The sequence below is a fragment of the Pseudomonas sp. GW821-FHT04C07 genome (genome assembly GCF_059420325.1).
Genome location: NZ_JBWKTM010000001.1, coordinates 115,343 through 346,028 on the forward strand (window position 1 = coordinate 115,343; position 230,686 = coordinate 346,028).

General features: G+C 59.7%; 213 protein-coding genes, 3 pseudogenes and 1 riboswitch (2 of these 217 cut by a window edge). Of the genes and pseudogenes, 98 read left to right on the plus strand and 118 right to left on the minus strand.

The genetic code is table 11. The features are described from left to right. The 4 genes in view from AC07UI_RS00515 to glyA are tightly spaced (at most 23 nt apart) and all read right to left on the minus strand, a layout consistent with a single transcriptional unit that may run on beyond the window. On the minus strand, positions 1–2,673 hold the 5' portion of the coding sequence (locus AC07UI_RS00515; RefSeq protein WP_494990618.1) for a sarcosine oxidase subunit alpha. 345 nt of this gene lie to the left of the window's left edge; the window shows 2,673 of its 3,018 coding nt (coding positions 1–2,673); it begins with the start codon at positions 2,671–2,673; its stop codon lies beyond the left edge, outside the window. Next, positions 2,670–2,999: a sarcosine oxidase subunit delta gene (locus AC07UI_RS00520; RefSeq protein WP_494990619.1), complete on the minus strand. Its 330-nt coding sequence runs from the start codon at positions 2,997–2,999 to the stop codon at positions 2,670–2,672. Before AC07UI_RS00520 ends, AC07UI_RS00515 begins: the two co-directional genes overlap by 4 nt. 14 nt (positions 3,000–3,013) lie before the next feature. Then, entirely contained in the window at positions 3,014–4,264 is a 1,251-nt protein-coding gene (locus AC07UI_RS00525) for a sarcosine oxidase subunit beta (RefSeq protein WP_489362507.1), read from the minus strand. Positions 4,265–4,287: 23 nt separating this feature from the next. Beyond that, positions 4,288–5,541, minus strand: coding sequence for a serine hydroxymethyltransferase (gene glyA / locus AC07UI_RS00530; RefSeq protein ID WP_494990620.1), 1,254 nt, complete (start codon positions 5,539–5,541; stop codon positions 4,288–4,290). A 433-nt stretch (positions 5,542–5,974) separates the two neighbouring features. On the opposite strand from glyA, the gene AC07UI_RS00535 reads away from it, so the two are divergent. The 3 genes and pseudogenes from AC07UI_RS00535 to AC07UI_RS00545 all read left to right on the plus strand — a co-directional run bounded on the left by AC07UI_RS00535 (position 5,975) and on the right by AC07UI_RS00545 (position 8,045). Further along, positions 5,975–7,015: a threonine aldolase family protein gene (locus AC07UI_RS00535; RefSeq protein ID WP_494990621.1), complete on the plus strand. Its 1,041-nt coding sequence runs from the start codon at positions 5,975–5,977 to the stop codon at positions 7,013–7,015. 150 nt (positions 7,016–7,165) lie between these two features. Then, positions 7,166–7,264, plus strand: a pseudogene (locus tag AC07UI_RS00540) (hypothetical protein); the annotation flags it as partial. A 247-nt stretch (positions 7,265–7,511) separates the two neighbouring features. After that, positions 7,512–8,045, plus strand: a complete 534-nt coding sequence (locus tag AC07UI_RS00545) for an REP-associated tyrosine transposase (protein WP_494990622.1) — start codon at positions 7,512–7,514, stop codon at positions 8,043–8,045. A 173-nt stretch (positions 8,046–8,218) separates the two neighbouring features. Here AC07UI_RS00545 and gbcB read toward each other — a convergent pair whose 3' ends face one another. Continuing rightward, complete coding sequence (gbcB, locus tag AC07UI_RS00550) at positions 8,219–9,319, minus strand: glycine betaine monooxygenase reductase subunit (protein ID WP_494990623.1); 1,101 nt, start codon at positions 9,317–9,319, stop codon at positions 8,219–8,221. A 438-nt stretch (positions 9,320–9,757) separates the two neighbouring features. On the opposite strand from gbcB, the gene gbca reads away from it, so the two are divergent. After that, positions 9,758–11,053: a glycine betaine monooxygenase oxygenase subunit gene (gbca, locus tag AC07UI_RS00555; RefSeq protein ID WP_494990624.1), complete on the plus strand. Its 1,296-nt coding sequence runs from the start codon at positions 9,758–9,760 to the stop codon at positions 11,051–11,053. 1,005 nt (positions 11,054–12,058) lie between these two features. Here the strand turns inward: gbca and AC07UI_RS00560 are convergent. The 7 genes from AC07UI_RS00560 to AC07UI_RS00590 all read right to left on the minus strand — a co-directional run bounded on the left by AC07UI_RS00560 (position 12,059) and on the right by AC07UI_RS00590 (position 20,679). Next, on the minus strand, positions 12,059–12,625 hold the full coding sequence (locus AC07UI_RS00560; protein ID WP_494990625.1) for a GNAT family N-acetyltransferase: 567 nt from the start codon (positions 12,623–12,625) through the stop codon (positions 12,059–12,061). Positions 12,626–12,788: 163 nt separating this feature from the next. Further along, positions 12,789–13,559 carry an electron transfer flavoprotein subunit beta gene (etfB, locus tag AC07UI_RS00565; protein ID WP_494990626.1) on the minus strand — a complete coding sequence of 257 codons (771 nt, stop codon included), beginning with the start codon at positions 13,557–13,559 and terminating at the stop codon, positions 12,789–12,791. A gap of 16 nt (positions 13,560–13,575) precedes the next feature. Further along, positions 13,576–14,796: an electron transfer flavoprotein subunit alpha gene (gene etfA / locus AC07UI_RS00570; RefSeq protein WP_494990627.1), complete on the minus strand. Its 1,221-nt coding sequence runs from the start codon at positions 14,794–14,796 to the stop codon at positions 13,576–13,578. Continuing rightward, positions 14,796–16,760 carry a dimethylglycine demethylation protein DgcB gene (gene dgcB, locus AC07UI_RS00575; protein WP_494990628.1) on the minus strand — a complete coding sequence of 655 codons (1,965 nt, stop codon included), beginning with the start codon at positions 16,758–16,760 and terminating at the stop codon, positions 14,796–14,798. The genes etfA and dgcB overlap by 1 nt, the downstream gene beginning before the upstream one ends. A 172-nt stretch (positions 16,761–16,932) precedes the next feature. Then, positions 16,933–18,993: a dimethylglycine demethylation protein DgcA gene (gene dgcA, locus AC07UI_RS00580; protein WP_258698727.1), complete on the minus strand. Its 2,061-nt coding sequence runs from the start codon at positions 18,991–18,993 to the stop codon at positions 16,933–16,935. 15 nt (positions 18,994–19,008) lie between these two features. Further along, positions 19,009–19,539 (minus strand): DUF5943 domain-containing protein, encoded by a 531-nt coding sequence (locus tag AC07UI_RS00585; RefSeq protein WP_008033249.1) that lies wholly within the window; start codon positions 19,537–19,539, stop codon positions 19,009–19,011. Between the two features lie 162 nt (positions 19,540–19,701). After that, on the minus strand, positions 19,702–20,679 hold the full coding sequence (locus tag AC07UI_RS00590; protein ID WP_494990629.1) for a dipeptidase: 978 nt from the start codon (positions 20,677–20,679) through the stop codon (positions 19,702–19,704). 221 nt (positions 20,680–20,900) lie between these two features. On the opposite strand from AC07UI_RS00590, the gene AC07UI_RS00595 reads away from it, so the two are divergent. Then, positions 20,901–21,302: a lysozyme inhibitor LprI family protein gene (locus AC07UI_RS00595; protein ID WP_494990630.1), complete on the plus strand. Its 402-nt coding sequence runs from the start codon at positions 20,901–20,903 to the stop codon at positions 21,300–21,302. A gap of 164 nt (positions 21,303–21,466) precedes the next feature. Then, complete coding sequence (locus AC07UI_RS00600) at positions 21,467–21,889, plus strand: DUF3010 family protein (protein WP_494990631.1); 423 nt, start codon at positions 21,467–21,469, stop codon at positions 21,887–21,889. Between the two features lie 8 nt (positions 21,890–21,897). Here AC07UI_RS00600 and AC07UI_RS00605 read toward each other — a convergent pair whose 3' ends face one another. Further along, positions 21,898–22,845 carry a GlxA family transcriptional regulator gene (locus tag AC07UI_RS00605; protein ID WP_494990632.1) on the minus strand — a complete coding sequence of 316 codons (948 nt, stop codon included), beginning with the start codon at positions 22,843–22,845 and terminating at the stop codon, positions 21,898–21,900. 194 nt (positions 22,846–23,039) lie between these two features. Here AC07UI_RS00605 and choX point away from each other — a divergent pair, with 194 nt between their 5' ends. From choX to AC07UI_RS00635, 6 genes are all read left to right on the plus strand, one after another. Next, a complete protein-coding gene (gene choX / locus AC07UI_RS00610; protein ID WP_494990633.1) occupies positions 23,040–23,984 on the plus strand; it encodes a choline ABC transporter substrate-binding protein in 945 nt (314 codons plus the stop codon). 101 nt (positions 23,985–24,085) lie between these two features. Next, the gene (cdhC, locus tag AC07UI_RS00615; protein WP_494990634.1) at positions 24,086–24,973 is read left to right on the plus strand and encodes a 3-dehydrocarnitine:acetyl-CoA trimethylamine transferase CdhC; all 888 of its coding nucleotides are present in this window, start codon (positions 24,086–24,088) and stop codon (positions 24,971–24,973) included. 142 nt (positions 24,974–25,115) lie between these two features. Further along, positions 25,116–26,081: an L-carnitine dehydrogenase gene (locus AC07UI_RS00620; RefSeq protein ID WP_494990635.1), complete on the plus strand. Its 966-nt coding sequence runs from the start codon at positions 25,116–25,118 to the stop codon at positions 26,079–26,081. Positions 26,082–26,209: 128 nt separating this feature from the next. Then, positions 26,210–26,686, plus strand: coding sequence for a thioesterase family protein (locus AC07UI_RS00625; RefSeq protein WP_494990636.1), 477 nt, complete (start codon positions 26,210–26,212; stop codon positions 26,684–26,686). A gap of 24 nt (positions 26,687–26,710) precedes the next feature. Then, entirely contained in the window at positions 26,711–27,874 is a 1,164-nt protein-coding gene (locus tag AC07UI_RS00630) for a gamma-butyrobetaine dioxygenase (RefSeq protein ID WP_494990637.1), read from the plus strand. Between the two features lie 384 nt (positions 27,875–28,258). Next, positions 28,259–28,522, plus strand: coding sequence for a hypothetical protein (locus AC07UI_RS00635; protein ID WP_347902423.1), 264 nt, complete (start codon positions 28,259–28,261; stop codon positions 28,520–28,522). 127 nt (positions 28,523–28,649) lie between these two features. On the opposite strand, the gene gbdR is transcribed toward AC07UI_RS00635, so the two are convergent. Beyond that, the gene (gene gbdR / locus AC07UI_RS00640; RefSeq protein ID WP_494990638.1) at positions 28,650–29,753 is read right to left on the minus strand and encodes a choline metabolism transcriptional regulator GbdR; all 1,104 of its coding nucleotides are present in this window, start codon (positions 29,751–29,753) and stop codon (positions 28,650–28,652) included. A 435-nt stretch (positions 29,754–30,188) separates the two neighbouring features. Further along, a complete protein-coding gene (locus AC07UI_RS00645; RefSeq protein WP_494990639.1) occupies positions 30,189–31,565 on the minus strand; it encodes an L-serine ammonia-lyase in 1,377 nt (458 codons plus the stop codon). Between the two features lie 445 nt (positions 31,566–32,010). On the opposite strand from AC07UI_RS00645, the gene AC07UI_RS00650 reads away from it, so the two are divergent. The 3 genes from AC07UI_RS00650 to choV all read left to right on the plus strand — a co-directional run bounded on the left by AC07UI_RS00650 (position 32,011) and on the right by choV (position 35,045). Further along, on the plus strand, positions 32,011–32,958 hold the full coding sequence (locus AC07UI_RS00650; RefSeq protein WP_494990640.1) for a choline ABC transporter substrate-binding protein: 948 nt from the start codon (positions 32,011–32,013) through the stop codon (positions 32,956–32,958). A gap of 66 nt (positions 32,959–33,024) precedes the next feature. Then, positions 33,025–33,870, plus strand: a complete 846-nt coding sequence (choW, locus tag AC07UI_RS00655) for a choline ABC transporter permease subunit (RefSeq protein ID WP_494990641.1) — start codon at positions 33,025–33,027, stop codon at positions 33,868–33,870. Continuing rightward, positions 33,867–35,045, plus strand: coding sequence for a choline ABC transporter ATP-binding protein (gene choV / locus AC07UI_RS00660; protein ID WP_494990642.1), 1,179 nt, complete (start codon positions 33,867–33,869; stop codon positions 35,043–35,045). Before choW ends, choV begins: the two co-directional genes overlap by 4 nt. Positions 35,046–35,270: 225 nt before the next feature. Here the strand turns inward: choV and AC07UI_RS00665 are convergent, their stop codons facing one another. Then, the gene (locus tag AC07UI_RS00665; protein WP_494991170.1) at positions 35,271–37,229 is read right to left on the minus strand and encodes a BCCT family transporter; all 1,959 of its coding nucleotides are present in this window, start codon (positions 37,227–37,229) and stop codon (positions 35,271–35,273) included. Positions 37,230–37,699: 470 nt separating this feature from the next. Here AC07UI_RS00665 and betI point away from each other — a divergent pair, with 470 nt between their 5' ends. The 10 genes from betI to yccS all read left to right on the plus strand — a co-directional run bounded on the left by betI (position 37,700) and on the right by yccS (position 52,518). Next, entirely contained in the window at positions 37,700–38,293 is a 594-nt protein-coding gene (betI, locus tag AC07UI_RS00670; RefSeq protein WP_494990643.1) for a transcriptional regulator BetI, read from the plus strand. A 107-nt stretch (positions 38,294–38,400) separates the two neighbouring features. Continuing rightward, the gene (gene betB / locus AC07UI_RS00675) at positions 38,401–39,873 is read left to right on the plus strand and encodes a betaine-aldehyde dehydrogenase (protein ID WP_494990644.1); all 1,473 of its coding nucleotides are present in this window, start codon (positions 38,401–38,403) and stop codon (positions 39,871–39,873) included. Between the two features lie 153 nt (positions 39,874–40,026). Beyond that, positions 40,027–41,727 (plus strand): choline dehydrogenase, encoded by a 1,701-nt coding sequence (gene betA / locus AC07UI_RS00680; RefSeq protein WP_494990645.1) that lies wholly within the window; start codon positions 40,027–40,029, stop codon positions 41,725–41,727. A gap of 309 nt (positions 41,728–42,036) precedes the next feature. Next, complete coding sequence (locus tag AC07UI_RS00685; protein WP_029297314.1) at positions 42,037–42,732, plus strand: RraA family protein; 696 nt, start codon at positions 42,037–42,039, stop codon at positions 42,730–42,732. Positions 42,733–42,874: 142 nt separating this feature from the next. Further along, the gene (locus AC07UI_RS00690) at positions 42,875–44,317 is read left to right on the plus strand and encodes a TldD/PmbA family protein (RefSeq protein ID WP_494990646.1); all 1,443 of its coding nucleotides are present in this window, start codon (positions 42,875–42,877) and stop codon (positions 44,315–44,317) included. Continuing rightward, positions 44,317–45,654: a TldD/PmbA family protein gene (locus AC07UI_RS00695; protein WP_494990647.1), complete on the plus strand. Its 1,338-nt coding sequence runs from the start codon at positions 44,317–44,319 to the stop codon at positions 45,652–45,654. Before AC07UI_RS00690 ends, AC07UI_RS00695 begins: the two co-directional genes overlap by 1 nt. 176 nt (positions 45,655–45,830) lie before the next feature. Beyond that, positions 45,831–47,258: a multidrug transporter subunit MdtD gene (gene mdtD, locus AC07UI_RS00700; RefSeq protein ID WP_494990648.1), complete on the plus strand. Its 1,428-nt coding sequence runs from the start codon at positions 45,831–45,833 to the stop codon at positions 47,256–47,258. A 154-nt stretch (positions 47,259–47,412) separates the two neighbouring features. After that, positions 47,413–48,750, plus strand: a complete 1,338-nt coding sequence (dbpA, locus tag AC07UI_RS00705; protein WP_494991171.1) for an ATP-dependent RNA helicase DbpA — start codon at positions 47,413–47,415, stop codon at positions 48,748–48,750. Between the two features lie 134 nt (positions 48,751–48,884). After that, a complete protein-coding gene (locus tag AC07UI_RS00710; protein ID WP_494990649.1) occupies positions 48,885–50,063 on the plus strand; it encodes a BaiN/RdsA family NAD(P)/FAD-dependent oxidoreductase in 1,179 nt (392 codons plus the stop codon). Positions 50,064–50,334: 271 nt separating this feature from the next. Next, positions 50,335–52,518: a YccS family putative transporter gene (yccS, locus tag AC07UI_RS00715; RefSeq protein WP_494990650.1), complete on the plus strand. Its 2,184-nt coding sequence runs from the start codon at positions 50,335–50,337 to the stop codon at positions 52,516–52,518. 142 nt (positions 52,519–52,660) lie between these two features. On the opposite strand, the gene AC07UI_RS00720 is transcribed toward yccS, so the two are convergent. Next, positions 52,661–53,398: a substrate-binding periplasmic protein gene (locus tag AC07UI_RS00720; RefSeq protein ID WP_494990651.1), complete on the minus strand. Its 738-nt coding sequence runs from the start codon at positions 53,396–53,398 to the stop codon at positions 52,661–52,663. Between the two features lie 271 nt (positions 53,399–53,669). Here AC07UI_RS00720 and AC07UI_RS00725 point away from each other — a divergent pair, with 271 nt between their 5' ends. Then, positions 53,670–54,122 (plus strand): GNAT family N-acetyltransferase, encoded by a 453-nt coding sequence (locus AC07UI_RS00725; protein ID WP_494990652.1) that lies wholly within the window; start codon positions 53,670–53,672, stop codon positions 54,120–54,122. 41 nt (positions 54,123–54,163) lie between these two features. Here the strand turns inward: AC07UI_RS00725 and AC07UI_RS00730 are convergent, their stop codons facing one another. From AC07UI_RS00730 to tkt, 10 genes are all read right to left on the minus strand, one after another. After that, positions 54,164–54,460: a winged helix-turn-helix domain-containing protein gene (locus AC07UI_RS00730; protein WP_494990653.1), complete on the minus strand. Its 297-nt coding sequence runs from the start codon at positions 54,458–54,460 to the stop codon at positions 54,164–54,166. A 24-nt stretch (positions 54,461–54,484) separates the two neighbouring features. Beyond that, positions 54,485–54,997, minus strand: coding sequence for a M48 metallopeptidase family protein (locus AC07UI_RS00735; RefSeq protein WP_494990654.1), 513 nt, complete (start codon positions 54,995–54,997; stop codon positions 54,485–54,487). A 42-nt stretch (positions 54,998–55,039) separates the two neighbouring features. Continuing rightward, positions 55,040–57,163: a putative bifunctional diguanylate cyclase/phosphodiesterase gene (locus tag AC07UI_RS00740; protein ID WP_494990655.1), complete on the minus strand. Its 2,124-nt coding sequence runs from the start codon at positions 57,161–57,163 to the stop codon at positions 55,040–55,042. A gap of 447 nt (positions 57,164–57,610) precedes the next feature. Further along, positions 57,611–57,814, minus strand: coding sequence for a ubiquitin-like protein (locus AC07UI_RS00745; protein WP_494990656.1), 204 nt, complete (start codon positions 57,812–57,814; stop codon positions 57,611–57,613). Positions 57,815–57,853: 39 nt separating this feature from the next. Then, complete coding sequence (fba, locus tag AC07UI_RS00750; protein ID WP_123426473.1) at positions 57,854–58,918, minus strand: class II fructose-bisphosphate aldolase; 1,065 nt, start codon at positions 58,916–58,918, stop codon at positions 57,854–57,856. A 217-nt stretch (positions 58,919–59,135) separates the two neighbouring features. After that, a complete protein-coding gene (locus AC07UI_RS00755) occupies positions 59,136–59,462 on the minus strand; it encodes an MliC family protein (protein ID WP_494990657.1) in 327 nt (108 codons plus the stop codon). A gap of 60 nt (positions 59,463–59,522) precedes the next feature. Continuing rightward, positions 59,523–59,747: a hypothetical protein gene (locus AC07UI_RS00760; protein WP_494990658.1), complete on the minus strand. Its 225-nt coding sequence runs from the start codon at positions 59,745–59,747 to the stop codon at positions 59,523–59,525. A 32-nt stretch (positions 59,748–59,779) separates the two neighbouring features. Then, a complete protein-coding gene (locus AC07UI_RS00765; protein WP_494990659.1) occupies positions 59,780–60,943 on the minus strand; it encodes a phosphoglycerate kinase in 1,164 nt (387 codons plus the stop codon). A 17-nt stretch (positions 60,944–60,960) separates the two neighbouring features. Further along, positions 60,961–62,040, minus strand: coding sequence for an erythrose-4-phosphate dehydrogenase (gene epd, locus AC07UI_RS00770; RefSeq protein ID WP_494990660.1), 1,080 nt, complete (start codon positions 62,038–62,040; stop codon positions 60,961–60,963). A 220-nt stretch (positions 62,041–62,260) separates the two neighbouring features. Beyond that, on the minus strand, positions 62,261–64,258 hold the full coding sequence (tkt, locus tag AC07UI_RS00775; RefSeq protein WP_494990661.1) for a transketolase: 1,998 nt from the start codon (positions 64,256–64,258) through the stop codon (positions 62,261–62,263). 260 nt (positions 64,259–64,518) lie between these two features. On the opposite strand from tkt, the gene AC07UI_RS00780 reads away from it, so the two are divergent. The 4 genes from AC07UI_RS00780 (at position 64,519) to AC07UI_RS00795 (ending at position 69,048) form a co-directional block, all read left to right on the plus strand. Further along, complete coding sequence (locus tag AC07UI_RS00780; RefSeq protein WP_494990662.1) at positions 64,519–65,514, plus strand: ArsR/SmtB family transcription factor; 996 nt, start codon at positions 64,519–64,521, stop codon at positions 65,512–65,514. A gap of 18 nt (positions 65,515–65,532) precedes the next feature. Continuing rightward, positions 65,533–66,723 carry a methionine adenosyltransferase gene (gene metK, locus AC07UI_RS00785; protein WP_494990663.1) on the plus strand — a complete coding sequence of 397 codons (1,191 nt, stop codon included), beginning with the start codon at positions 65,533–65,535 and terminating at the stop codon, positions 66,721–66,723. Between the two features lie 151 nt (positions 66,724–66,874). Then, complete coding sequence (gene ligB / locus AC07UI_RS00790) at positions 66,875–68,557, plus strand: NAD-dependent DNA ligase LigB (RefSeq protein ID WP_494990664.1); 1,683 nt, start codon at positions 66,875–66,877, stop codon at positions 68,555–68,557. A gap of 95 nt (positions 68,558–68,652) precedes the next feature. Next, entirely contained in the window at positions 68,653–69,048 is a 396-nt protein-coding gene (locus tag AC07UI_RS00795) for a DUF1090 domain-containing protein (RefSeq protein ID WP_494990665.1), read from the plus strand. A 92-nt stretch (positions 69,049–69,140) separates the two neighbouring features. Here the strand turns inward: AC07UI_RS00795 and AC07UI_RS00800 are convergent, their stop codons facing one another. After that, positions 69,141–69,590 carry a c-type cytochrome gene (locus AC07UI_RS00800; RefSeq protein ID WP_494990666.1) on the minus strand — a complete coding sequence of 150 codons (450 nt, stop codon included), beginning with the start codon at positions 69,588–69,590 and terminating at the stop codon, positions 69,141–69,143. Positions 69,591–69,718: 128 nt separating this feature from the next. Between AC07UI_RS00800 and mltA the strand changes: the two genes are divergently transcribed. Then, entirely contained in the window at positions 69,719–70,891 is a 1,173-nt protein-coding gene (gene mltA, locus AC07UI_RS00805) for a murein transglycosylase A (protein WP_494990667.1), read from the plus strand. A 143-nt stretch (positions 70,892–71,034) separates the two neighbouring features. On the opposite strand, the gene AC07UI_RS00810 is transcribed toward mltA, so the two are convergent. Both AC07UI_RS00810 and AC07UI_RS00815 read right to left on the minus strand, forming a co-directional pair. Next, positions 71,035–71,421 (minus strand): MAPEG family protein, encoded by a 387-nt coding sequence (locus AC07UI_RS00810; RefSeq protein WP_494990668.1) that lies wholly within the window; start codon positions 71,419–71,421, stop codon positions 71,035–71,037. A gap of 36 nt (positions 71,422–71,457) precedes the next feature. Then, positions 71,458–72,291, minus strand: coding sequence for an EamA family transporter (locus AC07UI_RS00815; protein WP_494990669.1), 834 nt, complete (start codon positions 72,289–72,291; stop codon positions 71,458–71,460). 197 nt (positions 72,292–72,488) lie between these two features. Between AC07UI_RS00815 and AC07UI_RS00820 the strand changes: the two genes are divergently transcribed. Next, positions 72,489–73,658 carry an MFS transporter gene (locus AC07UI_RS00820; RefSeq protein WP_494990670.1) on the plus strand — a complete coding sequence of 390 codons (1,170 nt, stop codon included), beginning with the start codon at positions 72,489–72,491 and terminating at the stop codon, positions 73,656–73,658. 106 nt (positions 73,659–73,764) lie between these two features. Here the strand turns inward: AC07UI_RS00820 and AC07UI_RS00825 are convergent, their stop codons facing one another. After that, positions 73,765–74,169 (minus strand): acyl-CoA thioesterase, encoded by a 405-nt coding sequence (locus AC07UI_RS00825; RefSeq protein WP_489069042.1) that lies wholly within the window; start codon positions 74,167–74,169, stop codon positions 73,765–73,767. A 198-nt stretch (positions 74,170–74,367) separates the two neighbouring features. Continuing rightward, a riboswitch (S-adenosyl-L-homocysteine riboswitch) is annotated at positions 74,368–74,490 on the plus strand. A gap of 21 nt (positions 74,491–74,511) precedes the next feature. Between AC07UI_RS00825 and ahcY the strand changes: the two genes are divergently transcribed. The 4 genes from ahcY (at position 74,512) to rhlE2 (ending at position 80,050) form a co-directional block, all read left to right on the plus strand. Further along, positions 74,512–75,921, plus strand: a complete 1,410-nt coding sequence (gene ahcY, locus AC07UI_RS00830) for an adenosylhomocysteinase (RefSeq protein WP_494990671.1) — start codon at positions 74,512–74,514, stop codon at positions 75,919–75,921. Positions 75,922–76,165: 244 nt separating this feature from the next. Beyond that, positions 76,166–77,011: a methylenetetrahydrofolate reductase [NAD(P)H] gene (gene metF / locus AC07UI_RS00835; RefSeq protein WP_494990672.1), complete on the plus strand. Its 846-nt coding sequence runs from the start codon at positions 76,166–76,168 to the stop codon at positions 77,009–77,011. Between the two features lie 135 nt (positions 77,012–77,146). Next, positions 77,147–77,962: a substrate-binding periplasmic protein gene (locus AC07UI_RS00840; RefSeq protein ID WP_494990673.1), complete on the plus strand. Its 816-nt coding sequence runs from the start codon at positions 77,147–77,149 to the stop codon at positions 77,960–77,962. Between the two features lie 225 nt (positions 77,963–78,187). Then, positions 78,188–80,050 (plus strand): RNA helicase RhlE2, encoded by a 1,863-nt coding sequence (gene rhlE2 / locus AC07UI_RS00845; protein ID WP_494990674.1) that lies wholly within the window; start codon positions 78,188–78,190, stop codon positions 80,048–80,050. Positions 80,051–80,293: 243 nt separating this feature from the next. On the opposite strand, the gene AC07UI_RS00850 is transcribed toward rhlE2, so the two are convergent. Both AC07UI_RS00850 and AC07UI_RS00855 read right to left on the minus strand, forming a co-directional pair. Continuing rightward, positions 80,294–80,875: a YceI family protein gene (locus AC07UI_RS00850; protein WP_494990675.1), complete on the minus strand. Its 582-nt coding sequence runs from the start codon at positions 80,873–80,875 to the stop codon at positions 80,294–80,296. A 32-nt stretch (positions 80,876–80,907) separates the two neighbouring features. Then, positions 80,908–81,459 carry a cytochrome b gene (locus AC07UI_RS00855; RefSeq protein WP_494990676.1) on the minus strand — a complete coding sequence of 184 codons (552 nt, stop codon included), beginning with the start codon at positions 81,457–81,459 and terminating at the stop codon, positions 80,908–80,910. Between the two features lie 347 nt (positions 81,460–81,806). Between AC07UI_RS00855 and AC07UI_RS00860 the strand changes: the two genes are divergently transcribed. Further along, positions 81,807–83,213, plus strand: coding sequence for an adenosylmethionine--8-amino-7-oxononanoate transaminase (locus tag AC07UI_RS00860; protein WP_494990677.1), 1,407 nt, complete (start codon positions 81,807–81,809; stop codon positions 83,211–83,213). Positions 83,214–83,348: 135 nt separating this feature from the next. Continuing rightward, positions 83,349–84,068 carry a 16S rRNA (uracil(1498)-N(3))-methyltransferase gene (locus AC07UI_RS00865; protein WP_494991172.1) on the plus strand — a complete coding sequence of 240 codons (720 nt, stop codon included), beginning with the start codon at positions 83,349–83,351 and terminating at the stop codon, positions 84,066–84,068. Between the two features lie 52 nt (positions 84,069–84,120). Here AC07UI_RS00865 and AC07UI_RS00870 read toward each other — a convergent pair whose 3' ends face one another. From AC07UI_RS00870 to AC07UI_RS00880, 3 genes are read right to left on the minus strand one after another with little or no spacing between them, the layout of a single operon-like run. Then, a complete protein-coding gene (locus AC07UI_RS00870; RefSeq protein ID WP_494990678.1) occupies positions 84,121–85,023 on the minus strand; it encodes a transporter substrate-binding domain-containing protein in 903 nt (300 codons plus the stop codon). A 28-nt stretch (positions 85,024–85,051) separates the two neighbouring features. Beyond that, positions 85,052–85,402 carry a RidA family protein gene (locus AC07UI_RS00875; RefSeq protein WP_494990679.1) on the minus strand — a complete coding sequence of 117 codons (351 nt, stop codon included), beginning with the start codon at positions 85,400–85,402 and terminating at the stop codon, positions 85,052–85,054. Between the two features lie 27 nt (positions 85,403–85,429). Then, a complete protein-coding gene (locus AC07UI_RS00880) occupies positions 85,430–86,671 on the minus strand; it encodes a D-amino acid dehydrogenase (protein ID WP_494990680.1) in 1,242 nt (413 codons plus the stop codon). 108 nt (positions 86,672–86,779) lie between these two features. Here AC07UI_RS00880 and AC07UI_RS00885 point away from each other — a divergent pair, with 108 nt between their 5' ends. Beyond that, on the plus strand, positions 86,780–87,694 hold the full coding sequence (locus tag AC07UI_RS00885) for a LysR family transcriptional regulator (protein WP_494990681.1): 915 nt from the start codon (positions 86,780–86,782) through the stop codon (positions 87,692–87,694). A gap of 9 nt (positions 87,695–87,703) precedes the next feature. Here the strand turns inward: AC07UI_RS00885 and trhA are convergent, their stop codons facing one another. Next, positions 87,704–88,321, minus strand: coding sequence for a PAQR family membrane homeostasis protein TrhA (gene trhA / locus AC07UI_RS00890; protein ID WP_494990682.1), 618 nt, complete (start codon positions 88,319–88,321; stop codon positions 87,704–87,706). Positions 88,322–88,475: 154 nt separating this feature from the next. Here trhA and AC07UI_RS00895 point away from each other — a divergent pair, with 154 nt between their 5' ends. Continuing rightward, positions 88,476–89,390, plus strand: a complete 915-nt coding sequence (locus AC07UI_RS00895) for a LysR family transcriptional regulator (RefSeq protein WP_494990683.1) — start codon at positions 88,476–88,478, stop codon at positions 89,388–89,390. A gap of 149 nt (positions 89,391–89,539) precedes the next feature. On the opposite strand, the gene madM is transcribed toward AC07UI_RS00895, so the two are convergent. From madM to pilG, 17 genes are all read right to left on the minus strand, one after another. Further along, complete coding sequence (madM, locus tag AC07UI_RS00900; RefSeq protein WP_494990684.1) at positions 89,540–90,304, minus strand: malonate transporter subunit MadM; 765 nt, start codon at positions 90,302–90,304, stop codon at positions 89,540–89,542. A gap of 1 nt (position 90,305) precedes the next feature. After that, the gene (gene madL, locus AC07UI_RS00905) at positions 90,306–90,722 is read right to left on the minus strand and encodes a malonate transporter subunit MadL (protein ID WP_494990685.1); all 417 of its coding nucleotides are present in this window, start codon (positions 90,720–90,722) and stop codon (positions 90,306–90,308) included. Positions 90,723–90,787: 65 nt separating this feature from the next. Then, positions 90,788–91,723 (minus strand): malonate decarboxylase subunit epsilon, encoded by a 936-nt coding sequence (gene mdcH, locus AC07UI_RS00910; RefSeq protein WP_494990686.1) that lies wholly within the window; start codon positions 91,721–91,723, stop codon positions 90,788–90,790. Continuing rightward, on the minus strand, positions 91,720–92,337 hold the full coding sequence (locus AC07UI_RS00915; RefSeq protein WP_494990687.1) for a malonate decarboxylase holo-ACP synthase: 618 nt from the start codon (positions 92,335–92,337) through the stop codon (positions 91,720–91,722). The genes mdcH and AC07UI_RS00915 overlap by 4 nt, the downstream gene beginning before the upstream one ends. A gap of 5 nt (positions 92,338–92,342) precedes the next feature. After that, the gene (mdcE, locus tag AC07UI_RS00920; RefSeq protein WP_494990688.1) at positions 92,343–93,146 is read right to left on the minus strand and encodes a biotin-independent malonate decarboxylase subunit gamma; all 804 of its coding nucleotides are present in this window, start codon (positions 93,144–93,146) and stop codon (positions 92,343–92,345) included. Further along, on the minus strand, positions 93,143–94,006 hold the full coding sequence (locus AC07UI_RS00925) for a biotin-independent malonate decarboxylase subunit beta (protein WP_494990689.1): 864 nt from the start codon (positions 94,004–94,006) through the stop codon (positions 93,143–93,145). The genes mdcE and AC07UI_RS00925 overlap by 4 nt, the downstream gene beginning before the upstream one ends. Beyond that, positions 93,999–94,298 (minus strand): malonate decarboxylase subunit delta, encoded by a 300-nt coding sequence (locus AC07UI_RS00930; protein WP_494990690.1) that lies wholly within the window; start codon positions 94,296–94,298, stop codon positions 93,999–94,001. The genes AC07UI_RS00925 and AC07UI_RS00930 overlap by 8 nt, the downstream gene beginning before the upstream one ends. Further along, on the minus strand, positions 94,298–95,173 hold the full coding sequence (locus AC07UI_RS00935; RefSeq protein ID WP_494990691.1) for a triphosphoribosyl-dephospho-CoA synthase: 876 nt from the start codon (positions 95,171–95,173) through the stop codon (positions 94,298–94,300). The genes AC07UI_RS00930 and AC07UI_RS00935 overlap by 1 nt, the downstream gene beginning before the upstream one ends. Further along, positions 95,173–96,843: a malonate decarboxylase subunit alpha gene (gene mdcA, locus AC07UI_RS00940; RefSeq protein ID WP_494990692.1), complete on the minus strand. Its 1,671-nt coding sequence runs from the start codon at positions 96,841–96,843 to the stop codon at positions 95,173–95,175. Before mdcA ends, AC07UI_RS00935 begins: the two co-directional genes overlap by 1 nt. Positions 96,844–96,930: 87 nt before the next feature. Continuing rightward, positions 96,931–97,365 carry a hypothetical protein gene (locus AC07UI_RS00945; protein WP_494990693.1) on the minus strand — a complete coding sequence of 145 codons (435 nt, stop codon included), beginning with the start codon at positions 97,363–97,365 and terminating at the stop codon, positions 96,931–96,933. Further along, positions 97,328–97,957 (minus strand): nucleotidyltransferase domain-containing protein, encoded by a 630-nt coding sequence (locus AC07UI_RS00950; protein WP_494991173.1) that lies wholly within the window; start codon positions 97,955–97,957, stop codon positions 97,328–97,330. Before AC07UI_RS00950 ends, AC07UI_RS00945 begins: the two co-directional genes overlap by 38 nt. Positions 97,958–98,030: 73 nt before the next feature. Beyond that, a complete protein-coding gene (locus AC07UI_RS00955) occupies positions 98,031–98,486 on the minus strand; it encodes a chemotaxis protein CheW (protein ID WP_494990694.1) in 456 nt (151 codons plus the stop codon). Continuing rightward, entirely contained in the window at positions 98,479–104,436 is a 5,958-nt protein-coding gene (locus tag AC07UI_RS00960; protein WP_494990695.1) for an Hpt domain-containing protein, read from the minus strand. Before AC07UI_RS00960 ends, AC07UI_RS00955 begins: the two co-directional genes overlap by 8 nt. A 37-nt stretch (positions 104,437–104,473) precedes the next feature. Beyond that, a complete protein-coding gene (locus AC07UI_RS00965; protein WP_494990696.1) occupies positions 104,474–106,534 on the minus strand; it encodes a methyl-accepting chemotaxis protein in 2,061 nt (686 codons plus the stop codon). A 119-nt stretch (positions 106,535–106,653) separates the two neighbouring features. Continuing rightward, positions 106,654–107,193 (minus strand): chemotaxis protein CheW, encoded by a 540-nt coding sequence (locus tag AC07UI_RS00970; RefSeq protein WP_494990697.1) that lies wholly within the window; start codon positions 107,191–107,193, stop codon positions 106,654–106,656. Between the two features lie 10 nt (positions 107,194–107,203). After that, the gene (gene pilH, locus AC07UI_RS00975) at positions 107,204–107,581 is read right to left on the minus strand and encodes a twitching motility response regulator PilH (protein WP_494990698.1); all 378 of its coding nucleotides are present in this window, start codon (positions 107,579–107,581) and stop codon (positions 107,204–107,206) included. A gap of 43 nt (positions 107,582–107,624) precedes the next feature. Continuing rightward, entirely contained in the window at positions 107,625–108,032 is a 408-nt protein-coding gene (gene pilG / locus AC07UI_RS00980) for a twitching motility response regulator PilG (RefSeq protein ID WP_494990699.1), read from the minus strand. A 226-nt stretch (positions 108,033–108,258) separates the two neighbouring features. Here pilG and gshB point away from each other — a divergent pair, with 226 nt between their 5' ends. The 7 genes from gshB (at position 108,259) to AC07UI_RS01015 (ending at position 114,347) form a co-directional block, all read left to right on the plus strand. After that, entirely contained in the window at positions 108,259–109,212 is a 954-nt protein-coding gene (gene gshB / locus AC07UI_RS00985) for a glutathione synthase (RefSeq protein ID WP_494990700.1), read from the plus strand. A gap of 77 nt (positions 109,213–109,289) precedes the next feature. Then, positions 109,290–110,189: an energy transducer TonB gene (locus tag AC07UI_RS00990; RefSeq protein WP_494990701.1), complete on the plus strand. Its 900-nt coding sequence runs from the start codon at positions 109,290–109,292 to the stop codon at positions 110,187–110,189. Between the two features lie 236 nt (positions 110,190–110,425). Continuing rightward, complete coding sequence (locus tag AC07UI_RS00995) at positions 110,426–110,995, plus strand: YqgE/AlgH family protein (protein WP_494991174.1); 570 nt, start codon at positions 110,426–110,428, stop codon at positions 110,993–110,995. Beyond that, entirely contained in the window at positions 110,995–111,435 is a 441-nt protein-coding gene (gene ruvX, locus AC07UI_RS01000) for a Holliday junction resolvase RuvX (protein ID WP_494990702.1), read from the plus strand. The genes AC07UI_RS00995 and ruvX overlap by 1 nt, the downstream gene beginning before the upstream one ends. Before the next feature lie 120 nt (positions 111,436–111,555). Then, positions 111,556–112,062: a bifunctional pyr operon transcriptional regulator/uracil phosphoribosyltransferase PyrR gene (pyrR, locus tag AC07UI_RS01005; protein ID WP_494990703.1), complete on the plus strand. Its 507-nt coding sequence runs from the start codon at positions 111,556–111,558 to the stop codon at positions 112,060–112,062. 12 nt (positions 112,063–112,074) lie between these two features. Next, complete coding sequence (locus tag AC07UI_RS01010; protein ID WP_494990704.1) at positions 112,075–113,079, plus strand: aspartate carbamoyltransferase catalytic subunit; 1,005 nt, start codon at positions 112,075–112,077, stop codon at positions 113,077–113,079. After that, on the plus strand, positions 113,076–114,347 hold the full coding sequence (locus AC07UI_RS01015; RefSeq protein ID WP_494990705.1) for a dihydroorotase: 1,272 nt from the start codon (positions 113,076–113,078) through the stop codon (positions 114,345–114,347). Before AC07UI_RS01010 ends, AC07UI_RS01015 begins: the two co-directional genes overlap by 4 nt. 133 nt (positions 114,348–114,480) lie before the next feature. Here the strand turns inward: AC07UI_RS01015 and AC07UI_RS01020 are convergent, their stop codons facing one another. Next, positions 114,481–114,900 (minus strand): NINE protein, encoded by a 420-nt coding sequence (locus AC07UI_RS01020; RefSeq protein ID WP_494990706.1) that lies wholly within the window; start codon positions 114,898–114,900, stop codon positions 114,481–114,483. Between the two features lie 251 nt (positions 114,901–115,151). On the opposite strand from AC07UI_RS01020, the gene AC07UI_RS01025 reads away from it, so the two are divergent. Next, positions 115,152–115,775 (plus strand): C40 family peptidase, encoded by a 624-nt coding sequence (locus AC07UI_RS01025; RefSeq protein ID WP_494990707.1) that lies wholly within the window; start codon positions 115,152–115,154, stop codon positions 115,773–115,775. Between the two features lie 151 nt (positions 115,776–115,926). Here AC07UI_RS01025 and AC07UI_RS01030 read toward each other — a convergent pair whose 3' ends face one another. After that, on the minus strand, positions 115,927–116,961 hold the full coding sequence (locus AC07UI_RS01030) for a type IV pilus twitching motility protein PilT (RefSeq protein WP_494990708.1): 1,035 nt from the start codon (positions 116,959–116,961) through the stop codon (positions 115,927–115,929). A 56-nt stretch (positions 116,962–117,017) separates the two neighbouring features. On the opposite strand from AC07UI_RS01030, the gene AC07UI_RS01035 reads away from it, so the two are divergent. The 10 genes from AC07UI_RS01035 to AC07UI_RS01080 all read left to right on the plus strand — a co-directional run bounded on the left by AC07UI_RS01035 (position 117,018) and on the right by AC07UI_RS01080 (position 123,995). Further along, a complete protein-coding gene (locus AC07UI_RS01035) occupies positions 117,018–117,704 on the plus strand; it encodes a YggS family pyridoxal phosphate-dependent enzyme (RefSeq protein WP_494990709.1) in 687 nt (228 codons plus the stop codon). A 34-nt stretch (positions 117,705–117,738) separates the two neighbouring features. After that, a complete protein-coding gene (gene proC, locus AC07UI_RS01040; protein ID WP_494990710.1) occupies positions 117,739–118,557 on the plus strand; it encodes a pyrroline-5-carboxylate reductase in 819 nt (272 codons plus the stop codon). 10 nt (positions 118,558–118,567) lie between these two features. Beyond that, positions 118,568–119,158, plus strand: coding sequence for a YggT family protein (locus tag AC07UI_RS01045; protein WP_494990711.1), 591 nt, complete (start codon positions 118,568–118,570; stop codon positions 119,156–119,158). A 15-nt stretch (positions 119,159–119,173) separates the two neighbouring features. Further along, entirely contained in the window at positions 119,174–119,461 is a 288-nt protein-coding gene (locus AC07UI_RS01050; protein WP_494990712.1) for a DUF167 domain-containing protein, read from the plus strand. Positions 119,462–119,641: 180 nt separating this feature from the next. Next, positions 119,642–120,781 (plus strand): homoserine O-succinyltransferase MetX, encoded by a 1,140-nt coding sequence (gene metX / locus AC07UI_RS01055; RefSeq protein ID WP_494990713.1) that lies wholly within the window; start codon positions 119,642–119,644, stop codon positions 120,779–120,781. Between the two features lie 7 nt (positions 120,782–120,788). Then, on the plus strand, positions 120,789–121,409 hold the full coding sequence (metW, locus tag AC07UI_RS01060) for a methionine biosynthesis protein MetW (RefSeq protein WP_494990714.1): 621 nt from the start codon (positions 120,789–120,791) through the stop codon (positions 121,407–121,409). A 26-nt stretch (positions 121,410–121,435) separates the two neighbouring features. Then, positions 121,436–121,870 (plus strand): DUF4426 domain-containing protein, encoded by a 435-nt coding sequence (locus tag AC07UI_RS01065; RefSeq protein WP_494990715.1) that lies wholly within the window; start codon positions 121,436–121,438, stop codon positions 121,868–121,870. After that, entirely contained in the window at positions 121,870–122,463 is a 594-nt protein-coding gene (gene rdgB / locus AC07UI_RS01070) for an RdgB/HAM1 family non-canonical purine NTP pyrophosphatase (RefSeq protein WP_494990716.1), read from the plus strand. Before AC07UI_RS01065 ends, rdgB begins: the two co-directional genes overlap by 1 nt. Continuing rightward, positions 122,460–123,662, plus strand: coding sequence for a radical SAM family heme chaperone HemW (gene hemW / locus AC07UI_RS01075; RefSeq protein WP_494990717.1), 1,203 nt, complete (start codon positions 122,460–122,462; stop codon positions 123,660–123,662). Before rdgB ends, hemW begins: the two co-directional genes overlap by 4 nt. 9 nt (positions 123,663–123,671) lie before the next feature. Next, on the plus strand, positions 123,672–123,995 hold the full coding sequence (locus tag AC07UI_RS01080) for a DUF3392 domain-containing protein (RefSeq protein ID WP_494990718.1): 324 nt from the start codon (positions 123,672–123,674) through the stop codon (positions 123,993–123,995). Between the two features lie 136 nt (positions 123,996–124,131). On the opposite strand, the gene trmB is transcribed toward AC07UI_RS01080, so the two are convergent. The 4 genes from trmB to AC07UI_RS01100 all read right to left on the minus strand — a co-directional run bounded on the left by trmB (position 124,132) and on the right by AC07UI_RS01100 (position 126,385). Then, positions 124,132–124,857, minus strand: coding sequence for a tRNA (guanosine(46)-N7)-methyltransferase TrmB (gene trmB, locus AC07UI_RS01085; protein ID WP_494990719.1), 726 nt, complete (start codon positions 124,855–124,857; stop codon positions 124,132–124,134). Positions 124,858–124,866: 9 nt separating this feature from the next. Beyond that, a complete protein-coding gene (locus AC07UI_RS01090) occupies positions 124,867–125,661 on the minus strand; it encodes a thiazole synthase (protein WP_494990720.1) in 795 nt (264 codons plus the stop codon). 61 nt (positions 125,662–125,722) lie between these two features. Beyond that, a complete protein-coding gene (gene thiS / locus AC07UI_RS01095) occupies positions 125,723–125,923 on the minus strand; it encodes a sulfur carrier protein ThiS (protein ID WP_494991175.1) in 201 nt (66 codons plus the stop codon). Between the two features lie 90 nt (positions 125,924–126,013). Beyond that, positions 126,014–126,385 carry a DUF423 domain-containing protein gene (locus AC07UI_RS01100; RefSeq protein WP_494990721.1) on the minus strand — a complete coding sequence of 124 codons (372 nt, stop codon included), beginning with the start codon at positions 126,383–126,385 and terminating at the stop codon, positions 126,014–126,016. Positions 126,386–126,459: 74 nt separating this feature from the next. Between AC07UI_RS01100 and mtgA the strand changes: the two genes are divergently transcribed. After that, on the plus strand, positions 126,460–127,182 hold the full coding sequence (gene mtgA / locus AC07UI_RS01105; RefSeq protein WP_494990722.1) for a monofunctional biosynthetic peptidoglycan transglycosylase: 723 nt from the start codon (positions 126,460–126,462) through the stop codon (positions 127,180–127,182). A 174-nt stretch (positions 127,183–127,356) separates the two neighbouring features. On the opposite strand, the gene rpoH is transcribed toward mtgA, so the two are convergent. The 4 genes from rpoH to ftsY all read right to left on the minus strand — a co-directional run bounded on the left by rpoH (position 127,357) and on the right by ftsY (position 131,550). Next, positions 127,357–128,211, minus strand: a complete 855-nt coding sequence (rpoH, locus tag AC07UI_RS01110; protein WP_494990723.1) for an RNA polymerase sigma factor RpoH — start codon at positions 128,209–128,211, stop codon at positions 127,357–127,359. A gap of 113 nt (positions 128,212–128,324) precedes the next feature. Further along, complete coding sequence (gene ftsX, locus AC07UI_RS01115; protein ID WP_494990724.1) at positions 128,325–129,347, minus strand: permease-like cell division protein FtsX; 1,023 nt, start codon at positions 129,345–129,347, stop codon at positions 128,325–128,327. Beyond that, positions 129,344–130,015 carry a cell division ATP-binding protein FtsE gene (gene ftsE, locus AC07UI_RS01120; protein ID WP_494990725.1) on the minus strand — a complete coding sequence of 224 codons (672 nt, stop codon included), beginning with the start codon at positions 130,013–130,015 and terminating at the stop codon, positions 129,344–129,346. Before ftsE ends, ftsX begins: the two co-directional genes overlap by 4 nt. Continuing rightward, positions 130,012–131,550, minus strand: coding sequence for a signal recognition particle-docking protein FtsY (gene ftsY / locus AC07UI_RS01125; RefSeq protein WP_494990726.1), 1,539 nt, complete (start codon positions 131,548–131,550; stop codon positions 130,012–130,014). The genes ftsE and ftsY overlap by 4 nt, the downstream gene beginning before the upstream one ends. On the opposite strand from ftsY, the gene AC07UI_RS01130 reads away from it, so the two are divergent. The 8 genes from AC07UI_RS01130 (at position 131,549) to AC07UI_RS01165 (ending at position 138,453) form a co-directional block, all read left to right on the plus strand. After that, positions 131,549–131,695 (plus strand): hypothetical protein, encoded by a 147-nt coding sequence (locus tag AC07UI_RS01130; protein WP_494990727.1) that lies wholly within the window; start codon positions 131,549–131,551, stop codon positions 131,693–131,695. The genes ftsY and AC07UI_RS01130 overlap by 2 nt on opposite strands. A gap of 289 nt (positions 131,696–131,984) precedes the next feature. Then, entirely contained in the window at positions 131,985–133,340 is a 1,356-nt protein-coding gene (locus AC07UI_RS01135) for a M16 family metallopeptidase (protein WP_494990728.1), read from the plus strand. Next, complete coding sequence (locus AC07UI_RS01140; RefSeq protein WP_494990729.1) at positions 133,333–134,823, plus strand: M16 family metallopeptidase; 1,491 nt, start codon at positions 133,333–133,335, stop codon at positions 134,821–134,823. The genes AC07UI_RS01135 and AC07UI_RS01140 overlap by 8 nt, the downstream gene beginning before the upstream one ends. Further along, positions 134,823–135,443: a 16S rRNA (guanine(966)-N(2))-methyltransferase RsmD gene (gene rsmD, locus AC07UI_RS01145; protein ID WP_494990730.1), complete on the plus strand. Its 621-nt coding sequence runs from the start codon at positions 134,823–134,825 to the stop codon at positions 135,441–135,443. The genes AC07UI_RS01140 and rsmD overlap by 1 nt, the downstream gene beginning before the upstream one ends. A gap of 77 nt (positions 135,444–135,520) precedes the next feature. Beyond that, on the plus strand, positions 135,521–136,519 hold the full coding sequence (locus AC07UI_RS01150; protein WP_494990731.1) for a hydrolase: 999 nt from the start codon (positions 135,521–135,523) through the stop codon (positions 136,517–136,519). 2 nt (positions 136,520–136,521) lie between these two features. After that, positions 136,522–137,373, plus strand: coding sequence for an AraC family transcriptional regulator (locus AC07UI_RS01155; RefSeq protein WP_494990732.1), 852 nt, complete (start codon positions 136,522–136,524; stop codon positions 137,371–137,373). 34 nt (positions 137,374–137,407) lie between these two features. Continuing rightward, positions 137,408–138,127, plus strand: a complete 720-nt coding sequence (locus AC07UI_RS01160; RefSeq protein WP_494990733.1) for an AzlC family ABC transporter permease — start codon at positions 137,408–137,410, stop codon at positions 138,125–138,127. After that, positions 138,124–138,453: an AzlD domain-containing protein gene (locus AC07UI_RS01165; protein ID WP_494990734.1), complete on the plus strand. Its 330-nt coding sequence runs from the start codon at positions 138,124–138,126 to the stop codon at positions 138,451–138,453. Before AC07UI_RS01160 ends, AC07UI_RS01165 begins: the two co-directional genes overlap by 4 nt. Positions 138,454–138,572: 119 nt before the next feature. Here the strand turns inward: AC07UI_RS01165 and AC07UI_RS01170 are convergent, their stop codons facing one another. Further along, complete coding sequence (locus AC07UI_RS01170) at positions 138,573–139,427, minus strand: sulfurtransferase (protein ID WP_494990735.1); 855 nt, start codon at positions 139,425–139,427, stop codon at positions 138,573–138,575. Between the two features lie 33 nt (positions 139,428–139,460). Continuing rightward, the gene (locus AC07UI_RS01175) at positions 139,461–140,132 is read right to left on the minus strand and encodes a TetR/AcrR family transcriptional regulator (protein ID WP_494990736.1); all 672 of its coding nucleotides are present in this window, start codon (positions 140,130–140,132) and stop codon (positions 139,461–139,463) included. A gap of 147 nt (positions 140,133–140,279) precedes the next feature. On the opposite strand from AC07UI_RS01175, the gene AC07UI_RS01180 reads away from it, so the two are divergent. The 5 genes from AC07UI_RS01180 (at position 140,280) to AC07UI_RS01200 (ending at position 144,967) form a co-directional block, all read left to right on the plus strand. Further along, on the plus strand, positions 140,280–141,710 hold the full coding sequence (locus AC07UI_RS01180; protein WP_494990737.1) for a coniferyl aldehyde dehydrogenase: 1,431 nt from the start codon (positions 140,280–140,282) through the stop codon (positions 141,708–141,710). 27 nt (positions 141,711–141,737) lie between these two features. After that, a complete protein-coding gene (locus AC07UI_RS01185; RefSeq protein ID WP_494990738.1) occupies positions 141,738–142,283 on the plus strand; it encodes a twin-arginine translocation pathway signal protein in 546 nt (181 codons plus the stop codon). Between the two features lie 135 nt (positions 142,284–142,418). Beyond that, positions 142,419–144,014, plus strand: coding sequence for a GMC family oxidoreductase (locus tag AC07UI_RS01190; protein WP_494990739.1), 1,596 nt, complete (start codon positions 142,419–142,421; stop codon positions 144,012–144,014). 115 nt (positions 144,015–144,129) lie between these two features. Next, positions 144,130–144,609, plus strand: coding sequence for a pantetheine-phosphate adenylyltransferase (coaD, locus tag AC07UI_RS01195; RefSeq protein WP_494990740.1), 480 nt, complete (start codon positions 144,130–144,132; stop codon positions 144,607–144,609). Between the two features lie 106 nt (positions 144,610–144,715). Further along, positions 144,716–144,967, plus strand: a complete 252-nt coding sequence (locus AC07UI_RS01200; protein WP_489069174.1) for a YfhL family 4Fe-4S dicluster ferredoxin — start codon at positions 144,716–144,718, stop codon at positions 144,965–144,967. A 24-nt stretch (positions 144,968–144,991) separates the two neighbouring features. Here the strand turns inward: AC07UI_RS01200 and mutM are convergent, their stop codons facing one another. Next, positions 144,992–145,804: a bifunctional DNA-formamidopyrimidine glycosylase/DNA-(apurinic or apyrimidinic site) lyase gene (mutM, locus tag AC07UI_RS01205; protein WP_494990741.1), complete on the minus strand. Its 813-nt coding sequence runs from the start codon at positions 145,802–145,804 to the stop codon at positions 144,992–144,994. A 229-nt stretch (positions 145,805–146,033) separates the two neighbouring features. On the opposite strand from mutM, the gene AC07UI_RS01210 reads away from it, so the two are divergent. The 3 genes from AC07UI_RS01210 (at position 146,034) to ilvD (ending at position 150,046) form a co-directional block, all read left to right on the plus strand. Continuing rightward, positions 146,034–147,230, plus strand: a complete 1,197-nt coding sequence (locus AC07UI_RS01210; protein WP_494990742.1) for a class I SAM-dependent rRNA methyltransferase — start codon at positions 146,034–146,036, stop codon at positions 147,228–147,230. 179 nt (positions 147,231–147,409) lie between these two features. Continuing rightward, entirely contained in the window at positions 147,410–147,868 is a 459-nt protein-coding gene (locus AC07UI_RS01215; protein WP_494990743.1) for an REP-associated tyrosine transposase, read from the plus strand. 336 nt (positions 147,869–148,204) lie between these two features. Then, positions 148,205–150,046 (plus strand): dihydroxy-acid dehydratase, encoded by a 1,842-nt coding sequence (gene ilvD, locus AC07UI_RS01220; RefSeq protein ID WP_494990744.1) that lies wholly within the window; start codon positions 148,205–148,207, stop codon positions 150,044–150,046. Positions 150,047–150,212: 166 nt separating this feature from the next. On the opposite strand, the gene AC07UI_RS01225 is transcribed toward ilvD, so the two are convergent. Beyond that, complete coding sequence (locus AC07UI_RS01225; RefSeq protein ID WP_494990745.1) at positions 150,213–151,268, minus strand: HAD family hydrolase; 1,056 nt, start codon at positions 151,266–151,268, stop codon at positions 150,213–150,215. Between the two features lie 241 nt (positions 151,269–151,509). On the opposite strand from AC07UI_RS01225, the gene AC07UI_RS01230 reads away from it, so the two are divergent. Beyond that, entirely contained in the window at positions 151,510–152,901 is a 1,392-nt protein-coding gene (locus AC07UI_RS01230; protein ID WP_494990746.1) for an L-cystine transporter, read from the plus strand. A gap of 248 nt (positions 152,902–153,149) precedes the next feature. On the opposite strand, the gene AC07UI_RS01235 is transcribed toward AC07UI_RS01230, so the two are convergent. Next, positions 153,150–153,662 carry a dihydrofolate reductase gene (locus tag AC07UI_RS01235; RefSeq protein WP_494990747.1) on the minus strand — a complete coding sequence of 171 codons (513 nt, stop codon included), beginning with the start codon at positions 153,660–153,662 and terminating at the stop codon, positions 153,150–153,152. Positions 153,663–153,756: 94 nt separating this feature from the next. On the opposite strand from AC07UI_RS01235, the gene AC07UI_RS01240 reads away from it, so the two are divergent. Together AC07UI_RS01240 and AC07UI_RS01245 are read left to right on the plus strand one after the other, a co-directional pair. Then, positions 153,757–155,136 carry a DUF2868 domain-containing protein gene (locus tag AC07UI_RS01240; RefSeq protein ID WP_494990748.1) on the plus strand — a complete coding sequence of 460 codons (1,380 nt, stop codon included), beginning with the start codon at positions 153,757–153,759 and terminating at the stop codon, positions 155,134–155,136. Continuing rightward, positions 155,129–156,493, plus strand: a complete 1,365-nt coding sequence (locus tag AC07UI_RS01245; protein ID WP_494990749.1) for a GTPase/DUF3482 domain-containing protein — start codon at positions 155,129–155,131, stop codon at positions 156,491–156,493. The genes AC07UI_RS01240 and AC07UI_RS01245 overlap by 8 nt, the downstream gene beginning before the upstream one ends. A 30-nt stretch (positions 156,494–156,523) precedes the next feature. On the opposite strand, the gene AC07UI_RS01250 is transcribed toward AC07UI_RS01245, so the two are convergent. From AC07UI_RS01250 to AC07UI_RS01280, 7 genes are all read right to left on the minus strand, one after another. Next, positions 156,524–157,081: a phosphonate degradation HD-domain oxygenase gene (locus AC07UI_RS01250; RefSeq protein ID WP_494990750.1), complete on the minus strand. Its 558-nt coding sequence runs from the start codon at positions 157,079–157,081 to the stop codon at positions 156,524–156,526. Further along, positions 157,081–158,214, minus strand: a complete 1,134-nt coding sequence (locus AC07UI_RS01255) for a TIGR03364 family FAD-dependent oxidoreductase (RefSeq protein ID WP_494990751.1) — start codon at positions 158,212–158,214, stop codon at positions 157,081–157,083. The genes AC07UI_RS01250 and AC07UI_RS01255 overlap by 1 nt, the downstream gene beginning before the upstream one ends. Positions 158,215–158,340: 126 nt before the next feature. Next, entirely contained in the window at positions 158,341–159,366 is a 1,026-nt protein-coding gene (locus AC07UI_RS01260; protein WP_494990752.1) for a putative 2-aminoethylphosphonate ABC transporter substrate-binding protein, read from the minus strand. Positions 159,367–159,413: 47 nt separating this feature from the next. Then, the gene (locus AC07UI_RS01265; RefSeq protein WP_494990753.1) at positions 159,414–161,138 is read right to left on the minus strand and encodes a putative 2-aminoethylphosphonate ABC transporter permease subunit; all 1,725 of its coding nucleotides are present in this window, start codon (positions 161,136–161,138) and stop codon (positions 159,414–159,416) included. Beyond that, the gene (locus AC07UI_RS01270) at positions 161,138–162,214 is read right to left on the minus strand and encodes a putative 2-aminoethylphosphonate ABC transporter ATP-binding protein (RefSeq protein WP_494990754.1); all 1,077 of its coding nucleotides are present in this window, start codon (positions 162,212–162,214) and stop codon (positions 161,138–161,140) included. Before AC07UI_RS01270 ends, AC07UI_RS01265 begins: the two co-directional genes overlap by 1 nt. Before the next feature lie 224 nt (positions 162,215–162,438). Beyond that, the gene (locus AC07UI_RS01275; protein WP_494990755.1) at positions 162,439–163,302 is read right to left on the minus strand and encodes a LysR family transcriptional regulator; all 864 of its coding nucleotides are present in this window, start codon (positions 163,300–163,302) and stop codon (positions 162,439–162,441) included. A 16-nt stretch (positions 163,303–163,318) separates the two neighbouring features. Further along, positions 163,319–165,598, minus strand: coding sequence for a heavy metal translocating P-type ATPase (locus AC07UI_RS01280; RefSeq protein WP_494990756.1), 2,280 nt, complete (start codon positions 165,596–165,598; stop codon positions 163,319–163,321). A gap of 84 nt (positions 165,599–165,682) precedes the next feature. Here AC07UI_RS01280 and cadR point away from each other — a divergent pair, with 84 nt between their 5' ends. Then, entirely contained in the window at positions 165,683–166,132 is a 450-nt protein-coding gene (cadR, locus tag AC07UI_RS01285; protein ID WP_494990757.1) for a Cd(II)/Pb(II)-responsive transcriptional regulator, read from the plus strand. Positions 166,133–166,225: 93 nt separating this feature from the next. On the opposite strand, the gene AC07UI_RS01290 is transcribed toward cadR, so the two are convergent. The 3 genes from AC07UI_RS01290 to AC07UI_RS01300 form a co-directional block, all read right to left on the minus strand. Further along, entirely contained in the window at positions 166,226–167,197 is a 972-nt protein-coding gene (locus AC07UI_RS01290) for a thymidylate synthase (RefSeq protein ID WP_494990758.1), read from the minus strand. 48 nt (positions 167,198–167,245) lie between these two features. Next, positions 167,246–168,067 carry a prolipoprotein diacylglyceryl transferase gene (gene lgt / locus AC07UI_RS01295; protein WP_489069213.1) on the minus strand — a complete coding sequence of 274 codons (822 nt, stop codon included), beginning with the start codon at positions 168,065–168,067 and terminating at the stop codon, positions 167,246–167,248. Between the two features lie 84 nt (positions 168,068–168,151). Further along, a complete protein-coding gene (locus tag AC07UI_RS01300; protein ID WP_494990759.1) occupies positions 168,152–168,934 on the minus strand; it encodes a sulfite exporter TauE/SafE family protein in 783 nt (260 codons plus the stop codon). Between the two features lie 122 nt (positions 168,935–169,056). Between AC07UI_RS01300 and AC07UI_RS01305 the strand changes: the two genes are divergently transcribed. Further along, positions 169,057–169,803 carry an NRDE family protein gene (locus AC07UI_RS01305; RefSeq protein ID WP_494990760.1) on the plus strand — a complete coding sequence of 249 codons (747 nt, stop codon included), beginning with the start codon at positions 169,057–169,059 and terminating at the stop codon, positions 169,801–169,803. Between the two features lie 116 nt (positions 169,804–169,919). Here AC07UI_RS01305 and ptsP read toward each other — a convergent pair whose 3' ends face one another. Continuing rightward, positions 169,920–172,199, minus strand: coding sequence for a phosphoenolpyruvate--protein phosphotransferase (gene ptsP / locus AC07UI_RS01310; RefSeq protein WP_494990761.1), 2,280 nt, complete (start codon positions 172,197–172,199; stop codon positions 169,920–169,922). 22 nt (positions 172,200–172,221) lie between these two features. Next, positions 172,222–172,701 carry an RNA pyrophosphohydrolase gene (locus AC07UI_RS01315; RefSeq protein WP_150806187.1) on the minus strand — a complete coding sequence of 160 codons (480 nt, stop codon included), beginning with the start codon at positions 172,699–172,701 and terminating at the stop codon, positions 172,222–172,224. Positions 172,702–172,844: 143 nt separating this feature from the next. Between AC07UI_RS01315 and AC07UI_RS01320 the strand changes: the two genes are divergently transcribed. After that, complete coding sequence (locus tag AC07UI_RS01320) at positions 172,845–173,501, plus strand: histidinol-phosphatase (RefSeq protein ID WP_494990762.1); 657 nt, start codon at positions 172,845–172,847, stop codon at positions 173,499–173,501. A 71-nt stretch (positions 173,502–173,572) separates the two neighbouring features. Here the strand turns inward: AC07UI_RS01320 and AC07UI_RS01325 are convergent, their stop codons facing one another. Both AC07UI_RS01325 and ilvA read right to left on the minus strand, forming a co-directional pair. Next, positions 173,573–174,001, minus strand: a complete 429-nt coding sequence (locus tag AC07UI_RS01325) for a DUF2269 family protein (protein ID WP_494990763.1) — start codon at positions 173,999–174,001, stop codon at positions 173,573–173,575. A 39-nt stretch (positions 174,002–174,040) separates the two neighbouring features. Next, positions 174,041–175,555, minus strand: a complete 1,515-nt coding sequence (gene ilvA, locus AC07UI_RS01330; protein WP_494990764.1) for a threonine ammonia-lyase, biosynthetic — start codon at positions 175,553–175,555, stop codon at positions 174,041–174,043. Positions 175,556–175,700: 145 nt separating this feature from the next. On the opposite strand from ilvA, the gene rpiA reads away from it, so the two are divergent. Further along, positions 175,701–176,372, plus strand: coding sequence for a ribose-5-phosphate isomerase RpiA (gene rpiA / locus AC07UI_RS01335; protein WP_494990765.1), 672 nt, complete (start codon positions 175,701–175,703; stop codon positions 176,370–176,372). 136 nt (positions 176,373–176,508) lie between these two features. On the opposite strand, the gene AC07UI_RS01340 is transcribed toward rpiA, so the two are convergent. The 3 genes from AC07UI_RS01340 to AC07UI_RS01350 form a co-directional block, all read right to left on the minus strand. Beyond that, complete coding sequence (locus tag AC07UI_RS01340; RefSeq protein ID WP_494990766.1) at positions 176,509–177,426, minus strand: SdiA-regulated domain-containing protein; 918 nt, start codon at positions 177,424–177,426, stop codon at positions 176,509–176,511. A gap of 169 nt (positions 177,427–177,595) precedes the next feature. Then, the gene (locus AC07UI_RS01345; RefSeq protein WP_494990767.1) at positions 177,596–178,261 is read right to left on the minus strand and encodes a fumarylacetoacetate hydrolase family protein; all 666 of its coding nucleotides are present in this window, start codon (positions 178,259–178,261) and stop codon (positions 177,596–177,598) included. 70 nt (positions 178,262–178,331) lie between these two features. Continuing rightward, positions 178,332–179,726 (minus strand): FAD-binding oxidoreductase, encoded by a 1,395-nt coding sequence (locus AC07UI_RS01350; RefSeq protein ID WP_494990768.1) that lies wholly within the window; start codon positions 179,724–179,726, stop codon positions 178,332–178,334. A 203-nt stretch (positions 179,727–179,929) separates the two neighbouring features. On the opposite strand from AC07UI_RS01350, the gene serA reads away from it, so the two are divergent. Further along, on the plus strand, positions 179,930–181,159 hold the full coding sequence (gene serA / locus AC07UI_RS01355; RefSeq protein WP_494990769.1) for a phosphoglycerate dehydrogenase: 1,230 nt from the start codon (positions 179,930–179,932) through the stop codon (positions 181,157–181,159). A 61-nt stretch (positions 181,160–181,220) separates the two neighbouring features. On the opposite strand, the gene AC07UI_RS01360 is transcribed toward serA, so the two are convergent. Next, positions 181,221–181,661: a DUF4399 domain-containing protein gene (locus AC07UI_RS01360; protein ID WP_494990770.1), complete on the minus strand. Its 441-nt coding sequence runs from the start codon at positions 181,659–181,661 to the stop codon at positions 181,221–181,223. 134 nt (positions 181,662–181,795) lie between these two features. Here AC07UI_RS01360 and AC07UI_RS01365 point away from each other — a divergent pair, with 134 nt between their 5' ends. After that, positions 181,796–182,569: a transporter substrate-binding domain-containing protein gene (locus AC07UI_RS01365; RefSeq protein ID WP_494990771.1), complete on the plus strand. Its 774-nt coding sequence runs from the start codon at positions 181,796–181,798 to the stop codon at positions 182,567–182,569. Positions 182,570–182,756: 187 nt separating this feature from the next. Here AC07UI_RS01365 and AC07UI_RS01370 read toward each other — a convergent pair whose 3' ends face one another. Continuing rightward, complete coding sequence (locus AC07UI_RS01370; protein WP_494990772.1) at positions 182,757–183,242, minus strand: 2-thiouracil desulfurase family protein; 486 nt, start codon at positions 183,240–183,242, stop codon at positions 182,757–182,759. A 2-nt stretch (positions 183,243–183,244) separates the two neighbouring features. Further along, complete coding sequence (locus AC07UI_RS01375; protein WP_494991176.1) at positions 183,245–183,877, minus strand: 2OG-Fe(II) oxygenase; 633 nt, start codon at positions 183,875–183,877, stop codon at positions 183,245–183,247. A 108-nt stretch (positions 183,878–183,985) separates the two neighbouring features. Between AC07UI_RS01375 and AC07UI_RS01380 the strand changes: the two genes are divergently transcribed. After that, complete coding sequence (locus AC07UI_RS01380) at positions 183,986–184,738, plus strand: DUF2059 domain-containing protein (protein WP_494990773.1); 753 nt, start codon at positions 183,986–183,988, stop codon at positions 184,736–184,738. Between the two features lie 128 nt (positions 184,739–184,866). Here AC07UI_RS01380 and bipL read toward each other — a convergent pair whose 3' ends face one another. Then, positions 184,867–185,820, minus strand: a complete 954-nt coding sequence (gene bipL, locus AC07UI_RS01385; RefSeq protein WP_494990774.1) for a phospholipase BipL — start codon at positions 185,818–185,820, stop codon at positions 184,867–184,869. Positions 185,821–185,929: 109 nt separating this feature from the next. Here bipL and AC07UI_RS01390 point away from each other — a divergent pair, with 109 nt between their 5' ends. Next, positions 185,930–186,511, plus strand: a complete 582-nt coding sequence (locus AC07UI_RS01390) for a DUF6436 domain-containing protein (RefSeq protein ID WP_494990775.1) — start codon at positions 185,930–185,932, stop codon at positions 186,509–186,511. Positions 186,512–186,615: 104 nt separating this feature from the next. Beyond that, positions 186,616–189,027, plus strand: coding sequence for a penicillin acylase family protein (locus AC07UI_RS01395; protein ID WP_494990776.1), 2,412 nt, complete (start codon positions 186,616–186,618; stop codon positions 189,025–189,027). 29 nt (positions 189,028–189,056) lie between these two features. On the opposite strand, the pseudogene AC07UI_RS01400 reads toward AC07UI_RS01395, so the two are convergent. Further along, a pseudogene (locus AC07UI_RS01400) lies at positions 189,057–189,254 on the minus strand (helix-turn-helix domain-containing protein); the annotation flags it as partial. A 77-nt stretch (positions 189,255–189,331) separates the two neighbouring features. Then, entirely contained in the window at positions 189,332–190,297 is a 966-nt protein-coding gene (locus AC07UI_RS01405; RefSeq protein ID WP_494990777.1) for a GlxA family transcriptional regulator, read from the minus strand. Positions 190,298–190,497: 200 nt separating this feature from the next. Between AC07UI_RS01405 and AC07UI_RS01410 the strand changes: the two genes are divergently transcribed. Continuing rightward, entirely contained in the window at positions 190,498–191,154 is a 657-nt protein-coding gene (locus AC07UI_RS01410) for an HD domain-containing protein (protein WP_494990778.1), read from the plus strand. Positions 191,155–191,338: 184 nt separating this feature from the next. On the opposite strand, the gene AC07UI_RS01415 is transcribed toward AC07UI_RS01410, so the two are convergent. From AC07UI_RS01415 to AC07UI_RS01450, 8 genes are all read right to left on the minus strand, one after another. Next, positions 191,339–192,229, minus strand: coding sequence for an ABC transporter permease subunit (locus tag AC07UI_RS01415; RefSeq protein WP_494990779.1), 891 nt, complete (start codon positions 192,227–192,229; stop codon positions 191,339–191,341). Continuing rightward, entirely contained in the window at positions 192,226–193,146 is a 921-nt protein-coding gene (locus tag AC07UI_RS01420; RefSeq protein ID WP_494990780.1) for an ABC transporter permease subunit, read from the minus strand. Before AC07UI_RS01420 ends, AC07UI_RS01415 begins: the two co-directional genes overlap by 4 nt. Further along, positions 193,143–194,285 carry an ABC transporter ATP-binding protein gene (locus AC07UI_RS01425; RefSeq protein ID WP_494990781.1) on the minus strand — a complete coding sequence of 381 codons (1,143 nt, stop codon included), beginning with the start codon at positions 194,283–194,285 and terminating at the stop codon, positions 193,143–193,145. The genes AC07UI_RS01420 and AC07UI_RS01425 overlap by 4 nt, the downstream gene beginning before the upstream one ends. Positions 194,286–194,356: 71 nt before the next feature. After that, complete coding sequence (locus tag AC07UI_RS01430; protein WP_494990782.1) at positions 194,357–195,451, minus strand: polyamine ABC transporter substrate-binding protein; 1,095 nt, start codon at positions 195,449–195,451, stop codon at positions 194,357–194,359. 187 nt (positions 195,452–195,638) lie between these two features. Further along, entirely contained in the window at positions 195,639–196,748 is a 1,110-nt protein-coding gene (locus AC07UI_RS01435; protein WP_494990783.1) for a polyamine ABC transporter substrate-binding protein, read from the minus strand. Positions 196,749–196,917: 169 nt separating this feature from the next. Then, complete coding sequence (locus tag AC07UI_RS01440) at positions 196,918–198,282, minus strand: aspartate aminotransferase family protein (RefSeq protein ID WP_494990784.1); 1,365 nt, start codon at positions 198,280–198,282, stop codon at positions 196,918–196,920. A 55-nt stretch (positions 198,283–198,337) separates the two neighbouring features. After that, positions 198,338–199,696, minus strand: a complete 1,359-nt coding sequence (locus AC07UI_RS01445) for a glutamine synthetase family protein (protein ID WP_494990785.1) — start codon at positions 199,694–199,696, stop codon at positions 198,338–198,340. A 36-nt stretch (positions 199,697–199,732) separates the two neighbouring features. Then, complete coding sequence (locus AC07UI_RS01450) at positions 199,733–200,524, minus strand: gamma-glutamyl-gamma-aminobutyrate hydrolase family protein (RefSeq protein WP_494990786.1); 792 nt, start codon at positions 200,522–200,524, stop codon at positions 199,733–199,735. Between the two features lie 278 nt (positions 200,525–200,802). On the opposite strand from AC07UI_RS01450, the gene AC07UI_RS01455 reads away from it, so the two are divergent. From AC07UI_RS01455 to AC07UI_RS01465, 3 genes are all read left to right on the plus strand, one after another. After that, a complete protein-coding gene (locus AC07UI_RS01455; protein WP_494990787.1) occupies positions 200,803–202,179 on the plus strand; it encodes a glutamine synthetase family protein in 1,377 nt (458 codons plus the stop codon). 244 nt (positions 202,180–202,423) lie between these two features. Further along, positions 202,424–203,176 carry a carbonic anhydrase gene (locus AC07UI_RS01460; protein WP_494990788.1) on the plus strand — a complete coding sequence of 251 codons (753 nt, stop codon included), beginning with the start codon at positions 202,424–202,426 and terminating at the stop codon, positions 203,174–203,176. A gap of 92 nt (positions 203,177–203,268) precedes the next feature. Further along, positions 203,269–203,907 carry a TetR/AcrR family transcriptional regulator gene (locus tag AC07UI_RS01465; protein ID WP_494990789.1) on the plus strand — a complete coding sequence of 213 codons (639 nt, stop codon included), beginning with the start codon at positions 203,269–203,271 and terminating at the stop codon, positions 203,905–203,907. A gap of 48 nt (positions 203,908–203,955) precedes the next feature. Here AC07UI_RS01465 and AC07UI_RS01470 read toward each other — a convergent pair whose 3' ends face one another. From AC07UI_RS01470 to argE, 10 genes are all read right to left on the minus strand, one after another. After that, positions 203,956–204,573: an LbetaH domain-containing protein gene (locus AC07UI_RS01470; RefSeq protein ID WP_494990790.1), complete on the minus strand. Its 618-nt coding sequence runs from the start codon at positions 204,571–204,573 to the stop codon at positions 203,956–203,958. A 141-nt stretch (positions 204,574–204,714) separates the two neighbouring features. Beyond that, positions 204,715–204,930, minus strand: a complete 216-nt coding sequence (locus tag AC07UI_RS01475; protein WP_419113863.1) for a TOBE domain-containing protein — start codon at positions 204,928–204,930, stop codon at positions 204,715–204,717. 42 nt (positions 204,931–204,972) lie between these two features. Continuing rightward, positions 204,973–205,779 (minus strand): aliphatic sulfonates ABC transporter ATP-binding protein, encoded by an 807-nt coding sequence (gene ssuB, locus AC07UI_RS01480; protein WP_494990791.1) that lies wholly within the window; start codon positions 205,777–205,779, stop codon positions 204,973–204,975. Further along, the gene (gene ssuC / locus AC07UI_RS01485) at positions 205,776–206,564 is read right to left on the minus strand and encodes an aliphatic sulfonate ABC transporter permease SsuC (protein WP_494990792.1); all 789 of its coding nucleotides are present in this window, start codon (positions 206,562–206,564) and stop codon (positions 205,776–205,778) included. Before ssuC ends, ssuB begins: the two co-directional genes overlap by 4 nt. An 88-nt stretch (positions 206,565–206,652) precedes the next feature. After that, complete coding sequence (locus AC07UI_RS01490; RefSeq protein WP_494990793.1) at positions 206,653–207,621, minus strand: sulfonate ABC transporter substrate-binding protein; 969 nt, start codon at positions 207,619–207,621, stop codon at positions 206,653–206,655. Between the two features lie 90 nt (positions 207,622–207,711). After that, a complete protein-coding gene (ssuE, locus tag AC07UI_RS01495) occupies positions 207,712–208,305 on the minus strand; it encodes an NADPH-dependent FMN reductase (protein ID WP_494990794.1) in 594 nt (197 codons plus the stop codon). A gap of 347 nt (positions 208,306–208,652) precedes the next feature. Next, positions 208,653–209,291 (minus strand): peroxiredoxin, encoded by a 639-nt coding sequence (locus tag AC07UI_RS01500; RefSeq protein ID WP_494990795.1) that lies wholly within the window; start codon positions 209,289–209,291, stop codon positions 208,653–208,655. Between the two features lie 155 nt (positions 209,292–209,446). Then, on the minus strand, positions 209,447–210,775 hold the full coding sequence (locus AC07UI_RS01505) for an OprD family porin (RefSeq protein WP_494990796.1): 1,329 nt from the start codon (positions 210,773–210,775) through the stop codon (positions 209,447–209,449). A 555-nt stretch (positions 210,776–211,330) separates the two neighbouring features. Next, positions 211,331–212,629: an amino-acid N-acetyltransferase gene (gene argA, locus AC07UI_RS01510; protein ID WP_494990797.1), complete on the minus strand. Its 1,299-nt coding sequence runs from the start codon at positions 212,627–212,629 to the stop codon at positions 211,331–211,333. 160 nt (positions 212,630–212,789) lie between these two features. Next, positions 212,790–213,938 (minus strand): acetylornithine deacetylase, encoded by a 1,149-nt coding sequence (gene argE / locus AC07UI_RS01515; RefSeq protein WP_494990798.1) that lies wholly within the window; start codon positions 213,936–213,938, stop codon positions 212,790–212,792. A 157-nt stretch (positions 213,939–214,095) separates the two neighbouring features. Here argE and AC07UI_RS01520 point away from each other — a divergent pair, with 157 nt between their 5' ends. Continuing rightward, positions 214,096–215,463: a CYTH domain-containing protein gene (locus AC07UI_RS01520; RefSeq protein WP_494990799.1), complete on the plus strand. Its 1,368-nt coding sequence runs from the start codon at positions 214,096–214,098 to the stop codon at positions 215,461–215,463. A 120-nt stretch (positions 215,464–215,583) separates the two neighbouring features. Here the strand turns inward: AC07UI_RS01520 and AC07UI_RS01525 are convergent, their stop codons facing one another. Continuing rightward, entirely contained in the window at positions 215,584–216,048 is a 465-nt protein-coding gene (locus tag AC07UI_RS01525) for an Lrp/AsnC family transcriptional regulator (RefSeq protein ID WP_494990800.1), read from the minus strand. A 126-nt stretch (positions 216,049–216,174) separates the two neighbouring features. Here AC07UI_RS01525 and AC07UI_RS01530 point away from each other — a divergent pair, with 126 nt between their 5' ends. From AC07UI_RS01530 to AC07UI_RS01550, 5 genes are all read left to right on the plus strand, one after another. Then, on the plus strand, positions 216,175–216,513 hold the full coding sequence (locus tag AC07UI_RS01530) for an ACT-like domain-containing protein (RefSeq protein ID WP_494990801.1): 339 nt from the start codon (positions 216,175–216,177) through the stop codon (positions 216,511–216,513). Between the two features lie 140 nt (positions 216,514–216,653). Next, positions 216,654–218,435: a type IV pilus assembly ATPase TfpB gene (gene tfpB, locus AC07UI_RS01535; protein ID WP_494990802.1), complete on the plus strand. Its 1,782-nt coding sequence runs from the start codon at positions 216,654–216,656 to the stop codon at positions 218,433–218,435. 141 nt (positions 218,436–218,576) lie between these two features. Further along, positions 218,577–219,497 carry an SPFH domain-containing protein gene (locus AC07UI_RS01540; protein WP_494990803.1) on the plus strand — a complete coding sequence of 307 codons (921 nt, stop codon included), beginning with the start codon at positions 218,577–218,579 and terminating at the stop codon, positions 219,495–219,497. Positions 219,498–219,507: 10 nt separating this feature from the next. Then, on the plus strand, positions 219,508–219,957 hold the full coding sequence (locus AC07UI_RS01545; RefSeq protein WP_494990804.1) for an NfeD family protein: 450 nt from the start codon (positions 219,508–219,510) through the stop codon (positions 219,955–219,957). Between the two features lie 69 nt (positions 219,958–220,026). After that, positions 220,027–220,344 (plus strand): DUF2388 domain-containing protein, encoded by a 318-nt coding sequence (locus AC07UI_RS01550; RefSeq protein ID WP_494990805.1) that lies wholly within the window; start codon positions 220,027–220,029, stop codon positions 220,342–220,344. Between the two features lie 176 nt (positions 220,345–220,520). Here the strand turns inward: AC07UI_RS01550 and gcvP are convergent, their stop codons facing one another. Continuing rightward, entirely contained in the window at positions 220,521–223,394 is a 2,874-nt protein-coding gene (gene gcvP, locus AC07UI_RS01555) for an aminomethyl-transferring glycine dehydrogenase (RefSeq protein WP_494990806.1), read from the minus strand. A 189-nt stretch (positions 223,395–223,583) separates the two neighbouring features. On the opposite strand from gcvP, the gene AC07UI_RS01560 reads away from it, so the two are divergent. After that, positions 223,584–224,723 (plus strand): DegT/DnrJ/EryC1/StrS family aminotransferase, encoded by a 1,140-nt coding sequence (locus AC07UI_RS01560; protein ID WP_494990807.1) that lies wholly within the window; start codon positions 223,584–223,586, stop codon positions 224,721–224,723. 80 nt (positions 224,724–224,803) lie between these two features. Here AC07UI_RS01560 and gcvH read toward each other — a convergent pair whose 3' ends face one another. The 6 genes and pseudogenes from gcvH to AC07UI_RS01590 form a co-directional block, all read right to left on the minus strand. After that, positions 224,804–225,187: a glycine cleavage system protein GcvH gene (gcvH, locus tag AC07UI_RS01565; RefSeq protein WP_494990808.1), complete on the minus strand. Its 384-nt coding sequence runs from the start codon at positions 225,185–225,187 to the stop codon at positions 224,804–224,806. Between the two features lie 52 nt (positions 225,188–225,239). Next, entirely contained in the window at positions 225,240–226,322 is a 1,083-nt protein-coding gene (gene gcvT / locus AC07UI_RS01570; protein ID WP_494990809.1) for a glycine cleavage system aminomethyltransferase GcvT, read from the minus strand. A gap of 156 nt (positions 226,323–226,478) precedes the next feature. Next, positions 226,479–228,095 (minus strand): ABC transporter permease, encoded by a 1,617-nt coding sequence (locus AC07UI_RS01575; RefSeq protein WP_494990810.1) that lies wholly within the window; start codon positions 228,093–228,095, stop codon positions 226,479–226,481. Between the two features lie 168 nt (positions 228,096–228,263). Next, positions 228,264–229,265, minus strand: coding sequence for an extracellular solute-binding protein (locus AC07UI_RS01580; RefSeq protein ID WP_494990811.1), 1,002 nt, complete (start codon positions 229,263–229,265; stop codon positions 228,264–228,266). A 173-nt stretch (positions 229,266–229,438) separates the two neighbouring features. Beyond that, positions 229,439–230,656: a 2-octaprenyl-3-methyl-6-methoxy-1,4-benzoquinol hydroxylase gene (locus AC07UI_RS01585; protein ID WP_494991177.1), complete on the minus strand. Its 1,218-nt coding sequence runs from the start codon at positions 230,654–230,656 to the stop codon at positions 229,439–229,441. A 9-nt stretch (positions 230,657–230,665) separates the two neighbouring features. Then, positions 230,666–230,686: pseudogene (locus AC07UI_RS01590) on the minus strand (tetrameric acyl-CoA thioesterase); its annotated part runs 60 nt beyond the window's last position; the annotation flags it as partial.

The window sequence follows — 230,686 nt, forward strand, 5'->3', positions numbered from 1 at the left end:
CGGTTTGGTCCGGCCAACACACCAGCCCATGTTCAGGTCGTCCGGGGTCATCGAGCTGTCGGTATCCTGACCGACGATGATGAAGCCCTTCTCGGCCCGCAGTACGTGCATGGTTTCGGTGCCGTACGGGGTCAGGTTGTACTTTTTGCCGGCCTCGACGATTTTTTCCAGTACGCCCATGGCGTAGTCGGCCTGCACGTTAACCTCGTAGGACAGCTCACCGGTGAACGAAATACGGAACACCCGCGCCGGCACACCGCCTACCAGGCCTTCTTTCCAGGTCATGAACGGGAAGCCGTCCCGGTCCAGATCGATGTCGGTGACTTCGCTGAGCAGCTTGCGGCTGTTCGGCCCGGACAGGGTCATCGTCGCCCAGTGGTCGGTGACCGAGGTGAAGTACACCTTGAGGTCTGGCCATTCGGTCTGTTGGTAGATTTCCAGCCATTGCAGCACGCGTGCAGCGCCGCCGGTGGTGGTGGTCATCAGGAAGTGGTTGTCCGCCAGACAAGCCGTAACGCCGTCGTCGAACACCATGCCGTCTTCTTTGCACATCAGGCCGTAACGGGCCTTGCCCACATCGAGCTTGGTCCAGGCGTTGGTGTAAACGCGGTTGAGGAACTCCCGCGCATCCGGGCCCTGGATATCGATTTTGCCCAGTGTCGACGCATCGAGCAGGCCGACGCTGTCGCGCACGGCTTTACATTCGCGTTTGACGGCGGTGTGCAGGTCTTCGCCGTTTTTCGGGAAGTACCAAGGACGCTTCCATTGACCGACGTCTTCGAACTCGGCGCCGTTCTTCACGTGCCAGGCTTGCAGGGCGGTGTAACGCACCGGCTCGAAGATATGGCCACAGTGACGACCGGCTACCGCACCGAAGGTCACCGGCGTGTAGTTCGGACGGAACATGGTGGTGCCCATTTGCGGGATGGTCACGTTCAGGGAACGCGCCGCAATGGCCAGACCGTTGACGTTGCCGAGTTTGCCCTGGTCGGTACCGAAACCCAGTGCGGTGTAGCGTTTGACGTGCTCGACCGATTCGAAACCTTCGCGGGTCGCCAGTTCGATGGCGGCGGCGGTGACGTCGTTCTGCAGGTCGACGAATTGCTTCGGCGCCCGTGCAGTGGCTTTTTCATGAGGCACCTGGTACAGCGCCAGGGTTGGCTCTTCCAGACGGGTCAGGGCTTTTGGCAACACGCCCTGGACCACTTTGAACCCGGCTTCGCTGGCAGCGCGCACGCCACCTTCAAAACCATCGGCCAGCGTGTCGCCAAGGCTGTACACGCCATTCACACCACCGACGCACACGCGTTTTTGCGGTGCTTCGCCCGGTACGAAACCGAGGATGTCTTCACGCCAGATCGGCTTGCCGCCCAGGTGCGAAGCGAGGTGAACGACTGGGCTGTAGCCGCCGGAGCTGGCCACCAGATCGCACTCCAGCCATTCGCCAGGGCTGGTAACGGTGTGGGCCTTGACGTCGATGGCCGCAACGCGAGCCGCGGTCACATGTTTGCTGCCACGAGCTTCGACCACTGCGCTGCCGGTCAGAATACGGATGCCTTTGGCCCGTGCTTCTTCTACCAGCGCACCGCGTGGATTGCTCCGTGCGTCAGCGATGGCCACCACTTGCAGGCTGGCATCGAGCCAGTCCAGCGCCACGCGATAGGCATGATCGTTGTTGGTGGAAAGCACCAGTTTCTTGCCTGGCGCTACGCCATAACGACGGACGTAAGTCGAGACTGCGCCGGCCAGCATGTTGCCCGGCACGTCATTGTTGCCGTAGACCAATGGACGCTCGTGAGCGCCGGTCGCCAGCACCACACGCTTGGCGCGGACCCGGTGGATACGCTGACGCACTTGACCGATAGGTGCACGGTCGCCGAGGTGATCGGTGAGGCGCTCGTGAATGGTCAGGAAGTTATGGTCGTGGTAGCCGTTGACCGTGGCGCGCGGCAACAGCAGCACGTCCGGCAGGGATTTCAGTTCAGCAATGACGCTGGCGATCCATTCGGCGGCTGGTTTGCCGTCGAGGCTTTCGCGGGTGTCGAGCAGGCTGCCGCCGAACTCTTCCTGTTCGTCCGCCAGAATCACCCGGGCACCGCTGCGCGCGGCTGCCAGAGCGGCTGCCAGACCAGCAGGGCCAGCGCCGACGATCAGCACGTCGCAGTGCTGGTTCATGTAGTCGTAGGTATCCGGATCGTTCTCGGTCGGCGAACGGCCTAAACCTGCGGCCTTACGAATGTATTTCTCGTAGGTCATCCAGAACGATTGCGGGTACATGAAGGTTTTGTAGTAGAAGCCCGGCGGCATCAGCTTGCCGCCGACCTTGCCGAGAATCCCCATCATGTCGTTGTTGACGCTCGGCCAGCCGTTGGTGCTGCTGGCGACCAGGCCCTGGTACAGCGCCTGTTGAGTGGCACGCACGTTAGGGATCTGCGTGGCTTCAGTGGCGCCGATCTGCAGCACTGCGTTCGGCTCTTCGGCACCGGCGGCGAAGATGCCACGCGGGCGGGAGTATTTGAAGCTGCGACCGATGATATCCACACCGTTGGCCAGCAAGGCTGCGGCCAGGGTGTCGCCTTCGAAGCCTTTGTAGCTCTGGCCGTTGAAGGTGAAGCTCAAGACTTTATTGCGGTCGATCCGGCCGCCGTTGGACAGACGATTGATCTGGCTCATACCTTCTCTCCCAGAGCCGTCGCGGCCGCTTTCGGACTGTCTGCTTTACCGGTGAATTGCGGCTTGGCGCCGATCTTGTAGGTTTCGAGAATCTCGTAGGTCACGGTGTCACGGGTGGCGTTGAAGTACTGACGGCAGCCGGCGACGTGATCCCACAGTTCGTGGTGCAACCCGCGTGGGTTGTCACGGAAGAACATGTAGTCGCCCCACTGCTCGTCAGTGCAAGCGTTCGGGTCCAGTGGGCGCGGGATGTGCGCCTGGCCGGATGCATGGAATTCCTCTTCGGAGCGCAGTTCGCCGCAGTGAGGACAGAAGATGTGCAACATAGGGATTTCTCCTGTTAGTGGGCGACAGCTGCAGCGCCGTGTTCATCGATCAACGCACCGCTGTGGAAACGGTCGATGGAGAATGGAGCGGCCAACGGGTGCATTTCACCCTTGGCCAGGCTTGCGGCAAACACGTTGCCCGAGCCAGGTGTCGCTTTGAAGCCACCGGTACCCCAACCGCAGTTGAAGAACATGTTCGGAACCGGGGTTTTCGAGATGATCGGGCAAGCATCCGGAGTGGTGTCGACAATGCCGCCCCACTGACGGTTCATGCGTACGCGGGACAACACCGGGAACATCTCGACGATGGCCTGAACAGTGTGTTCGATCACCGGGTACGAACCACGCTGGCCGTAGCCGTTGTAGCCGTCGATACCGGCGCCGATCACCAGGTCGCCCTTGTCGGACTGGCTGATGTAACCGTGTACGGCGTTGGACATGATCACGCTGTCGATAATCGGCTTGATCGGCTCGGACACCAGCGCTTGCAGCGGGTGGGATTCGATCGGCAGACGGAAACCGGCGAGTTTGGCCATGTGCCCGGAGTTACCTGCGGTGACCACACCGACGCGCTTGGCGCCGATAAAGCCCTTGTTGGTTTCCACACCGATGCACACACCGTTTTCCTTACGGAAACCGATCACTTCGGTCTGTTGAATCAGGTCCACGCCCAAGGCGTCGGCGGCACGGGCAAAGCCCCAGGCCACGGCATCGTGACGCGCCACGCCGCCGCGACGCTGGACGGTAGCGCCCATCACCGGGTAGCGAGTGTTTTTCGAGCAGTCGAGGTATGGGATCTCGTCCGCCACTTGCTTGGCATCGAGCAGTTCGCCGTCCACGCCGTTGAGGCGGTTGGCGCTGACCCGACGCTCGGAATCACGGATGTCCTGCAGGGTGTGGCACAGGTTGTAAACGCCACGCTGGGAGAACATCACGTTGTAGTTCAGGTCCTGGGACAGGCCTTCCCATAGTTTCATCGCGTGTTCGTACAGGTGCGCCGATTCGTCCCACAGGTAGTTGGAGCGAACGATGGTGGTGTTGCGCGCGGTGTTACCGCCGCCCAGCCAGCCTTTCTCGACCACGGCCACGTTGGTGATGCCGTGCTCCTTGGCCAGGTAGTAGGCGGTCGCCAGACCATGCCCGCCACCGCCGACGATGACCACGTCATAGACCTTTTTCGGGGTCGGCGTGCGCCACATCTTCTGCCAGTTTTCATGGTGGCTGAGGGAGTGCTTGAAGAGGCCGAAGCCCGAGTAGCGTTGCATAGTCATTTACTCCAAAACTGCTCTCAGCGGTAAACCGGGAAGTCCGCGCACAGGGCTGCCACATTCTTCGCCACATCGGCCTCGACATCGGCATCGCCGAGGTTGTCGAGAATGTCGCAGATCCAGCCGGCCAGCTCGACGCACTGAGTGACCTTGAAGCCGCGAGTGGTGACCGCCGGGGTGCCGATTCGCAGGCCCGAGGTGACGAACGGCGACTGTGGGTCGTTCGGTACGGCGTTCTTGTTCACGGTGATGTGAGCGCGACCCAAAGCGGCGTCAGCTTCCTTACCGGTGAGGCCCTGACGGATCAGGCTGACCAGGAACAGGTGATTGTCGGTGCCGCCGGACACTACATCGTAGCCGCGTTTGATAAAGATGCTGGCCATGGCCTGGGCGTTGTCGATCACTTGTTGCTGATAAACCTTGAAGCCAGGCTCCAGCGCTTCCTTGAAGCACACCGCTTTAGCGGCGATCACGTGCATCAGCGGGCCGCCCTGACCACCAGGGAATACGGCAGCGTTGAGTTTCTTTTCCAGCTCTTCGTTGGCACGGGCCAGGATCAGACCGCCACGTGGACCGCGCAGGGTTTTGTGAGTGGTGGTGGTGACCACGTCAGCGTAAGGCAGCGGGTTCGGGTACAGACCGGCAGCGACCAGACCGGCGACGTGAGCCATGTCGACGAACAGATAAGCGCCGACTTTGTCCGCGATCTGACGGAAGCGTGGGAAATCCAGGGTTTTCGAGTAGGCCGAGAAACCGGCGATGATCATTTTTGGCTTGTGCTCGACCGCCATGCGCTCGACTTCGTCGTAGTCGATCAAGCCAGTGTTGGTGTCGATGCCGTACTGCACAGCGTTATAGAGCTTGCCGGAGAAGCTGACCTTGGCGCCGTGGGTCAGGTGACCGCCGTGAGCCAGGCTCATGCCCAGTACGGTGTCGCCGGCCTGCAACAGGGCAAGGAACACCGCTGCGTTGGCCTGGCTGCCAGAGTGCGGCTGGACGTTGGCGTAGTCGGCACCGAACAGCTGCTTGGCGCGTTCGATGGCCAGGGCTTCAACCTTGTCCACGTGCTCGCAACCGCCGTAGTAGCGCTTGCCCGGATAGCCTTCAGCGTATTTGTTGGTCAGGCCGCTGCCTTGCGCTTCCATGACGCGTTTGCTGGTGTAGTTCTCCGACGCGATCAGCTCGATGTGATCTTCCTGACGTAGCTCCTCGGCATTCATGGCCGCCAGCAGTGCATCGTCATAACCCTGGATTTGGTCTTGCTTGCTGAACATCGCGTCTCTCCCAGCGGCGGCGGTGCGCCATTCGTCTCGGTGAGGCCTCTGTCCTTGGACAGTGCCCTTTGGATGCGATGGTATGACCGGCGCAGACAGGCCAAATGCCTATGGACGCCACGTAAAGGTGCGTTTACGACATAGACTGGCGCGCAGGGATCATTGGTAGCTGATCGTTTATGCACGCAAGCCTTGCGTAGCAGCTGCCGAAGGCTGCGTTCGACCGAGAATCGGTCGCAAATCCGGTATCCACGATTTACCTGCAAGACCGCGTTTTGAGCATTTTACGACCGCTTCGCGGCCGGACGCAGGCTTCGCCAGCTGCTACAGGGGACCGCTCGCACATCGGGAGTTATTCCTACAGAATCAGCAGATGTGCGCTTCCTGCGATTCTGGTTAAAGTGCGCACCATCATCGACCACAGGATCCGGCCATGACCGATAAGAGCCAACAATTCGCCAGCGACAACTATTCCGGCATCTGCCCTGAAGCCTGGGCGGCCATGGAACAGGCCAATCAAGGCCACCAACGCGCCTACGGCGACGATGAGTGGACCGCACGCGCTTCGGACGACTTCCGCAAACTGTTCGAAACCGACTGCGAAGTGTTCTTCGCCTTCAACGGCACCGCAGCTAACTCGCTGGCACTGTCGTCGTTGTGCCAGAGTTACCACAGCGTAATCTGCTCGGAAACCGCCCACGTCGAAACCGACGAATGTGGCGCACCGGAATTCTTTTCCAACGGCTCCAAGCTGCTCATCGCAGGCACCGAAAACGGCAAGCTGACCCCGGAATCGATCCGCGAAATCGCCCTCAAGCGCCAGGACATCCACTACCCGAAACCACGCGTCGTGACCCTGACCCAGGCGACCGAAGTCGGTAGCGTCTACACCCCGGAAGAAATCCGCGCCATCAGCGCCACCTGCAAAGAGCTGGGCCTGAACCTGCACATGGACGGTGCGCGCTTCTCCAACGCTTGCGCGTTCCTCAATTGCTCGCCCGCCGACCTGACCTGGAAAGCCGGCGTTGATGTGCTGTGCTTCGGCGGGACGAAAAACGGCATGGCGGTGGGTGAAGCGATTCTGTTCTTCAACCAGAAACTCGCTGAAGACTTCGACTACCGCTGCAAACAGGCCGGGCAACTGGCTTCGAAAATGCGTTTTCTCTCGGCGCCGTGGGTCGGCCTGCTGGAAAACGACGCCTGGCTCAAACACGCCCGCCACGCCAACTACTGCGCGCAATTGCTGAGCGAGCTGGTGAGCGACATTCCAGGGGTTGAACTGATGTTCCCGGTGCAAGCCAACGGCGTGTTCCTGCAACTGTCGGAATCGGCCGTCGCGGCGCTGACCGCCAAGAGCTGGCGCTTTTACACCTTCATAGGCAAAGGCGGCGCCCGCTTCATGTGCTCGTGGGACACAGAAGTAGAGCGGGTACGGGAACTTGCGGCGGATATTCGGGAAGTGATGTCCCGCTAACCCCCGTCACCCTGATCGTTCCCACGCTCCGCGTGGGAATGCCTCTCGGGACGCTCCGCGTTCCTGCCTCACCGCCTACGTAGAGCCGAGCACCGTTGTGACGCAGAGCGTCACGGGCTGCATTCCCACGCAGAGCGTGGGAACGATCAAATAGGCAAAGGCGGAGCCCGCTTCATGTGCTCATGGGATACAGAAGTAGAGCGCGTACGAGAACTGGCGGCGGATATTCGGGAAGTGATGAGCGCCTGACACATGATCGTTCCCACGCTCCGCGTGGGAATGCCTCTCGGGACGCTCCGCGTTCCTGCTTCACCGCCTACGCAGAGCCGGACACCGTTGTGACGCAGAGCGTCACGTGCTGCATTCCCACGCAGAGCGTGGGAACGATTATTAGAGGCGCGTCGCAGTTTCCCACTAACTCCGCGGCGCTGTCCTCTAGCACCACCCCACAACCCCGCTCACCCTGATCATTTCCACGCAGCAAAGGAATGCACCCATGGGCCGCAGCCACTACACCATCACCGAGCCCGACAAGCCCCACTTCCTGACCTGCACCCTCATGGAGTGGCTCCCGTTGTTCATCCGCCCCTACATTGTCGATCACCTGCTCAACTGCTGGCGCTATCAACAATCCCATCAGAACTTACAGCTGTATGGCTACGTCATCCTGGAAAACCATCTGCACTTTGTTGCCGAAGCTCCGGACCTGAGCAAATGCCTCAGTCAGTTCAAATCTTTCACCGCCCGACAAATCATCGACGATCTGCAAAGCAAAGGCGCAGAACGAGCCCTGCAACGCCTGCGTTTCAGCAAGCGCGCCCATAAGCAGGATCGGGTTTATCAGCTTTGGCAGGAAGGTTCTCACGCCGAGTTGGTCTATAGCGAAGCGGTAATGCGTCAAAAACTGGATTACATCCATCACAACCCGGTGAAGCGTGGGTATGTGGATCTGGCAGAGCACTGGCGGTACTCAAGCGCTCGGAACTATGCAGGGATGGAAGGGCTTATCGAGATTCAGCGCTGGTATTGAAACGTACGCCCGGACGACGGCGGCGAGACAGGAACGCAGAGCGTCCCCAGAGGCATTCCCACGCAGAGCGTGGGAACGATCATGGTTAGGGGGGCTCCACGTGAGCTCATTCCCACGCTCTGCGTGGGAATGCAGCCCGGGACGCTCTGCGTCCCTTCCCCCGGAATAACGGGTTAGAACTCGATCCGCACGTCCCCTTTCGGCACGCTGCAGCACGAGAGGATATAACCCTCGGCTTCGTCTTCTTCGGTGATGCCACCGTTGTGCTCCATCTCGACCTCCCCGCCCAGTTTCATCACTTTGCAGGTGCCGCAGATGCCCATGCCGCAGGCTTTGGGGATCAGCAGGCCGAGTTTGGCGGCGGCTGCGTGGACGGTTTCGCCCGGTGCGACGCGAATGCTTTTGCCGGAGGCGGTGAATTCCACCTGGTGCAGGTCGGCGGCATCGATTGGCGGCGCGTCGGCCGCTTGTTCGGCGTGTTCGACGGCGTCAGCGCGCGCTTCCGGCGGGGTCGCGCCGAAGGACTCTTCGTGATATCGCGACATGTCGAAGCCAGCGCCTTCCAGCAAGCGCTTGACCGCGTTCATATACGGCGTCGGGCCGCAGCAGAACACTTCGCGCTCCAGGAAGTCCGGCGCCATCAACTCGAGCATTTTGTGGTTCAGGTAACCGCGATAACCGGCCCACGGCTCACCCATGCCATGCTTCTCGCAGATCAGGTGCAAGCTGAAGTTGTCGATCCGCGATGCCATATGTTCCAGCTCGCGGTGATAGATGATGTCTTTGGGCGAGCGGGCGCTGTGGATAAACACCATGTCGACATTGCCGTTGGTGTCGTAGAACCAACGGGCCATGGACATCACCGGGGTGATCCCGACGCCGCCGCTGAGGTAGAGCACTTTCGGCGCGGTGAAATCCATGGCGTTGAACAGCCCGACCGGGCCGTGCACCGCCAGCTCCTGGCCTTCATGCAGGGTGTCGTGAAGCCAGTTGGACACCTTGCCGCCCGGAACGCGCTTGATGGTCACCGAAAAGCTGTACGGCACCGAAGGCGAGCTGGAAATGGTGTAGGAGCGCATGATCGGCACACCGTCGATTTCCAGCTCCAGGGTGACGAACTGCCCGGGCTTGAAGAAGAACAGAATCGGCTGATCGGCCATAAAGCAGAAGGTGCGCACATCCCAGGTTTCCTGGATGACTTTGACACAACGGACGATGTGCCGACCATTGGCCCAGGTCTGGGTTGTTACCGGATTCAGGAAACTATTGGACATGCTGATCTCCACGGCCGACTGTCGGCCTCATGTTGCCGATTCTGCTCAAGGCGTGCAGTGGCCACTTACCTATCTACGACATTCACGTACTTATCGCGACCAGCCCCCAACCGCCGGGGGTTGCGCGTCGGGAACAGATTTGGCCATGTCGCCCATGGATAAGGTTCTGGCCTGCGCCGGCCCCACACTCGCTTCAACAGATAAACGCTGTTTTCTGCCTTGCGTAGCAACCGTGGCCAGTGTCACGGGGTTGTACGGAGCAAGCCCGGATGCATGAAGTTCTGAGCCAAGGCGCCGCGACGAGTCATAGCCCGCTATGGCGAGGAGCGGCAACGCAGGATCAGGACTTCAGGCGCCGGACTTGACCGTACAACCCCGTTACACTGGCCATACAGCCACTATTCGCCGGCCACACAGATGGCCATGAGGACTTAAACGATGGACGTCACCACTACCCTGAGCTTGGGCGATCCACTGGAACCCGCACGCAAGGCCACCGCGCAGATGCTGCAAGAGCGCGAGCGTACGTTCTCGCTGCCACAGCCGTTCTACTCTGATGAGCGGTTGTTTGATATCGACATGCAGGAGATCTTCCAGAAAGAGTGGCTGATCGCCGGCATGACCTGCGAAATCCCGACCAAGGGCAACTACCTGACCCTGCAAATCGGCAAGAACCCGATCATCGTGATTCGCGGCGCAGAAGGCGTGGTTCATGCCTTCCATAACGTCTGCCGCCACCGTGGTTCGCGTCTGTGCACCAGCGAAAAAGGCAAAGTTGCCAAACTGGTCTGCCACTACCACCAGTGGACCTACGAGCTTGACGGTCGTCTGTTGTTCGCCGGCAGCGAGATGGGCGACGACTTCGACATGAAGCAGTACGGCCTGAAGCCGGTGAACGTGAAGACCGCCGGTGGCTACATCTTCATCAGCCTCGCGGAAAACCCGCCGGCCATTGATGACTTCCTGTCGACACTGAACCATTACATGGAACCGTACGACATGGAGAACACCAAGGTGGCGGTGCAAACCACCCTGGTGGAACAGGCCAACTGGAAACTGGTGCTGGAAAACAACCGCGAGTGCTACCACTGCAACGCGTCGCACCCGGCACTGCTGAAAACCCTGCTGGAATGGGACGACGTTACCGACCCACGCGCCGACCAGGCGTTCAAGGACCACGTAGCCGCTTCCGCCGCTGCCTGGGAAGCCGAGAAGATTCCTTACGCTCACGCCAGCTTCGGCCTGCGTAACCGCATCGTGCGCATGCCACTGCTCAAGGGCACCGTGTCGATGACCCTGGACGGCAAGCAAGCCTGCAAGAAACTCATGGGCCGGATCCAGAATCCGGATCTGGGCTCGATGCGTATCCTGCACCTGCCGCACTCGTGGAACCACTGCATGGGCGATCACATCATTGTGTTCACCGTGTGGCCGATCAGCGCGCAGGAAACCATGGTCACCACCAAATGGCTGGTGCACAAGGACGCTGTCGAAGGCGTGGATTACGACGTCGACCGCATGCGTGAAGTCTGGGATGCCACCAACAATGAGGACCGTCGTCTGGCCGAAGAGAACCAGCGCGGGATCAACTCCACCGCGTACCAGCCAGGCCCGTACTCCAAGACCTACGAGTTCGGTGTGGTGAACTTTGTCGATTGGTACAGCGAGCGTCTGCTGAACAACCTCGGCGCAGAACCGGCGCCGTACCTCAAGGGCGTGCCGGTTCACGGCTAAGATGATCGTTCCCACGCTCCCGCGTGGGATTGCATCCCGTGACGCTCTGCGTCACTTCCAGAGCGGACGCAGAGCGCCCATGGCGGCATTCCCACGCTGAGCGTGGGAACGATCATAAAGGTCAACAGATCGCAGCCTGCGGCAGCTCCTACGGAATCACACGATCCCTGTAGGAGCTGCCGCAGGCTGCGATCTTTTTTTTCGACAACGCAAAATCACCGCCCACACTCCCCTCCCCTATAGAACTGTACGAAATATGATCTATTGCGTTACAGCCTATAAGGGACGTGGCGTGCAGCCTTCAGCGAACAAGTTATCCACACTTCCACCCACAGCTAATGGGGACAACTGTGGAAAGGCCGGAAGGTTTCTCCACAGAAACCGAAGAAAATCCGTGACTTATCCAAAAGCAGGGTTTTCGGCAGCGATTGTATGTTTTTTAATCAGAGCCCTGTAAGCCACGGCCTGCATGGCTCGTAGCGGACCGCGAACACCTTATCCACAGAAGCGCCAACAGACTTTGGGGGCAACTCCACAGCACCGGCCCCGCTTTGTGGAAAACCGTGTCCAGGCTGCATATTTCGCGGGTTTGAGTGACAAGAGAACGGCAAAGCCCGGAATTTGGTCAGTTATTAACCAGAAGCTTGAAAGCCCCGATCTGTATGGCTTACAGCGGACAGCAAACATCTTATCCACAGAAGCGCCAACAGAGATTGGGGGCAAGTCGTGAATAACAGAATCCCTTATCCACTGGAAAAAGCTCGAAAAAACGCGGAGTTAGGCTGGTCGTTTTTCGTACAAAGGCTTACAGGGCTTGATATGCGTAGGGTGTAGCGAGGGGTGAACATGTTATCCACAGAAGCGCTAACAGGGATTGTGGGTAAATCCAAAAATCCCTGTAGGAGCCGAGCTTGCTCGCGATAGCGGTTTATCAGGCGACAGCGATGGTGAATGTCAGTACGCCTTCGCGAGCAAGCTCTGCTCCTACAGGGATTTGCGTTCGGCTCACGGCCGATACATCAGATAGGCTTCACCCGTGACCCGAATCATCGGATGAGGAGTGACCTGGCAGGTTTTGACGATGCCAAAGCCGTGTCGCTCATAGAAACGCCGGGCGCCGGTGTTCGCGGCGTAGTCGATCAGGCTCAGGCCATTGAGACCCAACTGGCTGGCTCGCGCATGGGCATGCTCAAGAAACTGCTTGCCCAGGCCCTGGTTACGCCAGCCCTCGTGCAGCGCCAGGCTGGAAATGTAGAGCGTGTCAGGGATTTCCATATCGGCGTAGGGCGCCAGGACCGGATCGGTCACAGGCTCTGCCTCGGGATCATGGCGCATTGTGTAGCTGTGCATCATGCCGACGACTTCGCCCTCGGACTCCGCAATCAAGCAATTCTGGTAAGAGAAATCCACGTCGTCACGGGCGTACCGGGCGGCGCCTACATCGAGTAAATCCTGCCCCGACGCTGCCAGTTTGCTCCAGATATAGTCGGAGCAACCCTCAGAGGAAATCTGAAACAAGCGAGCAATCTCGCGCGCATCGGAGCGCAGAGCCGAACGAAATTTAACTGCCATTACCCAACCCCACAGGACATTAACAAGATCGTTCCCACGCGCAGCAAAGGAATGCAGCCCTTGACGCTCCGCGTCACAGCCGAAGCGGACGCAGAGCGTCCATAGAGGCATTCCCACGCGGGAGCGTGGGAACGATCAAACGATCATCGCGTCACAGTCGGAACTAGCGAACCACGCCTTCTTCAATCAGCAGTTTGAGGATCGCTTCGGCGCCCTCTTGGGCGCTGACGCCCTTGAGCACCTGCCCACCGCCGCCGCTGGCCTTGGCCGTTGCGGCCTTCATGCGATCAGCGCCGCTTTTGGCCTTGATCACTTTCAGACGCTTTGGCCGGGGTTTCGCCGGTTGCAGCGTGGCGATTGTGAGTAACTCATCGTCGACCACCTCCACCTGATCGGCCTGCAACACCCCACGCCGGGCCGGGCCATAAGCACTTTGCCGAGGTTTCGGCGCGGCGTTATCCACAGTCGCGAGAAACGGCAGGCGGACTTTCAGCCGCCGACGTTGACCACGGGGCAAGGCTTGCAGCACCAGGGCCGAATTACCATCGATGGATTCGACCTGCGCCAGACCCACGACCAGCGGCCAACCAAGGCTTTCGGCCAGAAGGAACGGCAACATGCCCGAGCCTTCACCGGTTTCCGCCTGGCTGCCGGTCAGGACGACTTGAGCACCGGCATCGCGCAGATAGTCGGTCAATGCTGGAAGCGCATCCGCGCCGGGCGGCTGCTCCAGCACATGCAGCTGCTCCAGCCCCATCCCCAGGTAGGCCCGCAGTGCCGGTTCCGCGATATCGCCGGCATGCAGCACTTGCAGGTTATCCCCAGCCAGTTGCAAACCCAGTTCGACCGCCCGCGCGTCCTGTTCGGCACGCCGAGGTCGCCCGGAAGTCGGGTGGGCGCCGATGGACACCAGGCTGATCACATTCGTACTCATAACCTAAATCCTTCCCTTAAGCCGCATCGCGCTTGGCTTCGTTGCGGTAAGCCTCTACCGCCGCGATCAAGGCTTGAAGAATCGCCGCACTCTCGCCAATCACCGACAGGTCAGCGCGCTTGATCATGTCGCAACCCGGATCGAGGTTGATCGCCACCACCTTGTCGCAGGCACCGATGCCTTGCAGGTGCTGGATCGCCCCGGAAATTCCCACCGCGACATAGACCCGCGCCGTGACCCAGGTGCCGCTGGCGCCGACCTGACGGTCGCGGGCCATGAAGCCATCGTCCACCGCCACTCGCGAGGCGCCTTCGGTAGCACCCAGGGCCGCAGCGGCCCTGTGGAAAAGATTCCAGTCCTTGACCCCGTTGCCGCCCGAGAAAATGAACTCAGCTTCGGCCATGGGAATCGCCGCCGGATCGACCGCCACCGCACCGAGGTCTTCGATACGCGACAGGCTGCGAGCGACCGCTGTGGATAACTCCACCGGCAACGCTTCGTGACGGGTTTCGCTGACAGGTTCGGCGCACTCGGCAGCCGCCAGAATCAGGCGCGCCACTGGTCGTGCAAGATCCTGCAGGCCAGCACCGGCGCGGCCGATGCACTCCTCGCCCTTGACCTGCCAGACCCGCGTAGCCGGGCGCTCCCCCAAGGCGGCAGCAAAGCGCCGACCCAGTTCGCCTCCACCGCTGCGGCTGTCCGGCAGCAGCCAGTGCCGCGGGTTGAACTGGTTATCCACAGCCCGCAGGCCCTGGACTCGTTGTTCCGGTGCATAACCGCTGAACTCACTGCCATCGAGCACCAGCAAGCGGTCGACGCCAGCCGTGGCGAAAGCGTTCTCTTTGTATTCGCCGAAAACCACGGCCAGCACCGCGCCGTCGTTGCCCGCCAGCTGATGGGCCAGGCCCAGCAGGTCGCGGTCGTGGCTGCTCAGGCGGCCGCCGACCATATCCGGCACGACGCTGATGTAGAACGCCGGTTGTGCCACTTGATGCAGCGGCAATTGCACTTCAACCGTGGCCGTACGCTTGGCCGCGCCGCCCTGTTGGGCGCCGCTGCGATCGATGCGTTTGATACCGTTGGGACCGATGAATCCGATGCCGTGGGGATTCTTGCGAATGATGCCGTTAGGCCCCATCCAGCTGTGTTGCACCGGCTGCATGGCCGCGTGCAGCGGGTGCAGACGGTTGCGGGCGATCCATTCAGCGCGAGGGTCGCGGCGGATAATGTCGCTCATCAGTGCACCTCCGCAGGTTCACGTTTGGCCGGCTTCGACGGCTTGCCTGGCGCCGCGTCTTCGAGCAACGCATCAGCCACCAGCTCGGCGATGTCCTTGATCATCGGTCGCGGTTCGACCACGCCTTCAAGCATCGCGGTGCACTGTGGACAACCCACGGCCACCAGCTCGGCGCCGGTTTCGCGGATGTCTTCCATGCGCATGTCGGGGATCCGTTGCTTGCCGGGAATGTCAGTGATCGGCGCACCGCCACCGCCGCCGCAGCAGCGCGAGCGGAAACCGGAGCGTTGCATTTCCTTGACCTCGATCCCCAGCGCCCGCAGCACTTCGCGCGGGGCGTCGTATTCGCCGTTGTAACGGCCGAGGTAGCAAGGATCGTGATAGGTCACGCTGCTGCCTTTATGCTGGCCGAGGTTGAGCGCGCCGGCATCGATAATTTCTGCCATGTAGGTGCTGTGGTGCTGCACCACATAGTTGCCGTCAAAGGCACCGTATTCGTTTTTCAGCACGTGAAAACTGTGCGGATCACAGGTGACGATGCGCTTGAAGCTGTACTTGGCCAAGGTCTGAATGTTGCGTTTGGCCAGCATCTGGAAGGTCGCTTCATCACCAAGACGCCGGGCCACGTCACCGCTGTCGCGTTCTTCCAGGCCGAGTACCGCGAAGTCGACTTTGGCCGCTTTCAGCACTTTGACGAAGGCGCGCAAGGTGCGCTGGTTGCGCATGTCGAAAGCACCGTCGCCCACCCAGAACAGCACGTCAGTGGTTTTCTTCTCGCTGAGCAGGCTGAGGTTCAAGTCCGCCGCCCAGTTCATCCGTCCGCCCGGGGCGAAACCGCCAGGGTTGTCGGTGGCGATCAGGTTTTCCAGGACTTCAGCGCCCTTGTTCGGCGTGGCGCCTTTTTCCAGGGTCAGGTGACGACGCATGTCGACGATGGCGTCGACATGCTCGATCATCATCGGGCACTCCTCGACACAGGCGCGGCAGGTGGTGCAGGACCAGAGGGTTTCAGCGTCCACCAGACCGTTGACGATCGGTTGATGGGGATTGCCGCCGTGTTCGCCAATCGCTTTACCCTTGCCGTCAAGGGATGGATAGGGGCTACCGGCGAATTTGGCGTCGGTGCCGCCAGCGAGGCCGACCACCATGTCTTGAATCAGTTTTTTCGGGTTCAGCGGTTGCCCAGCGGCAAAGGCCGGGCACGCGGCTTCGCATTTACCGCACTGCACGCAGGCGTCAAAGCCAAGCAATTGGTTCCAGGTGAAATCCTTGGGTTTTTCCACGCCTAGCGGTGCGTTCGGATCGTTGAGGTCCAGCGGCTTCAAACCGGTGGAACGACCACCCCCAAAGCGTTCGGCGCGGCGGTGCCAGGCCAGGTGCAAGGCGCCGGCGAAGGCGTGTTTCATCGGCCCGCCCCAGGTCATGCCCAGGAACATTTCCGACACACCCCATAACACGCCCAGACCGAGCACGGCGGCCAACAGCCAGCCGCCGAAGTCCGCAGGCAGAATCCCGGCTACCGGCAAGGTCGCAAGGAAGAAGCTGATGGAAAACGCCATCAGGCTTTTCGGCAGGCGCATCCACGGACCTTTCGAAAGCCGCGCCGGCGGGTTGCGCCGACGCAGGTAGACGAAGATCGCCCCGCCGAACATCAACAAGGAGGCGAACAGCAAGGCGTAGCCGAGGATGCGGTTATGCAGGCCAAAACCATGGACCAAAATCGCCAGTACGGCAGCCAGCACAAAGCCGCCGGCCGTGGCAACGTGGGTGTTGGCGATGTATTTGTCCCGCGCCACCACATGGTGCAGATCGACCATGTAGCGCTTGGGTATGGCAAACAGACCGCCGATCAGGTCGACCCTGGAAGCTCGGCCCTGGCGCCACATAGCCACCCGCCGCAGCGCGCCCAGGACAGCCAGGCCCAGGGCAGCGAACAACAGGATAGGAAGAAGGGTGTTCAACATGGTGGAGCTCCCAAAGACCTCGAGGTCTTGCAGGCCTAACTACCTGGATGCCTTGCTCGACTCCTTGTAGGAGCGAGCTTGCTCGCGAAAGCGGTGGGTCAGTCGACATCAATGTTGAATGTCAGTCCGCCTTCGCGAGCAAGCTCGCTCCTACAGGGTTATCCACAAGCTCTTAGAAATCCTTGCACAACCGCAGCGCGTCGTAGATCGCCGCGTGGGTGTTGCGCTGGGCCACGCAGTCGCCGATACGGAACAGCAAGTAGCCGTCACCCGCCTGGCTCAACGAAGGCTGAGGCTTGATCGCGAACAGGGCTTCGATGTCCATCTGGCCTTTGTTGCGCGAGCCTTCCTTCAGCGCGTAGTAGATTTCTTCGTCCGGCCGCACGCCGTTCTCGACCACGACCTGGTCGACCACCCGCTCCTCTTTGGCGCCGGTGTATTCGTTCTCCAGCACCGCCACCAGCTTGTCGCCTTCGCGGTAGACCTTCTCCAGCATCATGTCCCCGGTCATGATCACTTCTTTCGGGTACATGCTGCGGTAGTAAGTCGGGAACGACGTACCGCCGATGGCCACACCCGGCTTGATGTCGTCAGTGACGATTTCGACCTGGCTGCCCTTGTCGGCGAGGAAGTCCGCCGTCGACATCCCGGTGAACTCGCAAATGGTGTCGTAGACCAGCACGTTCTTGCCAGGCGCCACCTTGCCGTCGAGGATGTCCCAGCTGCTGACCACCAAACCTTCGGCCGCGCCCCAGTGTTCGTTCTGTTCCAGGAATGGATGACCGCCGACGGCGAGTACCACCACGTCCGGACGCAAATCGAGAATGGTCGCTGCATCGGCCGCCACGCCCAGGCGCAGGTCGACTTTCAAGCGCGCCAGTTCCAGCTGGAACCAACGGGTAATACCGGCGATCTGGTCTCGTTGCGGAGCCTTCGAGGCGGTAGTGATCTGCCCACCGATGAATTCTTTCTTCTCGAACAGAGTCACGTCGTGGCCACGTTCGGCCGACACGCGTGCAGCTTCCATCCCGGCAGGACCGGCACCGACGACGACAACCTTGCGCTTCACACCCGTCGACTTCTCGATGATGTGCGGCACGCCCATGTATTCACGGGAGGTCGCGGCGTTCTGGATGCACAAAACGTCCAGGCCCTGGTACTGACGGTCGATGCAGTAGTTGGCACCAACACACTGTTTGATCTGGTCGACCTGGCCCATCTTGATCTTGGCGATCAGGTGCGGGTCCGCGATATGAGCGCGGGTCATGCCGACCATGTCGACGTAACCGCCTTCCAGAATACGCGTCGCCTGGTTCGGGTCCTTGATGTTCTGCGCGTGCAGTACCGGGGCCTTGACCACTTCCTTGATACCGGCCGCCAGGTGCAGGAACGGCTCCGGTGGATAACTCATGTTGGGGATAACGTTGGCCAGGGTGTTGTGGGTGTCGCAACCCGAACCCACGACGCCGATGAAGTCGATCATGCCGGTGTCGTCGTAGTACTTGGCGATCTGCTTCATGTCCTCATGGGACAAACCGTCCGGGTGGAATTCGTCACCGCAGATACGGATGCCGACACAGAAGTCCGGACCGACTTCCTTGCGCACTGCCTTGATCACTTCCAGGCCGAAACGCATGCGGTTCTCGAAGCTGCCGCCCCATTCATCGGTACGTTTGTTGACCCGTGGGCTCCAGAACTGGTCGATCATGTGCTGGTGCACAGCCGACAGTTCAACACCGTCCAGGCCACCGGCCTTGGCCCGCGCCGCTGCGCTGGCGTAGTTGCCGATCACCCGCCAGATTTCTTCCGGTTCGATGGTTTTGCAGGTCGCGCGGTGCACCGGTTCACGAATGCCCGACGGCGACAGCAGGGTCGGCCAATGCTCGCCATCCCAGCGCGAGCGACGGCCCATGTGGGTAATCTGGATCATGATCTTGGCGCCATGCTTGTGCATGGCGTCGGCCAGATTCTGGAAGTGCGGAATGATCCGGTCATCGGCCAGGTTGACCGACTTCCACCAGCCTTGCGGGCTGTCGATGGCCACGCTGGAGGAGCCGCCGCAAATCGCCAGGCCGATCCCGCCCTTGGCTTTCTCTTCGTAATACTTCACGTACCGATCGGTGGTCATTCCGCCGTCGGTGGCGTAAACCTCGGCATGCGCGGTGCTGAGCACGCGGTTGCGGATGGTCAGTTTGCCGATTTGAATCGGCTGGAACATTGCTTCGAAAGCCATGGCAGGATCCTCGACTTACAACGGCTTGACGGTGAACAAGCCGTCGTCGTGGCCTTCTTCGGAGCCACCGTAAACCTGTTCGGCGACGGTGCGAATCTTGCTGCCGCGCGCTTGCAGAATCTGGTCCATGGCACCGGCAAACCAGCCAGTGAACATGTAGTCGACCTTGCGTCCGACCTTGCCGTAGACGTAGACGAACGCCGAGTGTTCGAGCTTGACGCTGGCGGTGCCTTTGTCGAGGTCGATGTCCTGGATCTTGAACAGACCCCAGCCACGCTGCGACAGGCGCTTCATGTAGTGTTCGAACACGGCGACGCCTTCCAGGCCGTGGCATTCAGCTTCTTTCTCACACCAGTGCCAGGCGGACTTGTAGCCGGCCTTGTAGAGAATTTCGGCGTAAGCATCAGCGCCCAGGACTTCTTCTATACCCATGTGGTTGTTGACGAAGAAGTGACGCGGTACGTACAGCATCGGCAGGGCATCAGAAGTCCAGACACCGGTTTCGCTGTCGACTTCGATTGGCAATTGCGGGGCGATTTTGGCCATGAATAAAACTCCAGAATTCGATGTATTGAGGCGATTTGTAGCAGCTGCCGAGCCTGCGAGGCTGCGTTGGGCGGCGAAGCGGCCCCCGAGGGCGGTCCTGCGGACCGCAACGCAGCCTCATACTTCGGCAGCTGCTACAGCGATTGTTGTTGGAAAGTGGCGTTATTCGCCCCAGACGTCTTTGAGAACGTTGACCCAGTTTTCGCCCATGATCTTGCGCACCACGCGCTCAGGATGGCCGCGCTTGAGCAGCGTCTCGGTCAGGTTCGGGAACTCGCCCACGGTGCGGATGCCCAGCGGGTTGATGATCTTGCCGAAGCTGGTCAGACGACGGGCGTAGCCCTTGTCGTGGGTCAGCATTTCGAAGAAATCCTGGCCATGGCCCTGGGTGAAGTCGGTACCGATACCGATCGCGTCTTCACCGACGATGTTCATGGTGTATTCGATGGCTTCGGCGTAGTCGTCGATGGTCGAATCGATGCCTTTGGCCAGGAACGGCGCGAACATGGTCACACCGACGAAACCGCCGTGATCGGCGATGAACTTCAGTTCTTCGTCAGATTTGTTGCGCGGGTGCTCTTTGAGACCCGACGGCAGGCAGTGGGAATAGCACACCGGTTTTTTCGATTCGAGGATGACTTCTTCGGACGTCTTGGAGCCGACGTGGGAAAGGTCGCACATGATGCCGGCGCGGTTCATTTCCGCGACGATTTCACGACCAAAGCCAGACAACCCGCCATCACGCTCGTAGCAACCGGTGCCCACGAGGTTCTGGGTGTTGTAGCACATCTGTACCACGCCAACCCCGAGCTGCTTGAAGATCTCGACGTAGCCGATCTGGTCTTCAAACGCATGGGCGTTCTGGAAGCCGAAGATGATCCCGGTCTTGCCCTGTTCTTTGGCGAGACGGATGTCGGCAGTGGTCTTGACCGGAATCACCAGATCGCTGTTCTCGCGAATCAGCTTCTGGCTGGCGGCAATGTTGTTGATGGTCGCCTGGAACCCCTCCCACACCGAAACGGTGCAGTTGGCCGCGGTCAAACCGCCCTTGCGCATGTCTTCAAACAGCTCGCGGTTCCACTTGGCAATGATCAGCCCGTCGATAACGATGCTGTCGGCGTGCAATTCGGCTGGGCTCATCAGGCTGTCCCCTTGTTAGCGATTCATGCGCCGAATCGTCTGCCGGCGCTTTGGGGTCAGCATATGCCTGAGGGCAGTGGCAGCCGGGTGCAAAAACGACAGGGGAATTGCCGAAAGCGTCAATACGCGACAAAGGGTCTCAACACAGGGCCAAAGCCGATCTGTTCTTTGCCTTGCGCTTGAGCCAGAATTCGTCGCATTACTGGATTTAGGGCAACGCAATGAAATCGATCTTCCTGGCTTTGGCACTGATAGCGACCGGCGTACAGGCGGCTGAAGAGGCCGACACCTCGCCGTGCGACGCAGTGGAAAACGACCAACAGACCGTGGAATGCTCGGCCTATAGCAAAACCACCGCCGAACAGTTGCTCAACGACAACTACAAAAACCTGGTCGAGCGCATGCAGGCGCTCTATGCCAACAACAAAACCCAGCTCAACGACATCACCAACAAACTTAAAACCGCTCAGCAGCAGTGGCTGAAGCTGCGCGACGCCGATTGCGCGGTCGAGGCCTTCCCTGCTGCGCTGGGCAGCAAGGCTTACACCATTGCCCACAACGACTGCGTGGCGCGGATGAGCGACGAGCGGTCGGAGTTTCTGGAGTCGGTTGGGCAGGAGTAAGAGACCGCTGGGCGTCCGTTATGACGTTGGACTGGGGTTAAGAGACAACCGCTTGTCTGTTATTCATTTGGGCTTGCGATCTTGTCGCGAGTGAGACCCTTTGCGACGCTCGATGCTCGAAGGTATGCGACCATCACCGCAAATAACGCACTCCAGGTCTCCCCATGAAAATCTGCGGCATCGAAATCAAAGGCAGCGAAGCGATCATCGCGGTTGCCTCCCTCGACAATCAGGTGCTGAGTCACCTCGCCATCGCCACCAAAAAAATCGCCCTCGAAGACGACGATGACGCCGTCAACGTCAAAGCCTTCGCCACACAGGTCGCCGCGTTTATCCACAACAACGGCATCGAACGCGTCGCTATCAAAAAGCGCAGTAAAAAAGGCGAGTTCGCCGGCGGCCCGACGACGTTCAAGATCGAAGGCGTATTCCAGCTACTGGAAAACTGCGAAGTCACCCTGCTCTCGCCGCAGACCATCAATGCGCAGAACAAGAAGTTCGACTTCGCCCTGCCGGCAACGCTGAACAAGTATCAGCATGAAGCGTTCAAGGCGGCGTGTTCGGCGTTGATGAAAGGGGCGTGCTGATACCGCTGCTACGCCTTCACACTCTGCCGCCGGTCTTCGCGCGGACACTGCGCAAACCTCGCGCGATAACTGCGGGTGAAGTACGACGGCGACTCAAACCCGCAGGCAATGCTCACCTCCAGCACGCTCATGTCGGTCTGACGCAGCAGTTGTCGGGCCTTCTCCAGCCGCAAACCCAGATAGAAATTGCTCGGTGTGTCGTTGAGGTGCAGGCGAAATAGTCGCTCCAGCTGACGGCGCGTCACTTTGATCGATTCGGCCAGATCCAGAGTGCTCAATGGCGGCTCGCTGTGCTGCTCCATTTCGCCGATCACATGCACCAGTTTCTTGTTGCTGATGCCGTAGCGGGTGGCGATTTGCATACGCTGGTGGTCTTTGCGCGGGCGGATGCGGCCGAGTACGAATTGTTCGGACACTTGGATCGCCAGTTCCGGGCCGTGGGCCTGGCCGATCAGGTCGAGCATCAGGTCGATGGACGCCGTGCCGCCGGCCGAGGTGATACGTCGACGGTCTATTTCGAAGAGTTCCTGGGTCACGCTCAGCTGTGGATAAGACTCCTTGAAGGCGTCGATGGCTTCCCAGTGCAGGGTCAGACGGTGGCCGTCGAGCAAACCGGCTTCGGCCAGTATGAAGCTGCCGGTGTCGATGGCACCGAGGGTCACGCCATCGTGGTCGAGGCGGCGCAGCCAATGCTCCAGCACGGGGGTAGCAAACTTCAGCGGTTCGAATCCGGCCACCACCAATAAGGTCGCGCCCTTCTTCAACGGCTCCAGCGCCGCATCGGCGTTGACCGACATGCCATTGCTTGCCAACACCGCGCCGCCGTCAGCGCTCAGCACATGCCAGCGGTACAGCTCGCCACGAAACCTGTTGGCTACGCGCAACGGTTCGATGGCCGAGATAAAGCCGATCGCCGAAAAACCCGGCATCAATAAGAAGTAGAAGTCCTGAGACATGGAACGCACTCGGATGACGGGTAGCGTGGGAACCGTGATACGCCGATTCAAGGCACCATTCAAGACCACAGGTCGCTGCTGTGCAAGAGCTGGTCGCCGCTGTGCGTTTTCACACGCCTTGAGCTGCGTAACTTGGCATCACCGGCGCACAAAGACACCGGAACCCACAATAACGACCTGCCGAGGAACCCACCATGAAACGACTGATCAGCAGCTGTGTTCTTGCACTCAGCGGTACCGCTTTCTTGAGCTCCGGCGTCATGGCGGCCGAACCCGCCGCGTGCCAGAACGTGCGCATGGGCGTAGTGAACTGGACCGACGTGATCGCCACCAGTGCCATGACTCAGGTCCTGCTCGACGGCCTCGGCTACAAGACCAAACAAACCAGCGCCTCCCAGCAAATTGTCTTCGCCGGCATCCGCGACCAGCGCCTGGACATGTTCCTGGGCTACTGGAACCCGCTGATGACCCAGACCATCACGCCGTTCGTCGATGGCAAGCAAGTCAAAGTCCTGGCCGAACCAAGCCTGAAGGATGCACGGGCGACCCTGGCTGTACCGACTTACCTCGCCGACAAAGGCCTGAAAACCTTTGCCGACATCGCCAGGTTCGAAAAAGAGCTGGGTGGCAAGATCTACGGTATCGAACCGGGCTCGGGCGCCAACACCCAGATCAAGGAAATGATCGCCAAGAACCAGTTCGGCCTGGGCAAATTCCAGCTGGTCGAATCCAGCGAGGCCGGCATGCTCGCGGCGGTGGATCGCGCCGTGCGGCGCAACGAAGCCGTGGTGTTCTTCGGCTGGGCGCCGCACCCGATGAACGTCAACGTGAAAATGACCTACCTCACCGGCAGCGAAAACGCTCTCGGCCCGAACGAAGGCTCGGCCACCGTCTGGACCGTCACCGCACCGAACTACGCCAGCCAGTGCCCGAACGTCAGCCGCTTGCTCAGCAACCTGACCTTCACCGCCGAAGACGAGAGCCGGATGATGCAGCCGCTGCTCGACCACAAGGACGCTTTCGAGTCGGCCAAGCAATGGATCAAGGATCACCCGCAAGACAAGCAACGCTGGCTTGAAGGCGTGACCACCTTCGACGGCAAACCGGCTGCCGAGAATCTGCAACTGACCAACAAGTAATACCGATATGAACCACCGATTCGCAGCCGATGACGGCTGCGAACGGGCCTGCTACGCCCAAAAACCACGCCCCAAAAAAACGGCCTGAAGGAAATCGCACCATGAACCACGACGTCATCATCACCTGCGCACTCACCGGTGCTGGCGACACGACCGCCAAGAGCCCGCACGTGCCGGTCACCCCGAAACAGATCGCCGCCGCTGCGGTGGAAGCCGCCAAAGCCGGGGCCACCGTGGTCCATTGCCATGTGCGCGATCCTGAAACCGGCAAGTTCAGCCGCGACGTGGCGCTGTACCGCGAAGTGATGGAGCGCATTCGCGAAGCGGACGTCGACATCATCGTCAACCTCACTGCCGGCATGGGCGGCGACCTGGAAATCGGCGCCGGTGAAAATCCGATGGAATTCGGCCCGAACACCGATCTGGTCGGCCCGCTGACTCGTCTGGCCCACGTTGAAGAGTTGCTGCCGGAAATCTGCACCCTGGACTGCGGCACCCTGAACTTCGGCGACGGCGACACTATTTACGTCTCCACCCCGGCGCAGCTGCGCGCTGGCGCCAAACGCATTCAAGAGCTGGGCGTGAAGGCCGAGCTGGAAATTTTCGACACCGGTCACCTGTGGTTCGCCAAGCAGATGATCAAGGAAGGTTTGCTGGACGACCCGCTGTTCCAGCTGTGCCTGGGCATCCCGTGGGGCGCGCCGGCAGACACCACCACCATGAAAGCCATGGTCGACAACCTGCCGGCCAATGCGGTCTGGGCCGGGTTCGGCATCGGCCGCATGCAAATGCCGATGGCCGCCCAGGCGGTATTGCTCGGCGGCAACGTGCGGGTCGGTCTGGAAGACAACCTCTGGCTGGATCGCGGCGTGCTGGCCACCAACGGTCAATTGGTTGAGCGCGTTTCGGAAATTCTCAGCCGCCTCGGTGCCCGCGTTCTGACCCCAGCCGAAGGCCGGGCGAAGATGGGCCTGACCAAGCGCGGTTAACCCCAACCCACGGCTCCCTTGTAGGAGCCGAGCTTGCTCGCGATGACGTCGGAACATCCGGAACATCTTCTGCGGCTGAAAAACCGCTATCGCGAGCAAGCTCGGCTCCTACAGGGATCACCAAACTCTTTAGGAAGTCACCATGAGTTTTATCACCGAAATCAAAACCTTCGCCGCGCTGGGCAGTGGTGTCATTGGCAGCGGCTGGGTTTCCCGCGCCCTCGCCCATGGCCTTGATGTGGTGGCCTGGGACCCGGCGCCCGGTGCCGAAGCCGCTCTGCGCAAACGCGTCGCCAATGCCTGGGGCGCTCTGGAAAAACAGGGCCTGGCACCCGGCGCGTCACAGGATCGTCTGCGCTTTGTCGCGACCATCGAAGAGTGCGTGAAAGACGCCGACTTCATCCAGGAAAGTGCCCCGGAACGCCTGGAACTGAAACTTGAGCTGCACAGCAAAATCAGCGCTGCGGCCAAACCAAATGCGCTGATCGGTTCCAGCACTTCAGGTCTGTTGCCGAGCGAGTTCTACGAGGGCTCGACCCACCCGGAACGCTGCGTGGTCGGTCACCCATTCAACCCGGTGTACCTGCTGCCATTGGTGGAAGTGGTCGGCGGCAAAAACACCGCACCCGAAGCCGTGCAAGCGGCGATGAAAGTCTACGAATCCCTTGGCATGCGCCCGCTGCATGTGCGCAAGGAAGTCCCTGGCTTCATTGCCGACCGTCTGCTCGAAGCGCTGTGGCGTGAAGCGCTGCATTTGGTTAACGATGGCGTAGCGACCACCGGCGAAATCGACGACGCTATCCGCTTCGGTGCCGGTTTGCGCTGGTCGTTCATGGGGACCTTCCTGACTTACACCCTGGCCGGCGGCGATGCCGGTATGCGGCACTTCATGGCGCAATTCGGTCCGGCGCTGCAACTGCCATGGACTTACCTGCCAGCGCCGGAACTGACCGACAAGCTGATCGACGACGTGGTCGACGGTACCAGCGATCAGCTCGGCAAACACAGCATTTCGGCCCTGGAACGCTATCGTGATGACTGCCTGCTGGCAGTACTTGAAGCGGTGAAAACCACCAAGGCCAAGCATGGCATGACCTTCAGCGAGTGATGTCGATCGTTCCCACGCTCTGCGTGGGAATGCAGCCCGGGACGCTCCGCGTCCCAAAGACGTGACGCAGAGCGTCACAGGAGGCGTTCCCACGCAGAGCGTGGGAACGATCATGTCTGGAGATAAACATGCCTGCCCTCACCACCTACAACACCAAAATCATCCCCGACTGGGTCGACTACAACGGCCATCTACGCGATGCGTTTTATCTATTGATCTTCAGCTACGCCACCGACGCGCTGATGGATCAACTGGGCATGGACAGCAACAACCGCGAAGCCAGCGGCAACTCGCTATTCACCCTCGAACTGCACCTCAACTACCTGCACGAGGTGAAACTCGGTGCCGAGGTTGAGGTACACACCCAGATCATCGGCCACGACCGCAAACGCCTGCATCTCTATCACAGCCTGCACCTGGTCGGCGAAGAGCAAGAACTGGCGGGCAATGAGCAAATGTTGCTTCATGTCGACCTTGCCGGCCCACGTTCCGCCCCCTTCAGCGAACCGGTTCTGAACAAACTGCTGGCCATCACCACCCTGCAGTCCGACCTGCCAGCACCGGCCTACATTGGCCGGGTGATCGGCCTGCCTCCGGAAAAATAACAAACCAAAAACAAGGAGATCGCCATGAACACCGCCGCCGCTTTTGCCGACTTCCGCAGCTATCCGTTGATCAGCGCTTTGACCGCCGTACAAGCCCGGACGGACGGTGTTCAAGTGCAATGGGCCGATGGCCGATTGAGCCCGTTTCACCATCAGTGGTTGCGGGACAACTGCCCCTGCCCGGCCTGCGTCTATACCGTGACTCGCGAACAGGTACTGGAAATCGTCGACGTCGCCGAAGACCTGGCACCTTCCTTGACCCATATCGATGCCGACGGATGCCTGTGCATCGATTGGCAGGACGGTCACAGCAGCCGCTTCGATCCCGGCTGGTTGCGGGCTCATGCTTATGACGACGAATCCCGGGCAGAACGTCGTGCCAGCAAACCGAAAAGCCAGCTGTGGCACAGCGACCTGAAACTGCCGGTGTTCGAGTATCAAGCAGTGATGGACGATCCCAAGGCGCTGCTGCAATGGCTCTTGGCGCTGCGCGATATCGGCCTCACTCAAATCCGTGGCCTACCCACCGAACCGGGCTCGCTGACGCAGATCGCCAAGCGGATTTCCTTTATCCGCGAGAGCAACTTCGGCGTGCTGTTCAACGTGCAATCCAAGGCTGACGCCGACAGCAACGCTTACACAGCGTTCAACCTGCCGCTGCACAGCGACCTGCCGACCCGCGAGCTGCAACCGGGGCTGCAATTCCTGCATTGCCTGGTCAATGAAGCGGACGGCGGCGAGAGTATTTTTGTCGACGGTTTTGCCATTGCCGAAGCCTTGCGCCAGGAAGATCCGGAAGCCTTTCGCAGCCTGTGCGACATCCCTGTGGAGTTTCGCAACAAGGACCGCCACAGCGACTACCGCTGCCTGGCGCCGATCATCGCCCTTGACGCACTGGGGCAAGTGTCGGAAATCCGCATGGCGAACTTCCTGCGGGGGCCGTTCGATGCATCAGTCGAGCAGATGCCCAAGCTGTATCAGGCCTATCGACGCTTTATCGCCATGACCCGCGAAGCCCGTTTCAGGCTTATCACCCGGCTCAATCCCGGTGAGATGTGGTGCTTCGACAACCGCCGCACGCTCCACGCCCGCAACGCCTTCGACCCCACCAGCGGCGCCCGGCATTTCCAGGGCTGCTACATCGATCGCGATGAATTGCTGTCGCGGATATTGGTGTTGCAGCGCTAGAGGAGATCGTTCCCACGCTCCCGCGTGGGGATGCATCCCGTGACGCTCTGCGTCACAGCCGGAGCGGACGCAGAGCGTCCATGGCGGCGTTCCCACGCAGAGCGTGGGAACGATCTCCTCTCTCCAATCCCCAGACAAAAAAAGCCCCGATCAAGCCGTGACAAGATCGAGGCAGAGGTTGTTTCTGAGGAGCTTTGCGCAGAGGGTGACCAAACCGTCGACACGTCAGCTGAGGCTCAGTGTGCCCAGTCATCGTCCCTGCAAGTTAGCCGAAAACGACCTGTTCATAGGTATCGCGGCCATTGCGACAATTCCTCCTTGCCCCCACCCATCGCCCCTACCAGAATCGAGCCACGACAATGTTCCCTGAAGAAGGATAGCGTCATGATGCACGCCGATTTGATAGACCAGGAAGACCTGTTGGGCCAGCTCAAGGCTCTTGGGTTTGAAGTCCCGAGTGGCGCCACTGCAGAGCAGGCCTGTGAATGCGCGGTGCGCGGCTTGAACGATGTACGAGCCATGACCCTGAGAACCATGGTCAAGCAGATGTACACCAGCAGCGCGACGATTCTGCCCGCTGTGCGCCAGGCGATAGACAAGCAACTGCTGCCGGCATTGGCGCAATATCAGCAAAGCCGTAGCGCCTGACAGGAAGCCTTTGATCGTTCCCACGCTCTGCGTGGGAACGCAGCCCAGGACGCTCCGCGTCCCTGCCGAAGCGGACGCAGAGCGTCCATTGAGGCATTCCCACGCAGAGCGTGGGAACGATCAGCTGTTAGAGCCTTACGCTAGCAAACGTCGACTCGTTACGCGCCTGGCTCAACGCCGACAACGGTCCGGACAACGGGGCCAATACCAGCGCCTGCGGAATCGGCATCATCGCCACTTGTTGTGCAGTGTTGGAACCGACGCGTTCATCGCGTGGCGGAATGCCGAAGTATTCGCGGTAGCACTTGGAGAAGTGTGGTGTGGAGACGAAACCACAGACCGACGCCACTTCGATGATCGACATCGGCGTTTGCTTGAGCAACTGCCGGGCACGGATCAGGCGCAATTTCAGGTAGTAGCGCGATGGCGAACAGTGCAGGTATTTCTGGAACAGACGCTCCAGCTGACGCCGCGAGACGGTGACATACACCGCCAGCTCGTCGAGGTCGATCGGCTCTTCCAGGTTGGCTTCCATCAGCGCGACGATTTCCTGCAACTTCGGCTGGTTGGTGCCGAGCATGTGCTTGAGCGGCACGCGCTGGTGATCCTGTTCGTTACGAATGCGTTCGTAGACAAACATCTCGGAGATCGCTGCCGACAGTTCACGGCCGTGATCACGGCTGATCAGGTGCAGCATCATGTCCAGCGGCGCGGTGCCGCCGGAGCTGGTGAAACGGTTGCGGTCGAGGGTGAACAAACGAGTGCTCATCGCGACACGCGGGAAAGCTTCCTGCATCGACGCCAGGCATTCCCAGTGCACGCTGCAATCAAAGCCGTCCAGCAGACCGGCGCAGGCCAGGGCCCAGCTGCCGGTGCAGACCGCTCCGAGGCGACGGGACTGACGTGCCTGGCTTTGCAGCCACGACACGTGCTCACGGGTCACGGTGCGTTGAATGCCGACACCGCCGCAGACGATGACGGTGTCCAGGGCGGGCGCTTTGTGCATGGAGGCGTCGGGGGTGATTTGCAGACCATCGCTGGCCCAGACCTGGCCGCCGTCGACGGTGAGGGTCGTCCAGCGATACAGCTCGCGACCGGACAATTGGTTGGCCATGCGCAGGGGTTCTACTGCGGAGGCCAAAGAAATAAGCGTGAAATTGTCCAGCAGCAAAAAGCCGATGGATTGAGGCGCACGGTTCTGGGGTTGAGCTCCAGAGTTGAACGACGTCATCGCGGTATCTCCTCACACAAAGCGGGTGATGGCCTCAGGCGGAGGCTCTTGTTATGGCCATCGTTCTCTCGCGGAGACGGGCTTTGTTATGACAGAGCAATTGCCATGCCTAAAGTTGAATGCGCATTCAATAACTCCTGAAAACGACGTCGCGATGCGTCTATATAGCCCCCGCGCGGAGTGAGGGTTATAAGCGAGGAAGAGGTGTGTAGGCGCTTTGCCCCGGGGGCTGTGAGCAAATCGGTAGCACTTGTGGGAAAAGCACTGAGAACCCTTGGGAAAGAGTGTCACCTCAAGCACGGGTGACCAACGGTCAGGGTCGAAATCGAGCCCTGACCTGAGGGTGTTTCTCTTAACTGTAAGCGACGCGCCAAAAAGCAGCGCTTATTCGAATCAGTGTTCACTTACCGCGCAGTTTTGACTGGTGTACTGCGCTCAACATTCCACCGCACTCACCGCCAGCCCACCGCGCGAGGTCTCTTTGTATTTGTCGTGCATGTCGGCACCGGTGTCGCGCATGGTGCGGATGACCCGGTCCAGGGAGATAAAGTGCTGGCCATCCCCACGCAGGGCCATCTGTGCGGCGTTGATGGCCTTTACTGCGGCAATCGCATTACGCTCGATACACGGCACTTGCACCAGGCCGCCCACCGGATCGCAGGTCAGACCCAGGTTATGTTCCAGGCCGATTTCCGCCGCGTTGCACAGTTGCTCCGGTGTCGCGCCGAGAATTTCCGCCAACCCGGCCGCGGCCATGGCGCATGCCGAACCGACCTCACCCTGACAGCCGACTTCGGCACCGGAAATCGACGCGTTCTTTTTACACAGAATCCCGATCGCTGCCGCACTCAGGAAATAGTCGACGACATTGGCATCGGTCACCGCTTCGCTGAATTTCATGAAGTAGTGCAGCACCGCCGGGATGATCCCTGCCGCACCGTTGGTCGGTGCCGTGACCATGCGCCCGCCGGCAGCGTTCTCTTCGTTGACCGCCAGGGCGAACAGGTTGACCCACTCCATGGCGCTCAACGTCGAGCCGATCACGTTGGGTTTGTTCAGCTCTTGCAGGCTGCGGTGCAGCTTGGCGGCGCGGCGTCGCACATTAAGACCACCGGGCAGGACGCCTTCGTGCTTGAGCCCTTGCTCGACACAGTCCTGCATCGCGCGCCAGAGCTTCATCAAACCACTGCGAATTTCTTCTTCCGGGCGCCAGACCTTCTCGTTAGCCATCATCAGTTCGGCGACACGCAGGTTGTGTTTCTTGCAGAGGCTGAGCAGTTCGACCGCTCTGGAGAAATCGTAAGGCAGCACAGTCCGATCAAGGTCTACCACACCGCTGCTGGCTTGCGCCTCGTCGACGACAAAACCGCCACCAATGGAGTAATAGGTGTCGCGATGCAGCTCGCCTGCCTCGCCTTCGACGACCAGGGTCATGGCGTTGGGGTGGAACGGCAGGTTCTCATCGATCAAGCGCATGTCCCGCGCCCATATAAAGGGGATCGGCAAGCGACCGTCGAGCAGCAGCGTGCCGGTTTCGCGCAGGGTGTTAATACGCACGCCGATCTGCGATGGATCAATGGCGTCCGGCCACTCACTCATCAGCCCCATGATCACCGCGTTGTCGCTGCCGTGACCGATACCGGTGGCGGACAGCGAGCCGTACAACTGCACTTCGACCCGCCGCACCTGATCAAGCAGACCTTGCTCGCGAAGCGTCTGGACGAATAGCGCCGCTGCGCGCATCGGTCCGACGGTATGAGAACTCGAGGGCCCGATACCAATCTTGAACAGGTCAAACACACTGATAGCCATTACCGCGAACCTCCTGATGAGCATACTCCAGGCGCCAAAGCACCCGGTGACGGAGCTGCTACGCTCAAATCGCAATCCGCCTGGATCGCCGCATCATCCGGCTTTTGCAGTCAGGCACGACGTCTCACACCGACTCGCTCATGTCCATCAACGTCGCAATCGGCCAACAGCAAGTTCTGGCCGTTTTTCGCGGTGCAGATGGACAAAAAGTGCGGTTGCAGGGCTGAAAAAATCTGTAAACGACGTTACCGACACTGGATGCGACCCTCCCTGTACTGGATACGACGCACCCTGTAGGCGTCAGATTTTCACTGGTACATGATCAGTCTCGACTCGATTGCAAGATGCTGTGGTAGAGCTGCTCCCCACACGTCTCCAACCGCAACACATAAGCGCGGTCATCCAGTCGGTAAACCGCCAAAAAAAAACATCCAGGAGTCCACCCATGAAAGGTTCCCCGTCGTTGTTGTTGGCCGCCATGCTGAGTCTGCCTGTTCTGGCTCAAGCCGCAGAACCGGCACAGTGCAGCACCGTAAACTTCTCCGATGTCGGCTGGACCGACATCACCGCCACTACTGCGACCACCAGCGTCGTCCTCGATGCCTTGGGTTACAAGACCAAGACCACCATGATTTCCGTGCCGGTGACCTACAAGTCCCTGGCCGACGGCAAGAACATGGACGTATTCCTCGGCAACTGGATGCCGACCATGGAAAACGACATCAAGGCCTACCGCGATGCCGGTACCGTGGAAACCGTGCGTACGAACCTCAAAGGTGCCAAGTACACCCTGGCGGTTCCACAGGCTTTGTATGACAAGGGTCTGAAAGATTTCAAAGACATTGCCAAGTTCAAAAAAGAACTGGACGGCAAGATCTACGGCATCGAACCGGGTAATGACGGCAACCGCCTGATCCAGAGTATGATCGACAAGAACGCCTTCGGCCTGAAAGACGCTGGCTTCAAAGTGGTCGAGTCCAGCGAAGCCGGCATGCTCTCGCAAGTCGAGCGCGCCCAGAAGCGCGATACCGCCGTGGTGTTCCTGGGCTGGGCACCGCACCCGATGAACAAGCGCTTCAAGATTGAGTACCTCACCGGTGGCGATGATTACTTCGGGCCGGATTTTGGCGCAGCCACTGTCCTGACCAACACCCGCAAGGGCTACACCCAGGAATGCAGCAACGTTGGTCAGTTGCTGAAGAATCTGGAGTTCACCGTCGACATGGAAAGCTCTCTGATGGGCAACATCCTGGACGACAAGATGAAGCCTGACGCGGCCGCCAAGGCCTGGCTGAAAAAGAATCCACAGGTGCTCGATACCTGGCTCGCTGGCGTGACCACCATTGACGGTAAACCAGGCCTGGAGGCCGTTAAAGCCAAACTCGCGAAGTAATCGTTGACGCCGGGCGGGCTAGCCCGCCCGGGCTGTTTTTTTCCTTGCATGCGGACGTTCACTACCATGCTGACTGATCACAAAATCCCCCTAGGCCAGTACATCGCTGCCTTCGTTGAATGGTTGACGCAACACGGCGCCAGCACTTTCGATGCGATCGCCACGACACTGGAAACGATGATCCATGGCGTGACATTTGCGCTGACCTGGTTCAATCCGCTGGCATTGATCGGCCTGATCGCGCTACTGGCTCATTTCATTCAACGCAAATGGGGCCTGACGGCCTTTGTCGTACTGTCTTTCCTGCTGATCCTGAACCTGGGTTACTGGCAGGAAACCATGGAAACCCTCGCCCAGGTGCTGTTCGCTACACTGGTCTGCGTGGTCATTGGCGTGCCGCTGGGCATCGTCGCGGCGCACAAGCCGATGTTCTATACTTTAATGCGTCCGGTACTCGATCTGATGCAGACCGTACCGACGTTCGTTTACCTCATTCCTACCCTGACCCTGTTCGGTCTGGGTGTGGTGCCCGGTCTGATTTCCACGGTGGTGTTCGCGATTGCCGCGCCCATCCGTCTGACCTACCTGGGTATCCGTGATGTACCGCAAGAGTTGATGGACGCCGGCAAAGCCTTTGGCTGCTCGCGCCGTCAGTTGCTCTCGCGCATCGAACTGCCCCACGCCATGCCGAGCATCGCTGCCGGCATCACCCAGTGCATCATGCTCTCACTGTCGATGGTGGTGATCGCGGCGCTGGTGGGTGCTGATGGCTTGGGTAAACCCGTGGTCAACGCACTGAACACTGCTGATATCGCACTGGGCTTCGAAGCAGGCCTGGCGATCGTATTGCTGGCGATCATGCTCGACCGTATCTGCAAACAACCCGACGCTAAAGTAGGGGGTGACGCATGAGCATAATCCGCTTCGACAAGGTAGATGTTGTCTTCTCCAAAGACCCGCGTGAGGCCCTGAAATTGCTGGACAAGGGCCTGACGCGTGATCAGATCCTGAAACAGACCGGTCAGATCGTCGGTGTCGAAAAAGCCAGTCTGGACATCGAAAAAGGCGAAATCTGCGTGCTGATGGGCCTCTCCGGCTCTGGCAAGTCGAGTCTGTTGCGGTGTATCAACGGCTTGAACACCGTCAGCCGCGGGCAGTTGTTCGTCGAGCACGAAGGCAGGCAAATCGACATCGCCTCCTGCACCCCGGCCGAACTGAAGATGATGCGCACCAAGCGCATTGCCATGGTGTTCCAGAAGTTCGCCCTGATGCCTTGGCTGACCGTACGCGAGAACATCAGCTTCGGCCTCGAGATGCAGGGTCGTCCGGAAAAGGAACGGAACAAACTGGTCGACGAAAAAATCGAGCTGGTGGGCCTGACCCAATGGCGCAACAAGAAGCCCGATGAACTCTCCGGCGGCATGCAACAACGTGTGGGCCTGGCCCGCGCCCTGGCGATGGACGCCGACATTCTCCTGATGGACGAACCCTTCTCGGCCCTCGATCCGCTGATCCGCCAAGGCCTGCAAGACGAACTGCTGGAGCTGCAACGCAAGCTGCACAAGACCATCGTGTTCGTGAGCCACGACCTTGATGAAGCCCTGAAGCTGGGCAGTCGTATCGCGATCATGAAAGACGGTCGGATCGTCCAGTACAGCAAACCGGAAGAAATCGTGCTGAACCCGGCCGATGACTATGTTCGCACGTTCGTTGCCCATACCAACCCGCTGAATGTCCTGTGCGGTCGCAGCCTGATGCGCACGCTGGACAACTGCAAACGCATCAACGGTTCCGTATGCCTGGACCCAGGCGGTGACTCCTGGCTCGATCTGGCCGAAGGCAACACCATCAAGGGCGCACGCCAGAACGGCGCCAGCCTTGATCTGCAGAACTGGATACCTGGCCAGGCGGTGGAAGGACTGGGGCGTCGACCAACCCTGGTGGACTTCAACATCGGTATGCGCGACGCGCTGCAGATCCGCTACCAGACCGGCAACAAGCTTGTTCTGCATGACAACCACAAGGTGGTCGGAATACTCGGCGACAGCGAGCTCTACCATGCGTTGCTAGGGAAGAATCTGGGTTAAGACAGCACACATAAAAACGCCGCGATCCTCGCGGCGTTTTTGTGTGTGCGATCAGTGGACGCAGAGCGTGCTGGATCGTTCCCACGCTCCGCGTGGGAATGCATCCGGTGACGCTCCGCGTCAGACTCAACAACGGACGCAGAGCGTCCAGGGCGGCATTCCCACGCAGAGCGAGGGAACGATCACCAAGCACAAAAAAGGAGCTCTATCCGAGCCCCTTATGCTTTAGCTATACACCCGGCCCAAGAGCTGCCGATGGCTTTCAAACTGATCGAGCACGTCACGGGTAATCTGCTCTGGAGTGAACCCCATCAAGTCATATTCCTGACTGCCGCTGTGCAGGTAAACCTCGGCACGGTAGTAACGACTGCGCACTTCAGGCTCCACGCCCGCCCCTTCAAGCTGAACCGATTCGCTCGGCGCCGCGAGGTAACCCTCCAGGCTGACCTCGTAAACGAACGGATTGCCCTCATTCATTTCCACCCGCAGGCCAATATTGCTGCGGGATTTGCCCAGGTTGCTCTGCACCGTCAGGCCCAGGTTACGCAGTTGCGCGGCGGCATCTTGCAGCGCCGCACTGACGTGCTTGTCCATGTAGCGTTGCACGATGGCCTGAGTCGGTTGCAGATCCAGCGCACTCAAACGTTCGCTGAAACCACGACGACCGCGAGCGGCCAATTCGGCTTGCTCCTGCTCGATCTGCACGTCCTGGCGCATGGCCTTGTGCAAACCGAACATGAAGAACACCAACACCACCGAGAACGGCAGACCGGCCAGCACCACCATGGTTTGCATGGCTTCGAAGTTACCGGCGAACAACAGACCGATGGTCACCAGCGTGATCACCACCGACCAGAAGATCCGCAACCAGTGCGGCGCGTCTTCATCGACATTGCCGCCCTTGCAGGACAGGTTGGCCATCATCACCGCGCCAGAGTCGGCCGGGGTCAGGAACAACACGAAACCGACAAAGATCGACACGCCGATCACGATTTTCGACGCTGGGTAGTGCTCAAGCAGCTGGTAGATCGCCATGGACGGCTGCTCGAGCGCCGTCTTCCCAAGCTCCACCGCTCCCTGGTTCATCACCAGATCCAAAGCCGAGTTACCGAAGATCGACAGCCAGGCCAGGGTGAAACCCAGCGGAATCAGCAGCACGCCAGCCACCAGTTCACGCACGGTACGACCGCGGGAAATACGCGCGATGAACATGCCTACGAATGGGGCCCAGGAAATCCACCAGGCCCAGTAGAACAGAGTCCACAGGCCCAACCAGCGCTCGGATTTGGCGTTGTCGGCTTCGTACACATAAAGGTCGAAGGTTTTCAGCACCACGCCGTTAAGGTAGTCGCCGATGTTCTGCACAAAACCGTTAAGCAGATGCAGGGTCGGGCCGAACAGCAGCACGAAAATCAGCAGACCGCTGAACAGCACGATGTTCAGGTTGGACAGACGACGGATGCCGTTTTCCACGCCAGACACGGCAGCGATGGTCGCCACAGTGCTCATCACGATGATTACGATCAACAGGTTGGTGTTGTTGTGCTCCATGCCGAAGAGGTTCTCAAGCCCCGACGACACTTGCAGCGAGCCAATCCCCAGGTTGGTCACCAGACCCAGCAGGGTCACGAACATGCCAAAGCCGTCGACCGCATGACCGGCCGCGCCTTTGACCCAACGCTCGCCCACTAGCGGATACAGCGCCGAACGCAGCGCCAGCGGCTGGTTATGACGGTAAGCAAAGTACGCCACGGCCAAGCCGACCAACGCGTAGATCGCCCAGCCATGCAGGCCCCAATGCAGGAACGTCAGCTGCACTGCCTGACGCGCCGCCAGGTTGCTGCCGGCCACGCCTTCCGGCGGGTTGAAGTAGTGATCCAGAGGCTCGGAAGCACCAAAGTAGAGCAGCGAGATGCCGATGCCGGACGAGAACAGCATCCCGGCCCAGGCGCCATAGCTGAAGTCCGGGGTGTCGTCCTTGCTGCCCAGTTTGAGCTTGCCATAGGACGAAAACGCCAGACCGACGACGAATACCAGGTAGGCGGCGATCACCACCATGTAGTACCAGCCGAAGCTGCGCGACAACCAGGCCTGGGCTATCCCCAGCACTCTCCCGGCTTCTTGCGGCGCGGCGATGAGGATGGCGGTCAGCAGCAGGATCAATGCGGTCGAGGTGTAGAACACCCAACCGTTGACCGTCACCTTTTCGGGCGAGGTCTTTATAAGAGAGGCAGAACTCATTGCACAGATGCTCCAGGCAGTGCGAGAGAAGGACACAAGGCAAAGCGTTACCCGACCAATCGGTTAGTTGGCAGCCGATCAGCGGGTGATATAAAGACACCCCGAAAAAAGCCCGAACCCACAGGAACGGCGCGGAAAACCGGCGAGGGGTTTGCGCGAAAGAATGCTTGGCCATATGACCTCAAGCACTCGACACGTCCTTCCTCGGCGGTTAACGCCATGTCTTGAGTGGGTTTCGAGCTTTTTTGGATGCCGTTTTTCCGCCATCTACACGTAGGAAAAACCTGCAGACAGCGACGATTTGTCGCAGATCTTATTCTTTGTTGATTGAACGTTCAATCAAAACAAAATAGACTGGCCTCCACGCCAGTAGTCACTAGTCGACTGCTGGCAGGCCTAAGGAGATGTGCAAGATGCCCAAGGTCGGTATGCAACCCATACGCCGCCAGCAGTTGATCGAAGCCACCTTGCTGGCAGTCGATCAGGTCGGAATGGGGGACGCCAGCATTGCGCTGATCGCCCGTTTGGCCGGTGTCTCGAATGGCATCATCAGTCACTATTTTCAGGACAAGAATGGCCTGATCGCCGCCACGATGCGGTATCTGATGAGCGTCCTGAGCGAGAACGTCACCGCGCGCCGCCAGGCGCTGGAAGATAGCTGCCCACGGGCTCATCTCCAGGTGATTATCGAAGGCAACTTCGACGCCAGCCAGGTCAATGGCCCGGCAATGAAAACCTGGCTGGCCTTCTGGGCCACCAGCATGCACCACCCGTCATTGCACAGGTTGCAGCGGATCAACGATCACCGACTGTATTCCAACCTGTGTTGCCAGTTCCGCCGAGTGCTGCCGATTGACGCAGCACGCAGCGCAGCACGCGGTCTGGCAGCCCTGATTGACGGTTTGTGGTTGCGCGGCGCGCTGTCGGGAGATGCTTTCGACACCGTGCAGGCGCAACGGATTGCTTACGAATACATGGATTTCCAACTGGCTAAGCAGGAGCGCTAGAGCACACATAACCGCTCGGCCCCTGAACGGCCACTGACCAGCGATGCCCAGGCTTTACGGCACGCCCAGTGGTTAACGCCAACCACTTATGCACTTGCGAGGACACTATGGCCCGTTTCGAACTGCAAAAACTTTACATCGACGGCGGTTACTCCGACGCCAGCGGCGACGCCACCTTCGAAGCCATCAACCCGGCTAACGGTGAAGTTCTCGCACAAGTGCAACGTGCGACCTTCGCTGACGTCGAGCGCGCCGTTGTTGCCGCCGAAAAGGGCCAGAAAGTCTGGGCCGCGATGACCGCCATGCAGCGTTCGCGCATCCTGCGTCGTGCCGTTGAAATCCTCCGCGAGCGCAACGACGAACTGGCCGTTCTGGAAACCCTGGACACCGGCAAGTCGTACTCGGAAACCCGTTACGTCGACATCGTTACCGGCGCTGACGTGCTCGAGTACTACGCCGGTCTGGTCCCGGCCATCGAAGGCGAGCAGATTCCGCTGCGCACCACCTCTTTCGTCTACACCCGTCGCGAGCCGCTGGGCGTCGTCGCGGGTATCGGCGCGTGGAACTATCCGATCCAGATCGCTCTGTGGAAATCCGCTCCGGCCCTGGCGGCCGGTAACGCGATGATCTTCAAGCCAAGCGAAGTCACCTCCCTGACTACCCTGAAGCTGGCTGAGATCTACACCGAAGCCGGCCTGCCGGATGGCGTGTTCAACGTTCTGACCGGCAGCGGCCGTGAAGTCGGCACCTGGCTGACCGAGCACCCACGCATTGAAAAAATCTCTTTCACCGGCGGCACCGACACCGGCAAGAAGGTCATGGCCAGCGCTTCCAGCTCCTCGCTCAAAGACGTGACCATGGAGCTGGGCGGCAAATCCCCGCTGATCATTTTCGACGACGCCGATCTTGATCGCGCTGCCGACACCGCGATGATGGCCAACTTCTACAGCTCCGGTCAGGTCTGCACCAACGGCACTCGCGTGTTCGTTCCGAGCCACCTGAAAGCCGCTTTCGAAGCCAAAATCGTTGAGCGCGTTGCGCGCATTCGCGTTGGCAACCCGCAAGACGAAAACACCAACTTCGGCCCACTGGTCAGCTTCGCCCACATGGAAAGCGTGCTCGGCTACATCGCCAAAGGTAAAGAAGAAGGCGCCCGCGTTCTGTGCGGCGGCGAACGTCTGACCGACGGCGAATTCGCCAAAGGCGCGTTCGTGGCACCGACCGTGTTCACCGACTGCACCGACGAGATGACCATCGTCCGCGAAGAAATCTTCGGCCCGGTGATGAGCATCCTCACCTACGAAACCGAAGAAGAAGTGATCCGCCGCGCCAACGACACCGAGTTCGGCCTGGCTGCCGGTGTGGTCACCAAAGATCTGAACCGCGCTCACCGCGTGATTCATCAACTGGAAGCCGGTATCTGCTGGATCAACGCCTGGGGCGAATCGGCAGCGGAAATGCCGGTAGGCGGCTTCAAGCAATCGGGCGTGGGCCGCGAAAACGGCATCAGCTCGCTGAACAACTTCACACGCATCAAATCGGTACAGGTCGAGCTGGGCGAATACAACTCGGTGTTCTAAGACTCGAGTCTTTCACCGCTCGCGAGGCCGCCTCGCGAGCAAGCTCGCTCCTACAGGTTTTGCGCGGGCCCTGTAGGAGCGAGCTTGCTCGCGATCGAGTGCGCAGCACTCGCAACGGCCCCACCTGACCCAACATCAAAGAGGGTGCATTCAATGTCCCAAGAATTCGACTACATCATCATTGGTGCCGGCTCTGCCGGTAACACCCTGGCGACCCGTCTGACTGAAGACGAAGGCGTCACCGTGCTGCTGCTCGAAGCAGGCGGCCCGGACTACCGTTACGACTTCCGCACGCAAATGCCTGCGGCCCTGGCGTTTCCGCTGCAAGGCCGTCGCTACAACTGGGCCTACGAAACCGACCCAGAGCCACACATGGATGGCCGTCGGATGGAGTGCGGTCGCGGCAAGGGCCTGGGCGGTTCTTCGCTGATCAACGGCATGTGCTACATCCGCGGTAACGCCATGGACTACGACGGCTGGGCGAAAAACCCTGGCCTGGAAGACTGGACCTACCTGGACTGCCTGCCATACTTCCGCAAAGCGGAAACCCGCGACATCGGCCCGAACGACTACCACGGTGGCGAAGGCCCGGTCAGCGTGACCACGCCCAAAGCCGGCAACAACCCGCTGTTCCACGCGATGGTTGAAGCAGGCGTGCAGGCCGGTTACCCGCGTACCGAAGATCTGAACGGCTACCAGCAGGAAGGTTTCGGTCCAATGGACCGTACCGTGACGCCTAAAGGCCGTCGCTCCAGCACCGCTCGCGGCTACCTGGACATCGCCAAAAAGCGTTCGACCCTGCACATCGTCACCCACGCTCTGACCGACAAGATTCTGTTCGAGGGCAAACGTGCCGTTGGCGTACGTTACCTGGTGGGCAGCGCCGAAGAGCGCGTTGAAGCCCGTGCACGCAAGGAAGTACTGCTGTGCAGCGGCGCGATCGCTTCGCCACAGATCCTGCAACGCTCCGGCGTCGGCCCGGCCCAATTGCTGAAAAGCCTGGACATCCCGGTCGTTCACGATCTGCCAGGTGTTGGCGAGAACCTGCAAGACCACCTGGAGCTTTACCTGCAGTACGCTTGCACCCAGCCGGTCTCGCTGTACCCCTCGCTGCTGCTGCACAACCAGCCGGCCATCGGTGCCGAATGGTTGTTCAACGGCACCGGTATTGGCGCCAGCAACCAGTTCGAAGCCGGTGGTTTTATCCGTACTCGCCCGGACTTCGAATGGCCGAACATTCAGTACCACTTCCTGCCGGTTGCGATTAACTACAACGGCAGCAACGGTGTGAAAGAGCACGGCTTCCAGGCGCACATGGGCTCCATGCGTTCGCCAAGCCGCGGCCGCATCCAGGTCAAATCCAAGGATCCGCGCCAGTACCCGAGCATCCTGTTCAACTACATGGCCACCGAGCAAGACTGGCAGGAATTTCGCGACGGCATCCGCCTGACCCGTGAAATCATGCAGCAGCCGGCACTCGACGCCTTCCGTGGTCGCGAACTGAGCCCGGGCATCGAGGTGCAAACCGACGAGCAACTGGACAAGTTCATCCGTGAACACGCCGAAACCGCGTTCCACCCGTCCTGCTCGTGCAAAATGGGCACCGACGAGATGGCCGTGGTCGATGGCCAGGGTCGCGTCCACGGGATGCAAGGCCTGCGCGTGATCGACGCCTCGATCATGCCGCTGATCACCACCGGTAACCTGAACGCGCCAACGATCATGATCGCCGAGAAAATCGCCGACAAGATCCGTGGTCGCAAGCCACTGCCTCGCAGCAAGGCCAAGTACTATGTGGCGGGCAACGCCCCGGTACGTGGCAAGCCACTGCGTGAAGTGAGCCGTACCGCGTAATAACCGGCATGGCGCCAATCGCAACGGTTGGCGCCTAATCCCGTAGCAGTTGCCGAAGGCTACGTTCGGCTGCGTAGCAGTCGCAACCCGGTAAACTCGGTTCCATCCAGAAGCGGGGACTCAGGTTTTACGACTGCTGCGCAGCCGAACGCAGGCTTCGCCAGCTGCTACAGGGTTTGCGTAAACCCGCCCACACCGTTTCACCCTTGATCCCACCCCCCGCGCAGGCCTAATCTAGTCATCGCGCAAACGTTTCACCTCCCTCGCCCCCATCGAAAGCCGCCACCTGGCTGGCCACGAGGCATACTCATGTTTGATGTCGTTTCTTCGAGCAAATGGCCCACCGGCTTCCTGATCAATCCAAACGTTGAACCCCTCGATCCAAAATGGCTGAAGGAATTCAGCAAGATCCCCGCCGCTGCCGTCAGCGATTGCCTGGGCCGCAATGTCGGTGGCCTGGGTCTCAAAGCCTTCCACGGTAACGCTCCGATGCTCGGCAGCGCGCTGACCGTGCGCGTGCGCCCCGGCGACAACCTGATGATTCTCAAAGCCATGCAGATGGCCCGCCCCGGCGACGTGCTGGTGATCGACGGCAGCGCCGACCTGACTCGCGCAGTGTTCGGCGGCATCATGCGCGCCATGGCGCTGAAAGCCGGGATCGTCGGCGTGGTGATCAACGGTGCTCTGCGCGACCTCGACGAATGGCAAACCGGTGAACTACCGGCCTACGCCATCGGCGGCGTACACCGTGGCCCGAGCACCGATGGCGGCGGTGAAATCAACGTGCCGATTTCCTGTGCCGGGATGCTCGTCGCACCAGGCGATCTGATGATCGGCGACGGTGACGGTGTGGTGGCCGCATCGCGCAGCGAACTGCCGGAACTGTTGGTGCGTTGCCACGACCTGCTGGCCCGCGAAAAAGCGACACTGGCAGCAATTGAAGCCGGTACCTTGGACCCGGATCGCTTCGACGCGATCCTGCGCGCCAAGGGTTGCCCGGTCTAACGCTAAAAGCATCGCGGGCAAGCCTCGCTCCTACGGTTTTGTGGTTGATCACACATCCATGATTCAATCTTGGCCTTGTAGGAGCGAGGCTTGCCCGCGATGAGGCCCTCAAGGTCGCCGCTACTCACAAGGAGGTTCTCCAATGTTCGATTTCCACCCCCAGCTCAAACAGCGCTTCGCTGCGTTGCGCACGGGCGCTGAATTCTTTTCGCTGCGCTACGTGCGTGAGTCGGGCCAGTACCTGTCGGTGCGCAAGAACGTTGCAGAGCCCCCACACCTTGGCCGCGACGATGGCGCGATGCTGACCGCACGGGTCAACGGCGTTGAAGCCTATGCCGCGACCAACGATCTTTCCCAATCCGGCCTGCAAGCCGCCCTCGAACGGGCCGAGCAGCAAGCCCGGTTGATCGCCGCCCACGCCCTGCTCGACCTGCGCCAACAGCCGGTTTCCAGCGAGCGCGGCGATTACTTGTCACCGAACTTCGAACACCCCTTCCCATCCCTGAGTGACTGCTACCAATTGCTCGGTGACGAATCCGCCGCCGTGCCAAAAGACGAGCGGTTGGTGAACTGGGAAGTGAGCATCGGCATCACCAATGTCGAGCAGATCTACCTCAACAGTGCGGGTGCCGAATTGCGCCAGGCGCAGCGTTTCGTCTACCCGAGCCTGGAGGTTACCGCCTACGACGGCAGCGACAGCCAGACCCGCAGCCTGGGCCGCGAGAACTTCGGCCAGCAGGGCGGCGCCGACGTGATCAGCCGCTGCGGGCTGGTGGGCGCCGGCCCAACAGTGGCCGACCAGGCCCTGCAACTGCTGCTGGCGCCGAACACCCCGCAAGGCCCGCGCGACCTGTTGTTGATGCCGGACCAGATGATGCTGCAGATCCACGAGTCCATCGGTCACCCGCTGGAACTGGATCGCATCCTCGGCGACGAGCGCAATTACGCCGGCACCAGTTTCGTCAAAGCCAGCGACTTCGGCAGCCTGCAATACGGCTCCAAATTGCTCAACGTGACCTTCGACCCGGACATTCCCGAACAGCTCGCCAGCTACGGCCATGACGACGACGGTACGGCCGCCAGCAAACAATTCCTGATCCGTGACGGGTTGCTGCTGCGTCCGCTGGGCGGCGCGCTGTCGCAATACCGCTCCGGCCTCGACGGCGTCGCCAACAGCCGCGCCTGTAGCTGGAACCGTCCGCCGATCGATCGCATGGCCAACTTGAATATCGAGCCGGGCGATCAGCCTCTTGAGCAACTGATCGGCGGCATCGAGCACGGCGTGCTGATGTCGACCAACCGCTCCTGGTCGATCGACGATGCGCGCAACAAATTCCAGTTCGGCTGCGAATGGGGCCAGTTGATCGAAAACGGCGAACTCAAGGGCGTCGTGAAGAACCCCAACTACCGTGCCATTTCCGCGCAGTTCTGGCGCAACCTCAGCGCCGTCGGTGACGCCGGCACCTTCAAGGTCCTCGGCACGCCGAACTGCGGCAAAGGCGAGCCGAATCAGGTGATCCGCGTCGGCCATGCATCGCCCGCCTGCGTATTCAGCAACGTTGATGTGTTTGGAGGGGATGCCTGATGAGTACTGCCATGAGTCAGGAGCAACAATTCCAGGCACTGGTCGGTTGGTTGCAGGGCAACCTGCGCGAGCCAGAGCAATTCACCCTGAGCTACGACGCCGAATCCTCGGAGTTCATTCGTTTCAACCATGCCAAGGTGCGTCAGGCCGGGCATGTGCAGCAGGCCAGCCTGAGCTTCAAGCTGATTGACGATGGTCGTCATGCAAACCTCGGCATCACCCTCGCCGGCGACCCGCAAGTCGACCGTCAGCGCCTGGCCGAAGGCCTGCAACAGCTGCGCGAAACCTTGCCGCTGTTGCCGCAGGACCCGTATCTGCTGCTCAACTACAACGGCTGGCAGAGCCAGAATGTGCAGGACCACCCACTACCGGACACCGCCCAGGTCGTTGAAGCCATCAGCCGTGCCGCGGACGGGCTCGACCTGGTCGGTTTCTATGCTGCCGGTCCTGTCAGCCGTGGCTTCGCCAGCTCGGCCGGAGCCTTCGGCTGGCATCAGGCCAACAGTTTCAACTTCGACTTCAGCCTGTTTCACGCCAACGGCCAAGCGGTGAAAGCCAGCTACGCCGGGCATGACTGGAGCAGCGAGGGTTTCGCCAAGCGCTTCCAGCAGGCCCGCGAGCAGTTGCAATACCTGAGCCGCCCCCTGCGCACGTTGGCGCCGGGACAGTACCGTGCTTACCTCGCGCCGGCTGCCCTTGAGGAAATTCTGGGCATGCTCTGCTGGGGCGGCTTTTCGGCCCGCTCGATCGCCAGCAAGAGCAGTCCGCTGCAACGACTGTACGGCGGCGATTGCGCGTTCAGCCCGCTGGTGTCTCTGGATGAGAAAGTGACAGGCTCGCTGAGCCCGGCGTTTTCCGGCGAGGGTTATCCGCGTAGCGATCTGACGCTGATCAATGCCGGCCAGGCTGATGCGCAACTGGTCAACTCGCGCAGTGCCGCCGAATACGGCCTCACCGCCAACGGCGCCGCTAGCGGCGAAGCGCCGAGTGCATTGAACATGGCGGCGGGTTCGCTGGCGCAGGAGGACATTCTCAAGCAACTGGGAACGGGCCTGTACATCAGCAACCTCTGGTACCTGAACTACTCGGACCTGCCGGCAGCACGCCTGACCGGCATGACTCGCTTCGCCACCTTCTGGGTGGAAAACGGCGAGATACAGGCACCAGTCAGCACCATGCGTTTCGACGACAGTGCCTACAGCTTGCTCGGCTCGCAACTGGAAGCACTGACCCGCGAGCGGGAACTGATTTTGTCGGCCAGTACCTACAGCCAGCGCCAAACCGCCTCGGCGCTGCTGCCGGGAGCGCTGGTCAGCCGACTCACGTTGACCCTGTAGTGACGATCGCCCCCACGCTCTGCGTGGGAATGTATGACGATCGCTCCCACGCTCTGCGTGGGAGTGTATCCATGGACGCTCTGCGTCCGCTCTTGAACTGTGACGCGGAGCGTCACGGGCTGCATTCCCACGCAGAGCGTGGGAACGATCACTGACTCACACTCACAAGAGGTCCCATGCCCAACCGCCCGACGCTTGATGCAACAACCGCCCGCTGGGTGCCGTGGGTAGTGGCCATCGCGTTTTTCATGCAGTCCCTCGACGGAACAATCCTCAACACAGCATTGCCCGCCATGGCCCGGGATCTGGCGGAGGACCCGCTGCGCATGCAAGGCGTGGTCATCGCCTACATGCTCACCGTGGCCCTGCTGATTCCCGCCTCGGGCTGGATCGCCGACCGCTTCGGCACCAAAAAGATTTTCTTCGGCGCGATATTTCTGTTCAGCATCGGCTCGCTGCTCTGCGCGTTATCCCACTCGCTGAACATTCTGATCGGCGCCCGGGTCGTGCAGGGGCTGGGCGGCGCACTGATGTTGCCGGTAGGCAGGCTGGTGGTGCTGCGGGCTTACCCACGCTCTGATCTGGTGCGGATTATGGGTTTCATCACCATTCCCGGCCTGCTCGGCCCGCTGCTCGGCCCGACCATGGGCGGCTGGATGGTGCAGTACCTGACCTGGCACTGGATTTTCCTGATCAATCTGCCGGTCGGCCTGATCGGCTGCTACGCCGTCTGGCGCTTCATTCCCGACCTGCGCGGCAGCGAGCGCACGCGCTTCGACGGCCTCGGTTTCCTGTTCTTCGGCGCGGCGATGGTACTGATCACCATCGCCATGGAGGGTCTCGGCGAACTGCACCTGCCGCACTTGCGGGTGATGTTGCTGCTGTTCGGCGGCATGGCCTGCCTCGCGGCGTATTGGCTGCGGGCCGGGCACATCGACAACCCCTTGTTTGCACCGTCGCTATTCAAGACCCGGACCTTTGCCGTGGGCATCCTCGGTAACCTGTTCGCCCGTCTGGGCAGCGGCGCCCTGCCGTTTCTGGTGCCGTTGCTGCTGCAAATCGCCCTCGGTTATTCGCCGTCCCAGGCCGGGATGAGCATGCTGCCGCTGGCCGCGGCGGCGATGATCGCCAAATCCATCGCCCGGCCGCTGATCGAACGCCTGGGTTATCGGATCGTGCTCACCGGCAACACCCTGGCGCTGGGTTTACTGCTGGCGAGCATGGGGCTGGTCAGCGAACAAACGCCTTACGGGTTGTTGCTGTTTCAATTAGCGCTGCTCGGCGCAGTCAACTCGTTGCAGTTCACCGCGATGAACACCGTCACCCTGATCGACCTCGATGACGCCAGCGCCAGCAGCGGCAACAGCCTGCTGTCGGTGGTCGCGCAGCTGTCCCTGAGCCTGGGCGTGGCCTGTGCCGGTGCCCTGCTCGGCGGCTTTACCGCTGAGGTGGGCAACGACGGTGTGAACAGCGTTTTGGGCGCCTTCCAGTTGACCTTCGTGACCGTCGGCATCATGGCAATGCTGGCTGCGGCGATCTTTTTGCAGCTGTCACCAAAAGACGGCCGGCGTATTCGCCGTCCGCAAGAGCACATCGAGCCATAGTTTCTGACAAAAGGTGCCCGCACCTGGCTACTTTTCGTCCATAACTTGCAGGGAAAATGCTTGGGACTGGTACACTGCGCGACATTTTGTTTTGCAGGCCAGTCCCGTGACCACCATCGCCACCGCTTTTAATACTTTGCCGCTGTCCGCCGCCATGCTGGCTAACCTCGACTCCCTCGGTTATGCCCAGATGACGCCGATCCAGGCGCAAAGCTTGCCGGTGATCCTCAAGGGGATGGACCTGATCGCCCAAGCCAAGACCGGTAGCGGCAAAACCGCCGCCTTCGGTATCGGCCTGTTGAACCCGATCAATCCGCGCTTCTTTGGCTGCCAGGCACTGGTCATCTGCCCGACCCGTGAGCTGGCCGACCAGGTCGCCAAGGAAATCCGTCGCCTGGCCCGCGCCGAAGACAACATCAAGGTCCTGACCCTGTGCGGCGGCGTGTCCTTCGGCCCGCAGATCGGTTCGCTGGAACACGGCGCGCACATCATCGTCGGCACCCCGGGCCGGATTCAGCAGCATCTGCGCAAGGGTTCGCTGGTGCTCCATGGCCTGAACACCCTGATCCTCGACGAAGCCGACCGCATGCTCGACATGGGTTTCTACGATTCCATCGAAGAAATCATCGCCCAGTCCCCGGAGCGTCGCCAGACCCTGCTGTTCTCCGCCACCTACCCGGTGGGCATCAAGCAGCTGGCGTCGAAGTTCATGCGCAACCCGCAGCAAGTGAAGGCCGAGGCGTTCCACGACGACACGCAGATCGAACAGCGTTTCTTCGAGATTTCGCCGGAAGAGCGCATGGACGCAGTGGTCAAAGTCCTCGCGCATTTCCGTCCGCAGTCCACTGTGGCGTTCTGCTTCACCAAGCAGCAGGTGCAGGAAACCGTTGATCACCTGACCGCCAAAGGCATTTCCGCCGTCGGCCTGCATGGCGACCTGGAACAGCGCGATCGTGACCAGGTGCTGGCGATGTTCGCCAACCGCAGTACTTCGGTACTGGTCGCCACCGACGTCGCCGCTCGCGGTCTGGACATCGATGCGCTGGACATGGTGGTCAACGTCGAACTGGCCCGTGACTCGGAAATCCACATCCACCGCGTCGGCCGTACCGGTCGTGCCGGTGAGAAAGGCATTGCGATCAGTCTGGTCGCGCCGTCCGAAGCCCATCGCGCCCAGGCCATCGAGCAGCTGCAGAAATCGCCACTGAGCTGGGATCAACTGGACAACCTGAAATCCCAGGGCGGCGCCCCGCTGCTGCCGGCCATGAGTACCCTGTGCATCGGCGCCGGCCGTAAAGACAAGGTTCGCCCGGGCGATATCCTCGGCGCCCTGACCGGCGATGCCGGCATCCCGGGTGCCCAGGTCGGCAAAATCGCGATCTTCGACTTCCAGGCCTACGTGGCCGTGGAGCGCACAATCGCCAAGCAGGCTGTGCAGCGCTTGAGCGAAGGCAAAATCAAAGGCCGGTCGCTGCGCGTGCGGATTTTGTAAGAACATGATCGTTCCCACGCTCTGCGTGGGAATGCATCCCGTGACGCTCCGCGTCACAAAAGCGGACGCGGAGCGTCCAAGGCGGCGTTCCCACGCAGAGCGTGGGAACGATCGAACATGTTGAGGGTTTCGTTTTGCGCTCTACCGAAGTCGTGATCATTGGCGCTGGCGCCGCAGGTTTGATGTGTGCACTGACCGCCGCCGGGCGTGGGCGCAAGGTGACGTTGATCGACCATGCAAACAAGGCCGGCAAGAAAATCCTGATGTCCGGTGGTGGGCGCTGCAATTTCACCAACATGTACACCGAACCGAACAATTTTCTCTCGCAGAACGCGCACTTTTGCAAATCCGCCCTCGCCCGCTACACCCAATGGGATTTCATCGGGTTGGTGGCCAAGCACGGCGTGCCGTACCACGAGAAGAAGCTCGGCCAGTTGTTCTGCGATAACAAATCCAGCGACATCCTCGCCATGCTGCTCGAGGAGTGCGAACAGGTCGGCGTCAGCCTGCACCTGGACACTTCGATCCAGCAGATCGAAAAATTCGAAAGCGGCTACCTGCTGGAAACCACCCTGGGGCAGTTGACCTGCGAATCCCTGGTGATCGCCACCGGCGGCCTGTCGATTCCAACCCTCGGGGCTACCGGTTTTGGCTACCAAGTGGCCAGGCAATTTGGCCATGAGCTGCTGCCGACTCGCGCAGGGCTGGTGCCGTTCACCATCACCGATCAGCTCAAAGAGTTGTGCGGCGAGCTGTCGGGTACCTCGGTGGATTGCCTGGTGAGCTGCAACGATCAGAGTTTCCGCGAGAACATCCTGTTCACCCACCGCGGCCTGAGTGGCCCGGCAATTTTGCAGATTTCCTCGTACTGGCAATCGGGCGACACCGTGGAGATCAACCTGCTACCCGATTACGACGTGCCGGGCTGGCTGCAACAGCAACAAGCCGAACGCCCCAACAGCGAGTTGAAAACCCTGCTTGGCGAGATCTTTACCAAGAAGATGGCCAACCTGCTGGCCGAACAATGGTTCGCCTCCAAGCCAATGAAGCAGTACACCCACGCTGAGTTGGCCGATATCGCCGAAAAGCTGGCGTGCTGGAAGCTGGTGCCGGCCGGCACCGAAGGTTATCGCACCGCGGAAGTAACGTTGGGCGGCGTGGACACTCGCGAAGTGTCATCCAAAACCATGGAATCGCTGAAAAGCCCAGGGCTGTATTTCATCGGCGAAGTACTGGACGTCACCGGGCACCTCGGCGGTTTCAACTTCCAGTGGGCCTGGGCCTCCGGCTACGCCGCCGCGCAGTACGTTTAATCAACACAGACCTCCTGCGTAGCAGCTGGCGCAGCCTGCGTCCGGCTGCGCGGCAGTCGTAAAACCAGACGGTGCGGTGTGCCAGGCAAATCGCGGCGCCTGACTTGCCAGGACTGCGTCCTGGAACGCAGCCTGCGGCAGCTGCTACATGGTGTTATCCAACAGTTGCTCCCACGGAACAGATTTTGCTGTCAGATGTGATCGACGCCATTGCGTCGACGTCATTACTGGCTCAATTTAGCTGCATTGCCCCGGAAGGCCTTCGCACTTCATGTCATCGACCTCGTTCCGTCAGTCTCTGCGGCGCCTTTGGGCGCTGGATAAATTCAGCTACAGCGTGCGGGTATTCGTCGCCCTGACCGGTACGATGGCGCTGTGTTGGTATCAGGATGAAATGGGCCTGCTGATCCCGTTGTTCCTGGGGATTATCGCCAGCGCCCTGGCCGAGACCGACGACGGCTGGCAAGGCCGCTTGAATGCCTTGGCCGTGACCCTGGTCTGTTTCAGCGTCGCGGCGCTTTCCGTCGAACTGTTATTCCCCTACCCGCTGATTTTTGTCGGCGCTCTGGCGCTGGCCAGTTTCAGCCTGACCATGCTCGGCGCCTTGGGCGAACGTTATGGTGCGATTGCTTCGGCGACCTTGATTCTCTCGGTCTACACCATGATTGGCGTGGACCAGCGCGGCGGCGCGGTCAACGACTTCTGGCATGAGCCGGTGCTGCTGGTGGCCGGTGCCGCCTGGTACGGCCTGCTATCCGTGGTGTGGCAGGCGCTGTTTTCCAACCAGCCGGTGCAACAGAGTCTCGCCCGGCTGTTTCGTGAGCTGGGTTATTACCTGAAGCTGAAGTCGTTGCTGTTCGAGCCGATCCGGCAGATGGATGTCGAGGCGCGGCGTCTGCAACTGGCCCAGCAAAACGGCCGGGTCGTCGCAGCGCTCAACGCCGCCAAGGAAATCATTCTGCATCGGGTCGGCAATGGCCGACCGGGCTCGAAAGTCAGCCGCTACCTGAAGCTGTACTTCCTCGCCCAGGACATCCACGAACGCGCCAGCTCTTCCCACTATCCCTACAACGCGCTGGCCGAAGCCTTTTTCCATAGCGACGTGCTGTTTCGCTGCCAGCGCCTGCTACGCCAGCAAGGCAAAGCCTGCCGGGCACTGGCCGAGACGATTCAGTTGCGCCAACCGTTCGTGTATGACGCCAACTTCGCCGAAGCGCTGAGCGACCTGCACGCCTCCCTCGAACACTTGCGCATCCAGAGCAACCCGGCCTGGCGCGGCTTGCTGCGCTCTTTGCGTGCGTTGGCGGCAAACCTGAGCACCCTCGACCGGCTGCTCAGCGATGCGAGCAACCCCGACAGCCTGGCCGACGCCACCGACAGCAGTCTGCTGGACCGTTCGCCGCGCAACCTCAAGGACGTCTGGACGCGCCTGCGAACCCAACTGACGCCAACTTCGCTGTTGTTCCGCCATGCCCTGCGTTTACCCCTGGCCTTGAGCATTGGCTACGGCATGGTGCATTTGATTCACCCGTCCCAAGGCTATTGGATCATCCTCACCACACTGTTCGTCTGCCAGCCGAACTATGGCGCGACCCGGCGCAAGCTTGGTCAACGGGTCGTCGGCACGGCGATCGGTTTGACTGCGGCCTGGGCACTGTTCGATCTATTCCCAAGCCCCCTGATCCAGTCGCTGTTCGCCATCGCCGCCGGGATAGTGTTCTTTATCAACCGCACCACCCGTTACACCCTGGCCACGGCGGCGATCACCTTGATGGTGCTGTTCTGCTTCAATCAGGTCGGCGACGGTTACGGGCTATTCCTGCCACGACTGCTCGATACCTTGCTCGGCAGCCTGATCGCGGGGCTTGCGGTGTTTCTGTTCCTGCCGGACTGGCAAGGTCGACGCTTGAACAAAGTGCTGGCCAATACCCTGACCTGCAACAGCATCTACTTGCGGCAAATCATGCAGCAATATGCCATCGGCAAAAGTGACGATCTGGCGTATCGCCTGGCCCGACGCAATGCCCACAACGCCGATGCGGCGCTGTCGACCACGCTGGCCAACATGCTGATGGAGCCGGGGCATTTTCGCAAAGAAGCCGACGTCGGTTTCCGCTTTCTGGTGCTCTCCCACACCTTGCTCAGCTACTTGTCGGGCCTCGGTGCCCACCGTGAAACCCCGTTACCGCCGCCAGTGCGCGAGCAATTGATCGACGGCGCCGGCGTCAGCCTGGCGGCGAGCATCGATGAAATCGCTCAAGGGTTGGCAAGCAAACTGCCGATTGCGATTCAGAGCGATGCCGAAGAAGCGCTGGCCAATGAGCTGGAACAGATGCCGGATGAAATCGACGAAGGCCAGCGGCTGGTGCAAACCCAGCTGGCACTGATTTGCCGCCAGCTCGGCCCATTGCGGACCCTGGCGGCGCATTTGATCAAGGATACCAGCGAGCATTAGCAGGGCAGATCGTTCCCACGCTCTGCGTGGGAATGCCTCACTGGACGCTCCGCATCCGCTTCTGGATGTGACGCGGAGCATCACGGGCTGCATTCCCACGCAGGAGCGTGGGAAGGATCATCAGAAACAGCTTCGCTTCAGGTTACATCCCATGCTGCTTCAGCAACCGGTCATAACTCCCGTCAGCCTTCATCGCCGCGATCTCCCGATCGAAACCGGCGACGATTTGTTGATGCTCGGGGTTTTTCAGGCTGACCAGAATATGCAGGCTGTTCTCGCTCAACGGCTTGGGCACAAACTCCACCCCGTTGCGCACCCTGGGCGACTCACGGGCCAGGTAGTAGCGCGCGACGTATTCATCTTCCAGGGTCAACTTCACGCGGCCGGCGGCCAGCATCCGCACCGCCATCGAAAAGTTGTGCACAGGCACTTTCTGTAAGTCCGGGTCTGCGTCGAAGGCCGAGGAATAGGCATAACCACGCACCACAGCGATCGGATATTCATGCAATTGCTGCAAATTGTCGTATTCGATCGGCTCATCCTTGCGCTTGATAAAGCACACCCGATTGATTAGATACCCGCTGGAAAACTGCCCCAGATGGGTCCTGGCCTCGTTGAACCAGGCATTCACCAACACGTCGTAACGCCCTTCGCCAACGCCCTGCAAGGCTCTGGCCCAAGGTACTTGCTCGAATTCACTGGCATAGCCGGCCCGCGCCAGGGCAGTACTGACTATATCGGTGGCTAACCCGCCATTAACCAGCGTGGCATCGGTAAACGGCGGCCAGGCATCGGCTACCAGACGCAATTTTTCCGCGTAAACGCTCTGACCCAGCAAGAGCAATCCAATCAAAGCAAAGGCTCGATGCAATCGCGGCATGCTAAAACATCCTTAGCGGGCGGGCTGCCCAGCGTGTTTTTAGCCAAAACTCGAAGGCCCGTGTGCCGGTACGCCGCCACAACTCCGGTCCTAACACTAGCTCATGGGAGCCACTGCACAGAGCTACCCAGCAGATTACACAAAGAAGACAGGAGCGAGCAAAATGAATGATGGCAATTTGATTTTTCTCACATAAACGACCTCTGCCGGCGGCAGACATCCACTCGCAGGACGCTTAGTATCCGAACCAGGTTTCTTACAGGATGAACAGATGACAATCGATTGGGTCTGCAAACACCACAGCGATCTGGGCAAGGAGCAGTTGTACGCCATTTTGCAATTGCGCACGGAAGTCTTTGTTGTCGAGCAGAAATGCGCCTATCAAGAAGTCGATGGCCAGGACCTGGAAGGTGACACCTGCCATTTGATGGCGTGGGACGGTGATCGGTTAGTGGCGTACTTGCGTTTGCTCGACCCGGTCTCCCAAGGCGGGGACGTGGTCATCGGCCGGGTGGTGATTGCACCGCACGCGCGAGGCAAAGGGCTGGGGCATGAACTGATGGCCAACGCCTTGAAGCAGGCTGAAAAGTACTGGCCTGAGGTCCCGATCTACTTGTCGGCCCAAGCGCATTTGCAGGGCTATTACGAGCGATACGGGTTTGTCGTGGCGGGTGAGGAATATCTTGAAGATGGTATTGCGCATATCGGGATGCGCAAATCCTGAACCTGATCGTTCCCACGCTCCAGCGTGGGAACGATCAGTGCTCAGGGATACCCCAACACCGCTTTGATCTGCCCAAGATTCTGCGTAATCCAGCCCTTATCAATCGCCCCCCAACTGTGGATCTGATAACGCCCGGCATGGTTGCGAGCACCGTCCTGCTGCTCGAACTCACAGACGATATCCAGATCCGCGAGCGCCGCGATCGTGTCCTGCGCCGTGCGTCGGGGCATGCCGGTGACGTCGATGAGCGCCGGGACGCTGCTGGCCAGCTGGCTGTCGATCAGGTAAGCCACGTACAAGCGGCGGTAAAAGCTGCTCTTGGTCTTGCTCACGTCCATCCACAAACTCCTTGTTGGTAACCGTTACGAAGCCACAACGGTCTTGCCCTGCATGTCCCGGTACGTCAGGTAAATCCGCAGGTCGAATTCCAATTGGTGATAGCCCGGCAGCATGTGCTCGCAGAGCTGATAGAACGCCTTGTTGTGGTCGGATTCTTTGAAGTGTGCCAGTTCGTGCACCACAATCATGCGCAGAAATTCCGGTGCCGCGTCCTTGAACAATGACGCGATGCGGATCTCCTTCTTGGCCTTGAGTTTGCCACCCTGCACCCGCGAAATGGCGGTGTGCAAACCAAGGGCGCGATGGGTCAAATCCAGGCGGTTATCGAACAGCACTTTGTCGATGGCCGGTGCATTACGCAGATGCTCCTGCTTGAGCGCCAGAGCAAAGCTGTACAGCGCCTTATCGCTCTGCACCGCGTGCTTGTGTGGATAACGCTGGCTCAAATAGTCGCCCAGCCGATCTTGCGCAATCAGCTGACGCACTTGCTCTTGCAAGGCAGCGGGATAAGCCTGGAGATATTTCAGCGCAGTCATGGGGCAGCAACACAGTCACGAAAGATCGCCAGTGTAGCGAATTCAGCCCTCCAGCGCGCTCCAGTCAAACGGCAGTGCAAAACGGCTGACGTCACGGGCCATCAGCGGATGCGCCACCAGAGAGCCTTGCGCGTACTGACAGCCATTGGCCTGCAACCACTGATACTGCTCGTGGGTTTGCACACCTTCAGCGATCACCAGCAAACCGAACCGCTTGCACAGATCGATAACGCTGCTGGCCATCGCTGCATCGCGCGGCGAATCGAGCAAGCGGGCAATCAGCTGCCGATCGAGTTTCAGGGTATCAAGTTCCAGGTCGCGCAGATGAGCCAAAGAGCAGTTGCCCATACCAAAGTCATCGAGCGCGACCCGCACCCCAAGCTTGCGCAATAGCCGCAGCTGCTTGCGAGCTTCATCGAGGTTTTGCATCAAGGCATCCTCGGTCACTTCGACTTCCAGCTGTTGTGGCCGCAAGCCATGACGCTCGAGCACCTGACGCAATTCTGCCGCCAGATTGGGCATGCCGAACTGGGTACTGCTCAGGCTCACGCTGAGCACCAGGTCGTCAGCAAAAACGCTTCCCCAGTCACGCCGCTGAGCCGCACTCTGCTGGTAGATCCAACTACCCAGACAGCTGATCAGCCGTGCCTCTTCCAGCAATGGCAGGAACAACCCCGGCGGCACGTCACCGACGCTCGGGTGCTGCCAGCGCAGCATGGCTTCGAAACCGCGCAGACGGCCGTCGGATATCGCCACCTGAGGCTGGTACACCAGGTTGAAATCCTTGTTCTCAATCGCTGAGCGCACGCTTTCTTCGAGCATCAAACGCGAACGCGCGCGACCATTCATCTCGTAATCGTAGAACCGATACTGCTGGCGCCCCGCGCGCTTGGCCTCGTACATCGCGATATCCGCAGCCCGCAGCAAGCCGTCGAGGTTGGAGCCGCAGTCCGGGTAAGTAGCGATTCCGATGCTTACCCCAAGCGCCATATCCAGGCCCCCGACTTGCTGACAAATCGACACCCGTTCAATGAGTTTCTCCGCTATTTTCGCCGCCTGTTCGGGGAACTCCAGATCGAGAAACGCGGTGAACTCATCGCCCCCCATGCGCGCCAGAATATCGAAGGAGCGCAAGCACGCCTTCAATTGCTCGGACACCCAGCGCAGCACCCGATCCCCGGCATCGTGCCCCAGGGAATCATTGACCCGTTTGAAGCCGTCAAGATCCAGATACAGCAGCACCGGCGTGGTGCCCGATCGCTCACTGCGCAGCAGCAGGTTCTCCACGGTCTGATAAAAGCCACGTCGGTTGAGCAACCCGGTCAAAGGGTCCGTGACCGCCTGGAATTCAAGCTGCTGATGCAGATGGCGCACCTCCGACATATCCAGCACGGTCACGACCATCGCCTTGTGCTCAGACGGCAGCGGCGCACACGACAATGCCACGGGCACCTGCTGGCCGGGAGCCGTGCGCAACACGGCGTCGTGCAAGCGCCAGGTGTCGCCACGGCGGTAGCCCGCATAAAGCTCCGAATCGAGCCAACGGGGCACATGAGGTTTTTGCAGAAAACTCACGAACTCCGCGCCCTGCAGCTCTGTCACCGGGGCATCGAGCAACCGCGAGATCGCCGGGTTGGCGAAGCGGATGACTCCGCCTTCATCCACCACCAGAATCCCTTCAGCCGCGTTTTCCAGCACCGAGGCATTGAATGCCCTCGCCGCCTCCAGATCATGACTCAAGCACTGCAAGGCCAGACGATTGCGCTGGTATTCCAGCAATGCCTGGACTTTGGGTTTGAGAATCTGCGGGTCGAACGGCTTGAACAGGTAATCGACCGCACCGTTGGCGTAGCCCTTGATCACGGCGTCCCGGGACTGCTCGTTGGCGGTAAGGAAAATGATTGGAGTCAGGCGGGTACGCTGGCTGTCGCGCATCAAGCGTGCCACTTCAAAACCATCCATCCCGGGCATCTGCACATCCAGCAGCACCAGGTCGACTTCATGTTCGAGTAATAAGCCCAGAGCCTCGACCCCGGAGGCGGCGGTCATTACGCACCAGTCCTGCTGCTGTAACAACGCACGCATGCTGATCAGGTTTTCAGGATAGTCATCAACGATCAAAAGGACTGAGCGGACTTCACCTGGCTTGGGCTGCGCGCATTCCATGCTGCTTCTCTTGTCTGGACGTCATTCCGGTAACCGAGGGAACACCGGACAAATAGTGAGCCTTCACTCTAGTCCCGGATCAGACAAAGCAGTAGATGTCACCACGCTATCATTTAACCAAATCCTCAGGCACCCGACTAACGGTCAGCGCTTCTGCCCCGGTAAACCGGGGTTAAATGACACACAGTCATTAAACTGACGTCAATTTTATGAAATGTCGAACCCATATGCAGGACACCGCAAGACTTGTAGGAGCGAGGCTTGCCCGCGATCGCCCGCGCAGCGGTCGCAAAACCTTACATCACGGCCAATCAGACAGAATGCGGATGCCGGATTTGCGTGCGCTTCGTCCGAACACGGCCCGACTCGTTCGCGGGCAAGCCTCGCTCCTACCAGAGCTGTGTTCCGGCCGGCAGTGCTGCGTTTTTTTGAAACATTGATTCATCGTTACAAACGAAGTACCAGATTCAGAGCCGAATCCCGCTGGATGCTGTAATCCGACAATGTGCGTCCATCTTCCAGTTTTATTCCTGAAAAATTCAAACGTTGCTGGTCCGGGGGGATTCCCTCTTTGTCCTGGATCTTCGCTTTCACGCTCTCGATCGTATCCGACGGTTCCGTCTCTAACGGGCGCCCACAAAAAACCCGCATCTCTGCGGGTTTTTTACTAACGCTATTAAACGCTCAGGCTTAGTTGACCTTGGCGTTCAACTCACCTTTGAGGTAACGCTGGAACATCGCTTCCAGAGAGACCGGCTTGATCTTCGAAGCATTGCCCGCAGTACCGAAGGCTTCGTAACGAGCGATACATACATCGCGCATCGCCGTCACGGTGGCGCCGAAGAATTTACGTGGGTCGAATTCGCTCGGGTTGGTGGCCATCAGGCGGCGCATGGCGCCAGTCGATGCCAGGCGCAGGTCGGTGTCGATGTTGACCTTGCGTACGCCGTGCTTGATGCCTTCGACGATTTCTTCAACCGGTACGCCGTAGGTTTCTTTGATGTCGCCGCCGTACTGGTTGATGATCGCCAGCCACTCTTGCGGAACCGAAGAAGAACCGTGCATCACCAGGTGGGTGTTAGGGATGCGTTTGTGGATTTCCTTGATGCGGTCGATGGCCAACACGTCGCCGGTAGGTGGCTTGGTGAACTTGTAGGCGCCGTGGCTGGTGCCGATGGCGATGGCCAGGGCGTCGACCTGAGTACGCTTGACGAAGTCAGCGGCTTCTTCCGGGTCGGTGAGCATCTGGCTGTGATCCAGCACGCCTTCCGCGCCGATGCCGTCTTCTTCACCGGCCATACCGGTTTCCAGCGAACCCAGGCAGCCCAGCTCGCCTTCTACCGAAACGCCGCAGGCGTGAGCCATAGCTACGGTTTGTTGGGTAACACGGACGTTGTAGTCATAGTCGGTCGGGGTCTTGCCATCTTCGCCCAGGGAACCGTCCATCATCACCGAGCTGAAGCCCAGCTGGATGGAACGCTGGCAGACGTCAGGGCTGGTACCGTGGTCCTGGTGCATGCACACCGGGATGTGCGGGAACTCTTCGATCGCGGCCAGGATCAGGTGACGCAGGAATGGCGCGCCAGCGTATTTGCGGGCGCCGGCCGAAGCCTGGACGATCACCGGGGAGTCAGTCTTGTCAGCGGCTTCCATGATGGCGCGCATCTGCTCAAGGTTGTTGACGTTGAAGGCTGGAACGCCGTAGCCGTATTCGGCTGCGTGGTCCAGCATCTGGCGCATGCTGATAAGTGCCATTGGGTGTGTATCTCCCGGTCGAGGGTCGTTAATCGTGCAAGCCTGCCGTAGCGGCGGCTGCTATTCAAGTTATTGCAGATCGGGGGTTAGCCCTGGCTGCCAATTCGGTATTGCATAAATCCTGAGAGCCTTCGATCTCCTGTAGGAGCCGAGCTTGCTCGCGATGGGGCCAGCACATACAACATCATGTGCTGGTAGATCGCTATCGCGAGCAAGCTCAGCTCCTACAGCCACGGCCGATCAAATCGTTGGTGGCGACCCAGTAAACCAGGCCTTCCTCACCTTTTATGTGAAACGCCAGCATGTCATTGCTGTACAGCGAGCCCGAGCCGCCTGGCTCAAGCTTCAGGCGATACACCTGGTCGCTGCCGCTCAGGCGTAGATCGACTTCCTTACGACTGCTATCGGTGTAACGCCAGACTACTTGCGCCTGGCTGTCACAGCTCCAGGTTGTCCAGCTATCCTGCTGCGGCGACTCGAGCAAGTGCAGGTTGGTGCAACCTGCAAGCAACGCCAGCACCGCCACGGCGATAAAGCCTCTCATCGGTGTTCCTCGACTTGCGGCTCACCGCCGCAAGCACAGCGCGTTATTGAATCTGACCCGTCAAGGGCAACCATGTTCCATGGCCTTGGCAGGAGTCTCGTACTTATCCAGACCATCCGGTCCCGAGCGCTTGTCGATCACCGGAGCGGTTTCGGCCTGCCAATCGGCTTGGTAGCAACCTTTTTCCGGCCCACCTGCTGCAGGTTCAGGTCTGGCGGCGTTCGGAGCACTGGCACAACCGGCCAGCAAGCCCGCGACGATCAATAGCGGTAATGTCTTGACCATGTGAATGTTCCTTTTTCCGGCCAGATCAACCTTTACGCTTTCGCGCGGCTTTCCAGCACTTCAACGGCTGGCAGCACTTTGCCTTCGACGAATTCGAGGAATGCGCCACCACCGGTAGAAATGTAGGAGATTTGCTCGGCAACGCCATATTTATCGATGGCTGCCAGGGTGTCGCCACCGCCAGCGATGGAGAATGCCGAGCTGTCGGCGATGGCCTGGGCCAGGACTTTGGTGCCATTACCGAACTGGTCGAATTCGAACACGCCGACCGGGCCGTTCCACAGAATGGTTTTCGACGACTTCAGCAGTTCAGCGAAATGCGCTGCGGTTTGTGGACCGATGTCCAGGATCATGTCGTCTGCAGCTACGTCAGCGATCAACTTGACGGTCGCGGCGGCGCTTTCAGCGAATTCCTTGGCAACCACCACGTCGACCGGCAATGGCACGCTGACTTTTGCAGCGATGGCACGGGCGGTGTCCAGCAGATCCGGCTCGTACAGCGATTTGCCAACCGGGTGACCGGCCGCAGCGAGGAAGGTGTTAGCGATGCCGCCACCAACGATCAGCTGATCGCAGATCTGGCTCAGGCTGTTCAGCACGTCGAGTTTGGTCGAGACCTTGGAACCGGCAACGATGGCCGCCATTGGCTGGGCCGGGGCGCCGAGGGCTTTGCCCAGTGCGTCCAGTTCGGCCGCCAGCAACGGGCCAGCGGCGGCGACTTTGGCGAATTTGGCTACGCCATGGGTCGAACCCTCGGCACGGTGAGCGGTGCCGAAGGCGTCCATCACGAACACGTCGCACAGGGCGGCGTATTGCCGGGCCAGTTCGTCAGCGTTCTTTTTCTCGCCTTTGTTGAAGCGCACGTTCTCGAACAGCACGATGTCGCCGGCCTTGACGTCAACGCCCCCCAGGTAGTCGGACACCAGTGGCACTTCACGGCCCAGGGCCTTGCTCAGGTAATCAGCAACCGGCTTGAGGCTGTTCTCGGCCGAAAATTCACCTTCGGTCGGACGGCCAAGGTGCGAGCAGACCATCACGGCCGCGCCTTTTTCCAGGGCCAGCTTGATGGTCGGCAGCGAAGCCAGGATTCGCGCATCGCTGGTGACAACACCGTCCTTGACTGGGACGTTGAGGTCTTCGCGGATCAATACGCGCTTACCTTGCAGATCGAGGTCGGTCATCTTCAACACGGTCATGGGTCGCATTTCCTGGGTTACTGCTGTTGAGAAGCAGAGAGTGGAGAGTCAGGTTTTGGAGTAGCGGTGTGCAGATAGTGTTCTGCAACATCCAGCATTCGGTTGGCAAAACCCCATTCGTTGTCGAACCAGGCCAGCACGTTCACCAGCCTTGGGCCGGAAACGCGGGTCTGACTGGCATCGACGATCGCCGAATGTGGGTCATGGTTGAAATCACAACTGGCGTGAGGCAATTCGGTGTAAGCCAAAAGACCTTTGAGCGGGCCGCTGGTAGCCGCCTCGCGCAGGATCCGGTTGACCTCGGTGGCGTCAGTGTCAGTCACGGTTTGCATCGTGATGTCGAGGCAAGACACGTTGACCGTCGGCACGCGTACGGCTTTGGCCTGAATTCGCCCGGCAAGTTCCGGCAGCAGGCGTTCGATACCTCGCGCCAGACCGGTGGACACCGGGATCACCGACTGGAACGCCGAACGGGTGCGGCGCAGGTCCTCGTGGTGATAGGCGTCGATCACCGGCTGGTCGTTCATTGCCGAGTGAATCGTGGTGATCGACACGTAGTCCAGACCAAAGGCCTGATCCAGCAGACGCAACAGCGGCACGCCGCAGTTGGTGGTGCAGGACGCGTTGGAGACCAGCAATTCATCGCCGGTCAGGCAATCCTGATTGACGCCGTAGACGATGGTGGCGTCGACATCCGCTTCACTGGCCATCGGCTGGGAAAACAGCACGCGCGGCGCGCCGGCGTCGAGGAAACGCTGGCCGTCTGCGCGGGTGTGATAAGCGCCGGAGCACTCCAGCACCAGATCGACGCCAAGCGACACCCAATCGATGCCTTCGGGGGTGGCACTGCGCAGGACCTTCACGCAGTCGCCATTAATATGCAGACAGTCACCGTCGACCCTCACCTCTCCGGGAAAACGCCCATGGGTGGAGTCGAAGCGTGTCAGGTATTCGATGCTGGCCATATCAGCCAGATCATTGATCGCAACAATTTCAAACCCGGCGCTCGCCCCTCGCTCGAACAAAGCACGCAAGACGCAACGACCAATCCGGCCGTAGCCGTTGAGTGCAACTTTGTAGGGACGCGGTTGAGGCATGGGGTTCTCGATAATGCGCAGCAGACGAATTCTGTAAACAACACGGACCTGTAGCAGCTGGCGCAGCCTGCATCCGGCCGCGTAGCGGTCGTAAAAACAGGCACCGCGCTCCAATTGAAGATACGCGCTGTCAGGTTTACGACCGCTTCGCGACCGGACGCAGCCTTCGGCAGCTGCTACAGGGGATCGCGGCAGCCAGTGGCTACCGCGTCCGCGTTTTTTAGTCTTCCAGTAGCTCTTCAGCCTGACCCAGGATGTTTTCCAGGGTGAAGCCAAACTCTTCGAACAAGGCTGGCGCAGGCGCCGACTCGCCGTAGGTGGTCATACCGATGACGCGACCTTCCAGGCCCACATACTTGTACCAGTAATCCGTGTGAGCAGCTTCGATGGCGATACGGGCGCTGACCTGCAACGGCAGAACCGCTTGCTTGTAGCCGGCATCCTGAGCATCGAAGACGCTGGTGCATGGCATGGAAACCACGCGCACCTTACGGCCAAGTTCTGTCAGTTTGTCGAAGGCTTGAACCGCCAGACCAACTTCGGAACCGGTTGCGATCAGGATCAGCTCAGGCTCGCCTGCGCAGTCCTTGAGCACGTAGCCACCACGGTTGATGTACTCAATCTGCACGGCATTACGGGTTTGGTGCTGCAGGTTCTGACGCGAGAAGATCAATGCCGACGGACCGTCGTCGCGCTCCAGCGCACATTTCCAGGCCACGGCCGATTCTACGGCATCGGCCGGACGCCAGGTGTCGAGGTTCGGCGTGCAGCGCAGGCTGGACAGTTGCTCGATCGGTTGGTGAGTCGGGCCGTCTTCGCCCAGACCGATGGAGTCGTGGGTGTAGACGTAGATTACGCGTTGCTTCATCAGCGCCGACATGCGCACTGCGTTGCGGGCGTATTCCATGAACATCAGGAAGGTCGCGCCGTAAGGCACCAGACCGCCGTGCAGCGTCACGCCGTTCATGATCGCGCTCATGCCGAACTCGCGAACGCCGTAATACATGTAGTTGCCGCTGGCGTCTTCAGCGCTGACGCCTTTGCAGCCTTTCCACAGGGTCAGGTTGGAACCGGCCAGGTCAGCGGAGCCACCCAGCAGTTCCGGCAGCATTGGGCCATAAGCATTCAAGGCATTCTGGCTGGCTTTACGGCTGGCGATGGTTTCGCCTTTGGCCGCCACTTCAGCGATGTAGGCCGCAGCTTTCTCGGAGAAGTCCTCTGGCAGCTCGCCACTCAGACGACGGATCAGTTCGTTGGCCAACTCCGGGAAGTCTGCAGAGTAAGCAGCAAAACGCTGGTCCCACTCGGCTTCGGCAGCACGACCGGCTTCTTTGGCGTCCCACTCGGCGTAGATGTCGGCCGGGATTTCGAACGGCTCGTAGTTCCACTTCAGGGCAGCGCGGGTCAGAGCGATTTCATCGGCCCCCAGTGGTGCGCCGTGGCAGTCTTCCTTGCCTTGCTTGTTCGGCGAGCCGAAGCCGATGGTGGTCTTGCAGCAGATCAGCGTCGGTTGCTCGCTTTTGCGTGCGGTTTCGATCGCAGTCTTGATTTCGTCCGGGTCGTGGCCATCGACATTGCGGATCACTTGCCAGTTATAGGCTTCGAAACGCTTAGGGGTGTCGTCAGTGAACCAGCCTTCAACTTCGCCGTCGATGGAGATGCCGTTGTCATCGTAGAAGGCGATCAGTTTGCCCAGGCCCAGAGTACCGGCCAGGGAGCAGACTTCATGGGAAATGCCTTCCATCATGCAGCCATCACCCAGGAACACGTAGGTGTGGTGGTCGACAACGTTGTGGCCTGGACGGTTGAACTGCGCCGCCAGGACTTTTTCCGCCAAGGCGAAACCGACAGCGTTGGCCAGACCCTGGCCCAGCGGGCCGGTGGTGGTTTCAACGCCCGGGGTATAGCCGTATTCCGGGTGACCCGGGGTGCGGCTGTGCAGCTGGCGGAAGTTTTTCAGGTCATCGATCGACAGGTCATAGCCGGTCAGGTGCAGCAGCGAGTAGATCAACATCGAGCCGTGGCCGTTGGACAGGATGAACCGGTCACGGTCGGCGAACGATGGATTGCTCGGGTTGTGCTTGAGGTAGTCACGCCAAAGTACTTCGGCGATATCCGCCATACCCATAGGGGCACCGGGATGGCCGCTGTTGGCTTTTTGCACGGCATCCATGCTGAGGGCACGAATGGCGTTGGCACGCTCACGACGGCTGGGCATCGCTGATCTCCTGGGGGCTAAATAAAACGAAACGGAAAAAAGGCGAGCATTTTCCCCCAGCGGACAGCCTTGGGGCAATGACAGATAGTCACTCAAGCGACTTTTTCCTGTGGATAAAGGCCCAATCTCTTGGTGAAACCATTCCGCTGTTCATTTGTAGCGTGAACCCAAGCCCTTGAAGTGCCATTTATCGAGCAATATCAAAACTTTTTGATATTGCTCTTGCGAGGATTTCGCACCCTCACTAGACTGCCAGCCCTATGAACCTGCGCGTACCTTCCATTCGCCATGACGAATCCGATGAGCTGGCTGCCCTGTGCAAAGCCGGCGGCGATCCGTTACGGCTGAATGTATTGCGTGCGCTGGCCAACGATTCGTTCGGCGTGCTGGAGCTGGCACAGATCTTCGCCATCGGCCAATCCGGCATGAGCCACCATTTGAAGGTGCTGGCCCAGGCTGACCTGGTGGCGAGCCGCCGCGAAGGCAACGCGATTTTCTACCGTCGTGCCCTGCCCCACACCGAGCTGCTGGGCGGCAAGCTGCACGCAGCTCTGCTCGATGAAGTGGACAACCTGACCCTGCCTGCCGATGTGCGGTCGCGGATCGGTCAGGTCCATGGGCAGCGGGCCGCGGCCAGCCAGGACTTTTTCTCACGGGTTGCGGAAAAATTTCGTGCCCAGCAAGACTTGATCGCCGGGTTGGCGCAATACCGCGAAAGCGTACTGGCGCTGCTCGACAAGCTGAGTTTCGACAGTGGCGCCACGGCCATTGAAGTCGGGCCCGGCGACGGCGGTTTTCTGCCAGAGCTGGCGCAACGTTTCAGTCAGATCACGGCGCTGGACAACAGCCCGGCGATGCTCGAACTGGCACGTCAGGTCTGTGAGCGTGAATCCCTGACTAACGTCAGCCTGCAATTGGCCGATGCATTGAATGGCGTAAGCCTTCAGGCCGATTGCGTGGTGCTGAACATGGTGCTGCACCATTTCGCGGCACCGGCCGAGGCACTCAAGCACATGGCCAACTTGCTGCAACCAGGCGGTAGCCTGTTAGTGACAGAGTTGTGTAGCCACAATCAAAGTTGGGCCAGGGAGGCCTGCGGTGATCTTTGGTTGGGTTTTGAACAGGACGATTTGGCCCGTTGGGCCACCGCTGCGGGACTCGTTCCCGGGGAAAGCCTCTATGTAGGCTTACGTAATGGTTTCCAGATCCAGGTACGCCACTTTCAGCGACCGGCTGGCGACACTCACCATCGGTAAATTCAGGAAACCATCGAGATGAGCGAATATTCCCTTTTCACCTCCGAGTCCGTGTCTGAAGGGCATCCGGACAAAATCGCCGACCAGATTTCTGATGCGGTGCTGGACGCCATCATTGCTGAAGACAAGTTCGCCCGTGTGGCGTGCGAGACTCTGGTGAAAACCGGCGTAGCAATCATCGCTGGCGAAGTCACCACTTCGGCCTGGGTTGACCTCGAAGACATCGTCCGTAAAGTCATTATCGACATCGGTTACGACAGCTCCGACGTCGGCTTCGACGGTGCGACCTGTGCCGTGATGAACATCATCGGCAAGCAGTCGGTAGACATCGCCCAGGGCGTTGACCGCAGCAAGCCGGAAGACCAGGGCGCCGGCGACCAGGGCCTGATGTTCGGCTATGCCAGCAACGAAACCGACGTGCTGATGCCAGCACCGATCACCTTCTCTCACCAGTTGGTGCAGCGCCAGGCTGAAGCCCGTAAATCCGGCCTGCTGCCGTGGTTGCGCCCGGACGCCAAATCCCAAGTCACCTGCCGCTATGAAAACGGCAAGGTCGTGGGCATCGACGCCGTCGTTCTGTCGACCCAGCACAACCCGGAAGTATCTTACAAAGACCTGCGCGAAGGCGTGATGGAGCTGATCGTCAAGCACGTGCTGCCAGCCGAGCTGCTGCACAAAGACACCCAGTTCCACATCAACCCGACCGGCAACTTCATCATCGGCGGCCCGGTTGGCGACTGCGGCCTGACCGGCCGCAAGATCATCGTCGACACTTACGGCGGCATGGCTCGTCACGGTGGTGGCGCATTCTCCGGTAAAGATCCATCGAAGGTTGACCGCTCTGCGGCCTACGCCGGTCGTTACGTGGCCAAGAACATCGTCGCTGCAGGCCTGGCCGAGCGTTGCGAGATTCAGGTTTCCTACGCCATCGGCGTTGCTCAGCCGACTTCGATCTCGTTGAACACCTTCGGCACCGGCAAGATCAGCGATGAAAAAATCATCAACCTGGTCCGTGAATGCTTCGATCTGCGTCCATACGCAATCACCACCATGCTCGACCTGCTGCACCCGATGTACCAGGAAACCGCAGCCTACGGCCACTTCGGTCGTACGCCGGAAGTGAAGACCGTCGGCAACGACACCTTCACCACGTTCACCTGGGAACGCACCGACCGCGCCGAATCCCTGCGCGCTGCTGCCGGCTTGTAATCGTTCTTCCGCTACACCTAAAGCCCCGCACGGTTCGCCCTGCGGGGCTTTTTTGTGCCCAGACCGACACACCCGGAAAGACACCGACTCGCTCACCAGCGCTCTCCATCACCGCAGCTGACCTAGCCTTAAGCATCCCACCCGAGCAAGGATGCTCACGATGCGTCTGTTCACCGGTTTATGGCTGGTCCTCTGTTACCTGAACGCCAACGCGAACACTTGCCCCGACTGGCCACCGGCACGAGCCGAGAAGGAGATCGGCGCATTGCAACACCACATCGATCGCTGGGACGACAACTACCATCGACAAGGTCGCTCTCTGGTCACCGACGAGCTTTACGACCAGTCCCGCGCCCGACTTACACAATGGCGTGCGTGTTTCCCCCTGGCCAACGAGCCATTGAATCGTCCCTTGCGCACCGCTATTGGGCCCATTGCCCATCCCATCCCCCATACCGGCCTGGAGAAACTCGCCGACAGCCGCGCCGTCGAAGCCTGGCTCAATAGCCGCAACGACGTATGGATTCAACCAAAAGTCGATGGCGTGGCAGTAACGCTGGTGTATCGCCAAGGCCGGTTAACGCAGGCGATCAGTCGCGGTGACGGTGTCCAGGGGCAAGACTGGACAGCCTCGGCCCGCAAGCTCGACGCCATCCCCGCGCACCTGCCGCAAGCTGTCGATCTGCAGCTTCAAGGCGAACTCTATTGGCGCCTCACCGACCATGTGCAAGCCAAGGCCGGCAGCCTCAACGCCCGCAGCACCGTTGCCGGATTGATGGCACGCAAAGAACTCAGTACTGCCCAGGCTGATGGTATCGGGTTGTTCGTCTGGGATTGGCCGCAAGGCCCGGCCACCCTGCCCGAACGGCTGACCGGTTTGAAGGCACTGGGCTTTACCCAAAGCGTGCAATACAGCCATCCGGTTACACGTTTTGCTGACGCCGAACAATGGCGCGAACACTGGTATCGCACGCCCCTGCCGTTTGCCAGCGACGGCGTGGTGCTGCGCCAGAGTCAGCGCCCACCCGCACAACGCTGGCAAGCCAAAACACCTTATTGGAGTGCCGCCTGGAAGTACCCGTTTGCCCAGGCTTTGGCAGAAGTGCGCAAAGTCAATTTCAAGATCGGCCGTACCGGGCGAATCACCCCGGTACTGGAACTCAAGCCGGTGACACTGGATGACCGGCAGATCAAACGCGTGAGTGTCAGCTCACTGCAACGCTGGCAGGCGCTGGACATCCGTCCCGGCGATCAAGTCGCGATCAGCCTGGCAGGCTTGACCATTCCCCGCCTCGACAGCGTCGTTTTGCGCAGCACGGAGCGCCCCGCGGTAGTCGCACCGCGAGCGGAGGACTTTCATCACCTGAGTTGCTGGCAGCCTGTACCGGGATGTGAGAGCCAGTTCCTGGCACGCCTGATCTGGCTCAGTGGCAAGCAGGGGCTGGCGTTGCAACATATTGGCCCCGGCACCTGGGAAAAACTGATCAGCGCCGGGCGCATCAACAGTCTGCTCGATTGGTTGACCCTCGACCCGCAAGAGCTTGCTAACATTGACGGCTTCGGCGAACGCAGCAGCGCCCGCCTGCTCAGTAGTTTGCGCGACGCCAGGCAACGCCCTTTTGCACGCTGGCTGAAAGCCTTGGGCCTGCCGCCGACAGCTGATGCCCGCCTCACAGGCCCATGGCAGGCGCTGGCAGCAAGAAGCACCGAACAATGGCAAACCGAAGCCGGGATCGGCCCGGGACGGGCCGCGCAATTGAGCGCGTTTTTCCGCGACCCGCAGGTACTGGCCTTGAGTGAAGAATTACGCGCTGCCGGGATTGATGGCTTTTAGTGGCCTCCCGGCAGTTTTGAACCCGATGAATGTAGATGAGCTCCAACAGCGCATCTGTATGCAGACCTGAAAGCGATTTTTTTCACGGAGCCTTTATGAATTTTTTGTCACCGCTCGCCCTGCTCACGGTTTGCAGTCTGCTGGCCACCCCCCTGCTGGCCACAGAAGAAACCCTCGAGCTCACCGGCTGTGCGGCTAAAGGCCAGGCCATCAGCACCCAGATCGACCAGGCTAAAACCAACGGCAACAGTGATCAGCAGGCGGGTCTTGAAAAAGCCCTGAGCGAAGTTACTGCCCATTGCACCGACTCGTCTTTAAAGAAAGAGCGGGAGAACAAGGTGCTCGATGCCAAGCACGAAGTCAGCCGCCGTCAGACCGACCTTGAGAAAGCCATGAAAAAAGGCGACTCCGAGAAGATCAACAAACTCAAAGACAAACTCGCCAAGTCCCGCAAAGAACTGCAGGACGCACTGAGCGAGTTGGATAAGTAAGGCTGGACAAGGCCGGTGCTAGTTGTGGCAAGGGGCTTTTGTGGCGAGCGAGCTTGTTCCCTCGCCACAGGGTTATCTATTGAGCTGAAAGATCAATGATCACGAAACTGCTTATGACACGCACTACAGGCATCTTCGACTTTCTGCACCGCCGGGCCCAGGTTACTGGCCTTGTAGGGCTGAACCTTGCTGACGATCACCAGTTCGCCGGTGGCGGCTTCCAGCGTGCGGGCCAACTCCTGAAAGCGTGCCTGCTGCTGCCAGACATTGTCCTTGGCGCTGGTGTGATCCTCTTCCTTGACCTGCGGAAAATGCTTCCACGGTTCGCGGGACAAACTGTCCAGTTTCACCGCTCCCTCGGCAAAGCGCCCCCCGTCGAAGGGAATGCGCCCGCGCAACATACCGCCCAGGTCTTCACCAGCCTTGAGCATTTGCTTGAAGATTGCCTTGCGCTGACCCAGCGGCGAGTTCGGATCGACACCGCCGCAGGCGGACAGCGTCAAGCAGGCCAGCAATACAACAGAAAGTCTTTTAAGAGTCATGGTGGCTTCAGGTCACGGGAAACGGCGGCCAGTATCCTCGCGTCATCCGCAAAGACCAATAGCCCTATTAACAATACGGGTTGTTTGAACGCTTCAAGCGCTTGGGCAACCGGCAAAGGAAATACCGAATGAATAGCAATTTCAAGGCATGGCGTCGAAGCCTGACCTGGACTCTACCGATAGTCGCCCTGCTTGCCGGTTGCACTGGTGGCGACAACACAAAGCCGAAAACACATGCTGTCGCCACCTACACCAGTGCGACCTGGGATGCACTGCCTGCCGTTTCCGATAATGATTTGCTCGCCGGCTTCGGCTCCTGGCGCAGTGCCTGCACCCGACTCAAGGCTGACCCGATCTGGGCCGCCACCTGCACGACGGCAGCCAATGTGCCGCAGACGCCTGGCGATATTCGTGGTTTCCTCAAGGAACATCTGGACGTTTACGGCCTGCGCTCTGCCAATGGCAGTGGCAACGGCCTGATCACCGGCTATTACGAACCGGTGTATCCAGGCAGCCTGAGCCAGACGGCGCAAGCGACGGTACCCGTCTATGGCGTGCCCGACGACATGATCATCGTAGCGCTCGACAGCATTTACCCCGAACTCAAAGGCAAGCGCCTGCGTGGCCGGCTCGAAGGTCGGGTGCTCAAACCCTATGACGATGCTGCCGCCATCGATGCCAAGGGCGTCAAGGCGCCGGTGATTGCCTGGCTGACCGATCCGATGAATCTACAATTTCTGCAGATCCAGGGCTCGGGCCGCATTCAACTGGAAGACGGCCGTCAGCTGCGCATCGGTTATGCCGATCAGAATGGTCACCCGTATCGGCCAATCGGTCGCTGGCTGGTCGACCAGGGCGAGCTGAAAAAAGAAGACGTGACCATGGGCGCCATCAGCGCCTGGGCCAAGACGCATCCAACGCGGATTCCAGAACTGCTCGGCAGCAACCCCAGCTACGTGTTTTTCAATCGCAACCCGGACAGCAATGAGGGCCCGCGCGGCTCGCTCAACGTACCGTTGACCGCTGGCTACAGCGTCGCAGTGGACCGCAAGGTGATTCCGCTGGGCAGCCTGTTGTGGTTATCAACCACACGACCTGACGGCTCCGGACTGGTTCGTCCGGTTGCGGCTCAGGACACGGGTGGCGCCATTACCGGCGAAGTCCGTGCAGATCTGTTCTGGGGAACAGGTGATGCGGCAGGGCAATTGGCCGGGGATATGAAACAGCAGGGACAGATCTGGATGCTGTGGCCTAAAGGCGCGGTGTTGCCAAAGGTGCCCGACGCGCCAACTACCCCGTAGCAGCTGCCAGAGGCTGCGTCCGGCCGCGAAGCGGTCGCAGAATGCCGTACCGCGATTTATCAGGCAGATTGCGGCCGCCGGTCTACGACCGCTTCGCGGCCGGACGCAGGCTACGCCAGCGGCTACGAAACTGCGTCGTCCTTCTACACCGAAACAATAAAGAAACCGGTAATGAGCGCCATACCCACAAACCACACCAGCGAACGCAATATCGCCCAATCCGCCAGATAGCAAATGATGTAGAGCAAGCGGCTGGTGATGAACAACACCGCCAACACATCGATGGTCACCAGCTCAGCGTTGTCGGCGATATGCGCAATGATCACCCCTGCGGCAAACGCCGGGATCACTTCGAAGCTGTTCAATTGCGCGGAGTGCGCGCGCCTGGCGAGCCCTTCCAGGTTGTCGAGAAAGGCCCGCGGATCATGGTTCTCCCGCAGCCCAAATTTGCCGCCACTGAACTTGGCAATATAGGTGCACAGGTAAGGGAGAAAAATAGCGATCAACACACACCAGAATGCGACAGTCATTGCAGTTTCCTTCTTGGCGTTCTTTTGAAGTGCGGTTTAAAACTTCATCACGAGCATGCCGACCAGCACCAGCCCACAGGCCAGGAGCCGCGGTCGGCCGAAAGGTTCTTTCAAGTAGCGCATGCCAAACAGCACCACCAGAATCACACTGATCTCGCGCAGGGCCGCTGCTTCGGCAATCGAGCCCAACTGCATGGCCCATAGCACCAAAGCGTAGCTGAACAACACGCAGAACCCGACGCTCAACCCCAATCGCCATTGCTCGCGCCAGAACGACATGTAGGCCGCACGCTTACGCACCAGCGCCAGCAAAGGAAACGGCCAGGCACTGAGCAACGTCACCCACACCAGGTAATCCAACGGGCGGGACCAGCGCCGCAAGGCCTGGCCGTCGATGAAGGTGTAGCAACCGATACACAGACCGATCAACGCGACCACCGGCAGCATCGACCACGGCAAACGTTCGCCGCCTCCACCCTGCCATAGCAGACAGAGCATGCCGAAGGGGATCAGTAAAATCCCGAGGGTTTGCTGGGTCGTCAGCACTTCGCCAGCGAAAATCAGCGTCAAGGCCAGCACCACCAGTGGCGACAACCCACGCATCAACGGGTAGACAAGTCCCAGATCACCGACCCGGTAGGCCTGAATCAGCAGGTAGCGATAGAGCAACTCGAACGCCGCGGAAGCCAGGATCCACGGCCAGATTTCGACTGGTGGAAGCGACAGGAAAGGTAGCATTGGCGCCACCAAGAGCATCGCTACGCTGTCCATACAGGCCACCACCAACAACCGCTCACCACTGAACTTGATCAGGGTATTCCAGGCCGCGTGCAACAGTGCCGCCACTAACACCAGAGCCGTCGCAAGCACGACACCCTCCTTGTCTGGATCAAGAGAATTGATTCGCCATATGTTGGCAGCTGTTTATACTGAGGCCGACCACGCCGCACTCAGTTGCGCACATACCTATTCCAATAATTTTTTGCAGCTGCCCAATCCAATGGAGAAGGTAGCCTGCATGCGTATGCCTGATCAGAGCGTCAAGACTACAGACAGAGACCCTGCGCATGCCACTCGCCTTGCTTGCACTGGCTGTTGCCGCTTTCGGCATCGGCACTACTGAATTCGTCATCATGGGTTTGCTGCCCGATGTCGCCAGAGACCTTGGCGTCAGCATTCCCGACGCTGGCCTGCTGATCAGCGGCTACGCCCTGGGCGTGGTGTTCGGTGCACCGATCCTGGCAATCGGCACCGCCAACATGCCGCGCAAAGCCACGCTGCTGGGAATGACCTTGATGTTCATCCTCGGCAACATCCTCTGCGCCCTGGCGCCGAACTACACGACCTTGATGGCTGCCCGGGTGATCACCGCCCTTTGCCACGGCGCGTTCTTTGGCATCGGCTCGGTGGTCGCCGCCGGATTGGTGGCACCGAACAAACGGGCTCAGGCGATTGCCATGATGTTCACCGGCCTGACTCTGGCTAATGTGCTCGGCGTGCCATTGGGGACAGCCCTGGGACAATATGCCGGTTGGCGCTCGACCTTCTGGGCAGTCTCGGTGATCGGCGTGATTGCGGCCATTGCCCAATGGGTCTGGCTGCCAAAGGAAATCGCCATGGACAAAGCCAATCTGGCCAGCGAGCTCAAAGTGCTGGGCAAGGCCAATGTGCTGCTGGCACTGGGCATGAGCGTGCTGGCGTCCACCAGCCTGTTCAGCGTCTTCACCTACATTGCGCCGATCCTGCAGGACATCACCGGTGTAAGCCCCCACGGCATCACCATCATGTTGCTGTTGTTCGGCGTCGGCCTGACCGCCGGCAGCATACTCGGCGGTCGCCTGGCAGACAGCCGCTTGCTGCCGTCATTGGTGGGCATGGCGTTGGCCGTGGTGTTGGTCCTGGCGGCGTTCAGTCAGACCAGCCACTCGGTGATCCCGGCCGCCATCACTTTGTTGCTGTGGGGCGTGTTCGCTTTCGCCTTGTGCCCGATCCTGCAACTGCTGATCATCGACCAGGCCCATGAAGCGCCAAATCTTGGTTCGACCCTGAACCAAAGTGCCTTCAACCTCGGCAATGCCGCCGGCGCCTGGATCGGCGGACTGGTGGTCGCCAGCGGCACCGACCTCGCCGACCTGCCCTGGACCGGTGCACTGGTCAGCGGCCTGACGGTGCTCACAGCGCTTTTTTTCATCTACCTGCAACGTCACAGCGCGGCTGCGGTCAATGTTTCCGCGTAGGAGCGAGGCTTGCCCGCGATGAATACGACACGGTATCTCTGGCGCGACGAATCGCGCTATCGCGAGCAATCGAGCGTCGACCGGCCGCTCCTACAGAAGCCTCACGTTACTCGACAGGCGCGTCTTCCTTGAACTGATCCTTCACATACTTGATCTCGGTCTGGCCATGGGGCGCCGGCAGGCCGTCTTCGCCGAGGTTGACGAAAACCATTTTCTCGACCGTGAGGATACTTTTGCGGGTGATCTTGTTGCGCACTTCGCAGGTCAGGGTGATCGAGGTGCGACCGAACTCGGTGGCGGTGATGCCCAGCTCGATAATGTCGCCCTGACGCGAGGCGCTGACAAAGTTGATTTCCGAAATGTACTTGGTGACCACGCGCTGGTTGCCCAGCTGGACGATGGCGTAGATCGCCGCTTCTTCGTCGATCCAGCGCAACAGGCTGCCGCCGAACAGCGTACCGTTGGGGTTGAGGTCTTCGGGTTTTACCCATTTGCGGGTGTGGAAATTCATGCTCACTCCTGACCGTCTTGCCGATTGATGCTGGCCATCATGGCAGACCGCAGCACCGACCTCTATCAAGCAATGACTATGGACTCGATTACCGTTGGAACATCGGCCGACAGAAAGCCTTGGGATCAATCGCCGACACGGCTATAATCGCCTCCGTTTCAAAACGGTCATCTTCACTTGATACCGTTTTCCCGCCACCTGTCCGAGGGGCGCTGCAGCAGGTATTGACCTGTCAGGCTCGGATGGGGCGTTGTTTGTACAGAGCTCTCCTTTCAAGGGCTTTCTGCACAGACACTAAACGCACAACGGCGCCCATTCGCACACTACGAATGGAGGCTCTTGATGAGCGCTGTAATTACGCCTGCAGATTTTAACGACTACAAAGTCGCCGACATGTCCCTGGCCGCCTGGGGCCGTCGCGAAACCATCATCGCCGAATCGGAAATGCCGGCCCTGATGGGTCTGCGTCGCAAGTACGTTGGTGAGCAGCCGCTCAAAGGCGCAAAAATCCTCGGCTGCATCCACATGACCATTCAGACTGCCGTGCTGATCGAAACCCTGGTTGCCCTGGGTGCCGAAGTACGCTGGTCATCCTGCAACATTTTCTCGACTCAAGACCAGGCCGCTGCCGCTATCGCTGCTGCCGGCATCCCGGTTTTCGCCTGGAAAGGCGAGACTGAAGAAGAGTACGAGTGGTGCCTGGAGCAGACCATCCTGAAAGATGGCCAGCCATGGGACGCCAACATGATCCTCGACGACGGCGGCGACCTGACCGAGCTGCTGCACAAGAAGTACCCTGCCGTTCTGGAGCGCGTTCACGGCGTCACCGAAGAAACCACCACCGGCGTTCACCGCCTGCTGGACATGCTGGCCAAGGGCGAGCTGAAAATCCCGGCCATCAACGTCAACGACTCGGTGACCAAGAGCAAGAACGACAACAAGTACGGCTGCCGTCACAGCCTGAACGACGCGATCAAGCGCGGCACCGACCACCTGCTGTCCGGCAAGCAAGCGCTGGTCATCGGCTACGGTGACGTGGGCAAGGGCTCTGCGCAGTCCCTGCGTCAGGAAGGCATGATCGTCAAAGTTTCCGAAGTCGACCCGATCTGCGCCATGCAAGCCTGCATGGACGGTTTCGAACTGGTTTCGCCGTTCATCGACGGTATCAACACCGGTACCGAAGCAAGCATCGACAAAGCGCTGCTGGGCAAGATCGACCTGATCGTGACCACCACCGGTAACGTCAATGTTTGCGACTCGAACATGCTCAAAGCCCTGAAGAAGCGTGCCGTTGTCTGCAACATCGGTCACTTCGACAACGAAATCGACACCGCTTTCATGCGCAAGAACTGGGCATGGGAGGAAGTGAAGCCACAGGTTCACAAGGTTCACCGTACCGGCCCTGGCGATTTCGACGCACAGAACGACGACTACCTGATCCTGCTGGCCGAAGGCCGTCTGGTTAACCTGGGTAACGCCACTGGCCACCCAAGCCGCATCATGGACGGTTCGTTCGCCAACCAGGTTTTGGCGCAGATCTTCCTGTTCGGTCAAAAGTACGCCGACCTGTCGCCAGCCCAGAAAGCCGAGCGCCTGACCGTTGAAGTACTGCCGAAGAAACTCGACGAAGAAGTGGCCCTGGAAATGGTCCGCGGTTTCGGTGGCGTGGTCACTCAACTGACCAAGCAACAGGCTGAGTACATCGGCGTTACCGTCGAAGGCCCGTTCAAGCCGCACGCTTACCGCTACTGATCGGCACTGCTGTCCGCTCCCCTGTGGGAGCGGGCTTATGCAGGAGCAGCGCTTACTGTAGGAGCCGAGCTTGCTCGCGTGCAGGCACCGCGGTGTTTCAGTAACACCACGGTGATGCTATCGCGAGCAAGCTCGGCTCCTACAGTAAGCGGCCGCTCCTTATGCATGTAGAGGCAGCTAAAGCGCTATCGCGAGCAATCGAGCGTCGACCGGCCGCTCCTACAGAGTTTCCAAGGGTATTCCCATGTCCCAAGACCGTCGCTACAGCTTCGAGTTCTTCCCGACCAAGACCGATGCTGGGCATGAAAAGCTCCTCGCCACTGCCCGTCAGCTGGCCAGTTACAACCCCGATTTTTTCTCCTGCACCTATGGTGCTGGTGGTTCCACCCGTGATCGCACGCTCAACACCGTGCTGCAGCTCGAAAGCGAAGTCAAAGTCTCTGCCGCACCGCACTTGTCCTGCGTCGGCGATAGCAAGAATGACCTGCGCAACCTGCTGAGCCAGTACAAGAATGCGGGCATCACCCGCATTGTCGCCCTGCGCGGTGACCTGCCCTCGGGTATGGGCGTGGCCAGTGGCGAACTGCGCTACGCCAATGATCTGGTGAGCTTCATTCGTGAAGAAACCGGCAACCACTTCCACATCGAAGTCGCCGCTTACCCGGAAATGCACCCGCAAGCGCGCAATTTCGAAGATGATCTAACCAATTTCGTGCGCAAAGCCAACGCTGGCGCCAACAGTGCGATCACCCAGTACTTCTTCAACGCCGACAGCTACTTCTACTTCGTCGAGCGCGTGCGTCAGATGGGCGTGAACATCCCGATCGTGCCGGGCATCATGCCGATCACCAACTACAGCAAGCTGGCACGGTTCTCCGACGCCTGCGGTGCGGAAATCCCACGCTGGATCCGCAAGCAGCTGGAAGCCTACGGTGACGACACCCAGAGCATTCAAGCTTTCGGTGAGCAGGTCATCACCCAGATGTGCGAACGCTTGCTGCAAGGCGGCGCACCAGGGTTGCACTTCTATACCCTGAATCAGGCTGAACCTAGCCTGGCTGTCTGGAATAACCTGAAACTGCCACGTTAAAACAGCCGCAAGCAAGATCAAGAGATCGCAGCCTCTGGCAGCGGTCTTTTGATTTTCAGGCCCTTCGACACCCTTGAGCTAGAGCTTCCAACACCGGTTCTGGCTATTGCTGAAGTCTCGTCGTAATCTCCAGCAATGCCCGTCATTGCCCAGCTACTGACCCTCTTTCTTTTTACTTGCCTGAGCTTTACCGCTCGAGGCGAGAAGCTGCGCATTGTCACCGAGCCCTGGGCGCCCTATGTGTACGAGGAAAACGGCGAGTTTCGTGGCCTGGACTACGAAACCACGGCCATCGTCTTCCAGCGCCTGGGAATCGATGTGGAGTGGCAGTTCCTGCCCTGGAAGCGTTGCCTGGCCATGCTGGAACAAGGTCAGGCCGACGGCGCACTGGATATTTTTCACAGCGACGAACGTGACAACACACTGCTTTATCCCGGCGAGCCGCTGTCGCAAGTGGAGTTCGTACTGTTCTACGCCAATGACCGACCTCACCCTATTCGCACCCTGGACGACCTGCGCGGCCTGACTGTCGGGACGTCGCCAGGCTACTTGTACAGCCAGGATTTCAGCGAGTCGACTCTGTTCAAGCGCGAACCAGCGCCCAGCCATGAAGCCAACTTCGGCAAACTGGTGCGCGGCCGCATCGACTTGCTGATCACTGATCGCCGGGTTGGCCAGTACTTGCTCGATGAATTGCATTTACGCGACCAGATCAGTGAAAACCCCACGATGATCAGCAGTAATAGCCAGTTTCTGGCGCTGCGGCGCAATGCAGGCATGGATTTGCTGGTACAGCGCTTCGGTGCAGAGCTCAAGCGCTTCAAGCGTGAACCGGCCTACGCCGCGCTTAGCGCCCGGTACGCCGGTCACAAGGCCATAACGACCCAGCAAGCGACACCTCCAGACAGCGCAGGAAAAACCGTTGAGCAGCAGGAAAGCAGCGCACACTGATTGCTCTGTTATACTCCGGCCTTCCCGCCAGGCTCACGCCCGGACGCTCGACCTTGTACAAGGCATCTCGACACCGCTACAGCGCAGCCCCAGGCCCGCGCGAGCGCTTTCAGATAAGCTTTCAAGACCGAAGCAGGACCGGACGGGATTGCGTCCTCTTAAACGCGATTCACGCCAGGCAAGACTATCCCTTTGGGCCAAGCCCTAACTAAAACAGGATTACTCATGTCCTTTGCTTCCCTCGGTCTCTCCGAGGCTTTAGTCCGCGCCATCGAGGCAGCGGGCTATACCGAGCCTACTCCGGTGCAACAGCGGGCTATTCCCGCCGTGTTGCAAGGTCGCGATTTGATGGTCGCGGCACAGACAGGTACTGGTAAAACCGGCGGCTTCGCCCTTCCGATTCTGGAGCGGTTGTTCCCCAACGGTCACCCGGACAAATCCCAGCGTCACGGCCCGCGCCAACCGCGCGTACTGGTCCTGACCCCGACTCGCGAACTCGCCGCTCAAGTGCATGAAAGCTTCAAGGTCTATGCCCGCGACCTGAAGTTCGTCAGCGCCTGCATCTTCGGCGGCGTCGGCATGAACCCACAAGTCCAGGCCATGTCCCGTGGCGTTGACGTGCTGGTGGCCTGCCCGGGCCGCTTGCTCGACCTCGCCGGCCAAGGCAGCGTCGACCTGTCCCACGTGGAAATCCTCGTGCTGGACGAGGCCGACCGGATGCTCGACATGGGCTTCGTCCATGACGTGAAAAAGGTCCTTGCCCGCCTGCCGGTCAAACGCCAGAACCTGCTGTTCTCGGCGACCTTCTCCAAAGACATCACCGATCTCGCTGGCAAACTGCTGCACAACCCCGAGCGCATCGAAGTCACGCCACCGAACACCACGGTCGAGCGCATCGAGCAACGGGTGTTCCGCCTGGCCGCCAGCCACAAGCGCTCGCTGCTGGCGCACCTGATTACTGCCGGTGCCTGGGAACAGGTTCTGGTCTTCACCCGTACCAAGCACGGCGCCAACCGCCTGGCCGAGTACCTGGACAAACACGGCCTTAGCGCCGTTGCCATCCACGGTAACAAGAGCCAGAACGCCCGCACCAAAGCCCTGGCTGATTTCAAGGCCGGCGAAGTGCGCATCCTGGTGGCCACCGATATCGCCGCTCGCGGCCTGGATATCGACCAGTTGCCACACGTGGTCAACTTCGAGCTGCCGAACGTCGACGAAGACTACGTACACCGGATTGGCCGTACTGGCCGCGCCGGTCGTTCGGGCGAGGCGATCTCGCTGGTGGCTCCGGATGAAGAAAAACTGCTGAAAAGCATCGAGCGCATGACCAAGCAGAAAATCGCCGATGGCGACCTGATGGGTTTTGACTCCAGCGCCGTAGAAGCCGAGAAACCTGAAGTCCGTGAACGTCCGGATGTGCGTAACCCGCGCAATACTCCGCGCGGTCCACGTGGTGACGGCCCGAATGGCAGCGGTGGCGGCGGTGGCCGCAAAGACAAAGGCAAGGACAAGGGTGGCAAAGAGACCCGTTCCGAACGCCCTGCTCGCGAACATAAGCCACGCGAAGGCACTCCGGCCCGTGAACAGCGTCAGCCAGCTCCACGCGCAGCCGCTGATCGTGCACCGGACGAGTTCCTGGACGACGATGTCGATAACTTCGGTAACCGCGTCGATTACGTCCCGCAACAGAAAGCTCCTCAGGGCCGTGGCCGCCGTCCAGGCGCTCCAGCGCAAGGCGCAGGCTCAGGTGCCGGCGCACCGTCTCGCAGCGGTGGCCAAGGTCGCCCAAGCGCTCCGCGCAATGGCAGCGGCGCCAGCACTGGTACCCCGCCAGCCAAGCGCAACGGCCCGCGTAGCGGTGCTCCACGTGACGGTCAGGCCCGTCGCGAAGAGCCGCGTAACCGTCGCCCGGCACGTGACGATCAGCAGTCGCGCCAGGAACCAGCCGTTCAAAACCCGCGCGCAAACCAGCCGAAGATCATGCACAAGGAGTCGAAAAGCGATCGCTTCCCGACACCTGAGCAACTCGATCAACTGCCAAGCCGTCCACGTGGCGAGAAACCAGCATTGCTGACCCGCAATCGCTGATTTCTCCCGCTAACAAAAACGCCCCCGATCTCACGATCGGGGGCGTTTTTGTTTGTGTCTTTGCAGGAGCGAGGCTTGCCCGCGATGGGGGCAGCTCGGTATCTCTGCTGCTCCCGATATAGTTATCGCGAGCAAGTTTGCGTCTTTGTAGGAGCGAGGCTTGCCCGCGATGGGGGCAGCTCGGTATCTCTGCTGCTCCCGATATAGTTATCGCGAGCAAGCTACGCTCCTACGGTCTCAGCATTACTTCGCTTGAACACCTTCGAACGAGATGATCAGTGCCAGCTCCTGGGTCTTTGGACCCAGGTCTTTCTGAATCTCGAAGTCTTTCAGCTTGATGGTGGTAGTGCCTTCAAAGCCTGCGCGGTAGCCACCCCATGGATCCTTGCCTTCACCCAAGAAGCGAGCAGCAATGACCACTGGTTTGGTCACGCCGTGCAGGGTCAGGTCACCAGTCACATCAGCAGTGTCGGCGCCGGTCGATTTAACCGAAGTCGAGACGAATTTCGCTTCCGGGAATTTCGCTGCATCGAGGAAATCCGGTGTGCGGATATGCTTGTCACGTTCGGCGTGGTTGGTATCGACGCTGGCGGTTTTCAGCACGACGTTGATTTTGCTGGCTTCAGGATTTTTTTCATCAAAACTGAAGCTCCCATCCCAGTCCTTGAAGCTACCGTAGATGTAGCTGAAGCCCAGGTGGCTGATCTTGAAGTTGACGAAGGCGTGATTGCCTTCCTTGTCGATCTTGTAGTCCGCGGCCATCGCCCCACCGGCAGACAACAATGCAGTACTGATTGCCAGAGCGGCGAGAGTCTTTTTCAACATGCTTTCTATTCCTTTTGAGTTGAGATTGAACGTCAGGCTTTGCGCCCCAGCATTCGAGTCAGGGTCGCATCACGGTCTATAAAGTGGTGTTTCAAAGCGGCCAGGGCATGCACACCGGAGAAGATCACCAGTATCCAGGCCAGATACAAATGCACAGCACCCGCCACATCAGCCTGGTCGGGAAGACCGGAAATCAGCGCAGGAACATCGAACAGACCAAACACCGGAATCCCGACGCCGTCGGCGGTGGAAATCAGGTAACCGGCGATCATCACCGCGAACAGGCTCAGATAAAGAAAGGCGTGACCGAGCTTGGCGCCAAGGCGAGTCAAACGCCCGTGACTGGCCGGCACGGGTGGCGGTGGGCTGATAAAGCGCCACAACACCCGCAGCAACATGATCGCGAACAGCGTCAGGCCAATGCTTTTATGAAGGTCCGGTGCTTCTTTTCGCCAGGTGCTGTAGTAGTCGAGACCAACCATCCACAAGCCCAAGGCAAATAGACCGAAAACCGCGAGCGCTACGCCCCAGTGCAGAGAAATGCTGACCCAGCCGTAGCGAGTGGAAGAGTTACGTAGCTGCATTACCTGAATCCTGTAAGAACTGCGACCAAGACTAACCACTTATCTATCGAATTAAAGCGCAAAAATTTGCTTTGAAATATCGAGAAATACGATCAAGAGTCTGAGTTGAGTTGGTTAAGGAAAGATTAACGGCAAATAGGGGGCGCAATTCAGTGCCCCCAAGGGAGGTGCCGGATTAATGAGTCCGACGACTCAAAGAACCGCAAAGAATACGTCAGGCATCGCCTCTATCGCCCCCACTCAAGATAGCTCAAACAACACAATAGGTTGTCCAAGGGACTTGCATTGCATAGGCTTGCGCGATTGTTTGCCTGCGCACGTCGCGAGCCGCCTCGAGGAGAGTGAAAATGGGCCTGAATAATCAGTGGATGCAACGTGATCTCGCAGTTTTGTGGCATCCCTGCACCCAGATGAAAGATCACCAACAACTGCCGCTGATTCCAATCAAGCGTGGTGAAGGTGTCTGGCTGGAAGACTTCGAAGGCAAACGCTACCTCGATGCGGTCAGCTCCTGGTGGGTCAATGTGTTCGGCCACGCCAACCCGCGGATCAATCAGCGTATCAAAGATCAGGTCGATCAGCTTGAGCACGTAATCCTGGCCGGTTTCAGCCATCAACCCGTGATCGAGCTGTCCGAACGCCTGGTACAGATGACGCCTGAAGGCCTGACCCGGTGCTTCTACGCCGATAACGGCTCATCCTGTATCGAAGTTGCACTGAAAATGAGCTTTCATTACTGGCTCAACCGCGGCCAGCCGAACAAGAAGCGCTTCGTCACCCTGACCAACAGTTACCACGGCGAAACCATCGCCGCGATGTCGGTCGGTGATGTGCCATTGTTCACCGAGACCTACAAGGCGCTGCTGCTCGACACGATCAAGGTGCCGAGCCCGGACTGTTACCTGCGCCCGGAGGGCATGGGCTGGGAAGAGCACTCGCGCAGCATGTTCGCCGCCATGGAACAGACCCTGGCCGAAAACCATGACAGCGTCGCTGCGGTGATCGTCGAGCCACTGATCCAGGGCGCTGGCGGTATGCGCATGTATCACCCGGTGTACCTCAAGCTGCTGCGCGAAGCCTGCGACCGCTACGGCGTGCACCTGATCCATGACGAAATCGCTGTCGGCTTTGGCCGCACCGGAACGATGTTCGCCTGCGAGCAGGCCGGCATCCGTCCGGATTTCCTCTGCCTGTCCAAAGCGCTGACCGGCGGCTATCTGCCACTGGCTGCGTGTGTGACCACCGACGAGGTCTATAGCGCTTTCTATGACGACTATCCAACCCTGCGCGCCTTCCTGCACTCCCACAGCTACACCGGCAATCCGCTGGCGTGTGCAGCGGCGCTGGCTACCCTGGATATCTTCGAACAAGACAACGTGATCGAGAACAACAAGGCCCTCGCCCAGCGCATGGCCAGCTCGACCGCGCATCTGGTCGATCATCCGCACGTTTCGGAAGTGCGTCAGACCGGCATGGTGCTGGCCATCGAGATGGTTCAGGACAAGGCTGGCAAGACAGCCTATCCATGGCAGGAACGTCGCGGGCTGAAGGTGTTCCAGCATGCGCTGGAGCGCGGTGCGTTGCTGCGGCCGCTGGGCAACGTGGTGTATTTCCTGCCGCCGTATGTGATCACCCCGCAGCAGATCGACTTCCTTGCCGAAGTGGCCAGTGAAGGGATTGATATCGCTACTCGCAGCGATATCAGCGTGGCGGTGCCAGCGAATTTTCATCCGGATTTTCGTGATCCGGGCTGATACCCACTGATCATTCCCACGCGCAGCAAAGGAATGATCCCGTGACGCTCTGCGTCACATCCAAGGCGGACGCGGAGCGTCCATGGCGGCATTCCCACGCGGAGCGTGGGAACGATCAAATTACAGAGATCCATGATGAGACTGTCCCGCTTCTTTATCGACGCCCCTCTGAACCTGGGCGAACACGAACTGCCAGAGGCCCAGGCGCACTACATCAGCCGCGTGCTGCGCATGGCCGAAGGCGATGCGCTGCAAGTATTCGACGGCTCAGGATTTGAGTTTCGCGGCAAGCTGCTGGAAGTCGGCAAGAAGCGCGTGCTGGTCCAGCTGGATGAACATTTCGCCGGGCAGATCGAATCGCCGCTGCAGATTCATCTGGGCCAGGGTCTGTCCCGCGGTGAGCGGATGGATTGGGCCATTCAGAAAGCCACTGAGCTGGGTGTCACTGAAATCACTCCGATCTTCAGCGACCGCTGCGAAGTTCGCCTCAAGGACGAACGTGCCGACAAGCGCCTGATGCACTGGCGCCAGGTCGCCATCAGCGCTTGCGAGCAATGCGGGCGTTCGCGCGTACCGGTGATTCATCCGCCGCTGCTGCTGGCCGATTGGTTGAAACAGACCGAAGCCGAGTTGAAGCTGGTGCTGCACCCGGTGGCCGAGCCGCTGGTCAGCCATGCCAAACCGCAGACGCTGGCCTTCCTGATCGGTCCGGAGGGTGGGCTGTCCGACCCTGAAGTCGATCAGGCTCAAGACGCGGGTTTCCATTCCGCCCGTCTTGGCCCGAGAGTGTTGCGGACCGAGACGGCGCCGGTGGTGGCGTTGGCGGTTGCACAGCAGTTGTGGGGCGATTTCTAACGGCACTATTTGATCGTTCCCACGCTGAGCGTGGGAATGATCTGCGCTGGGGTTATTGCACCGGATCACTCACCGGTTTGGCGATGATTGCCTTCAGCTCGCTGGTCATCGGGAATTCCAGGTTCAGGCCCTTGGGCGGGATCGGCTGTTCGAACCAGCGCTGATAGATGCCGTTGATCTCACCCGAACGGTACAGGTCAGCCAGCGTGCCGTTCACCAGTTCAAGGAACTGCGGGTCATCCTTGCGCACCATGCAACTGTAGATTTCCCGCGACTGCTCTTCCCCCACCACAACCCATTTATGCGGATCGCGGGCTTTGGCGCGTTCGCCATACAGCAGCGCGTCATCCATGTAAAACGCCGCAGCCCGACCCGTTTGCAACATCTGGAAGGCTTCGCCGTGATCCTTGGCGCTGATCACGAACATGTCGATCTTGTGCTCGGCGTTGTAGCTTTTCAGGAAGCGTTCGTTGGTGGTGCCGGCGGTGGTCACCACGTTCTTGCCGCGCAAGTCGGTGAAACTCTTGATCCCGCTATCCTTGGCGGTCAGCAGTTGGCCCTTCACATAGATAAACCCGTAGGAAAAGGCTACCTGCTTCTGCCGTTCGGCAGTGACGCCGGTGGAGCCGCACTCAAGGTCCACGGTGCCGTTCTGCACCAGCGGGATGCGGGTCTGCGAGGTGACCAGGTTGTAGTTCACCTTAAGCTGCGGCAGATCGAGTTTGTGCCGGATCCGTTCGACGATTTTGTTCGCCAGGTCTACCGAGTAGCCCATGGGTTGGCCAGTGTTGTCACCCACATAGGAAAACGGCACCGACGCATCGCGATAGCCCAAGGTGATGCTTTGGGCATTGGCGATCTTGCTGAGCGTACCCTCGAGCGGTGCTTGGCCGGCCTGCAACTGGGCGCTGAGCAGAAGGCTCAGGGTGCAACCGATCAACGTGATTTTTTGCATTGTTATTCTCCGTTGTGGGTAAGGGAACTTAGCGGCGAGCCGCGGTGACAGTGATTTCTACCAATATTTCCGGCCGCGCCAGTTCGGCTTGCAGGGTTGTGCGCGTTGGTGCCTGACCGGGCGATAACCAGGCCGACCAGATTTCATTCATGGCGGCAAAGTCGTTCTGAATATCCTTCAGGTAAATGGTCGCGCTGAGCAGATGATCCTTGTCGCTGCCCGCCTCGGCCAGCAAGTCGTCGATCTTGTCCAGCACCTCCTGGGTCTGGCCGCTCACTTCGGTACTGGCACCCGGCACTTGGCCGGAAAGAAATACCAGCTCCCCGAAGGTCACGGCACCGCAGAGTCGGCTGTTGCTGTTGATTCGGCTGATGGTCATACGATTTTCCTTCTAATGGATAAGGGGTCAGGCGGCATGGGGCGTGAGGCCCTGCATATCGATCGAGGTGCTGCGCTGGCCTATCAACTCGCTGAGCAGACGAGCACTGCCACAGGCCAGGGTGAAGCCCAGGGCACCGTGCCCCAGATTGATCCAGAGATTGCGATAGGCACTGGCGCCGATCAGCGGCACGCCGCTGGGTGTGGCCGGACGCATGCCGGCCCATTCGGTGGCAGCGTCATAGTCCCCGGCATTCGGGAAAGTCCCGCAGGCCTGGCGTTTCATCAACGCCAGACGTTTTGGCTCAAGGGCCGGATCGAAACCGACGATGTCGACCATCGCCGCCACCCGCAATTGCTGACCGATGCGCGCGTAAACAATCTTGCGGTCGTAATCGGTGATGCTGACGTCCGGCGCCCGATGCTGCGGGCCGATCGGTACGGTGAGGCTGTATCCCTTGAGGGGATAAAGCGGCACATGCATACCGGGCAGCGCCAGGGCCGGGCTGCGATGACCGGCAGCGATCACCAGTTGCTCGACCGGCAGGACTTGATGACCTAGCTCGATGGCCTGCACCGCGCCGTGCGCATGACGAATGCCCGTCACCGAACGGCCCAGCAGAAACTCGCAGCGACCTGAAGCTTTCAATCTCGCGGCCAGTTGCTGGCAGAAGGCGTGACAGTCGCCGACCTCTTCGTCCGGGGTGTAAATCGCGCCGACAAAGGGTGCTCCGCTCAACACCGGCTCGAGTTGTGCGCAGTCGGCCTGGGACAGTATTTGCTGGTGAAGGGTATCGGTCAGTTTGTGCCTGGCATGGGCAAAACTGCCCGGCTCGCGGAAAGTCACCAGCTTGCCATTGCGCCGCCAGTTGAAACCGTCGAGGCGATCTTCGTCACGCCAGGTTTGCAGCGTCGACTGGCTCAACAACGCCAGACGCAACAGATGACCGGCGTTCTTGCGGTTCACTGAAGTACGGCATGCCCCCAGGAACGCTGCCATCCAGCGCCACTGCGCCAGGTCCAGACGCGGGCGCAGCTTCAACGGCGAATCACCGCGCAACATCCAGCCGATCGCCTGCAAGGGCACACCGGCATCCGCCAGCGGAGCGACATAGCGATAAGAGAGCTGGCCGCCATTGGCGAAACTGGTTTCGCTGCCCAGTGAGTCCCGCGCCTCGACCACAGTGACATCAAAGCCATCGCGAACCAGCGCGTAGGCGGTTGCCAACCCGATCACGCCACCACCGATGATGCAAACCCGCTGAGTCATGTCAGTCCTTAGCCTGTTATTGAAACAAGCTTGAGGTTAGGACCAGGTGACAGGCGCGGAACAATGAATAAAGATGTGGCAACCATAAACAAAGGTTATGGACTTGCCATGCGATTGCGCCATATCGAGATCTTCCAGGCCATCCGCCAGACCGGTTCGGTCAGCGGCGCGGCGCAACTGCTGCACGTCTCGCAGCCTGCGGTAACCAAAGTGCTGCAACATGCCGAGCTGCAATTGGGCTTCCCGTTATTCCTGCGAGTACGCGGCAAATTGCAAGCCACGCCCGAGGCGCTGGAGCTGGAGCGCGAGGTCGATAAGGTCACCGAAAGCCTGCAAGGCGTGCGTCGCCTGGCCCAGAGCCTGCGGCGCGAACCGGGCCACAGCCTGCGCATCGGCGCCACACCGGCGCTGGCCCTCTCACTCTTGCCGCCGGCCATCAGCGAGTGGACCCGGCGTTACCCGGACATCGTCTGCGAGCTGTCCAGTGCCCACAGCCGCGAACTGGTGCAGAACCTGTTGATGCGAGAGATTGATGTCGCCCTCACCCTCCAGCGACCGGACCATCCCGGGCTGACTGCCCAGGCACTGGCTCACGGTGTGCTGGTGGTGTTGGCGCCACTGGACTATTGGCCCGACGACGCCAAAGGCAAGCCGTTACCGCTGATGGAGTTGGCCGATGCGCCATTGATTGGTCTGTCCAGCGCCGATCCGTTATCGGCAAAACTCGACAGTTACCTCAAAGCCGTCGAACCGCCACCGCGGGTCAGCATTGCCGTGCAGACCTATTCATTGGCCAGGGCCATGGTCGAATCAGGCGCCGGGTTGGCGGTGATCGACCCGTTCACCGCCCTTGGCGCCTCGCCGGCCACCACCGCCATCCGCCCGCTGGCGCCGGCGCTGCCGATCACCCTGTACGCCGTGACCCGCGCCGATGAAGCGCCTGCGCATACCCTGAGCAACCTGCTGGAGATTTTCAGCAGCCGCGCTCAGGAGCAGCTGGATCGGTTGATGGATCGGGGTTGAGCTTTTGCTTCACAACACATAAAAAAGAATCGCCACAAAGTGCAGCAAACTGCCGGCGATCACAAACAAGTGCCAGATTCCATGGGCATGCCGCAGACGGCTGTCGAGGGCGAAGAAGATGATACCCACGGTGTAAAGCACCCCGCCCGATGCCAGCCAGGCGAAACCGGCAGTGCCCAGTGCCGCCAGCAGTGGCTTGACCGCCACCAGCACGATCCAGCCCATCACGGCGTAGATCACAATCGAAAGTATCCGCGCCTCGGAGCGCGGCTTGATCTCTTGCAGGATGCCGATGATCGCCAACCCCCAGACAATCCCGAACAACGTCCAGCCCCACGGGCCGCGCAAGGTGACCAGACAGAACGGCGTATAACTCCCGGCGATCAGCAGGTAGATCGAAAAGTGATCAACCTTTTGCATGATCGCTTTCTTGCGCCCTTTCACGCTGTGATACACCGTCGAGGCGCTATATAGCACCAGCAAGGTGAAGCCATAAATCGCCACGCTGACAATCTTCCAGGGACTGCCGTCCAGGCTGGCAATTACCAGTAACCAGACCACCCCGATACACGCCGCGACCGCCCCCACCAGATGCGTCCATGCGTTGAGCTTTTCCCCGTGATACATGCCTCACTCACCTCGTCCACCGACACAACATCACCTAAGGCTTAGTCTTGCAGACTAAAAGTGCAATGTTTCTAAACGTCGCACATTGAAAAATGCTTCAGCCAAGTGCTGATCAGTTGGGCACAATCAGGTCATTCGAATAAGAGTCTGCGCCATGCTGATCGATGAAGAGTTGACCCTGAAAAAGCTTGAAGTGTTCCTGGCCTTCATGCGCACCGGCAATCTGGCGCGGGCGGCGGTTGAGTTGCAGACCAGCAACGTCAGCGTGCACCGGGCGATTCACTCGTTGGAGAGCGCCCTGCGTTGCCCGTTGTTCAAACATGAAGGACGCAACCTGACGCCGCTGGAAAGCGCTTATGTACTGGAAGAACGCGCGCAGAAGCTGATCCAGGACGTGGTCGAATGCGTGCGCCTGACCCGCGAAGCCGCCGGGTTCTCTGCTGAGCGCTTCAAGCTTGGCTCGCTGTATTCGCTGACGGTAAAGACCGTGCCGCAACTGATCATGGGCCTGAAAATCCGCCGCAGCGAACTGAATATCGACCTGATTCTCGGCTCGAACATCGACCTGTTGTACAAGCTGAAAAACATGGAAGTCGACGCGATTCTGGTGTCTCTCGACGAGAGTGTGAACGACCCGGACTGCGAACAGATCCCATTGTTCTCCGACGATATTTTCCTCGCCACACCAGCCGACTCACCGTTCGCGCAACAAGCGGAAGTCGACCTGAACGATGTGCGCGACGCGACGTTCATCACCCTGACCCAAGGCTTCGCCACCCATCAGGACGGCATTCGGGTGTTCAAACAGGCAGGCTTCGAGCCGAAGGTGGCGATGCAGGTCAACGACATCTTCACCCTGCTGAGCATGGTCAGCTCCGGGGTCGGTTATGCGTTGCTGCCGGGGAGGATTGCGGCGGTGTATGAGAATCGGGTGAAGCTGATCCCGTTACAGGCACGTTATCGCCTGCAACAGCATATCGGCGTAGTGTTTCTCAAGGCCAAGGAGCGTGATCCGAATTTGTTGGCGCTGCTGGCAGAGTGTCGAATGTATGCCAATCGACATGCCTGATACACCGCCTAATGATCGTTCCCACGCTTCGCGTGGGAATGCCTGAATGGACGCTCGGCGTCCGCTCTTGTGACGCAGAGCGTCACGGGCTGCATTCCCACGCGGAGCGTGGGAACGATCTGAAAAACGATCTGATGCAGAGTTCGGGCTTACCCCACTATCCCCCGCACAATGAAATACAGCAGCGAAGGCCCAAGCAGGCAACCCAGCCCGGTGTGGAAAGTCGCCGTCAGTGCACCATAGGGCACCAGCCGCCGATCTGTCGCCGCCAGTCCCGCCGTCACACCGCTGACCGTCCCGGCCAAACCACCGAAGACCATCGCCGAGCGCGGGTTGTCGAGCCCCATCCAGCGTGCGGCCAACGGCGTGCCGACCATTACCATGATCGCCTTGATCAACCCGGTAGCAATGGACAACGCCACCACATCGGAGCTCGCACCAATCGCCGCTCCGGTAACCGGGCCGACGATGTATGTCACCGCGCCGGCACCAATGGTGGTCATGCTGATCGCATCGCGATAGCCGAACACCCAGGCAATACTCGCGCCGACGATAAACGGCAGCACCGTGCCCAACAACAGCGCGATCGCCCCGACCAGTCCGGCCTTGCGCGCTTCGCTGGCTTGTACTTCGAAAGCCGTCGCGACAATCGCAAAGTCCCGCAGCATGGCACCGCCCATCAGGCCGATACCGGAAAACAGGGCCATGTCCGCCAGGCCTTTCTGTCCACCAGTAATGGTGCCGCCGACCCAGGCCAGCACCAGCCCGATGACGATGGCAATCGCCGAGCCGTGAATCCGACCGAAGGTCAATCGCTTGGACAGCACCACGGAGATCCACATGATCACGCCGACGAAAGCGAACGCTGTAACCAGACCGTTATGTTCCAGACCTTGTTCAATGAGATTCCACATATCAGCGGCCCCCAACGGTAGCGACAGGCGACACGCTATCGACCGGTTCGTCCGGCAGTGGCTCGCCTTTATGAGTCCGGCTGATCAGGGCGATGGTGCAACCGCAAACCACCACCGAACCGATCGCCGCCAGCACCGCCACCGGGCCGCCGTGCAGGGCGGTGACCACGTTCTGTTGCGCGGCCATGGCCACCACCACCGGAATGTACATGGCGCCCCAGAAGCCGACGCCCATCTCGCAATCCTTGGTCATGCCACCGTGCCTTTGCATCCACAAGCGCGCGCAGATCAGCAGGATCATGGCGATGCCCACACCGCCGACATTTGATTTCACCCCCAGCAGCACACCGAGCATGTCACCCAGGATCACCCCTGCCAGCGTACAAATCGCCAACAGCGCCACACCGTAAATAATCATTGTTGTTGTCCTCAAAGTGCATCGTCGAAGTTGTTGTTTTTGTCCTTCGAAAGCGTGACCTGTATCTATGGTTGGCGGCTTCCCTCCTCACACAACAGTGCTTGCAAGGTGTCCAGACGCGCACCATCAAAAGCGATGGCCGTGCCTTGCTCGAACACCCGGCGCGCCAGCCCGGTGAGCACCGCACCCGGCGGCAGTTCAATCTGCAAGCGCACACCGCGCTCGTAAGCGCTTTGCACCGTGCCCCGCCAGTCGACAACCCGGCACATGTTAAAGGCCAAGTCATCGCGCAGCTGCTCGACTGTACGAATCGGCCGTGCGCGACTGCCGCTCAGATAGCCCCGCGCCGGAACCTGCAACGGCACCCGGGCAAAGGCTCGCGCCAGGACCTGCGCCGGTTGCTCCAGCAACGGGCAATGGGACGGCACGCTGACCGCCAGCCGCTTGGCCAATCCGGCGCCGCGACCACGAGCCAATTGAGCGACTGCGTTCATCGCCGCGTCGCTGCCGGCAATCACCACCTGGTTATCGGCATTGATGTTGGCCAGGTAGACCGGTGTTTGCACACCGTGCACCTGCGCCAACAACCCTTCCACCGTCGCCAGATCCAGACCGATAATCGCGGTCATGCCATAGCCCTGTGGATAAGCCTGCTGCATCAACTCGCCGCGCAGGCTGACCAACCGCAGCGCATCGCTGAAGGCCAGTGCACCCGCCACCACTGCCGCCGGATAGGCGCCAATCGACAACCCAGCCACATAGTCCGGCACCAGTGCTTGCTGCAACAGCACACTTGAACCCGCGACCCCGGCAATCAGCAGGCAAAGCTGAACCGCACGGGTCGAAGTCAGCGCCTGGGCCGTGTCTAACTGCAGCACGTCCTCGCCCAGTACCTCATTCGCCTCTTTCAAGCACGCTTGAACCACTGCACCTTGAGGCAAGCGATGGAGCATGCCCGGCTGCTGCGCGCCCTGGCCCGGGAACACAAACAGGCTGCTCACGCTGCCTGCTCCAGTGCATTCCACGGATCCATCACCAACCGTGCACCGCTGGCGCTTTTGAGCAACACCCGCCGCGCCGAGCCAGCCCATTCACGCAAGGCGACGGCGCCGCTGGGGGTTTGCAATTGCATGTCTACCGGGCAAACGGCGGCGTCCAGCAGCTTTAACAGTTCCAGCGCCTGAGCACGACCCAACGGCTGCGGGGTGCGCAAAATCAGGTCGAGATCGCTGTGCTGATGCAACGCTGCAACACCACTGGCCAATTCAAACCCGGCACTGCCGCTGACACCCCAGCTCACCCCCCCTGCGTCCAACAGTGGACGCACTTGAGCCAACGCCTGCAGCGCCGGCCAATCCCGATCCGTCTCCACATGACACAGCTCTTCGGGCCGCACCCGCCGCTCAATCGCCGCGACCGCCATCAGTGTGGCGTAACGCTGCTCACGCAAACACCCGCGCACACCGACGGCGACCTGGCCGGCGGCGGCCAACGCACGCCGCACCACCACTGGCTGACCTTCACCCATGGCATCCATCACCCAGGCCGGAGCATCGGCGGGCAAGTAGTCTGGAGTCAGCCCCCAGAGCAGGTCATGGGCAAGTATCTCGATCATTTCGCTCACCACTGCTCGCGCAACAGCTGGCGAACCTTGCTTGACGCGGCTCGATTGCTGGCACCCAAGCGGCTGCCCAAATCATGACCAGAGGCTTGAACATCGCGAATCGCCTGAACCAGGCAACCGTTCACCCGCACCAGATCACTCGCCGTCGGCTGCTCGATCTGGCTGACTTCAAGGGTCTCCCACAGCAAGCCAAGACTGGCGAAGCTATCGATGTCATACGCCATCGGCGGTACGCTGGCGGCCAGGGCTTCGAGCTCTTCGACGCTACGCAAAGTCACTCGCGCTGCCGAGGCCTTGCCCATGGCATGCACCATCACGCCGGGATCGCGCAGGGCGATGAGTCGGTTGGCTTGATAACCATGCGCCAGAAAAGCCCCGGACATTGCCTTGCCTACCAACAGACCAATCACCGCATGCCCGGCCAGTCGTGCCCGGGCATAACTGTCCACCGCGCCAGCCAATGCCTGATGAATGCCCAGCGCCTCTTCGCGCCGGCCATACGCCTGGCTCGGTACATCGACAATGGCGATCAAGGCACGTTTGTGCGGTTTGTTGCGATCAGCCTCGATGATGTCATCCACCGCTTTGGCCAACCCCCAGCCTTCCAGCAAACCGACCTCACCGTTGCGGGCACGCACGAAGCGGTTATCCGGGTCCGCCACTACGGCGAGAAAGCGCACCGGTTGCTCGCCCAGCAGACCGTCGGCGACTTTCAATGACGCGGGTAATCCGCTTACCGGCTCAGCGTCGGCACTCAAGGCCTGGAACCACTGCAAGCCTCTCTGGGAATACATACTCATGAGCGCTCTCCTTGATACAGATCGCGAACCGTCGCTGGATCGATTTGCGGCTCGGCATCCAGACGGGCCAAGCGTTGCAGGAACAGATCGGCCTGACGGCTGCGCTGTTCCGCCGGCAAACCCTGTTGCAGCAATTCACTGATCTGCTGCTGAATCTGCACTACATCGTCGACCACATAACGGTCCACCAAACCACTGGCAAACCGCTGTTCGCCGCCGGTCAGGCTCCAGATGAATGGCCGGTCACGGGAGTCATATTCTTCGAGCCCGGCTTCCTGCTCGATCACCTGCGGACCATTGAGACCAAGCCGTGCTTCCTGGGTCACCAGCAAATAGCTGCACAACCCGGCAGCAATTGACATGCCGCCAAAGCAGCCGACACTGCCGGCCACCACACCGATGACCGGCTGGTACTGACGCAAGTCGACAATCGCCGCGTGAATATCGGCAATCGCTGCCAGGCCGAGATTGGCTTCCTGCAGACGCACGCCGCCGGTTTCCAGTAACAGCACAGCGCGGGTGGGGATGCCTTTGCGGTTGTCCTCAGCCGCCAGTTCCAGCGCACCGGCAATCTTCGCCCCGCCGACTTCGCCAAGGCTGCCGCCTTGAAAAACACCTTCGATGGCGGCTATCACCACCGGCAAACCGCCCATACTGCCTTTGGCAATCACCACGCCGTCATCGGCTTGCGGCACCACGCCCTGGCGGGCAAGCCACGGCGACATCAGGCGCTGAAACGGATCGAGCAATTCACGAAAGCTGCCGACATCGAGCAAGGCTTTCGCCCGCTGCCGGGCACCGAGTTCGACAAAGCTACGTCTCTCAAGGTATGGGTTCAACAACGTTGCGCTGTCAGTCATGGCCGATCTCCTCGAAACCTTGCTCCAGACGCAAACGCACAACACCTGGGGTGGCGCCAAAATCATGGATATCGATCAACAGCGCCGGTGGCGTCGATTCGTCGAACATCCGCTCGAACAGATGCTGCCAGCGTTGCGCACTGCCGTTGACCGAGGTCTGCACCTGGATCGTCAGCTTGCCGGCCTGACCCGGTTCCAGCAGCACTTCCAGATCACCGGAACCGACACAGCCCACCAGCGCCCTGCCCCTGGCTGGCTGCCCGGCGGGGAATTCAAAGGATAAGGTTTCCATCAAAATGCTCCCTGGATGAAGCCGTCGCCGGACTCGATAAGATCGATAAACAGGCAAGCCGCGAGCAAATCCGCAGCCCCACCGGGCGAGGCGTTCAATGCCAATAATTGTTGATCCAGCTCGTGCAGGCGACGACGTCCGGCAAGGCTTGCGCTGCCACCCGCGTCGAGCACCGCTTGCGCGCCGTTCTGCATGGTTTGCAGACCTGCTTCGCCAGCGCGATAGAGCACACAGGTGTCAGCCAGCGTGGTCATGATCGCCAGCAAGGCATCGAGCCGGGCGTTCTGCTCACTGTGGCCATCGGCACGGCTGCGCTTGAGTTGCGGCAGAGCCCGTTGCACCACGGCAGGGAAACCAAGTTGCGCTTCTTCACGGGCTCCGCGAGCGCCATAGCGTTGGGCGACTTGCGCACCGTGACTCTGTGGACGCGGGGCATAACGGTCGTCGAGCAAGGCCATCCGCGCTGCACGCAAGGTCACAGCGCTCGCGGCACTCGATTTGGGTTCCAGCGCGACAGCCGCGACCAAAAGACCCAATGCCCAGATCGCCCCACGATGAGTGTTCACACCGTTGGTGGTGGCGAGCATCGCTTGCTCACCTTCACGACCAATACGCCCGAGCGCTTCACGCAGCGGCAGGCCGATTTCACCAAACTCAAGCGCCGCTTCGGCCATTTCCTTGAATGCCGGCCACAACGACAACGCCGAAGCGTGCATCAGCCCCAAGTGCAAATCGCTGTGGGCGCCATTACCACGACAGTCCACCAGCGCCGGTTTCGGCGACAGGTCGGCTTCATCGATCAAAGCGTCTACCGCCAGGTCCGCCAGCCGTTCGGCCAGCGATAGGGTTTTGGGTTGCAGGTTGAATGCGTGCATTACCAGCTCCTGAACTTGGCGGGCGGGTTGTACAAGCCACCCGACCACTCCACCAGATCGGCGACGCTTTTCGCCGCGAGCAATTGGCGGGTGGCGTCGGCACGGCGAATACCGAGGTCTTCCGGCAGCGCGATCAAACCTTCGCGGCGCATGCGGGCAGTGTCTTTCGGGTTATGCCGCAGGCCGATTACCGTCACCCCGGCTACCGCGGCGATCATCGCCTGGCGCTCTTCCAGAGTACGGGCCTTGTACAGGTAGGCGATGCCTTCCTCGGTAAGCAAGTGAGTGACGTCGTCGCCGTAAATCATGATCGGCGCCAGCGGCATGCCGCTTTTCTTCGCCACCTCGACTGCATCCAGAGTCTCGACGAAGGTCGGTTTTCCGCCTTCCTGAAAGGTCTCGACCATCTGCACCACAAGTTTTTTACCGCGTTCAAGCAAGGCTTCCGGTGCATCGCCACGACGCATGTCCAGCCAGGCCGGTGTGCCGTGGCGGCGACCGCGAGGGTCGTGGCCCATGTTCGGCGCCCCGCCGAAACCGGCCAGCCGCCCACGGGTAACGGTCGAAGAATGACCGTCACCATCGACCTGCAAGGTCGCGCCGATAAACAGGTCCACCGCGTATTGTCCGGCCAGTTGGCTGAACATCCGGTTCGATCGCAATGAACCGTCGCGCCCGGTGAAGAACACGTCCGGCCGGGCGGCGATGTAGTTTTCCATCCCAAGCTCCGTGCCGAAACAATGCACGCTCTCGACCCAGCCACTTTCAATGGCCGGAATCAATGTGGGATGGGGGTTGAGGGTCCAGTTGCGGCAGATCTTGCCTTTGAGGCCGAGGGACTCGCCGTAGGTCGGCAGGATCAGCTCGATGGCCGCCGTGTTGAAGCCAATGCCATGGTTGAGAGACTGAACGTTATGTTTCTCGTAGATCCCGCGGATCGCCATCATCGCCATCAACACGTGTACCGGTTTGATGTGCCGCGGGTCACGGGTGAACAGCGGTTCGATGTAGAACGGCTTGTCAGCGACCACAACGAAATCGACCCACGAGGCGGGAATATCCACTCGCGGTAACTCGCTGACGTCATCCACCAACTGGTTGACCTGGACGATCACAATGCCGTCGCTGAAAGCGGCCGGTTCGATCAGTGCCGGGGTATCTTCGGTGCTCGGCCCGGTGTAGATGTTGCCCGCGCGGTCGGCCATAAAACCGGCCGAAAGCACCACGTTGGGAATCAGGTCCACTACCAGCCGGGCGTAAAGTTCGATGTACGTGTGAATCGCGCCGATTTCCAGCAGCCCGTCTTCCAGCAACTGGCTGATACGCAGGCTTTGGGTGCCGGCAAAGGAGAAGTCCAGCTTGCGGGCGATGCCGCGCTCGAACAGGTCCAGATGCTCGGAGCGACCGACGCTGGGCATGATCATGTGCAGATCATGCAACTTCAAAGGATCGGCTTTGGCCAGGGAACGGGAAAGGAAATCCGCCTGCTTCTGGTTGTTGCCTTCAAGCACCACCCGGTCACCGGGCAGAATCAGTGCCTCCAGCGCCGCGACAATCTTGTCGGTCGGCAACACCACTCCATCGGCGAGACCCCGCACCTGTTCGAGGCGACGCTGCTTCTCGCTGCGTCGCCGCGTCCAGCGCGAGTCGGGGGATATTATTGTTGTCATGCTCACTCCACGGGTTCGCTGTCGTGGAGCTACCTTAGGAGCGAATGAGGTGGCGCATCAATCAAGCACAGAGACGGATTGTTACGGTCAGGGTAATGGATGCATGGTCATCGTTTGTTCCACATGCACCAGCAACTGCGCAGTGCTTTCCAGCAACTGAGCGAGTAAAGCCTCGTCCTCATCCATATACCCCTCGTACTCCGCAAGATTACGCCGCTCATGGCACAAGGCGAAAAGTCGGACCTGAATTTTATTCACATTGGCGGTATGGAGGAGACACTGAAACACCAGATAACGTTTATCGGAGCGATAGCCACACAAACGCAAGGCAGTCAGAGCGATGGCGTGGGCGGCGTTATAAGCAAGATCAAAACGACTGGCGAAGGAGAGTTGTGATGCCTGTGCATCCTTCAAGCGGTCTATGGCTGAACGCATCAGCCCTGCACATTCCTTGCGATCGGGTGGCTCGGCTTTCAGACTGCCGCTACGTAGAAGGTTCTCCAGGTTTTCGTTCCTGCCCATCCTTGGACTCCGAAGGGTTCTCACCCATCAGGTTGATCTTTTCCTGTTGTGCTACCCGCTGAACAAAGCTGTTACCAGCCGCCAGTTTGCTCGCCCAATCTTCAGGGGTGTACAGCGTCGGGTTAAGGGTGCGGCCCAATTGCTCTTCAGTTGGCATCAACCGCTCCATCACTTCGCTGTAGTGCAACCCCACACCGATCAACATCAGATCTATATCACTGGATGCGTGCGCCTGATCTTTGGCGATGGAGCCGTAGACAAATGCCCATGTCAGTTGAGCTGCAAACGGCGACAACGCCTTGCGCAGTGGCTCGGCAATACCGAAAGTCTTACGGGCAATGCCAAGCAGTTCCTGATAAATAGGACAATCAGGATTGGCTTGATAGTGGGTCTGGTTGCCCTGGTGCGTCATGCTCAGCACCCCTGCCAACCGCAACCTCTCCAACTCGCGCATCAGGCTACCCTTACCGACCTGCGCCCAACGAGCGATCTGATTGGCATAAAAGCTTTGGTCGGGTTTGCCAAAGAGCAAACCCAACACTTTTTGCTGTGTTGAGGTAAACAATGCGTCACTTAAAGATAGACTTTGCACGGCCACAACCAACGAGTCCTAAAAAGGGAACGATAGGTCCCTTTTTAGGACTTATCAAGTCACGATCGAATGATCAAACCAACCCTGCTCCCACCAGCAACTCTTCCAGCCCCAGCAAGTCCGGTACCTTGGCCACTTGCTCGGCGATCTGTACGGCGGCTTTTTCCAGTGGGCAGAGCGGCACATCGACGTAGCTCAATTGGCTGTCGAGTTTGCAGGAGCGTGGTATCCCCTGAACCAGCAAGGCAATGAATTTGAGTTGCGGGCGGCCGCCCAGGGCGTTGAGCACGACGATGCGTGCGCGGTCGCCGATCACGGTTTTGTTGCCGCAGGCTGACTCGAAGCTGAGCAGCGGGATTTGCCGGTCGCGCCAGGTCACCATGCCCAGGTACCAGGGCGGCGAGTCGAGGTCGAAGGTGCCGGGTTGGTAGTCGATCAGTTCGGCGATGGCGACGTTGGGCAGGATCAGATTGCGGTCGGCCAAGGGCAGCAGCAGCCCGGTGAGGTTGCTGGTGCGGTGCTCAAGCATGGCTTTTACTCCAGTGGGCGATGCTCTCCAGCAAAACCGATTCCTGATACGGCTTGCCGAGGTAGTCGTTGACACCGATGGCCATGGCGCGATCGCGGTGTTTCTGGCCGGTGCGGGAGGTGATCATGATGATCGGCAGGTGCTGCAAGCGCGGATCGCTGCGGACCTGCATCGCCACTTCGAAACCGTCCATGCGTGGCATTTCGATGTCCAGCAACATCAGGTCAGGGGTGTGCTCCTCCAACAGCGCCATGGCGTCGACACCGTCCTTGGCAGTCAGCACGTTCATACCGTGACGTTCGAGCAGGCGGCTGGTGACCTTGCGTACGGTGACCGAGTCATCGACCACCAGCACCAGCATTGGCCGCATCTGTTCGGCCTCGACCACAGGTAACTCGCCGCCGTTGGCAGTACGCAGTTGCGGCAAGCGTGTCTGCGTGGCGCGGATGTGTGTCAGCAGGTCAAGAATCAGCACCACCCGGCCATCGCCGAGGATGGTCGCGCCGGACAACCCCTGCACCGCGGCAAACTGCGGGCCGAGGCTTTTCACCACGATTTCCCGGGTGCCGGCCATGGCATCGACCTGCACCGCAATCCGTCGCTCATTGCAATGCACCAACAGCACCGGCAACGGCAGGCTCTGGCCGAGCAGCTTCGGTTTGACCGTGGTCTGTAGCAGTTCACCGAGGTAGCAGAGTTCATAGCGCTGGCCGGCGTACTCATAGAGCGGCGGGTCGAGTTGATAATAACTGTCCAGCTCGTTGGGCAGCACACGAACGATGCCTTCAATGGTGTTCAGCGGGATCGCGTATTGGTCATCGGCGCACTGCACCATCAGCGCGCGGTTGACCGACACGGTAAACGGCAGACGAATGCGAAAGTGCACACCCTGTCCCGGGATCGAGTCGATGCTCATGCTGCCGCCCAGTTGCCGGACTTCTTCGTGGACCACGTCCATACCGACGCCACGACCGGAGATCTGGGTGATTTTTTCGGCGGTGGAAAACCCCGGTTGCATGATGAACTGCAGCACTTCGCGGTCGCTGATGTCGAGATTCGGATCGAGCAGCCCGCGTTTGATCGCCTTGCGCCGCACCGCTTCGAGGGGCACTCCGGCGCCATCGTCGCGTATGTCGAAAATGATGTCGCCACCTTCGTGAGCCAGATCCAGAGTGATCCTGCCCTGCTCCGGCTTGCCGGCAGCACGGCGCACCTCGGCGGATTCCAGACCATGGTCGACGGCATTACGCAGCATGTGTTCCAGCGGCGCGACCATGCGCTCAAGCACGTTGCGGTCCATCTCGCCCTGGGCGTTGCCGACAATGAATTCGACGTCTTTGCCCAACTCACTGGCGACCTGCCGGACGATTCGCTTCAGGCGCGGCACCATGCGTTCAAACGGCACCATGCGCGTACGCATCAAACCTTCCTGCAATTCGGTGTTGATCCGCCCCTGCTGTTGCAACAGGTTTTCCGCGTCATGGTTGCAGCGGTCAAGCGTTTCCTTGAGGTCGAGCAGGTCGGACGCCGACTCGAACAGCGCCCTCGACAGCTGTTGCAACTGTGAGTGACGGTCCATTTCCAGCGGGTCGAATTCTTCGTAGCCCAGACGTTCGGCCTCGACTTGCTGACGGCTGAGAATCCGCCCCTGAGTTTCGGTGTCCAGACGACGCAACTGGTCGCGCATGCGCTCGATGGTGGTTTCCATCTCGCTCAGGGCTACCTGGGCATCGTTGACCTGCTGCTCGATGCGGCCACGGAAGATCGAGGTTTCCCCGGCCAGATTGACCAGATCATCCAGCAGCTCGGCTGATACCTTGACCATATCGCCGGCCGCGCCGGCTTCGGGCGAAATCACTGGCGACTCGGCTTTAGCCTGTGCTTGTGGCGCGGCCTCGGCGGTTAGAGTCTGCAACTGCGGATCGCCCGCTACAGGATGAGTGAAGCCTCTGATTGCCTCGATCAATGTCTCGGCCGACAGCACCTGTTGACCCGCCCGCGCGGCATCCAGCATTTGTGCAAGCTGGTCATGGCTGCTTTGCAACAGCGTGAACAATTGCGCCGTCGGTTGCAGCAAGCCAGCCGACAGACCTTCGTAAAGAAACTCCAGCTCATGGGCCAGATCGCCAATCGGTGCGATTTCGACCATCCGCGCGCCGCCCTTGAGGGTATGCAGGTCGCGCAGCAGGGTTTCCACTTCAAGACGGTTTTGCGGCTCGGCTTGCCAGCGCAACAACGCGGCACCGGAACTGTCGATGATATCGAAACCTTCTTCGAGGAAAATTTCCAGCAACTCGGGATCGTTGCTCGTCGAGTCTGGCGGGGACGCGACTTCGAGCACTTCAGCGCTCGGGACACTGCCCAGACGGAACTCGCGAATTGCCTCGATCAAGGCACTCGGATCGCTCAGCGGTTGTTGATGGTGCAGTTGCTCAAGCAACATGGCCAAGCGGTCATGGCTCTGCTGCAACAGCTGCGCTAATTCGCTGGAGTGGCTGTAGCGGCGATCGACCAAACCTTCGTAGAGACTTTCCAGCTCATGGGCCAGGTCACCGACCGGCCCGACTTCGGCCATCCGCGCACCGCCCTTGAGGGTGTGCAAGTCGCGCTGCAACGACAATAGCGGCGCGGCGTTATCGGGCTCATCCAGCCAACGCTGCAAGGCTTGCCCGGCGCTGTCGAGGATATCCACCGCCTCTTCGAGAAAGATCGAGACGATTTCGTCATCCAGATCCAGGGCAACCGGCGCCTTCTCCAGCTCAGTGGTGGCGGCGCTCAGTTCGGTAATGCTCAACGAGCGACTGCCATCGCTCCTGATCAGGCCCATGGCTGACGGGTCGAGGCTTTGATCGAGCAAATCGCGCAGGGCTTTCACTCGCGCAGGCTGCGGGCTGACTTCCTGGCCGGCAGCCAGTTGATCAAGCATGCTGATCAACGCTTCGTGGGCACTGTCGGCCTCATGGAAAAACCGTTCGCTGACTGCAAGGCTGCTCTCTTCCACCGCGCCATACAGGTCGAGCAAGGCTTCGCACAGCTCATCGACCGGATGCAGGTCAGCCAGATGCGCGCCTTCACCCAAAGTGGTCAGTTCATCCAGCAAGGCACTGAGTTCCTGACGCTCACCCGGATGTTGCTGCCAACGGCGCAACAGGTTTTCAGCATCCAGCAGGATGTCCATGCCCTGGGCGAGAAAGTTGCTGACCAGTTGCGGATCACGCTTGATCCGAAGGCCCGTGTTCGGAGAGTTGAGGAGCGCTTGCAGGCGTTCGGCGAGTAGCGTCTGGGTACGTTCGATCAATGATTTCGCACCATTGATGTCAGCCAGCGGGTCGGTTTTCAGTTGCGTCAAACCCCGGCGCAACAACCCTTCGGCTTCGAGCAACAGTTCGACCTCATCCAGGTCCAGCGCAACCAGGTGCGCCTTGTATTCACGGGCCAGTTGATCAAGCGGTGTCGCCAGCTCGGCAATCGGCAACACGCCGGCCATGTACGCGCTGCCTTTGAGGGTGTGCAGCGCGCGTTGCAATTCATCGCTGGCCTGTAACGGCATGTGTTCGGCGGCTTGATCGAGAAAGCGGTTGAGGCTGTCGAGATGGGTTTCAGCTTCGTTGCGGAAAATCTCCAGCAACTGCGGATCGAGTGCTTCCAGTTCTTTCGCAACGGCGTCCGGGGCCTGTTCATCGCCCTTGCTCAGCGCATGGGCACGGAAGGCCAACTGGTCAACATCATCACGCTGGCGCTGGGCATTGGCGGCAAACTCGCCGACCAGTTCGGGCAACAGTTGCAAGACCTCGCCCAGCAGTTGCTGCACCTGCGACCCTGGCTCGACGCTGTGTTCCAGGACCCGGTTGAGCAGGTTTTCCACCGACCAGGCCAGCTCGCCCAACACCAGTGCCCGGACCATTCGCCCGCTGCCTTTCAACGTGTGGAAGGCACGGCGCAGTTCGCTCAACGCGGCTTTGTTGTCGGGGTCAGCCGACCATCGTGGCAAATATTCGTGCAATACCTCGAGGACTTCGTCGGTCTCTTCGAGAAAGACTTCGCGCAACTCGTCGTCCACCGGCGCCTCACCGACGGGCGGTGGCAGCAAGCTGCCCGGCGTATGCAGGGCTGGCGGGTTGAGGACGGAAACCGGGCTGGCCAGTACGTCGGCCAGGGACTGCACGACTTCAGGGCTGTCCAGCGTTTGCAGATCGTTCATCACCAAGGCTTCAGGCGCGGTGAGCACATCATTGAGCAGCGGCACTTGCAGCTGGGCCGGGAAATAACCCAACGCGGCCAGGCTCTCCTCGGCGACGTCCAGCACCTGTTCGCCAGGCGCCTGAGGGTCTTCACTCAAGCGCTCCAGGTAATACTCGACGCTGGTGATGACGTCGGCCAGATTGTCGAGTTGCTGCCAACCGGGCTTAATCCGATCGACCAACAAATGCTCACGGATGAAGCCGTTACAGGCTTCCAGCAGACTCGCCGCGCGACTCAGCGGAATCATCGCCAGGGCACCGCGTACCTGGGTCACCAACGCCGGCAACGGTTGCAGCCGCCGACGATCCCAACCGGCGTCGATGAAGTCGACAATCATGTCCTTGGCTTGCTGCAAACAGATCCGCGCTTCCTTGATCACCAACTGGTGAATCTGGGTCAGGTCGGTGGTCGGCAGCCGGCTTTCTTCGCGACTCTCAGGCTCCACCGTACCGACCATTCCGGCCAGGGTTGCCTCGACGTACAGCAAGGCCCCGGCCACATCCATGAGAATCGCATCATTGGGTTGGCGCTGCCCTTGGGCCAGACTCAGGACTACCGCCAGTTGATCAATGATCACCTTGCGCGGCTGGCCGAAACCGAGCACCGCCAGGGTGTCGGCAATTTGCCGCAACGGCGCGAGCAGGTTGTCCAGGTCGGAGGCATGCTGGCGATCGCTGCGCACGAACAGGTCCAGGCGCTCCTTGACCCGCACCAACTCTTCGCACAACGCGGCCAGTACCGAACGCATGGCATCCCGGTCCGGGCCTGCCAGACGTGCGCGCTCTGCATCGACCACGGCACTGTCAGGCAGCGCGTCATCAAGTCCGTAACTTTCTTTCATGGTCTGCATCTGCCCGGTGGGGTGTTCGGCTTTAGCAATATAGAACAACAGGCTTTTAAGCAGCTCTTGCGGGGCAGGCTGATTGATTCCGGCCATCCCTTGTTCGAGCAAGCGCTTGAGTTCCCTGTCGGCGTCTCTGAGCAAACTGCGCAGTGCCGGGCTGTTGGCGATGCTGCCAGCGAGCATGCCCTCCACCAGCGCCGAAGCGACCTGCCACAACGGACTCAGGGGCGCGTTCCGGCAAAGCTCTTCAAGGCGGGCGAAGACCTTGGCCAGATGAACCAGGTGGGTTTGATCATCCTGTTCGCGCAGCAGCCCGGTAACCGCCACATGCAGCATTTGCCGCAACGTGCGCAGCACACTTGGCAGATCCGCCGGCTCGAGCAGCGCCAGGGTTTCTTCGTCCAGCGCTGGCAAGTCCAGTAACTGCGGGCTGAACAGACTGGTTTCCGACAACAGGCTTTCGCCGCGGGCGCTGCGCAGATCATTGAGCAATGGCAACACCACCAGCGGCAAATCGCGGCGGACGCTGTGAACGCGGTCGAGGTAGATGGGCAGTTGACCAAGCGACTGCTGCAACAGCCGGATGGCTTCATCGCGATGGCTGACGCGGTTCTGCTGTAGAGCCAGCGCCAGTTTTTCCATTTCTTCGGCAAGCAAGGCCGCGCCGTAAAACTCGACCAGCTGCAGACTGCCATGAACCTGATGAATGCACGCCAGGCACTGGTTGAACGCGGACGCCACCTGCGGGTCGTCGACCAGGGTGTCGAGGGCCATGCTGTCCAGGGCAAGAAAGGCCTGCTTCAGCGTTTCGGCAATCTCGCCCTTGACCCATTCGAGGGCCACATAGTCGTGCCGATCAACCATAACCACTCCAGTCAATTTCATACCCGGCATGCACTGATCAAGCGTTATCCGCGTCCCGCTCCATGGCGGCTGGCAAGGTGAAGCCGGACACCGAGCGCCGTAGTTGGCTGGCCATTTTCGCCAGGTTACCGATGCTCTCGGCGGTGGCGGTCGAGCCGGACGACGTTTGCGTGGTGATCTGCTGGATCACGTTCATCGTCAAGGAAATCTGCCCCGCCGAGGACGTCTGCTGCTGCGCCGCATTGGAGATGCTCTGGATCAAAGCCGCGAGGGTTTTCGACACGCCTTCGATTTCTTCCAGAGCAACCCCTGCATCTTGAGCCAGTCGGGCGCCACGCACCACTTCGGTGGTGGTCTGCTCCATGGAAATGACCGCTTCGTTGGTGTCAGTCTGGATTGCCCGCACCAGGTTTTCGATCTGCCGGGTCGCTGCCGACGAGCGCTCGGCCAGCCGCTGCACTTCATCGGCCACCACGGCAAAGCCACGCCCGGCGTCACCGGCCATGGAGGCCTGAATAGCCGCGTTGAGCGCCAGAATATTGGTTTGATCGGCAATGTCGTCGATCAGGCTGACAATGTCGCCAATTTCCTGAGAAGACTCGCCCAGACGCTTGATGCGTTTTGCGGTGTCCTGAATCTGCTCGCGAATGTTGTCCATACCGTGGATGGTATTGTGCACCACCTCGTTGCCTTTGTTGGCGATCTCCACCGAACGCTCGGCCACTGCCGAGGATTCCGCCGCGTTGGCCGACACCTGGTCAATGGACTGGGCCATTTCATTAATAGCCGTCGATGCCTCGGAGATCTGCTGCGCCTGATGCTCGGAAGCTTGCGCCAGGTGCATCGCCGTCGCCTGGGTTTCCTGTACCGCGGCGGCGACCTGGCCGGCAGTGAGGTTGATGGTTGCCACCAGATCGCGCAGCTGATCGACCGAGTAGTTGATCGAATCGGCGATGGTGCCGGTAAAGTCCTCGGTCACCGAAGCGGTCACCGTCAGGTCGCCATCGGCCAGGTCTTCGATTTCGTCCAGCAGACGCATGATCGCGTTCTGATTGCGTTCATTCTTCTCGGCCGTCTCGCGCAACTGGCGATTGGTTTCCCGAACCATCACCAGACCGATCAGGATGATCGAGGTCAGCGCCAGCAAGCCCAGAACGTAACCGCCGATAGAATGGGTCGAGCGCCCACCTGCCAGGTTCTCGAAGCCGGTGGCCAGCAGCGAGGCTTCATCGAGCAGGGTCTGCGACAGACTGAAAATGTTGCTGGCCGACTCACGAACCTTGAACAGCTCGGGCGAGGTTTCAAGGATTTCATCCACTGAACCCGAGACGAACTGGAACAGCTCGGCGATCTCGGTCAGACGTGCGCGAGCATCGAGGTCCTCGACCTGACTGATTTTCAGCGCTGGATTGCCCTGGAGCATACCGTTGAGCACCTGGCCAAAGCGCGTCGCATCACGACCAAAGGCATCGGCGGCCTGCACCGCGGTATCGTCACCGGCAAGCACGGTGTTCACCGCACCGAGAATGCGTTCGGCCAACAGCGACTGACGCTGGGCCATGGCCACCTGACTGGCAGGAGCCCCGCGCTGCAGCAGGATCTCCACGACTTTTTCGTACTCGACCTGCAATTGCGGCACGGTCTCGGCCAGCGTCGCCGCGACCTGGTGCAAGGACAGCACGGTTTGTTCGCTGGAAAGAATCGCATCGGTGTTCTTTAGCAAGCGTTCCCAATCCAGCTGCACCGCACGCATTTCCGGGCGCACGTCCGGCGGCGCCCCCGGCAGACCGGTGCTCGGGTCGCCTTTTTTCAGATAACCCCAGCGTTGCGCAAAATCATTGCGCGCATCGCTCAGCAGCTTGAATGCGGCCGCCTTGCCAGCCGCCGCCTCGGTGGCGTTCTTGGCGATACGCTGGGACAGCACCCGCAATTCACCGGCATGGCCGATGTACTGCTTGTCGTAGTTGGACTGAGTGTTGAGGTAAGCGAAGTTGGCGAACAGCAGCATGATGAACACGATCAGGGCGATGAACAGCACGATGATCTGCGAACGGCTGCGTGACCCTTCCATTGATTTGCCTGTATTTGCTTTTATCATCGGTCCTCGCCTAAATACCTGAATTCCTACCTTCTGTAGGAGCGAGGCTTGCCCGCGAAATGGGCAGCGCGGTTTTACAGGTTCACCGCGTTATCGTTCATCGCGGGCAAGCCTCGCTCCTACAGCGCTACATCCATGAAGCCCGGCGACTGTGCCAGGGCGAACGGGCTGAAGACCTGCCAGAGTTGCTCGCGCTGGAACTGCCCCTTCACGTACGGTGCAATCGCGACTTCCAGAGGGTACGACGAAACCGACTCTAGACTGTCGTGCGCAAAGTGCTGCATGCCGAACACCTCATCCACCATCAAGCCGGCAAACACATCATTGTGCTCGACCACCAGCACTCGCCGCTGTTTACGCAACGCCGACAGCTCGTGTCCGAAGAAACCGCACAAATCCATGATTGGCAACAGCCGTCCGCGCAGATTGGCGACACCTTTGACCCAGGGTTTTACCCCGGGTAGCACGGTATAACGCGGCTCATGCAGGACCTCGCTGACTTCACCCATGGGCGCGACGTACCAGCATTCGCCGATACGAAAGCCAATCCCGCTCCAGCTCTGCTGGCGGGTTTCCTGGGACGGCAAATCCGCCGCCAGCAGGCGACAGCGCTGGTCGATCTCCAGCAATAGCTCAAAAGCAGTTTGCGAGTCGGTCATACGACCGCCGTCAGCCGGCCGACTTGTTATCAAGAACCGCGTTCAAGGTCTTGATCAGGGTTTCTTCATCCACAGGTTTGGTCAGGTAGTCCTTGGCGCCCTGGCGGGTACCCCAGACTTTGTCGGTTTCCTGATCCTTGGTGGTGATGATGATCACCGGAATGTGGCTGGTTTCAGCGTCCTTGGTCAGCTGGCGGGTCGCCTGAAAACCGTTGAGGCCCGGCATGACGATGTCCATCAGGACGGCGTCGGGCTTTTCCTGGCGGGCCAGGGCCACACCGTCGGCGCCGTTTTCAGCCTTTAACACTTCATGGCCGTGCTTTTCCAACATACCAGTCAGTTTGTACATTTCGGTCGGCGAGTCATCGACGATCAGAATACGTGCCATGGTCTTCCCCATTGGTATAGGCGTACGGCCCGCTGGCCGCACGTCAATGTGCTTGTTCTACTGCAGCGAAACCCGGCACATGGGCCTTGATCGCGCTCAGCAGTTCTTCCTTGCTGAAGGGCTTGGTCAAAAACTGGTCAGAGCCGACGATCCGACCCTTGGCCTTGTCGAACAGACCGTCCTTGGAGGACAGCATAATCACTGGTGTGGACTTGAACGCGCTGTTGTTCTTGATCAGGGCGCAGGTTTGATAACCATCCAGACGCGGCATCATGATGTCGACGAAGATGATTCCGGGATGATTATCGGCAATCTTGGCCAGCGCATCGAAACCATCGATCGCCGTGATCACTTCGCAACCCACGTTCTTCAATAATGTTTCGGCAGTACGGCGAATCGTCTTCGAATCGTCGATCACCATGACCTTCAAGGCGCTGGAATGCTGTTCCATATCTGCTCTACCATCGCCACAGCGAATCGATTTTGTCCGTGTACCGGTTACCAGCACTTGAAACCCTTGATGTTCAAGGGCTCGGGAGCCTTTTTAGCACAGTCGCAAGCTTCAATCTATCGGCCGACCAGCGAGGTGTTTTTTCCTTGACCGGGAACAAGCCGAGCGCCACTCTGACGCCACTTTTTCAAGCCATATCGGCCTTGCCGAATCGAGGATATTGCCCATGAGCGTTCGCGTCGGGATTGTCATGGACCCCATTGCCAGCATCTCCTATAAAAAGGATAGCTCGCTGGCCATGCTGCTTGCCGCCCAGGAGCGCGGCTGGTCGCTGTTCTATATGGAGCAGCGCGACCTCTACCAGAATGCCGGTGAGGCGCGGGCGCGGATGCGTCCCCTGAAAGTTTTTGCCAACCCGGAAAAATGGTTCGAACTGGAAGCCGAAACCGACAACGCCCTGAGCGATCTGGACGTGATCCTGATGCGCAAGGATCCGCCGTTCGACATGGAGTTCGTCTACTCCACCTACCTGCTGGAACAAGCCGAACGCGCCGGTGTGTTAGTGGTGAACAAGCCGCAAAGCCTGCGCGACTGTAATGAAAAGCTGTTCGCCACACTGTTCCCGCAGTGCACGCCGCCGACCGTGGTCAGCCGTCGCCCGGATATCTTGCGCGAGTTCGCCGACCACCACGGTGACGTGATTCTCAAACCGCTGGACGGCATGGGCGGCGCATCGATCTTCCGTCACACCGCCGGCCACCCGAACCTCTCGGTCATTCTGGAAACCCTGACCCTGCACGGCAAGCAGCAAATCATGGCTCAGGGCTATTTGCCGGCGATCAAGGACGGCGACAAACGCATTCTGATGATCGATGGCGAGCCGGTACCGTATTGCCTGGCGCGAATCCCGGCAGCCGGCGAAACCCGCGGCAACCTCGCGGCCGGTGGTCGTGGCGAAGCGCGACCGCTGACGGAGAAGGATCGCTGGATCGCCGCTCAGGTTGGTCCGACCCTGCGTGAAAAAGGCCTGCTGTTCGTCGGCCTCGACGTGATTGGCGAGCACCTGACGGAAATCAACGTCACCAGCCCGACCTGTATCCGTGAGATCGACAACGCCTATGGCACGAAAATCGGCGAAATGCTGATGGATGCCATCGATCTGAAGCTTAAAGCCCGTTGATATAGAACACACAAGCACAAACCAACATTGCGTTATCATGCGCCGCCTGTGAAACGCGCGATGTTGGTTTTCTTGACATGACACTCCCCGCCGATCTACCCCCCGAACTCTCCAACAGCGGCGTGCGTGCGGCCGATCGCCTCGGCTTTACCCTGTTTCTCGCGGCGCTGATTCATCTGGCGCTGATCCTGGGCCTGGGGTTTACCTTTGCCGAACCCAGGCAGATCAGCAAAACCCTGGAAATCACTCTCGCCACCTTCAAAAGCGAAACCAAGCCGAAGAAGGCTGATTTCCTCGCCCAGGACAACCAGCAAGGCAGCGGCACCCTGGACAAAAAAGCAATCCCGAAAACCACCGAAGTTGCGCCATTCCAGGACAACACGGTGAAAAAGGTCACGCCACCGCCCTCAGTGAAAGCCGAGGTCCTGGAGGCCGCGCCGAAAGCTGCGGTCGCCACCATTACGCCGAAACCGAAGAAGACCACCACCACGCGTGAAGAGCTCAAGACCGAGCCCAAACCCAAGGCCGCCACACCGAGTTTCGACAGCTCACAACTCTCCAGCGAAATCTCCAGCCTGGAAGCCGAACTTGCCAATGAACAGCAGTTGTATGCCAAGCGCCCGCGCATCCACCGCCTGAGCGCCGCTTCGACCATGCACGACAAAGGTGCCTGGTATAAGGACGAATGGCGCAAGAAGGTCGAACGCATCGGCAACCTGAACTATCCCGACGAGGCCCGGCGCAAGCAGATCTACGGTAATTTGCGACTGATGGTCTCGATCAACCGCGACGGTTCACTGTATGAAGTGCTGGTGCTTGAGTCCTCAGGTCAGCCGCTGCTGGATCAGGCAGCACAGCGAATCGTCCGCCTGGCTGCGCCTTTTGCACCGTTCAGCGGCGACCTGTCGGATATCGACCGACTGGAAATCATCCGTACCTGGAAGTTTGCCCGTGGGGACAAGTTGTCGAGTAACTAGGTAAACGCAGGCTCTTTGTAGCAGCTGGCGAAGCCTGCGTTCGGCTCGGTCCGCGTTCGGGCGCAGCAGTCGTAAATGGCCAAACCGCGTTTTCCCAGAAGGATCGCGATCACAGGTTTTGCGAGGACTGCGTCCTCGAACGCAGGCTTCGCCAGCTGCTACGGGGGAGTACCGCTCACCATTTCCTGTGCATCACCAGCTTGTCAGCTCGCCCCGCCAACGCCACACTAGCGCACATGAAGAACGTCAGCCCCAGCTACCTCAAGCATCACTTCCTGATCGCCATGCCGCATATGGCCGACCCGAACTTTGCGCATTCCTTGATCTACATCGTCGAGCACACTGCCAATGGTGCCATGGGGTTGGTGATCAATCGCCCACAGGACCTGAGCCTGGCGGACATCCTCGAACAGCTGCGCCCCGACATCGAGCCTGCGCCGCTCTGCCAGCACGTGCCGATCTTTACCGGTGGCCCGGTGCAGACCGACCGCGGGTTTGTCTTGCACCCCAGCGGTTCGACCTACCAGGCAACGGTGGAGCTCAACGGCCTGGCGCTGTCGACTTCCCAGGATGTGCTGTTCGCCATCGCCGATGGCGTTGGCCCGCCAAAAAGCCTGATCGCCCTCGGCTACTCCGGCTGGGACGCCGGGCAACTGGAGGCCGAACTGGCCGAAAACGCCTGGCTGACCTGTCCGTTCGACGCTGACATTCTGTTCAACACCAGCAGCGAACTGCGCCTGGAAGCAGCTGCCAAGCGATTGGGCATCAACCTGAACCTGTTGACCAGCCAGGCGGGGCACGCCTGATGGCCGCATTGCGTTTGCTGCTGGGTTTCGACTTCGGGACCAAACAGATCGGCGTCGCCGTCGGCCAGGTGATTACCGGCCAGGCCCGTGAACTCTGCACCCTGAAGGCGCAGAACGGCATTCCCGACTGGAATCAGGTCGAAGCACTGATCAAAGAGTGGAAACCCGACGCCGTGGTGGTTGGCCTGCCGCTGAACATGGATGGCACGCCCAGCGACATGTGCGCGCGTGCCGAGAAATTCGCCAGGCGCTTGAATGGCCGCTACAACCTGCCCTTCTATACCCATGATGAACGCCTGACCACCTTCGAGGCCAAGGGCGAACGCCTGGCCCGCGGCGGCCAGCGTGGCAGCTATCGCGACAACCCGGTCGACGCCATCGCCGCAGCCCTGCTGCTGCAAGGCTGGCTCGACGAAAATGCAGCGCTGTTCGAATCCTGAAAAGTCGAATCCTGAAGACGTGTGGCTGTCATCAGCGACGCGCCTCCTGGCCGCAAACCAAGCAGTTACAACCCGAGCCTCATTGTGCAGAACCCGGCTCGGGCCCATGAAGGAGCAACCATGAGCCTGCCCAACCCCACCGAACTGATCAGCCAGATGGCGATCGATCTCAAGGTCCACCTGGCCCAACGCGCCATCAGCGAGCCGCGCTACATCGGCATTCGCACTGGCGGCGTCTGGGTTGCCCAGGCCTTGCTGGAAGCCCTGGGCAGCAATTCGCCACTGGGCACGCTGGATGTCTCTTTCTACCGCGACGACTTCAGCCAGAATGGCCTGCACCCACAAGTGCGCCCATCCGAGCTGCCATTCGAGATCGAAGGCCAGCATCTGGTGCTGATCGACGATGTGCTGATGAGCGGACGGACCATCCGCGCGGCGCTCAACGAGCTTTTCGATTACGGCCGCCCTGCCAGCGTCACGCTGGTCTGCCTGCTGGATCTGAACGCCGCCGAGCTGCCGATCCGACCGAATGTGGTCGGCGCCACGCTGTCACTTGCCGCAAACGAAAGGGTAAAGCTGTCCGGCCCTGCGCCGTTCCAACTCGAACTTCAAGACCTCGCCCTTTAAGAGTCCATTGCGATGACGCCTCTCAATACCAAGCGCCCGCTGCAGCTCAATGATCAGGGCCAGCTGCGCCACTTCCTCTCGCTCGACGGTTTGCGCCGCGAGTTGCTGACCGAAATCCTCGACACCGCTGACTCCTTCCTTGAAGTCGGCGCCCGGGCGGTCAAAAAAGTCCCGTTGCTGCGCGGCAAAACCGTGTGCAACGTGTTCTTCGAGAACTCCACCCGCACCCGTACCACCTTCGAACTGGCCGCCCAGCGGCTGTCGGCGGACGTCATCACGCTGAACGTGTCGACCTCCTCCGCGAGCAAAGGCGAAACCCTGCTCGACACCCTGCGCAACCTTGAAGCCATGGCTGCCGATATGTTCGTAGTGCGCCACGGCGATTCCGGTGCAGCACACTTCATCGCCGAACACGTATGCCCGCAGGTGGCGATTATCAACGGTGGCGACGGCCGTCACGCGCACCCGACCCAGGGCATGCTCGACATGCTGACCATCCGTCGGCACAAGGGTGGTTTTGAAAACCTCTCGGTGGCCATCGTCGGCGACATCCTGCACTCGCGGGTCGCGCGCTCGAACATGCTCGCGCTGAAGACCCTCGGATGCCCGGATATCCGCGTGATCGCGCCGAAAACATTGCTGCCAATCGGTATCGAGCAGTACGGCGTGAAGGTCTATACCGACATGACCGAAGGTCTGAAAGACGTCGACGTGGTGATCATGCTGCGCCTGCAGCGCGAGCGCATGACCGGCGGCTTGCTGCCGAGCGAAGGCGAGTTCTACCGTTTGTTCGGCCTGACCACCGCGCGTCTGGCCGGCGCCAAACCGGATGCCATCGTCATGCACCCAGGGCCGATCAACCGTGGGGTGGAGATTGAATCGGCGGTAGCCGACGGTCCGCACTCGGTGATCCTCAACCAGGTGACCTATGGCATCGCAATACGTATGGCCGTGCTGTCCATGGCCATGAGCGGGCAAACTGCCCAGCGTCAATTCCAGCAGGAGAACGCCCAGTGAAGCTCAGCATCCTCGGCGCCCGCGTCATCGATCCAGACAGCGGTCTGGATCAAGTTACCGATATCCACGTCGAAGCCTGCAAGATCGTCGCCCTTGGCGCTGCTCCGGCCGGTTTCGTTGCCGTCGACACCATCGACGCCAAAGGCCTTGTGGCCGCACCCGGCCTCGTCGACCTGAATGTCGCCCTGCGCGAGCCGGGTTACAGCCGCAAAGGCACGATTGCCAGCGAAACCCGCGCTGCCGCGGCCGGTGGCGTCACTAGCCTGTGCTGCCCGCCCCGGACCAAACCGGTACTCGATACCTCGGCAGTCGCCGAACTGATCCTGGACCGCGCTCGCGAAGCCGGCAACTGCAAGGTTTTCCCGATCGGCGCATTGAGCAAAGGCCTGGAAGGCGAGCAGCTGGCAGAGCTGATCGCCCTGCGCGATGCCGGCTGCGTCGCGTTTGGCAACGGCCTGGACAGTTTCCGCAACACCCGCACCCTGTGTCGGGCGCTGGAATACGCAGCGACTTTCGATTTGACGGTGATTTTCCACTCTCAGGATCATTATTTGGCAGAGGGCGGCCTGGCCCACGAGGGCCCGACCGCCAGCTTCCTGGGTTTGCCGGGGATTCCGGAAACCGCCGAAACCGTGGCTCTGGCCCGGGATCTGCTGTTGGTCGAGCAAAGCGGCGTGCGCGCGCACTTCAGCCAGCTGACCAGCGCACGTGGCGTGGCCCTGATCGCGCAGGCCCAGGCTCGCGGGTTGCCGGTGACTGCCGATGTGGCACTGTATCAATTGATTCTGACGGACGAAGCGCTGATCGATTTCAACAGCCTGTATCACGTGCAACCACCGCTGCGCACCCGCGCCGACCGCGATGGCCTGCGCGCGGCGGTGAAATCTGGCGTGGTTCAGGCCATTTCCAGCCATCACCAGCCCCATGAACTGGACGCCAAACTGGCGCCGTTCGGTGCTACCGAACCGGGCATCAGCAGTGTCGAATTGCTGCTGCCATTGGCCATGACCCTGGTTGAAGATGGTTTGCTGGATCTGCCAACGCTATTGGCGCGCCTGAGTGCCGGACCGGCCAACGCACTGCGCCTGCCAGCTGGCAAGCTTGCGGCAGGCGCGCCTGCCGACCTGGTGCTGTTCGATCCGGCCGCGTCGACGGTTGCCGGTGAGGCCTGGCTGTCCAAAGGCGAAAACTGCCCGTTCCTCGGCCATAGCCTGCCGGCGGCCGTGCGTTACACGCTGGTGGACGGGCGGATCAGCTACAGCAGTTGATGATCGTTCCCACGCTCCCGCGTGGGAACGCCTCACCGAACGCTCTGCGTCCGCTTCGTGACGCGGAGCGTCACGGGCTGCATTCCCACGCAGAGCGTGGGAACGATCATCGCGCGAGCGTGGGAACAATCATTTAACGACGCTGTGCATTCCTGATGGAAATCTGGTCATTCAACGTCCAGAAGTCATACAGCACACCAATCAGGAACAACCCTCCGGTCAGCAGGTAAATAATCCCGCTGATCCATTTTCCCTGATACATGCGATGCAAACCGAACACACCGAGGAACGCCAGCAGGATCCAGGCGACGTTGTACTCGATCGGGCCTGCGGTAAATCGCAGGTCGGCTTCGCGATCCATGCCTGGAATCAGAAACAAATCGATCAGCCAGCCAATCCCGAGCAAACCGAAGGTGAAAAACCAGAGAGTCCCGGTCACCGGCTTGCCGTAATAGAAGCGATGCGCTCCGGTAAAGCCGAAAATCCAGAGCAGGTAACCGATCACCTTACTGTGGGTGTCCTGCGGCGAAACATCCTGACGATAGGTGCTCATGGGTTCCCTCTTTCGACGTGATAGATAAATTTTTTTAGTAGCTCTGTGACTTTTTTGTGTCGAGCCGACGTGTGGCTCATCGACCTTGCAGTCGGCGCAAAGCCTTGTAGCGCCTGACTTGTGTCGGACAGTTGCGCCAATTTACCGCATATTTGCCGAACTTGACCCCCAGGTTGAATCGACCAGCGGCCTTAAAAAGGCCCAAAAAGCTGTTATAAAGTTGCGCGCTTACCTACATAGAGCCTTGCCTTATGCGTCCATTTTTCAAGACATGGCTAACCATTTGCCTATTAATGCCACTGGCCGCCCACGCCACCAATCGTGAGCAACGTCTTCCAAACGTTAATGGTCACACACCGAAATCCCACGTTTCACTAGCCACCACTAAACACAAACATTCTGTAAAACACCCGATTCATCTGAGCAAGGCCGACACCACTCAGGTCCCGCCAATGGCGACCAAGCAAAGCAGCAACGTGTTGAGCCGTGCCGTGAACGTGTTGGGTACTCCTTATCGTTGGGGCGGTAGCAGCCCAAGTAAAGGTTTCGATTGCAGCGGCCTGGTGAAATACGCGTTCACCGATGTCGACGAGGCCGATCTGCCACGCACCTCGAATGCCATGGCCAGCGGTCACGGACAGAAAGTCGACCGTAAGGACCTCAAGCCAGGCGATCTGATCTTCTTCAACATCAAAAGCCACAAGGTCAACCACGTGGCCATCTACCTGGGCAATGACCGCTTCATCCATGCGCCGCGCCGCGGCAAGTCGGTGACCATCGATACACTGAAAAAGCCGTACTGGGAAAGCCACTACGTCGTCGCCAAGCGGGTACTGCCGAAAGACCCGAACGCCATGCGTATTGTTCAGCGTTGATTTGAAGCCTTCGAGTTTAGATCGTTCCCACGCTCCAGCGTGGGGATGCAGCCAGTGACGCTCTGCGTCACATTCAAAAAGCGGACGCAGAGCGTCCAGTGAGGCATTCCCACGCGCAGCGTGGGAACGATCAAGGCCCTCATTTCCCACTTCAAAAACCATCCGGCGACCTGGCCTTCTCACGGGCGTGCTCGCGGCTGATCAAGCCCTTGGCCACAAGGTCCTTGAGACACATATCCAGGGTTTGCATCCCCACCGAGCTACCGGTCTGCATTGACGAGTACATCTGCGCAACCTTGTCTTCACGGATCAAATTACGAATTGCCGGGGTGCCGATCATGATTTCGTGGGCCGCAACCCTGCCACCACCAATCTTTTTGATCAGACTCTGAGAAATTACCGCCTGCAACGACTCGGAAAGCATCGACCGAACCATCGATTTCTCCTGTGCTGGAAACACGTCCACCACCCGATCGATGGTTTTCGCCGCAGAAGTGGTGTGCAGCGTTCCGAACACCAGGTGCCCGGTCTCTGCAGCCGTCAGCGCCAGACGGATAGTCTCCAGGTCGCGCATCTCGCCCACAAGAATCACGTCCGGGTCTTCACGCAGGGCCGAACGCAGCGCGGTGGAAAAACTTCGGGTATCGCGGTGCACTTCACGCTGGTTGATCAGGCACTTCTTCGACTCGTGGACGAACTCGATAGGGTCTTCGATGGTGAGGATGTGGTGATGTCGATGGTTATTCAGGTAATCGATCATCGCCGCCAGGGTAGTCGACTTGCCCGAGCCGGTCGGCCCGGTGACCAGCACCAGCCCGCGGGGCACATCGGTAATCTTGCGAAACACTTCATCCATACCAAGATCGTCCAGGCTCAGGACTTTCGATGGAATAGTCCGCAACACCGCGCCGATGCCCCGATTCTGGTTGAACGCGTTGACCCGAAAGCGCGCCACACCAGGCACCTCGAAAGAGAAGTCGAGTTCCAGCAGTTCCTCGAAATCCGCCCGTTGCTTGTCGTTCATGATGTCGTAAATCAGCTCATGAACCTGCTTGTGGTCCAACGCTGGCAAATTAATCCGCCGCACATCACCATCAAGCCGGATCATCGGTGGCAAGCCAGCGGAAAGGTGCAAGTCGGACGCCCCCTGCCTGACGCTGAAGGCCAGCAGCTCAGTGATATCCATAGCGCTCCCCAATTCCAGTAGAATGCCGCAAACCTCAAACCCCTGGCGCACATTGAATGTCCACGATAGCAGACAACATCGCTCAGGTTGATGCACGGATCCGCGCCGCGGCACTTGCCGCGCAACGTGACGAAAACAGCGTCCGCCTGCTGGCTGTGAGCAAGACCAAACCCGCCGAGGCGCTACGCGAGGCTTACGCCGCCGGGATCCGCGACTTCGGTGAGAACTATCTGCAGGAAGCCTTGGGCAAACAGCTCGAATTGGCTGATCTGCCCTTGAGTTGGCACTTCATCGGCCCCATTCAATCGAACAAGACTCGCGCTATCGCCGAGAACTTCGCTTGGGTGCACTCCGTGGATCGTTTGAAAATCGCACAACGCCTGTCCGAACAACGTCCTGCCGAACTACCGCCGCTGAACATCTGTATTCAGGTCAATGTCAGCGGTGAAGCCAGCAAGTCCGGTTGCACCCCGGCCGACTTGCCTGCCCTGGCCAGCGCCATCAGTGCCTTGCCGCGCTTGAAACTGCGCGGGTTGATGGCCATTCCCGAGCCGACTGAAGATCGTGCCGCCCAGGACGCCGCCTTTGCGGCGGTGCAAACCTTGCAATCCAGCCTGAATTTGCCACTCGACACGCTTTCCATGGGCATGAGCCACGATCTGGAATCGGCCATCGCCCAAGGCGCCACCTGGGTACGGATCGGTACCGCACTGTTTGGCGCCCGCGATTACGGCCAGCCCTGAACGTGGCTGACTCACCTCTCTATAAGGACCTGTCATGAGCAAGACTCGTATTGCCTTTATCGGTGCTGGCAACATGGCCGCCAGTCTGATCGGCGGCCTGCGCGCCAAGGGGCTGGAAGCGGCACAGATCTGCGCCAGCGATCCGGGCGCCGAAACCCGGGCCAAAGTCCATGCCGAACACGGCATCGAACTGTTCGCCGACAACGCCGAAGCTGTTCAGGGCGCCGATGTGATCGTCCTGGCGGTCAAACCCCAGGCGATGAAGGCTGTGTGTGAAGCTCTGCGCCCAAGCCTGCAACCCCATCAACTGGTGGTGTCCATCGCTGCCGGCATCACCTGCGCCAGCATGAACAAGTGGCTCGGTGAGCAGCCGATCGTACGTTGCATGCCCAACACCCCGGCGTTGCTGCGCCAGGGCGTCAGCGGCCTGTACGCCACTGCCCGGGTTTCCGCCGAGCAACGTCAGCAAGCCCAAGAGCTGCTCTCGGCTGTCGGCATCGCCCTGTGGCTGGACCAGGAACAGCAGCTCGATGCCGTCACCGCCGTCTCCGGCAGTGGCCCGGCGTATTTTTTCCTGCTGATCGAAGCCATGACCGCTGCCGGCGAGAAGCTTGGCCTGCCACGGGAAACCGCCGCGCAACTGACCCTGCAAACCGCCTTGGGCGCCGCGCACATGGCAGTTGCCAGTGATGTCGACGCCGCCGAACTGCGTCGCCGCGTGACTTCACCTGCGGGCACCACAGAAGCTGCAATCAAGTCGTTCCAGGCTGGCGGCTTCGAAGCTCTGGTGGAAAAAGCACTCGGCGCCGCTGCGCACCGCTCGGCCGAAATGGCCGAACAACTGGGTCAATAAGGAGCCAAGAATGATTGGATTGAATACCGCAGCGGTTTACGTGCTGCAAACCCTCGGCAGTCTGTATCTGCTGATCGTGCTGCTGCGCTTTGTGCTGCAACTGGTGCGGGCGAACTTCTACAACCCGCTCTGCCAGTTCGCCGTGCGCGCCACCCAACCACTGCTCAAGCCCCTGCGCCGGATCATTCCAAGCATGTTCGGCCTGGACATGTCCTCACTGGTGTTGGCGATCATCGTGCAGCTGGCCTTGATGGCCCTGACCCTGTTGTTGACCTACGGCACCACCGGCAACCCGCTGCAATTGCTGATCTGGTCAATCATTGGCGCGACGGCACTGTTCCTTAAGATTTTCTTCTACGCCCTGATCATCAGCGTGATCCTCTCCTGGGTCGCTCCTGGCAGCCATAACCCGGGCGCCGAACTGGTCAATCAGATCTGCGAACCGGCCCTGGCGCCATTCCGCAAAATCCTGCCGAACCTCGGCGGCCTGGATATTTCGCCGATCCTGGCGTTCATGGTGCTCAAGCTGCTGGACATGCTGGTGATCAACAACCTCGCCGCCATGACCATGATGCCGGAAATCCTGCGCCTGCTGATCTAGCCCAGGTCTTTCTGAATGAGCTATTTCCGTTGGGACGGTGACGATCTGATTCTGGAGTGTCACCTGCAACCTGCAGCCCGTAGCGACGAGTTCGCGGGGCTGCATGGTGAGCGGCTGAAAATCCGCCTCACCGCGCCACCGGTCGAAGGCAAGGCCAACGCACACCTAATGGCGTTTCTGGCCAAGGCGTTTGGGGTTTCCAAGAGCCAGGTGAGTCTGATCAGCGGTGAGTTGAATCGACAAAAACGGGTTCGGGTGAACTCGCCGAAGAAGCTTCCGGATTTGCCGGGACTGGTGCGTTAAGGCTGGCAGACTGCGTCAAGATCGTTCCCACGCTCCACGCTCTGCGTCCGCTTTGGAGGTGACGCGGAGCGTCACCGGATGCATTCCTTTGTGGCGCGTGGGAACGATCATTGAATCCTTGGTTGCTGGTCTGGGCAGCGGTCTTTAGACTTACGCCTCATTCAAGCGAGAGCAGGGTCGATGTCCACTGTCTTTCCCCACGATTCTGTTGGTCTGGTGACGCCGCAAATGGCGCACTTCAGCGAACCCCTGGCCCTTGCCTGCGGTCGTTCACTAGCTGCCTACGACCTGATCTACGAAACCTATGGCAAGCTGAACGCCACGGCCAGCAACGCCGTGCTGATCTGTCACGCCTTGTCCGGTCACCACCACGCGGCAGGCTTTCACAGCCCCGCTGACCGCAAGCCCGGCTGGTGGGACAGCTGCATCGGCCCCGGCAAGCCGATTGATACCAATAAATTCTTCGTCGTCAGCCTGAACAACCTCGGCGGCTGCAACGGCTCCACCGGCCCGAGCAGCATCAACCCGGAAAACGGCAAGCCGTTTGGCGCCGATTTCCCGGTGCTGACCGTGGAAGACTGGGTCCACAGCCAGGCGCGTCTTGCCGATCTGCTGGGCATCAGCCAGTGGGCCGCAGTAATCGGCGGCAGTCTGGGCGGCATGCAAGCCTTGCAGTGGAGCATCAGCTACCCCGACCGCATCCGCCACTGCCTGGCGATTGCCTCGGCGCCCAAATTGTCTGCGCAGAACATCGCCTTCAACGAGGTGGCCCGCCAGGCAATCCTGACCGATCCCGAGTTCCATGGCGGTTCGTTCCAGGAACTGGGCGTGATCCCCAAGCGCGGGTTGATGCTGGCGCGGATGGTCGGGCACATCACCTACCTGTCGGACGACTCCATGGGCGAGAAATTCGGCCGTGGCCTCAAGAGCGAAAAGCTTAACTACGACTTCCACAGCGTCGAGTTCCAGGTTGAAAGTTACCTGCGTTATCAGGGCGAAGAGTTTTCCGGGCGTTTTGATGCCAACACTTACCTGCTGATGACCAAAGCGCTGGACTACTTCGATCCGGCGGCGAACTTCGACGATAACCTGGCGAAAACCTTCGCCGGTGCCAAGTCGAAATTCTGCGTGATGTCCTTTACCACCGACTGGCGCTTCTCGCCGGCCCGCTCGCGGGAGCTGGTGGACGCACTGATGGCAGCCAAGAAAGACGTCTGCTACCTGGAGATCGATGCTCCGCAAGGCCACGACGCCTTCCTGATTCCGATCCCGCGCTATCTGCAGGCGTTTAGCAACTACATGAACCGAATTTCGCTTTGAGGACGCCATGAGAGCCGACCTGGAAATCATCCAAGAATGGATCCCCGCCGGCAGCCGCGTGCTCGACCTCGGTTGCGGTGATGGCGAACTGCTGACCTGGCTGCGGGACCACAAGCAAGTCACTGGCTACGGTCTGGAAAACGACCCGGACAACATTGCCGAGTGCGTGGCCAAGGGCATCAACGTCATTGAGCAGGATCTGGACAAAGGGCTTGGCAACTTTGCCAGCAACAGTTTCGATATCGTTGTCATGACTCAGGCCCTGCAAGCCGTGCACTACCCGGACCGGATCCTCGACGAAATGCTGCGGGTCGGCCGTCAGTGCATCATTACCTTCCCCAACTTCGGTCACTGGCGCTGCCGCTGGTACCTGGCCAGCAAAGGCCGGATGCCCGTTTCGGAGTTCCTGCCCTACACCTGGTACAACACGCCGAACATCCACTTCTGCACGTTCGGAGACTTCGAAGAACTGTGTCGTGAGCGTGAAGCGCGGGTCATCGATCGCCTTGCCGTCGATCAACAACATCGACATGGGTGGGCCAGTAAGCTATGGCCTAATCTATTAGGTGAGATCGGCATCTACCGCGTCAGCAGCCCCGGACTGCAAGACCACAAGGTCGCGGTGTAAACCACGTTATTTCGAGGAGAACGATCATGGGTCGTTTAGCTCTGTTTCTGCTCACAGCCTGCCTGAGCGTTACGGCCATGGCGGCCGAAGCAATCAAGAGCGATCGCCAGGAAACCTTCGGTGATCTGACGGTGCACTACAACACCTTCAATTCCACCTACTTGCAACCGGATATTGCCAAAGCGGCAGAGCTGATCCGCAGCAAGAACCAGGGCGTGATCAACGTGGCGGTGCTCAAGGCCAACAAACCGGTGATCGCACAGGTCAGTGGCTCGGTAAAGGACCTGACCAGCAAGAGCATCCCGTTGAGCTTCAAACAGATCACTGAACAAGGCGCGGTCTACTACATCGCGCAATTCCCTGTGGACCAGCAGGAAACCCGTACCTTCACGATCAACGTTCAAACTGGCAGCGACACCAACAGCTTCAGTTTCAACCAAGAGCTTTTCCCGGGCGAATAATGAACTTCACGCAACTCGTATTGGCCAGCCATAACGCCGGCAAACTCAAAGAACTCCAGGCCATGCTCGGCGAGTCGGTGCACTTGCGCTCGATCGGCGAGTTCAGCAGCGTCGAGCCAGAAGAAACCGGCCTGTCGTTCGTCGAAAACGCCATTCTCAAGGCCCGTAACGCCGCACGTATTTCTGGCCTGCCGGCATTGGCTGACGATTCAGGGCTGGCGGTGGACTTCCTCGGCGGTGCGCCAGGTATCTACTCGGCACGCTACGCCGACGGCCAGGGCGATGCGGCCAACAACGCCAAACTGCTGAATGTCTTGAAAGATGTGCCTGAGGCCGAACGCGGCGCGCAGTTCGTTTGTGTGCTGGCGCTGGTGCGACATGCCGATGATCCGTTGCCGATTCTCTGCGAAGGGCTGTGGCACGGCCGTATCCTGACCCAAGCCAGCGGCGAGCACGGTTTCGGCTACGACCCGCTGTTCTGGGTGCCGGAACGCGCTTGCTCCAGTGCACAACTCAGCCCGACCGAGAAAAACCAGCTGAGCCATCGCGCCCGCGCCATGGCTCTGCTGCATCAGCGTTTGGGTCTGGCATGACTCAGGATTCATCCGTGCAGCCGCTGATTTTCGGCGGTTCGCAGACGCCTCGCGCGGCCCTGCTCCAGCTGCCGCCCCTGGCGCTGTACATCCACATCCCGTGGTGCGTGCGCAAATGCCCGTATTGCGACTTCAACTCCCACACTGCCAGCCCCGTGCTGCCGGAAGAGGAGTATGTGGACGCCCTGTTGGCTGACCTTGATCAAGACCTGCATGCGGTTTACGGCCGTGAGCTGAGTTCGATTTTCTTCGGCGGCGGCACACCAAGCCTGTTCAGCGCGCAAGCGTTGGGCCGTTTGCTTAAAGGTGTGGAGCAGCGAATTCCGTTTGCCAGCGACATCGAAATCACCCTGGAGGCTAACCCCGGGACTTTCGAGCAAGAAAAATTCGTCGCTTACCGCGCTTTGGGCATCAATCGTCTATCGATTGGTATTCAGAGCTTCCAGCAAGAGAAACTCAAGGCGCTGGGGCGGATCCACAACGGCGATGAAGCGATTCGCGCCGCTGGCATGGCCCGACAGGCCGGGTTCGACAACTTCAACCTGGACCTGATGCACGGTTTGCCCGATCAGTCCCTGGACGATGCCCTGGACGACTTGCGTCAAGCCATCGCATTGAAGCCGACTCATCTGTCCTGGTATCAGCTGACGCTGGAGCCGAACACCGTGTTCTGGAATCAGCCGCCGACCCTCCCGGAAGACGACACCCTGTGGGATATTCAGGAGGCCGGGCAAGCGCTGCTGGCCGAGCACGGTTACGCCCAGTACGAAGTGTCGGCGTATGCCCAACCCGGTCGCCCGGCGCGGCATAACCTCAATTACTGGAGTTTCGGTGACTTCATCGGCATCGGTGCCGGGGCGCACGGCAAGCTCAGCCATTCGGACGGGCGCATTGTCCGCACCTGGAAAACGCGCCTGCCGAAGGACTACCTCAACCCAGCCAAAAGCTATAAGGCTGGTGAGAAAGCCCTGACCAACGAAGAGCTACCGTTCGAGTTCCTGATGAACGCCCTGCGCCTGACTGACGGTGTCGAGGCGCGGCTGTATCCGGAGCGCACCGGTCTGACGCTGGAAAGCCTTGCCGAAGGCCGTCGCGAGGCCGAACAAAGTGGCTTATTGCAGGTCGAACCCACACGCCTGACGGCCACCGCCCGCGGACAGCTATTCCTCAATGACTTGCTGCAATATTTTCTGATCTAAGGAAATCGAATGGATCTGGTACTCGACCTGCTCGCCACCGTGTCCCGCTGGAGTCGCAGCAACCTTTCGGAAATCGCTCTGGCGCTTGTCGGCTGCCTGCTGGTGCTGTTCGGCGCAGACATCAAAGGCTGGATCGAGCAACGCCTGGGCAGCATCGCCGGCGCCTTGCGCGTCCCGTTGATGGCCCTGCTGTGCATGATCGGCAGCGGCGCCGCACTGATCTACGCCACACCGTGGATTGTTCGCGGCCTGAGCCAGTTCAACAACTACAGCCTGGCGCCGGTGTTGTTGGTGGTGCTGGTGTTGATCGGCGTCGTCGCAGACCGCCGCTGAGCCATTGATCGTTCCCACGCTCCGCGTGGTAACGCCGCCATGGACGCTCTGCGTCCGATTTTGGCTGTGAGGCAGAGCGTCACGGGATGTGCATTCCCACGCAGAGCGTGGGAACGATCATTTCAGCACTGGCTGATCAGGCCAGCTTTTCGAACTTCAAATCCCACACGCCATGCCCAAGACGTTCGCCACGGCGTTCGAACTTGGTGATCGGGCGTTCGGCCGGACGCGGTACGCATTTGCCGTCTTCGGCGAGGTTGCGGTAGCCCGGCGCGACGTCCATGACTTCCAGCATGTACTCGGCATAGGGTTCCCAATCGGTGGCCATATGCAGCACGCCGCCAACTTTCAACTTGCTACGCACCAGCTCAGCGAACGACTCTTGAACGATGCGACGCTTGTGGTGGCGGCTCTTGTGCCACGGGTCCGGAAAAAACAGCAGCAGGCGATCGAGGCTGTTATCCGCGATACAACGATTGAGCACTTCGATCGCATCGCAATCGTAGACCCGCAGGTTGGTCAGGCCCTGAGTCAGCACGCCATTGAGCAGCGCGCCGACACCCGGACGGTGAACTTCAACGCCGATGAAATCCTGTTCCGGTGAAGCCGCAGCCATTTCCAGCAGCGAATGACCCATGCCGAAACCGATTTCCAGGGTGCGCGGCGCGGAACGACCGAACACCTGGTCGAAGTCCACCGGCGCATCGGCCAGCGGCAGAACGAACAGCGGCGTACCTTGTTCCAGACCTTTTTGCTGGCCTTCGGTCATACGCCCGGCGCGCATCACGAAGCTCTTGATGCGGCGGTGCTGGCGTTCTTCGCCTTCTTCCTGCCGGATAGGCGTGTCGTTTGATTCAGTCATCAATGGCTCTTACTTGATCAGACCATCCAGCGGCGAGGAGGCGCTGGCATAAAGTTTTTTCGGCATGCGCCCGGCGAGATATGCCAGACGGCCTGCCACAATGGCGTGTTTCATGGCTTCAGCCATCATGATCGGCTGCTGCGCGTTAGCGATGGCCGAGTTCATCAGCACCGCTTCGCAACCCAGCTCCATGGCGATGGTTGCGTCGGAAGCAGTACCGACACCCGCATCCACCAACACCGGGATCCTGGCTTCTTCGAGGATGATCTGCAGGTTGTACGGGTTGCAGATCCCCAGGCCAGTACCGATCAGGCCGGCCAGCGGCATCACGGCGATGCAGCCGATTTCTGCCAATTGTCGGGCAATGATCGGGTCATCGCTGGTGTAGACCATGACGTCGAAACCTTCTTTGACCAGTACTTCAGCGGCCTTGAGGGTTTCGATTACGTTGGGAAACAGGGTTTTCTGATCAGCCAGGACTTCAAGCTTGACCAGGTTATGACCATCCAGCAGTTCGCGGGCCAGACGGCAGGTGCGCACCGCTTCGATCGCGTCATAGCAACCGGCGGTGTTCGGCAGGATGGTGTAACGATCCGGCGGCAGGATGTCGAGCAGGTTCGGTTCACCCGGGTTCTGGCCGATATTGGTCCGACGTACGGCAACGGTGACGATCTCGGCACCCGAGGCCTCGATGGCCAGGCGGGTTTCTTCCATGTCACGGTACTTGCCGGTACCTACCAGCAAACGCGACTGGTAAGTACGACCGGCCAGGACGAAGGGCTTATCGCTACGAACGTTGCTCATGGGAAATCCTCTGTTGGGGTGAGGTTCTGCAGAATGTGTCGACGCTGAATAACCGAGTGATCTAACCGCCGCCGATGGCGTGCACCACTTCAACCTGGTCACCCTCGGCGAGGGCCGTCTCGGCGTGCTGGCTGCGCGGGACGATATCCAGATTGAGTTCGACCGCCACCCGGCGTCCGGTCAGATCCAGACGGTTCAGCAGGGCCGCGACGGTTTCGCCGTCGGGCAGTTCGAAGGATTCACCGTTCAACTGAATGCGCATGCCGGATGCCGTCATCATTTTTAGGGGCCAGCATTCTAGCCCGATCAGTCAGGCCGACCCAAGCCATTCGTCATGAAATGGACCGCTCGGTCAGCTCAACCGCCAAGCGGCAAGGCCGAGGCAGAACCAGCCGACCAGAAAGGCCAACCCGCCAAATGGCGTGACGATACCCAGCGTGCTGACACCGGTCAGGGTCAACAGGTACAGACTGCCGGAGAACAGCAAGATGCCGATGGCGAATGAAGCGCCCGCCCAGTTCATCAAACGCCCGGAAATCTGTGTCGCCAGCAACGCTACCGCCAGCAATGCGAGGGTGTGCACCAATTGGTAAGTGACCCCTGTGTGAAAAATCGCCAGGTACTCCGCGCTCAGGCGACTTTTCAGGCCATGAGCAGCAAACGCTCCAAGGGCGACGCCGGTAAACCCGAAGAAGGCAGCCAGCATCAGAAAGCCACGCAGCATGAGGAACTCCAGTCAGAATCATTCAACAAGGTCTGTATAATGACCCGCTCCACGGGTTCGACCAAGCCATCTCTATGCTGCGTTTACTTTTTCGTCGTTTCACCAAAGCCCTGTTCTGGTTCGCAGTTGGCAGCGTTTTGCTGGTACTGGTGTTTCGCGTCGTGCCACCACCAGGGACGGCGTTGATGGTCGAACGCAAGGTCGAATCCTGGTTCGACGGCGAGCCTATTGAGCTGCAACGCAGCTGGCGGCCGTGGAACGAGATATCCGACGACTTGAAAATCGCGGTGATTGCCGGCGAGGACCAGAAGTTCTCCGAGCACTGGGGTTTTGATTTCGGCGCGATTGAGGCGGCGCTCGCCCATAACGAGCAAGGCGGCTCGATCCGCGGTGCCAGCACCCTGAGCCAGCAAGTATCGAAAAACCTGTTTCTGTGGTCCGGTCGCAGCTGGCTGCGCAAGGGCCTGGAAGCCTGGTTCACGGGGCTCATCGAAGTCTTCTGGCCCAAGCAGCGGATTCTTGAGGTGTACCTCAACAGCGTCGAGTGGGATGACGGCGTGTTCGGCGCCGAAGCGGCGGCTCGGCATCACTTCGGCGTCAGCGCGGCGTCCTTGTCGCGTCAGCAGGCCAGCCTGCTGGGGGCCGTACTGCCTAACCCGCGAGCCTGGAGCGCCAGCCATCCGAGCAGCTATGTTGCAGGACGCGCGAGCTGGATTCGTCAGCAGATGGGCCAGTTGGGTGGGGATGGCTATCTCGCGGGGTTGAACGATTCGCGCAGGGCGCCTTGGGCGCTGTGATCATTGGAGAGTGATGCAGAACCTGTAGGAGCGAGGCTTGCCCGCGATGAACGATGACGCGATGTTTCAGATATACCTCGGTCGCAGCTATCGCGGGCAAGCCTCGCTCCTACAACAGCACAAACAAAAACGCCCCGATCAGATCGGGGCGTTTTTTTGTCTGGACGCAGCGTTTTAAGCGGCGATCGACAGTTTCAGCTTGTTCATCGCGCTCTTCTCAAGCTGACGAATACGCTCGGCTGACACGTTGTACTTCTGCGCCAGGTCATGCAGCGTGGCTTTATCTTCTGCCAGCCAGCGCTGGTAGAGAATGTCGCGGCTTCGATCGTCGAGCACTTCCAGCGCTTCGTGCAGGTTGCTGCTGGAGTTGTCGGTCCAGTCGGCGTCTTCCAGTTGACGCGCCGGATCGTACCGGTGGTCTTCCAGATAGTTGGCCGGCGACTGGAAGGCGCTGTCGTCGTCTGCTTCCGCAGCCGGGTCGAAGGCCATGTCATGGCCGGTCAGGCGACTTTCCATCTCGCGCACTTCCCGCGGCTCTACGCCGAGGCTTTCTGCCACACGATGGACTTCTTCGTTGTTCAGCCAGGCCAGACGTTTTTTCTGGCTGCGCAGGTTGAAGAACAGCTTGCGCTGAGCCTTGGTGGTGGCGACCTTGACGATGCGCCAGTTGCGCAGGATGAATTCGTGGATTTCAGCCTTGATCCAGTGCACGGCGAACGACACCAGGCGCACACCCATTTCCGGGTTGAAGCGTTTTACCGCTTTCATCAGGCCGACGTTGCCTTCCTGGATCAGGTCAGCCTGAGCCAGACCGTAGCCGGAATAGCTACGCGCTATATGTACTACAAAACGCAGGTGGGCGAGCACCATCTGCCGAGCCGCCCCAAGATCTTGCTCATAATAGAGACTCTCGGCCAGTTCACGCTCCTGCTCCGGTGTCAGCAATGGGATGCTGTTCACCGTGTGCACATAAGCCTCCAGGTTTGCACCCGGGACTAAAGCATATGCAGGTTGCAAAGAAGTGGTCATACGAAAAAACCTCCGACTCACATAACTCGTGCAGTTCAGCACTGCGAAAATTGACCGGGAACCGTAGGACAAGTTCCCTAGAAAGCTGAAAGGTCAATACAAGCAAAAAGACACTACTTCGGCGCAAGCTCCCTTAGGTGGCGTGCTACCGCAATCCAAGCACCGATATACCCTAACAGCACCGCGCCAAGCAAGAGCGACAGACCATCGGCGGGTGGCACCCCCGCCAGTGCAAAATCACTGCCGTACAACCCGGCCAGCCCGACCACCGCGTCGTTCAGCCAGTTGAGGCCGAACGCCAATACGCCCCAGGAAAAAATCCCTGCACCGAAGCCATAAAGCGCACCCATATATAGAAAGGGCCTACGCACATAGCTGTCAGTGCCGCCGACGAGTTTAATCACTTCTATCTCTGTGCGGCGGTTTTCAATATGAAGACGAATGGTATTGCCTATCACCAAAAGTAATGCAGAAACCAAAAGCACGGTCAGACCGAACACAAAACGGTCCCCCAGCTTGAGAATCGCTGCCAGGCGCTCGACCCAGACTAGATCAAGCTGTGCCTGTTGCACCTTCGGCAGCCCGGAAAGTCTTTGTCTTAATGCTTCAAGGGTGGGCTTGTCGACTTCATTCGGGGTCACCAGGACCACGCCTGGCAACGGATTCTGCGGCAGCTCTTTGAGCGCCTCGCCCAGGCCAGACTGCTGTTGAAACTCTTCCAGCGCCTGATCACGGCTGATGTACTCAGCATCCGCGACGCCCGGCAGGCCCTTGATCTGCTCACGCAGGTGCTCGCCTTCGTTGGCGCTGGCGTCGAGTTGCAGGTACAGGGAAATCTGCGCCGCACGCTGCCAGGACCCGCCTAGACGTTCGACATTGCTCAGCAACAGCGAAAGCCCCATCGGCAAGCTGAGGGCAACGGCCATCACCAGACAGGTGAAAAAGCTGCCGATCGGCTGTTTGCCCAGGCGACGCAGGCTGTCCAGCAGGCTGGCGCGGTGACTCTCGATCCAGGCATGCAGCAAGGTGCTGAAGTCCGGGCCGTCGTCATCGTCGCGTTTTTTCTTCTGCGGTTGCGGGTCGGCGGCCTTTGGCGCCACACGCTCGGAAACCTTCGGACTGCGTGTCGCACTCATGCCCCAGCCTCCCCGTCGCCGATAAGGCGGCCGCGTTGCAGCGTCAGCATGCGATGACGCATGCGGGCAATCAGCGCCAGGTCGTGGCTGGCGATCAGCACGCTGGTGCCCAGCCGGTTGATGTCTTCGAATACACCCATGATTTCCGCCGCCAGACGCGGGTCGAGGTTACCGGTCGGTTCGTCCGCCAGCAGCAGTGCCGGGCGGTGAACGATGGCACGGGCAATACCGACGCGCTGTTGTTGGCCGGTGGACAGGTCACCCGGGTACAGGTCGGTCTTGTCCGAAAGCGCCACACGCTCCAGGGCCGAGTCCACGCGCTTGGCGATTTCAGCCTTGGACAAGCCAAGAATCTGCAACGGCAAGGCGATGTTGTTGAACACCGTGCGATCGAACAGCAACTGGTGGTTCTGGAACACCACGCCAATCTGCCGACGCAGGAAAGGAATCTGGGCATTGCTGATCTGACCCAGATCCTGGCCGGCCAGCAGCAACTTGCCAGTAGTCGGGCGCTCCATGGCCAGCAACAGCCGCAATAAGGTGCTTTTACCGGCGCCGGAATGGCCCGTAACAAACAAAAATTCGCCCCTTCGGACTCGAAAGCTCAGCTCATGCAAGCCGACGTGTCCGTTCGGATAGCGTTTACCGACCTGTTCGAAACGAATCATGAACGCTCCCGCTCGGCAAAAAGTGCCTGGACAAAGGGTTCGGCTTCAAAAGTACGCAGATCATCGATGCTTTCACCGACACCGATGTAGCGAATGGGCAGGCCAAATTGCTTGGCCAGGGCGAAAATCACCCCGCCCTTGGCCGTGCCATCGAGCTTAGTCAACGCCAGACCGGTCAGCTCGACCGTCTGATGGAATTGTTTGGCCTGGTTGATAGCGTTCTGGCCAGTGCCGGCGTCGAGCACCAGCAGTACTTCGTGCGGCGCATCGGCGTCGAGTTTGCCGATAACCCGACGAACCTTCTTCAGTTCTTCCATCAGGTTGTCTTTGGTGTGCAGGCGACCGGCGGTGTCGGCGATCAATACATCAATGCCACGGGCTTTGGCGGCCTGGACTGCATCGAAGATCACAGACGCGGAATCGGCCCCGGTATGCTGGGCGATCACCGGGATCTTGTTGCGCTCGCCCCAGACCTGTAATTGCTCGACCGCCGCCGCACGGAAGGTATCACCGGCCGCAAGCATGACTTTCTTGCCTTCGAGTTGCAGTTTCTTCGCCAGCTTGCCAATAGTGGTGGTTTTACCGGCACCGTTCACACCAACCACCAGAATCACGAATGGCTTGTTCTGCGAGGTGATGTTCAGTGGCTGCTCGACCGGTTTGAGCATGCTCGCAAGCTCGGCCTGCAGGGACTTGTAGAGTGCATCGGCGTCGGCCAGCTGTTTACGTGCGACCTTCTGGGTCAGGCTCTGGATGATCACCGAAGTCGCTTCGACACCGACGTCAGCGGTCAGCAGACGGGTTTCGATATCTTCCAGCAATTCGTCATCGATCAGCTTCTTGCCCAGGAACAGGCTGGCCATGCCCTCGCCGATGCTGGCACTGGTCTTGGACAGGCCTTGCTTGAGGCGGGCAAAGAAACCGACTTTGTTTTCTTCGCGACTGGCACCGACCGGCTCCGCGGCTGCAGGCAATTCACTCGGCGCGCTGGATACTGGCGCAACTGGCGCAGTAACAACCGGTGCAGCGACTGGCACTGGCACCGGAGCCTGGACAGGTTCTGGAGCAACAAATGCGGCAATCACTGACTCTGGGACATCGGGTTCAACAGCAACCGGCTCAACAAACGAAATCGGCTCGACAGCCAGCAGCTCTACCGCTTGCTGAGTGACCGTTGGCGCAGGAATCGGCGGAGTGATATGCGGCGCCAGCTCATCTTCGACCAGCCCCACCGGCTCTTCTGCCACCGGCAGGACCAGCCAGGGCTTGTGCTCGACTTCCGGCGTCAGCGGTGCTTCCTGCGCCGGAGCAGGTTCAGCTACCGGCTGATGCACCGACTCGGTGATCGGCAACACCAGCGGCGCCGGCGCTTGTGCAACGGGCGCAGCTTCTATTACCGGCTCAGGAACGGCCTCAGGAAGTGGCTTTGGCTGTTCGACGACGGCTTCCTGCGGCTTTTTGCGCAGCCACCCGAACAGGCTTTTTTTCTCGCCAGCCGCAGCTGGGCTCTTCTTGTCGTCGTTGGAACCAAACATGGATGACGGCTATCTCAAGGTAGCGACGCGCCAATGTGACGCCTCGACAGATAAATATTCGATGCAGAACAGACTGCTTTTTAGCCAGCTTGTTCACGCGCAACATTTTGTCGAGGTGCCCATCGGCACCTCAAAGGTCGACTAATACGAAGGACTGGTACGGCATCGTCGGCGAAAACGCAGAGTTTAGTTGACAAACTCAAAGCTTCAGCCGCAAACCCAAACAACCTGCTGACCGTTCAAAGGCCTGATAGGCGTGGCCGCCAGTAAAACGGATCAGTATCCTAGGGCGTGTCATCAATCATTACCAGTACCGCGTGGCCGCCTGAAAACGGGCTGATAGTGCGCGGTACTGGTAATGATTGATGACACGCCCCAACCTCTCGCCCGCCGACGCCAAGACCAAGCGGGCAGCCCAACAGGTTTAAAAACGAATGAATGCTCTAGCCCGCCGCGCCGCAGGCCTGTTGCTCAGCACAGTTTGTCTGCCTCTTTCAGCTCTGGCTGCCGACCCACAGCCCACCCACGAGTTCACCCTCGACAACGGCCTGAAAGTGGTCGTGCGCGAAGACCATCGCGCTCCCGTGGTGGTTTCGCAGATCTGGTACAAGGTCGGCTCCAGTTATGAAACCCCGGGCCAGACCGGTTTGTCCCACGCTCTGGAACACATGATGTTCAAGGGCAGCGAGAAAGTCGGTCCCGGCGAAGCCTCGTTGATCCTGCGCGATCTGGGCGCCGAAGAGAACGCGTTCACCAGCGACGATTTCACCGCCTTTTACCAGGTACTGGCTCGCGACCGCCTGGGCGTGGCTTTCGAGCTGGAAGCCGACCGCATGGCCAACCTGCGCCTGCCGGCCGATGAGTTCAGCCGCGAAATTGAAGTGATCAAGGAGGAGCGTCGCCTGCGCACCGACGACAAGCCGACGTCCAAGGCCTACGAGCGCTTCAAGGCCATGGCTTACCCGGCGAGCGGTTACCACACGCCGACCATCGGCTGGATGTCGGACCTGGACCGGATGAAGGTCGAAGACCTGCGCCGCTGGTACCAGTCCTGGTATGTGCCGAACAACGCCACGCTGGTGGTGGTCGGTGATGTGACCCCGGATGAAGTCAAAGCCTTGGCCCAACGCTACTTTGGTCCGATCGCCAAACGTGCCATACCGCCAGCGAAGATCCCGCTGGAGCTGGCCGAGCCCGGCGAACGCCAGATCACCCTGCACGTGAAGACCCAACTGCCGAGCCTGATGCTGGGCTTCAACGTGCCAAGCATCGCCACTGCGGTGGACAAGCGCTCGGTGAATGCCTTGCGACTGATCTCGGCCCTGCTCGATGGCGGTTACAGCGCACGCCTTCCGACCCAACTGGAGCGCGGCGAAGAGCTGGTCTCCGGTGGCTCGTCGAGTTACGACGCCTACACCCGTGGCGACAGTCTGTTCACGCTTTCTGCGACGCCCAACTCCCAGAAAAAGAAAACCATGGCCCAGACCGAAGCGGGCCTGTGGCGCCTGCTCGAACAGTTGAAAACCACCGCCCCCACCACGGATGAACTGGAACGCGTCCGCGCCCAGGTGATCGCCGGCCTGGTCTTCGAGCGTGACTCGATCACCAGCCAGGCCACTGCCATCGGCCAGCTGGAGAGCGTCGGTCTGTCCTGGAAACTGATGGATACCGAACTCGCCGAGCTGCAAAGCGTGACTCCGGAAGACATCCGCAACGCCGCCCGCACCTATTTCACCCGCGAACGTCTCAGCGTTGCGCATGTCCTGCCCGAGGAGACAACACATGAGTGAGCGCAAAAAATCACGCCTGGCCTTGATCGGCCTGGTACTCGTCGCGCTGGTCGTTTCACTGGGTTTCTACTTCAGCCGCCCAGGCCAATCCGATGCCAGCCAGGCACTCGATCAGGCCAAGGCCAGCAAAAAGCTGCAATCGCTGACCGAGCTGGACGGCAAGGCGCCAAGCCACCGTGCGCTGGACGTACAAACCTGGAAAACCGCCGAAGGCGCCAAGGTGCTGTTCGTTGAAGCCCGCGAACTGCCGATGTTCGACATGCGCCTGACCTTCGCCGCGGGTAGCAGCCAGGATGGCAGCACACCCGGTCTGGCGCTGCTGACAAACGCCATGCTCAATGAAGGCGTGGCTGGTAAAGACGTCGGCGCGATTGCCGAAGGCTTCGAAGGTTTAGGTGCCGATTTTGGCAATGGTGCTTATAAAGACATGGCGATAGCATCGCTGCGCAGCTTGAGCGCCGTTGATAAACGCGCACCTGCCTTGAAGCTGTTTGCCGAAGTCGTGGGCAAACCGACACTCCCGGCTGACTCGCTGGCGCGAATCAAAAACCAGATGCTCGCCGGTTTCGAATATCAGAAGCAGAGCCCCGGCAAACTGGCGAGCCTTGAGCTGATGAATCGCTTGTACGGCAATCATCCTTATGCCCACGCCAGCGATGGCACGGCGAAAAGTATTCCGTCGATCACCCCCGCGCAAATACGGACGTTCCATGACAAGGCTTATGCCGCTGGCAATGTGGTGATTGCCTTGGTCGGCGACCTGTCACGCACGGAAGCCGAAGCCGTTGCCGCGCAAGTTTCCGCCGCGCTGCCGAAAGGTCCGGCGCTGGCCAAAATCGAGCAACCGGTTGAGCCAAAGGCCAGTATTGGCCATATCGAGTTCCCGTCCAATCAGACCAATCTGATGCTCGCGCAACTGGGCATTGACCGTGATGATCCGGACTACGCGGCGCTGTCCCTGGGCAACCAGATCCTCGGCGGTGGTGGTTTCGGTACACGGCTGATGGACGAAGTCCGCGAGAAGCGCGGCCTGACCTATGGCGTATACTCCGGTTTCTCCCCGATGCAGGTCCGCGGGCCGTTCATGATCAATCTGCAAACCCGCGCCGAGATGAGCGAAGGAACGCTGAAACTGGTCCAGGACGTTCTCGCCGATTACCTGAAAACCGGTCCGACCCAGAAAGAACTGGACGACGCCAAGCGTGAACTGGCCGGCAGCTTCCCGCTGTCCACCGCGAGCAACGCCGATATCGTCGGTCAGCTTGGTGCCATGGGTTTCTACAACCTGTCACTGAGCTACCTTGAAGACTTCATGCAACAGTCCCAAAGCCTGACCGTCGACCAGGTCAAGACTGCGCTGAACAAACACCTGAGCGCTGACAAAATGGTTATTGTCAGCGCCGGGCCAACCGTTCCACAAAAGCCGTTACCGGCCCCTACTGACAAACCTGCCGAGCAACCGCTCGGGGTTCCGGAGCATTAATGGCCAGCCCATCGCGTCCCAGCAAAAAACCTGTTCACAACGTCCATAACGGCGTTGGTCAGCTGCGTATCATCGGCGGAGAATGGCGTAGCCGTCGCCTGAGCTTCCCGGACGCTCCGGGCCTGCGCCCGACCCCGGACCGCGTCCGCGAAACCCTGTTCAACTGGCTCGCACCGTACGTCGTCGGGGCCAAAGTGCTCGACCCGTTTGCCGGTAGCGGCGCACTGTTCCTCGAAGCCCTGTCCCGTGGCGCTGCCATGGGCCAGGCGCTGGACAGTAGCAACATTGCCGTTTCCAGTCTGCGCGAGCACCTGGGCACCCTGCGCTGCACCACCGGTCACGTGCAGACCGCCGACGCCTTGCGCTACCTGGAAACCCAGCCGGCGACGCCGTTCGACCTGGTATTTCTCGATCCACCGTTCAACCAGAACCTGTTGCCCGCTGCCTGCACACTGCTGGAAGAGCGCCAATGGCTGGCCGACGCCGCGTGGATCTATACTGAAAGCGAAACGGCGCCCTCGACGCTCGGCCTTCCAGCCAGCTGGCGCCTGCACCGGGAGCAAAAATCCGGGCGGGTGCACTATGCGCTGTGGCAACGTATGGCAGAGACCGTCGGTTAATCGACCGGCCTGAAAAAGGTTCATACCCGGGGTCTGTTGACAGACCTTGGGTACGCAATTGTGCACCGAGAAAAATCGTGCCCACACCGTCAGATCGTTTCACCCCCGCCTTTGGCCTGGGCAACCCGCACCTGCAAACCTTGTGGGGCCCACTGTGGCGCAAAACCACTCATCTCGACCGGCAACGTGAACGACTCTGGCTTGAAGATGGCGACTTCCTCGACCTCGACTGGCATGGCCCTCATAGCTCCAATGCCCCCTTGGTGCTGGTGTTGCACGGACTGACCGGGTCTTCAAATTCGCCCTATGTGGCCGGGTTGCAAAAAGTGCTGGCAGCTCGAGGCTGGGCCAGCGTGGCGCTGAACTGGCGCGGCTGCTCGGGCGAACCGAATCTGTTGCCACGCAGCTATCACTCCGGCGCCAGCGAAGACCTCGCGGCAACGATCAGCCATCTGCGGGCCCAACGGCCGTTGGCTCCGTTGTATGCAGTCGGCTATTCGCTGGGCGGTAATGTGCTGCTCAAACATCTGGGGGAAACCGGCCACGACAGCGAGCTGCTGGGCGCCGTGGCGGTTTCGGTACCCTTTCGTCTCGACCAGTGCGCTGACCGTATCGGCCAGGGTTTTTCCAGGGTTTATCAGGCGCATTTCATGCGCGAGATGCTGGCCTACATCAAAAACAAGCAACGGCGATTCCTGCATGACGGCCGCCACGAAGGCCTGGCCACCCTGGACGGGCTCGGCTCGCTGGACAACTTGCGGACTTTCTGGGATTTCGACGGCCGGGTCACCGCGCCACTGAATGGGTTTCTGGATGCCGAAGACTATTACCGGCGCGCCTCCAGTCGTTATTTTCTCGGGGCCATCCGCACACCGACCCTGATCATTCAGGCAGCTGACGATCCGTTCGTATCCCTCCACAGCTTGCCGCAGGCTGAAGAGCTGTCACCGAGCACGCAGTTTGAATTGCAGACCAAGGGTGGGCATGTCGGTTTTGTCGACGGAACCCTGCACAAACCCGGCTACTACCTGGAACGCCGTATCCCGCATTGGCTGACCGGTGCAGGTCACAGGTAGCGATGATGAACACCGAGGGCGAGTCGATCCGCTTCTGGCAAGCCGCGCCGCTGGCCGGTGTCGAGTTATTGGCCGCCCGCTACATCGAGCACCGTTTTGTACCCCATGTGCATGATGGTTATGTCATTGGCCTGATCATGGCCGGCGCCCAGCGTTATCGCTATCGCGGCGCAGAACATCTGGCGGGCACCGGGACATTGGTGCTGATCAATCCGGACGAATTGCACACCGGCCACAAAGGTACCGATGACGGGTGGCTGTATCGGGCCTTTTATCCAGACAACGAGCAGATTCTCTCACTGCTGGCCGAGCTCGAACTCCCGGCCAACAGCCTTCCGGCATTCGGTGCCACGCTCTATCGCGATCCGGACCTGGTGAGCGGCTTCTGCCAGCTGCACCGGTTGCTGGAAAGCCCGGCCACGGCGCTGCAACAGCAGACAGTCTGGCGGGAAATGATGCTGTCTTTGCTGCAACGGCACGCGGGAGTGCCCACGCCCGGTAAGCCAGGGCAGGAACATCGCGCCATCGTCCAGGCCAAAGAGCTGCTGCAATCGCAACTGGCCTCGCCGCCCTCCCTCGAGGAACTGGCCACTGCGGTTAACCTGTCACCCTTTCATTTCGCCCGAGTGTTTCGCCGGGCAACCGGCATGCCGCCACATACCTGGCTGATGCAGCAGCGCATTGCTCAAGCGCGGGCATTGTTGCGCAAAGGCTGCCTGCCGCTGGAAGTGGCGACGCAATTGGGCTTCGCCGACCAGAGCCATCTGAGCCGGCAGTTCAAGCAAGTCTATGGCGTCGGGCCGGGGGCTTATCGGACCGCAAGCGCAAGATCGTTCAAGACAGACTTTTCCTGAGCTGCCTAAGATGCGGGCAACAAGGAGAGTCTTGATGACCCGCAAACAGCTTTATTCCCGAGGTATCCGCGACAGCTTTGCCATGGCCGTGGGCATTCTGCCGTTCGGGCTGATCTTCGGCACATTGGCCGGCGCCGCTGGCCTGACGTTATGGCAAGCGGTCGGTATGTCGCTATTCGTCTACGCCGGTTCCGCGCAATTTATCGTCATCAGCCTGTTCGGCGCGGGTGCCAGTGCGGTGGTGATTCTGCTGACGACCTTTATCGTCAATCTGCGCCACGTGCTTTACAGCGCCACCCTGCAGCCTCATGTCAGCCAGTTGCCGCAGCGTTGGCGAGTGTTGTTGGCGTTTTGGCTGACGGATGAAACCTTCGCAGTGGTTCAACGCTTCTATCTGCTGCACGGTGATCGCCCGCTTGCGCACTGGTATTGGCTGGGCGTCACCAGTTCGCTGTATGTGTGCTGGGTGTCGAGTTCACTGGTGGGTGTGCTGTTCGGTCAGGCCGTGCCGGACTTGGCGAGCTGGGGGTTGGAGTTTGCCATGCTGGCGACCTTTATCGGCATCGTCGTGCCGTTGCTGCGCAATAAACCACAAGTTGCTGCCGCACTGGCGGCAGGCGCCGTAGCATTGGTGACCTATGGCTGGCCCTACAAACTCGGACTGATGGCAGCCGCCTTCAGCGGGATTGCGGTGGGCGCAGTGTTGGAGCGCCGACGATTGGCGACTCAGACTGGCAAGGAGTTGCACTCATGAGTTACTGGTGGCTGATTTTCGGCATGGCCGCGATTACCTTTGTGCTGCGCTACAGCTTGTTCGCCTGGCCAAATCTGAGCTTCCCGCCGCTGGTGCGCCAGGGTTTGCACTATGTGCCGACAGCGGTGCTGACAGCTATTGTAGTGCCCGGCATGTTGCTGCCCGATGGTGAGCATTGGGCGCTGAACCTGAGTAATGCGTACCTGTTGGCGGGGTTGGTCGCGATTGCCATTGCCGCGTTGACCCGGCATTTGCTGGCGACCATTGGAGGCGGGTTGCTGGTGTTCTTTTTGTTGCGCTGGATGATGGGGCAATTGCCAGTCTAGTGATCGTTCCCACGCTCCGCGTGGGAATGCCGCCCGGGACGCTCTGCGTCCGCCGTTGATGTGACGCAGAGCGTCACTGGATGCATTCCCACGCAGGAGCGTGGGAACGATCGTTATCTTCAATCGCCCTTGGCGATGCCACGCTTGGGATCGGTAATCCACTCACTCCACGATCCTGCATACAGACTGGCCAGCGGATAACCTGCCAGGCACAACGCAAAAAGGTTATGGCAAGCCGTCACGCCGGAACCGCAATAGGCCACCAGTTCATTCGGCGAGCGGTCACCCAGCTTCGCAGCGAAACGTTGCTTGAGCTGGTCTGCCGGGAGAAAACGCCCGTCGCCACCCAGGTTTTCGCTGAACGCCGCGCATTGTGCGCCGGGGATGTGCCCGGCCACGGGGTCGATCGGCTCCACCTCGCCACGGAAACGCGGCTGGGCGCGAGCATCGAGCAAGGTCAGGGTTGGCTGGCCGAGGCGCTTTTGCAGTTGTTCGGCACTCAATAGCAGCGAGTCGTCTGGTGTACCTGCAAAGCTGCCGGGGCGTGTATCAGGCGCGTCCAGACTCAACGGCAAACCAGCCGCGTGCCAGGCCTTCAAGCCGCCATCGAGAATGAACACACCGTCGCGCTTGCCCAGCCAGGCCAGCAGCCACCAGGCGCGTGCGGCAAATGCACCGGGGCCATCGTCATACAGCACAATTTCACTTTCGGCATTGATACCCCAGGCCTGCAAACGCTCAGTAAGCTGCTCAGGATCCGGCAACGGATGGCGACCGGTCACCCCCTTGATCACAGGACCGCTGAGGTCACGCTCCAGATCGGCGAAAGATGAGCCGGCGATATGCCCTTCGGCATAACTGCGCTGGCCGTAGTCCGGGTCTTCCAGGGCAAAACGGCAATCCAGAATCACCAGCCCGGCCTGCTCCTTTTTCAAGTCCAGAGCTTGAGGGCTGATCAATTGCGCAATGGGCATAACGGGCTCCTGTGATTAAGTCTGTGGTTGATCCTACTGCACTTCTTCCAGTGCCTGCGCCAGCGGCACATAAAACTCATCGAACAGCGCAGTCACTGCCTCCCGAGCCTGGTCAGTGACAAATCCGGCTTCCAGTACCAACACCTGATAGACCCCGCGCTTGATGGCCTCTTCACTCAGATGCGTGGAATTTTCCCGCGTGGTGCAGAGAAAGCGCACCCAAGAGGTGAGGATGATCCACGCGTTGAGGGTCAGGGATTCAATCTGGACCCTGCCCATGCTCAGGATTCCGGCCTCGACAAAGCCCTCGTAAATGGCCGTGCCCTGGATCAGACAGCGCTGGGAAAAACGTCGGTAGCGAGCGGCCAGTTCCGGGTCACTGTCGAGCAGGTGTTCGAGGTCTCGGTGCAGGAATCGGTAGCGCCACATGGCGGCGAGCAGCGCCTGCAGGTAATAGCGTTTGTCTTCGACCGTAGCCGCACGGCCCTGGGGTGGGCGCAGGAAACTGTCCACCAGGTTTTCGTACTCACTGAACAGCACGGCGATGATCGCCTGCTTGTTGGGGAAGTGGTAGTACAGGTTGCCCGGGGAAATTTCCATGTGGGCCGCGATGTGGTTGGTGCTGACGCTACGCTCGCCCTGCTGATTGAACAGCTCAAGGCTGTTCTGGACGATGCGCTCGCTGGTTTTTATCCGTGGGGCCATGGGCTTGGGCTTTAATTCAGAGTGCGTTGCCGAGCATCTTACGACCTATCCCGAATCGGATAAATCAAAGCTGTCGAGTGATGTCATTTGACATTTTAGAGCATAGACTCTAAAAGCAAGTCTCTCGAATAAAAATCGGAGCCATCCATGCCTGCCGACATTGCCTATCTGCAAGACTCTCAACCGCAACTGGATGAGCTCCACAGGCTGTTTGCCGCCCAGCGCCAGGCCTATGCGGCCCACCCAATGCCGCCAGCGGCGCAACGCCAGCAATGGCTCAAGGCCTTGCGTCATGTATTGAGCGACGAACGCCAGGCATTGATCGACGCCATCAGCCAGGATTTCAGCCACCGCAGCGCCGATGAAACCTTGCTTGCCGAACTGATGCCCAGCCTGCACGGCATTCATTACGCCAGCAAACACCTCAAAGGCTGGATGAAATCGTCCCGACGCAAAGTAGGCGCAGCCTTCCAGCCCGCCTCGGCCAAAGTCATCTATCAACCACTGGGCGTGGTCGGGATTATCGTGCCGTGGAACTATCCGCTTTACCTCGCCATCGGCCCCTTGGTCGGCGCGTTGTCCGCCGGTAATCGGGTGATGCTCAAGCTCAGCGAGTCGACGCCGGCCACCGGGCAATTGCTCAAGGAATTGTTGGCTCGGGTCTTTCCAGAAGATCTGGTCTGCGTGATATTGGGAGAAGCCGAAGTCGGCATGGCGTTTTCCAGACTACGCTTCGATCACCTGCTGTTTACCGGCGCCACCAGCATTGGCAAGCATGTCATGCGCGCCGCGGCAGAACACCTGACCCCCGTGACCCTGGAACTGGGCGGCAAATCGCCGGCCATTGTCTCCGCCGACGTACCGCTCAAGGATGCCGCTGAACGCATCGCCTTCGGCAAAACCCTGAACGCGGGACAAACCTGTGTCGCTCCGGATTACGTGCTGGTGCCGGAGGACCGCGTTGGCGCCTTCATCGAAGCCTATCGCAAGGCCGTTCGCGGGTTTTATCCCAAGCTTGCAGACAACCCGGACTACACCGCGATCATCAATGACCGACAAATGGCACGGCTCAACGGTTACCTCAGCGACGCCACCAGCAAGGGCGCGTTGCTGATCCCGCTGTTCGACCAGGGTCAGGGTCGACGCATGGGCCACAGCCTGTTGCTGAACGTCAACGACGAGATGACCGTAATGCAGGACGAAATCTTCGGTCCGGTGCTGCCCATCGTCCCCTACACCGGCCTGGATCAAGCCTTTACCTACATCAACCAACGACCGCGTCCGCTGGCGCTCTACTACTTCGGCTACGACAAGGCAGAACAAAGCCGCGTGCTCAACGAAACCCACTCAGGGGGTGTTTGCATCAACGACACCCTGCTGCACGTCGCTCAAGACGATATGCCGTTCGGCGGCATCGGCGCATCGGGGATGGGCCATTACCACGGCCGTGAAGGCTTCCTGACGTTCAGCAAGGCCAAGGGCGTGCTGACCAAGCAGCGGCTGAATGCGGCGAAATTGATTTACCCGCCTTACGGAAAATCCATCCAGAAGCTGATTCAGAAGCTGTTTGTCCGCTAACCACATTGCTGTCGGGTAATAACAATAATGAACCCAAGCCTGTCTGAATCACCCGAGCTGTCACGACGCGGTCTATTGAAGTTCGGCCTGTGCGCCAGTGCCTTCCTCGCCACTGCCGGGCTTGGCGCCAGCCTCAGCGGCTGCTCGGCCAGCACCCCGGCCAGCGGTTTTGCGATTCTGCGCAGCAGCGACCTGCCATTTCTACGGGCACTGATCCCGGTGATGCTCGAGGGTGCCGTGACCGTCGAGAAAATGCCTGTGGCCATCGACGGCACCTTGCAAAGCCTGGATCGCGGTCTCGATCACCTGTCGCCGGAAATGCTCAAGCTGACCCGGCAACTGTTCGATGTGCTCGGCATGGCCATCACCCGTGGGCCATTGACCGGCATCTGGGGCAGTTGGGAGAACGCCAGCGTCAATGACATCCGGCACTTTCTCAAGCGTTGGGAAAACAGCTCGTTGAGCCTGCTGCGCATGGGCCACAGCTCGCTTGTGCAACTGGTGATGATGGCCTGGTACGGTCGCACCGAATCGTGGGCGCACTGCGGGTATCCGGGGCCGCCGAAGGTTTGAGATTTGCAGTGCCCCATTCGCGGGCAAGCCTCGCTCCTACGGACTGGTCCAAAAAAAACTGGACCACAACAGTTTGCTCGCGATTGGCCGCTTAGCGGCCACCTCGTTTAATCCATAAAAACAAGAGCACCTGATATGCCCGTACCTGATCTGTTTCGCGAGGGCCTGGCCCGTGGCTGGAAAACCCATGACGGCTCGCAACTGGAGCAGGACCTGACGCTGGAAGCGGACGTGGCGATCATCGGCAGCGGTGCCGGCGGCGGCACTACGGCAGAGATTCTCAGCGCCGCCGGCTACAAGGTGCTGCTGATCGAAGAAGGCCCGCTCAAGACCAGCAGCGACTTCAAGATGCTGGAAGATCAAGCCTACGCCAGCCTCTATCAGGAAGGCATCGGCCGCATGAGCAAGGACGGTGCGATCACCATCCTGCAAGGCCGCGCGGTCGGCGGCACGACGTTGATCAACTGGACTTCGAGCTTTCGAACCCCGCAGCCGACCCTTGAGCACTGGGCCAAAGAACACAATGTCAAAGGCCACAGCCCTGCCGAGATGGCGCCCTGGTTCGAGAAAATGGAGAAGCGCCTGGGCATCGCGCCGTGGATGGTACCGCCTAATGCCAACAACGACGTGATCAAGAATGGCTGCGAAAAGCTCGGCTACAGCTGGCATGTGATCCCGCGCAACGTTCGCGGGTGCTGGAACCTCGGTTATTGCGGCATGGGCTGCCCGACCAACGCCAAACAATCAATGTTGGTGACCAGCATTCCGGCAACCCTGGAAAAAGGCGGCGAACTGCTATATCTGGCCCGTGCCGAACATCTGTTGATCAAAGATGACAAGGTCACTGGCCTGCAATGCGTGGCCATGGACGCACGCTGTGTCGCGCCGACCGGGCGCAGCATCACCGTCAAGGCACGGCACTATGTTCTGGCCGGCGGCGGCATCAACAGCCCGGCGTTGCTGCTGCGTTCCAAGGCGCCCGACCCCCATGAGCGGCTCGGCAAACGGACCTTCCTACACTTGGTAAACATGTCTGCCGGGCATTTCGACGGCGTGATCAACCCGTTCTACGGCGCGCCCCAATCGATTTATTCCGACCATTTTCAATGGCAGGACGGCACTACCGGCAAAATGTCCTACAAGCTGGAAGTCCCCCCGCTGCACCCGGCGCTGGCCAGCACCCTGTTCGGCGGTTTCGGTTCCGACAACGCACTGCGCATGGAACAACTGCCCCACACCCACGCCATGCTCGCGCTACTGCGTGATGGCTTTCACCCCGACAGCCCCGGCGGCAGTGTCGAGTTGCGCGGTGATGGCACACCGGTGCTCGACTATCAGGTATCAGCTTATGCCTGGGATGGCCTGCGCCGGGCCTTCCACAGCATGGCGCAAATCCAGTTCGCCGGCGGCGCAAAGGAAGTCATGCCCCTGCACAACGATGCCCGTTATGTAAAAACCCTGGCGCAAGCCCGCACGCTGATCGACGGTCTGAGCCTTGAGTTGTATCGCACGCGCCTGGGTAGCGCTCACGTGATGGGCGGCTGCGCCATGGGCGAAGACCCGAAAAATGCCGTCTGCGACAGCCTCGGCCGGCATCATCAGTTGGGCAATCTGTCGATCCACGATGGCTCGTTGTTCCCCACCAGCATTGGCGCCAACCCGCAGCTGTCGGTCTACGGACTGACGGCGCAATTGGCCACTTCACTGGCCGAGCGTTTAAAAAACTCGTGAAAAAGCACATTATTCGTATCGTCTATAGTGCTTTCTTCCCCCAAAGGCGACTTGGCCGACCGGGAAGGCTGCGATACCATCCGACTCCCCAACGGACTCCCGCCAGGACGACGCGATGAACCGAGTGTTGTACCCAGGTACCTTCGACCCGATTACCAAGGGCCATGGCGATCTGGTCGAACGCGCCGCGCGCCTGTTCGACCATGTGATCATTGCCGTCGCCGCCAGCCCGAAGAAAAACCCGCTTTTCCCCCTGGAACAGCGTGTGGAGCTGGCCCGCGAGGTCACCAAACATATACCGAACGTTGAAGTCGTCGGTTTCTCCACGCTGCTTGCGCACTTTGCCAAGGAAAAGAACGCCAATGTGTTCCTGCGTGGCCTGCGAGCGGTGTCGGACTTCGAATACGAATTCCAGCTGGCCAACATGAACCGCCAGTTGGCGCCGGATGTGGAAAGCCTTTTCCTCACCCCGTCAGAGCGTTATTCGTTCATTTCTTCGACGCTGGTTCGTGAAATTGCCGCCCTGGGCGGCGATATTGCCAAGTTCGTCCACCCGGCCGTCGCTGACGCCCTGACCCTGCGCTTCAAGAAGTAGTCAGGAAACAGCCCATCGCGCCCGCGTGCACTGCGGGCGCCAATGCGGCACAATTGCAGCATTAGTTTTCAGATGCCTGGGCCAGCCGCCCCGGCAGGAGTGCCCCATGTCCCTGATCATCACCGACGACTGCATCAATTGCGACGTCTGCGAACCCGAGTGCCCGAACGCCGCCATCTCGCAAGGCGAAGAGATCTACGTGATCGACCCGAACCTGTGCACCCAGTGCGTCGGCCACTACGACGAACCGCAGTGCCAGCAGGTCTGCCCGGTAGACTGCATCCCGCTGGATGAAGCCCATCCGGAAACCGAAGAACAGCTAATGGCCAAGTACAAGATCATTACTGGCAAGGCGTAAACTTCAGATGATCGTGCGGTTTCGTCAGCTCTGGCAACGCGGGCAATAGACGCTGGCGCGCTGCCCCAGACGAACCTCACGAAGGCCAGTGCCACACACCTTGCAGTGTTCATTGCCACGACCGTAGACGAACAATTCCTGCTGGAAATAGCCGGGCTGGCCGTCGCCACCAATAAAGTCGCGCAATGTGGTGCCGCCGCGCTCGATGGCATGAGCCAAAATGCGCTTGATCTCGATAGCCAGCTTCAGATAACGCGCCCGGGAAATGCCCTTGGCTTCGCGTCGCGGATCGATGCCTGCCGCAAACAGCGCTTCGGTCGCGTAGATATTGCCCACTCCCACCACCACCGCGTTGTCCATGATGAACGGCTTTACCGCCATGGAGCGCCCGCGCGATAGCTGGAACAGCCGCTCGCCATCAAACAGGTCGGTCAACGGCTCCGGCCCCAGCCGGATCAGCAGTTCATGATTGAGCGGATCAAGACTCCAGAGCATCGCCCCAAAACGCCGAGGGTCGGTGTAGCGCAAAGCCAGACCCGATTCCAGTTCGATATCCACATGTTCATGCCTGGCCGCCGGCATGCCGACCTCCACCAGCCGCAAATTCCCCGACATCCCCAAATGGCTGATCAACGTCCCGACCTCGGCATTGATCAGCAGATACTTGGCACGTCTATCGACCGTCACGATGCGCTGCCCGGACAGACGCACATCAAGATCTTCCGGAATGGGCCAGCGCAAGCGGCGGTCACGGACGATCACGCGGCTGACGCGCTGGCCTTCCAGATGCGGTGCGATACCGCGTCGGGTGGTTTCGACTTCAGGTAGTTCAGGCATGGCGCTCTCAGATCAATAAATAGCCGACCACGGCATTGCGCGCTGGCTCTGGCATATGGGCCAAGCAACGATTCTAACCCTTATAAAGTCCGACCCGACACCTCCAACACCCGAAGCAGCGCCCGCTTTCTATAGGAGCGTCGACCGGCGGCTCCTACAGTACATCTGCCCGCGCGGCCATTCTTTACACAACGCGCTATACTCCCGCTCTTTTTTCCGGAGCGACGTCATGTCCCTGCCAAGCCTGCGCCTCAAAGCCAACGCCGACCGTCGCCTGCGCAACGGTCACCTGTGGGTCTACAGCAACGAAATCGATGTAGCCGCCACCCCACTGCACGGTTTCAAGGCAGGCGATCAAGCGGTTCTGGAAGCCGCCGGCGGCAAGCCGCTGGGCATCGTCGCCATGAGCCCGAACAACCTGATCTGCGCACGCTTGCTGTCCCGTGACATCAAGTTGCCGCTGGACAAGTCGCTGCTGGTACACCGCCTCAACGTGGCCCTGTCCCTGCGCGAGCGCCTGTTCGACAAGCCGTTCTATCGCCTGGTCTACGGTGATTCCGACCTGATGCCGGGTCTGGTGGTCGACCGTTTCGGCGACATTCTGGTGGTCCAGATCGCTTCGGCGACCATGGAAGCCCATAAAGACGACGTGATTGCGGCGCTGACCCAAGTGATCAAGCCAAGCGGCATTCTGTTCAAGAATGACTCCGCGGCCCGTGATGCCGAAGGCCTCAACCGCTACGTCGAAACCGTCTTCGGTCTGGTGCCGGAGTGGGTTGCCCTGGAAGAGAACGGCGTGAAGTTCGAAGCGCCGGTCATGGAAGGCCAGAAAACCGGCTGGTTCTATGACCACCGCATGAACCGCGCCCGCCTCGCTCCGTACGCCAAGGGCAAGCGCGTGCTCGATCTGTTCAGCTACATCGGTGGCTGGGGCGTGCAAGCCGCAGCCTTCGGCGCCAGTGAAGTGTTCTGCGTCGACGCCTCGTCCTTCGCCCTCGACGGCGTCGAGCGCAACGCTGCGTTGAACGGTTTCGCCGAGAAAGTCACCTGCATTGAAGGCGACGTGTTCGAAGCCCTGAAAGAACTGAAAGCCAGCGAAGAACGCTTCGACGTGATCGTCGCCGACCCACCGGCCTTCATCAAACGCAAGAAAGACCTGAAGAACGGCGAAGGCGCCTACCGTCGCCTGAACGAGCAAGCCATGCGTCTGCTCAGCAAGGACGGCATTCTGGTCAGCGCGTCGTGCTCCATGCACCTGCCGGAAGACGATCTGCAAAACATCCTGCTGACCAGCGCCCGTCACCTGGACCGCAATATCCAGATGCTCGAACGCGGTGGTCAGGGGCCGGACCATCCGGTGCACCCGGCGATTGCCGAAACGCGCTACATCAAGAGCATTACCTGCCGGTTGCTGCCTAACAGCTAAGGCAGCGCCGCTTCGCGGCTGATCGCGAGCAAGCTCGCTCCTGCAGGGGTACCCGATCACCTGTAGGAGCGAGCTTGCTCGCGATGCTCTCAGGCAGACACATCCAGATCTACTGTCAAAAAGACTATCCTCCTTGCCTCACGTAACGTTGCTCTTCCAGCCACAGGGAGGACAACGGAATGTCCAAAACACCTCATGCCCATCGCTTACGCACCGGCCGTTTCTCGGACTCCGGACGCATTTATCTGCTCACCGCCGTCACTCATTTGCGCCAACCGCTCTTCCACGATTGGAGCATTGGCCGCCTGGTCGTGAACGAATTCAGAAAAGCTCAAGAAGACGGTGCCGCTGACTCCGTTGCCTGGGTGGTCATGCCAGATCACATTCACTGGCTGGTTGAGTTGCATAACGGCGACTTGCCCAAATTGATGCAAGCAACCAAGTCCCGCTGCGCCCGGGCCATCAACAAAGCAAGAAACAGCCATGAACCTGTATGGCAAAAAGGCTATTTCAACCGAGCACTGCGCCGGGAGGAAGATCTAAAAACCATGGCCCGATGCATCGTTGCCAATCCCCTACGAGCCGGATTGGTCATTCATATTGGTGACTATCCGCTTTGGGATGCCATCTGGCTCTAACTGTAGGAGCGAGCTTGCTCGCGAAAAATTAACAGGCGCCGCGGCATATCAGGTACACCGCGTCATCGTTAACGTTTTTCGCGAGCAAGCTCGCTCCTACAAGGGAAGGCGTACGTACGTCCCGTCATCGCACCATTCCTTCCTGACGCCAGCGGTGTAGAATCACAAGATTCATCGCCAGTCATCCCCCGGCGGGTTTATGAGCTCAGGCTGAGGCGCGCGGCGATCCCGCAGCGTTATCGGCATCTTCCGGGCACACGGCCATTTCTGTGTGTTCCAGACGTCAATAGAAGCTCACTTCCCTTTTGATACCCGATTAGCCGCCCGGAGTGCTCCATGCCTGATTACCGCTCGAAAACATCCACCCACGGCCGCAACATGGCCGGTGCTCGCGCCCTGTGGCGCGCCACGGGGATGAAAGATGACGACTTCAAGAAGCCGATCATCGCCATTGCCAACTCCTTCACCCAGTTCGTACCGGGCCACGTGCACCTGAAGGATCTGGGCCAACTGGTTGCCCGGGAAATCGAACGGGCTGGCGGCGTCGCCAAGGAATTCAACACCATCGCCGTGGATGACGGCATCGCCATGGGCCACGATGGCATGCTCTATTCGCTGCCGAGCCGCGAGATCATCGCCGACTCCGTCGAGTACATGGTCAACGCCCACTGCGCCGACGCCATCGTCTGCATCTCCAACTGCGACAAGATCACCCCCGGTATGCTGATGGCCGCCCTGCGCCTGAACATTCCGGTGATCTTCGTTTCCGGCGGCCCGATGGAAGCCGGCAAGACCAAACTGGCCAGCCACGGTCTCGACCTGGTCGATGCCATGGTGATCGCCGCCGACTCCAGCGCTTCTGACGAGAAGGTTGCCGAGTACGAGCGTAGCGCCTGCCCGACCTGCGGTTCGTGCTCCGGCATGTTCACCGCCAACTCCATGAACTGCCTGACCGAAGCTCTGGGCCTCGCCTTGCCGGGCAACGGTTCGACCCTGGCCACCCACAGCGACCGCGAAGAGCTGTTCCTGCAAGCCGGCCGCACCATCGTCGAACTGTGCAAACGCTACTACGGCGAGAACGATGAATCGGTGTTGCCGCGCAACATCGCCAACTTCAAGGCGTTCGAAAACGCCATGACCCTGGACATCGCCATGGGCGGTTCCACCAACACTATTCTGCACTTGCTGGCTGCGGCCCAGGAAGCCGAGATCGATTTCGACCTGCGCGACATCGACCGTCTGTCCCGCCATGTACCGCAATTGTGCAAGGTCGCGCCGAACATCCAGAAGTACCACATGGAAGACGTGCACCGTGCAGGCGGGATCTTCAGCATTCTCGGTTCCCTGGCCCGTGGTGGTCTGCTGCACACCGACCTGCCGACCGTACACAGCCGCAGCATGGAAGAAGCCATCGCCAAGTGGGACATCACCCAGACCACCGACGAAGCCGTGCATCACTTCTTCAAGGCCGGTCCTGCAGGCATCCCGACTCAGACCGCGTTCAGCCAGTCGACCCGTTGGGAAACCCTGGACGACGACCGTGAAAACGGCTGCATCCGCAGTGTCGAACACGCCTACTCGCAAGAAGGCGGCCTGGCCGTTCTGTACGGCAACATTGCCCTGGACGGTTGCGTGGTAAAAACCGCCGGCGTCGATGAGTCGATCCACGTCTTCGAAGGCAACGCGAAGATCTTCGAAAGCCAGGACAGCGCCGTACGCGGCATCCTCGCCGACGAAGTGAAGGAAGGCGACATCGTAATCATTCGCTACGAAGGCCCGAAAGGCGGCCCGGGCATGCAGGAAATGCTGTACCCGACGTCCTACCTGAAATCCAAAGGCCTGGGCAAAGCCTGCGCCCTGCTCACCGACGGCCGTTTCTCCGGCGGCACCTCGGGCCTGTCCATCGGCCACGCTTCACCAGAAGCCGCTGCCGGCGGTGCAATCGGCCTGGTACAGGACGGTGACAAAGTGCTGATCGATATCCCGAACCGCTCGATCAACCTGTTGATCAGCGATGAAGAACTGGCGGCGCGCCGGGTTGAACAGGACAAGAAAGGCTGGAAACCGGTCGAAGTGCGTCCACGTAAAGTGACCACCGCATTGAAGGCCTATGCCCTGCTCGCCACCAGCGCCGACAAAGGCGCGGTGCGTAACAAGGCGATGCTCGACGGTCTGTGATTGCTTAGCCGTTGAATAAAAATGCCCCGCCAAGTGCGGGGCTGATCGTTCCCACGCTCCCGCGTGGGAATGCCTCAAGGGACGCTCTGCGTCCAGTGACGCGCAGCGTCACGGGCTGCATTCCCACGCGGAGCGTGGGAACGATCATCCAACGATCATCCAGTACCTACTGAATATCTTCAGGCTTGACGATCACCCAGTTCTTGTCCGCCGTCACCACCAGGCCTTCTTTGGCCTGAGCGGCAGCATGCCTGGTCATCATGCCGTTGAGCTGAGTCATGTACTTGTCCTTGCGGTTGACCCACAGGTGCACACCACCCTTGGCCACGTCAACGCTGTGGAACAGCATGTAACCATCGCTGGATGGAGTATCGCCACCCACCAGAACCGGTTTTTTCCACTCGTCGATGTAGGTCAGGATCGCTGCCTGTTTGCCGGCCATCCAGGTGGCCGGGGTCCACAGGTAAGGCGTCAACTCCAGGCCCAGGTTGGCTTTCTCGTCATATTTGCCGGCGGTGATCTGCTTGCGTGCGGTGGTCAGCTCGCCGGTCTTGCGATCCTTGAGCAGCGTGCTCACGCCAATCACGTTCTGTGGCTTGACGTTGTAGCCGTACTTCGGATCGGCGGCGACCATCCGCACCAGCTCTTCAGAGGCGGCGGTCATCACATAGACCTCGATACCGTTTTCCATCAGCTTGTTGTACAGCTCGGCCTGGCCGGTGTAGACCTTTGGCGGCTGGACGTCGATGGTCTTGACCACATCGCCGTCGTAATAGGTGCTCGGCACTGGCTTGCCGGAGGCCATCATCTCATCGACGTAGCCTTTGAGTTCTTTGAGGGTGAAGCCTGCGAACACTTGCGCGACCCATGGATAGCAGACCATGTCGTCGACTTCGCAGAGGCGGTAGTAGTAACTGAACAGGCTTTCCTTGTGGTCGGCGGTGTCTTTGAACGGGATCAGCTTCAGGGAAGGATCGAGTGTCTCGCGGGTGATCAGGCCCTTGTTTTCCATGAACGGCAACAAGGACTCTTCCAGGTCGTAGCGGTAACTGGTGTTGTCCATGTCGAACACCGCGAAGTTACCCTTGTTGGCATTGGCCGCGATCATCGCGTCCAGTTGCCTGGCCTGAGCCTCTGGCCAGTGTTTCAACTCGGTGGCAAAGGCCTGGCCGGCAAGGCCAAGGCACAGCGCGGCGGCAAACAACCCCGGAGCGAGCTTCATGTTCATTTTCTCCCTGAATGAAAGTCATCGACGCTAACAAATCCATATGACAGTTCTCTCCTGCGCACGACGGCTTGCGTCCAGATCACGTCATCGACATTCGTTTGAGCGTCAGCGGCTTATTCCAAAAACGACAGCGATCATTCCATCCAGGTATTAATTCATTAGATATCAAGCTGTTAGGCTTGCCGGTTCGCAATCGCCCTGGAACGCGATTGGCACAAGTCTTATCGGAGCCTCAATGAATTTGCCGCTGGTCCTCAATCTGCTGGTATTCCTCGCCTTACTGCTGGTCCTGGCACAAACCCGTCACACCACCTGGAGCCTGGCCAGGAAGGTCCTGTTCGCCCTGGTGCTGGGTGTGATCTTCGGCGTCGCGCTGCACGCCATTTATGGTTCGGACAGCCCGCCCCTGAAAGCCTCGATCGGCTGGTTCGATCTGGTGGGCAATGGTTACGTGCAATTGCTGCAGATGATCGTGATCCCGCTGGTGTTCGCCTCGATCCTCAGTGCCGTGGCCCGTCTGCACAACGCGTCCTCGCTGGGCAAGATCAGCTTCCTGACCATCGGCACGCTGCTGTTCACCACCGCCATCGCGGCGCTGATCGGCATCGGCCTGACCAACCTGTTCGGCCTGACTGCCGATGGCCTGGTCGCTGGCACCCAGGAAATGGCCCGCCTGCAAGTGATCCAGAGCGATTACGCCGGCAAGGTCGCCGACCTGAATATCCCGCAACTCCTGCTGTCATTCATCCCGCAGAACCCGTTCGCCGACCTGGCTCGGGCCAAGCCGACCTCGATCATCAGCGTGGTGATCTTCGCCGCCTTCCTCGGGGTCGCCGCGCTGCAGCTGCTGAAGGACGATGCCGACAAAGGCCAGAAAGTGATCAATGCCATCGACACCCTGCAAGCCTGGGTGACCCGTCTGGTGCGTCTGGTGATGAAGCTGACCCCGTACGGCGTGCTGGCGCTGATGACCAAAGTGGTCGCCGGTTCCAACCTGCAAGACATCATCAAGCTCGGCAGTTTCGTGGTGGTGTCGTACATCGGCCTGGGGCTGATGTTCGTGGTTCACGGCTTGCTGGTCTCACTGGCCGGGATCAACCCGCTGCGCTTCTTGCGTAAAGTCTGGCCGGTGCTGACGTTTGCCTTCACCAGCCGTTCGAGCGCCGCGAGCATTCCGCTGAGCATCGAAGCGCAGACTCGTCGTCTGGGCATTCCACAATCGATCGCCAGCTTCGCCGCCTCGTTCGGCGCGACCATTGGCCAGAACGGTTGTGCCGGGCTTTATCCGGCAATGCTGGCGGTGATGGTGGCGCCGACCGTGGGCATCAACCCGCTGGATCCGCTGTGGATCGCGACGCTGGTGGCGATTGTGACGTTGAGCTCGGCAGGGGTAGCCGGTGTGGGTGGTGGTGCGACGTTTGCCGCGCTGATCGTGCTGCCGGCCATGGGCTTGCCGGTGTCACTGGTGGCGCTGCTGATCTCGGTCGAACCGCTGATCGACATGGGCCGTACCGCATTGAACGTCAGCGGCTCGATGACCGCCGGCGCGATCACCAGCCAGATCATGCAGCAGACCGACAAGAGCCTGTTGGATGCCGATGAGCACGAAGAGCTGGCGCAGGCTTAATCAGACAGATCATTCCCACGCCCTGCGTGGGAATGCCTCTATGGACGCTCCGCGTCCACTGTGACGCAGAGCGTCACGGGCTGCGTTACCACGCGGGAGCGTGGGAACGATCCTAGAAGAGCTGGCGCAGGCTTAATCAGATAGATCATTCCCACGCTCTGCGTGGGAATGCCTCTATGGACGCTCCGCGTCCACTGTGACACAGAGCGTCACAGGCTGCGTTACCACGCGGGAGCGTGGGAACGATCCTAGACGCGTTCCCAAACTTCGAAGTTGTACGCCGGCTTGTCATCCAGCGCCGGGTTCTCGGTGTTGGACACCAGTTTCCACTGTGCCAGATCAAACTCCGGAAACCACGCATCGCCCTCCGGGCTCAGCGCCACGCGGGTCAGGTACAGGCGATCCGCCTGATCCATCCCTTGCTCATACAGCTGCGCGCCGCCAATCAACATCACCTCATCGGCGCCCTGCTCCAGCGCCCATTCCTGAGCCCGGGCCACTGCGGCTTCCAGCGATGGATACACCTCGGCGCCTTCGGGCTGCAGATCGACCTGACGGCTGACCACGATGTTCAACCGGCCCGGCAGTGGACGACCGAGGGAATCCCAGGTCTTGCGACCCATGATGATCGGCTTGCCCAGGGTCGTGGCCTTGAAGTATTTGAAATCCCCCGGCAAGTGCCAGGGCATGCTGTTGTCGACGCCGATCACGCGGTTTTCACCGAGAGCTGCAATCAGGCTGAGAGGGAGAGTTTTTTTCATGGAGGCGAGGATACCAGAGGCTTGCATGCTCGCAACGTGCCCGATCGACGTACAGCGGTTATGCTCTGGGCTCACTTGAGCAATGGGATGCCGCGTGACTGCACTCACCCCGCTGGAAAACCTCTGGCTGACTGAAACCGTGCGCCTGCGCGAAGAACACGCAGGCCCTTTGGAAGATCTTGAAGCCAACCGCCTGGCCCGCAACGCTGGCGGCGACCTGCCGAGCCGAATCCAGTACCGCGCCCTGTGGCTGGCCGAGCGCGATGGCCTGACCAGCGCGCTGCGCCATTGGCTGCAAGGCGCGCGACTGGCGTTGATCGTACTGGCGGTGCTGGCCATCGTCAGTGGTGCCGGTCTGGCGTTTGCGGCGCTGGGCGACGGCCAGGTCCCGGTCAATGTGTTCTGGGCCCTGGGCAGTCTGCTTGGCTTGAACCTGATTCTGCTACTGAGCTGGGCCTTGGGTCTGCTGTTCGCCGGGGAGCACGGCGCCAGTCTCGGGCGCCTATGGTTGTGGCTCAGCGAAAAGCTTGCCCGCGACGCCAAAGCTGCGCAACTGGCGCCGGCCTTATTACTGTTGCTGCAACGCAAGAAGCTCAACCGCTGGGTCGTCGGCGTATTGGTCAACAGTCTGTGGTTGCTGGTGTTACTCAGCGCCTTGGCGATTCTGCTGATGCTGATGGCGACCCGGCGCTACGGTTTCGTCTGGGAGACCACTATTCTCAGTGGCGATACCTTTGTCGTCGTGACCCAGACCCTTGGCGCCCTTCCGGCATTATTGGGCTTCAGCGTCCCGACCGTGGAAATGATTCGCGCCAGCGGCGATGCTGCGCTGAACATCGAAAGCGCCCGGCAAGCCTGGGCCGCGTGGCTGGTGGGTGTGCTAGTGGTCTACGGAGTATTGCCGCGCCTGATTCTCGCGCTGTTCTGTTTGGCGCGCTGGAAAACCGGCCGCTCGGCCTTGCACCTCGACCTGAACCTGCCCGGCTACAGCCAATTGCGCGAACACCTGATGCCCAGCAGCGAACGCCTTGGCGTCAACGATACCGCCCCCGAACAATTGCACGCGGTTCAGGGTGGCCTCAGCACATTGGAAAGTGACGGCGCCTTGCTGGTGGCCATCGAGCTGGACGATCAGCGTCCGTGGCCGCCACAGTTGCCGAAAACCGTGAAAGACGCCGGCATCCTTGACAGCCGTGAGTCCCGGCAAAAGCTGCTGGAGCAAATGACCCGTTTTCCCCCGGCACGCCTGACCATTGCTTGCGACCCGCGCCGTTCACCGGATCGCGGCAGCCTGGCGCTGATCGCCGAACTGGCGCGCAACGCCACAGCGACCCGCGTCTGGCTGCTGCAAGCGCCGCCTGGCCAGGCGCTGGATGCCGAACGCCTGGGCGACTGGCACGATGCCCTGCGACAGCTGGAATTGCCGTTCGCCGATTGCGCGCCGTTGAACTGGCTGGAGAGCGGCCATGACTAAGCCTTTGAGGCTCGCAGTAGTCGGCCACACCAATGTCGGCAAGACCTCATTGCTACGGACTCTGACTCGCGATGTCGGCTTCGGCGAAGTCTCCCATCGGCCAAGCACCACCCGGCATGTCGAAGGTGCACGTTTGTCGGTGGACGGCGAAGCCTTGCTGGAGCTGTACGACACGCCGGGGCTGGAAGACGCGATTGCCCTGCTTGACTACCTGGAACGCCTGGAACACCCCGGCGAACGTCTTGATGGCCCGGCGCGACTGGCACGGTTTCTCGACGGCAGCGAGGCGCGCCAGCGTTTCGAACAGGAAGCCAAGGTCCTTCGCCAGTTGCTGACCTCGGATGCCGGGCTGTATGTGATCGACGCCCGCGAGCCGGTACTGGCCAAGTACCGCGATGAACTGGAAGTGCTGGCCAGTTGCGGCAAACCGCTGTTGCCGGTACTGAATTTCGTCAGTAGTACCAACCACCGCGAACCCGATTGGCGCGAAGCCCTGGCCCGACTCGGGCTGCACGCACTGGTGCGTTTCGATAGCGTCGCGCCACCGCTAGACGGTGAGCGGCGACTCTACGAAAGCCTCGCCCTGCTGCTGGAGAGTTCTCGCGGGCAACTGGAACGGCTGATTGCCGATCAACAAGCACAACGTCTGGCCCGCCAGCAAAGCGCAGCACGCTTGATTGCTGAACTATTGATCGATTGCGCTGCCTGCCGACGCAGCGTGGTCAGCAAAGCCGATGCACAACAGCACGCCATCAGCGAACTGCGCAAAACCATTCGCCAGCGCGAGCAGCGTTGCGTCGAAGCGCTGCTCAAGCTCTACGCCTTCCGCCCGCAGGACGCCGCCGCCAGTGATTTGCCCTTGCTCGATGGCCGTTGGGGCGATGACTTGTTCAACCCCGAAACCCTCAAACAGCTTGGAGTACGGGTGGGTGGAGGGATCGCAGCGGGTGCGGCGGCCGGTGCCGGCGTGGACTTGCTGGTGGGCGGCCTGACCTTGGGCGCCGCCGCACTAGCCGGGGCAATCGCCGGCGGCGCACTGCAAACGGCCCGCAGCTATGGCAGTCGCTTGCTTGGCAAGATCAAAGGCCAACACGAATTGACCGTCGACGACAGCGTGCTGCGCCTGCTCGCCTTGCGCCAGCGGCAATTGCTGCAGGCACTGAATCTGCGCGGGCATGCAGCGATGGACAGCATCCAGGTCGCCACCCCACAAGACAAAACCTGGCGCGAAGGGAAATTGCCGGAGGCTCTGAACAAGGCCCGAGCGCATCCGCAGTGGTCGTCGCTCAATCCTCATGCGCGGTTGAGCCAGACGGAGCGCCAGGAACAGGTTGAGGTGTTGGCGCAGCAACTCTGATCGTTCCCACGCGTGGGAACGATCGGTGGCTTACGCGCCTAACAACCGCCCCGCCTTGTCCTTCAACACCTGCAGATCGATCACCGGCACCCACATCTCCTTGGCCTGTTCATCCCAATGGCGCATCCGCAGGCTGATGGCCCACAACGGGTCTTGCTCGAAGGTTTGGGCCTCTTCAGTCGTCATTACCCCGCCCTGGTACTCCAGCGTTCGCCGGCTCGCTTCGCTGAGTCGGTCGTAGTACCCCGCCTCTTTCAAGGTCAGATAACGCTTGGCCTGAACGTGATACTCCACCAGCCGCGCCACGCGCTCGCTGAAGCCTGCGCGACGCAAATAATCCGCGCCCAAGCGCTCGTGGCTGACCACGCCAAAACCGCCCATGTTCTGTGCGTCTTGAGCGCAGATATGCCCGATGTCGTGAAAGAACGCAGCCAACACCACTTCATCATCGAAACCCTCGGTCATCGCCAGCTGCGCGGCCTGGGACATGTGCTCGATCTGCGACACCGACTCACCGATGTAATCGTTGTCACCGAACTGCTCATACCAACCGAAGACCTCAGCGATGACCTGCCCACAGTCATTCATCACAACTCCCTCAACAAGGTCGCGACATTACGTTCAGCCATCGCCGGCCCGACACTCATGCCCACCCCCGTGTGCATCAGCGCCACGCTCACTCCCGGGGCCGCGCGCAGGAACGAGAACGGCCCAGGCCCGCGAGAACCATAGACGCCTTGCCAGCGTTCAAGCACCTGCACCTTGCAACCCAGCGTTTGCTCGGCCAGGTCAATCAGCCAGTTGTCCACCCGCTCAGCATTGAACGGCGAGGGATCACTGCCGTAATGGTGAGAGTCGCCGATGATCAGCTCACCATAGGGCGTCGGGCTGATCAGCAGGTGAATCCCCTGCTCGTGCAGGTGCGGCGATTCGCGAAGAATCTGGGCCTGCACCGCCGCAGCTTCCGGCAAATCGGCAAAGGCGCCGTAATGCACGCAACTCAAGCCGGTCAGCAACGCGTGTTGCAGATTCAGATTGATCTGCGGCCGCGCGCGGAGCATTTGCAGGCGACAGATTTGCGGGTTCAACTCAGCAATTTGTTCGGCCAGCAGCGTCTGATAATCATGTCCGGAACAGACGATGATCTGTTCGCCACGGAAGGTGCCTGCCGTGCTCTGCAACTGCCCGGGTTCGATGTCGCGAACCAGCGTGGAAAAGTGAAACTCCACACCCAACTCACGGCGCAGGTATTCGATCAGCGCCGGTATCGCCTCGCGAGAATACAGTTGCTGGTCATCCAGTCCGTGCAGCGCCGCACGGTGATGGCTGAACTGGCCCCCGTACAGGTCGCGCAATGCAGTACCGCGCAGCAGTTCAACACGATAACCGTGCGCCACTGCGCGGCCGCTGCAGAAGGCTTCCAGCAGCTGTTCTTCGGCTTCGTTGCGGGCAAACAGGTACGAGCCGTTGCGCTTGAGTTGCAAACCGGCTGACTGCGCCCATTGGCCCCAGATATCGCGGCTGGCCCGCGCCAGATCAAACATCACCCCCGGCGGCTGACCGGTAACCAGCGCCTGACCGAAGTTGCGCACCGAGGCGCCAAGCGGTGTGGCGCTGCGCTCGAAGACCTTGACCCGCAAGCCACGTTTCGCTGCGGCATAGGCGTGGGACAAACCAAGAATCCCCGCGCCGACAATCAGCATGTCGCTGTGATTAGCCATGTTTTTCTCCCCATGATCGTTCCCACGCTCTGCGTGGGAATGCCTCCATGGACGCTCCGCGTCCACTGTGACGCAGAGCGTCACGGGCTGCATTCCCACGGGGACCGTGGGAACGATCGAACTGACTTACTTGGCGACGACTTTTTCCGACTTGCCGTCATAGCGCTTGCGCCATTCGGTGAGGATGTTGTCGCGGTTTTTCGAGGCCCAGGCGAAATCGTTTTTGATCAGACGCTGCTCATAGTCCGCCGGCAGTTCGGTCTGTGGCTTGGCGATACCGGGCTGCGCGAGCACCGCGAAGTTTTCCTTGTACAGCTCCATCGCCGCGGGACTTGCGGAGAAGTCGGCAAGTTTCTTCGCCGCTTCTTCATGAGGCGTGCCCTTGATCAGCGCAGTGGCTTCGATTTCCCAACCCAGGCCTTCTTTTGGCAGGATGATATCCAGCGGCGCGCCTTGGCGTTTCAGCTGCACGGCCGGGTATTCGAAGGAGATGCCAATCGGGAATTCACCGGCTGCCGCCAACTTGCATGGCTTGGAACCCGAATGAACGTACTGGCCGATGTTCTGGTGCAGGTCGTCCATGTACTGCCAGCCCTGCTTCTCGCCGAAGGTCTGCAACCAGGCACTGACGTCGAGAAAACCGGTACCGGACGACGCCGGGTTCGGCATGACGATCTTGCCTTTGTATTCAGGTTTGGTCAGGTCCTGCCAGCTCACAGGCTTGGTCAAACCCTGCTTCTGGGCTTCGACGGTGTTGAAGCAAATGGTCGCGGCCCAAACATCCATACCGACCCAGGCCGGCGGGTTGGCGACATCACGGTAATTGCCGCCGATCTTGCCCAAGTCCTTCGGTGCGTAACTTTGCAGCATGCCTTGCTGGTCAAGGATCGCCAGGCTCGATGCTGCCAGGCCCCATACTGCGTCAGCTTGCGGACGGGCTTTTTCGGCCAGCAGTTTGGCGGTGATGATCCCCGTGGAATCGCGCACCCACTTGATTTCGACGTCCGGGTTGGCTGCTTCGAAGGCCTCTTTGTAGGACTTCAGTTGCTCGGCTTCGAGGGCGGTGTACACCGTCAGTTCGGTTTTCGCCGCGAAGGCATTCAAGCTGAAAGCAGTGAGGACAGCAGCGGCAAGAGCCATGGGCTTGAACATGGTGCGGTTCCTTTGTGAGTGCGGATCAGGGTGAGTGGTGGAGTGAATCAGTTGCCGGGCGCGGTTTGCCGCCAGGCCTGGGAGCGACGCAGCAAACCGCGCGAGGCCCAGGCCAGCAGCAGCGAGACGCCTGCCGAGGTGAACAGAATCAGGGTCGACATGGCCGCCGCGCCGCCGACATTGCCGGCGTCGTCCATGTTCAGCACCGCCACCGCCGCGAGGATGGTGTCGGGGCTGTAAAGAAAGATCGCCGCCGAGACCGTGGTCATGGCCGAGACGAACAAGTAGCGAACGATGTCCAGCAGCGCCGGCAGGCAGATCGGCACGGTGACCCGCAGGTAGTGGCGGTACAGCGGCGCCTTCAGCGACAGCGCGGCGGCTTCGAACTCAGAGTCGAGCTGGCGTAGCGCGGTGGTGGCGGTCATTTGCGCGGTGGTCAAATAGTGAGCAATGGTGCAGACCACCAGCAGGGTCATGGTCCCGTAGAACACATGCAGCGGATTGCCATTGAGGTTGAAGAAAAACACATAGCCCAGCCCGAGCACCAAACCTGGCACCGCCATCGGCACAAAACTGAGCATGCGCAGCGCCAGATTCAAACCACGCTGGCCGTTGGTTTTCTCCATCAGGTAGGCGCCGGTGAAAATCAGCACACTGCCGATCAACGCCGTGCACAAGGCCATTTTCACGCTGTTGCCATAAGCCAGCCAACCGCCGCCCGCGGTGTCGTTGAACTGGTAATGATTGAGCGACAGCGACAGGTTGTACGGCCAGAACTTCACCAGCGACGAGTACACCGCCATGCCGAACACCAGCAACAACACCGCACAAATCAGCAACACGATGGCCAGGAAACAAGCGTCCCGCAGCCGTGACAGCGCTGGCTGAAAGACCTGCGCCCGACCGCTCATGGAATCGCCATGACGACGACGCAACCAGGCATCGACGCCGAAACTGAACAGCGCCGGCAGCAATAGCACCATGCCAATCAAGGCGCCACGACCGAATTGCTGCTGGCCGACCACCGCTTTGTAGGCTTCCAGCGCCAGCACCTGATAATCGCCGCCGACCACCACGGGCACACCGAAATCGGTGATGGTCAGGGTAAACACCAGGCAGAACGCAGCGAAAACAGCCTGGCGGGTCGCCGGCCAGGTGATGCTGCGAAACGCCTTGGCCGGGCTCGCGCCCATGCTCGACGCGACGTCGAACAAACGCGCATCGGCCAAGGACAAGGCCGAGAGCAGAATCATCAAAGCATGAGGAAAGGTGTAAATCGCTTCACCAAGGACAATGCCCCAGAAGCCGTAGATGTTTTCCGACACCAGCCCGCGAAGCATGCCCTGGTTGCCGAACAGATAAACCAGGGCGATTCCCGGCAACATCGACGGCGCCATCAGCGGCAACAACGACATCCCGCGCCAGATGCCTTTTGCCGGGATCAACGTGCGCTGCAGAGCGTAGGCAAACAGATAGGCCAGCGGCACGACAATGGCCGCCACGCTGAGAGAAACCTTCAGGCTATTGCCCAGCAGCCAGTGAAAATTCGCGCTGGTCACCAGTTCACGAGCGGCTACCAGACCGCCGCCCTGCCCGGCTTCGGCACTGAAGCCACGCCAAAAGATCGCCAACAACGGCATCAGCACCGCAACACCCAACAGGCATAGCAGCAAAACCTTGCCACCGACCACGAACACCCGGTCGCCAAGTTCGGCGCGGGTGCTTTGCCGAACCTGCTTGTGCGGTATCGGCAGGACGACGTGCGCGCTCATCAGGCAAACACCTGCAGGCTGCGTGGCGGCAAGGCGACCATGATGTCCTGGGCGCCGAGGCGTGGCATGTCTTGTGGCGCCAGCTCGGCGAGCAGCGAGTGACCCGGCAGTTCGTTGAGTTCGAAGCTCATGCGGCAGCGATTGCCGAGGAAGGTGATCTCGCGGACCTTCGCCGGGAACAGATTCTCTTCATGCACCGGCGGGTTGACGCTGATGGATTCCGGGCGGCAGAACAGACGGCCCGAGACGGCCCGGCCGGAACCCTCGGCCAGCCGCACATGCATGCCGCCGACCTGGGCGTGGCTGTCGCTACTGCGCTGGAACGGTAGCCAATTACCCTGGCCAACGAACTCGGCCACAAACGGCGTCGCCGGCTTGTCGTAAATTTCCTGGGGTGTGGCGTACTGCTCGACCTTGCCGTTGTTCATCACGGCAATCCGGTCGGCCATCAACATCGCTTCGTCCTGATTGTGGGTAACCATCAGGGTGGTGACGCCCAGGTTGCGCTGCATTTGGCGCAGTTCGGTACACAGATGCTCGCGCACCCGGGCGTCGAGGGCCGACATTGGCTCGTCGAGCAGCAGCAACGATGGCGCCGGCGCCAAGGCACGAGCCAGGGCTACGCGCTGCTGCTGACCGCCCGAAAGTTGGCCGGGGTATTTCTTTTCGCTGCCGATCAGGCCAACCAGTTCAAGCATCTGCCCGACGCGTTTGCGCACTTCATCGCGGCCACTGCCTGCCAGGCCGTAGGCGATATTGGCTTCGACGGTGAGATTGGGGAACAGCGCGTAGGACTGAAACAAAATGCCATAGTCCCGGGCTTGCGGTGCAAGGTGGGAAACGTTGCGGGCACCGAGGTACAACTCGCCGCTGTCTTGACGCTCCAGGCCGGCGATGCAGCGCAGCAGCGTAGTCTTGCCGCACCCGGACGGCCCGAGCAGGCACACCAGTTCGCCAGCGGCGACGTCCAGCGAAACGTTATCCAGCGCAGTGAATGCGCCAAAGCGCTTCTGAATGCCGCGCACCTTCATCGGCGTACCGGGAAAGGTCTGAGCAGTTGCGATCGGGTTGTTCATGGACGGGCCTCATCAAGCAGATGAAAGCCATCCTAGGGACTGAATGCGTAGGTCATGTGGCAACGAGGCAAAAGTTGCCGATAGTGGTATTGGTGGATTTGGGTGATCGTTCCCACGCTCTGCGTGGGAATGCAGCCCGTGACGCTCTGCGTCGCAGCCGAAGCGGACGCGGAGCGTCCAGTGAGGCATTCCCACGCGGGAGCGTGGGAACGATCATCGGCGATTCAGCAACCGGCCATTTCCTGCGCCAACCCCAGGAACGCTGCCGGCAGGCGCGCGCCCTTTCGCTCTTTGAGGCAGTACAGATACTCGGAAATCTGCGGCGCGCCTTCGAAGGTCAGCACCCGCAGTTGCGGATCATGAGGCACTTCATGGCGGGCAATGATGCTGATGCCGATGTTGCGCAGCACCGCTTCACGAATCGATTCGCGGCTGCCGATTTCCAGTAGCGGGCCAAAACTGACGTTGGCGTTTTGCAGCAGGTCCTCGGTCAGTCGGCGAGTGGTCGAGCCCGGCTCGCGCATCAACAAGGTATGCCCGGCCAATGCGCTGAGTGGAACATGGCCATGGGTCGCCAACGGATGATTGCGATGCACCGCCAACACCAGCGGATCGCTGCCCAACACCCGGCGAATCAGCCGCGCGTCTTCCAGCAACTGCGAAGAGGCGGCAATGTCGACCCGGTACTCCTCCAGGGATTCCAGCACCTGTTGTGAATTGCCGATCTCGACGGAGACCTCAACCTTTGACAAGCGCTCGCGGAAGGTTTTCACCAGATCGAGAATGTAATACGGCGCCGTGGCGGCGATGCGCAGCGTACCTTGGACCTGGCCACTGTTGCGCAGGAAAAACTCGATATCGGCTTCCTGCTGCAACAACGCTTTGACCATCGGCAGCAGCCGCGCGCCTTCATCGCTGACGCTCAAGCGGCGGCCGCCGCGGTAGAACAACTCAACGCAATACTGGCTTTCCAGGTGACGAATCTGCGTCGTCACCGTCGGTTGGCTCAGGCCGAGCTTTTTCGCCGCCTGGGTGATGCTGCCCAGGCGGGCGACCATATAAAAAGCCTTCAGCTCGGCACTCAGCACTGCACCCTCTCATTGTCTATTTGCGCAACAGGCGCAAACCATTGAACACCACCAACAGGCTGACGCCCATATCGGCAAAAACCGCCATCCACATCGTGGCGAGGCCTGCGAAGGTTACCCCAAGAAAGATCGCCTTGATGACCAACGCCAACGCGATATTTTGTTTGAGGATGCTCGAGGTCTGCCGAGAGAGACGGACAAATGCCGGAATCTTGCGTAGATCGTCGTCCATCAGGGCGACATCGGCAGTTTCGATGGCGGTGTCGGTGCCAGCCGCGGCCATGGCGAAACCAATCTCGGCTCGAGCCAGCGCCGGCGCATCATTGATGCCGTCGCCGACCATGCCAACCCGATATCCTTGAGTGTACAAGGCTTGAACGGCTTGAAGCTTGTCGCTCGGCAGCAGATTACCCTGAGCCTGATCGATACCAACCTGGGCCGCAATCGCCTGGGCAGTGTGTGGGTTGTCGCCGGTGAGCATCAGCGTCTTGATGCCCAGCTCATGCAACTGCCGGATCGCTTCGCGGCTGGATTCCTTGACCGTATCCGCCACGGCGAACAGCGCCAGTGGGCCAGAGGCATCGAGCAGCAGCACCACCGACTTGCCCTGCTCCTCCAGTGCGAAAAGCTTCTCTTCCAGCGCTGGCGAGCACAGACCCAGTTCTTCCACCAGGCGATGGTTGCCCAAGTGGTAGAGCTGACCACCGATTTCACCGCGCACACCGCGACCGCTCAGGGCTTCGAAGTTATCCACAGCGTGCAGCGTCGGCTGTTTATCCACAGCCGCATGGGCGATGGCCAAAGACACCGGGTGATCCGAGCGGCTGGCCAGGCTGGCGGCAATGGCCGGCGCGATCTCATTGGCTATCGGATCAAGGGACAGATAGTCGGTCTGCACCGGTTTGCCGTGGGTGATGGTCCCGGTCTTGTCCAGGGCCAGGTAATCGAGTTTGTAACCACCCTCCAGATAGACACCGCCCTTGATCAAAATACCTTTGCGCGCTGCTGCCGCGAGGCCGCTGACGATAGTCACCGGGGTGGAAATCACCAAGGCGCAGGGGCAAGCGACAACCAGCAGCACCAGTGCCCGATAGATCCACTCGAACCAGACTCCGCCCATGAACAACGGCGCAATCACCGCAACAGCCAAGGCGAAGATGAACACCACCGGCGTGTAGACCCTGGCGAAGGTGTCGACAAAACGTTGAGTCGGCGCGCGTGCGCCCTGAGCCTGCTCGACGGCGTGAATGATCCGCGCCAGGGTCGAGTGATTGGCCGCAGCCGTCACTTTGTATTCCAGAGAGCCGGACTGGTTGATGGTGCCGGCGAAGACTTTATCGCCGAGACCTTTCTCGATCGGCAGGCTTTCACCGGTGATCGGTGCCTGATCAATGGTCGAACTACCGGACACCACTTCACCGTCCAGGCCGATACGTTCGCCAGGACGAACCCGCACCAATGCGCCCAATTCGATGGTTTTCACCTCGCGTTCAAGCCAACTGCCGTCAGCTTGCTGCACGGTAGCCTGCTCCGGGGTCATCTGCATCAGGCCGCTGATGGCATTGCGCGCGCGGTCGAGGGATTTGGCTTCGATCAGCTCGGCCACGGTGAACAGGAACATCACCATCGCCGCTTCCGGCCATTGGCCGATCAACACCGCACCCGTCACGGCGATGCTCATCAACGCATTGATGTTCAGGTTGAAATTTTTCAGGGCAATCCAGCCCTTTTTATAAGTAGCGAAACCGCCACTGAGGATCGACACCAGTGCGACCAACGCCACGATCCAGCTCGGTGCTGCACTGGTGAAGTGGATCACTTCGGCTACCAAAGCGCCGATACCGGACAATGCCAGCGGCCACCAGGGCTTTTTTGCCGGTATCGGGATTGCTACCTCAGCATCGGATCCCGGCTCGATGGGCTCGGCTTGCATGCCCAGGGACTTGATCGCCTCAACGATAGGCGCAGTGGACGCCAGGTCATGAGTGACGCCCAGCACCCGGTTGATCAGGTTGAACTCCAGTTGTTGCACACCCGAAAGCTTGCCGAGTTTGTTCTGGATCAGTGTCTGCTCCGTCGGGCAGTCCATCGCCTCAATGCGGAAACTGCTCAGGCGTGCCCCGGCAGTGGGCGCTTCGCTGAGCTTGATCAGCGACGGCGCTTGAGCCGTCGAACAGCAGGAATGCTGATGGCTGGCGTGATGGTGCTTATCGACTGGCCGGAGCTTTTGCCCGTGATCGTGATCAGCATGCTGATGGTCAGCATCGGGTTTGTGGGTGTGGATGGAATCGCTCATTGGGTCGCGTCCGAAAGGTGCCTGTTGCCAAGTGAACACCCTGTAGCCACTATAGGGTCAAGCAGCCAATGGAGATGATCTGAAATGAAAATAGGTGAGCTGGCGAAACTGACTGACTGTCAGGTCGAAACCATCCGTTATTACGAACGCGAAGGCTTGCTGCCGCCACCTGCGCGCAGTGAAGGCAATTATCGGTTGTACACCCAGGCCCACACCGAACGGCTGACCTTTATCCGCAACTGCCGAACCCTGGACATGACCCTCGAGGAAATCCGCAGCCTGCTGGGTTTGCGCGACAGCCCGCAAGGCCAGTGCGAAAGCGTGAATGCCTTGATCGACGAGCACATCCTCCACGTCAAGGCGCGAATCGACGGCTTGCTGGCCTTGCAGGAACAACTGCTCGACCTGCGCCAACGCTGCAGCGAAGGGCCGGATATCGATCAGTGCGGGATTTTGCAGCGTCTGGAAGTGAGTGGCTCAGTAGTGGCCAGTGAAGCCGAGCATTCGCATGTCGGCAGAAGCCACGGGCATTGAGGACGCCATCGCGGGCAAGCCTCGCTCCTACAGGTTCGATGTGATTCCGTAGGAGCGAGGCTTGCCCGCGATCACCGCAAAGCGGTGCCTAAATCAGACCGCCATCGGCGCAGTCATTGGCGCGTGGTGTTCGTAGCCCTCGAGTGAGAAGTCACTCGGTTCGATCTGTTCCAGCCACTCGGGCTGGTACACACCGGTCTTGGAGAACTCCGGGACACGCTCGGAAATCACCAGTTTCGGCATCGGGAACGGCTCGCGGGTGAGCTGCTCGTTGAGCATGTCCAGGTGGTTTTCGTAGACGTGGGCGTCACCGATGAAATAGGTGAACCAGCGTGGCGTGTAACCGGTCAGGCGGCCGATCAGGCTCAGCAGCGCCGCGCCTTCGGTCAGGTTGAACGGCGTACCCAGCCCCAGGTCGTTGGAGCGGATGTAGAGGGTCAGGGAGATTTCCCGGGTCTCGACATTCGGGTGGAATTGGTACAGCAGATGGCACGGCGGCAAGGCCATTTCATCGAGCTGGGCGCAGTTCCAGCCGTGGAACAGAATCCGGCGACTGCCCGGGTCCTTGATGATGGTGTCGACACACTGACGAATCTGGTCGATGGCCTTGTACAGCACCACGTAGGCCTGGCCGTCTTCTTCACCTTCGGCGATCTGCCGATAGCCCTGGCTCAGCGCCAGTTCGATAGCGGCCTGGTTGCTGGTGTTGATCTGTTTGTACGCCGGCCATTTGCGCCATTGCACGCCGTAGATCTCGCCCAGATCGTCGTCGCCCTGACGGAACGGGTTGGCCAGCCACTGAGCGTTTTCGTTGGCGTTCTGGTCCCAGACCTTGCAGCCCAGAGCACGAAACTCAGCGGCGTTGTTCACGCCGCGCAGGAAACCGACCATCTCGCCGATGGCCGACTTGAAGGCCATCTTGCGGGTGGTGATTGCCGGGAAACCTTCCTTCAGGTCATAGCGCAGCATCGCGCCGGGAAAACTGATGGTGTTCACACCAGTGCGGTTGGCCTGCTTGGTGCCGTGCTTGATGACGTGGGCGACCAGATCGAGATATTGCTTCATGAATTACCTGTGTCCTTGAACCCGGGGCCTGCGCCCCGGGATTCGAATTTAAAGCGCCGCGTCTTTGGCAGCAGGGGCTGCCGGGGCACGGTGATAGGCCAGCCAGATCAGGAACAGACCGCCGACAATCATCGGCACGCAGAGTACCTGCCCCATGGTCAGCCAGTCCCATGCCAGATAACCGAGTTGTTTGTCTGGAACACGAACGAATTCGACGATGAAACGGAAAATTCCGTAAAACAGGGCAAACATCCCGGATACGGCCATCGTTGGTCGAGGCTTACGTGAGTACAGCCAGAGGATGGCAAACAGTGCGACACCTTCCAGGGCGAACTGGTACAGCTGTGATGGGTGACGCGCCAACTGATCAGGATCGCTGAAAGGCGGGAAGATCATCGCCCACGGCACGTCGGTCGGCTTGCCCCACAACTCGGCGTTGATGAAGTTGCCAATACGCCCGGCTCCCAGGCCAATCGGCACCATCGGCGCGACAAAATCCATAAGCTCGAAGAACGACTTGCCATTGCGCTTGCCGAACCACCAGGCCGCCAGCATGACCCCGATGAAGCCACCGTGGAACGACATCCCGCCTTTCCAAACTTCGAAAATCAGGGTCGGGTTGGCCAGATAAGCACTCAGGTCGTAAAACAGCACATAGCCCAGTCGGCCACCGACAATCACCCCCATCGACATCCAGAACACCATGTCGGAGAGTTTCTCCTTGGTCCAGGTCGGGTCGAAACGGTTCATCCGGCTCGATGCCAGCAGCCAGGCGCCGCCGATGCCGACCAGGTACATCAGGCCGTACCAGTGGATTTTCAGCGGGCCGATGGCCAGGGCCACCGGGTCAATCTGCGGGTAAGGCAGCATTGCGACTCCTCGTTAGAGTTGAAACCTAAAAATTCGGGGCTGGACCATGCCAATCCAGGATTAAGCCAATATTGCGACACGCTGTCAGAACAGAAAACTCAAGCCCACACAAAACAGCAATGCGGCGAACATTCGTTTCAGCAAACGCGGCGACAGCCTGTGCGCCATCCGTGCGCCGAAACGTGCGAAAACCATACTGGTCAGGGCTATCCCGAGCAGCGCTGGCAAATAAATGAAACCCAGACTATGAGCCGGCAAACGTGAATCATGCCAGCCCAGAATCATAAAACTTAACGCACTCACCACGGCAATCGGCAAGCCGCAGGCCGATGAGGTGGCCACCGCCTGCTGCATCGGCACGCTGCGCCAGGTCAGGAACGGTACGGTCAACGAGCCACCTCCGACCCCGAAGATCGCCGACGCCCAGCCGATCACGCTGCCGGCCAGGGTCAACACGAGCTTTCCGGGAACGGTTTGGCTGGCCTTGGGTTTGAGATCCAGTGTCATCTGCAGGGCGATGACCAAGGCAAAGACACCGATGATCTTCTGCAAGTTCGGTCCGGAGATAGCCTCTGCCGTCAGTGCGCCAACACCCGAGCCGATCAGGATCCCGACCGTCATCCAGAGAAAAATCGGCCAGCGCACCGCGCCTCTGCGCTGATGCTCGCGGACCGCGTTGACCGAGGTAAAGATAATCGTCGCCAAGGATGTACCCACCGCGAGGTGAGTCAGCACCGACGCATCGAAACCTTGCAAAGTGAAACTGAACACCAGCACCGGGACAATAATGATTCCGCCGCCAACGCCAAACAGCCCCGCCAGCACGCCTGCACAGGCGCCCAGCAGCAGGTAGAGCAGAAATTCCATGGGTGCATCCCGAAATAAGACCGGCATGGTAACGGATGCATGGCCTTGGGCTCCACTGGATGGCGATGGATACCCGCCCGATCTGTGCGTAGAGTGAGCAAAAAACACAGAGGGATAACCCCATGTGCTTGATCGTGTTCGCCTGGCGACCCGGCCATGCCCAACCTTTGGTTGTAGCCGCCAACCGCGATGAGTTCTACGCGCGCCCCAGCCTGCCGTTGGCGCAATGGCCTGAGGCGCCGCAGATCTATGCCGGTCGGGATCTGGAGGCAGGAGGCACCTGGCTCGGAGTCGGTGCCGCTGGACGCTTTGCTGCGCTGACCAATATACGCAACCCGCATCAGCCACCGGCCCGTCGATCGCGCGGTGAGTTGGTGGCGCGTTTTCTGAACGAGAACACGCCGATTGAAGACTATTTAGCCGACGTTGTCGACAGATCGGTTGATTATGCGGGGTTTAACCTGCTGGTTGGTACGACTGATCAATTATGGCACTACAACGCGCTGGAGCCTGGGCCGGTGCTTTTGGCGGCCGGTGTCTACGGACTGTCCAATGCGGGACTCGATACTCCATGGCCGAAAGTGCTCAAGGCCAAGGCGGCATTGAGCGAGGTCCTGGACGATCCGCAACCACAGGCGCTACTCGCCTTGTTGAACGACGCACAAACCGCTCCGATCGCCGAATTACCCGACACCGGGGTTGGCCTCGCTACCGAGAGTCTACTGTCGAGCGTGTTTATCGCCAGCCCCAGCTATGGCACCCGAGCCAGCACGGCGCTGATCGTTCGCGCCGACGGCTCGCGGCACATCGTCGAGCGCAGCTTCGGGCCCTATGGCGGGCATTTGGGGGAGGTTGAGCTGAGGGTTTAATCCAAGGATCGTTCCCACGCTCTGCGTGGTAACGCATCCCGTGACGCTCCGCGTCACCGGCGCAGAGCGTCGAAGGCTGCATGCCCACGCAGAGCGTGGGCATGCTCAGTAAGGACTTAAAGCGCCTTCATCGCCGCCGGATTGATCATCCGCGCCAGCCCGAGATTCTTCAGCGCCAGTTGCAGCGAGCTGTGGATAACTTGCGGGTTGTCGATGGTCATCAGCTCGGCCAGCAGTTCCCTGGCCTTGCTCAGGTTGATCTGGCGCAGCATCCACTTCACTTTCGGCAAGTTGGTGGCGTTCATCGACAGGCTGTCAAAGCCCATCGCCATCAACAACACCGCCGCCGCAGGATCACCGGCCATCTCTCCGCAGATACTCACCGGTTTGCCTTCGGCATGGGCGTCGCGCACGACACTCTGCAAGGCTTGCAGCACGGCTGGGTGCAGGTAGTCGTAGAGGTCGGCAACCCGGGGGTTGTTGCGATCCACGGCCAACAGATATTGGGTCAGGTCGTTGGAGCCGACCGAAAGGAAGTCCACCTGCCGCGCCAGTTCCTTGGTCTGATACACCGCTGCGGGGATTTCGATCATCACGCCAATCGGCGGCATCGGTACGTCGGTGCCTTCGTCGCGCACTTCGCCCCAGGCGCGGTGAATCAGGTGCAGCGCCTCTTCCAGCTCATGGGTGCCGGAGATCATTGGCAGCAGGATTCGCAGGTTGTTCAGGCCTTCGCTGGCCTTGAGCATGGCGCGGGTCTGGACCAGGAAGATTTCCGGGTGGTCGAGGGTGACGCGGATCCCGCGCCAGCCGAGGAACGGGTTGTCTTCTTTGATCGGGAAATACGACAGCGACTTGTCGCCACCAATGTCCAGGCTGCGCATGGTCACCGGTTGCGGATGGAAGGCAGCGAGTTGCTCGCGATAAATCGCCAGCTGCTCCTTTTCGCTCGGGAAACGCTGATTGATCATGAATGGCACTTCGGTGCGGTACAAACCCACGCCTTCTGCGCCACGCTTCTGCGCTCGCGCCACGTCCGCCAGCAGGCCGGTGTTCACCCACAGTGGCATGCGGTGACCATCGAGGGTCACGCACGGCAAGTCGCGCAGTGCATCCAGCCCCAGGGCCAGTTGCCGCTCTTCTTCGACCACTTCGGCGAATTGCTTGCGCAACACGTCACTCGGGTTGGTGTAGACCTCGCCGTGGTAGCCGTCGACAATCATCTGGATGCCGTCGACCTTGGAGTACGGCAGGTCAACCAGACCCATCACCGTCGGGATACCCATGGCGCGGGCCAGGATCGCCACGTGGGAGTTGCCCGAACCCAACACCGAGACCAGGCCCACCAGCTTGCCTTCCGGCACCTCGCCGAGCATCGCCGGCGTCAGTTCTTCGCTGATCAGAATGGTGTTGTCAGGGTAGACCAGCGTCTGCTGACGCTCCTCTTGCAAATAGGCCAGGAGACGGCGGCCCAGGTCCTTGACGTCCGATGCCCGCTCGCGCAGGTAGGCGTCGTCCATCAATTCGAAACGGTTGACGTGATCGGTGACCACCTGGCGCAAGGCGCCTTGAGCCCACTGGCCGGTCTTGATCACGGTAGTCACTTCGCTACCCAGCGAAGCATCGTCGAGCATCATCAGGTAGACGTCGAACAGCGCCCGTTCTTCAGGGCGCAACTGGGTCGCGAGCTTTTCCGACAGCGTGCGCATATCGGCGCGCACACCTTCGATGGCGGTCTTGAACAGCCCCAGCTCGGCGTCGATGTCGGTGATGGTCTTGTCCGGCACCACGTCCAGATCCGCCGGTGGCAGCATGACCACCGCCGTACCGACCGCGGCACCGGGCGAACCGGGTACGCCGACGAACTTGGCTTCCTGAATGCCTTTTCCCTGACGCCCCAGACCGCGGATCGAGCCAGTGGCTTCGGCGTGAGCGATAACCCCGGCGAGCTGGGCGCTCATGGTCACCAGGAAGGCTTCTTCACCTTCATCGAACTGGCGACGTTCTTTTTGCTGAATGACCAGCACGCCGACGACGCGGCGGTGGTGAATGATCGGTGCGCCAAGGAAGGAGGCGAAGCGCTCCTCGCCGGTTTCGGCGAAGTAGCGATAACGCGGGTGATCAGCGGCGTTTTCGAGATTCAGGGGTTCTTCACGCGTGCCGACCAGGCCGACCAGACCTTCGTTGGGTGCCATGCTGACCCTGCCGATCGAGCGCTTGTTCAAGCCCTCGGTGGCCATCAGCACGAAGCGATTGGTCTCTGGGTCCAGCAGATAGACTGAGCAGACCTGGCTGCTCATGGCTTCTTTGACGCGCAACACAATAATCCCCAACGCCGCCTTGAGATCCTTGGCGGAGTTAACTTCCTGGACGATCTTGCGCAGCGTATTGAGCATGGCTCGGGGTCGAACTCCGTCGTCAGTCGCGCGCTAAAAGGCGCGGGGCAAGCTCTTTGAGGGCGCGTCGATACACCTCGCGCTTGAATGTCACTACCTGGCCCAACGGATACCAATAGCTGACCCAGCGCCAGCCATCGAATTCCGGTTTGCCGGTCAAATCCATCCGCACCCGCTGCTCGTTAGAGACCAGGCGCAGGAGAAACCATTTCTGTTTCTGGCCGATGCACAGCGGTTGGCTATGCGTCCTCACCAGACGTTGCGGCAAACGATAGCGCAACCAGCCCCGAGTGCAGGCGAGAATTTGCACATCTTCGCGTTCCAGCCCCACTTCTTCGTTCAACTCACGGTACAAGGCGTCTTCCGGTGTCTCCTGAGGGTTGATACCACCCTGCGGAAACTGCCAGGCATCTTGATTGATACGGCGAGCCCATAGCACCTGGCCGGCATCATTCGTCAGAATGATCCCAACATTGGGGCGGAAACCATCTGGGTCGATCACGGCAACAACCTCGCAAACGCATGTCGCCGCATTGTTCCACAAAGGCTGTGAAAGCAGCAACGAGCCGGCCTACCTTATGTGCACTCTTGTGAAAAGACCGTATTCTGGACGCCTTTTTACAGACTTTTCAGCGAGTAACTGCAATGCGCCTGGCTTTATTCGACTTGGACAACACGCTTTTGGGCGGTGACAGTGACCACGCCTGGGGTGATTACCTGTGCGAACGGGGCATCCTCGACGCTGTCGCCTACAAGGCGCGTAACGATGAGTTCTACCAGGATTACCTGGCCGGCAAACTGGACAACGCCGAGTACCTGAACTTCTGCCTGGAAATCCTCGGCCGCACCGAGATGGCCAAGCTGGACGAATGGCATCGCGACTACATGCGCGATTGCATCGAACCGATCATGCTGCCCAAGGGCATCGAGCTACTGGCCAAACACCGGGCCGCCGGCGACAAGCTGGTGATCATCACCGCCACCAACCGCTTCGTTACCGGGCCGATTGCCGCACGCCTGGGCGTCGAAACCCTGATCGCCACCGAGTGCGAAATGATCGACGGCCGCTACACCGGGCGCAGCACTGACGTACCGTGCTTTCGTGAAGGCAAGGTGACGCGCTTGAATCGTTGGCTGGAAGAAACCGGATTTAGCCTGCAAGGCAGCTACTTCTACAGCGATTCGATGAATGATTTTTCGCTACTGGAACGGGTGACGAATCCGGTGGCGGTAGATCCTGATCCAAATTTGCGGGCTGAGGCCGAGAAACGGGGTTGGCCGGTGATTTCGCTGCGCGACTGATGACGCCATCGCGGGCAAGGGTTCCTGTAGGAGCGAGCTTGCTCGCGATAGGACCGGCACTATTTCTGGATTTAAACCGGTTTGGCGCCCATCAATCCTGAAATGGCAATGAAGCAAACAAAGCTGAACACCGCCAACGCCAAGGTGAATTTCAAATTGCTCGCCGCCTGCGCCACCCGCAGGCGATTGAGCCGTATCAGCAGCCATAACCAGCTCAGCGCGCCGAACATATAGATCACGCTGGAGGCCAGAACCCAGGTCTGCCCCAGTGGCCAGCCCACCAGATGCGCCATCCACCAGCCGCTGAACGGCAAGCTCAGCAGCGCAATCCCCATCACCAACCAGACGAACAGCCACGGCCGATGCAAGGTGCGGGTGTAGATCGTCGCATCACCCTTGCTGTCACCACGCCATACCCGGATTGCCAACCCCAACGCGCTGCCCAAGAGCAGTACCGTCGCCAGGACGTGGGCTATTTTCAGGGCGGTAAGCGTTTCCATGTATGCGACTCCTTAGGCCGTGACCATCAGCGTAGTCGCTCAACCGAGGAACAGTTGATACGCCGGATTATTGCTTTCATCCCAGTACGGGTAACCGATCTCTGCCAACGCTGCCGGCACCAGATGGCGTTCATCGGCAGGCACTTGCAGGCCTGCGACCACTCGCCCATCGGCAGCACCGTGGTTGCGGTAGTGGAACATCGAGATATTCCAGCGACCGCCGAGTTTGTTGAGGAAGTTGAACAACGCGCCCGGTCGCTCCGGGAACTCGAAGCGCAGCACTATCTCATCGCTGACCCGCGCCGCATGACCACCCACCATATGACGAATGTGCAACTTGGCCAGTTCGTTGTCGGTCAAGTCGAGTACCGGGAAACCCTGGATCATAAGGCTACTGATCAACGCACTGCGCGGATCGTTTTCCGGGTGCGTCTGCACGCCGACGAAAATGTGCGCTTCGCTGCCGGTGTTGTAGCGATAGTTGAATTCAGTGATCTGACGTTTGCCGATGGCTTCGCAGAATGCCTTGAAGCTGCCGGGCTTTTCCGGAATGGTCACAGCGATGATTGCTTCGCGCCCCTCGCCCAATTCGGCGCGTTCGGCGACGTGACGCAGTCGGTCAAAATTGACGTTGGCGCCGGAGTCGATGGCCACCAGAGTCTGCCCGGTGACGCCGCGCAACTCGACATATTTCTTGATCCCGGCTACGCCCAAAGCACCGGCAGGCTCAGTGATCGAGCGGGTATCGTCGTAGATATCCTTGATCGCCGCACAGATCTCGTCGGTGCTGACAGTGATCACTTCATCAACATAGTCTTTGCAGATGTCAAAGGTGTGCTGACCGATCTGCGCCACTGCCACGCCGTCGGCGAAGATGCCGACAGTCGGCAACACCACGCGCTCGCCCGCCGCCATGGCCGCTTGCAAGCAATTGGAATCGTCCGGTTCGACACCGATGATTTTGATTTCCGGCCGCAGGTATTTCACATAAGCGGCGATCCCGGCGATCAGGCCGCCACCGCCTACCGGAACAAAAATGGCATCCAGACGCCCCGGGTGCTGGCGCAGAATCTCCATCGCCACGGTGCCCTGCCCGGCAATGGTGTGCGGATCATCGTACGGATGGATGTAGACGTAGCCTTTTTCGTCGACCAGTTTCAGCGAGTAAGCCAATGCTTCCGGGAAGGTATCGCCGTGCAGCACCACTTTGCCGCCACGGGAGCGCACGCCTTCGACCTTGATCTCCGGGGTGGTCTTGGGCATCACAATGATCGCCTTGACCCCCAGCACTTTGGCCGCCAGGGCCAGGCCCTGCGCATGGTTGCCGGCTGATGCGGTGACCACGCCGCGGGCGCGCTCCTCATCAGTCAGCTGTGTGAGCTTGTTGTAAGCACCGCGAATCTTGAACGAGAACACGGGCTGCAAGTCTTCACGCTTGAGCCAGATCTGATTGCACAGCCGCTCGGAGAGCTGGCGGGCAGTCTGCAATGGAGTTTCTACGGCAACGTCATAAACGCGCGAGGTGAGGATCTTCTTGACGTACTGTTCGAGCATCGGAAAGCATCACTGAGCGGGTTGGGCAGGGCCAAGGAGTCTAACTCAGCGTTTGGCCGTGCGACCATACGAATCAAGAGGTTTTAACCGGGCATACAGCTATAATGGCGGCCTTCTGTTCCCCTCTGCCCGCTTCGGAGCCCGCATGACCCAGGATCAACTCAAACAGGCAGTGGCTCAGGCCGCCGTCGACTTTATCCTTCCAAAACTCGACGACAAGAGCATCGTTGGGGTCGGCACAGGCTCCACCGCCAACTGTTTCATCGACGCCCTGGCCCTGCACAAGGGCGCGTTCGACGGCGCGGTCGCCAGCTCCGAAGCCACCGCGGCACGCCTCAAGGGCCACGGCATTCCGGTGTATGAGCTCAATACCGTCAGCGACCTGGAGTTCTACGTCGATGGCGCCGATGAAAGCGACGAACACCTGAACCTGATCAAGGGTGGCGGCGCAGCCCTGACCCGCGAGAAGATCGTCGCGGCGGTGGCCAAGACCTTCATCTGCATCGCCGACGCCAGCAAACTGGTGCCAGTACTGGGCGCCTTCCCGCTGCCGGTCGAAGTGATCCCGATGGCCCGCAGCCATGTGGCCCGCGAACTGGTGAAGCTCGGCGGCGACCCGGTTTACCGCGAAGGCGTGTTGACCGACAACGGCAACATCATCCTCGACGTATTCAACATGCAGATCACCAATCCGGTCGAGCTGGAAACCCGGATCAACGCTATCGTCGGTGTGGTCACCAATGGCCTGTTCGCAGCGCGTCCGGCCGACCTGCTGCTGCTGGGCACTAGCGAAGGCGTGAAAACCCTTCGCGCATGACCCTGTAGGAGCAGCCGGTCGACGCTCGATTGCTCGCGATAGCAGTCTGTCAGTCGACATCTCTGTCGCCTGTGACGGCCTCATCGCGAGCAATCGAGCGTCGACCGGCTGCTCCTACATGGCTCTGCGGTGTTTATCAGGGTTGCGGCGGCTTCTTGAAGACGTAAAACAGATTGGGCTCACTGACCAGGTACATCGTACCCTCGTCATCCATGGCGATCCCTTCCGCTTGCGGCACGGTCTTTTGCAGCCCCTGATGTCCCTTGCTCAGTGACATCGTACTCAACGGCCGCCCGTCGACATCCAGCTCCAGCACCAGCCTCGACTCATCTGACAGCGCCAGCAAATGCCCGCTGAGCTTGTCGTATTGCAGACTGGACAGATCGCGGACAAACAACCCGGCGTCACGCTTGGGATTGTTCACCACATGCACCGCGTACGACTTTTCAGGGTTGTAATGAGGAAAACCCTGAATCTCATAGATCAGCATCGGGTCGCGCTCCCTTGCGACGAACAGCCGCTTGCCCACCGAGTCGTATGCCAACCCCTCAAAGCCTTTGTTGCCGCTGGTGTGCACGCCGAGGGTCATCTGCTCGGCATCTGCCGCATCGAGGAACACCGTGTTGTCTTCCAGATGAATTTTGATCAGTCGCTGCCCGTGCTCATCGGCAACCACATAGGTGTCGGCGTTAATGAACTCGACAGCTTCCGGATCGCCAAACCCGATCAATGTCACACGTCGAAGGATCCGACCATCGAGGGACAGTTCAATCAACTCAGCATTTTTGTTGGTGACCGTAAACAGGCTTTTACGCACCGGGTCATAGGTCAGCGCAGAGACGTCGGCATCCAGCCCCTCGATGACCCTGGCCTCAAGCGATACCCGGTAATCCGCCAGACCAATGGACCGGGCGTCCGCAGGCTGCCACCACGTCTGCACGTTGAACCAGGCGCGCTCGAACAGTCGATAGTGCTGCCCGGCCAGTACCAGCAGCACCAGAGCGACAAGACTCACAAGCAGGAAGAACGGTTGGGGACGGGCAAGTCGGCGCATTCGGCAAGCTCAAAAACAGGACGGGCGGATGAAATACCACGACTGCATGAATTCAAACTTAATGACCGCAGGCGGCGCCTGCACCTACCGCGTACACCCATGAGTTATCAGGCGTACGCAAAGCCGTAGAAGCTATCGCTTGCGATCTTTTTGCACCCAGGCTCAGACTTCAGCGAACGCTACTGTTGAAGCTACTGACGCCTGGCAATTCCAGCACCAGTTCATCACCGACATTCAGCGGGCCGACGCCAACCGGGGTGCCGGTCAGGATCACGTCACCGGCTTGCAGCGTGAAGCAGCCGGCCATGTACTGGATCATCGGCACGATCGGGTTGAGCATGTCGCGACTGTTGCCGTCCTGACGGATTTCGCCATTGATGGTCAGGCGAATACCGATGTCGGTCAGGTCAGCAAAGGTGCTGCTGACGACGAACGGAGCCAGCACGCAAGCGCCGTCGAAGGATTTGGCGACTTCCCACGGCAGACCTTTGGCTTTCAGTTCCGCCTGCTTGTCGCGCAGGGTCAGGTCCAGCGCCGGGGCAAAACCGGAGATCGCGTCGAGTACTTCTTCGCGGCTCGGCCTGGTCGACAGTGGCTTGCCGATCAACACGGCAATTTCGGCCTCGTAGTGCACCGAGCCACGTTCGGTGGGAATCGCAAAACCGCCTTCCAGCTCGACTACGCAACTGCCCGGCTTGATGAACAGCAACGGCTCGGTAGGCACCGGGTTGTCCAGTTCCTTGGCGTGTTCGGCGTAGTTACGGCCAATGCACACCACTTTCCCGACCGGAAAGTGAATACGAGTACCGTCGACATACTGGTGCTGATAGCTCATTACCGACTCCTGCTTCATTGATTCATCTGGTACTGCTGTTTCAAAGACAGAAAGTCCCGGCCCTGGAAAGTCACAGGGCGAAAATCTTGCCCGGATTCATGATGCCGTTCGGGTCGAACACCGCTTTGACCGCTTTCATGTATTCGATCTCAACCGGCGAGCGGCTGTAGGTCAGGTAGTCGCGCTTGGTCATGCCGACGCCATGTTCGGCGGAAATCGAGCCGTTGTACTTCTCGACGGTTTCGAACACCCACTTGTTGACGGTCGCGCACTTGGTGAAAAACTCGTCCTTGCTCAGGTTTTCAGGCTTCAGGATGTTCAAGTGCAGGTTGCCATCACCGATATGGCCGAACCAGACGATTTCGAAGTCCGGGTAGTGTTCACCGACGATTGCATCAATTTCCTTCAAGAAAGCCGGGACTTTCGACACAGTGACCGAAATGTCATTCTTGTACGGCGTCCAGTGGGAAATGGTTTCGGAGATGTATTCGCGCAGCTTCCAGAGGTTCTGCAACTGCGACTCGCTCTGGCTCATCACGCCGTCGAGCACCCAGCCCTCTTCGACGCAATGCTCGAAGGTTTCCAGGGCGTGGTTGGCCACTTCTTCGGTGGTCGCTTCGAATTCCAGCAGCGCGTAGAACGGGCAATCGGATTCGAACGGCGCCGGCACGTCGCCGCGCGCCAGGACTTTGGCCAGAGCCTTGTCGGAGAAGAACTCGAAGGCAGTCAGATCGAGCTTGCTCTGGAATGCGTGCAGCACCGGCATGATCGAGTCGAAATCGGTAGTGCCGAGGACCATTGCGGTGAGGTTTTTCGGCGCACGATCCAGACGCATGGTGGCTTCAACCACGAAACCGAGGGTCCCTTCAGCGCCAATGAACAGCTGACGCATGTCGTAGCCGGTGGCGTTCTTGATCAGGTCGCGGTTCAGCTCCAGCAGGTCGCCCTTGCCGGTCACGACTTTCATGCCGGCGACCCAGTTACGGGTCATGCCGTAGCGAATCACCTTGATCCCGCCGGCATTGGTGCCGATATTGCCGCCAATCTGACTGGAACCGGCCGAAGCGAAATCCACTGGGTAGTACAGGCCTTTTTCTTCGGCCAGGTTCTGCAACTGCTCGGTGACCACGCCCGGCTGGCAGACCACGGTGCGGTCGGTGCTGTTGAATTCCAGCACCTGGTTCATATAGTCGAACGACACCACCACTTCGCCATTGGCCGCTACCGCAGCAGCAGAAAGCCCGGTACGCCCGCCGGAAGGCACCAGCGCGATTTTGTGCTGATTGGCCCAGCGCACGATGGCCTGGACTTGCTCAGTGGTTTTCGGGAACACGATGGCCGTCGGTGCCGGGGCGAAATGCTTGGTCCAATCCTTGCCGTAAGCATTCAGGGAGTCGGCATCGGTCAGCACCTTGCCAGGCTCAACCAGGGTCTTCAGCTCATCAATCAGGGCAGGATTGGTCATCGGCAGAACTCTCGAACAATTCATGGTCATCCTGAGAACGCTTCACGTCGCAGGAATGAGTGTTTAGCGGGGCGCATATGCTAGCATACCGCCCCCGCAGGATAGTGCCCAAGGCGTTCTGCGGTGACGGCTATAATGCCGCCCAGGTCAGCTCAGGCTGTCCACTTCCCTGCCATTTTTCTCCGGGACACAGGTTTACGCAGATGAGCAAGACTTCCCTCGATAAGAGCAAGATCAAGTTCCTTCTTCTCGAAGGCGTCCACCAATCGGCTGTCGACGTCCTCAAGGCCGCCGGGTACACCAGCATTGAGTACCTCACAGGTTCTCTGCCGGAAGCCCAGCTCAAGGAAAAGATCGCTGATGCTCACTTCATCGGCATTCGCTCCCGTACTCAACTGACCGAAGAGATTTTCGATCACGCGAAGAAACTGGTCGCTGTTGGCTGCTTCTGCATCGGCACCAACCAGGTCGACCTGAACGCTGCTCGCGAACGCGGTATCGCGGTCTTCAACGCACCGTACTCCAACACCCGCTCGGTGGCTGAGCTGGTGCTGGCTGAAGCGATCCTGTTGCTGCGCGGTATTCCTGAGAAAAACGCTTCCTGCCACCGTGGCGGCTGGATCAAAAGCGCGGCCAACTCCTTCGAAATCCGCGGCAAAAAGCTGGGCATCGTCGGTTATGGCTCGATCGGCACCCAGCTGTCGGTCCTGGCTGAAGGCCTGGGCATGCAGGTGTATTTCTACGACACCATCACCAAGCTGCCATTGGGCAACGCGACTCAGGTCGCCAGCCTGACCGAGCTGCTGGGCATGTCCGACATCGTCACCCTGCACGTTCCGGAAACCGCTTCCACCCAGTGGATGATCGGCGAGAAAGAAATTCGCGCGATCAAAAAAGGCGGCATTCTGATCAACGCTGCTCGCGGCACCGTGGTCGAGCTACAAGCCCTGGCGGACGCGATCAAGGACAAGCACCTGATCGGCGCGGCTATCGACGTATTCCCGGTGGAGCCTCGCTCCAACGACGAAGAGTTCGAAAGCCCGCTGCGCGGCCTGGACAACGTGATCCTGACCCCGCACATCGGCGGCTCCACCGCTGAAGCGCAAGCCAACATTGGCCTGGAAGTGGCTGAGAAGCTGGTCAAGTACAGCGACAACGGTACGTCGGTGTCCTCGGTCAACTTCCCGGAAGTGGCGCTGCCGGCTCACCCTGGCAAACACCGTTTGCTGCACATCCACGAGAACATTCCGGGTGTGATGAGCGAGATCAACAAGGTCTTCGCCGAAAACGGTATCAACATCTCCGGTCAGTTCCTGCAGACCAACGAGAAAGTCGGCTACGTCGTCATCGACGTCGACGCCGAGTACTCGGACCTGGCGCAAGAGAAGCTGCAACACATCAAAGGCACCATCCGTTGCCGCGTGTTGTTCTAAGCCTGGAGCACCAACGAAAAAAGGAGACCCTCGGGTCTCCTTTTTTATGCCTGCGATACGCTTATTTCACCGTGACGGTGATTTTCTTCGAGAGAATCGGCGGATCGAACGGCACGTGATTCTTGTCGCCCAGCTCCATCTGCAAGGTGTGCTTGCCCGGGGCCAGTTTGATGTCAGTTTCGGTTTGCGCCATGCCGAAGTGCATGTGGTTAGCGTCCTTCGGGATCGGCGCAGTTTCGGCCGGCAGCTTGTCGACGTCGATCAGCAGATGGTGGTGACCGGTGTTTTTGGTCGGGTCACCCGCTGGCGCCAGCGCCACGCCCTCGACGCCAAATCTGACCTTGAAGCTCTCACCCACCGTGGCGCCGTCCGCCGGAGAGACGATGCTCACCGTCGCGCCCTTGGGAGCCGGAGTGCGCGCGATACTATCCGCAGCGCTCGCCAGCATCGAAGCACCCAGCAACAGGCTGGCCAAAGCAGCACGAGACATAAACGTTTTCATTCTGTTCTCCAGTTTTTCTGCGAAATCTGTACGGTTAAGACAACTTCGTCGTAATTCGTTGTCGAAGGCACTCATCACCATAGCAAAGCGCGCCAGAACCCGCGTACAGCACATTAGAATTCAAAGGAGTGACCATGCGTTTTTTGTCTGGCCTGTTACTTTTACTGCCCCTTGTGAGCACTTACGCTCAAGCCGAATTGATCGACGATGTAAACGACCGTGGCGAGCTGCGCATCGCCCTGCAAGCCAACACACCACCGTTTAACTTCAAGGATGACGGCAAACTCACCGGCTTCGAGGTCGAGTTGGGCCAAATGCTCGCCAGTGAGCTGGACGTGCGCACGGACTTCGTCATCACGGACTCGGCTGACTTGCTACAAGGCGTCGAGAGCGGCAAGTACGATGTGGCCATCAACCACATAGCAGTGACCCCCGAACTCAAGGGGCGCTTCGACTTCAGTGAACCCTATAGTTATTCCAATGCGCAGTTGATCGTGCGTCAGGAAGAGCCCCGACCGCTGGGCACACTGCAAGCACTCAACGGTCAGGCGCTGGGGGTGGCGCAAAGCAGCCAGTTCGCCGAGCCGACACGCACGGTCGAAGGCATCGATCTGCGCGGTAACCCCAATACGCAGCAACAGCTCAAAGACGTAGCGGACAAGCAAATCGATGCGGCCATCAGTGACCGTTTGCCGGTCCCTTACGCCATTCGTGACAGCCACTTGCCCGCTCAGGAAGGCGCCAATGCTGGCCCGACGTTGAGCCTGGTGATCCCGTTTCAGAAAGGCAATCCGGCGTTTCAGGCCAGTATCGACAACGCGCTGCAACGCATCAAAGCCGATGGTCGGTTGATGGCACTCTCGGAAAAATGGTTTGGAACGGATGCGAGCAAGCCACCGAAGCCTTGATAGTTGGAATGAGGAATTTGTTACACCGAAGATCTAATGTGGGAAGGGCCGGGCGACGTTCGCTTGCTCGCGATAAGGCCATCACATTCAAAAGTGATGTCGACTGCCAGTCCGCTATCGCGAGCAAGCGAACGTCGCCCGGCCCTTCCCACACTAGATCTGCGTAGTTTTGTAAATCCAGGCAAGTTCAGTCCAGTGCCGCCAACGCCGCCAACGCCTCAGGCAACTCCAGCTCACTGAAAACCTGGACCCCATTGCGTTTCAACAACGCCGCGGTAACACCTTCCCCGCTGACTTTGACCCCACTGAAAGTGCCGTCATAGGTCTGCAGGTTGCCGCAGGACGGGCTGTTGGCCTTGAGCACCGCAATCCGGATGCCGTATTGTTCGACCAACGCCAGGGCCTGTCGCGCACCGGATAGAAACTCGGTACTGACGTCCTCTCCCTCAGCGGTCAGCACCCGCGCGCTGCCATCCAGCACTTCGACACCTTGCCCACCGGGAATCTCGGCTGCAGGCCGCGGCGTCGGTAAACCACCGGCCACTTCCGGGCACAGCGCCACCACCCGACCTTCGGCCATCCAGCTCGCCAATTGATCGAACGGCCCGCCAGCCCCGCCGTCGTAACGCACAGGGTGTCCCAGCAGACACCGGCTCACCAGAATTTTTTGCATGATCAAAACGGCTCATTGCCGCGACGACGAAACCACCCCGTCAGCGACAGGCGATCTCGAGTGGCGGGCAGGACTTCATGGGGTACTTCGCCGGAGAGGAATACCACCAGGCAACCACCCGTGGGCACCACGTCATATTCAACCCCCTCGCCCAGATACATCCGCAGCTGTCCGCCATGCTCGGGCAACCAGGCCTGATTGAGATAAATCACGGTGGACACCATGCGCCGGTCATCATCGCGAAAGCGGTCGACATGCTTGAGGTAAAACGCACCCGGCGGGTACAGCGCGAAATGGCTTTCGAAATCTTCCAGCCCCAGGAACAACCCACGGTTCATGGCGACCCGAAGGCTCTCCATCAACCCCAGGTAGCTGTCGCAAGACTCAACCTGGCCGGGTTCGAGCCACTGAATATGGTCACCTCGAATACCCTCGCGAATTTCCTGGAAGGAGCCCCGGCCCACTGCGGCCGGAGCCAATCCACCCTCGGCGGCGCGTTTGCGACACTCAGCTGCCAGTTCCAGGGTCAGCCCCTCGGGCAGGAAAATATTTTGCTGCGACCAGCCGCGTGCAGCCAGGTCGTCGACGATACGTAACAGCAGCGGGTGATCGGAGGGTATTTGCATGCCGAGCATAGTATCCATACGCCTGTAAATCCGACAGAGCCGCAGAGCGCACTGATACGAATTCTCGACAAGACGAGACCTCACACGGAGAATAGTGGCCTGCTGACAGGAGCCCTTATGCGTCGCTTGCTTTTTCCCCTGCTAATGCTCTGCATTTTGCCCGCTTGGGCAGACGGCCTCGACCAGTTGTACAAGGTCGCCGGTTGGCCAGAACAACGCGCGCACTTTAATGACGCCCTCACCGCCGCCCAGCAACGCTACAAAAACAGCCTGCCGCCTGCGGTGTTCCAGGCGCTGGTTAACAACAGCAATCAGCGCTTTGCGCCACAGGCGATGGATCATCGAGCCCAGGCGCAGTTGCGGCAGAAACTCGCCGACCCGAAACCTGCTCTGGCATTTTTCCAGTCACCGCTGGGGCGCAAGATTGTCGCCGCTGAACTGCAGGCGACCCGCCGCGATCAGCTGGCAAAAAATGCCCAGGGCTTGCCGAAGATCCAGGCCAGCGACACCCGTCAATTGATCATTGGCCATTTGGCGCAAGCACTGCCTGCCCGCGAGGCCGGTGCCGAAGTCAGTCTGGCGATCGCCGGGGTTGCCGCCGACAGCCTGAGCCAGATGATTCCCGGCCTGCTCGGTGGTGGTCAGGCGCAAGGGATGTTGAACGGTCAGCGCCAGCGCTTGATGGAGCAGATCGGCTCCGACCTGAACAACACGCTGCTCTACGTTTATCGCGACCTGTCGGATGACGAACTGGAGGAGTTCGCCACGTTTGCCGAGTCCTCTGAAGGCAAGGCTTATTACCAGGCGGCGTTGGCGGCGATTCGGGCGGGATTGGCGGTGGGGCAAAGCACCTCGAGCCTTAGCCAGTAAGCTTCGGTGCCTGGAAGATCGCCATCGTCGGAACGCCGCCCGGAGCAAGCTCGCTCCCACACTGGATCTGTGAACGACATCAAACCAATGTGGGAGCGAGCCTGCTCGCGATGGCGGCATAACGGTCGCTAGAGATTTCTCCCCTTCATTCGCTTGGTCAAAAACCCGAAATACTCCTGGCGCAACGCCTGGGTTTCATTCGCCAGATGATGGCGGGCCTCGGGCAGTTTCAACACCTGTGGCCGGTCGAATTTGCCCCCCAGCACTTCAAGGTTGTGTTCCCAATCCACTGTCATGTCCGCTTGCCCCTGGATGATCAGTGGCCGACGACTGCTGCGCGGTGCCGCTTCGATACGCTTGATCCAGCGCGCCAGTGCCCCGACCCAGGCAGTCGGCAAGCGCAGCGGTTGTAGCGGATCGGCTTGCAGGAAGGGCAAGAACGCCGGGTCATTGGTGTTCTCGCTGAAACGCCGGGCGATGCCTTTGACGAAAGGCTTCATCAGGTAATAACTCAAGTGCGACCAGCCCCAGGAGCGCGGCCGAACCAGCGGCGAAAGCAGCACCACCTGCCCTTGCGCCGGGCTGTCTACGCCTTCATTCAGCACATGGTCGATCACAATCGCGCCGCCCGTACTCTGCCCGCACAGGTGCCACGGTTGCGGCAGGTCCAGAGAGCGTGCCTCATCGAACAACCCTTGCAGCGCCGCCTGATACTCGGCGAAATCCTTGATGTTGGCGCGCTCACCGCTGGACAGTCCATGCCCCGGCAAATCACAGGCAATCACCACGAACCCCTGATCCAGCGCCCAGTCGATCACGTGCCGATAAAGGCCCATGTGATCGTAGAAACCGTGGAACACGAACATCGTCGCCACCGCGCGTGGTGGCCACCAGACCTGACTGACCAACTGATAGCCACCGACGTTGAAACTGCCGAGACCGCATTTGACTGGCCTGCTGCGCTGCGGGAAATCCAGCCCATAAAAATGCTGATAGGCCTGCGCCTCCTCCGACAGCGGCTGCGCCTCGGACAAGGGCCGCAGGCTGGCACGCAGATGATCGGGGTTGAAGGTGGCAGGCATGACGAATTTCCAGGTAAAGCGCGGAGCGCGAAACAGACTTTATGGCCCTGCGATATTCATCTGTCGCGGCAAGCATGGCAAGCTACGTGACCTTCGAGGATTGATCCGTATGCGTCTGCCCTACCGCACGACACTGCTTGCCAGCCTGCTCGCCCTTGTGTGTGCCGGCGTGTTGTGGGCCGCTTATGACTGGTTTCAGGGACGTTACCTGCGTGCATTCAACGAACACGCCGCGGTGTTTTCCGGCGACCCTCTGAGCCTGCCTCCGGAACTTGCCGGCCCTGGATCGATCCGTCTGGTGCACTTCTGGGACCCGGCCTGCCCGTGCAACGTCGGCAACCAGCAGCACCTGGCCGAACTGATCGAGCATTACGCGCCACAAGGCGTGGAGTTCTATTCGGTGCAAAAGCCCGGTAGCCACGGCCAGTTGCCTGGCACCCTGAGCAACCTGAAAACCCTGTCGGTCCTGCCCGGCTCCGGGCAGATACCGGCAAGCCCGGCCGTAGCGATCTGGGATCGCAATGGCAAACTTGCGTATTTCGGGCCCTACAGCGAAGGGTTGACCTGTAATTCCAACAACAGCTTTATCGAGCCGATGCTACAGGCACTCAGTAACGGACGCCCGGTCAGCGCCACCCACACCCTGGCGGTGGGCTGTTATTGTCCGTGGCCCGGTAGCCTGACTAACTAAGGCATTCCTGACTTTTCAAGGACAACGCTGCACAGCACCGAAGGCCTGTGCTAATTGTTTGCGAGCGTCAGTGACGGCAACCCGAAAAAGAACCAGGAGTTTCAATGAAACGCAGTCTGTCCTTACTTGCCATCCTGATCGTCGCACTCGCCGTCGGTGGGGGCTGGTACGTGTACAGCAAACAACCATCGCGCCAGGGAATGGTGGAGCTGGAGGGTCTGCAAGACTCGGTCACGGTGCGTTATGACGAACGCGGTGTACCGCATATTCGCGCCGGGAACGAAGCCGACCTCTATCGCGCCCTCGGTTATGTGCACGCTCAAGACCGGTTGTTCCAGATGGAAATCATGCGCCGCCTGGCTCGAGGCGAGCTCGCCGAAGTGCTCGGTCCCAAGCTGATCGATACCGACAAACTGTTCCGCAGCCTGCGCATTCGCGAACGCTCCGAGACTTACGCCGCCAGCCTTGACCGCCAATCACCGACCTGGAAAGCCCTGCAAGCCTATCTGGATGGGATCAACCAATATCAGAACACCCACGCCCAACCGATGGAGTTCGACGTACTGGGCATCCACAAGCGCGCGTTCACCGCTGAAGACACCATCAGTGTCGCCGGTTACATGGCCTATAGCTTTGCTGCAGCCTTTCGCACCGAGCCCCTGCTGACCTATATACGCGATGAACTGGGTAGCAATTACCTGAAAATCTTCGATCTCGACTGGCAGCCTAAAGGCGTGTTGGCCAAAGGCCCGGCGCGTACCTCGCCGGCCCTCGCCGCCATTGACTGGAAAGACCTTAACGCGATCGCCCGACTGAGCGAAGAGGCGCTGGCCGACAACGGCCTGCCGCAGTTCGAAGGGAGCAACGCCTGGGTGGTTTCCGGCAACCGGACCAAGAGCGGCAAACCGCTGCTGGCCGGCGATCCGCACATTCGCTTCTCCGTGCCTTCGGTGTGGTACGAAGCACAATTGTCGATGCCGGGTTTTGAGCTGTACGGTCATCACCAGGCACTGGTTCCCTTCGCCTTCCTCGGCCACAACCTCGACTTCGGCTGGAGCCTGACCATGTTCCAGAACGACGATCTCGATCTGATCGCCGAAAAGGTCAACCCGGATAACCCTAATCAGGTCTGGTACCGCGACAAATGGGTGGATCTGGTCAGCACGCAGCAGCAGATTGCAGTGAAGGGCCAGGCGCCGGTCGCGCTGGTTCTGCGCCAGTCGCCCCACGGGCCGATCATCAATGATGTGCTCGGTGCTGGCGTCGGCAAGGCGCCGATTGCCATGTGGTGGGGGTTCCTCGAAACCCAAAACCCGATTCTCGAAGGTTTCTACCAGCTCAACCGCGCGGACACCCTGGCCAAGGCGCGCAACGCCGCAGCCAAGGTGCACGCTCCTGGCTTGAATCTGGTGTGGGCCAATGCCAAGGGCGATATCGGTTGGTGGGCCGCAGCGCAACTGCCCAAACGCCCGGCCGGGGTCAAACCGCTTTTTATCCTCGACGGCAGCACCAATCAGGCAGACAAGGATGGTTTCTATCCATTCAGCGCCAACCCTCAGGAGGAGAATCCGGCGCGCGGTTACATCGTTTCGGCCAACTTCCAGCCACTCTCGCCAACCGGAATGGAAATCCCCGGCTATTACAACCTGGCGGATCGCGGCCAGCAGCTGAACAAGCAGCTGAGCGATGCGAACGTCAAATGGGACCTGGATAACAGCCAGAAGCTGCAACTGGGCACTACCACCGGCTATGGCCCTCGCCTGTTGGCTCCGCTGTTGCCAGTGCTGCGTGAGGTGGTGAAAGACTCCACGGAACTCAAACTGCTGGCGCAACTGGCGCAGTGGAAAGGCGACTACCCGCTGAACTCCACCAGCGCCACGCTGTTCAACCAGTTTCTATTCAACCTGACCGACGCCGTGTTCCACGATGAACTCGGCGATGGGTTCTTTGACACATTGCTCTCCACCCGGGTAATCGATGCCGCGTTGCCGCGTCTGGCGGCGTCGCCCGATTCGCCGTGGTGGGACAACCGCAACACCATCGGCAAGGAAACCCGCGCCGACATCGTCAAAGCTGCATGGCAGGCCAGCATTGCCCATCTCAAATCCACCCTCGGCGAAGACCCGGCGCAATGGCAGTGGGGCACGGCCCACACCCTGACTCACGGACATCCGCTAGGCATGCAAAAGCCGCTGGATCGAATCTTCAACGTCGGCCCGTTCGAAGCCCCCGGTACTCACGAAGTGCCGAACAACCTCTCGGCCAGGATCGGCCCTGCGCCGTGGCCGGTGACCTACGGACCCTCGACCCGACGCATCATCGACTTCGCCGACCCGGCACACAGCCTGACCATCAACCCGGTGGGGCAAAGCGGCGTACTGTTCGACAAGCACTATGACGACCAGGCCGAGGCGTATATCGAAGGGATATACCAGCAGGCGTATTTCAACGACGAGGAGGTGACGGCCAATACCCGCAGTACCTTGAAGCTGTTGCCGGCTCGGGTGGCTCACTAGTTGGGGAAATCCAGGTATTCGGTCGAGATCTAAATCTCCTTACGCAACCGCCCAGGCGCTTCGCCATAGGTCTCTTTGAACTTCTTGCTGAATGCCGCCCGGGATTGGTAACCCGACTGGGCGGCGATATCACTCAGGCCCAAACGTGACTGGCTCAGCAGATTAAAGGCCAGCTCCATCCGTGCCTGCGTCAGCAGCACCCACGGTGATACGCCGGCCACGCAGACCGAATCGAATCGAATCGAATCGAATCGAATCGAACAGGAGCAAGTTCCCTCGCCACAATCGAGAACGCTCGACAATCTCAAACCATCGCCGAAAAATTCACTCGAAACTGCTGCGGCGTCACTCCAAGCCTGCGGTTGAAAACACTGCGCATGTGCTGCGCATCGCGAAACCCGCATTGGTAAGCAACGGTTTTGAGCGGCGCGCTTCCGCTTTCCAGCATCACTCGCGCCGCGTCCACCCTCGCCCGCTCGACGAATTCTGCCGGGGTGATTTTTGCGTCCCTGGCAAACACCCGGGAGAAATTGCGCGCGCTCATGTTGGCAGCTTTGGCCAGGTCGGCAATGGTCAAGCCCCCAGTCAGATTGGCCAACACGTAGTGCTGGACCATCGCCACCGGCGAGCTCGCCTCGGCATGGGGCGTCAGGAACGGGCTGAACTGCGATTGCCCGCCTGAGCGCTGAGTGAACACCACCAATCGCTTAGCCACGCTCAACGCGAGTTCCGGGCCGTAGTCCTTGGCCAGCAGGTACAACGACAAATCGATCCCTGCCGTCACTCCCGCCGATGTGTAGAGCTGACCGTCCTGCACGTAGAGCCGATCGGCCTCGACTTGAGTCAATGGGCACAGCGTCGCTAGCGCAACGGCATCGTTCCAGTGGGTGGTGACGGTTCTCCCGTCGAGCAATCCTGCGCGGGCAAGCATGAACGCGCCATTACAGATCGAGCCGAAGCGATTCGCACGAACACTCGCTTCGCGCAGCCAAGTATGAAACCGCGCACCGAAATCCTGATACGGCAACTGTGGACCGCCAGCGACCAGCAGCAAGTCATAGGCCTGCAGCGCTTCGCTGAAATGTCGATGAGCCTGCAGCGCCAAACCATTTGAACAGGGCATCACGCCGCGCTCCACGCCAATCACCTCCAACCGGTAGTGGTCTTCGGGCGCAAGAAAGCGGTTGGCTTCGGAAAACACATCCATGGGCCCCGTGACATCCAGGGACTGAACCCCGGAAAAAACCACGATGGCAACGTTTCTGCTCATGGGATGAATCACCTTCTATGGCTTTCAGGAATCGTGGGGGCAGCCGACCAACCCTAGCGAAACACCGGCCAAGAAGCGAGTTGGCACGATATGCGCGCTGATTGGCCGGGATCGCAGCTTCATGTCGATTGTTCGTCCCAGGACGCGGGAACAGACTGGATTCATCAGCGCCGCCAGGCGTTCCTCACAAGGCAACTTCCATGAGCACCACCCCCCTCAGCAGCACTATCGCCGGTATCAAAATCCCCGACAGCGCCCTTGCCAAGGCGACGACGCAATACATCCGCGATCTGGAATCCGATTTGCTGTATCACCACTCGCGCCGAGTGTTTCTGTTTGGCGCCTTGAGCGGTGAGCGCCAGCAACTGGCCTACGACCCGGAGCTGTTGTACGTTGGCGCGATGTTCCATGATCTGGGCCTGGTGGAAGGCCATCGCAGCGATGACGAACGCTTCGAAGTGGATGGTGCGAATGCGGCCAAAGCCTTTCTCAAGCCTTACGGGCTGAGCGATGACGATATCGAGCAAGTCTGGCTGTCCATAGCCCTGCATACGACTCCGGGTGTGCCCAAACATCTGCGTCCGACCGTGGCGCTGGTGACCGCCGGGGTGGAAATGGATGTGCTGGGGATGGATTACACAGCGTTTTCCACCGAGCAACGTGAGGCCGTGGTGCATGCACATCCACGAGGTGAAGGGTTCAAAGAGTGCATCATCTGCGCATTTGCCGATGGCTTGCGTCATCGCCCACAGACTACCTTCGGGAATGTGAAGACTGATGTGTTAGTGGATCAGGACCCGGGGTTCAAACCGATGAACTTCGTCGAAGTCATCCGCAAATCGCCCTGGGTAGCGTGACCCACTGTAGGAGCGAGCTTGCTCGCGATAGCATCACCTCGATTTACAGTCGAACCGAGTTGGTCGAATACGACCCCGGTGCATCGCGAGCAAGCTCGCTCCTACAGTGGATCCGGGCTGACCACATATCTGTGGTCAACCGAAAATCCTCTAAGAGCGGGGCTGCCCGCGAAGCTTTTGAGGCTTAAGCCGCTTCCGGCGTCTGGGCGCGGCGTATGTCCGGTTGTTTCCACGAATCGGCAGCGCTTTCATCGATCGCTAGCTGAATGGCACGTTTGCGGATTTCTTCAGCGCGGCGGCTGAAGAACCAGACCAGGAAGGTCACCAGCGACACCACCAGCAGGATCAGGCTGGCCACGGCGTTGATCTCGGGTTTCACGCCCAGACGCACTGCCGAGAAGACTTCCATCGGCAAGGTCGTCGAACCCGGACCCGACACGAAGCTGGCCAGCACCAGGTCGTCCAGCGACAGGGCGAAGGACATCATGCCGCCTGCCCCCAGCGATGGCGCGATCATCGGGATGGTGATCAGGAAGAACACCTTCCACGGCCGCGCACCAAGGTCCATGGCCGCTTCTTCGATGGACAGGTCCAGCTCACGCAAGCGTGCCGAGACCACCACCGCCACATAGGCCGCACAGAACGTCGTGTGGGCGATCCAGATGGTGACAAGGCCACGCTCTTGCGGCCAGCCGATCATCTGCGCCATGGCCACGAACAGCAGCAACAGCGACAGACCGGTGATCACTTCGGGCATCACCAGGGGCGCGGTCACCAGGCCACCGAACAGCGTGCGTCCCTTGAAGCGGGTCACGCGGGTCAGCACGAAGGCCGCCAGGGTACCCAGCACCACCGCCGCAATGGCCGTGTAGCAGGCGATTTCCAGCGAGCGCACCACCGAGCCCATCAGCTGGGTGTTGTCCAGCAGGCCGACATACCACTTCACCGACCATCCGCCCCACACGGTCACCAGCTTGGAGGCGTTGAACGAGTAGATCACCAGAATCAGCATCGGGGCGTAGATGAACACCAGCCCCAATATCAGCATCAGGCTTGAAAAACCGAAGCGCTTCATTCTTTGCCCTCCATTTCTTTAGCCTGACTACGGTTGAAGAGGATGATCGGCACAATCAGGATCGCCAGCATCACCACGGCCAGGGCGGACGCCACCGGCCAGTCACGGTTGTTGAAGAACTCCTGCCAGAGCACTTTACCGATCATCAGGGTTTCCGGCCCACCGAGCAGTTCCGGGATCACGAATTCACCCACCACCGGGATGAACACCAGCATGCAGCCGGCGATGATGCCGTTTTTCGACAGCGGCACGGTGATTTTCCAGAAACTGTTGAAGGTGCTCGAGCCCAGGTCCGACGCGGCCTCCAGCAGACTGTTGTCGTGCTTCACCAGGTTGGCGTAGAGCGGCAGGATCATGAACGGCAGGTAGGAATAAACCACGCCGATATAGACCGCCAGGTTAGTGTTGAGGATCTGCAGCGGTTCGTTGATCCAGCCCATCGACATCAGGAAACCATTGAGCAGGCCGTTGTTGCTGAGGATGCCCATCCACGCGTAAACGCGGATCAGAATCGCCGTCCAGGTCGGCATCATGATCAGCAGGATCAGCACGGTCTGCATTTCCTTGCGGGCGCTGGCGATGGCATAGGCCATCGGATAACCGATCAGCAGGCAGAGGATGGTGCTGAAAAATGCCATCTTCAGCGAGCCGAGGTACGCGGCGATGTATAACTCGTCGTCGCCCAGCAGCGCGTAGTTACCGAGGTTGAGCAGCAGTTGCACCTTGTGTTCGACGTAGCTGTAGATCTCGGTGTACGGCGGAATGGCCACGTCGGCCTCTGCGAAGCTGATCTTCATGACGATGAAGAACGGCAACATGAAGAACATGAACAGCCAGAGGAACGGTATCCCGATGACCAATTGACGGCCACCGGGGGTTATTCGTTGTAGCTGGCGCTTGAGTCTTTTCATGTTCATGAGCGCAGTACCACGCCACTGTCGTCTTCCCACCAGACGTAGACCTGGTCACCCCAGGTCGGCCGTGCGCCACGGCGTTCGGCGTTGGCCACGAACGACTGGACCAGTTTTCCGTTTGGCAATTCGACATAGAACACCGAGTGACCACCCAGGTAGGCGATGTCATGCACTTTGCCGCTCGACCAGTTGTATTCGCAGGTCGGCATCTCGGAGGTGACCAGCAGTTTCTCCGGGCGAATCGCGTAAGTGATGGACTTGTCCTGAACCGAGGTGCTGACGCCGTGACCCACGTAAATATTGCGATCCAGGTCCTTGCAGGTAATGAGTGCATGGCCCTCGGCGTCGTCCACCACCTCACCTTCGAAAATATTGACGTTACCGATGAATTCGCAGACCAGACGGCTGGTCGGGGTTTCGTAGATGTCGATCGGGCTGCCGATCTGGGCGATCCAGCCCAGGTGCATGATCGCAATGCGTTCAGCCATGGTCATGGCTTCTTCCTGGTCGTGGGTCACCATTATGCAGGTCACGCCGACCCGCTCGATGATCTCGACCAGTTCCAGTTGCATTTGCGAGCGCAGCTTCTTGTCCAGCGCACCCATCGGTTCATCGAGCAGCAACAGCTTCGGCCGCTTGGCCAGAGAGCGCGCCAACGCCACTCGCTGACGCTGGCCACCGGACAGCTGATGCGGCTTGCGCTTGGCATACTGGCTCATCTGTACCAGCTTGAGCATTTCGGCCACGCGGGCGTCGACTTCAGCCGTCGGAATCTTGTCCTGCTTGAGACCGAAGGCGATGTTCTGCGCCACTGTCATGTGCGGGAACAAGGCATAGGACTGAAACATCATGTTGATCGGCCGCTCGTACGGCGGCATGTCGGTGATATCCACACCATCGAGAAAAATGCGCCCCTCCGTTGGCCGCTCGAAACCTGCAAGCATCCGCAGCAGGGTGGATTTGCCCGATCCCGAGCCGCCGAGCAAAGCGAAAATTTCGCCTTTCTTGATTTCCAGGGACACATCGTCCACCGCAATCGTCTCGTCGAACTTCTTCGTGACCCGGTCGATTTTGACCAACACCTGTTTAGGTAATTGGTCGCCCTCGAGGGCTTTCTTATAGGCGCCGGAGGCAACAGCCATTTACGAAACTCCCAACAAAATTTGCAGTTCACCCAATACAGGCAAACCTTGGATAGTCTGAGCCTTTGTCACTACTTACCCGACTTGACCCTGGTCCAGCTGCGGGTCATCAAACGTTGAATCTCGGGTGGCAACTCAGCGTTGACATAAAGCTTGTCGACGATGGCTTGCGACGGATAAACCGCCTCGTCTGTACGTACTGCCTGATTCATCAGCTCACCCGCTTCAGGGTTCGGGTTGGCATAACCAACGGCATCACTGACCTGAGCGATCACTTCAGGCTTGAGCAAATAGTTGATGAAGGCATGAGCCTCTTTGACGTTGCCCGCATCCCGAGGAATCGCCAACATGTCGAACCACAGGTTGCCGCCTTCTTTGGGGATCACGTAGGCAATGTCGATACCTTTGCCAGCTTCAGCGGCACGCGCCCTGGACTGGAATACATCGCCGGAGAAACCGGCCGCGACACAGATCTCGCCGTTGGCCAGATCGGAGATGTACTTGGATGAGTTGAAATACGTCACGTAAGGCCGCACCGCCAACAGTTTGGCTTCAGCCTTTTTGTAGTCTTCAGGGTTCTGGCTGTTAGGCGACAGGCCCATGTAATTCAGCATGGCGGGGAGCATTTCATCCGCCGAGTCGAGGAAGGCGACACCGCAGCTAGACAGCTTCTTGATGTTCTCCGGCTCGAACAGCATGGCCCACGAGTCGATCTTGTCGACGCCCAGTGCCGCTTTGACTTTCTCTACGTTGTAACCAATACCGTTGGTGCCCCACAGGTAAGGCACGGCGTACTGGTTACCCGGATCGTTTTTCTCCAGACGCTTGAGCAGCAACGGATCGAGGTTGGCGTAATTCGGCAACTGCGACTTGTCGAGCTTCTGGAATGCCCCGGCCTTGATCTGCTTGCCCAGGAAGTGGTTGGACGGCACGACCACGTCATAACCGGTGTGCCCGGCCAGCAACTTGCCTTCCAGAGTTTCATTGGAATCGAACACGTCGTACACCGGCTTGATGCCAGTGGCTTTATCGAAATCTGCCAGGGTGGTCTGCCCGATATAGTCCGACCAGTTATAAACATGCACGGTAGGCGCAGCTTGAACACTGACGGCGAGCGTCAGGCCGGCGCCGATCAGCATGGCCTTGCGAAACAAAGAAATAGGCAAGTGGAGGTCCTCTAAAATAGTTGGGCCCAAGTTGCCCAGCGTTACGTGACAGCCATGGCTGCCTGGCAACAAAACCGGCGCGCAACTTACCCTCGATAAACCTTTCCAGCAAAACTTTCTGTCATTTGATTATTGCTGTTGCCGTCTTTGCGTTGACGACGGCAACAGCCTGTTGCCTCAAACCGGCTTATTTACCGGATTTGATCTTGGTCCAGCTGCGGGTCAGCTCGCGCTGGGTAGCGGCTGGCAAATCGGCGATCGCATAAAGCTTGGCCTGCACGTCGGCTGGCGGGTAGATGCCCGGATCCGAGGTGATTTCTTTGTTCACGTACTGAGTTGCTTCAGCATTACCGTTAGGGAAACGTACGCTGTTGGTGATTTCAGCCATCACTTTCGGCTGCAACAGGTAGTTCATGAACTTGTAGGCACCCTCGACGTTCTCCGCATCTTTAGGGATAGCGACCATGTCGTAGAAGCTGCCGGCACCTTCTTTCGGAATGGCGTAGCTGATTTTCACCTTGTCACCGGCTTCGGCGGCGCGGGATTTGGCCTGTTGGACGTCACCCGAATAACCGACGGCTACGCAAATGTTGCCGTTGGCCAGGTCGGAGATGTACTTGGAGGAGTGGAAATAGGTGATCGAAGGACGGATCTTCAGGAACAGATCTTCAGCTTTCTTCACATCTTCCTTTTTCTGGCTGTCGGTCGGCAGCCCCAGGTAATGCAGGGCAACCGGCAGCATTTCGGTCGGCGAATCGAGGAAGCTCACGCCGCAGCCCTTGAGTTTGGCGATGTTCTCCGGCTTGAGCACGACATCCCAGGAGTCGATCTTGTCGACGCCCAGCGCGGCTTTGACCTTCTCGGGGTTGTAACCGATACCGATCGAACCCCACATGTAAGGGAACGCGTGTTTGTTATCCGGGTCGCTGACGGAAACCGCTTTGAGCAGCGACGGGTTGAGATTCTTGTAGTTGGACAGTTTGGACTTGTCCAACTCCTGGTAAACGCCGGCCTTGATCTGCTTGGCCAGGAAGTTGTTAGACGGTACGACAATGTCATAACCGGACTTGCCTGCCAGCAACTTGGCTTCCAGGGTTTCGTTGCTGTCAAAAACGTCATACACCACCTTGATTCCGGACTCTTTCTCGAAGTTCGCGATGGTGTCCGGTGCGATGTAATCGGACCAGTTGTACACGTGCAGCACCTTGTTATCGGCCTGGGCTGCGCCAGCTATCACACCCATCAGAGACAAGGCGAGGAGGGTCTTGCCGGCTTTATTTAAACCTGATGCCTTCATGCGTAATGCTCCAATTATTCTTTTTGATCACATGTTCAGTGGCCGATTCCCGGGCAACTGGAACAGTGGGTAGTCTGGCAAGATCCAACACGGGCTTTCAAGGAAAGACCCATCCTTTGTTTACACCGAGCGGAGTACCAAACTTGGCACCCCGCTCAGAGCCTAGCACTTAGCCTTGCAATGCACTCAAGGTCAGGTCCAGACACTTGCGTGCCTTGGCAACCAGCTCGTCGATTTCGGCAAGGCTGATCACCAGTGGCGGAGCAATGATCATGGTGTCGCCCACGGCGCGCATGATCAGCCCGTTGTCGAAGCAGAATTGCCGGCAAATCATGCCAACACCCTTCCCGACATACCGCGCACGGGTGGCCTTGTCCTGAACCAACTCAATGGCCCCCAACAGACCGACACCACGAACTTCCCCTACCAGCGGGTGATCGTTCAGTTCCCGTAGACGCTTTTGCAAATAAGGTGCCGTTTCGGCATGAACGCGCTCGATAATTTTCTCGTCGCGCAGGATGCGGATGTTTTCCAGTGCGACCGCCGCCGCTACCGGGTGCCCGGAGTAGGTGAAACCGTGGTTGAAATCGCCACCTTCGTTGAGCACCTCGACCACTTCGTCACGCACGATCAGGCCACCCATAGGGATGTAACCGGAGGTCAGGCCCTTGGCGATGGTCATCATGTCCGGCTTGAGGTCGTAGAAATCGGTACCGAACCACTCACCGGTACGGCCGAAACCACAAATCACTTCATCGGCGACGAACAGAATGTCGTACTTGGCGAGGATTTCCTTGATGCGCGGCCAGTAGCTTTCTGGCGGCACAATCACGCCTCCCGCGCCCTGGATCGGCTCGGCAATGAAAGCACCGACATTGTCGACGCCCAGCTCGAGAATCTTTTTCTCAAGCTGATCGGCCGCCCAGATACCGAACTCTTCGGGGCTCATGTCGCCGCCTTCGCCAAACCAGTACGGCTGCGGGATGTGCACAATCCCGGGGATCGGCAAGTCGCCCTGTTCGTGCATATACGTCATGCCGCCCAGGCTCGCGCCAGCCACGGTCGAACCGTGGTAGCCGTTGATGCGGCTGATGATGACTTTCTTGTTCGGCTGACCTTTGATCGCCCAGTAGTGGCGGACCATACGCAGCATGGTGTCGTTGCCTTCGGAGCCGGAACCGGTGAAAAACACATGATTCATGCCTTCAGGCGCGATGTCGGCGATGGCCTTGGCCAGTTCCAGCACCGGCGGGTGAGCGGTCTGGAAGAACAGGTTGTAATAAGGAAGCTCGCGCATCTGTTTGCTGGCGACATCGGCCAGTTCATCGCGGCCGTAACCGATGGCCACGCACCAGAGGCCGGCCATGCCGTCGAGGATCTTGTTGCCTTCGCTGTCCCAGAGGTAAACCCCTTTGGCATTAGTGATGATCCGCGGGCCCTTCTCTTTCAGCTGTTTGAAGTCGCTGAAGGGGGCCAGGTGGTGATCATTGCTCAGGATTTGCCATTCACGGGTTTGCGGGTTCTTGCTGGTCATACGAGTCTCCTAAGTTCAGGTTAGAGTGCGGCCTTTCTCGACCGCACCCGGCGCATCAGACGGCGAAGAGCAGGAATTCCCGCTCCCACGAACTGATCACGCGCTTGAAGTTTTCATGCTCGGCCCGCTTGACCGCGACGTAGCCAGTAATGAATTTCTTGCCCAGGTACTTCTCGATGGTGGTGCTGTGCTCCATGCGCTCGAGCGCATCTTCGATGGTCAATGGCAGACGCAAATTGCGTCGCTCATAACCACGCCCGACCACTGGCGCACTTGGGTTGATGGCCTCGACCATGCCGATAAAACCGCACAGCAGGCTCGCTGCGATTGCCAGGTACGGGTTGGCATCAGCCCCCGGCAGGCGGTTTTCCACCCGGCGGTTCTGCGGACCGGCATCCGGCACGCGCAAGCCGACGGTTCGGTTCTCTTCGCCCCACTCCACGTTCACCGGTGCCGAGGTGTCTGGCAGGAAGCGGCGGAACGAATTGACGTTCGGCGCGAACAGCGGCAACAACTCGGGGATGAACTTCTGCAAGCCGCCGATGTGGTGCAAGAACAGCTCGCTCATCGAACCATCTTCATTAGAGAAGACGTTTTTACCTGTCTCGATGTCGATGATGCTCTGGTGCAAGTGCATGGCACTGCCCGGCTCACCGGTCATCGGCTTGGCCATGAAGGTCGCGGCAACGTCGTGCTTGAGCGCCGCTTCACGCATGGTCCGCTTGAACACCAGAATCTGGTCGGCCAGGGACAGGGCATCGCCGTGACGGAAGTTGATTTCCATCTGCGCCGTGCCGTCTTCGTGGATCAATGTGTCGAGATCCAGTTCCTGCAGTTCGCACCAGTCGTAGACGTCTTCGAACAACGGGTCGAATTCGTTGGCTGCTTCTATAGAGAAGGACTGGCGACCGGTTTCCGGGCGACCGGAGCGGCCAATTGGCGGCTGCAACGGGAAGTCCGGGTCTTCACAGCGCTTGGTCAGGTAGAACTCCATTTCTGGCGCCACGATCGGCTGCCAGCCTCTATCGGAGTAGAGCTTGAGCACCTTCTTGAGCACGTTGCGCGGCGACAACTCGATCGGGTTGCCTTGCTTGTCGTAGGTGTCGTGAATCACTTGGGCCGTAGGCTCGATGGCCCATGGCACGAGAAATACCGCGTTCTGATCGGGACGGCAGATCATGTCGATGTCTGCCGGATCGAGGAGTTCGTAATAGATGTCGTCTTCGACATAGTCGCCCGTCACTGTTTGCAACAGCACACTCTCGGGCAGGCGCATGCCTTTCTCGGCGATGAACTTGTTGGTCGGCGAGATCTTGCCGCGAGTAATCCCGGTAAGGTCGCCAATCATGCATTCGACTTCTGTGATCTTATGGTCTTTCAACCAATCGGTGAGCTGGTCGAGGTTGTTACTCATAAATGCCTCTGGGCTGAGTTTCCTGACTTTTATAAGTCAGGCGTTAGTTGACGCATCCGCGTCGCGTTGAATTGCCCGCGTCCGGCAGGCATCACCAAATGCCTGGAAGATGGCAAGGTAATGGGGATTGGAGCTCACTTGCCATTCAGGGTGCCATTGCACACCTAAAGCAAAAGCCTTGCCTCCCCTGACCCCGCCCCTTTCAACAGATAGCGCTTCGATCAAACCATCCGGCGCCCTGGCCTCGACGCGAAGGCCCGGCGCCAGACGATCAACGCCCTGACCATGAATCGAGTTGACGGTAATTTCGCTCGGCAGGCCCAGGCCCGCCAGTACACCGCCCGGTTCAATGTGCATCGGATGGCTGGGCGCGTATTGCATTTCAAGCGGCTCGTTGTCGTCCTCACGATGGTCCATGAATGTGCCAACCTCATGAACCTTCTGATGCAGACTGCCGCCGAACGCGACGTTCATCTCCTGGAAGCCGCGACAAATCCCGAGCACCGGAACACCCGCCGCAACAGCGGCACGAATCAACGGGAGGGTGGTGCGATCGCGTTCAGGATCATGAGCAGTCCCCGGTGCGCTGGCAGGTCCGCTATAGTGAATAGGTTCAACGTTGGAAGGAGAGCCGGTCAGGAGGATGCCGTCCAGACCGTCAAGAATATCGGTCGGATCGAGCAATTCCGCCAGGGATGGAAGTATCAACGGCAAGCCCTTGGCAGCGACTGCGACTGCACGGACGTACTTATCGCCACTAATGTGATAAGCATGCAAACCGATCTGCCTGGAGCAGGCGGTGACGCCGATTAACGGCAGGCGAGACATGAAGCACCCCGGTATTATTGCTGTTATGGGTTTAAATCGAGCTTAGCCTTGTTCATTTTTTTACACAACACCCCCGTAAAAAATACAACACGGCCCGCTCAAGCCTGCGGTCGCCACAGACGCCGAAGACAAAAAAACGCCCTAAATTGCTCCAAAACTGCTCCTCAAGCGCTTTTTGAGGGCAAAAAAGGCCTCGCTTGACTTCGGCATGCCGTTCGGGTTGACTGGAATCTGAAAAGATCAATGATTGATATTTTTAACAACAAAGGTGTTGCATCATGTCGGTACCCCCGCGTGCCGTTCAGCTTAACGAAGCGAACGCGTTCCTTAAGGAACATCCTGAGGTTCTGTACGTTGACCTTCTGATTGCGGATATGAATGGTGTGGTGCGCGGCAAGCGCATTGAACGCACCAGTCTCCACAAGGTTTACGAGAAAGGCATCAACCTGCCGGCCTCTTTATTTGCCCTGGATATCAACGGCTCGACGGTGGAAAGCACCGGTCTGGGTCTGGATATCGGTGATGCTGACCGAATCTGCTATCCAATCCCCGATACCCTGTGCAATGAACCCTGGCAGAAGCGCCCTACCGCGCAACTGTTAATGACCATGCACGAACTTGAAGGTGAACCTTTCTTCGCCGACCCACGCGAAGTCCTGCGTCAAGTCGTGACCAAGTTCGATGAACTGGGTCTGACCATCTGCGCCGCATTCGAACTTGAGTTCTACCTGATCGACCAGGAGAACGTGAATGGCCGGCCACAACCTCCACGCTCGCCGATTTCCGGCAAACGTCCGCACTCGACCCAGGTCTACCTGATCGACGACCTGGACGAATACGTCGACTGCCTCCAGGACATTCTGGAAGGTGCCAAAGAGCAAGGCATCCCTGCCGACGCCATCGTCAAGGAAAGTGCTCCGGCGCAGTTCGAAGTGAACCTGCACCACGTTGCCGACGCGATCAAAGCGTGCGATTACGCGGTACTGCTCAAACGTCTGATCAAGAACATCGCCTACGACCATGAGATGGACACCACCTTCATGGCCAAGCCTTACCCGGGCCAGGCAGGTAATGGTCTGCACGTACACATCTCGATCCTTGATAAAGAAGGCAAGAACATCTTTGCCAGTGAGGATCCCGAGCAGAACGCCGCACTGCGTCACGCGATCGGCGGTGTGCTCGAGACCCTACCGGCGCAAATGGCGTTCCTCTGCCCGAACGTCAACTCGTACCGTCGTTTCGGCGCACAGTTCTACGTGCCGAACTCGCCGTGCTGGGGCCTGGATAACCGTACGGTAGCCTTGCGCGTACCGACAGGTTCGGCCGATGCGGTACGTCTGGAGCACCGCGTTGCCGGCGCCGACGCTAACCCGTATCTGTTGATGGCTTCGGTTCTGGCGGGTGTGCACCACGGTCTGACCAACAAGATCGAACCTGGCACTCCGGTCGAAGGCAACAGCTACGAGCAAAACGAGCAGAGCCTGCCGAACAACCTGCGCGACGCGTTGCGCGAGCTGGACGACAGCGAAGTCATGGCCCGTTATATCGACCCGAAATACATCGATATCTTCGTCGCCTGTAAAGAGAGCGAGCTGGAGGAGTTCGAACACTCGATCTCCGACCTCGAGTACAACTGGTACCTGCATACCGTGTAAGCGATCGTAGTAAAAAAAACGCCGCCGGCCGAAAAGCCTGCGGCGTTTTTTTGGACTGCAATTATTGGCAGGATTGTAGGACACAACTCGTAGGTCTATTCCTGCAAGAGAACAGGACATAAACCTACATAAAAACTCTCGTATCAAACCCAGAATGCAGGCCGCCGGATTTACCGCCTGGATGAAACCCGGAAGGAATCATCCGCCAGCCTGCCTTTACGCCCCCCCCTCGAGAGTATCAATCATGAAAACCCATATCCTTGGCGCGGCCTTTTCTCTTGTCGGGATCAGCTTATGCTCTGCCGCGTGGGCTCAGTCCCAGCAGCACCCCCAATGGAGCTACGCCAACCCTTCAGGCCCGGATAATTGGGGAGAGCTGCGACCCGATTACAAACTCTGCAAGCTCGGAAAAGTGCAATCGCCCATTGATATTCGCGATGCTGCCAAAGCAGATCTGGCACCGCTGGTTTTTGATTATCGATCCAGTCCGATAGCGGTTTTGAACAATGGACACACCGTTCAGGTCACGCCATCGAATGCGGGCGGGATCACACTGGCATCCGGTAACTACTCATTAGTACAGTTCCACTTCCACAGTCCCAGTGAAGAAAAAATACAGGGCCGTGCCTTTCCCATGGTCGCGCACCTGGTTCACCGCAATCAATCAGGCGAACTCGCCGTCGTTGCCATTCTTTTCGAGGAGGGTGCGCATAACCCGGCCCTGGCGCCCATCCTTGCAGCAATGCCAGACGTAGTGGGCGCAACGAAGACCCTGGACAATCAGAGCATTGCAGACTTGCTACCCGAAAAACGTGATTACTATGCCTACATGGGCTCCTTGACCACTCCGCCTTGCAGCGAAAATGTGCGCTGGCATGTCCTGACGACTCCCGTTGCGTTGTCCCGAACCCAGCTGGATGCGTTTCGGGAGCTTTACCCAATGAATGCGCGACCCGTTCAACCCTTGAACGGCCGGACCGTGCAAATGGGTGGCTAGCCCATAGCGAGTACGCTCCTGGGTGCAACGGCGCTATACAGACAACATCGAACCCGACTCGTACAATGCTCGCTGCCTTGTAGGAGAGTTCAATGACGCGCCCCGCCACTATCCGCAAACCCCGCGCACGCAGCCAGGCCCGGATCGATTCGATACTCGACGCCGCCCGTACGCTGCTTGCCGCCGAGGGCGTGGCCAGCCTGTCGATCTACAGCGTGGCGGAACGAGTGCAGATCCCACCGTCGTCGGTTTATCACTTCTTCGCCAGCGTCCCTGCCCTGCTCGAAGCCCTGACCGCCGATGTCCACGCCGCTTTTCGCGCTTGCCTGCAAGCGCCGATCGAACACGCATCGCTCAGCGGCTGGCGCGACCTGTCGCGACTGGTGGAACAGCGCATGTTGAGCATCTACAGCGAAGACGCTGCCGCCCGCCAACTGATCCTCGCCCAGCACGGCCTGACCGAAGTCACCCAGGCTGACCGTCAGCACGACATCGAGCTGGGCGATCTGATGCACAAACTGTTCGATCACCATTTCGAACTGCCGGTACTGCCCAAAGATGTCGACGTCTTTGCCCTGGCCATGGAGCTGGGTGACCGCGTCTACGCCCGTTCAGTGCAACAGCACGGGCAGATCACTGCGCGCATGGCCGAGGAAGGCATGCGGGTGTTCGACGCTTATCTGGGACTGTACCTGCCACCCTATCTGCCCAAACGCGCCATTACAGCCTGACTTTCTGCTTCAGGCCCCGCTCCACCCGCCCGAAGGCTGCGCCCCCGTCTACGACACTTCACAATCGTAGAGAGACAAACGACGAATCACCGTCTCCGGCAACAGTAGTGCTCCGGGGGCTAACACTGCGTTGGCTCCGACCCGCACGTTATCGCCCAGCAGCGCCCCGAACTTATCGCAACCCGTCGGCTGAAGAACGGCACCGACTCGTACGTTAACCCCTTTGTCTACGCGCTCATTGCGGTAGTTACAGATAATGCTGCCGGCTTCCAGATTGACTCCAGCGCCCAGTATCGAATCACCCACAAAGTTGAAATGAGCCAGTTTGGTACCGCTGAAAACGAACGAGGATTTGAGCTCCGATCCCGGCCCTATGATGCAGTTCTCGCCCAACCAACATCCTCCACGAAGGTAGGCGCCTGTGGCGATAAGGCATCCGGGACCGATAATCAAAGGGCCTTTCAGCACAGCCCCGGCCTCGACCACAGCCGTTCGGTGAGTGGCGATATCGTCGACGACCTCATACTCGTCCAGCGTTAGTTGTGTGAGCATGCGTTTCACACGTTCAGGAGCACTCGCCACAAGCTCCCAAGGTGCCAGATCTGCCCACTCGGCGATGAGCGAATGTTTCGCATTGTCAATGTAATCTGAAATCCTGATGGTCAATGTTGATACCCCTCTAACCCTACTATTAAGGCGTCTTGCAAGGACGCTCAAACCAACCAGAACGAACTCTAACACCGCCTGAACAGGCAACAAAAAACCCCGAAGGGCTCAAGCCGTTCGGGGTGGTCTGTAGCGCACGGCTTACAACTTGGCGATCGATACCTCTGTAGATTTCACGAAGGCAATCACTTCACTGCCAACCACCAGTTCCAACTCTTTGACCGAGCGCGTGGTAATCACCGAGGTGACCACGCCGGAGGCGGTCTGCACGTCGATTTCCGACAGTACATCGCCTTCTACGATTTCCTTGATGGTGCCTTTGAACTGGTTACGGACGTTGATGGCTTTAATAGTCATGAGCGGTATTCCTGTTTGGGTAAGAGTTTTTTTGAAACCGGGTTACTGGGCCCAACGCAATTGCGTGGGTAACGGTGAAACGGGTTCCGGTTCAGGTGGCGAACCGGGGAGCGACAACACGCGGTTAAGGACTTCGGTTTCCAGCGCCGCCAGCCGATGGGAGCCGCGAACCCGAGGGCGCGTAAGTTCCACTTGCAGGTCGAGGCCGATTTCGCCCTCCTCGATCAGAATCACCCGATCGGCAATCGCCACGGCTTCACTGACGTCGTGGGTCACCAGCAGCACCGTGAATCCGTGTTTCTGCCACAGGCGTTCGATCAGTTGCTGCATCTCGATACGGGTCAGGGCATCCAATGCGCCCAGCGGCTCGTCGAGCAACAGCAGCCGAGGTTGATGAATCAATGCGCGGGCCAGTGCAACACGCTGCTTCTGCCCGCCAGACAACGCTGCCGGCCACTCGTTGGCGCGATCCGCCAGGCCGACCGCTTCCAGCGCTTGCAGTGCGTTTGGCCGCCAGTTGCCCTTGAGCCCGAGGCCAACGTTGTCGATGACTTTTTTCCAGGGCAGCAAACGCGCTTCCTGGAACATCAAACGGGTATCCTCGATCGCATCGCTCAACGGTGCCGAGCCTGCGAGCAATTCACCGCCTGTAGGAGTGTCGAGACCGGCGAGCAAGCGCAGCAAGGTACTTTTCCCGCAACCGCTGCGACCAACCACTGCGACGAACTGACCGGCCGGGATATGCAGATCGATCTCACGCAGCACTTGCCGCTGACCGAAGGTTTTTTGCAGCTTGCGCACCGCCAACGGAATTCCGCGCAGCAAACGAGGTGGTTGTTGAGCCGTCATGCAGCACCGCCCTTGACCACTTGATAGGCCGGATGCCAGCGCAACCAGACACGCTCCAGCCCGCGGGCGGCGAGGTCGGCCAATTTGCCGAGCACCGCGTACAACAGGATCGCCAACACCACCACGTCAGTCTGCAAAAACTCCCGGGCATTCATCGCCAGATAGCCGACTCCGGAGTTGGCGGAGATAGTCTCGGCGACGATCAACGTCAGCCACATAAAGCCCAGCGCGAAGCGCACACCCACCAGAATCGAAGGCAGCGCTCCCGGCACAATCACCTGACGGAACAGGCCAAAACCGGACAAGCCATAACTGCGGGCCATTTCCACCAGCGCCGGATCGACGTTGCGAATGCCGTGATAGGTGTTGAGATAGATCGGGAACAAGGTGCCCAACGCCACCAGAAAAATCTTCGCCGACTCATCGATGCCGAACCACAGAATCACCAGCGGAATCAGCGCCAGATGCGGCACGTTGCGAAGCATCTGCACCGAACTGTCGAGCAGGCGCTCGCCCCATTTCGACAGACCGGTGATAAAGCCCAGGGTCAGACCGATGCCGCCACCGATCAGGAAACCGACCGCCGCGCGCCAGCCGCTGATGGCCAGATGGGTCCAGATTTCGCCGCTACGGGCCAGGCCCACACCGGCCTCGATCACCGCGCTCGGTGCCGGCAGAATTCGCGTCGACAACCAACCCGCCGATACCGACAACTGCCATACCGCCAGCAACAACACCGGCAAGGCCCACGGCGCGAGGCTGTGAATAATATTGTTGTTCTTCATGGCCACGCCTCAGCTCTGGGACGCAGCTTTAGGGAAGATAGAGCGCAAAATAGTGAGGCTCATGGAGTTGTCTCCCAAAGAATTCGAGTTACGTTGCTTTGGCAACGGTCGCCGGTGGCGTCCAGATCACGTCTTTGATGCTCAGCGGTTTCGGGATCAGCTTGAGCTGGTAAAAGCTGTCGGCAATTTTTTGCTGAGCCGCGACCACCTCGGGGGTGAGGAACAACGCGCCGTAGCCCTGGCGTTTCACCGAGGTCAGGGTGATGTCCGCAGGCAGGCCGAGCAGTGGCGAAACCTGTTGGGTCACGTCTTCAGGATTGGCCTTGGACCACTCACCGACTGCGCGTACCTCTTCCACCAGCGCCTTGATCACTTGCGGTTGTTTTTCGGCGTAGGGCCTGGTTGCCAGATAGAACTGATGGTTATCGACGATGCCGCTGCCGTCACGCAGGGTGCGTGCTTGCAGTTGCTGTTCGGCGGCGGCCTGGTACGGGTCCCAGATCACCCAGGCATCGACACTGCCACGCTCGAACGCGGCGCGGGCATCGGCCGGCGGCAGGAATACAGTCTGAATGTCGGTGTACTTCAGACCGGCGTCTTCGAGGGCGCGGACCAATAGGTAATGAACGTTGGAGCCTTTATTGAGGACGACCTTTTTGCCTTTGAGGTCTTTCACCGATTTGATCGGCGAGTCTTTCGGGACGAGGATCGCTTCGCTGGTCGGCGCTGGCGGCTCATAAGCCACGTAAAGCAGATCGGCACCGGCCGCCTGAGCGAACACCGGAGGCGTTTCGCCGGTCACGCCGAAATCGATGGAGCCGACGTTCAGCCCTTCGAGCAGTTGCGGGCCACCAGGGAATTCAGTCCATTGCACGTCGACACCTTGAGCGGCGAGGCGTTTCTCCAGCGTGCCTTTGGCCTTGAGCAGCACCAGGGTGCCGTATTTCTGATAGCCGATACGCAAGGTCTCGGCTGCTTGAGCTTGAGTGATAACGCCGAAGGACACAGCCGCAGCAAACAGAGCGACCAGACCACGACGCAAAATGACAGTGCGCATAGCGCTCTCCTTTTTGCTGTTGGGTTTTTGGCTGCACCTGCTTGGCCGTTAGCGGCTGAGTAAGGTGGGTACTTTAAATTCCGGTGAGGCTTAAATGCTCCAGCGAGCACTCAACAAACGTTCGTTCAACAGACTCGGATCCAGCGGTTTCGGCCGCCTTGCCATGGCGCTATAAAACTGTTCCAGCGCTTCGCTCAGGCGTTCTTCCAGTACCGGCACCAATTGCGCCTGAGCGCTGCCTTCGCCATAAGCGATCTGGCTGTCTTCGGCGAAAATCCCGTGAAGCATTTCCTCAGCCTTCAGTGCCGACAGCACCGGTTTAAGCGCGTAATCCACTGCCAGCATGTGAGCGATGCTGCCGCCAGTGGCCATGGGCAACACGACCTTGTGGCTCAGTGCGCGCTCCGGCAACAGATCGAGCACAGTCTTCAGTGCGCCGGAGAACGACGCTTTGTAAACCGGCGTGGCGATCAGCAGACCATCGGCGTTTTCAATCTGTTGCAGCAGGTCGCTCACCTTCGGGCTATCGAAGCGTGCGTGGAGCAAGTCTTCGGCCGGGAAGTCCCGTACCTGATAACTCACCACCTCCACGCCTTGCTGCTGTAACCAGCGTTTGGAGTGGTCCAGCAACACTCCGGAACGGGAGCGCTGGCTGGGACTTCCACCGAGTGAGACGACCAGCATGCAGATAATTCCTCAGGGGTTTGTTGGCGATTCGCTCTCTGCGATTTCGCTAAGATGAACAGACCATAACAGGTGATTTATATATCTATAAATCTTATTTATTCATTTGTTTATTCCATAAACGCATATGCGAAAAACATCCCTCCAGACAAAAACAGGCGGTCGAAACGGCCTGAAACCCTTGCTTGTGAACCTTGAGATTTGCCGCGACTGTCAGTCCGCCATCGCGAGCAAGCCCGCTCCCACATTAAATCTGTGGTGAATATGGAAAGTGCGTCTGACCCCGATCAAGTGTGGGAGCGGGCTTGCTCGCGATGCGATTTCAGCCGCGCAGAAAGTGGTGAGCCTTATCGATTAGGCTGCGGCGTCAGTCGCAGATACGGTTTCACCGCGCGGTAGCCTTTCGGGAAGCGTTTTTTGATCTCGTCCTCATCCTTGAGCGATGGCACGATTACCACTTCATCACCGTCCTGCCAATTGGCCGGCGTGGCCACTTTGTAGTTGTCGGTGAGCTGCAGCGAATCGATCACCCGCAAAATCTCATTGAAATTACGCCCGGTGCTGGCCGGATAGGTAATGGTCAGGCGCACCTTTTTGTTCGGGTCGATGACGAACAGCGAACGCACGGTCAGGGTGTCGTTGGCATTGGGATGGATCAGGTCGTAGAGGTCGCAGACCTTGCGATCAGCGTCGGCGAGGATTGGGAAGTTGACGAGGGTGTTCTGGGTTTCGTTGATGTCTTCGATCCACTTGTGGTGCGAGTCCACCGGGTCGACTGACAGGGCAATCGCCTTGACGCCGCGCTTGGCGAATTCGTCGTTCAGCCTGGCGGTGAAACCGAGCTCCGTGGTGCACACCGGGGTGAAGTCCGCTGGATGGGAAAACAGCACGCCCCAGCTGTCACCCAGCCACTGGTGAAAACGAATCGTGCCGGCGCTGGAGTCCTGTTCAAAATCGGGGGCGATGTCGCCAAGTCTGAGGCTCATGATGCTGCTCCATTGCGTGCGTGATGAGCCTACTTTGCTTGCCTGCGATGAAAATTAAAAAGAATAAAAATAATTAAACTTATACCCGTTAGGAATATTAAAAAAAATACAAAAAAAAGGTCTCGCCATTAGGCGAGACCTTTTTCTGAAGCCGATTACATGAAGCTGTAGGTGTAGTTGAAGATCAGACGGGTCTGGTCCTGGGCGTCCATACCCGAGGCGTTGCCACGGTAAGTGCCATGTCGCAAGGTCGTGCCGAAGCCTTTGAGGGCGCCCTGCTGGATGGTGTAATCCACACGCATGTCGGTTTCCCACTCGGACTCGTCACTGCCAACGCCGTTCTTGGCTTTGATGTTGTCGCCATGCAAGTAGGCAATCGAGGTTTTCAAGCCTGGAACACCCAGCTTGGCGAAGTCATAGGAGTACTGACCGAAGGTAGTGTTTTCACCGGCACGGGCAAACTGGCCGACCATGGAGTCAGTGAACAGGTAGAAGCTCGCGCCACCGGCACCTTCATTAACACCGTTGCCATTGACCACGTTACCCTGGTTCAACCAGACGAAGCCGCCGCTATCGTTGACGCGCTGATGACCCAACAGGAAGGCGTTACCGCCCAGGGTGTAGGTGAACATGGCGCTCCAGGTCTTGTTATCGACCTCGCCCGGGGTCTTGGCGAAACCACCGTTGTTGTTGAACTGAAAGCCCGAATCGCCGTTCTTGCCGTCGGACCTGCTGTCGAAATAGCGAACATCCGTCTTGAAGGACTGGTCGGTACCGATCGGCAGGACGTGCACCAGGCCCAGGAAGTTCTGCTTGTAGTAGTCTTTCAGGTTCGAGTAGTAGTACTGCAAGGTAAGGTCTTGGGTGACTTTCCAGTCAGCGCCGCCATAGAGGAACTTGTTGCTGGCCTCGGTACCGCCCGCGACCGCCAGTCCAGTGGCGTTACTCGAGGCACGACCCGTTGCGTGTTCGAGCTGACCTGCGTTAAAGGTCACACCGTCGATTTCCTTGGAGGTGATGGTGCCACCTTCAAAGGTCTGGGGCAGCAGACGACTGTCGTTTGCTACCAGGATCGGCAGGTTCGGTGCCAGAGCACCACCCACGTGTGCCTCGGTCTTGGAGTAACGCGCTTTGACGTTCCCGGCCAGACGGCTCCATTCGTGCACTGCGGAGCCATCGCTATCGCTTGGCACGAACGTATTGCTGTCCGGGTGATGACCTCTACCGCCATCCAGATGGATGCCAACCAGCGCTTGGGCATCAAAGCCAAAGCCAACAGTACCTTGGGTGAATCCGGACAGATAATCGAATTTGAAACCCTGAGCCGCCTCGCGTTGGTCAGCTTTACCGGCGCGATTGTCATTGTCGAAATACATGGTCCGGGAACTGACGCTCGCCTTGCTGTCTTCGATGAAACCCGCGGCGCCTGCCTGCTGCGCCAAAACCCCTACGGCCACAGCCAGGGCTAAGGTGGACTTATTCATGTTTCGCTCCTCTACGTTTCTAATTTTTTGTGCACTTTGGTCCAGGGTCTAGCGCCCCGTTTGCCACAGATGCTCGATTAGTGCAAGACCGTGACTGATAAGTCAATCGTAAGCAGTCGCGTCTACGACCTTGGTCTAATCGCAGTGTTTGATCCGTTCAGGTTAATGAATTTCTCATAAGCCCAAAAAGAATTGTTTATTCATTTTTCATACGATTCGGGAATATAGCTCAACCCGCCTCAACCGAACCGGATGCAGAGGTATCGGCCTACGAGCTAATTCCTAAATGGTATTTTCAACCGCTTATTTAGACCAATTCGGGCTCGCGTATTCTTCATACGTCAATCACGATCAAATAGGCGACGCTATCATGGCCAAACGTGCATCTTCCCGTCAAATTGTTACAGTTTGTATATCGATGTTATTTTTTACCGCCCGTCCGGTAAACACTGCAACGGGCAGCAAAAACGGCGGAGCTGATCGGCGCATTCCCCTGTAAGAACAGGCGCAACCTGCGATCTGTCAGTGCCCGGAGCGAAGTCTAAGCTCATCAGGTTACAGAGTCTTTTCGAAAATCTTGGAATTACGCTGATAGTTGTACAGCGAGGCCCGTGCCGAGGGCAGGCGCTCGACACTGCTTGGCACAAAGCCGCGCTCGCGGAACCAGTGCGCGGTACGTGTAGTCAGCACGAACAAGGTTTTCAGCCCCTGAGCCCGAGCGCGGGTTTCGATCCGTTCCAGCAATTCATCACCGCGACCACCATGGCGGTATTCCGGGTTCACCGCCAGGCAAGCCAGTTCCCCCGCATCCGAATCGGCAATCTGATACAGCGCTGCACACGCGATAATCATCCCTTCGCGCTCGACCACGCTGAACTGCTCGATCTCGCGTTCCAGCACTTCACGGGAACGGCGAACCAGAATGCCCTGCTCTTCCAGCGGACTGATCAGATCCAGCAGACCGCCGACGTCTTCAATGGCCGCTTCACGCACCAACTCGAATTGCTCTTGCGCGACCAGCGTACCGCCACCGTCACGGGTGAAGAGTTCGGTCAGCAACGCGCCGTCTTCAGCGTAGCTGACAATATGGCTACGGCCCACGCCGCCACGACAGGCTTCAGCCGCCGCATCCAGTAATTCAGCCTGATAGTTGCCGCCCAGGCGTTGCAAATGCGCCGGCACCTGCTGCGGACGCAGCTCGCGCACCAACCTGCCGTTTTCATCGATCAGGCCAGGATCGGCACCGAACAGCAGCAGTTTATCGGCGCCCAGGTCGATGGCGGCGCGGGTAGCGACGTCTTCGCAGGCCAGGTTGAAGATTTCCCCGGTCGGCGAATAACCCAAAGGCGAAAGCAGAACGATTGAACGCTCATCCAGCAGACGGTTGATGCCCTTGCGGTCTACCCGACGCACTTCGCCAGTGTGGTGAAAGTCGACACCTTCAAGCACGCCGATCGGCCGGGCAGTCACCAGATTGCCGCCCGCCACCCGCAGGCGCGAGCCCTGCATCGGCGAAGCGGCCAAGTCCATGGACAGGCGCGCTTCAATGGCGATCCGCAGCTGGCCGACCGCATCGATGACGCACTCCAGAGTCGCCGCATCGGTGATGCGCAGGCCATGATGGTAATGCGGGGTCAGGCCTCGGGCAGCGAGACGGGTTTCAATTTGCGGACGCGAACCATGAACCAGTACCAGCCGTACCCCCAGGCTGTGCAACAACACCAGGTCGTGGACGATATTGCCGAAGTTCGGATGCTCGACCCCATCGCCGGGCAGCATGACGACAAAGGTGCAATCGCGGTGGGCGTTGATGTACGGAGAAGCGTGACGAAGCCAATTGACGTATTCGGGCATAAAACCAGCGCCTGTAATAAAAAGCAGCCGAAAAAGGGACGAAACAGAAAACGCACAGCGGGCTGTTGGTTATCGTCGGAACAGGCTTGGCGACACGCGAGCTCTCCTTATAGATACGGCCTTGATCATCGGCGATTTACTGGGTGGCCGGTGCGGACCACTAAGCCGGGATCAGGCAATAATGTTCGATCAATTGACGTAGTAGATGCACGGTAGGCTGCAAGCGTGACATTTCGAGGTATTCCCCAGGTTGGTGAGCGCAGGCAATGTCGCCCGGGCCGAGCACCAGCGTCTCGCAGCCAAGGCGCTGAAGATAAGGTGCTTCGGTGCCAAACGCTACTGCTTCGGCGAGATGGCCCGTGAGTCTTTCCGCGACCCGGACCAATTCGCAATCTTCAGCCTGCTCGAAAGGCGGCACTTCGGGGAATAACGGCGCGTAATCAATCTTCACCTTATGCCACTCGGCTATCGGCTCAAGCTTCTGCCGGATCGCTGCGCGCAAGACACTCGGGTCCATGCCTGGCAAGGGCCGCAGGTCGAACTCCAGCGAGCACTGGCCGCAAATCCGGTTCGGGTTGTCACCGCCGTGGATGCAACCAAAATTCAGGGTCGGCTGCGGCACGCTGAACTGCGGATTGCGGTACTCGCGCTGCCAAAGCAGTCGCAGCCCTCTCAATTCGCCGATGGCGTCATGCATGGCTTCGAGGGCGCTGTGGCCCAGGCTCGGGTCTGATGAATGGCCACTTTGTCCGAGAATATCGATGCGCTCCATCATCACGCCTTTGTGCAGACGAATCGGTTTGAGCCCGGTCGGCTCGCCGATCACTGCTGCTCGCCCAAGCGGTCGACCGGCTGCAGCCAGCGCACGGGCGCCAGCCATGGAGCTTTCTTCGTCGCAGGTGGCGAGGATCAGCAATGGTTGCTTGAACGGCTTGTCCAGCAGCGGCAGCACTGCTTCGATGGCCAGCGCAAAAAAGCCCTTCATGTCGCAACTGCCCAGGCCAACCCAGCGACCGTCGACTTCGGTCAGTTTCAGCGGATCGGTCTGCCACAGCGCGCCGTCGAACGGCACCGTGTCGCTGTGCCCGGCCAGCACCAGGCCGCCGGGGCCGCTGCCAAAACTGGCGAGCAGATTGAACTTGCCGGGGCTGACCTGCTGAATGTCGCAGGCAAAACCCAGATCGCCGAGCCAGGTCGCCAACAGGTCGATCACCGCGCGATTGGATTGATCCAGACTCGGCTGGGTACAACTGACCGACGGCGCGGCGATCAGCGCAGCAAATTGATCTTTCATGGATGGCAAAGACATGCGCTGACTCCTGACTCCCTAGAAGAACCTCATCATAGAACCATCCGCGTCATGGAATAAACCGCCGCGGCACGTCGAGTCGACGAGTCCTGTACACTGCTCGGCCTTGGCAGCCACACATTCCCCGGCTGCGCTCCCGATCCTGGATTTTCCGGCCATGCAGAAAGAAACCGAAATCAAACTCCGCGTCAGCCGCGAAACCCTCGCTGCCCTGCGCGAGCATCCGTTACTGAAAAAACGCAACAAAAGTGGCTGGGAACGCCGTGAACTGATGAACCAGTACTTCGACACGCCGGAGCGTGACCTGGCCCGTGCCAAGGTTGCCCTGCGCCTGCGTCGTGATGGCGAAGAAGTGATCCAGACCCTCAAGACCCGTGGTCAAAGCATCGCCGGCCTGTCCGAGCGTAACGAGTACGACTGGCACCTGCCAAAAGCCAAGCTCGACGTGAAAAAACTCGACGGCGAATGCTGGCCTGAGCAACTGGCCGAGCTGGACAAAAAGACCCTCAAGCCAATCTTCACCACCGATTTCGTCCGCGAACGCGCCGAAATCGCCTGGGGCCGTGGCAAGACCAAAGTGGTCATCGAAGCCGCGCTGGACCTGGGCCACGTCATCGCTGGCAAGCAGAAAGAAGAAATCTGCGAACTGGAACTGGAACTGCGCGAAGGCGAACCGGCTGCCCTGCTGGAACTGGCTGCCGAACTGGCCGCCACTCTGGCCCTGATGCCGTGCGATATCAGCAAGGCCGAGCGTGGCTATCGCCTGTTCGACGCCAACAGCTATTCGTTGAGCCTGCCCCCTGCGCAACTGTCCGCTGAACTGCCGCTGGACGACGCGTTCGCTGCATTGAGCTGGCACTTGCTGAGCAGCAGCCAGCGCCTGGCCGAGCAATACCGCTTCAATGGCCACTGGCGTCTGCTGCAGGATTGGGTAGAAAACCTCGCCGAATTGCGCGCGCTGATAGGTAGCCTCGGCCAGGCCGCACCGCGTCAATCGACCCACGACCTGCGGGCCTCGCTCGATGCGTTGCTGGAAGACTGGCGCCCGCTGGTGCAAGCCGGTCAGGAGGACGAAGACGTGCGCAAAGCCGCACCGGAGCAATTCGCTGAAGAACTGGAAGACGTTCGCTGGGGCCTGTTCTCGCTGAACGCCTCGCGCTGGTTGCTGGCCCGCACCTGGGCCGCCGACCGCAACACCCGGGGCAATCGCCAGGGTGCTGCGCAACTGGGCAACTGGTTGCCGCGCCTGCTGGCCGAAGAAGCCGTCGCCCTGCAACTGCCGCGTTATCAGCAACAGCCGGAAGACCTGGCCGAGCAATTGCCGCGTATCGAACGCATCCAGGCCTGGCTGCACCTGGCTCGTGGCGTGCTGGAAATCCCGGAAACGGATCGCCTCTACGGTGAGCTGAAACAGTTGCAGCAACTGGCCAATGAGCCCATCACCGATGAAGCGCTCGATGCCCGCAAGCAGCAGGCGATTGCCGTGTTCCAGAACCGTGCCTGGAAGACTCTTCTGCGTATGTGATGATCGTTCCCACGCGCAGCAAAGGAATGCACCCGTGACGCTCTGCGTCACATCAAAAAGCGGACGCAGAGCGTCCGGTGCAGCATTCCCACGCGGGAGCGTGGGAACGATCTCGCCCCCCTATACCGGCAAACTCGTCGTGGACTTGATTTCGGACAAGGCCACGATCGAGTTGACCTCCTGAATCCCCGGCACCATCGACAGTTTCTCGAAAAAGAAGCGCTCGTACGCCTCGATATCCGCCGTCACGATGCGCAGCAAAAAGTCCACTGCCCCCATCAACACATAGCACTCCAATACTTCCGGAAAGCCACGAATCGCCTCGGTAAATTCGGTGAAGTTGGAACGACCGTGGGCGTTGAGCTTGACCTCGGCAAAAATCTGCGTGTTGAGACCGATCTTCTTGCGATCAAGCAAAGTCACTTGCCCTCGAATCACGCCCTCCTCCTTGAGTCGCTGAATCCGTCGCCAGCACGGCGACTGCGACAGCCCGACCCGTTCGGCAATCTGTGCACTTGAAAGCGAAGCGTCCTCCTGGAGCAATGCCAAAATCCGTCGGTCATAAGCGTCCAGTTCGCTATGCATAAAAAAACCCTCAAAGTAAATAAAAGCGAAATACTTAATTCAATTTATGACCAATCAACCCAATCATAGATAAGAAATACCCCGAACCGCATGTAAAAATTTCTCCGGTTATTTTGGAGAACGACCATGCCCCCTCTCGAAGCTGTCAGCACCGCCCCAAGCCGCGCCGATGTCTGGAACGTCAGTAACGCCCATTGCCGCGTGCACTATCAGCTGCTCGCTGAAGCCGAACCGGATCTGCTGTGCCGGGTGCTCAATCATTTCGCCTTGCAGTTTCTGGTTCCGCAGCAGGTCAACGTATTGCAACAGAACGACTTGCTATCGATTGATGTGGTGCTCGACGGGTTGAGCTGGCACCGCGCCCAAGTGATCGCAGAAAAATTGCGTAACTTGATCAGCGTTTGCTCGGTGGATCTGCAACCCGCTGATTCTTCATGGGTTCATCCCGCACAGGCGGCCAGCTAGGAGCAGTCAGCAAAAGCTCGCAATGCTTGGTTAGGCAACGGCCAAACGGACGGCTCATCCGGGGACTATTCTTGGCGATCTGTGATCAGAGGCGCACACCTCTAAACCGCTAATTGCAAGATCGTTCAAAAGGAGCCCGCATGTCCGTTCCCCTCCTAGCTCAGGACCGCTGGCTGGATCTCAACGATCTGCTGCGTGAGCTGGTCGCTCAGGGCTTTCTCAGCCAGGACTCGGCCGAACACGCATTGACCACCCGACGCAATACCGCCCACAACCAGCTCCACCCGCTGGAGTTCCTCGCCAGCCAACACCTGGGCGACTTCAGCCGACCTGGTAAACGGCTTGACCTGGAAAGCCTCACCTTGTGGCTTGCACAGCAGGCCGATCAGCCTTATTTGCGCATCGACCCGCTGAAGATAAACGTCGCGAGCATTACCCCGCTGATGTCCTATGCCTTCGCCCAACGCCACAAGATTCTTGCTGTTTCGATCGATCGCGATGCAGTAACCGTGGCCAGCGCGCAGCCCTACGTCAACGCCTGGGAGGCCGATCTGACCCACGTCTTGAAGCTGCCGATCAAACGCGTGGTGGCCAACCCGGCGGACATCCAGCGCTTTACCGTGGAGTTTTATCGGTTGGCCAAGTCAGTCAGCGGCGCCAACAATTCTGATCAAAAAATGAACACCCTGGGCAACTTCGAACAGTTGCTCAACCTCGGCGCCAGTGATCAGGAGCCCGATGCCAACGACGCGCACATCGTCAACATCGTCGACTGGCTGTTCCAGTACGCCTTCCAGCAACGCGCCAGTGATATCCACATCGAACCCCGTCGCGAGCAAGGCACCGTACGCTTTCGCATCGACGGCGTGCTGCACAACGTCTATCAATTCCCACCGCAAGTGACCATGGCCATCGTCAGCCGCCTGAAAAGCCTGGGCCGAATGAATGTTGCAGAAAAACGTAAACCCCAGGACGGTCGAGTCAAGACCAAGACCCCGGAGGGCGGTGAGGTCGAGTTGCGGCTGTCGACGCTACCCACGGCCTTTGGCGAAAAGATGGTCATGCGGATTTTCGATCCCGAAGTACTGCTCAAGGACTTCGACCAGCTGGGTTTCTCCACCGAAGACCTGCGCCGCTGGCAAGACATGACCCGCCAGCCCAACGGCATCATCCTGGTCACCGGCCCCACCGGTTCGGGTAAAACCACCACGCTCTACACCACGCTGAAAAAACTGGCGACGCCCGAGGTCAACCTCTGCACCATCGAAGACCCGATCGAGATGGTCGAACCGGCGTTCAACCAGATGCAGGTTCAGCACAACATCGACCTGACCTTTGCCAGCGGCGTGCGGGCACTGATGCGGCAAGATCCGGACATCATCATGATCGGCGAAATCCGCGATCTGGAGACCGCCGAAATGGCGATCCAGGCGGCACTCACCGGGCATTTGGTTCTGTCGACGCTGCATACCAACGACGCACCCAGCGCCATGAGCCGCTTATTGGAGCTCGGTGTGCCGCATTACCTGATCAAAGCCACCGTGCTCGGGGTCATGGCCCAGCGTCTGGTTCGCACCCTTTGCCCGCACTGCAAAGCGCCGCTGAGCCTGGGTGAGGACGATTGGCAAACCCTGACCAAACCCTGGCAAGCGCCATTGCCGACCAATGCCCAACAGGCCATCGGATGCCTGGAATGCCGCAACACCGGTTACCGGGGGCGCGCCGGGGTCTACGAAATCATGTTACTGAGCGACAACGTCAAAGCACTGATCAGCCCTGACACCGATCTGCTGGCCGTGCGTCACCAAGCGTTCAAGGAAGGCATGCGCAGCCTGCGCCTGTCCGGTGCGCAGAAAGTTGCCGCTGGGTTGACCACGATTGAGGAAGTCTTGCGTGTGACACCGCAGAGTGAGCAGAAATAACCGACGCATCGCCAAACCGAAATGAACCCTTTTATGTCTCCTGATGATGCAAGCAGCCCTAATCGACTCTTATGCTCGCCCCACGCCGCTACACTCTGCTCATTGCGACCTCATTGATCAAAATGTGAACAGGGAGATGGTATGCAGATTGGTAACGTGCTTTTACTCTTCGTCGGCCTGGCCATCGCCATTGTGTTCATGGGCGTCAAGGTGGTTCCGCAGGGCTATCAGTGGACGGTCGAGCGCTTCGGCCGCTACACCAATACCTTGAAACCGGGACTGAACATCATCATTCCGATCATGGACCGCATCGGCCGCAAGATGAACGTGATGGAAAGCGTGCTGGACATCCCGCCGCAGGAAGTCATCACCTCCGACAACGCTACCGTGCAAATCGATGCCGTGTGCTTCTTCCAGGTGGTCAACACGGCCCAGGCAGCCTACGAGGTGAACAATCTCGAGCATGCCATCCGCAACCTGTTGCAGACCAACATCCGTACCGTCCTCGGCTCGATGGAGCTGGACGCGATGCTCAGCCAGCGAGACGCCATCAACGAGAAACTGCTGCGTACCGTCGACGAAGCCACGGCGCCGTGGGGCATCAAGATCACCCGGATCGAGATCAAGGACATCAGCCCGCCCGCGGACCTGATGGCGGCCATGTCCGGGCAGATGAAAGCCGAGCGGATCAAGCGCGCCCAAATCCTCGAAGCCGAAGGTCTGAGGGCGTCGGCGATTCTGACGGCGGAAGGTAAAAAGCAGGCACAGATCCTCGAAGCCGAAGGTGCCCGTCAGGCAGCGTTCCTCGAATCCGAAGCCCGCGAGCGGCAAGCCGAAGCCGAAGCCCGTGCCACTCAGGTGGTTTCCGAAGCAATCGCTACCGGTAACGTGCAGGCGATCAACTACTTCGTCGCGCAAAAGTATATCGATGCGCTGGGCAAACTGGCGTCGGCCAACAACAGCAAAGTCGTTCTGATGCCGCTGGAAGCCAGCCAGGTGATCGGTGCGGTCGGCGGCATCGGCGAAATCGTCAAAGCCACGTTCGACAGTAAAAAAGCCTGAGGCGCGACCTATGTGGGCATTCCTGCAGTATGTGTCGTTCTGGGACTGGCTGGCGTTGGGCACCATTCTGTTGATTTTCGAAGTGTTCGGCGCTGGCGGTTATTTACTCTGGGTTGGCATCGCCGCTGCCGCAGTCGGCGTGTTGACCTTCTTGATTCCAGACCTGTCGTGGGAAGTGCAATTGCTGTTGTTCGGCCTGCTATCGGTGCTGACGGTGTTGTATTGGTGGAGACGCCAGCGCAGTGCCGTCAGAGCCAGTGATCAGCCAACCCTCAATCTTCGTGCTCAAGAGCTGATAGGTAAAACCTTCGTGGTGCATGAAGCGATTGTCGGGGGGCGAGGCAAGATCAAGGTCGCCGACGGCTTCTGGATGGCCAAAGGACCGGACGCGCCAGTCGGCACCCGTGTTCGGGTGATCGGGCAGGAAGGGGTCATCATTGAGGTGGAACGCATCGATTGATGGGTCACGGAACTCCGTTGGGCTATCGAGTATCAAACGCCTCAGATAACCCAGTCGGAGTCACCCACCATGCGTTTCAAATTAGCCGTCGCCACCTTGGCCCTGCTGTCCCTTCCTGTCTGTTCGGCAATGGCCGACGACTTCTTGCGGGATGTCATTTCCTCAGGTGCGACCACCGCCTCCACCTACCTGACGTTCAAGGACCACAAGCTGATCGTCGCCGCCCAGGATGACGCCGGCAGCTTCGTCGCCAGCGACGGCGGTATTCGCGGCCCGTATCTGGAAGCCGCGATGCGCAAGGTCCGCGCCGACAACCCAGGCTTGCAGGCCACCGATATGGAACTGGCCAACGCGATTCTGGCGAAGAATGCGGTTGCCCAAGAGTGATCCACTGCTGCGCTGAGTAAAAAATGCCGCTCCCTGGAGCGGCATTTTTTTGCCCGAAACCCTGTAGGAGCATGGCTTGCCGGCGATGGCGTCCTTGAGATCGCCATCGTCGGAACGCCGCCCGGACCAATCGAGCGTCGACCGGCTGCGACTACAGAGGAAGATCGCGGTTTTTTTCAGCGATAGGCATCCACCGGCACGCAAGCACAGAACAAATTGCGGTCACCGTAGACATTGTCGACACGATTCACCGTCGGCCAGTACTTATGGGCCTTGGTGTGCGCGCTGGGCGTCACCGCCTGTTCTATGGTGTAAGGCCGCTCCCAGACCCCGGTGATATCCGCCAGTGTGTGGGGTGAGCGTTTCAACGGGTTGTCTTCGGCGGGCCAGTTGCCGTTCTGCACTTCGGATATTTCTGCGCGAATGCTCAGCATCGCTTCGATGAAGCGATCCAGTTCAGCCTTCGACTCGCTTTCGGTCGGCTCGACCATCAGCGTACCCGGCACCGGGAACGACATGGTCGGCGCATGGAAGCCATAGTCCATCAAACGCTTGGCGACATCCTCTTCACTGATCCCGGTTTGCGCCTTGAGCGGCCGCAAGTCGAGGATACATTCGTGGGCCACCCGGCCATTTCGCCCGGTGTAGAGCACCGGGAAGGCACCGCTCAAGTGCTCGGCCAGATAGTTCGCAGCGAGAATCGCCACTTCGCTGGCATCGGCCAATTGCGGTCCCATCAGCGCGATGTACATCCAACTGATCGGCAAGATGCTCGCGCTGCCCCAGGGCGCGGCGCTGACCGCCCCGTTCTGCGGCTGCGGACCTTCGATCTGCACCACCGGGTGATTGGCAACGAACGGTGCCAGATGCGCACGCACGCCAATCGGTCCCATACCGGGACCACCACCGCCATGGGGAATGCAGAAAGTCTTGTGCAGATTCATGTGGGAAACGTCGGCGCCGATATCCGCCGGCCGCGCCAGCCCAACCTGAGCATTGAGGTTAGCGCCGTCCATATAGACCTGGCCGCCGTGGCTGTGGATAACTTCACAGATCTCGCTGATGCCCTCTTCGTACACGCCATGGGTCGACGGATAGGTCGCCATCAGGCACGACAAATTGTCGCCCGCATCCTGGGCCTTGGCTTTCAGGTCATCCAGATCGACGTTACCGGCATCGTCGCACTCGACGATCACCACTTGCATCCCGGCCATCTGCGCCGAAGCCGGGTTGGTGCCGTGGGCGGAAGCAGGAATCAGACAGATGTTGCGTGCGTCCTGTTGGCGGCTTTCGTGGTATTTGCGGATTGCCAGCAACCCGGCGTATTCACCCTGAGCTCCGGAGTTGGGTTGCATGCAGATGGCATCGAAACCGGTGATCGCACAGAGCCAGCTCTGCAACTCACTGATCATCAGTGAATAGCCAAGCGCCTGCTCTTTCGGCGCGAACGGGTGCAGATTGGCGAAACCTGGCCAGGTGATCGGGATCATCTCGCTGCTGGCATTGAGTTTCATCGTGCAGGAGCCCAGCGGGATCATCGACTGGTTGAGCGCCAGGTCCTTGTTCTCCAGCTGTTTGAGGTAGCGCAGCATCTCGGTTTCACTGTGATGGGCACTGAATACCGGATGGCTCAGATAAGGAGAGCTGCGCAGCAGTTCATTGGGGATGCCCGAGGCCAATGCCTCGGCATCCAGCTCAGCGACATCCAGACCGTGACCGGCACCGAGAAAGACATCGAACAGCCGCGCCACGGTGGTTTCATCACAGGTTTCGTCGAGACTCAGACCCAACTGACCACGCCCGAGGATGCGCAGATTGATTTGCGCATCCCTGGCGCTTTCGATGATCGCCGTCTGACTGCCGCCGACATCCAGCGTCAGGGTGTCGAAGAATTGCTCGTTGAGTCGTGTAATGCCATTTCTCTGCAGGCCCGCCGCCAGAATGCAGGTCAACCGGTGGACTCGCTGAGCGATGCGCTTGAGCCCCTCGGGGCCGTGATAAACCGCATAGAAGCTGGCGATGTTGGCCAACAGCACCTGCGCAGTACAGATGTTCGAGTTGGCTTTCTCCCGGCGGATATGCTGCTCGCGGGTTTGCAGGGCCATGCGCAGGGCAACATTGCCGCGCGCATCTTTCGAAACGCCGATGATGCGCCCGGGAATCGCTCGCTTGTATTCATCGCGACTGGCAAAAAACGCTGCATGGGGACCGCCATAACCCATGGGCACGCCGAAACGCTGGGACGAACCGAACACCACGTCGGCGCCCAACTCCCCTGGCGGGGTCAACAGCAACAGGCTGAGCAGATCGGCAGACACGCAGGCCAGCGCCTGCTGCGCGTGCAGATGGTCGATCAGCGGGCGCAGATTGCGGATTTCACCGTGGGTGTCCGGGTACTGCAGCAGCGCGCCAAAAACTTGATGGCGAGTGAGGTTTTCCACAGCATCGATCACCAGCTCGAAGCCGAATCCTTCGGCCCGGGTCTGCACCACCGAGATGGTCTGCGGGTGGCAGTTTTCGTCGACGAAGAATAAATTGCTTCTGGATTTGGCCACGCGTTTAGCCAAGGCCATGGCTTCGGCTGCCGCTGTGGCTTCATCCAGCAGCGAAGCGTTGGCCAGCTCCAGGCCCGTGAGGTCGATGGTCATTTGCTGGAAATTCAGCAGCGCTTCGAGCCGACCTTGGGCAATCTCGGGCTGATACGGCGTGTAGGCGGTGTACCAACCGGGATTTTCCAGCACGTTACGCAGGATCACCGTTGGCGTCAGAGTACCGTGATAGCCCATGCCGATCAGGCTGGTCCAGACCTGATTCTGCTCGGCATAACCTTTGAGTCTGGCCAGTGCAGCCTCTTCATCGAGTGCTGGCGGCAAGTCCAGAACGCGGTTGAAACGAATGCCTGGCGGCACCGTCTGCTCGATCAACTCGACTCGACTGCCGAGCCCGAGGCTGTCGAGCATGGCCTGCTGCTCGGCAGCATCAGCTCCCAGATGGCGCCGCAGAAAGGTATTAGGGTCTCGCAACTGGCTCAAAGACGGCAACTGGGACATGACGGGCTCTCTCTTAAGTGGCGCTCGGCGTCTATGCAACACGGTCAAAGCAGCATAGCAGTCGATCCTGAGCGCTGACGGTATGGCGCCTTCGGTCAATCCGGATCATCATGCCCGACGTTATCGCGCTAACCTTGGCGAGTTCCAATCAACGCCTCAACCGTATGCCTATCGGATACTTCAATCATCATGAGCCAACTGCCGTTTCTGCCGTTTTCAAAACCCACCATCGATGAAGCCACGATTGCCGCTGTCGGCGACGTATTGCGCTCGGGCTGGATCACCAGCGGCCCCAAGGTGCAAGCCTTCGAAGCCCAGCTTTCGGAGTACTTTGGCGGTCGGCCGGTACGTACGTTCAACTCCGGCACCTGCACCATGGAGATCGCCTTGCGCATCGCCGGGATTGGCGCCGGCGATGAAGTCATCACCACCCCGATCTCCTGGGTGGCCACGGCCAACGTAATCCTCGAGGTCGGCGCCACACCGGTGTTCGCCGACATCGACCCGATCACCCGCAATATCGATCTGGCGCAGGTCGAAGCCGCAATCACGCCGCGCACCAAGGCGATCCTCCCGGTGTACCTGGCAGGTCTGCCAGTGGACATGGAGCGCTTGTACGCGCTGGCCAGGAAACACGGCCTGCGAGTGCTGGAAGATGCCGCGCAAGCGCTGGGCTCGAGCTGGAATGGCCAGCGTATCGGTTCGACCGGCGACTTCGTCTCGTTCAGCTTCCAGGCAAACAAGAACGTCACGTCCTCCGAAGGTGGCTGTCTGGTGCTGAACAATGCCGAAGAGGTTCGTCTGGCCGAGAAGTACCGGCTGCAAGGCGTTACCCGCAGCGGTTTCGATGGGCTGGATGTCGACGTGTTGGGCGGTAAGTTCAACATGACCGACGTGGCTGCCGCTATCGGCCTGGGCCAGTTTGCTCACATCGACGCGATCACCGCCCATCGCCGTGAATTGGCCAAGCATTACTTTGCCTGCTTTGGCAGCGACTTCGAAGCGCAATACGGTGCTCAACTACCGCCTGCCGATTTCACAAACAGCAACTGGCACTTGTTCCAACTGGTGCTGCCGGAGCGCAAGGACGGAAAACCGGCTCGCGCCACATTCATGGAACAAATGCAGGAGCGCGGCGTCGGCATCGGCTATCACTACCCGCCTATCCACCTGCTGAGCCTGTACCGCGAGCGTGGTTTCAAGGAAGGCATGTTCCCGGTTTCGGAACGGGTTGGCCGTTTGATCGTTTCATTGCCGATGTTCACCGCGATGAGCAAAAGCGATGTCGAGCGTTCGGTGGAAGCAGTGAAGGCGGTGTTGAAGCCTTAAACGCAATCGCGAGCAAGCTCGCTCCTACAGGCTCACGCCAACCCTGCAGGAGCGAGCTTGCTCGCGATAAGTAACGAGCGTTACTCGCCGATGGCGTTCTTGTAGCCAGTGGCGTCGAGCAACGTGTCCAGTTCAGCGGTATCGCTTGGCGCGAGTTTGAAAAACCAGCTGTCGTATGGCGCGCTGTTGACCAGCTCCGGGCTGTTGGCCAACTCTTCGTTTATGGCGATGACTTTACCGGAAACCGGCGAGTAGATATCCGAAGCGGCCTTGACCGACTCGACTACACCCGCCGCATCACCGGCAGCGAACACTGTGCCGATTTCCGGCAACTCGACGAACACGACATCACCCAAGGCTTCCTGAGCATGGTCTGAAATACCCACTTTCACGCCACCATCCTCATCCAGACGGGCCCATTCGTGACTTTCGGCAAAACGCAGGTCGACAGGGATTTCACTCATATTCTGTGTCCTCAAGAAGAAATGTCAGCGGTTGATTGCCCGCCAGAAAAAGTTAGATCAAGGCTTTGCCATGACGCACAAAGGTCGGTTTTACCACCCGAACCGGGTACCACTTGCCACGGATTTCCACTTCTGCACGGTCGGCGGTAGCCATGGGCACGCGCGCCAGCGCGATCGACTTGCTAAGCGTAGGAGAGAAACTACCACTGGTGATCTCCCCTTCGCCAACATCGCCGATGCGAACCACCTGGTGAGCGCGCAAAACGCCACGCTCTTCCAACACCAGACCGACCAGTTTTTGCTTCACTCCGCCTGCGCGCTCGGCTTCTAAAGCGGCTCGACCGATGAAATCGCGAGTCGCAGGCGCCCAGGCAATGCTCCAGGCCATATTCGCGGCCAGCGGTGAGACATCCTGGTGCATGTCCTGACCGTAGAGATTCATACCCGCTTCAAGGCGCAGGGTATCGCGGGCACCGAGACCGATCGGGGAAATACCCGCACCGACCAGATCATTGAAGAACGCTGGCGCCTGATCGGCAGGCAGGACGATTTCCAGTCCATCTTCGCCGGTATAACCGGTGCGCGCGATGAACCAGTCGCCGTCGACCTGAGCTTCAAAGGGTTTGAGGTGCTGGATCAGCGTGCCACGGGCCTGGGTGACCAGTTCTGCAATCTTGTTCCGGGCCTGTGGGCCTTGAATCGCCAGCATCGCCAACTCGGGGCGCTCGTGCAACTGCACCTGGAACTCACCGAGCTGCGCTTGCATCCAGACCATGTCCTGATCACGGGTAGCGGCGTTGACCACCAACCGGTAACCCGCCTCGGTGCGATAGACGATCATGTCGTCGACCACCCCGCCGCGCTCATTGAGCATGGCGCTGTACAACGCACGGCCGGGGCTGTGCAGACGTTCGACATCATTGGCCAGCAAATGCTGAAGCCAGGCCTTGGCCTGGGAGCCGCTGACGTCAATCACGGTCATGTGGGATACATCGAAAACCCCGCAATCACGTCGCACCTGATGGTGCTCTTCGACTTGCGAGCCGTAATGCAGAGGCATATCCCAACCGCCAAAATCGACCATCTTCGCGCCTAGGGCGAGATGCAGGTCATACAGAGGCGTACGCTGTCCCATGGGTTTCTCCTTCCGGGCGTGGCGAAGGTGCGGACAGGCACTGCGCTGGCTGAAAGCCTTTAAAAATGCGGCTTGCAGCAGCTCTCAGTGACCCGACCTGAAAGGCGGACCGCACCGAATGCCGCGCATTGTAGCCGCAAGGTGTAGGACTGGCACCTAGCCTATGCGATGAGCGGAACGTCGGATCAATCCGATGACCGGTAATAGCCCGACCAAAACCAGCGTCAGTGCCGGCAGGGATGCCCGCGACCACTCGCCTTCACTGGTCATTTCGAAGATGCGGACGGCCAGCGTGTCCCAACCGAACGGGCGCATCAGCAAGGTGGCGGGCATTTCCTTGAGCACATCGACGAACACCAGCAACGCGGCACTCAAGGTGCCTGGAAGCAAAAGCGGCATATACACGTTGAAAAACAGTCGCGGCCCACTGACGCCCAAACTTCGTGCTGCTTCGGGCAACGAAGGCCGGATCCGCGCCAGGCTGTTTTCCAGTGGCCCGTAGGCCACTGCAATGAAACGCACCAGATACGCCAGCAATAACGCCGAAAGGCTACCCAACAGTAACGGCTTGCCCGCGCCACCGAGCCAGGACGATAGCGGGATCACCAGTTCACGGTCCAGATAGCTGAAGGCCAACATGATCGATACCGCGAGCACCGAGCCCGGCAAGGCGTAACCCAGATTGGCCAGACTGACTCCGGAGCGAATGGCCCGGGTCGGTGCCAGTCGTCGGGAAAATGCCAACAGCAAAGCCACGCTCACCGTGATCAACGCCGCCATGGCGCCCAGATACAATGTGTGCGCAATCAGCCCGGCATAACGCTCATCGAGGTCGAAACGGCCACGCTGCCAGAACCAGACCACCAACTGCAGCATCGGAATGACGAAGGCACAGGCAAACACCAGGCCGCACCAGCCACTGGCGGCCAGAGCCTTGAACCCGTGCAGGTGATACAGCGCCTTGCCTCGGGGCCGCTCGTTGCTCGCCCGACTAGCACCGCGAGCCCGGCGTTCGCCGTACAACACCAGCGTTACAGCAAGCAGCAGCAGGCTTGCCAGTTGCGCGGCGCTGGAAAGACTGAAGAAACCGTACCAGGTCTTGTAGATGGCCGTGGTGAAGGTATCGAAGTTGAACACCGCCACCGCGCCAAAGTCGGCCAGGGTCTCCATCAATGCCAAAGCCACGCCGGCACCGATGGCCGGTCGTGCCATGGGCAGCGCCACACGCCAGAAGGCCTGCCACGGCGATTGGCCGAGCACCCGCGCAGCTTCCATCAGACCTTTGCCTTGAGCGAGAAAGGCTGTGCGCGCCAGCAGGTAGACGTAGGGATAGAACACCAGCACCAGAACCAGAATCACGCCACCGGTGGAGCGCACCCGAGGCAGGCGCAGCCCCGTGCCGAACCATTCACGCAACAGGGTTTGCACCGGGCCGGCAAAATCCAGCAGACCCACGAAGACGAACGCCAGTACATAGGCCGGGATCGCAAACGGCAGCATCAGTGCCCAATCCAGCCATCGACGCCCGGGGAACTCACAGAGGCTGGTTAACCAGGCCATGCTGACGCCCAGCAGCGTTACGCCGGCTCCGACGCCCAGCACCAGCGTCAGTGTGTTGCCGAGCAAGCGCGGCATCTGCGTTTCCCACAGGTGCGTCCAGATCTGCTGGTCGATCGACTGCCACGACAACAGCAACACGCTCAGCGGCAACAGAACCAGTGCTGCAACGGCAAAGACCAGCGGATACCAACGACGTTGGGCGGGATGGGCCACGAAAAGCTCTCTATCAAATGATTGTGCCCACGCTCTGCGTGGGCACACGGCCTGTGACGCTCCGCGTCACTTTTAGAGCGGACGCAGAGCGTCCATGGCTGCATTCCCACGCAGAGCGTGGGAACGAGATCAACGCCCCGCAAATGCGGGGCTCTGCAAACCGGCTGCTCAGTTCCAGCCGGCACGGTCCATCAAGCGAATGGCTTCGGCCTGGCGCTTGCCGGCCACTTCCACTGGCAACGTATCGGGTACGAACGTGCCCCAGCTAGCCACTTCAGCGGACGGCAGTACGTTCGGGTTGGCCGGGAATTCCTGATTGATATCGGCAAAGATCTTCTGCGCTTCAGGCGTGGTCATCCACTCCACCAGCGCCTTGGCCGTCTGAGGGTGCGGTGCGTACCTGGTCAGGCCGATGCCCGACAGGTTGACGTGCACACCACGGTCGCCCTGATTCGGCCAGAACAGTTTCACCGCCAGATTTGGCTTTTGCTTGTGCAAACGGCCGTAGTAGTAGGTGTTGACGATGCCAACGTCGCACTGCCCGGCATTGATCGCCTCAAGCACTGCGATGTCATCGGAGAACACGTCGGTGGACAGGTTGTTGACCCAGCCTTTGATGATTGCTTCGGTCTTCTCTGCACCGTGGGTTTCGATCAGCGTAGCGGTCAGCGACTGGTTATAAACCTTCTTGGCCGTACGCAGGCACAGACGACCTTCCCACTGTTTGCCGGCCAGGGCTTCGTAAGTGGTCAAATCCGACGGTTTTACCCGCTCAGTGGAGTAGGCCAGGGTCCGCGCGCGCAGGCTCAAACCGGTCCATTGATGGCTGGACGAACGGTATTGAAGCGGAATATTGGCGTCGATTACATTGGAAGTAAACGGCTGCAAAATACCCATCTGCTCGGCCTGCCAGAGGTTACCGGCATCGACGGTGAGCAGCAGGTCGGCGGTGGCGTTCTCGCCCTCGGCCTTGATCCGCTGCATCAGCGGCGCTTCCTTGTCGGTGATGAACTTCACCTGCACGCCGGTCTTTTTAGTGTAGGCATCGAACACCGGCTTGATCAGCTCGTCGATTCGTGAGGAGTAGACCACTACTTCATCAGCCGCGTGAGCGGTGCTGCCGATCAGTGTGAGTGCCAGAGCAGTCAGTAGGCGCTTGGGTGCCAACATGGGAGCGGTCTCTCGAAATCAGAAAAGAGGCCAAATGATAAGGACTCACATTTGGCATCTCAACCGAACACTCCATCGAGGAGTTACGAGATGTTGCACGAGCAGAAATGGGAGGTGAATGTTCTGCCGCTATCGCGAGCAAGCGATAGCGGCCTGCAGCCACGCCAAATAACTCAGGCCTTGGCCAACTCAGGCAAATCCCCGGTCAACCCCAACGCCTGACGCACAAACAGCGCCTTGGCTTCAGGCATTTGATCGACCATCTTCAACCCGGTATTACGTAACCAGCGCAGCGGCAAGGGATCGGCCTGGAACAATCGTTCGAAGCCTTCCATTGCCGCCATCAGCCCCAGGTTGTGCGGCATGCGCCGGCGCTCGTAACGGCTGAGCACTTTGAGATCTGCCAGGCGCTCACCACGGCTTGCCGCTTGCAGCAGCACTTCAGCCAGCACAGCGGCGTCGAGGAAGCCGAGATTGACGCCCTGCCCGGCCAGCGGGTGAATGGTATGGGCTGCGTCACCGATCAGCGCCAGGCCTTCAGCCACATAGCGCTTGGCGTGCCGCTGACGCAGCGGTACACAGAGGCGCGGGTCAGCGCTCAATACCGTGCCCAGACAACCTTCAAAGGCTCGCTCCAGCTCGCGGCAGAAGTTTTCATCGTCCAGCGCCATCAGACGTTCAGCCTCGCTCGGAGTGGTCGACCAGACGATCGAGCACCAGTCGTGCTGACCGTCGCGCTCCAGCGGTAAAAAGGCCAGCGGACCGTTGTCGGTAAAACACTGCCGGGCGGTCATCTGATGGGGTTTGGCACTGCGCACGCTGGTGACGATGGCGTGATGCAGATAATCCCACTCACGGGTGGCGCAACCGGTCAAACGGCGAACCGCCGAGTTGGCGCCGTCCGCCGCGATCACCAAGGGCGCACGCAGCATGCGACCGTCGGCCAGGGTCAGCAGCCAGTCGTCGCCGGAGCGGCGCATCTGCTCCAGCCGCGCATTGGCCAGAAGGCCCATATCACAGTCGTGCAAACGTTCGAGCAAGGCATCCTGCACCACCCGGTTCTCGACGATATGCCCCAGCACTTCGGCGTGCACACTGGCCGCCGAGAAGTGGATCTGCCCGGTGCCACTGCCGTCCCAGACCTGCATTTCGGCGTAAGGGCTGGTACGGCGTTTGACGATACCCTCCCAGACCCCCAGACGTTCGAGGATCCGCTGGCTGGCCGCCGACAAGGCGCTCACCCGGGGCTCGAACGGCGCCTGAGGATCGAAGGGTTTGACGCTCAACGGGCTGCCGTCGAGCAGCAGAACCTCCAGCCCGCTGCCCTGCAACGCCAGCGCCAAAGCGCTCCCGACCATTCCGGCCCCGACAATCAGCAGATCTGCGCGCATTTCCATGCTTTAAGCCTGTCTCGCTTGCGG

Coding starts and splice junctions, on each gene's coding strand:
- AC07UI_RS00520 (WP_494990619.1), bottom strand. CDS start 2,999: ATGTTGCACATCTTCTGTCCTCACTGCGGCGAACTGCGCTCCGAAGAG.
- AC07UI_RS00525 (WP_489362507.1), bottom strand. CDS start 4,264: ATGCAACGCTACTCGGGCTTCGGCCTCTTCAAGCACTCCCTCAGCCAC.
- glyA (WP_494990620.1), bottom strand. CDS start 5,541: ATGTTCAGCAAGCAAGACCAAATCCAGGGTTATGACGATGCACTGCTG.
- AC07UI_RS00535 (WP_494990621.1), top strand. CDS start 5,975: ATGACCGATAAGAGCCAACAATTCGCCAGCGACAACTATTCCGGCATC.
- AC07UI_RS00545 (WP_494990622.1), top strand. CDS start 7,512: ATGGGCCGCAGCCACTACACCATCACCGAGCCCGACAAGCCCCACTTC.
- gbcB (WP_494990623.1), bottom strand. CDS start 9,319: ATGTCCAATAGTTTCCTGAATCCGGTAACAACCCAGACCTGGGCCAAT.
- gbca (WP_494990624.1), top strand. CDS start 9,758: ATGGACGTCACCACTACCCTGAGCTTGGGCGATCCACTGGAACCCGCA.
- AC07UI_RS00560 (WP_494990625.1), bottom strand. CDS start 12,625: ATGGCAGTTAAATTTCGTTCGGCTCTGCGCTCCGATGCGCGCGAGATT.
- etfB (WP_494990626.1), bottom strand. CDS start 13,559: ATGAGTACGAATGTGATCAGCCTGGTGTCCATCGGCGCCCACCCGACT.
- etfA (WP_494990627.1), bottom strand. CDS start 14,796: ATGAGCGACATTATCCGCCGCGACCCTCGCGCTGAATGGATCGCCCGC.
- dgcB (WP_494990628.1), bottom strand. CDS start 16,760: ATGTTGAACACCCTTCTTCCTATCCTGTTGTTCGCTGCCCTGGGCCTG.
- dgcA (WP_258698727.1), bottom strand. CDS start 18,993: ATGGCTTTCGAAGCAATGTTCCAGCCGATTCAAATCGGCAAACTGACC.
- AC07UI_RS00585 (WP_008033249.1), bottom strand. CDS start 19,539: ATGGCCAAAATCGCCCCGCAATTGCCAATCGAAGTCGACAGCGAAACC.
- AC07UI_RS00590 (WP_494990629.1), bottom strand. CDS start 20,679: ATGAGCCCAGCCGAATTGCACGCCGACAGCATCGTTATCGACGGGCTG.
- AC07UI_RS00595 (WP_494990630.1), top strand. CDS start 20,901: ATGAAATCGATCTTCCTGGCTTTGGCACTGATAGCGACCGGCGTACAG.
- AC07UI_RS00600 (WP_494990631.1), top strand. CDS start 21,467: ATGAAAATCTGCGGCATCGAAATCAAAGGCAGCGAAGCGATCATCGCG.
- AC07UI_RS00605 (WP_494990632.1), bottom strand. CDS start 22,845: ATGTCTCAGGACTTCTACTTCTTATTGATGCCGGGTTTTTCGGCGATC.
- choX (WP_494990633.1), top strand. CDS start 23,040: ATGAAACGACTGATCAGCAGCTGTGTTCTTGCACTCAGCGGTACCGCT.
- cdhC (WP_494990634.1), top strand. CDS start 24,086: ATGAACCACGACGTCATCATCACCTGCGCACTCACCGGTGCTGGCGAC.
- AC07UI_RS00620 (WP_494990635.1), top strand. CDS start 25,116: ATGAGTTTTATCACCGAAATCAAAACCTTCGCCGCGCTGGGCAGTGGT.
- AC07UI_RS00625 (WP_494990636.1), top strand. CDS start 26,210: ATGCCTGCCCTCACCACCTACAACACCAAAATCATCCCCGACTGGGTC.
- AC07UI_RS00630 (WP_494990637.1), top strand. CDS start 26,711: ATGAACACCGCCGCCGCTTTTGCCGACTTCCGCAGCTATCCGTTGATC.
- AC07UI_RS00635 (WP_347902423.1), top strand. CDS start 28,259: ATGATGCACGCCGATTTGATAGACCAGGAAGACCTGTTGGGCCAGCTC.
- gbdR (WP_494990638.1), bottom strand. CDS start 29,753: ATGACGTCGTTCAACTCTGGAGCTCAACCCCAGAACCGTGCGCCTCAA.
- AC07UI_RS00645 (WP_494990639.1), bottom strand. CDS start 31,565: ATGGCTATCAGTGTGTTTGACCTGTTCAAGATTGGTATCGGGCCCTCG.
- AC07UI_RS00650 (WP_494990640.1), top strand. CDS start 32,011: ATGAAAGGTTCCCCGTCGTTGTTGTTGGCCGCCATGCTGAGTCTGCCT.
- choW (WP_494990641.1), top strand. CDS start 33,025: ATGCTGACTGATCACAAAATCCCCCTAGGCCAGTACATCGCTGCCTTC.
- choV (WP_494990642.1), top strand. CDS start 33,867: ATGAGCATAATCCGCTTCGACAAGGTAGATGTTGTCTTCTCCAAAGAC.
- betI (WP_494990643.1), top strand. CDS start 37,700: ATGCCCAAGGTCGGTATGCAACCCATACGCCGCCAGCAGTTGATCGAA.
- betB (WP_494990644.1), top strand. CDS start 38,401: ATGGCCCGTTTCGAACTGCAAAAACTTTACATCGACGGCGGTTACTCC.
- betA (WP_494990645.1), top strand. CDS start 40,027: ATGTCCCAAGAATTCGACTACATCATCATTGGTGCCGGCTCTGCCGGT.
- AC07UI_RS00685 (WP_029297314.1), top strand. CDS start 42,037: ATGTTTGATGTCGTTTCTTCGAGCAAATGGCCCACCGGCTTCCTGATC.
- AC07UI_RS00690 (WP_494990646.1), top strand. CDS start 42,875: ATGTTCGATTTCCACCCCCAGCTCAAACAGCGCTTCGCTGCGTTGCGC.
- AC07UI_RS00695 (WP_494990647.1), top strand. CDS start 44,317: ATGAGTACTGCCATGAGTCAGGAGCAACAATTCCAGGCACTGGTCGGT.
- mdtD (WP_494990648.1), top strand. CDS start 45,831: ATGCCCAACCGCCCGACGCTTGATGCAACAACCGCCCGCTGGGTGCCG.
- dbpA (WP_494991171.1), top strand. CDS start 47,413: ATGCTGGCTAACCTCGACTCCCTCGGTTATGCCCAGATGACGCCGATC.
- yccS (WP_494990650.1), top strand. CDS start 50,335: ATGTCATCGACCTCGTTCCGTCAGTCTCTGCGGCGCCTTTGGGCGCTG.
- AC07UI_RS00720 (WP_494990651.1), bottom strand. CDS start 53,398: ATGCCGCGATTGCATCGAGCCTTTGCTTTGATTGGATTGCTCTTGCTG.
- AC07UI_RS00725 (WP_494990652.1), top strand. CDS start 53,670: ATGACAATCGATTGGGTCTGCAAACACCACAGCGATCTGGGCAAGGAG.
- AC07UI_RS00730 (WP_494990653.1), bottom strand. CDS start 54,460: ATGGACGTGAGCAAGACCAAGAGCAGCTTTTACCGCCGCTTGTACGTG.
- AC07UI_RS00735 (WP_494990654.1), bottom strand. CDS start 54,997: ATGACTGCGCTGAAATATCTCCAGGCTTATCCCGCTGCCTTGCAAGAG.
- AC07UI_RS00740 (WP_494990655.1), bottom strand. CDS start 57,163: ATGGAATGCGCGCAGCCCAAGCCAGGTGAAGTCCGCTCAGTCCTTTTG.
- AC07UI_RS00745 (WP_494990656.1), bottom strand. CDS start 57,814: ATGCGGGTTTTTTGTGGGCGCCCGTTAGAGACGGAACCGTCGGATACG.
- fba (WP_123426473.1), bottom strand. CDS start 58,918: ATGGCACTTATCAGCATGCGCCAGATGCTGGACCACGCAGCCGAATAC.
- AC07UI_RS00755 (WP_494990657.1), bottom strand. CDS start 59,462: ATGAGAGGCTTTATCGCCGTGGCGGTGCTGGCGTTGCTTGCAGGTTGC.
- AC07UI_RS00760 (WP_494990658.1), bottom strand. CDS start 59,747: ATGGTCAAGACATTACCGCTATTGATCGTCGCGGGCTTGCTGGCCGGT.
- AC07UI_RS00765 (WP_494990659.1), bottom strand. CDS start 60,943: ATGACCGTGTTGAAGATGACCGACCTCGATCTGCAAGGTAAGCGCGTA.
- epd (WP_494990660.1), bottom strand. CDS start 62,040: ATGCCTCAACCGCGTCCCTACAAAGTTGCACTCAACGGCTACGGCCGG.
- tkt (WP_494990661.1), bottom strand. CDS start 64,258: ATGCCCAGCCGTCGTGAGCGTGCCAACGCCATTCGTGCCCTCAGCATG.
- AC07UI_RS00780 (WP_494990662.1), top strand. CDS start 64,519: ATGAACCTGCGCGTACCTTCCATTCGCCATGACGAATCCGATGAGCTG.
- metK (WP_494990663.1), top strand. CDS start 65,533: ATGAGCGAATATTCCCTTTTCACCTCCGAGTCCGTGTCTGAAGGGCAT.
- ligB (WP_494990664.1), top strand. CDS start 66,875: ATGCTCACGATGCGTCTGTTCACCGGTTTATGGCTGGTCCTCTGTTAC.
- AC07UI_RS00795 (WP_494990665.1), top strand. CDS start 68,653: ATGAATTTTTTGTCACCGCTCGCCCTGCTCACGGTTTGCAGTCTGCTG.
- AC07UI_RS00800 (WP_494990666.1), bottom strand. CDS start 69,590: ATGACTCTTAAAAGACTTTCTGTTGTATTGCTGGCCTGCTTGACGCTG.
- mltA (WP_494990667.1), top strand. CDS start 69,719: ATGAATAGCAATTTCAAGGCATGGCGTCGAAGCCTGACCTGGACTCTA.
- AC07UI_RS00810 (WP_494990668.1), bottom strand. CDS start 71,421: ATGACTGTCGCATTCTGGTGTGTGTTGATCGCTATTTTTCTCCCTTAC.
- AC07UI_RS00820 (WP_494990670.1), top strand. CDS start 72,489: ATGCCACTCGCCTTGCTTGCACTGGCTGTTGCCGCTTTCGGCATCGGC.
- AC07UI_RS00825 (WP_489069042.1), bottom strand. CDS start 74,169: ATGAATTTCCACACCCGCAAATGGGTAAAACCCGAAGACCTCAACCCC.
- ahcY (WP_494990671.1), top strand. CDS start 74,512: ATGAGCGCTGTAATTACGCCTGCAGATTTTAACGACTACAAAGTCGCC.
- metF (WP_494990672.1), top strand. CDS start 76,166: ATGTCCCAAGACCGTCGCTACAGCTTCGAGTTCTTCCCGACCAAGACC.
- AC07UI_RS00840 (WP_494990673.1), top strand. CDS start 77,147: ATGCCCGTCATTGCCCAGCTACTGACCCTCTTTCTTTTTACTTGCCTG.
- rhlE2 (WP_494990674.1), top strand. CDS start 78,188: ATGTCCTTTGCTTCCCTCGGTCTCTCCGAGGCTTTAGTCCGCGCCATC.
- AC07UI_RS00850 (WP_494990675.1), bottom strand. CDS start 80,875: ATGTTGAAAAAGACTCTCGCCGCTCTGGCAATCAGTACTGCATTGTTG.
- AC07UI_RS00855 (WP_494990676.1), bottom strand. CDS start 81,459: ATGCAGCTACGTAACTCTTCCACTCGCTACGGCTGGGTCAGCATTTCT.
- AC07UI_RS00860 (WP_494990677.1), top strand. CDS start 81,807: ATGGGCCTGAATAATCAGTGGATGCAACGTGATCTCGCAGTTTTGTGG.
- AC07UI_RS00865 (WP_494991172.1), top strand. CDS start 83,349: ATGAGACTGTCCCGCTTCTTTATCGACGCCCCTCTGAACCTGGGCGAA.
- AC07UI_RS00870 (WP_494990678.1), bottom strand. CDS start 85,023: ATGCAAAAAATCACGTTGATCGGTTGCACCCTGAGCCTTCTGCTCAGC.
- AC07UI_RS00875 (WP_494990679.1), bottom strand. CDS start 85,402: ATGACCATCAGCCGAATCAACAGCAACAGCCGACTCTGCGGTGCCGTG.
- AC07UI_RS00880 (WP_494990680.1), bottom strand. CDS start 86,671: ATGACTCAGCGGGTTTGCATCATCGGTGGTGGCGTGATCGGGTTGGCA.
- AC07UI_RS00885 (WP_494990681.1), top strand. CDS start 86,780: ATGCGATTGCGCCATATCGAGATCTTCCAGGCCATCCGCCAGACCGGT.
- trhA (WP_494990682.1), bottom strand. CDS start 88,321: ATGTATCACGGGGAAAAGCTCAACGCATGGACGCATCTGGTGGGGGCG.
- AC07UI_RS00895 (WP_494990683.1), top strand. CDS start 88,476: ATGCTGATCGATGAAGAGTTGACCCTGAAAAAGCTTGAAGTGTTCCTG.
- madM (WP_494990684.1), bottom strand. CDS start 90,304: ATGTGGAATCTCATTGAACAAGGTCTGGAACATAACGGTCTGGTTACA.
- madL (WP_494990685.1), bottom strand. CDS start 90,722: ATGATTATTTACGGTGTGGCGCTGTTGGCGATTTGTACGCTGGCAGGG.
- AC07UI_RS00915 (WP_494990687.1), bottom strand. CDS start 92,337: ATGATCGAGATACTTGCCCATGACCTGCTCTGGGGGCTGACTCCAGAC.
- mdcE (WP_494990688.1), bottom strand. CDS start 93,146: ATGAGTATGTATTCCCAGAGAGGCTTGCAGTGGTTCCAGGCCTTGAGT.
- AC07UI_RS00925 (WP_494990689.1), bottom strand. CDS start 94,006: ATGACTGACAGCGCAACGTTGTTGAACCCATACCTTGAGAGACGTAGC.
- AC07UI_RS00930 (WP_494990690.1), bottom strand. CDS start 94,298: ATGGAAACCTTATCCTTTGAATTCCCCGCCGGGCAGCCAGCCAGGGGC.
- AC07UI_RS00935 (WP_494990691.1), bottom strand. CDS start 95,173: ATGCACGCATTCAACCTGCAACCCAAAACCCTATCGCTGGCCGAACGG.
- mdcA (WP_494990692.1), bottom strand. CDS start 96,843: ATGACAACAATAATATCCCCCGACTCGCGCTGGACGCGGCGACGCAGC.
- AC07UI_RS00945 (WP_494990693.1), bottom strand. CDS start 97,365: ATGGGCAGGAACGAAAACCTGGAGAACCTTCTACGTAGCGGCAGTCTG.
- AC07UI_RS00955 (WP_494990694.1), bottom strand. CDS start 98,486: ATGCTTGAGCACCGCACCAGCAACCTCACCGGGCTGCTGCTGCCCTTG.
- AC07UI_RS00960 (WP_494990695.1), bottom strand. CDS start 104,436: ATGGTTGATCGGCACGACTATGTGGCCCTCGAATGGGTCAAGGGCGAG.
- AC07UI_RS00965 (WP_494990696.1), bottom strand. CDS start 106,534: ATGATAAAAGCAAATACAGGCAAATCAATGGAAGGGTCACGCAGCCGT.
- AC07UI_RS00970 (WP_494990697.1), bottom strand. CDS start 107,193: ATGACCGACTCGCAAACTGCTTTTGAGCTATTGCTGGAGATCGACCAG.
- pilH (WP_494990698.1), bottom strand. CDS start 107,581: ATGGCACGTATTCTGATCGTCGATGACTCGCCGACCGAAATGTACAAA.
- pilG (WP_494990699.1), bottom strand. CDS start 108,032: ATGGAACAGCATTCCAGCGCCTTGAAGGTCATGGTGATCGACGATTCG.
- gshB (WP_494990700.1), top strand. CDS start 108,259: ATGAGCGTTCGCGTCGGGATTGTCATGGACCCCATTGCCAGCATCTCC.
- AC07UI_RS00990 (WP_494990701.1), top strand. CDS start 109,290: ATGACACTCCCCGCCGATCTACCCCCCGAACTCTCCAACAGCGGCGTG.
- AC07UI_RS00995 (WP_494991174.1), top strand. CDS start 110,426: ATGAAGAACGTCAGCCCCAGCTACCTCAAGCATCACTTCCTGATCGCC.
- ruvX (WP_494990702.1), top strand. CDS start 110,995: ATGGCCGCATTGCGTTTGCTGCTGGGTTTCGACTTCGGGACCAAACAG.
- pyrR (WP_494990703.1), top strand. CDS start 111,556: ATGAGCCTGCCCAACCCCACCGAACTGATCAGCCAGATGGCGATCGAT.
- AC07UI_RS01010 (WP_494990704.1), top strand. CDS start 112,075: ATGACGCCTCTCAATACCAAGCGCCCGCTGCAGCTCAATGATCAGGGC.
- AC07UI_RS01020 (WP_494990706.1), bottom strand. CDS start 114,900: ATGAGCACCTATCGTCAGGATGTTTCGCCGCAGGACACCCACAGTAAG.
- AC07UI_RS01025 (WP_494990707.1), top strand. CDS start 115,152: ATGCGTCCATTTTTCAAGACATGGCTAACCATTTGCCTATTAATGCCA.
- AC07UI_RS01030 (WP_494990708.1), bottom strand. CDS start 116,961: ATGGATATCACTGAGCTGCTGGCCTTCAGCGTCAGGCAGGGGGCGTCC.
- AC07UI_RS01035 (WP_494990709.1), top strand. CDS start 117,018: ATGTCCACGATAGCAGACAACATCGCTCAGGTTGATGCACGGATCCGC.
- proC (WP_494990710.1), top strand. CDS start 117,739: ATGAGCAAGACTCGTATTGCCTTTATCGGTGCTGGCAACATGGCCGCC.
- AC07UI_RS01045 (WP_494990711.1), top strand. CDS start 118,568: ATGATTGGATTGAATACCGCAGCGGTTTACGTGCTGCAAACCCTCGGC.
- AC07UI_RS01050 (WP_494990712.1), top strand. CDS start 119,174: ATGAGCTATTTCCGTTGGGACGGTGACGATCTGATTCTGGAGTGTCAC.
- metX (WP_494990713.1), top strand. CDS start 119,642: ATGTCCACTGTCTTTCCCCACGATTCTGTTGGTCTGGTGACGCCGCAA.
- metW (WP_494990714.1), top strand. CDS start 120,789: ATGAGAGCCGACCTGGAAATCATCCAAGAATGGATCCCCGCCGGCAGC.
- AC07UI_RS01065 (WP_494990715.1), top strand. CDS start 121,436: ATGGGTCGTTTAGCTCTGTTTCTGCTCACAGCCTGCCTGAGCGTTACG.
- rdgB (WP_494990716.1), top strand. CDS start 121,870: ATGAACTTCACGCAACTCGTATTGGCCAGCCATAACGCCGGCAAACTC.
- hemW (WP_494990717.1), top strand. CDS start 122,460: ATGACTCAGGATTCATCCGTGCAGCCGCTGATTTTCGGCGGTTCGCAG.
- AC07UI_RS01080 (WP_494990718.1), top strand. CDS start 123,672: ATGGATCTGGTACTCGACCTGCTCGCCACCGTGTCCCGCTGGAGTCGC.
- trmB (WP_494990719.1), bottom strand. CDS start 124,857: ATGACTGAATCAAACGACACGCCTATCCGGCAGGAAGAAGGCGAAGAA.
- AC07UI_RS01090 (WP_494990720.1), bottom strand. CDS start 125,661: ATGAGCAACGTTCGTAGCGATAAGCCCTTCGTCCTGGCCGGTCGTACT.
- thiS (WP_494991175.1), bottom strand. CDS start 125,923: ATGCGCATTCAGTTGAACGGTGAATCCTTCGAACTGCCCGACGGCGAA.
- AC07UI_RS01100 (WP_494990721.1), bottom strand. CDS start 126,385: ATGCTGCGTGGCTTTCTGATGCTGGCTGCCTTCTTCGGGTTTACCGGC.
- mtgA (WP_494990722.1), top strand. CDS start 126,460: ATGCTGCGTTTACTTTTTCGTCGTTTCACCAAAGCCCTGTTCTGGTTC.
- rpoH (WP_494990723.1), bottom strand. CDS start 128,211: ATGACCACTTCTTTGCAACCTGCATATGCTTTAGTCCCGGGTGCAAAC.
- ftsX (WP_494990724.1), bottom strand. CDS start 129,347: ATGAGTGCGACACGCAGTCCGAAGGTTTCCGAGCGTGTGGCGCCAAAG.
- ftsE (WP_494990725.1), bottom strand. CDS start 130,015: ATGATTCGTTTCGAACAGGTCGGTAAACGCTATCCGAACGGACACGTC.
- AC07UI_RS01130 (WP_494990727.1), top strand. CDS start 131,549: ATGGATGACGGCTATCTCAAGGTAGCGACGCGCCAATGTGACGCCTCG.
- ftsY (WP_494990726.1), bottom strand. CDS start 131,550: ATGTTTGGTTCCAACGACGACAAGAAGAGCCCAGCTGCGGCTGGCGAG.
- AC07UI_RS01135 (WP_494990728.1), top strand. CDS start 131,985: ATGAATGCTCTAGCCCGCCGCGCCGCAGGCCTGTTGCTCAGCACAGTT.
- AC07UI_RS01140 (WP_494990729.1), top strand. CDS start 133,333: ATGAGTGAGCGCAAAAAATCACGCCTGGCCTTGATCGGCCTGGTACTC.
- rsmD (WP_494990730.1), top strand. CDS start 134,823: ATGGCCAGCCCATCGCGTCCCAGCAAAAAACCTGTTCACAACGTCCAT.
- AC07UI_RS01155 (WP_494990732.1), top strand. CDS start 136,522: ATGATGAACACCGAGGGCGAGTCGATCCGCTTCTGGCAAGCCGCGCCG.
- AC07UI_RS01160 (WP_494990733.1), top strand. CDS start 137,408: ATGACCCGCAAACAGCTTTATTCCCGAGGTATCCGCGACAGCTTTGCC.
- AC07UI_RS01165 (WP_494990734.1), top strand. CDS start 138,124: ATGAGTTACTGGTGGCTGATTTTCGGCATGGCCGCGATTACCTTTGTG.
- AC07UI_RS01170 (WP_494990735.1), bottom strand. CDS start 139,427: ATGCCCATTGCGCAATTGATCAGCCCTCAAGCTCTGGACTTGAAAAAG.
- AC07UI_RS01175 (WP_494990736.1), bottom strand. CDS start 140,132: ATGGCCCCACGGATAAAAACCAGCGAGCGCATCGTCCAGAACAGCCTT.
- AC07UI_RS01180 (WP_494990737.1), top strand. CDS start 140,280: ATGCCTGCCGACATTGCCTATCTGCAAGACTCTCAACCGCAACTGGAT.
- AC07UI_RS01185 (WP_494990738.1), top strand. CDS start 141,738: ATGAACCCAAGCCTGTCTGAATCACCCGAGCTGTCACGACGCGGTCTA.
- AC07UI_RS01190 (WP_494990739.1), top strand. CDS start 142,419: ATGCCCGTACCTGATCTGTTTCGCGAGGGCCTGGCCCGTGGCTGGAAA.
- coaD (WP_494990740.1), top strand. CDS start 144,130: ATGAACCGAGTGTTGTACCCAGGTACCTTCGACCCGATTACCAAGGGC.
- AC07UI_RS01200 (WP_489069174.1), top strand. CDS start 144,716: ATGTCCCTGATCATCACCGACGACTGCATCAATTGCGACGTCTGCGAA.
- mutM (WP_494990741.1), bottom strand. CDS start 145,804: ATGCCTGAACTACCTGAAGTCGAAACCACCCGACGCGGTATCGCACCG.
- AC07UI_RS01210 (WP_494990742.1), top strand. CDS start 146,034: ATGTCCCTGCCAAGCCTGCGCCTCAAAGCCAACGCCGACCGTCGCCTG.
- AC07UI_RS01215 (WP_494990743.1), top strand. CDS start 147,410: ATGTCCAAAACACCTCATGCCCATCGCTTACGCACCGGCCGTTTCTCG.
- ilvD (WP_494990744.1), top strand. CDS start 148,205: ATGCCTGATTACCGCTCGAAAACATCCACCCACGGCCGCAACATGGCC.
- AC07UI_RS01225 (WP_494990745.1), bottom strand. CDS start 151,268: ATGAAGCTCGCTCCGGGGTTGTTTGCCGCCGCGCTGTGCCTTGGCCTT.
- AC07UI_RS01230 (WP_494990746.1), top strand. CDS start 151,510: ATGAATTTGCCGCTGGTCCTCAATCTGCTGGTATTCCTCGCCTTACTG.
- AC07UI_RS01235 (WP_494990747.1), bottom strand. CDS start 153,662: ATGAAAAAAACTCTCCCTCTCAGCCTGATTGCAGCTCTCGGTGAAAAC.
- AC07UI_RS01245 (WP_494990749.1), top strand. CDS start 155,129: ATGACTAAGCCTTTGAGGCTCGCAGTAGTCGGCCACACCAATGTCGGC.
- AC07UI_RS01250 (WP_494990750.1), bottom strand. CDS start 157,081: ATGAATGACTGTGGGCAGGTCATCGCTGAGGTCTTCGGTTGGTATGAG.
- AC07UI_RS01255 (WP_494990751.1), bottom strand. CDS start 158,214: ATGGCTAATCACAGCGACATGCTGATTGTCGGCGCGGGGATTCTTGGT.
- AC07UI_RS01260 (WP_494990752.1), bottom strand. CDS start 159,366: ATGTTCAAGCCCATGGCTCTTGCCGCTGCTGTCCTCACTGCTTTCAGC.
- AC07UI_RS01265 (WP_494990753.1), bottom strand. CDS start 161,138: ATGAGCGCGCACGTCGTCCTGCCGATACCGCACAAGCAGGTTCGGCAA.
- AC07UI_RS01270 (WP_494990754.1), bottom strand. CDS start 162,214: ATGAACAACCCGATCGCAACTGCTCAGACCTTTCCCGGTACGCCGATG.
- AC07UI_RS01280 (WP_494990756.1), bottom strand. CDS start 165,598: ATGAGCGATTCCATCCACACCCACAAACCCGATGCTGACCATCAGCAT.
- cadR (WP_494990757.1), top strand. CDS start 165,683: ATGAAAATAGGTGAGCTGGCGAAACTGACTGACTGTCAGGTCGAAACC.
- AC07UI_RS01290 (WP_494990758.1), bottom strand. CDS start 167,197: ATGAAGCAATATCTCGATCTGGTCGCCCACGTCATCAAGCACGGCACC.
- lgt (WP_489069213.1), bottom strand. CDS start 168,067: ATGCTGCCTTACCCGCAGATTGACCCGGTGGCCCTGGCCATCGGCCCG.
- AC07UI_RS01300 (WP_494990759.1), bottom strand. CDS start 168,934: ATGGAATTTCTGCTCTACCTGCTGCTGGGCGCCTGTGCAGGCGTGCTG.
- AC07UI_RS01305 (WP_494990760.1), top strand. CDS start 169,057: ATGTGCTTGATCGTGTTCGCCTGGCGACCCGGCCATGCCCAACCTTTG.
- ptsP (WP_494990761.1), bottom strand. CDS start 172,199: ATGCTCAATACGCTGCGCAAGATCGTCCAGGAAGTTAACTCCGCCAAG.
- AC07UI_RS01320 (WP_494990762.1), top strand. CDS start 172,845: ATGCGCCTGGCTTTATTCGACTTGGACAACACGCTTTTGGGCGGTGAC.
- AC07UI_RS01325 (WP_494990763.1), bottom strand. CDS start 174,001: ATGGAAACGCTTACCGCCCTGAAAATAGCCCACGTCCTGGCGACGGTA.
- ilvA (WP_494990764.1), bottom strand. CDS start 175,555: ATGCTCGAACAGTACGTCAAGAAGATCCTCACCTCGCGCGTTTATGAC.
- rpiA (WP_494990765.1), top strand. CDS start 175,701: ATGACCCAGGATCAACTCAAACAGGCAGTGGCTCAGGCCGCCGTCGAC.
- AC07UI_RS01340 (WP_494990766.1), bottom strand. CDS start 177,426: ATGCGCCGACTTGCCCGTCCCCAACCGTTCTTCCTGCTTGTGAGTCTT.
- AC07UI_RS01345 (WP_494990767.1), bottom strand. CDS start 178,261: ATGAGCTATCAGCACCAGTATGTCGACGGTACTCGTATTCACTTTCCG.
- AC07UI_RS01350 (WP_494990768.1), bottom strand. CDS start 179,726: ATGACCAATCCTGCCCTGATTGATGAGCTGAAGACCCTGGTTGAGCCT.
- serA (WP_494990769.1), top strand. CDS start 179,930: ATGAGCAAGACTTCCCTCGATAAGAGCAAGATCAAGTTCCTTCTTCTC.
- AC07UI_RS01360 (WP_494990770.1), bottom strand. CDS start 181,661: ATGAAAACGTTTATGTCTCGTGCTGCTTTGGCCAGCCTGTTGCTGGGT.
- AC07UI_RS01365 (WP_494990771.1), top strand. CDS start 181,796: ATGCGTTTTTTGTCTGGCCTGTTACTTTTACTGCCCCTTGTGAGCACT.
- AC07UI_RS01370 (WP_494990772.1), bottom strand. CDS start 183,242: ATGCAAAAAATTCTGGTGAGCCGGTGTCTGCTGGGACACCCTGTGCGT.
- AC07UI_RS01375 (WP_494991176.1), bottom strand. CDS start 183,877: ATGCTCGGCATGCAAATACCCTCCGATCACCCGCTGCTGTTACGTATC.
- AC07UI_RS01380 (WP_494990773.1), top strand. CDS start 183,986: ATGCGTCGCTTGCTTTTTCCCCTGCTAATGCTCTGCATTTTGCCCGCT.
- bipL (WP_494990774.1), bottom strand. CDS start 185,820: ATGCCTGCCACCTTCAACCCCGATCATCTGCGTGCCAGCCTGCGGCCC.
- AC07UI_RS01390 (WP_494990775.1), top strand. CDS start 185,930: ATGCGTCTGCCCTACCGCACGACACTGCTTGCCAGCCTGCTCGCCCTT.
- AC07UI_RS01395 (WP_494990776.1), top strand. CDS start 186,616: ATGAAACGCAGTCTGTCCTTACTTGCCATCCTGATCGTCGCACTCGCC.
- AC07UI_RS01405 (WP_494990777.1), bottom strand. CDS start 190,297: ATGAGCAGAAACGTTGCCATCGTGGTTTTTTCCGGGGTTCAGTCCCTG.
- AC07UI_RS01410 (WP_494990778.1), top strand. CDS start 190,498: ATGAGCACCACCCCCCTCAGCAGCACTATCGCCGGTATCAAAATCCCC.
- AC07UI_RS01415 (WP_494990779.1), bottom strand. CDS start 192,229: ATGAAGCGCTTCGGTTTTTCAAGCCTGATGCTGATATTGGGGCTGGTG.
- AC07UI_RS01420 (WP_494990780.1), bottom strand. CDS start 193,146: ATGAACATGAAAAGACTCAAGCGCCAGCTACAACGAATAACCCCCGGT.
- AC07UI_RS01425 (WP_494990781.1), bottom strand. CDS start 194,285: ATGGCTGTTGCCTCCGGCGCCTATAAGAAAGCCCTCGAGGGCGACCAA.
- AC07UI_RS01435 (WP_494990783.1), bottom strand. CDS start 196,748: ATGAAGGCATCAGGTTTAAATAAAGCCGGCAAGACCCTCCTCGCCTTG.
- AC07UI_RS01440 (WP_494990784.1), bottom strand. CDS start 198,282: ATGACCAGCAAGAACCCGCAAACCCGTGAATGGCAAATCCTGAGCAAT.
- AC07UI_RS01445 (WP_494990785.1), bottom strand. CDS start 199,696: ATGAGTAACAACCTCGACCAGCTCACCGATTGGTTGAAAGACCATAAG.
- AC07UI_RS01450 (WP_494990786.1), bottom strand. CDS start 200,524: ATGTCTCGCCTGCCGTTAATCGGCGTCACCGCCTGCTCCAGGCAGATC.
- AC07UI_RS01455 (WP_494990787.1), top strand. CDS start 200,803: ATGTCGGTACCCCCGCGTGCCGTTCAGCTTAACGAAGCGAACGCGTTC.
- AC07UI_RS01460 (WP_494990788.1), top strand. CDS start 202,424: ATGAAAACCCATATCCTTGGCGCGGCCTTTTCTCTTGTCGGGATCAGC.
- AC07UI_RS01465 (WP_494990789.1), top strand. CDS start 203,269: ATGACGCGCCCCGCCACTATCCGCAAACCCCGCGCACGCAGCCAGGCC.
- AC07UI_RS01475 (WP_419113863.1), bottom strand. CDS start 204,930: ATGACTATTAAAGCCATCAACGTCCGTAACCAGTTCAAAGGCACCATC.
- ssuB (WP_494990791.1), bottom strand. CDS start 205,779: ATGACGGCTCAACAACCACCTCGTTTGCTGCGCGGAATTCCGTTGGCG.
- ssuC (WP_494990792.1), bottom strand. CDS start 206,564: ATGAAGAACAACAATATTATTCACAGCCTCGCGCCGTGGGCCTTGCCG.
- AC07UI_RS01490 (WP_494990793.1), bottom strand. CDS start 207,621: ATGCGCACTGTCATTTTGCGTCGTGGTCTGGTCGCTCTGTTTGCTGCG.
- ssuE (WP_494990794.1), bottom strand. CDS start 208,305: ATGCTGGTCGTCTCACTCGGTGGAAGTCCCAGCCAGCGCTCCCGTTCC.
- AC07UI_RS01500 (WP_494990795.1), bottom strand. CDS start 209,291: ATGAGCCTCAGACTTGGCGACATCGCCCCCGATTTTGAACAGGACTCC.
- AC07UI_RS01505 (WP_494990796.1), bottom strand. CDS start 210,775: ATGAATAAGTCCACCTTAGCCCTGGCTGTGGCCGTAGGGGTTTTGGCG.
- argA (WP_494990797.1), bottom strand. CDS start 212,629: ATGCCCGAATACGTCAATTGGCTTCGTCACGCTTCTCCGTACATCAAC.
- argE (WP_494990798.1), bottom strand. CDS start 213,938: ATGTCTTTGCCATCCATGAAAGATCAATTTGCTGCGCTGATCGCCGCG.
- AC07UI_RS01520 (WP_494990799.1), top strand. CDS start 214,096: ATGCAGAAAGAAACCGAAATCAAACTCCGCGTCAGCCGCGAAACCCTC.
- AC07UI_RS01525 (WP_494990800.1), bottom strand. CDS start 216,048: ATGCATAGCGAACTGGACGCTTATGACCGACGGATTTTGGCATTGCTC.
- AC07UI_RS01530 (WP_494990801.1), top strand. CDS start 216,175: ATGCCCCCTCTCGAAGCTGTCAGCACCGCCCCAAGCCGCGCCGATGTC.
- tfpB (WP_494990802.1), top strand. CDS start 216,654: ATGTCCGTTCCCCTCCTAGCTCAGGACCGCTGGCTGGATCTCAACGAT.
- AC07UI_RS01540 (WP_494990803.1), top strand. CDS start 218,577: ATGCAGATTGGTAACGTGCTTTTACTCTTCGTCGGCCTGGCCATCGCC.
- AC07UI_RS01545 (WP_494990804.1), top strand. CDS start 219,508: ATGTGGGCATTCCTGCAGTATGTGTCGTTCTGGGACTGGCTGGCGTTG.
- AC07UI_RS01550 (WP_494990805.1), top strand. CDS start 220,027: ATGCGTTTCAAATTAGCCGTCGCCACCTTGGCCCTGCTGTCCCTTCCT.
- gcvP (WP_494990806.1), bottom strand. CDS start 223,394: ATGTCCCAGTTGCCGTCTTTGAGCCAGTTGCGAGACCCTAATACCTTT.
- AC07UI_RS01560 (WP_494990807.1), top strand. CDS start 223,584: ATGAGCCAACTGCCGTTTCTGCCGTTTTCAAAACCCACCATCGATGAA.
- gcvH (WP_494990808.1), bottom strand. CDS start 225,187: ATGAGTGAAATCCCTGTCGACCTGCGTTTTGCCGAAAGTCACGAATGG.
- gcvT (WP_494990809.1), bottom strand. CDS start 226,322: ATGGGACAGCGTACGCCTCTGTATGACCTGCATCTCGCCCTAGGCGCG.
- AC07UI_RS01580 (WP_494990811.1), bottom strand. CDS start 229,265: ATGTTGGCACCCAAGCGCCTACTGACTGCTCTGGCACTCACACTGATC.
- AC07UI_RS01585 (WP_494991177.1), bottom strand. CDS start 230,656: ATGCGCGCAGATCTGCTGATTGTCGGGGCCGGAATGGTCGGGAGCGCT.